Here is a 230686-nt window from a genome sequence, read left to right as displayed (position 1 = left end):
AAACGACCAAGTACATTATGAAGTGCACCGACGTTTGGTGCAATTGACATTTCATTGTCATTCAAAATAACAATCATGTCCGTTTTTTCATGCCCAATGTGGTTCAATGCCTCTAAAGCCATTCCGCCTGTTAATGCACCATCGCCAATGATTGGTATAACGTATTCTTCCGTTTTCTTTAAATCACGTGCTAGAGCCATTCCCATTGCAGCAGATAACGACGTTGAACTATGACCAGTTTCCCAAACATCATGCTCACTCTCGCAGCGTTTTGGAAAACCACATAGACCTTGGTATTGCCTTAATGTGCCGAATTCTTTCGCACGCCCTGTTAAAATTTTATGTACATAGGATTGATGTCCTACGTCCCATAAAAACTTATCTTTCGGACTATCAAATAATTTATGCAGAGCAATTGTGAGTTCTACTACACCTAAATTAGGTGCAATATGTCCACCTGTTTGAGAGAGCTCTTCAATTAAAAACTTACGAATATCCTCACTCAACCCCTCTAGTTCACTGATAGACATATCTTTCAAAAAACTAGGGTTTTGAATTTGCGTTAGATCCACATGGATCACTCACTTTCATTTCATAATCTGTCAACATGTCAAATATTATAAGAAACATTTACACAACACAAGAAATTATCTTTTCTATTCTTTTTATCTTGTCCTGCTTTCAGAAAACACTTCCATTTTTTCACTTATCATATTATACATCATATTTCTTTACGTGATGAAAAAAATAGCCGCTAACACGAAGTGATAACGGCAATGTAATCTACATATATTTTTGCCAATAACAAGAAAAGAAAAACCTTTCCTACATTTATATCATAAAATGATGAATGACTCAACAAATGGAAACGCTGTTATATTAGTTATTACGTTTTGCGATTAAATCACAAATAGATAGTAAATATTCATCTTGTAATTGTAAGGAGCTAATAGAATCTTTTGCTTTTGCAATTTTCTCCTCTAAAATAGATTTTGCTCTATCTACAGTAAATAACGTCGTATATGTGCTCTTCTCGTTGGAAGCATCACTACCAATCGGTTTTCCAATCTCTTCTTCTGTTCCTTCTACATCCAAAATATCATCTCTAATTTGGAAAGCTAGACCGATATATTTCGCAAATGCAAGTAACTTCTCTTCTTGCTCTTCTGTAGCATCAGAAAGTATCGCGCCTGCAAGTACAGCAAACTCAAGCAGTTTACCTGTCTTATGATTATGAATGTACTCTAATTCATTAATTGTAAGTCGTTTTCCTTCAGCTTCCATATCTGCCACTTGTCCAGCAACCATTCCTTCAGGTCCTGCTGCTTTCGCAAGCTCAAGTACAAGTCTTACTTTTTTTTCAGCAGAGATTTCTTTTTGCTCATATGCCATAATAACTTGAAAAGCATATGTCAACAAACCATCTCCCGCTAAAACTGCCATTGCTTCACCAAATACTTTATGATTTGTAGGCTTTCCTCGTCTTAGATCATCATCATCCATACAAGGTAAATCATCATGAATTAACGAATATGTATGAATCATTTCAAGGGCACAAGCTGCACCCACTCCAAGATTTCTTTCTTTCCCAAACGCTTGTAACGTTGCAAATAAAAGTAACGGGCGGAGACGTTTCCCACCCGCTTCCAAAGAATATGCCATCGCTTCACGAAGCACATTTGGACATTGTAATTCATTTGCATAGCTTACAAGCTTTTCTTCTACGAAAGTTTTACTCTCTTTCAAAAAAGCATCAAAAGCTATATGTGTCACTATGCTTCATCTCCTAAAGCAGTAAACGGTTTAAGCTCTCCATCTTCCCCAAGGATAACTGCCATTTGTTCTTGTACATCTTTCAATTTCTCATCACAAAGCTTAGATAATTCCATGCCTTCCTTAAAATAAGAAATTGCTTCCTCTAAAGGTACATCACCTTGTTCAAGCTTAGAAACGAGATGCTCAAGCTGCGAAATTGCTTCTTCAAAGCTTAACTTATTTTCCATTATTCAATTCACGCTCCTCTATGCTTGATACGCTACAATCTAGTATTCCATCTTGTAATTGAACCGAAACAGCATCTCCAAGGCTAACATCTTTCACGCTTTTTAATACTTGTTTCTCTTCATCGTATACAAGCCCATACCCTCTCATCATTACTTTAAGCGGGCTTAATACCTCAAGCTTTTGAGCCGCTCTCACAAATACGAACTCCTTCGTTTGAAGTAATGTTTGCATTTCACGTTGCAACTGCTTTTGCAACGTTTCAATTGCCGTTTTCGTTTGTATAATTTTTTGAGATGGGTGGTGCTTTTCTAAATAAAATGAAAGTTGCTTTAATTGATTTACTTTTTTATCTATATAACGCTCTTTCGCTAAAACAAGTTGTTCAAGAGCCCTGTCTAACTGCTCTTCTTTTTGCTCGTACACTTGCCTTGGATAACGGAACGCATAAGATTTTTGTAACACTTGCAGTTTTTCTTCTTTTTTATGTACTCTCTCTCTCATTGCTCTTTGCAATCTCAGAGTTCTTTGTAATACCTTTTCTTGTAACTCTATAGTATTAGGTACCGCCAGCTCAGCTGCTGCAGTCGGTGTTGGTGCACGTAAATCCGCGACAAAATCTGCGATTGTAAAATCTGTTTCATGGCCTACAGCCGAAATAATCGGAATCTCACTTGTGAAAATTTCTCTTGCAACTACTTCCTCATTAAAGGCCCATAATTCTTCAATAGAGCCTCCACCACGTCCAACAATTAAAACATCAATATCTCCCATTTCATTCGCTGTACGAATTGCTTGTACAATCGAGGGAGCTGCTGACTCCCCTTGTACAAGTACAGGAAACACAATAACATTTCCAATTGGATAACGACGTTTAATTGTTGTTATAATATCGCGAATTGCTGCTCCTGTTGGCGACGTGATTACACCTATTGTTTTAGCATACGGAGGAATTATTTTTTTATAAACTTGAGAAAACAAACCCTCTTCCTCTAAACGAACTTTTAATTGCTCATAAGCTAAATGCAAGTTTCCAATTCCGTCAGGCTGCATGTCTTGAATATAAATTTGATAAGAACCACTCGCCTCATAAACAGAAATCTTTCCTTTTACAAGTACTTTCATTCCATTTTCCGGCCTGAATTTAATGTTACGATTATGACCCGCAAACATAACCGCTGCAATTCTTGCATTTTCATCTTTCAATGTAAAATACATATGACCACGACTATGATATTTAAAGTTGGAAATTTCTCCTTTTAACCAAACAGACTGTAAATGCGGATCATACTCTATTTTTGTTTTAATATAGCGTGTTAATGCTGTAACGGTTAAATATTGTTTCTCCATTTCTCTCTCCTCATAGCCGATTCAAATTATTGACAAACAACACCTGCACGCTTTGCAGACTCCACAGTGTTGTGAAGAAGCATTGTAATAGTCATTGGGCCGACTCCTTTTGGCACAGGCGTAATGTAACCTGCAACGTCTAATACATTGTCAAAATCAACATCACCACAAAGTTTGCCTGTTTCTAAACGGTTAACACCAACATCAATTACAACCGCACCCTCTTTAATATAGTCAGCTGTTACCATTTTCGGTCGTCCAACGGCTACGATTAAAATATCAGCTAACTTCGATAATTCTTTTATATTTTGCGTCTTAGAATGACAATATGTGACAGTTGCATTTTCATTTAAAAACAGTTGCCCCACTGGTTTACCAACAATATTACTTCTTCCAATTACAACAACATGCTTTCCAGAAATATCAAGATTCGTTTCTTTTACTAATTCTAAAATGCCATGCGGTGTACATGGAAGGAATGTGTCTTGTCCCGTCATCATACGTCCTACGCTGATTGGGTGAAATCCATCTACATCCTTTTCCGGTGAAATTCTTTCAATGATAGCTTTTTCTTCAATATGTTTTGGTAAAGGTAATTGTACCAATATGCCATTAATGCGGTCGTCTCCATTTAAGCGATCGATTTCAGCAAGCAAACGCTCCTCAGTAATCGTTTCAGGAAGTTCAATTAGCTCTGAATAGATTCCTACTTGCTCACAGCCTTTTTCTTTTCCTTTTACATAAGAACGAGATGCTGGATCTTCTCCAACTAAAATAACTGCTAATCCTGGTACAATCCCTTGCTCTTTTAACTTCACAACTTTTTCTTTTAATTGTGCTCGTTTTTTCTCCGCAACTTCATTTCCTTTGATGATTACTGCTACCATTTTAAGTTTCCCCCTTAAAGAAATTACAGTGTATCTTTTATATTAGATAAAACGCCGTTAATAAAACGACGAGATTCCTCATCCCCAAATGTTTTTGCGATTTCAATTGCTTCGTTAATTGTTACATTGTGCGGAATTTCTTCCATGTATTTCATCTCACACACAGCTACACGTAAAATACTGCGATCAACAATACTAATACGCTCAAGCTTCCACTTTTTTAAATTTTGACGAATTGCTGCGTCAATTTCTTCTTTGTTGTCTACAAATCCTACAACAAGTGATTCTAGAAACTCATTTGTTTCTTCGCCTTCATCTAGCGTATTTTCCACCGCTACTTTCGGTTCTAATTCACCTGTAATATCCATTTGGTATAATGCTTGCATTGCTCTTTCTCTAGCCGTCCTACGTTTCATTGTAACTCTCCTTTATACTTCAAGTCTTTCCTTATGTTTTGTTATATTATTATAATTTATAAGCCGTCAATTCACTTACTCTTGCAGTTTTCATTGATTTTCCAACCTTATAATACAATGATAATAACACAATTTATCGTTTCACACACGGGGTACAAGGCTGAAAAATAATAAAAAGATTAACTTCAAGTTCCATATCTTATCACAATGTACGTTTTTTGGAAAAATGAAACATACCGTTTTATTTTTCTTTTTTTTTGAAATAGTATAATAATTAGAGGGTTTTAATTTGTGAAGAAATGAAACGATAAAAAAGATGCCTATTTTACTAGGCACCTTTTTCCACTCTTACACTGGTTCGATTTCTGTTTTTTGTGTTTCGAATGTTACGCCAACGATGTGAACGTTCACTTCTTTTGGCTCAAGTCCTGTCATTGTAAAGAGTGCTTGGCGAATATTGTCTTGAATTTTTTGTGCAACAACCGGAATCGCTACACCAAAATACATCACAACGTAAAGGTCAACAATAATATCTTCGTTTGCTAATTCAACCTTTACACCTTTACCATGATTTTTCTTACCTAACTTCTCAACAACATCTGTAGCAAAATTACCACGCATTGCCGCTACACCTTCTACTTCAGCAGCTGCAATACCTGCAATTACTTCGATTACTTCTGGTGCAATTTCTACTTTTCCAAGAGTTGTATCTTGACCCATATCTAACATATGTTCAGCCATGAAAAAAACCTCCTTTAATGTATCACTGCGTCACAAGTTCATGCTCTTCCAAAAATTTCGTGTTAAACTCACCTTTTACAAAATCAGGATGCTCTAGCAATTGCAAATGGAACGGGATTGTTGTATGTACGCCTTCAATGACAAACTCACTGAGCGCTCGCTTCATTTTTGCAATTGCCTCTTCACGTGTTTTTCCGTGAACAATTAATTTAGCAACCATCGAATCATAGAAAGGTGGTATTGAATATCCCGGATATACAGCTGAATCGACGCGAATACCAAATCCGCCTGGTGGTAAGTACATTTCTACTTTACCTGGAGATGGCATAAATTTTTTGGCAGGGTTTTCCGCATTAATTCGACATTCCATTGCCCAACCATTAAATTGTACTTCTTCTTGCTGTAACGATAACTTTTCTCCAGAAGCAACAAGAATTTGTTCTTTAATTAAATCCATCCCTGTTACCATTTCAGTAACTGGATGTTCAACTTGGATTCTCGTATTCATCTCCATGAAATAAAAGCTTTTCGTTTTATATTCATAAATAAACTCAACCGTACCAGCACCTGTATAATCAACCGCTACCGCCGCTTTAACTGCTGCCTCACCCATTTGCTTGCGAATATTCTCATCAAGTGCAGGTGATGGACTTTCTTCTAATAGTTTTTGCAGACGGCGCTGAATTGTACAATCACGCTCTCCTAAATGAATGGCATTTCCATGTGTATCTGCCATTATTTGAATCTCAACATGGCGGAAATCTTCAACGTACTTCTCCAAGTATACACCAGGGTTCCCAAAAGCGGTACTGGCTTCTTGCTGTGTAATTTGAATTCCTTTTACAAGCTCTTCTTCATGGCGCGCAACACGAATACCTTTTCCGCCGCCACCTGCAGTCGCTTTAATGATAACTGGATATCCAAGTTGATTAGCAAGCTCGATCGCTTCTTCGGTATTTTTAATAATCCCTTGTGAACCTGGTACAATCGGAACCCCTGCTTCTTTCATTGTATCACGTGCAACGTCTTTTGTGCCCATCTTTGAAATGGCTTCTGGGCTTGGACCGATAAAAATCAAGTTACACTCACGGCATAATTCTGCAAAATCTGCATTCTCTGCTAAAAATCCATATCCCGGATGAATTGCATCACAACCTGTTAATTTCGCAACACTAATAATGTTCGTCAAATTTAAATAGCTTTCTTTTGAAATCGTTGGTCCAACACAATACGCTTCATCTGCAATTTGCACATGAAGTGACTCTTTGTCTGCTTCTGAATAAATTGCAACTGTTTCAATATCCATTTCTTTACAAGCACGAATAATTCGTACAGCAATTTCCCCACGATTGGCTATTAATACTTTTTTTATCATCACAAAGACTCCCTTATTACGCTTTTACAAGAAATAGCGGTTGTCCATACTCAACAAGCTGTCCGTTATTAACAAGAATCTCAACAATTTCGCCCTCTACATCTGCGTCAATTTCGTTAAATAATTTCATAGCTTCAACAATACATACGATAGAATCTTTCGATACTCTGTCCCCAACACTTACATATTGAGGTGTATCAGGCGAAGAAGAGGAATAAAATGTCCCTACCATCGGTGATGTGATTTTATGTAGGTTTTCATCTTGAACAACTTTCTTCTCTTCTTGTTTTGGCGCTTCTACTTGCGCTGCCGCTACTGCTGTTTCTACTTCGACAGATGCTGCTGGCTGTACTACCTGTTTCGTTACCGGTGCTTGCACAGTAACTACTTCATTACCACGTTTTTTCATTTTGATTGTTGTACCGTCTTTTTTGTATTCAAATTCATCAATATTAGAGCTATCAATTAATTTAATTAATTCACGAACTTCTTGAATTTTAAACATGTAAAATCCACTCCCATACTCTTGTTTGTCCCGTTTTTACAGATTGGCATCAAACTGATTTACTGTAAAAATACGATGTATTCTATTAGAAAATTTATTCCTATGACATTTACTAATAGAAATATTTACTATTCCCATCTTACGCTAAATTTTTTAAACATTCCAATTTATATTTCTTTATTATAAATCGAAACTCCTGTAAAAATATTATTCCACCAAAAAATTATTACCTAGTAATAATACCAAGTTTCACACAAAATTGGCAAGACCACTTCCTAAAAAACATTCTTTACTTTTTCAAAACTGCAAAGTGTAAAAACGTAATTCCCTCAGCATTCTTCATTTTATCCACGGTAAAAAAACATATTTTTACCAAATATTATTTTTTTGTTTACGTGCCGTTCATTCTTCCTTCATAAAAGAATAGTATGTTCAAAGTGTAGCAAATTTATTGTAGTGAGGTGCGGACATATGATATGGCTCATCCTGTTCTTGCCTGCCGTAGTGATTTGGACATTGGTCCTCTTCATTCACGTCAAATCTGGAAAAACTAATCACCATCATCACGAACCATTAATCTTTTACTCACAGCGTATTTCCCCGTTTCCAATTGAAAATACTAAATACAACTGCAAAGATGAAATAGAAAAAAGCTATCGAAAACGATAGCTTTTTTCTATTATTCTTTTATCTAATTTGAAGCAGCAACACCTATTATAATTCCAATTTATTTTACTGATGGATCAAATTTCACACCTACATCTTTTGAACCACCTTCACTTCTTACGAGCTGAATAATTTTATTCGCTTCTTTTTGTGAATGCTTTGCCGATTTAACTGTTACTTTAATGTCTGTTCCATCAGCTCTTACAAGAGCATCCTTATATCCGCCTTGAGATTTAATCACTGTCTCAAGTAATTGTTGCTTCGTTTCCATCGTAGTGATTGCATCAAGATTATCTTTCGCTTTACTCTTTTCTTCTGCTGAAGATTTTGATGACTTCATTACATTTTGTAACTTTTCTTTCTCTACACTACGCTGATCTTCCATTTGCATACGTAGCGCTGTAAAATTCTCATCGCTTGATTGAACTGTTACGCTAGCCTCTTTTTTACTTGTTTCTTTTTTGTCATTCTCTTTCTTGTCTGTTTCTTTATTTGTAGTTTCCTTGCTTGTATTTTCTTTTGTTGTCTCTTTATTTGTAGTTTCTTTCGTTGTTTCTTTTGTAACTGCTTTATCAACACCTTGCTTTTCTTGTCCCATCTTTTCACCCGTTGCCGGTGCTGCTGTATTCATTTTATCAGGAGTTGTTACGTAATAAACAGATAGTACAACCACTAAACTTAACATCGTTAATAGCCAAACCGTTTGTTTTTTTAACACTTTATTTCCTCCCTATCAATTTTTCGGTGATACTGAAACGCGATGAGCTGGTACATCTAATAATCGCGTCACAGCTTCTTTTACCATTGCTTTTATTTGTATATTATCCACTCCCTTTGCTACGACCAGAACACCTCGTACTTTCGGTTTCTCTGTTCGCAAAACAATTGGAGTTTCTTTATCACCTTCACGTATAATGACTGTCTTTTCATCAAGAGACTCGTCTTCTACTTCCCTTTTCCCGCCTGCTTTATCAGTTTCACCTGTCGTTTGTGAACGTTTTACTGTATTTTTCTCGAGTATTTTTTCTTCAGATGAATCTAAGTTCACTTTAATAGTTACATCTTTTACTCCGGCTATCTCTTCTAAAGAAGCTTTCAATTCTTGTTCATACGCTTTTTCGTATTTTTCTACATTTGACATATTATCATTGTTTTTTTGACCGAAAGTTGGTACATCTTTATCTTGGCTTTGACTTGTCTTTTCTTTAAACACAGGCACTTCTTCTTTTTTAGGTGATAAGAAATTACTAGAAAACATAAGCGCAATCCCAAGTATGAGTAGGACAAGCAAAAACTTAGGTGTTACCTTTTTCCCCTTCTCATTACTTTCTTTTCCATCCCCATTTAATAGGTTTCGAAAAAATGAGAACCTCGAATTTTTATCTTTATTGTCCATTTACGCTACCTGTCCTCCCTTCCATCTGAACTTGGATTTGTTTATCCTCTAGTTGCCACCTGCTTGAAAAGAAATCTTTCATTTCTACATTCGTTTCTTCTATTTTTTTTGGAGGTTCTTTCATATTAATTTCAATTGGCTTTACTGTTTCGATTGCATCATTTTTACTACGTTCTTTTTCTTTCAACGTCACAACAACAGATTGAATATCTTTCGCTGACTTTACTTCTTCTGCATGTTCCACTGCGACTATTTGTATTTCAGAGACTGTCATACCATACTTTTTCTCAAACTCTTTTCCTACGTCTTTTTTCATTTTGGTAGCCATCTCTTCTAAACTATATGCACGTGTTAGAGCTTGTATTTCTTTTTTCTTCGAATCTATCGAATTTTTTACAGATCCATCTGCTACGTACTTTTCCTCATTGAAATTTGCGATAACTTCATTTACATCTGTTTGTAACAACTTAAATAGAGGCGTTAAAATTAATACGACTAACAATAGACTTACAACGAATTTAACGTACTTTTGCAAATTTGAATTTGGAAGAATAAGATGAAGCATTGTCGCTAAGAGTAAAAAAACGATAATATTTCTAATCCACTCTGTAACAAATTGCATACTCTTCACCTCCTACCGCATCATGAGAGTAATGTTCCCGGCAGCAATAATAATTGTGATACTTAAAAAGAACATAAATGATACGATAGCTAAGCAAGCAAATACATAAATGATACTTCGTCCAATGATATCTAAACATTGAATAATTGCTCCTCCGCCTACTGGTTGCAATACTGCTGCTGCGAATTTATAAATAAACGCGATACAAAAAATTTGAATCGCTGGGAAAGCGACAATTAAGCATAAAATAACGAGCCCGATAATTCCGACTGTGTTTTTTAATAATCCAGATGCACTAATAACAGTATCCGCCGCCTCAGTAAACATCCTTCCTACTACAGGAATGAAATTTCCTGTTACAAATTTAGCCGTTTTCACAGCTATACCATCAGCAACGGCTGACGCTGTTCCCTGTACAGATAATACGCCTAAAAAAACCGTCAAAAAGATACCAATAATCCCAACACTAACGTTTTGCAAAAGCTTGGACAATTTCGTAACTTTATATTGATCACTCATCGTGCTTACAATACTTAATATAGTTGCAAGTAATAAAAGTGGTAGAACGATATAGTTCATAAGAAGCCCACTCGTATTCATTAAGAAAATGATGATTGGATGAAAAAATGATACAGAAACAACACCGCCGCCTGTTGCTACGAGTGCAAGTAAAATTGGTAATAACGCTAGTATAAAATCTACCATTGTTTGTATCGTCTCTCTTGCATATGTCATAACGACATAAAAACTATTTAAAGCGAAAATAATAAGTACCATGTATACGACTGCATCAGCGATTTTACTCACGCTACTCTTTGAAAAAGCAGATTGCAACGATTGCAACAATGCACTGAAAATCGTGAGCATAATGAGCGTTCCGAGTAACTTTCCATTTGCAACAAGCTCATGAAATAAATATTTTAGTAGACCTATCATCCACTCTTTTATGGAGAACTCTTTTTCTCCCTTTACAAACTCCATAAAGCTTCCTTTTTGACTCTCTGGTAAATAGCCTCCATACTTTGTAACAAGCCCGTCCCAAAATTGCTTCACATCTTCAATTCCGAGCTTATCCAATTGTTGATCAACGACGTTTGTTTCTATAGGAGAAGCTTGTACAACAATCGGTAAAGAAAAGAAAAGGAAGCAAGCAAATAATAGCTTAGCTCCAAACTTCCTCAACATTCACTCCCCCTTATCCCGTAGGTAAAAAACCGAGAATTGTTTCAATTACAACCGTCAAAATAGGAATTGCCATGACGAGAATTAAGATTTTCCCAGCTAATTCAATTTTCGAAGCGATTGCACCTTGACCAGCATCCTTTGTAATTTGCGCACCAAACTCAGCGATATAAGCAATCCCTATAATTTTCAATAACGTTTCTACATATACGTTGCTAACCTTCGCTTCACTCGCCACTCTCTCAATCATTTGTAAAATAGAATGAATTTGATCGATTAAGAGAAGAAACATCATGCTACCAATGAACACAATAAATAACGATGTAATACTAGACTTATGCTGATTTAAAACAGCAGCTAAAAATGTAGCAACGAGGCCTAATCCGACAATTTGTATAATTTCGATTCGAACCGCCTCCTTTACTGGAAGAGAAAGACACTTTTAATCTTGTCGAATAGAGTATTAATTAAAAATGCAACATGAAACAAAATAACGACAAAACCGACAAGGATAACCCAATTTGCAATATCCTCTCGCTTTAATTCTTTTAGTACAGTATGAATGAAAGCTAAAACAATGCCGATTCCGGCGATTTGAAATATTAATCCAACATCAATGGACATCGCCTTTCTCCCCCCTATAGCAGTAAAATTACGATAAGTAGCCCTGCTAGTACCCCTAAACTCTTTATCATTTTTTCATATTGTAGTTGTAATGCTTTCGCTTCTCCTTCTTCTCTCTCCAAATGTGTAATACATAAGCGAATATGTTTTTGCTGTGATTCACGATCATGTTGTCCAAGTGTTTCACCAAATTGTTGTAAGATTTCATACTCGGTTTGTTTAAACGCCGTTAACGTCCAGTTCTCCTTCAAACTATCAATCCAAGCTTCTCTAACTGTTTGCTCCCCGTCCTCTAGCCGTTTCGAAAAGCTTTGAAATATCCAATTTAACGGCTTCGGCATTTGTTTGACTAAACGCTCTGCAGCCTCAGATAACGGCGTGTGTCCATACATAATTTCAGCTTCTAATGATTGCAATGCTGCCTTCAATAACCTAAGTTGCCGCGGTCTCTCACTGTACCTTTTAGCGTATGAAAATCCGAAAAAAGTGCTAACAGCAACTATTAATACCGCACCAAATATTTTCACCATACGCCTTGAACCTTTCTATGGGATAATACTGGTTTTCCATCTCTATCTTTCACTTGCATAACTGTTCCTGGCCCTCTCGCTTTTGATAATTCCACAAACCTATCAAATACACCAAGTTCCAGCACCGCCTGTAACGATGGACGTTTCACAACATCATCATAAGAAAATCCATGTGCACTTATAAAAAGCTGAACACCTGCATGTACCGCCTCCATAATCGCTTCACTATCTTCTTTACGTCCAATTTCATCTACGATTAATATGTCTGGGCTCATAGAACGAATCATCATCATCATTCCTTCAGCTTTTGGACAAGCGTCTAATACATCTACTCGCACGCCAAAGTCATATTGCGGGATTCCTTTCACACAGCCCGCAATTTCTGATCGTTCATCAACAATCCCCACTTTACATGAAGGAATTTTCGAAGCACTTACACCTTGACTCATACAGCGTGCTACATCTCTTAAAAGTGTTGTTTTCCCCGTTTGCGGTGGGCCAATTACCATCGTGTTTAACCATCGCGATTCATAAAGATATGGCAGAAGCGGCTCAGCAATCCCTATTTTTTGACGGGCAATACGAATATTAAAAGAAGAGACATCTCGAATCATTTTCACTGCGCTTTTTTCTGTAATGACTTTTCCAGCTAGGCCAATTCTATGTCCTCCTCGTAGTGTCACATATCCACGTTTCAATTCCTCTTCCATCGTATAAATTGAGAATTGACTTAATTTATTCAATAAATGGATTGCATCTTCCGCTGTAGCGATATAGTCATAGAAAAACACTTCTCCATGTGCAATACACTCTAGTGGCCTTCCAATTCGAACGCGAATTTCCTCTAGAGTATCGTATTGTTTACAGCCTTCAACTAACTGTCTCATCGCTTTCGGTAAAACTTCTAATACTTCTTTCATAAGCTTCTCCCCACTATACTCGACTTACTATTTCAACAACGCGATAAAAATGCAGCCAATTCCAAGCGCTAGAAAAAAGAGTTTCAAGAAAGAAATCTCACTTGCTACACTCGCTATGCCAATTGTCATTGTTAAAATTAATACGGTCGGTCCAACAAACGCCAACATACCATTTATAAACAATGCTTTCTTCGCATCATTCACGTAAAGCATAAGCAGAGCGGCGAATATTTCCGCGCTTCCTGAAAACAACCGAAGTAATCCCATAACAAGCACGGATGTTTCCATTGCCGCTAGCCACTGTTTCATTCTCCCACCTTCTCCCATAACAGTTACTACTTCCTTATTCTGAAAAAGAATATATTTGTACAACCATATGCAGAGGTTGTCTATTTCAGAAGTAAAAACATAATTTTTCTCTATCGACTTAACCTAAAACTGAATATTCTAATTAATTTATGGTATATTTAATAGAAAAGGAGCATAGATGATGAAGCAAGTTACTTTATTACCGCTCGATTTACGATATGCAAATGTGATTTTTGAGCTATCAAGCAATCCACATGTAAAAAATGCATTAGGGCTAAAAGTAGAATCAGTGGAAGATACAAAAACATTCATTCTTTTTGCAATTGAAGAGGAACGAAAAAAGCACTCCTTATCAAGAGTGATTGTAAATGAAGAAAATGAAATAATTGGCCTCACCACACTTAAACATATTAATTATGAGAAAAAGCAATCTCACATTGGCAGTTGGATCGGCTATCCATACTGGGGAAAAGGATATAACGAGGCCGCTAAAAAAGAAATCTTTAAAGTTGCTTTCTTAGACTTACAACTCACATACGTATTCGCCGGTGCTAAAACGAATAACATTCGCTCTTTAAAAGCACAAGAGAAACTATCTTACATTTCATTACATGTGGAAAAACAATTTCCAGACGTACACGCTGCACTTGAGAAAGAAGTAAAGTCACCTTGCTCACTACATGTCGTATCACGCAAGAATTTTTCAAATTGGCTGGACGTACAAAATGAGGGGGGAAAATATGAAAGCATTAAAAATTAGTTTAACAATTGTAGTAGAATTAGCTATTATTTATCTTTTTTCAAAAATGGTCGGCTGGTCATTTTTGGAGAGCTTTTTCCTTGGCAGTCTAGCAATATTTGCAATTACAGAATTTATGATACGGGAAAGCCCACGCAGGACTTTAGTCCGTCTTTAGACATGGGATGAAAGCATCGTTTTTGCATAGCAAAACATGGTATACTTTATTTATAGTCATGCAAAAGACTCTAAAACGACTGTTCTCTGAAAACAGAATACATATGAGGTTGGGGTAGCAAATTCTTCTACTCCGTAAAATGTATTAAGTCGTCATGCAAAAGACGTAAAAACATTTGAGAACCAACAATCTGTACGGTATGGTCACAGTACCGTAGCCCACGAACCTATATGGTCTGTTGTGGGAGTGGTGATGGCACACCGCAATCTTGCACGTCAGCGATACCAGAAATGGACTTCGCCTTTGGTAGCAAGAATCCCACTGACGTTAGTCAGCTGGTACACTTTAGGGGTGGGAGTGTCAAGTGGTTAATTATTATGAGTAACTTTAGAAATAACAATATGGATCATGTAACGAATAAAACTTTTACCGGTATTGAAACTGGTGAAATACGCCCGTTTCAAATTGTTTTGACTCCATATATTATGGGTACCCTTTCACTCGTCACAGTTAGTTTTGTTATAACTGCAATTTACTATCTTCCCTACTTCCTATAAAAAAAGCACTCGTGATAATCACGAGTGCTTTTCTACTATGCACGAGAAACGTATTTACCTTCACCAGTGTTGATGATAAGCATTTCGCCTTCGTTAATGAAGATTGGTACTTGTACAACAAGACCAGTTTCTAATTTAGCTGGTTTTGTTACGTTAGAAGCTGTGTCACCTTTAATACCAGGTTCTGTTTCTGACACTGTTAATTCAACTGTGTTCGGAAGCTCAACACCAAGTACTTCATCTTGGTATGTCATAATAGATACTCCCATGTTTTCTTTTAAGAATTTTAATTCGCGCTCGATTTGGTTTTCGCCAAGTTCGATTTGCTCATAAGTTTCGTTATCCATAAATACGTGAGACTCACCGCTCGCGTATAAGTATTGCATACGACGGTTTTCGATGTGTGCTTTTTCTACTTTTTCACCTGCACGGAATGTTTTCTCTTGAACAGATCCTGTGCGAAGGTTACGTAGTTTAGAGCGAACGAATGCAGCACCTTTACCTGGCTTTACGTGTTGGAAATCCATTACTTGCCAAAGGGCATTGTCCACTGAAATTGTTAAACCTGTACGAAAATCGTTTACTGAAATCATGTAAAAAAATCCTCCTGTGTATTACAAAATAATAAGTTCTTTTGGTGATTTCGTTATTACTTCATTGCCTTCACTTGTTACAATGATATCATCTTCAATACGTACCCCGCCAACACCTGGAATATAAATACCTGGTTCTACTGTTACAGCCATACCTGGTTCAAGTACTGTATCAGAACGGAACGCTAAACCTGGTGCTTCATGGATTTCAAGACCGATTCCATGACCAGTAGAGTGTCCGAAGTATTCACCATATCCTTTTTCCGTTATGTAATCACGCGTTAATGCATCAGCCTCACGACCCGTTAAACCAGCTTTAATACCGTTCACACCACGTAGTTGTGCTTCTAAAACGATATTATAAATTTCTTTTAATTTATCAGATGGTTCACCGACTGCAATCGTACGAGTAATATCAGAGCAATATCCTTTGTAATAAGCGCCGAAGTCTAATGTAACGAAATCTCCTTTTTCTATCACTTTTTCAGATGCCACGCCGTGCGGTAATGCCGAACGAAGACCTGAAGCAACGATAATATCAAACGAAGAAGATGTTGCTCCTTGTTTTCTCATGAAAAATTCAAGTTCATTTGACACTTCAATTTCAGATACTCCCGGGCGAATGAATGATAGAATATGCTCAAAGGCAGCATCTGCAATCTGTGCAGCTTCCTTTAATATCTTAATCTCTGAATCAGTCTTTATCAAGCGTAACTTTTCTACAAGCCCAGAAGTTGGGATGAATTCAGCTTCGATCGCTTCATTATGCGTTACGTAAGAGCTATATGTAAGAGTATCTTGCTCAAATCCTAGCTTTTGAATTCCAAGTTCTTTAACTTGTTTCGCAACTTCATCAAGAATTAATCCTGGATGCTGCACTATTTCGTATCCAACCGCTTGCTTACTAGCTTGCTCTACATAACGGAAATCTGTAATAAATAGAGCACGCTCTTTTGAAATTAGTACAACACCAGCTGTTCCTGTGAAATTCGCCATATATCTACGGCTATGTTCATTCGTTAATACGATACCGTCAATACCAGCCTCATCAAACGCACTTCTTAATCTCTCGATCTTTTCCATTACTTTATGCCTCCCTCAATTTCTCCATTAATGCAAATAACGCTAACTTATAGCCATAAAAACCAAATCCAACAATTTGTCCTGCACAAACAGCCGCCGTCACAGATTCGTGACGGAACGATTCACGCTGGTGAATGTTAGAAATATGTACTTCAATAACAGGAATCGAAATGCTCGCAATTGCATCTCGAATCGCATAGCTATAATGCGTAAATGCTCCAGGATTTAAAATGATCCCTTCATATATATCTTCAGCCTCATGAAGACGATCGATAATAGCACCTTCATGATTCGATTGGAAACATTCTAACTCCACTCCCATTTTCTCTGCTTCGTGTTTCATATCTGTTTCAAGCGTCGCTAACGTTCCTTTTCCGTATACATTTACTTCCCTAACGCCAAGGCGATTTAGGTTAGGACCATTTACGAGGAGTAACTTTTTCATTTTCTTAAAACTCCTTAATATTTAAAAATGTCTATACGACATTTTAACATAGGAATCACTTATTTGAATAGTTTGTCTTCTCGACCCCTTCTCCTCTATTTGTATTATTCGATTCGAATGCTACAGAATACGAAATAAAAACACCATATAATATAAAGATACATATTGTCGTTACAATTGTTTCTTTCGGTAAATGGAGTGCACTTTTAATAACAGGTGCCATTAGCCCCATCCCCAAAAATAATAATGCCCACCAAAACAAACCGTATAGTACGCCAGGGAATACTCCTTCAAACTTTTTAAAAAGGGCTTTATAGAGAAATGCCACTAAAATTGAAAGAAGTCCCATACAAACGATACCTAGTACATTTCCCCAAACCCCTTCTTTCCAATCTCCAAATGCAAACGGTAAAAGTAAATAGTTAGGTCCAGCTTCTGTAAATGAGAATATATGAAGGAAATACCATATACCTCCCCAAAATAAGCCACCAAATAAACCAATTTGTACAAAGTTTCTTATTGTTGATTGTTCTTGATTCACATTGACACCTCCGCTCACTAGTATGCCCGAAACTATTTTGAGGCATGTTTAAATCCTGCAAAATTTGTCTATAAAAAGAATAAGAAATGTCCGACTCTCGTAACATTTTCCCTTGTCATCTGCCTGTATTTGTCGATAAAATAAAGGAAACTCGGTGATTGTCTTATTTCAAGATGACAAAACCAAGTATGACAATTGCCTCTTTTTCTACATAAGAGAGAAACAAATACAGGTTGGTGTTAACATGGCAGAAGAGTCAAAACAAATATATGGCGGGCAGGCAGTCATAGAAGGAGTTATGTTTGGCGGTAGAGAATATACTGTTACAGCGGTTCGTCGTAAAGATAAATCGATTGAATTTTATCGTTTACCACGCGTTCGTAATAAAGCATTATCTCTACTAAAGAAAATTCCATTTTTACGAGGTATTGCCGCTATTGTGGATGCAAGTGCGAATGGAGCGAAACATTTAAACTTTGCTTCAGAACGATTTGATGTCCACCCAGAAGAAGATGAACAACTTGCAAATAAAAAAGAAGAACAATCAAAATTAACGATGGTATTAGGAGTTGCAGCAGTTGGCGTTTTATCGTTCATATTTGGTAAAGTAATTTTCACAGCAGTTCCTGCACTTTTAGCTGAATTAACGAGACCGATTTTCCCATCTCATACAGGGCAAATCATTGTCGAAAGTGTCATTAAGCTCATGCTATTATTGAGCTATATATACTTCATTTCTTTAACCCCACTTATTAAGCGGGTATTTCAGTACCACGGTGCGGAACATAAAGTAATCAATGCTTATGAGAATAATCTTCCACTGACTGTAGAAAATGTTCAAAAGCAAACTCGCCTCCATTATCGCTGTGGGAGTAGCTTTATTATATTTACAGTCATTATTGGAATGTTTGTCTATTTCCTCGTCCCTACAGATCCGCTTTGGGCAAGGGTAGTAAACCGAATTTTATTAATTCCAGTTGTTCTCGGTATTTCTTTTGAAGTATTACAATTTACCAATCGATTACGAGATGTCCCTGTTTTACGAGTACTTGGATATCCAGGATTATGGCTGCAACTATTAACAACGAAAGAACCAACAGATGATCAAGCGGAAGTTGCAATCGCATCGTTTGAAGAATTATTACGTTTAGAAAACAAACAATAATTATTTAAAAATGGTGTTCAACTCCTTTCCTCATCGTTAATATACTAATTTTAATATATGTTTTTAGGAGGTGTCCCTTATGAACGGTCGTTCGTTTACATTCGCTATATTTGTGCTTATTATCGGATTGGCAATATTCGGCCTTGTTTCATCTGTTATTACAAATCCAATGGAAGTATTGAAAAACATTGGTATCATGTTAGCTGTCGTCGGTATCTTTTACTTACTCTACAAAATGTTTACAAACTCTAGTGGTTCTGCAAATTCGCAAAGCTCATATAAGCGTGCAGCGAAACAATCGAACCGCAAACACGGGAAACAAAATGTAGCACCCCTAAGCAATTCTTTCTTGAAACGAAATGCTTCTGATGACAAGGGGAAAAAGGGTAATTCTCCATCGTTGAAAAGAAAAAGAAAACAATCTCATTTAACTGTCATTGAAGGTAAAAAAAACAAAAAGAAAGACCGTGCTTCCTTTTAGGAAATACGGTCTTTTTTTATCCCGGTTGGTGCGGGGCTAATAATCAGTGGAAGATGCGAAAAACCCTACTGATTAAAGTTTCACTTTATATGTTGAAGCACTTCTTTCAAACTTTTCTCTTTCATACTTTCGATACGAAGGTGATGGTTTTCAAATTGCAAATTTCTTGTCACATCATTAGGTACGACGACACACTTTAATCCTGCTGCCACCGCTGCTTTCAATCCATTCAATGAATCTTCAAATACAACAGCTTCTGATGGTTCAATTTCTAATTCTTCTATCGTAACTTTATAAAGAGCTGGATCTGGTTTTACCTTCTCTACATCTTCTCGCGTTTTAATCACTTCAAAATAATCTCTAATTTGTAGCTCTTCTAAAAAACGAACGACCCACTCCCTAGATGAACTAGAGGCTAATGCGATTTTCAATCCAAGTTCTTTCGCTTCTTCTAAATATTCTTTTACCCCGTCACGCGCTTTTGGTATTTTCATTTTCTCTTTATGTAAAGTTGTTACTTTTCCCTTTAATGCATGCTCGTTAAATTTTTCTTTTAATTGCTCTTTTAAATATGCATAAAGCACTTCATCTGTCGTTCCAATACATTTTGCAAATTCCCCTAAAGGTAACTCGCCGCCGTATTCACGAACAGCATCTCTGAAAGAGTGAAACCATATTGTTTCTGTGTCCACAATTAATCCATCAAAATCAAAAATAATTGCTTTCATTATTCTCCCGTCCTTTTCGATTGAAATAAAAAAGGAAACGCCACACGTTCCCCTTAATTACTTTTCTCTTCATTTGCTTTTTGAACACCACGAAGTGTTTTTACTCGAACTTCATCTTGTTCAAAGTATTGTACTAAATCACCGATACGGTCAATTGATTCCCAACTTAAATGATGTTCAATTCCTTCTACATCATTATAAATTTTGCTTTCATCCACACCGATAATGCGCATAAACTGTTCTAACAATTCATGACGATATACGAGACGTTCTCCGATTTTTTTACCTTTTGATGTTAATACAAGCCCTCTATATTTTTCATAAATTAGATATTCGTCTTTGTCTAATTTTTGTACCATTTTTGTTACAGAGGATGGATGTACACTAAGCGCTTCAGCAATATCAGATACACGGGCATAACCCTTTTCATCAATCAACAAATAAATTTGTTCAATATAATCTTCCATACTAGGGGTAGGCATCGGTTTCCTCCATCCAATTTCATTTTGCTTATTCCGTACGAAGCAATCAATAAAATGATACACCAGAAAGAATAACGTGACAAGGTGGAAACGAGCCTAAATATATAAAACAAAAAAAGAATCCAGATTCCCCTTATGTAAAATATTGAATTTCTGCATCGGGAAAATACTCATATATATAACCTCGTATTGTTTCTTCTAATACTTCCACATCATCCTTTTGATATACATATTTCCCAATACCGTATCGTCCCCATTTATATTTCCGCTTCTCTTCATCCATTTCAAGTTTCGTATTCGGATAACGTTCTTGAATGACTTTTTTGGCTGGTTTCGTAAAACGATGTTGAATTAATTCGAACGTTAAATTTGGTATCGTCATGTCTTTTAACGCATTGTACAATCGTTCAAACAATTCACGGTACCCTTCTTCCCACCCTTCATGCATATAAATTGGCGCAACAATAAAACCAAGAGGATAATTAGCCCCCGCTACTTTACGAGCAGCCTCAATTCGCTCTTCAAATGGCGATGTCCCTGGTTCAAAATTTTTAATAACATAACGTGAATTAATACTAAATCGAAAACGCGTTTTCCCATTATGCTTTGCATCTAATAAATGATCAACATGCGAATATTTGGTAACGAAGCGTAAACGTCCATGTTCACTTTCTCCGATAAACTCTATCGCCCGCTTTAATGCATGTGTCAAATGATCAATTCCAACGATGTCTGATGTACACGCCGCTTCAAATCTTGTTATTTCAGGGGCCCTTTCATCCATATATTGCTTTGCCTTCTCAAAGATTTCATCTAGATTCACATACACCCTTACGTAAGGTTTACTCCCAAGTGTCGTTTGCAAATAGCAATAATGACAATGTCCCATACACCCTGTTGCAAGCGGAATTGCATATTCAGCTGAAGGTTTTGATGTATCGAACTTTAACGTCTTCCTCACCCCAACGACAAGTGTTTCTTTTGCATTACGATACTTTTGCAATTCATTTTCCCCTGGAAAATTTCTAATTTGATTGTGTGATGTCGTTTCACGGATTTCTAATCCCATCTTCGTAAACTTCTCATAAAGCTCTTTTCCAAGCGGATATTCGAGTGCCCTCGGTTCAAAGTAAACGAGTTTTGGCATAAATGGTTTCATGTGCTTCCCTCCTCTCATTAGTATGGGAAGCACATGAAAATTAACACAGATTAAAGTTTTCCACTTCAGTAACTTGCGTTGCAAGTTACTGACTGTTATAATTTAGATAACAGCTACCTTGCAAGGCAAGTTACCTGGATAAAAGGTGGTGAAATCATGCACAGCCAAATGTTAAAAGGTGTACTAGAAGGTTGCATTCTATATATCATTTCACAAGAAGAAGTGTACGGATATGAACTAAGTACAAAATTAAATAAACACGGCTTTACATTCGTAAGTGAAGGAAGCATCTATCCTTTATTGTTACGCATGCAAAAAGAGAAACTTATTGAAGGTACATTAAAGACTTCCTCTCTTGGACCGAAGCGAAAATATTATCACGTAACTGATAAGGGATTAGAACAACTTGAAGAATTTAAAAAAAGTTGGGGAATGGTTTCAACGACGGTAAACAACTTATTACAAGGGGAGTGATGGGGATGAAAGCTCAAGATATGATAGAACTAAACAACAGAAAACGCAAACTTCTAACACCTGAAAACGAAGCTGCTTATGGCGATATGCTAGTATATCTCCGATTATCTAACGTACCCGAACAAAAATTAGAAGAACTTTTATTAGAAATATTAGATCATCTCATCGAAGCACAAGCAGAAAATAAAAATGCTTATGATATTTTCGGAAATGATTTACGATCTTACTGCGATGAACTTATATCAGCTTTACCAACCCAAACAAAGCTAGAACAAACTTCTTTAATCGGTTTTGTTATTAGCTTACTTCTTGCTATACAGTTTGGAATAGATGCACTTGTTTCGACTTTCATTTTAATCTTCGGGAAGAATATCGAACAATTAAGCCCAGCTTTTAGCATCCCTGGAACCACTTTGTTCGTTTCACTTATTATACTAGGTATACTTTTCATTTTATATTTATTAAAGCGCTATTCCTTTAATCAAAAGATGAATTGGAAAAGAAGGATTCTATTTGGATTCGCATTTGCTACTCCATTTTGTTCAGCTGTATTTTTAAATGTCTATTTTAAAAAACAACCTTATCTCATTTATCATCTAACCTTTTGGCAAAACGCCTTAATCGCTATCCTATTTTTTATTTTATATAAATTACTATACAAAAAATCAAATTTTTAACAGCCCTTCAAACGGCTGTTTTTCTTCTGTATAATTTTACAAATTGAAAAATTTCATAAAGAAAATAAGAAAAATGCAAAATAATTAAAGTTAATTGTTGACGTGATGCTTTTATTATCGGTATCATAAATCTTCGTGAGCAATTATTTTTCGTTATACGATTTTTTTATTATTACTGAATTTTTGAGAGGAGAAATTTGATGTCAGTTAAGAAGAAAACGCAAGTACGCACCGGCAAAATGGTACGTGAACTAATGTTAGCAGACGAAGATGTAAATGCTTCGCTAATTATGGTATACAGTGAAAACGGTGTAAACGCAGAAATTAAAATCGAGGGCTTAACGCCGAAATGTAACGAAGAATTATTTTTGAGCGGAAACGTGGATTGGAACAAGAGTGTTATTTATAAAATTGTTGATTTCACTGGGAACGCTGAGGTTGGTAAAGTTACATTAACAGCGATGAACAAAAATAATGTTTCTCTAGAAGTTGAACGCGTTATGTGGAGCAAAGAAAATAAAGAAGCTGCTGAGCAAGAAGAAACAGTTGTAGAAGCTACTCCGAAAAAAGAAGTAGTTGTAGAAGCTCCAAAAGCAGTTACACCTGCTCCAAAGCCTATTACACGAGTAGAAACACCTGCTGCATCTAAACCTACTCCGGTACCAACGCCGAAGTCAGTAAGTGTTGAAGCAGCTATAGAACTATCTACTCCAGTTACAAAGCAAGAGACAGCACCGGTTACTCCTATAAAACCGAAGCAACCTGCTTTGACTGAAACAAATACAAAACTACAAGAAAATTATGTTAAACTTGTGAAAAAGACAATTGAAGTTTGTCAAGATTACGAGCTTGGCATCGACATAGATGATTCTATTGAAGGATTAAAAAAAGAGCTACAAAGCCAAGGTATTAGCGTTACATTCGACAAAGAAATTATGGACGTTGTAAATCGCCTTCGTTCTTTACAAGATAAAGGAATCAAAGTAGAAAAAGTACTTAATTTACTATAAAAATAAGGAGATGGCGGTCGCCATCTCCTTATTTTTTATAATTCCATTCATTACTTTCATACTTCTCTTTTGCTAAAGTTTGAACTTCATGAAGCTGTTCTTCTGTTAGTTCATACGGCACAAGCTCTATATCTAAACCTTTTTCAAATCCAGTTTCAAACGCTTTAATTAACTGTTCAATCGTAAATGTGCGGTCTGTTAATTCATTAATCGCTACCGCTTTAGAAGAAAACATGTTTTTCATACGCTCTTTTACTCGCTCATTTGGGAATAAAAATAGGTCGTATAACTCATCTAAATCTATTTCTAACGGAATAGAACCGTGTTGTAAGATAACACCTTTTTGACGTGTTTGGGCACTACCCGCGATTTTTCTTCCTTCAACTACAATCTCATACCAAGATGGCGCATCAAAACATACTCCTGAACGCGGATTTTTTAAATTCTCACGATCCGCTTCTGTTTTCGGAACTGCATAATACGCTTCTAATCCTAATGCCTTAAAACCGTCCAATAAGCCTTGCGAAATAATTCGGTATGCTTCTGTAACTGTTTTTGGCATATTCGGATGATCTTCAGACACAATAACACTGTACGTTAATTCTTTGTCATGTAGTACACCCCTGCCGCCTGTTTGACGACGAACGAATCCATATTTTTTTTCGTTAACTACATCCATATTTATATCTTTTTCAACACGCTGGAAATACCCGACTGTTAATGTTGGTACTTCCCATTCGTAAAAACGAATTGTTGGTGGCATTTTCTTTTCACTTTGCCAATTTAATAAACATTCATCTAACGCCATATTAAATGCTGGTGAACATTGACCAGAGTTAATATAACACCATTTTTCTTTTCCCATCCTGCACCTCATATAACCAATTATTTTTCACATTCTCTAGTCTACCAAATTCGACAAAATTTGTGAAAGAATACGAAATTTCTTCTTATATACAAATGAATCTGTTGCATAAATACATATGGGCATTATAATATTGAAAGTAGGATAAGAAAAAAGGAGCGATAGAATCGTGTCAACAAACTTGATTATTATACTAGCCGCAATTGCAGCATTCATCGGCTACACTGTATGGATGTATTTCTATCAGAAAAAATTAATTAAAACACTTTCAGAAGAAGAATTTCGCGCTGGCTACCGTAAAGCACAGCTTATCGATATTCGCGAAGCAGATGAATTTAACGCGGGACATATTTTAGGTGCGCGTAACATTCCATTATCACAAATTCGCCTTCGCCACAAAGAACTTCGCCAAGATCAACCGGTTTATTTATATTGCCAAAGCGGATTCCGTACAGGTCGTGCAGCTCAATACTTAAAAAAACAAGGCTACACAGATTTCTACCAATTAAAAGGTGGATTTAAATCTTGGTCAGGTAAAATTAAAAAGAAATAACATACAAAAACTAGCTGCACGATACAGCTAGTTTTTTATTCCATATTGTTCGCAATGTACAGTAGATTTTGTTTAATCACATCTTCATCTTTCTCATCTACATTACGATATAATAGCTGATATTCAATCCCCTTCTCTTTCCATATAAGCGTAGCAAATTCGTCCCCTCGCTCGTAATCATCCTTATTTTTAAAATAAGCAGGTGCTCCATTATTCAATTTCATTTGTTCTTGAAATCGATTCTCTTCTACGAGGTATGGAAAACTGTAAGAAAAGTTGGCCACTATTAATTCTATATAATCGTGCCTTCCTTTCTCTTGTTGCTTATATTTAATCGTTAAGACAGCATTCTTCTTTCCCATCGTTCTTACCTCTCCCTGCACATCACTCGTAATGTCATAAGGTAAAAACGTTGGAACTTTAAACTTTGCCGGAAAATATTTTGGAAGTTCCTTTAGCGGAATCGGATCAGTAACACGGTCCTTAGCCCCTCCTGTTGTTCCTACAAATGTTTTTTCTTCTTGCATCGTTTGCTGAAATGAACATGAGCTAAGTATTACACTAGAAAACACGAAACAAATGATTCCTTTTTTCAATTTGTTTCCGCCCTTTCATACCGCTCTCTTAACGAGTGAAGCGTTTATACTCTCTACTATTCGCTTCGTTATCAAACGCCTCCTCCGAAAACTTTCCACGTTATTCTCACACATTCTGACAAAAATTCTTTGCAGACATACAAAAAAGACCCCACTATTCTTACGCCCAAATAAAAAGGTTACGCGAACAACAGAAGTCATGCTTATAACATAGATTGTGAAAAGCTTTTCAGGTCAAGATTTTTTTCATTCTTATTATTTTCCCCTTATAATTAAGGAAAGAGGTGATACATATGGCCAATATAAAACAAATTGCAAAAACTGCTGGTGTATCTATATCAACTGTTTCTCGTGTCCTTAATAATCATCCTTACGTAAAAGAAGAAAAGCGTAAGCGTGTTTTAGATGCAGTTGAAGAATTGAACTATGCAAAAAATATAAATGCTATCCATTTAATAAAGGGTAAAACATATACAATTGGCGTTATGCTACCTTTTATTAATCTTCCGTACTTTAGCACGATCATTGAAGGAATCGGAAACGAAGCGTTAGCAGCTGGATATCATATTAATTTATGCCAAACGAATTACGATAGTATTGAAGAAATTCGCGTTCTTGAAATGATGAAAATGAAGCAATTTGACGGGATGATTATTTGCTCTCGCACGAGTTCATGGGAACAAATTGAACCGTTCGCAAAATTTGCCCCTATTATTTCATGTGAAAAAATGAAACATCCCCTCATTTCATCTGTCTATGTAGATCATTACGAAGGATTCCGCCTTGGTACTTCCTATTTACTCAGTAAAGGTCATGAAAAAATCGGCATTTGTTTAGCAAGAAAAACAAGTGCTAATTCAATCGAGCGTGAAAAAGCTTTCGCCGATACTCTTCGTCAAGAAGGAAAAACAGTGCACCCTGATTGGGTTTTTCATCAATGTTATACGATGCAGGACGGGGCAAAAATACTTCATCGTATTTTAAACATGAAAAATCGTCCAACCGCTATTTTCACAGCGAACGATCAAGTAGCTGCTGGTTTATTAACAGAGGCAAAAAAACATGGCATTCGCATACCTGAAGACCTCGCTATACTGGGATTTGATAACCATGAAATTTCAAAAGCATTAGAAATTACAACTATTGAGCATCCCGGGCTCACAATGGGATCACGTGCTTTTTCTTTATTTCATAAACAGATACAAAACGAACACATTATTGGAAACTCAGAAGAACTTTCATTCCATTTAATTGAGCGAAAAACAGTCTAGAAAAGAGTGCCAACCATAGCACTCTTTTTTCAGTTCTTCACCTATTGACTTTATATTTTTTATCTCATATAATGAACCTAACGAACGGTAGGTAGGGGATGAAAATGACAGCAAACCGCATTAAAGCTGTAGCACTTTCTCATTTCGCGCGCTACGGCTACGAAGGAACTTCATTAGCAAATATTGCTCAAGAAGTTGGGATTAAAAAACCATCGATTTACGCACACTTTAAAGGAAAAGAAGAGCTATATTTTACATGCTTAGAATCCGCTCTTCAAAAAGATTTACAAAGCTTCACTGACGATATCGAAAATTTTTCAAAATCGTCTACTGAAGAATTGCTAGTAAATCTGTTAAAAGGTTATGCAAAGCGATTTGGTGAAAGTGAAGAATCAATGTTTTGGTTACGAACTTCTTATTTTCCGCCGGATGCATTTCGCGAACAAATTATTGATAAAGCGAATGTACACATTGAAAATGTCGGAAAACTTTTATTCCCTGTGTTTAAAAGAGCAAGCGAACAAGATGAACTGCATAACATTGAAGTAAAAGATGCTTTGGAGGCTTTTTTATGCTTACTTGACGGCCTTATGGTTGAACTACTATACGCAGGTTTAAATCGTTTTGAGACACGTTTAGAAGCTTCTTGGAAAGTATTTTGGCGCGGCCTTTCAAACTGACGGATTGCTCCTTTGCAATGCGTCGTTTTTAAGCCCTTTACCTAACGACTGGTAGGAAGGAGAAATGACATATGGCATGGATTTATGTAATCATAGCTGGTATTATTGAAATCTTTTGGGTTATTGGACTTAAAAAAGCGGAGGCACCACTTGAGTGGGCTGGTGTTGCTCTATTAATTACAATTAGTTTCGTCTTATTATTTAGAGCATATAAAGATTTACCTGTCGGCACTGTATACGCAGTCTTTACAGGAATTGGAGCTGGTGGAATCGTTCTTACAGAGATTTTCATCTTCGGAGAACCTTTCTCTATCGTAAAAGTATTATTAATCGGTTTAATCTTCTTCGGAGTAATTGGTTTAAAACGAGTAACAGAAGAAAAAGAAGCGAAGGAGGCCGCATAAAATGGCTTGGGTATTTTTAATTCTAGCTGGTATTTGTGAAATTGTTGGTGTACTCTTTATGAAAGTAGCCACTGAAAAGAAAGGCTGGGCACCAAAAGTTATTTTAATCGCTAACTTTGGCGTAAGCTTCTTCTTCTTATCTCTTGCAATGAACACATTACCGATGGGAACTGCTTACGCAATTTGGACTGGAATCGGAACTGCCGGAAGTGCACTTCTCGGTATTCTTATTTTCCGCGAGTCAGCGGATTGGCGTCGCCTTGCCTTCTTAAGCTGCATTCTGTGCGGCGCTGTTGGTTTAAAATTATTAGGCTAACGTGAGGTGAATGTCATGTGGAAAGAAAAAGGAAAACAAATCTTAGCATGGATTACACTCGGGATCGTCATTCTATTACAAATAAGTTTTCATATAATAGAATGGCTGTTTCATAAAGTATTATCCATTCTTACATTCCTTCCTAACATGGCACTTGAAATTGCATCTATCGCTTGGTCAATTATTGCCTCCATTACAATCGTGATTATATGGAGTATCGCCAAGCTATGGAACAAGTTATTTAAAAAGGACAGTTCTTCTGAAAAGAAGTAACTGTCCTTTTTTATCCCGCATTAACGGGCAGTAAGACCCCCACTGATTAAAGTTTCACTTTATATTCATTCTGATTTTCTATAGAAATTTGATGCGATCAGACAAAGCAGACCAGCTATGACAATACTTATACCAATCCCTTTATGCAAATTAGGAAATGGCGGTGGTATATCCGAGTAAAAATTTGCTATTATGAGACCAATTGAAAATAAAAGTACCCCAATTCTATATAACCACTTTCTTTTGTTCATCATTCTCCCTCCTAAAATTTTTCATATCCTTCTTTCTTTTGGACATACTACCTAAAAAAGGAGTGGGTTATATGCAAAATTCTATACATAAGCAGATCCTATTTTTATTTTTCCTCTTTCTCATTCTCGTTATCGTTTTCAGCTTTATATTACATACTCCAAAAGATGTTGTACCAAACAGCCTCTCTGTTTATAAACTCTTACTTTCATATTGTCGTTATTGAATAAGGTGCCTTATATAAGGCACCTTTTAAAATTCTCTCTTCTCATACAATTTCACTGAAACGTAGATAGATACTATGAACATGCAAATTGAACTAACGAATAACACGCTGTTATATAGTTGAATTTGTTCCATGCTGATTTCAAAGAACATAGTACCAATTGCTGTCGGTGCTATTAGTATAAAAATCGTAATAAAAATAGCTTTTTTATATGCTAACCAAAACGATATTGGTAAAACAAAACTTAAATACACTAAAATAAAGCTAATACTAGCAACCATTGTCGTTTCAATAAATTCAAATAGGTTAACCCCATTCTTCATTCCCATCGTGAAACAACCGACCGTTACGCTTATAAAAAGAATAATAATTGCTACTATATATTTCGCAAATACAATTTGTTTTCTCAATATTGGTAAACTATTTACTATAACTTCACTCTCATTTTTACTATCTACTTCAAATGTTTTTACTGTTGCCCCAATTGTAATAATTACTGACATAATTATGAATAGATTTTCCGTATCTGTTAAAGCCATATAAAAGAGAATAGGATAGAGTATGTACCAAATTAAAAATTTCCATTGAATGATGAAATCTTTTAAAATTAATTGCTTGATCATGTTTTACACCTCCTAGTATGAAAAGAGCCTCTTCTATAACTCTGCCTCCTGAAACATTTTCATTGAGAGAAACATTGATATGACTATACTTACTAACACTCCGATACCAAGAACACTCATTGCTAGTGTAGCCTCTTGAGAGTGGAGTACTTTTAACATAATTATTTCATCACCAAAAATATTGCACATAAGGCCAATCATACCCATTAAAGGAAAAATCATAATCACATTCAAGACAGTAATAGCTTTATATCCTCCAATGTAATTAGTAGGTATCGTTACTACACAATAAATCAAAGTTGCTACTATTGCTGAAAATATTGCATATCCAGGAATAACTATATCTCTGTCCAACAAAATATTTCCTAATATTACGACTATAGAAGTTATGCTCAAACCGACTATAATAAATAATGTGCTTGAAATATATTTAGCTATAACTATCTCTTTTCTCATTATCGGCAAACTCACTAATACTTTTTCTATTTTACTTTTCTCGTCATAATAAAAAGAAATATATATAATCGTACTACATGTTATAAATAATCCTATTGCAATCCCCATCGGTTCTACGGAATTTCTAAAAACAGATAAAATAGGTATTAAAAAATAGAAAGGAAACATCTTCTTCTGTAAGAAAAACTCCTTCAAAATCAACTGTTGCATATGAATTCCCCTCTCTATAAATCACGCGTTTCATAAATTTTAATTGTAAGAAACATAGAAGCGATATAGACACTAGCTAATATAATTCCTCCAACTATAAATACACCGATATGCACTGGATTCATAATCCACTCAATGAATGAAGGTGTTGTTTCATCCAATCCATCTCCTATGAATATCCAAGCAATTCCACCAACTACCATTGATGCTCCTGACACTATACTTCGTGCTATCTTTGACCTTGTAACATAATAACTAGGAAAGAATGTTACAACAAAAAATACGGCGTAAACAGCTCCATTTATTACTTCATACCATGGAATTTCAATGTATAGATTCGGATGATAGGTACCGATATCACCAATGACCACAATGCCTCTTACAAGAAAAACAACTAACATCGTAGAGAGTATGCCACCAACAATAAATATTGCACTGGAAACATATCTAGCAATTATGATATCCTTTCGGCTTACCGGTAAACTATTTATAATAATGTCACTGTTATTCCTTTCATCCATAAAAGTTAACGTCATAACGGAAGAAAGAGTTATAAATAGACAACTCATCGAAAATAACAATTCACCACTTGGATCTAACATAAATAATACAAGAGGCACAATTAGATTCACTAACCACGTTACCCTAAAAAAGAACAAATCTTTATATATGAGCTGACGCATAGGCACCTCTCCCTTTCGCAGTGTAAACGATGATATCATCTAATGTAGGTTTTTCTAGTACAACCTCATTTCCAAACCAATCTATAATTGCTTGTTTTTCCTTTGCGAGTCCTTCAAATCCGAATTTATTTTTGCGTAAGCCAACGAATAACTCTTTTCCTTCTCGATCCAATAAATCATTGCTCCCCTTTACGATTACGTAGTTCTCCATTAATTCATCTTTTTCACCAGTAAATATAATTTCTCCATCATTGATGAACGTAATGTAATCTGCGATGCGTTCTAAGTCTGTTGTAATGTGTGTTGAGAATAATACAGATACTTCATCTTCCATTACAATCTCTTGCAGCATATCAAGTAATTCACTTCGAACAACTGGGTCTAATCCTGCTGTTGGTTCATCCATAATAATGAATTCCGCATGGTGTGAAAGTGCGATTGCAATCGCAAATTTCATTTTCATCCCTTTGGATAACTCTTTAATCTTTTTATACGTTGGAACTTGTAATCTCTGCATATACGATTGATACTGCTTTTCGTCCCACTTTTTATATAACGGTGCAATAATCCGTTTCATTTGCTCACACGTTAAATCTTCGTAATAATGATTTTCATCATATACAAAACCAATATTTTGTTTTATTTCCTTTTCGGCTTTCTTATTGTCCTTACCAAAAATTTTTATATCACCGCTCTCTTTTCTGATTAAATTCATAATCATTTTGATCGTCGTACTTTTTCCAGCTCCATTCGGTCCGATAAATCCCATAATATATCCACGTGGCAATGTAAAACTTACATTTTTTACTGAGAAGTCTTGATAAGTTTTACAAACGTTTTTTAGCTCTAACATCTCTTATTCCCCCTCATATAAACACGCAATCATCTGCTGTAAATCTTCAAGTGAAAGCTGCAACGCTTTACTTTCATTCACAATCTCTTCCGCTTTACTTTCCAATAGACGTAGCCGCTGTTCTTTTAGTAGTTCATTATTTTTACGTGAAACATAAGTCCCCTTCCCAGCAACAGTTTCTATATATCCTTCTTTTTCAAGCTCTTCGTACGCACGCTTCGTTGTAATTACACTAATTTGTAATTCCTTCGCTAAGCTACGAATAGACGGTAATTGGTCTCCACCCTTTAAACCACCATTTAAAATAAGCTGGCTTAATTGTTTTCTTATTTGCACATAAATAGGGTCTTGGGAAGAATTCGAAATAATAATATTCATGTTTTCCTCCAGTGTGTGTATATACTGTGTATACCTTATATACACAGTATATACACACCATCCTATTTTTGGCAAGAAAAAAAAGACCAACATTTTCCTGTTGGTCTTTCGTATATGTATCACTTTTCAAAGCGATCTAACATTTCGTCTCTCATTCCGAAACTAACAACCGCAATTCCTACATACATAAAAAGAAGGAATGCTGGATGAACTGTATTGTACCAGCTGCTATCAACAATTAAATAAATCGTTAACGCCACAACAAGAACAAACGCTAAAATAAACATATAAAAGTGTCTTGTATTACCCATGATAAACTCCTCTCTTCTCTCTTCACCATTCAACAGTATATTGTATCGAATAATTCGATATGACTCAAGGTTAACTTTCTGTTATGTAATCAAGTTCTACCTTTACAATATCCTCACACGCTATTGAAATGATTGTTCCTTGTTTATCAATCGCTGTCACTTCTCTATTATCCATTACACGGTGCGCTACTCTTTCTAACACTTTCCCTTGGTCTCGGTAACAAAATTCTTTTACATCTTTAATTGTTTCTCCATTTTCTAAATGGTATACCATTCTATAACATCGATATCCCACGCTTCCACCCCCGTCTTGCTCGTTTTTTCACATATACATAAAAATGAGTAATTTCTACCTCATCACATCTTCTTAATTTCAATAAAATTCTAACAAAAATAAATACTTTTATCAAACCGACTTTTTCAACAAAATCACCTATAAAACCGCATCTTTACAGCAATATGAAACAAAAAATATAAATTTTTAACATTTCTTTCATTCTAGCTGCACCAATGTTGCAAAAAAAAGAACCCGCATATAGCGAGTTCTTTTTATTCCAATCACACTTGTACAGGTGCTAGCTTTTCATAACGTAAAACTGGTTTACGAGCAGCCAATGTTTCATCTAAACGTTTTATTACCGTTGTATGTGGTGCTTCTTGTACAACTTCTGGATTTTCTTCTACCTCTTTAGCAATTTGAATCATCTTATCAATGAAACCATCTAATGTTTCTTTTGATTCTGTTTCTGTTGGCTCAATCATAATACATTCTTCCACATTTAATGGGAAGTAAATTGTTGGTGGATGGTAACCAAAATCAAGCAGACGTTTTGCAATATCTAATGTACGTACACCAAGTTTCTTTTGACGACGACCTGACAATACGAATTCATGCTTGCAATGTCTATCGAACGGAAGATCATAGAATGGTGCTAATCTTCTCATCATATAGTTCGCATTTAATACAGCATACTCAGTTACTGCACGCAAGCCATCTGGGCCCATAGAACGAATATATGTGTATGCACGAACGTTAATTCCGAAGTTACCATAGAATGGTTTCACACGCCCAATTGCTTCTGGACGATCATAGTTAAAATGATAGCCATTTTCCGTTTTCTCTAAAATCGGTTTTGGTAAGTACGGAATTAAATCAGCTTTCACACCTACTGGACCAGAACCTGGGCCACCGCCGCCATGCGGACCTGTAAATGTTTTATGAAGGTTTAAATGCACAACGTCAAATCCCATATCTCCTGGGCGTGCTTGGCTTAATACCGCATTTAAGTTTGCACCATCATAGTATAATTTACCGCCTGCGTTATGGACGATTTCTGCCATTTCTAAAATATTTTCTTCGAATAGGCCTAATGTATTTGGATTTGTTAACATAAGTGCTGCTGTTTCTTCGTTTACAACACGTTTTAAATCATCTAAGTCAACAAGACCATGTTCATTTGATTTCACCGTAATTGTTTCAAAACCAGCTACTGTTGCAGACGCCGGGTTTGTTCCGTGAGCAGAGTCAGGAACAATTACTTTCGTACGGTTAAAGTCACCGTTCGCTTCATGATATGCACGAATCAACATTAATCCTGTCCATTCTCCGTGTGCACCAGCTGCTGGTTGTAACGTAACAGTATCCATACCTGTAATTTCAATTAAATGTTCTTGTAAGTCATACATTAATTCCATTGCACCTTGCACTGTTTTTTCATCTTGAAGTGGATGAATATTTGCAAAGCCTGCGAAACGAGCTACGTTTTCATTAATTTTCGGATTATATTTCATCGTACAAGACCCAAGTGGATAGAATCCAGAATCCACACCGTGGTTACGGTTTGAAAGCGCTGTGTAATGGCGCATAATATCAAGTTCAGATACTTCTGGAAGCTCTGCATCTTCTACTCGAATATAATCACTCTCAAACACATCTTCTAATTTTACTTCTTCTACATCTAATTTGGGTAAGCTATATCCTACGCGTCCTTCTTTAGTCACTTCAAAAATAAGTGCTTGGTCTTGGTTCTTCATTGGATAGCCCCCATTTCGTTTACAAGTGTGTCAATTTCCTCTTTTGTACGAAGCTCTGTTACCGCTACAAGCATATGGTCTTCATGCTCTTTATAATCACGGCCTAGGTCGTAACCACCGATAATATTCTTTTGTATTAATACATCATTTATTTCTTTAACTGGACGTTTACAATCTACAACAAATTCATTAAAGAATGGTCCAGCGAACGTTACTGTGAAACCTTTCGCTTCAAATTGACGTTTTGCATATTGTGCTTTAGAAATGTTTTGACGTGCCATTTCTTTTACACCTTGTTTGCCAAGTGCCGTCATTGCAACAGAAGCTGCTAATGCATTTAACGCTTGGTTTGAACAAATGTTAGACGTCGCTTTATCACGACGAATATGCTGTTCACGTGCTTGTAACGTTAATACAAATCCACGTTTACCATCTGAATCTACAGTTTGTCCGACAAGACGTCCTGGAATTTTACGCATAAATGCTTTCGTTGTTGCAAAGTAACCACAGTGCGGTCCACCAAACTGCGTTGGGATACCGAATGGTTGTGCATCACCGATTACAACATCAGCACCGAATTTTCCTGGCGGTGTTAATGCGCCTAATGATAATGGATTTGAAGAAACGATAAATAATGATTTTTGTTGATGAACGATTTTTTCGATATCAGCTAACTTTTCCACTTGTCCGAAGAAGTTTGGATATTGAACGATTACACAAGCAACTGTATCATCTACTTCACTTTGTAATACTTCTAAATCTGTTACACCGTTTTTATGATCAATTTCAACAACTTCAAGATTTTGACCTTTTGCATATGTTTCAAGTACTGCTCTTGATTCTGGATGAACTGCCTTAGATACAAGAATTTTCTTTTTACGAGTATGACCAGCTGCTAGCATTGCCGCTTCAGCTAAAGCTGTACCTCCGTCATACATAGAAGAGTTTGCTACATCCATTCCTGTTAATTCACAAATCATTGTTTGGAATTCAAAAATTGCTTGTAATTCCCCTTGTGAAATTTCTGGTTGGTATGGTGTGTAAGCTGTATAAAACTCTGAACGAGAAATAACATGATCAACAATTACTGGAGCGTAATGATCGTATACACCTGCTCCTAAGAAAGAAGCATATTCTTTTAAGTTCGCATTTTTGCTAGCCATTTGAGATAGCTCTTTTAAAAGCTCTGGTTCTGATTTTGCTTCTTTAATTTTTAAATCCCCTTTAAAACGAACACTCTCTGGAATATCAGAGAATAACTCATCAATCGTTTGAACGCCGATTGTTTGTAACATTTCTTTTTTGTCTTCTTCTGTCATTGGAAGATAACGATGCAACATGAAATCTACCCCTCTCCCCGTTACTTTGAACGTTTATAAAATGGTGTTGGAACAACTACTGCTTTGACGCGTTTATTACGAATTTCAATTTCTACTTCTGTATCAACTGCTGCGTATTTTACATCAATTAGTGCTAAACCAATGCTTTTCTTTAACGTTGGAGATTGTGTACCACTCGTTACTTCCCCGATTTTTTCTTCTCCTATAAATACAGGGTAATGCGTACGAGGAATACCGCGTTCGATTACTTCGATGCCGACTAATTTACGAGATGCACCGTTTTCTTTTTGCTCTTTTAACGTTTCTTTTCCAAAGAAATCTGCTTCTTTATTTGGTTTTACCGCAAAGCCAATTCCCGCTTCAATCGGTGTAATATCTTTTGATAACTCTTGTCCGTATAACGGAAGTGTTGCTTCAAAGCGAAGTGTATCACGAGCACCTAAACCACATGGTTTTAAGCCCTCTTCTGCTCCCACTTCAAGAAGTTTCTCCCAAAGTTTTGCTGCATCTTCACTCTTACAGTAAATTTCGAATCCATCTTCACCTGTGTAACCTGTACGAGATACAAGTGCAGGAATTCCATCTACAAGAATATTATTTTTAAATTTAAAGAACTTAATTTCTTTCAAATCTTCTGACACAACTTTTTGTAAAATGCCTTCTGCTTTTGGTCCTTGAATTGCAAGCTGCGCAACTTCACTAGAAACATTGACTACTTTCGCATCGCCAATTACATGGCTAGCTAACCATTCGTAATCTTTCTCGATATTTGATGCATTGATTACTAATAAATAGTCTTCTTCACCACGTTTGTAGATTAATAAATCATCTACTGTGCCACCATTTTCATAGCACATAGCTGTATATTGTGCGCCCCCTACCTTTAAGGTAGATACGTCATTTGTAACAACACGTTGTAAAAATGCTAAACTATCTACACCTTTTACCTCTACTTCTCCCATATGAGATACATCGAACAAACCTGCTCCTGTACGTACAGCTTCATGTTCCTCTTTAATGCTTGAAAATTGAACTGGTAATTCCCAACCACCGAAGTCGACTGTTTTCCCACCATACTTCGCGTATACATCAAATAACGGTGTACGTTGTAATGTAATCATGCTCTTTCCCCCTTATGCTCTGACAAATCAATAAAAGTTGCTTCCCATATCTAAACATTTTCATTCTGAAAAGATAAGGTTATACGGAATCTCAGTATATTTTTTTATGAAAGCGTAAATAAAAAGTTACTTTCTTGGATAAAATACGAAAGATTCCACACATTTCACACCATTATCCTAACATTATTCGCTATATTTCATCAATATTCTAGCATAAAAAATAATTTAGAATTTTTCATTCTTAATCTTATTAAATACAAATTTTGAAATTTAGCCCTTTATCATTGCCTATTCTTTAACTTTTAGTAATTGTGATAGCGCCTTATTACGAGGCTTATAATAAAGATTTTTTAAATAATCACTTTAGTTTATAAAAGGTGGGAGAGTCTTAATGAATGTCGATATTTCCGTAGATCGAACGTGGCAAAACAATTTTTTAAAAAGAATTGATGAAGATGGTCCTTGGACAAATTGGGATTTATATCATTTAGCTTATAAAACAGAGAAATCGTTACTCGTCCCTACTTTTGATGGATTGCAAGCACCGAAACATTTATCACATTTCACGCCGCTTCCACATCAATTAGAGGTCGCTCAAAATGTCATTGAACAAATGAATGGTAAAGCGATTCTAGCAGACGAAGTCGGACTTGGAAAAACGATTGAAGCTGGACTTATTTTAAAAGAATATATGGTTCGAGGACTTGTAAAAAAGGTACTCATTCTCGTTCCAGCTTCTCTCGTATCTCAGTGGGCGTATGAACTAAACACAAAATTTTTTATTCCTGCGGTCGCTCAAAAGAAAAGTTATTCTTGGGAACAAGCTGATGTCATCGTTTCATCAATCGATACTGCGAAACGTTCACCGCATCGCGATATCGTTTTAAACCTAGAGTATGACCTTATTATTATCGATGAAGCACATAAACTAAAAAATAATAAAACAAAAAACTATGAATTTGCACAGCGATTAAAAAAGAAGTTTTGTTTATTACTAACTGCAACTCCTGTTCAAAATAAAATCGATGAAATCTTCAACCTCGTTTCTTTATTAAAACCAGGTCATTTAGGCAATCAATCTAATTTTGAAGAATATTACGCTTCCAAAAATCGTTCCACTGAATCCGATGAAGATTTAAAAGCTCTTATCAATAAAGTAATGGTTCGAAATAGACGCAATAACACTGGCATTGATTGGCCGAAGAGGCATGTACGAACAATCTTCGTTGAATTCAATGAAGAAGAACAAGCTTTGTATAATGAAATTGAAAATTGGCGTGGACAAGATGCCGTCACATCTGCTTTCTCATCCTTAACTTTAAAACGGGAAGCATGTAGTAGTCGTGAAGCTGTTTACTATTCATTAAAAAAACATGTAGAAAAAAGACAGAAAGAAAATGAGCACTACATAAAGGACCCACATATTGATGTGCTGATGGACAAAATTAATCATATTCCGTTCAACTCCAAAGCAAATAAAGCACTAGAGCTTATAAAAGAAGTTGACGATAAAGTCATTATCTTCACTGAATATAGAGCTTCACAAATGTATTTACAATGGTTCTTACAACAACATGGCATTTCCTCTGTTCCATTTCGCGGTGGATTTAAGCGCGGGAAGAAAGATTGGATGAAGGAGCTTTTCCAAAATCATGCCCAAGTATTAATTGCGACCGAAGCTGGTGGTGAAGGAATTAACTTACAATTTTGTAGCCATATGATTAATTACGACTTACCGTGGAATCCAATGCGACTCGAGCAAAGGATTGGACGTATTCACCGTCTTGGACAAAAAAATGATGTTCACATTTATAACTTAGCAACAAAGCACACTGTTGAAGAGCACATTTTAAAACTACTATATGAAAAAATTAATTTATTTGAACGTGTAATCGGTGAACTCGATGAAATTTTAACGAGAATCAACATGAAAAATATTGATGCGCATATTCAAGAAATTTTCGCGCAGTCAAAAAGCGAAGGTGAAATTCGAATCAAGATGGAAAATTTAACATCTATTATCGATTTTGCGAAGCGCAATGAAGCAGAGGTGCAGGACTATGCAGCAAAATGAAATTCATAATTACTTATATAACTTTTTTGAGGCGAATAACTGCGAAATTTTAGAACGTTCCCCTCACCTATTAGACGTGCAGTTAACAATTGAAATGGATAAATTATTAATGAACCGCCCTTTCTATTGGCACTATCTTGAAAAAACAGGAGGCGTTCCGAACCCGATGCGCCTTACTCTTATTACAAATCCGGAAAACGAAGAAAACGACGGTGAACTTATTCATTACGGTTCACCCCGTTTGCATCAAATATTTGAAACAACAAAAGAACTAGGTTCATACATACGTTTATATGAGGAAGTGAAACATAGCGGGGCAACTCATACTCCCCTTCATCCTTGGCTTGGTGTAAATATAAAAGTATCTTATCAATGCGACCGAAAAAAAGACATACTTCATTCCATCGGTATTCATCTTATTTCCGGGACAATGATTGCAAACTTTCATGACACTTTAGCAGAGATCAAACTCACACCGAAAATACCTGACTTTTGTTTTACCCTCTCACCTATCATTAAGCCACAAAGTGGCTTACAGCGTATAGAGGATGCTTTAAAAAGTATAATCGCTGAAGATGACCACACGTGGGCAAAAGAAGCGAGAGTGCGTTGGAATCACGATTTAGACCTTTTAAATCGATTTTACGAAGATAGCGATGAACTTCCAGAAAGCTATGAAATTGAAAAGCAAGCATTACAAGAACAATACGAACCACGCATTACAATACAAATTATAAACGGTGGTCTCTTTTATGTTACCGCAAATCATTTTCTATCTTAAAGAAAGCTCCTTCAGATTGAAGGAGCTTCTTTTAAGATATGTTCCCAGCCTATTCTCTATCTTCATTACGCTCTTGCTGTTTTTTCTCTGTCATACGTTTCTGATATGCACGATCCTTTGCACTTACATGGTTTGCATCAGTTGGAAGATTCTCTTTTGAACGACCAATTCCATTACTCATCTTTTTCGCCTCCTTTTTGCATGTTTCAAAATGCATCTTTATTTTCAGCTAGAGGCACAATCCTTATACAAAAAAATAAGAGCAGCCAGTAGCTGCTCTTACTCATTCACGTATTTTTGAAACATATCATGGATGCCTTGATTTACGAGGTTCGAGATCTGTTCGTCAGATTTATTCGGATAACGATCACGTAATCTGATAGATGCCTTCACCATTAAATTTTCTAATACAGAACGGCCACCTTCTCCATAAATAATTTCAGCATACTTAACCAGTCTTCCATCCTCTAATGTTGCTGGATTATGATTGAAGAAAAATTTACTCATTGTCTCCACCTCTCTTTTGATAACGTTTACATTTATATAGATTATTTATGTTATTTATTTCACAATATTGTATGCATGTATATTTAATTAGTTTCATTATAAAGTAACATATCAATAGTAAATATGTGATTTTCCATCCATTTTGTGAACAAATCAAAAAATGAAAGCGTTTCCTTTATTATATACTAAAAAAACTTACTACGCTAGGGACAATTTTTTTAATCTACTAATCATCTACTTTTCTTTTTTTTATTAAACCTTATACAATTTTCAGAAATTATATTATAAAATATATGTATGACTTAAGGAGGATTTGTATGAATCAAAATAAAAAAGCTATATTAGATCTTGTCTTTTATCTCGTATTCCCATTCCTCATTTGGAAATTTGCAAAACCTTATATCGATCCTTATTACGCAATGTTAATTTCCTCTGTTCCGGGGATTATTTATACACTGTATACCTTTAAAAAAGAAAAACAGTTTAACGTTACAGGGTTCTTTATTTTAATTACACTCATTTCTAATACAACGGTAGACTTAATATCTGGATCAGCGGAACGAATGCTATGGAATGATGCATATTATCATATCGTACTTGGCTGCATCGTTATATGTACAATCTTTATAAAAAAACCACTTATGTTATATTTCGCAGCGGATATTTCAGCACTGCAAGGTCATGATCGTGATAAAAGTCGTGAGCTTTATCGTGATAGTCGTATATATCCAGCACTGCAATATTTAACACTATTTTTCGGCCTTCAATTTATATTAAAAAGCTTCTTGAAAATCTATTTCATCTCTGTTTTCGGTGTAGATGGATATGGTGAAATGAGAGCTATTATGACCGCTGTTGGCTGGGGTATTTCTATTTGCATCGGAATAGGGTTTGTATGGGTAAATAATAAGATACATGCGGTTACTGAAGAAAAAGAATCTGTGCAACAATAAATAAAGATCCCCTAGCAGCTTGTTGCACTAGGGGATCTTTATTTTGCCAGACATATTACGAAAAAGTTAGCTTGATTTTTTTCTTTTATTTTTTACATTTCGATAAAACAAAGCTGCGCTCAGTGGCATAACACCAAACCATTTATTTAAGAATGGCTCTTTCTCCGCACGACGTTGTTGTTTCTGTTGTTTTCGATCCTCTTTTGGAGCATCCATATATGACACAAATTGCTGTGTCACAAAGCGTACATAATCATTAGTAGACATATTATCATCACCTCTACTTGATTAGTATGTCCACTTTTTTATTCATTAATCTTTTGCTTTAATTCATTCATAATTTGCTTTACCGACTTATTTGTCGTATCGATATGAATATCAGCCTCTTCATAATAAGCTCGGCGCGATTCAAATTTCGTTATAAATGCATCTATATCTTTCTTCTGAAATAGTGGACGTGTCGTATCTTCACGAAGCCTTTCTGCAATTACATGTGGATCGCAATATAAATACACAACAGTTCCATTTTCCTTCATCCACTTTCGATTTTCCGCTCGTTCAATAATCCCTCCACCCGTTGTAATAATTACATTCTGAACCGGTAGTGAACGTACCATTTCACTTTCATATTCCCGAAAAGCCATTTCGCCTTCTTCGGCAAAAATATCACGAATTGCCTTCTCTTGCTTCTCTTCAATTTTTTGGTCTGTATCTACAACATCCATATGAAGTTCTTTACTTAACACTTTTCCAATTGTTGTTTTCCCAGCTCCCATATAGCCAGTTATGTATATAGATTTCATTTTCGTTCCTCTCAATCATCCGTTATTATTTGTTATTATAACGAAAGATGTTACTTTATTTAATAAAAAAACGTTTTGTTCTTCTTATGCTATGAAGAACAAAACGTAACATACTCACTATTTTCTCGTAATCAAACAAGCTGGCTCACTTTTACTTATAAGTACCTCTTCTCACCCACTGCGTTGCAATCCATTTCTCACCTTTCGTTACAGGTGCTCCTCCATGTAACGTAAGCTCATTTAGTAATTGATCTTGATAAAAATACTCAAAGTATACTGCCATTCCCTTTCTAGGGTGTACAGAAAGATTTAATTTTGGAAAGAATGTTTCCCCGCCTTCTTCTACATCATTTAAGTACATCACAAGAGTACTTATACGATTATTAGCAGCTGATCTGCTATGTTCTGCAAAATAATCATAGTGCGCTTTATATTCTTGATCCACTTCATAATTTAAAATGTGCAATCCTTCTCCATGCGCTACAGGAACATTCGTGATAGATGAAATTCGTTTTTCAATCTTCGAAGTAAGTTCATTCTCTTCCAAAAATGCACCACTACTCGTTCGAATATCATTTACATCACGTGATGAACCAACTTTAGAACGTTTCATATTATTTTTAGACAATTCAATCAATTCAGCGCACTCTTCATCACTTAATACATTTGCTAATACAACAATAAGAGGTTCTTCGAATTTTGAAATAATTTGTATTTCCCTATCCTCTGTCATAATCGTATTTCCTTTATGATCAAAAATAGTTTGTTCCTTACTTTCACCTATTTGATTGTTATTTGTCATTTTCTTATCTCCCTAGAAAAAATGATTGGATAGCATGAATATATCATATTCTTTCTACCTTTCTCTTTTTTGAGAAAATTTAAACTTTTGAACATCGTTCTTATCCCTTTCCTCAAAGAAATTGACTCCCTCCACAATAGAAACTCATGGTTCTTCTCCATATATTTTACATATTATCCTTCTACCCAATCAAATATTTTATTATCCTTTTCCCTATACCGAAAGCTCACTGTATAGAAAACTCTCTGTTTTGTAACACATTGCAACGAAATGATAATAACATCATTTTCAAAGACGTACTTTCCACTCACTTCTCCTCTTTCATACTGAAATAAAAAAACATCCTCTTTTTCTTTTTGCTGTAAGTCTCTTTTTATATCTGAAATAGCTCGATCAACAAGTTCCTCCATGAAAAAACTTTGTTCTATTTCAGAATAAAATTTTTTATCCGAAAGTAACATATTCGTTTCGTACATCAAAAATGAAATGAATAAAATAAGAAAAATAATTGTTCCTGGCATTACAAATCCATCTTGTTTTCTCATGTTTCTATCTCAATTTCACTATAGCGCACAGCCACGCCTTCATATATTTCACCACTTATATCTTTCACATATATATATAACAAATGAGGTGTTAATTTATACGAAATCGCTTCAATCCTTTGTAATATAAATTCCCTTCCGCGCATATTTACTTTTCTTATTAAATTACTATTCAACTTTTCATACGTCACCTGATCACCATTACGAAGTTGGAAGCGTAAAATATTCCCACCGTTTTCTAGCTCTATCTTCCTCCCACTTAATACTTCACGAAACTCTAATTGCATTTGTCCTAAAAACACATCCCACTCCCAGTCATTTAATCCTTTTGAATGTGTATTTTCTATCCCCATAATATGAAGACGCGGTAAAAGTAAAAAGAACATTGATAAAAGCAACAAACATGCAATCATTTCTATTAATGTAAATCCCGCTTCTTTTTTATTTTTCCTTTGCATAAAGGCATTGCTCCATCGCTTTTCCTCTCATATCTTTCCACATCGTACAAACTTCATCGCCTCTCCAATATGTGTAATATACAATTCCTTTTATGACTTGCTCTTTTACTCGCTTTTCCTCATTCTCATACTTAAATAAGGCCGCTTCTTTTTTTAATAATATTAATGCTTTATAGCTCATTTTTATATTTTTTCTTTCTTGCATAATTAATAATGTTTGCGGGAGCAATAACGATGCCGCCATCATTATTAAACTTAACGCTACAACCATTTCAACCATTACTGATCCTTTTTGACACTTCACGATACGTAAATCTCCCTCTTCCAAGCTGAAATACAATCTCATATTTATACCCTCGATAGGAAAGTAAAATCGTACCACCCCTATTAATATTCCCGCTCGGATTATATGTCATTGGATTTGGAAAGGTATGCAAATCCATTTGGACATCTTTATCATATTCTCTCTTAACAATTAATAGGTCTGTCTCCGATTCCGAAATATAATACATATGTTTCTCTTTAAACCAGCGTAACGTATAATGTTTTTGACGCTTAATCGCTAACTGCTGCATATACAAAATATCATTTGAAAACTGTTTCAAAAACTGCTCAACTTTTTGTTTTTCATGTAATGAAGTAACGTTAAAATGCGTAACAACACTCAGTACAGAAATAGCAAATAAGACAAGTAGCATTTCTAAAAGAGTAAAACCTTTTTGCTTCACGATTTCCCAGCTGATACCGTACCATCATCGGAAATATGGATTGGTTCACCTTTCGGACAAGTTTTTGAAGTAATATACTTTCCTGTTTCAAGTTCCTCTATTGATGGAATCTTATTATGTTGCAAGTGATATGCTTGTATTTGTGCTTCTATAGATTTCACATAGGCTGCACATCCTTTTCCTTGGACGGATGAGCGCTGTGTAACTACATTTGGAATAATTAATAGTAATAATACAGTTATGACAACCATAACTAATAACATTTCTAAAAGAGTAAAACCCTCCTCATTCTGCATGTAAATGCCCCCTATATAGAATTCATCATTTGAAACATCGGCATAATCATCGCTAAGTACATCAAAATGACTATAACCCCAAGACATGTAAATAAAATGGGTTGAATCACAAATAACATACGTTTAATTTTTTGTTCTACCTTTTCAATAATGAGCTCACTGTAATCACCAAGCTCATTTGCTAAATTACCGTTTGCTTGTCCATGCGTAATGATATAAGAAAGTTCTTTCTCGTAATAACCGCTTTTATCAATAATAGATTGTAACGGTTCTCCTGCAATTAATTGCCGCTCAATTCGGTCTGCTTCATACTGAAAGAACGGATGATACTTTTGCTTCATCATTATTGTTAATGCTTCGTGTACGGACAATCCACCGTGTAATAAACCACTTAATTGAGTGGAAAAATAATGCGAATGATTTAAAATAAGAAATGTTTTCATAAGGGGAATACGGATCATAATCTTTACCTTTTGAGTAGGCGGAAGTTTTCGGAAATAAAATATATATATACTAAATCCCGTTATAACGATAAGAACAATCATATAAATGAAGTAGGGTAATAATTTAATTGCAACTAAAATTTGCTCCGTAAGTGGTGGTGCTGTAGAACGTAAAGAACTATACATCATTTCAAACTGAGGCAATAAAATGAGGTTAAAAACAGAAAGCATAATCATTAAAAAAAATGATAAAAACATAGGATATCGCATTACTTTCATCATATCTTTCCTATATTTATCTTTCTTGTAAAGAAGTACGCTTCCTTGTTGCAAAGCAAAAGAAATGTCACCATGTCGCTCTGCATAAAACAAATAACTTAACATCTCAGAGTGAAACATTAATTGGTGAAAAGAAGCGTGCAAACTTTGTCCATTTTTCAATCCCTCGATCATACGCTGTAACTGTAATTTCTTTCCTAATGGTAGTTGCAACTGCAAAAATTCTAACGCCTGCAAAAGTGAGTAACCTTTCTCTAATAAATCACTTAATCTTTTACATAATAATGCTTGATCACTTAAACTCCATTTTCTCTTAAACATATACATCTTCTTCTAAAAAGCCTAAAGCATACCCTTTTCGAACCGACGATTCCAACGTTTTATAGTGATACGTAACATGTTCTCCACTTGCTTCTTTAATCGCTTGTTTTAATTCATATCCATATAACAGTTCATAAATGCTTGCCTGTCTCACTTTCCTCATTGATTTACATAAAGTTGCACACTTCCCTCTGCAAAATGGACATTTTAATTCGACGAGCCGCTGAGCAGCTACTGCTAATAATGATTGTTCAATTTCTTGCCTTGTAATACCATAATCCATAAATCGTAGTATCGCTCCTTTCGCATCATTTGTATGCAAGGTTGTCATTACTAAATGTCCCGTCAAACTGGCCCTTACAGCTACTTTTGCTGTTTCTTCATCACGAATTTCGCCAACTAAAATAATATCTGGATCATGACGCAAAATAGCCTTTAATCCCGTTTTATATGTGATACCAGCTTTTTCATTTATTTGAATTTGTAATAAACCGTCTTTTCTTTGCTCAACTGGATCTTCCAGTGTAATGATGCGACGTGTTTGCCATTTTCTAGCTACTTCTAATAACGCATACATTGTTGTTGTTTTTCCAGAACCAGTTGGCCCAGTAAATACGAGTAACCCATGAGAATGCTTTAAAAAAGAGAGTAATTTTTCCGCTGAACTTGGAAATAACGAAAGATGAGACAGTGGCTGTACAGATGCTTGTAAATGGAGGCGAATAACGAGACTTTCTTGATATACTGTTGGAAGTGTTGAAAGGCGTAAATACACTTCTTGTCCATCAATTTGTAAGTACAACGAACCATTTTGAGGTTTTCTCCTCTCTCCTATATCCATTGATGCTAAAAATTTAAAGTGTGAAACAAGCTTTTCTCCAAATTCTTTCTCAATACACCGTTTCGTAATTAAATCTTTTCCAATACGTAATTGAATCGCCACATCCTTCTGCCTGGGCACAATATGTAAGTCCGATGCTTGCACCCTACAAGCTTCTTTCATAATCATATTTGCAAAAAGCTCGACACTATTCATCAAGTTTCCCTCCTCACTATGTATATATCATAAAAAAATGCACAAGAAAAATTAGAGATTTTGTATTTTCACTAAGAGAAAAAGGAAAAATATGTTTGTGAAATTATGAACAATTTCTGAACTATTGTCTGAAATTACCTATATAGAAGTTTATCTGTATTATAATGTTAATATCTTGGATAAAGTGATAAAGGTGGAGATCCTCATGGAACAAGCTTTAAAAATTACAGGTGTGTTATCTGACCCTACTCGTTATTACATTTATAAATATATTTCGCAAAAACATAATTACGTAACTGTACAAGAAATTGCAGATGAGTTTAACATTCATCCAAACGTGGCGCGTTTACATTTATCAAAATTAGAAGATGTTAATATGCTCAAATCAGAAACAAAAAAAACTGGGAAAGGCGGCAGACCAAGCAGACTATACGTCTTGTCTCAAGATGTCATCCAGTTACAATTCCCATTTCGCGATTATCAATTATTAGCACAGATAGCATTTAATTCACTACTAAGCTTAGGTAGCGCCGGTGAAAAAGCGCTATATGAAACAGGAAAACAATTCGGCAAAGAATTAATGCAACAACATATGCATCGCTTAAATGTAAGTGCAGAAGCATTGACGATAGAACAAAAAATGCTAATCGCAAAAGAAGCATTCTCAACAGCTGGCTTATCCCCTGCTTTTGAATTAAGTACAGATGGCACAAAAATTTTCTATGATGTACACAATTGCCCATTTAAAGAAGTTGCTGCGCATCATCCGACTGAAATTTGTAACATGCACGGAGATATGATGAAGGGGATTTTTGAAATCCTATTCCCGAACGTGGAATTAACACGAAACGATAGTCTACTAGATGGATGCAAATCTTGTAACTATAAAGTGAAACTTTAATCAGTGGGGGTTTACGGGCAGTTGATCTCCCACCTAACTTCTTTGCTCAAGCCGAATTTTGAGGTGGGAGTTTTACTGCCCACAAATAGCGGGATAAAGTTCAAATTTAGTTTTTCAACTAAGAAGAAGTCAATATTATAATTGGCTTCTTTTTTATATGAATGAATATTTACAATAGTTAGAAAAATAAACTATAATGAAAAGAGGTTTTACTTTTTTTAGAAAAGGAGGGAGATGGCATGGAGCGCATGTTTCGCGTTCTCGGCTTTTGGACTGGAATTTTCTCGGTTATGTTTTACGTAGGGGATATGCATTCGACCGCACTACTATTTTTAGGACAAACAGGATTCTTCGTACTTTTAAGTTATTTAAAATTAACAGAGCGTATGTATATATACGTATTCGGGGCATATTTAACCGTTTTCTTCATCGGATTTACATGGTACACAACATTTTTACTTGTCCCTGGAGCTGGGCATTAAGAGATGGCAAATTGCCATCTTTTTTTTAATTCCGTAATTCCCTAGTTGACTTATAGGTTTTATTACCTTATATTCTATATAACACATTGGAATTAGGGGGAATCAACATGAATACACTGCTTGTCGGGATTAACATCACAGTCATGCTCATTTTAGTTGGCGTATTGTATTATATGCAACGTAAGCATGTATCTTTTAATAAACGTGTATTTACTGCTTTAGGAGTCGGAATTATCTTTGGTCTTATATTACAATTTATTTATGAACCTACTTCTAAAGTAATTATCGAATCAAATACCTGGTTTAGTTTAATTGGTAACGGTTATGTGAAATTACTTCAAATGATCGTTATGCCACTTATTTTAGTATCTATTATTTCAGCATTTACAAAATTACAATTAACGAAAAACCTTGGTAAAATCAGTGGTCTTATTATCGGAATTTTAATTCTTACTACAGGAATTGCCGCAGCTGTCGGTATAGCTGCAAGCGCAGGATTTGATGTATCAGCAACAGGTTTACAACAAGGTGATGCAGAATCTGCTCGTCTGAAATTAGTAGAAGAAAGATTTACTTCTATTGAAAAGACAACAATTCCAGACAAATTGTTAGAACTGTTGCCTACGAATCCTTTTCTTGATTTAACAGGTGCTCGTCCAACATCAACAATTTCTGTTGTAATATTTGCAGCCTTTATCGGGATTGCCTTTATAGGTGTAAAACGAAAATATCCAGAACAAGCAGAGCTATTTAAGAAAATGCTTGATGCTGTATATGCAATCGTGATGCGTATGGTAACATTAATTTTACGTCTTACTCCATACGGCGTATTAGCTCTTATGGCAAAGACAGTTGCTGGTAGCGATATTAACGCTATTTTAAAACTTGGTAACTTCGTGTTAGCATCTTACGTAGCTCTTATCGTAATGTTTATCATTCACTTATTATTAATCGCATTATCTGGTTTAAATCCAATTCAATATTTGAAAAAAGTGTTCCCTGTATTAACATTTGCATTCACATCTCGCTCTAGTGCTGGTGCAATGCCATTAAATATTGAAGCTCAAAAAGAAAAGCTTGGTATTTCTGAAGGAATCGCTAACTTCGCTGCATCCTTTGGGGTATCTATCGGTCAAAACGGTTGCGCAGGTATTTATCCAGCAATGCTTGCTATGATGGTCGCTCCAACTGTAGGAATTGATCCATTACAACCACAATTCATTTTAACTTTAATCGCTGTCGTTGCTATTAGCTCATTCGGTGTTGCCGGTGTTGGTGGCGGTGCAACATTCGCAGCGTTAATCGTACTATCTACAATGAACTTACCAATCGGCATTGTCGCTCTTGTTATCTCAGTTGAACCATTAATCGATATGGGTCGTACAGCTCTTAACGTAAGTGGTTCTATGACAGCAGGTCTTATTTCTAGTAAATGGCTTGGTGAATTAGATCAGGATACGTACAATCAAGATGATGTAAAAACTGGTGAAATTGCTTCATAATAAAAAAGGACGCTAACAATTTATACTGTTAGCGTCTTTTTTATTATGTTCCATCTCTATACATCTTCTCTTGAAAGTTATCACTCCAAGTATTCTTCTAGTTGCTCTTTTAACTCTTCCTCAATCTCATAACAAGATTCATCAACAAGTTCCCCTACTTTCTTACTCCCCCAAATGCTTAATTGAATTTGCATTCCTAAAAAGATTCTTTCGCATTTCCAAATTGGAATATTATAAAATCCAATCATCTCTTTTTCTTCATCTAATATAGCTATGGCAACTGATGAATAATAACCCACCTCAAAAGGATGCTCTTTATCTTTAACAAGTCCCATAGATAGTTCCATGTTTTTCTCTATGTATAAATATGAATACTCTTTAAAAAGTTCAAGTGATATTCGCTCTATTCCATTCTCCATACATTGAATCTTCTCTTTCAACTCCAATGTAAGCTCCTGTGCTTTATATTTCATTTCCGCCTCCTTAAACATAGAAAAAGAGAATACAATAACATATTCTCTTTTCTCAAATATATTTCATTATCTCACAGCCCGTCCCTTTCACAAATAACCATTTTGCTCGCACCATGTATGAAATTGTCCTACATCTACTCCAACTAACACGATATCCTTTAGCTCTACATCAATACTTTGTTCTCCAATTACAATAGCAAAATGGGATTCTAATTGTTTTTCATTTTTCTTTACAGTTCCAATTCGGTTCCGATGCGGCCCATCTTTTATATATGCTTTTTGTCCTACAATATCAAAGTTCAAGATTCTCACCTCTTTTACTGCGCTCAAATTGGAAATACAATCTCCACCTCGGAAAATTTCCTTTCATTGCACTATTTCTCTATATATATGACGAAACAATAAAAGAGTCCTTCCTTCTTTACAATTATTTTTTCTTTGTTTCATTTTTATGATTGAAACGTAAAGTTTATAATAAAATACACTTGGAAGCGCTTTCTACGTAATTTTTTATGTTATAATATAAAAGTAGAACTTCGTAAAGAGGGTTAAAAAATGAATATAAACATGATTAACAAAGTAATTGAAGCATTAAAAGTATATGGCTTTCAGGATGTATCATTCTGTGAAGAAACGAAGCAATTTTTATTTCATAACGAAACCGATATTATGAGCGGCTATGCAGAAATAACATATAGTAGTCAATTCGAAAAATTTAACGTACAAATTCATCCAATTGAAACGCATCACCAAGCAGAGTTACAAGAGGTTGAAAGACATATACAAGCTTGCATACGAAAAGTAGAGTATTTAAATGCACTTCTTACTGGACAAACAAAGCTAGATGATAAAATTATTATTATGTAAAAAAAAAAAGAACGTGAAGCTATCACGTTCTTTTTCATTATACGTTCATTTTCCCCTTCAGCTGTAATCCTGTAACAGATTCTAATACATCCATCGCTTCTTCAAACGTCATATCAAAAATTGTCTTCTCTTCTATATAGGGAAACTGTCTAAAGCGCTTTTCTAACATTTTCACTGCATCCGATGTGAAGTTTGCGCTATCAATGCCAAATTCTGTTTCAAGAAGCACAATCCAATCTAACACATGAAAGCCTAATCCATTTACGAATGAAATAAGTTTTTCTTCTGGCTGTGGAGATAAGAATACGTTTCGCTCCAGCTCACTGAAAAGTTCTTCTCCTAAAATTCCTGCTAACTCATCATCATGTTCGCGTTCAATAATCTCTTCATAACCGTAATCATCAACAAGCTCTTCTACTTCTTCACTATCCGCAAAAAGCAATTGACTAAGAATTGCATCTTTCTTAAATTCACTGTTTTGTACAACCTCTAAAAAACTTGTTTCCCATCCATTTTCTAATTTCATATTTATAACTCCTTTATATGCTTTACTTATAATAACTGTGCCCAAAATAGCCTAATGGTAACCTTCACTCTTTTTTTGCAAGAAATATTTCTCACTGCATTCCCACGTCTAACATTCCACTTTATTCAATATATATGAGACAAGCCCCTCAATTTCTCCTTCGAAAATATCAACTTCTCGTAAATGGTAGAATGTCGTTTGCAACTCATTGCCCTTGTGATATATATAAATTTTCTTTTCTAAAGCAATTGCCATCCCTAATTCTGTATGACTTCCATTCCCACCCTCTAGTATGAGTAAGAAAATATCAGCTTCTCGTATCGCTTCTTGTTCTTCTTCACCAATCTTTTGCAATTGTTCTCTATTGGTTGCTCTTTCATTTTTCGTCCAATCATATGTATGCTGCCATCCCACTTCTTTCAACTGGCTTGATACGAAACGAACAAGATGTTTATTTTGAAATCCTGAAGCAATATAAAATTTCATTTATATTCACTCCTTAAATATGTATGGGGAAACTCCTTTTTTAGCGTTAATGGGATTTTTTCAAAAAAATCCCCATCCTTAGAACTTATTTGCGTTTCAATGATGGGGTGCCTCATGATCTTCTTTTATTTTTTGTTTTTTATAACTTTCATCAGCTAACATTTCTAGTTCAGCTGTTATTTCTGATTTTTCAAGCTCTCGTTCTTGTGAAAATTTCCGTGAAATATAAACAATAACACTACCAACGTACAACACAAAGCATATAATAAGTGCAGTATTTTCATAGAGACTTAGCTCCAACACAGTCACTCCTAATCCATTCGTATTTTCACGCTTAATCAATTGGAATTTCCCTATTAACCATTTGTTACCCCGCATTAACGGGCAGTAAGACCCCCACCTCAAAATTCAGCGAAAACAAAGAAGTTAGGTGTGGGATTAACTGCCCGTAAAAGCCCGATTGGTTCAACTAATAATCAGTGGGGATGAACCCCCCACTGATTAAAGTTTCACTTTATTGTAACATAAAAATATCAATTCTTGGAATCTTTCATCCTACTAAAAAAGACATGATTGTTTAATCATGCCTCTGAAATATGTTGAATGATAGTTTTAATCGCTTCTTTTCCATTATATTTTTTTAATGCTGTTTTATACGTCTCATTATTATGAGATAGCTCTTCTATATGCTTTATAAGTGAGTTCACCGTTACATCCTCTTCATATAATACCGATGCATACCCTTGTCTTTTAAAGGATTCAGCATTTAAAATTTGATCTCCACGGCTTGCAAATTTCGATAACGGAATTAAAACCATCGGCTTTTGCATTGTTAAAAATTCAAAAATCGCGTTGGATCCCGCACGCGAAATAACAAAATCTGTTGCTGCTAATATATCCGGCAACTCTTCATGTACATATTCAAATTGTCTATATCCTTCTTTATTTTGTAAGGATTCATCAAGATTTCCTTTTCCGCAAAGATGCACAATTTGATAATTTTTCAGAAGATCTGGAAGTGCCGATCGAACCGTTTCATTAATTTTCTTTGCGCCTAAACTTCCTCCCATAACAGTAATAACTGATTTCTTCCGGGAAAACCCTAGAAACTTTAAACCTTTTTCAAGATTTCCTCTTAGTACGTCTTCACGTACAGGCGATCCTGTATATATTACTTTTTCTTTCGGTAAATGTTTCGCTGCTTCTTCAAATGTAACAAATATTTTCGAGGCAAAACGGAGCGCAATTTTATTTGCTAGTCCAGGTGTCATATCAGATTCATGTAATAAAACTGGCACTCTATTTAGCCACCCTCCTATTACGACTGGTACGGATACGAAACCACCTTTTGAAAAAATAACATCCGGTTTTAGTTTGCGAATTGTTACGTACGCATCCATAACACCCTTCATCACGAGAAAAGGATCTTTTATATTTTTCAAATCAAAATAACGACGTAGCTTCCCGCTTGCAATACTATGGTATGGGATTCCTTCTTTTTCTATAATCGTTTTCTCAATCCCTTGATGAGAACCAATATAAGAGATATCCCAGTTCTGCTTTTGTAAATGTGGAATAATTGCTAAATTAGGTGTTACATGTCCGGCCGAACCGCCACCTGTAAAGACTATTTTTTTCATACGTCTCCCCCTTCTACACTATAGTACACTAAAATACCTTGCCTCAGGGTGAGAAAATACCATAGCCGTTACAGACGCTTCTGGCTCCATCATAAATCCTTCTGTTAATGAAATACCTATTTCTTCTGGATGAATTAAGCGAAATAATTTTTCTTGATCAGCAAGTTCTGGGCATGCTGGATAACCAAATGATACGCGTATTCCTCTATATTTTGTACGGAATCTCTCTTCCATCGTCAGTTCAGGTGAATCTGGAATTCCCCAACGATCACGAATGAGCATATGTGTTTTTTCAGCAAGTCCTTCTGCTAATTCAAGTGCTAACGACTGAATCGCATGACTGCGTAAATAATCTCCCTTCGCCTTCCATTCCTCTGCAATATCTCGAACCCCTTCTCCAACGGTAACAGATAAGAAAGCGACATAATCCATCTCATCTCCAATCGGGCGTATATAATCTCCTAAAGTACGGTATGGTGCTTTCCCTTGTCTCGGAAATTCAAATCGCTCTATAATACGTGTGTGATCTTCCGGATCGTATATAATTATATTTTGTCCATCACTTTGCGCCGGGAAAAATTGATACACTGCTTTTGGGCGTAGCCAAGATTGTCCTTCTTGTAATAATTCATCAATTAAATCATTTAGCTCATGTGCTCTTTTATCCCCTTCTTGCAAGAGTTTTTTTACGTTTCCTTTTAACCCAAGATGGTGTCCAATTAACATTTGTCTATTTAAAAACGGTGCAAGATGAAGGGCAGGAATATCCCGTAATACAACTCGTTTCGTCGAATCTGGTATCATAACAGTTGCTTTTGGCAACGGCTCAATAACTGCGGGAATTTCTATTTTTTTCTCCTCTTGTTTCACAATATGAAGATGGCGTTCCTTTTTATCTCGCTTCATCTTTTCACGTTCTTCTTCTTTTTGTAATTTGTTAATAATATCAAGACCTGTCATTGCATCACTTGCATAACATACGAGCCCTTTATAAGATGGAGAAATACGATTATCTGTAAATTTCCTCGTTAGTGCTGCACCACCTACAACAATTGGAATATCAATATTCGCTGCTTTTAAATCTTCAGCAGTCGTTACCATTTGTTGCGCTGATTTTACTAACAAACCAGAAAGGCCAATAATATCAGGTTTCTTTTCTTGTACTTCTTGAACAATTCGATCCGAACGAACATTAATTCCTAAATTAATAATTTCATATCCGTTATTTGATAAAATAATTTCAACAAGGTTTTTCCCAATATCATGTACGTCTCCTTTAACAGTCGCTAATAATACTTTCCCTTTTTTTGCACTCTCACTAGATTCCATATGTGGCTCTAAATAACTTACGGCAGCTTTCATACTTTCAGCACTTTGCAATACTTCAGCAACGATAAGCTCATTACCATTAAATAATCGCCCCACCTCATCCATTCCTGTCATAAGCGGCCCGTTAATAATATCCAGAGGTTTTCGTCCTTCTGTAAGCGCGAGACTTAGATCTTCTTGTAGTCCTTGCTTCGTACCTTCTACAATATAATTTGCCAGTCGTTCATCAAGTGTTAGCGTTTCTTGTATAACGACATCTTTCTTTTTGGCAACACGATAAAAGTTTGTAAATTTTTCTAACGTCTCTTTCGTCGTTTCAAATAATAATGCATCCGCAAGACGTTTTTCTTCCTCTGGAATTAACGCATAGCGTTCTAATTTTTCCGTATTAACAATCGCATAATCTAATCCTGCTTTCGTTGCATGATATAGAAAGACAGAGTTTAATACTTCACGTCCAGCTGGTGGTAAACCAAAAGATATATTACTCACACCTAGAATCGTTAAACATTCTGGTAACGCTTCTTTAATAAGACGAATTCCTTCTATAGTCGCTGCCGCTGAACCTATATATTCTTCATCACCTGTTCCTACAGGAAACACAAGCGCATCAAAAATAATATCAGATGGGCGTATACCATACTTTTTCGTTAGTAATTCATAGCTTCTTTTAGCAATCTCTATCTTTCTTTCTGCACTAACTGCCATACCATCTTCATCAATTGTCCCTACAACTATCGCAGCACCGTATTTCCGAAGAAGGGGTGTCACTTTTTCAAAACGTTCTTCTCCATCCTCTAAATTAATAGAATTGATAACACCTTTTCCTTGAATATAAGTAAGAGCTTTCGCCATAACATTTTCATCTGTTGAATCAATCATAATCGGTACTTTTAACACTTTCGTAACTTCTGCCAAGAATCTTTCCATATCTTCTATTTCATCACGATCAGGGTCTGCCATACAAATATCAATAATATGAGCATTTTTCTTCACTTGCGCTCTTGCCACTTCAGCAGCCTCTTCAAATTTCCCTTCTGCTACTAATCTTTTAAACTTACGCGATCCAATTACATTCGTCCTTTCTCCAACAAATAAAGGCCTCATAGAATCATCGTATTGCAACGCTTCTAGTCCACTAATTCCATGTCCAACCCTTTCATGATGCTCACGAGGGTTAATCGAGGCAAGCACCGATTTCATTACACGTATATGTTCTGGTGTTGTGCCACAACAACCACCAATAATATTAATCCATCCTTCTTCAGCAAAACGTTTTACTTTTTCAGCAAGTGACGCTGGAGATTCGTGATAATGCCCATCTTCATCAGGAAGACCAGCGTTTGGATAACACGAAATATAACACTCCGATAAATCAGATAGGGAACGTATATGTTCCCTCATAAATTCTGGACCAGTAGCACAGTTTAATCCAACCGATAATGGCTTCATATGCTCTACCGATAAATAAAAGGCTTCGATCGTTTGACCCGCTAAAGTCGTTCCCATCGGTTCAATTGTTCCAGAAATCATAATAGGTACTATTTTGTTTAGTTCTTCAAACGCCGATTGAATTCCAATGTACGCAGCTTTCACATTACGCATATCTTGACTCGTTTCAACGAGTAATACATCAACTTCTCCTCTTAATAGTCCTCTCGCTTGCCTTGTATAGGCTTCAATTAACTCTTCAAAAGTCACACCACCTGTAACACTAATCGCTTTCGTCGTTGGTCCCATCGCTCCCGCAACATACACTTCTTTCCCACTTTCTTTAACCGCTTGCTTCGCCAAAAGCGCTGCCCTTTCGTTTAACTCTTCATCTAAATGAGACAATGCATAATCACTTAATACAATATTTGTTGCACCAAACGTATTCGTTTCAATAATATCTGCTCCAGCTTCAATGTAGACTTTATGAATATTTAAAATAACATCCGGTCTTGTTTTTACTAAATATTCATTACAACCTTCGTATTCTTCTCCTCCAAAATCTTCCGCTGTTAAGTCTTCTTGCTGGATCATCGTTCCCATTGCACCATCTAATATTAAAATTTCATGTTGTAATCTCTCTTCTATTCGTTTCATCAATTAATACCTTCTTTCAGTTCTTGCTTTTCTCTCACATATTTCACGAGTTGTTCTGTAATTTCATATTTTAAAAACGGTGTAATAAGATAAATACCGTTAAAGTATTTCATCGCCGCATCGATCAACTCTTGTGAAATACGAATCCCTTCCTCTATGGCTGCCTCTTTCGTTTCATGTCCACCCATTCTTTGTCTTATCTCTTCAGGGAGAGTAATACCCGGCACTTCAAAATGAAGAAAATCTGCGTTCCGCTTACTTACTAACGGCATAATTCCAATAAAGATAGGTTGTTCCAAATGCTTTGTCGCTTCATATACTTCTTCTATTAAAGCAACATCATATATCGGCTGCGTTAAGAAATATTCAGCACCAGCATCAATTTTTCGTTCCATTCGCTTGACCGCTGCTTTTAAATGCCTTACATGAGGATTGAATGCACCTCCAACAGAAAATCTTGTTGCCGGACCAATTGATTTCCCTAAAATAGAGCGTCCGTCGTTCATCTCTTTAATCATTTTAATGAGCTCTATCGATGACAAATCATATACAGAAGTTGCACCTGGGAAATCACCAACGCGCGCTGGATCACCAGTTAAAGCTAGCACTTCCTCCATACCTAATGCTGATAATCCAAGTAAGTGAGACTGTAGTCCAATGACGTTATGGTCTCTACACGTTAAATGCGTCAATACTGGAATATCATGCTTCGTTAATAATGCACCCATAGCCATATTCGAAACACGAGGAGATGCTAATGAATTATCTGCTAGAGTAATAGCATCCGCTCCAGCCCTTTTCAGTGCTCTTGCCCCTTCAAAAAAACGCTGCGTGTCTAACGTTTTCGGTGGATCTAATTCCACTACAACTGTCGTTTGTTTCTTTGCCTTTTCTGCTAGAGTAACATGAGCTCTCGAACGCTTCTCATGTGTATGGACCACTTTAGGCCTTTGAATCGTCTCCTTTGCTATTACAGGTGCAACATTTGCAATAGCACGTTTCATTCCTTCAATATGTTCCGGGGTAGTACCACAACAACCACCTAATAAACGAATACCTTGTTCAATAAATTTCGGTGTCATTTCTTCAAAATACGCTGGACTTCCCTCATATACGTAACGCCCTTCCACATAATTCGGGAGACCTGCATTCGGATATGCTGATAAATAGCCATTTTGAGGAATCGATATCATTTTGAAAGCTTCCGTCATGTGAAGCGGGCCTAGTTGACAGTTCAACCCAACAACATTGGCACCGTAATCTAAAAGCTGTTTTAATATTTCATTGACATCATTCCCATTTTGAGTCGTACCTGCCTCATGTAACGCTAACTGAGCAACAATCGGAATATTCGTTTGTTTACGCAATACTTTAACCGCATGCAATAATTCAAATTCATCATAAAAAGTTTCTAATAGTAATCCATCAACCTGTTCTTCTAGTAAAGCACCTGCCTGCTCAAGTAACATAAATTCTCGCTCTATATCAGTCGTTGTAACAGCACCAATATGTTTCATACCTCCAATTGTCCCTAAAATTGCATTCCGATCTGTTACTGATGCTTTCGCAATATTCACTGCCGCTTTATTAATTTGGACAACTTGATTTTCTAGACCATACATGCGGAGTTTCGCTTCATTCGCACCATACGTATTCGTTTGAATAACATCCGCTCCAGCAGCTACATATTGTTTATGGATCGATATAATTAAGTCCGGATCAGACAAATTCAATTCTTCAAAACTACTTTGTAAACCATGCGAATGTAATAACGTTCCAACCGCACCATCACCTATTACAATTCCTTTTGATAATAAATCTAGTAATTTCACGAATCTCCCTCATTTCTATCAATATAAAAACCCCCTCTTCACTTTGAAGAGGGGGACATAATTGTTCCTCCTCTTATTATGCAAAACACACGTTTTGCAGGTTTTAGCACCGTTTCAAACATTTAGTTTGAAGGTTGCCGGGTTTCACAGGGCCTTTCCCTCCACCGCTCTCAATAAGAGTTTGTCTTTATTATTTTATTTATGTAGCTAAAAGGAAATACGTTCCCCTTTTAACAATGTTTGTTAATTTTTTATAAATTTAGCACGCACTAAAATAAAAGTCAATGACACTTGAGGAAAAATAAAAATTATTTAAAATAAAGTTGCAATTCAATTATCTTTTGTTGTAAAGTTAAAACCATAATAAAATTTCATACGAACATTCTTATCTAGAGAGGTAGAGGGACTGGCCCTTTGACGCCTCAGCAACCATTAACATTCATTCGTTAATAAGGTGCTAATTCCAGCAAATTGTGAAAGATTTGACAGATGAGAAGAAGACTCTATTCAATCCGAAAGCCTTCTTCTTAGAAGGCTTTTTTTATTTTCACTTAGTCGTTCACTTTAAAAAGGGGGAATTTTCACATGTCAACAATCGAAACAAAACTAGCACAAATCGGGAACCGTAGCGAAGCTACAACAGGAACGGTTAATCCACCTGTTTATTTCTCAACTGCTTATCGTCACGAAGGAATTGGTAAATCTACTGGATTTGACTATTCAAGAACTGGAAATCCGACTCGTGGCCTTTTAGAACAGGCAATTGCAGACTTAGAAAGCGGTGAGCAAGGGTATGCCTGTAGTTCAGGAATGGCGGCTGTTCTCCTTGTCCTTTCACTATTCCGTTCCGGAGATGAACTTATCGTATCTGAAGACTTATACGGGGGAACATATCGTCTATTTTCCGAACATGAAGACAAGTGGAATATTCGATGTAGATACGTAGATACACAATCTATTAAACAAATTGAGCAAGCAATCACATCTCAAACGAAGGCTATTTTCATAGAAACACCGACTAATCCATTAATGCAAGTAACTGATATCGTAAGTGTAGCAAGTGTAGCGAAAAGGCACGGACTACTTCTTATTGTAGATAACACGTTCTATACACCTTATATACAGCAACCATTAACAGAAGGTGCAAACATCGTCCTTCATAGCGCAACTAAATATTTAGGCGGTCATAACGATGTACTAAGCGGACTTGTCGTTGCGAAAGGGAAATCTCTTTGCGAGGAGCTTGCTCATTATCATAATGCCTCTGGTGCTGTCTTAAGCCCGTTTGATTCATGGCTATTAATTCGAGGCATGAAGACTTTAGCACTTCGCATGAAACAGCATGAAGAAAACGCTCATGCAATTGTTGCTTATTTAAATGATGAAGATGGTGTGACAGATGTATTTTATCCAGGAAGAGGTGGTATGATTTCATTTCGCCTTCAAGATGAAACTTGGATTAATCCTTTCTTACAATCTTTATCCTTAATTACATTTGCTGAAAGTCTTGGCGGTGTCGAAAGTTTAATGACTTATCCAGCAACGCAAACTCATGCCGATATTCCAGAAGATGTTCGAACAGCACGTGGTGTGTGTAATCGTCTTCTCCGTTTTTCAGTCGGCATCGAAAATAGCAACGACTTAATTCAAGACTTAAAGCAAGCAATTAAACTTGTAAAAGAAGGTGTAAGAATATGAGTTATTCCATAGATACGCTTTTACTGCATAATCAATACAAGCATGACACACACACAGGAGCTGTTAACGTTCCCATCTATAACACATCAACATTCCATCAGTTTGATGTAGATGCTTTCGGAAAGTATGACTATAGTAGATCTGGAAATCCAACACGTGAAGCTCTTGAAGATATCATTGCTTTATTAGAAGGCGGGACAAAAGGATTTGCCTTTGCATCAGGCATTGCAGCCATTTCTACTGCATTTCTCCTTCTTTCACAAGGTGACCATGTTCTTATTTCAGAAGATGTATATGGAGGTACTTATCGAATTGTTACTGAAGTTCTCTCCCGTTATGGTGTTTCACATACATTTGTTGATATGACCAATGTGGAAGAAGTAAAAGAAAACATTAAACCAAATACGAAGCTCTTTTATGTAGAAACACCTTCTAACCCACTTTTAAAAGTGACAGATATTCGTGCTGTTTCTAATCTTGCAAAATCTATTGGTGCTCTTACTTTTGTTGATAATACATTTTTGACACCACTATTTCAAAAACCGCTTGATCTTGGCGCTGATGTCGTTCTTCATAGCGCTACAAAGTTTATTGCTGGTCATAGCGATGTCACCGCCGGATTAGCTGTCGTAAAAGATGAAGAACTCGCTCAAAAGCTCGGCTTTCTACAAAACGCTTTTGGTGCTATTTTAGGACCGCAAGATTGTTCTCTCGTGCTTCGCGGCATTAAAACATTGCATGTACGTCTCGAACATTCAGCTGCAGGTGCCAACAAAATCGCACATTTTTTACAAGAGCACACTAAAGTTCAAAATGTCTATTATCCTGGCTTACAAACACATCTTGGATTTGACATTCAACAATCTCAAGCTACATCAGCCGGAGCTGTCCTATCTTTCACTTTACAATCAGAAGACGCACTCCGCCAATTTTTATCAAAAGTAAAACTACCTGTCTTCGCAGTTAGTTTAGGAGCTGTCGAATCGATTCTTTCCTACCCAGCTAAAATGTCACATGCAGCATTGTCGCAAGAAGCTCGTGATGAAAGAGGTATTTCTAATTCATTACTTCGTTTATCGGTTGGTCTTGAAAATGTTGACGATTTAATATCCGATTTTGAAAATGCCCTTTCTTATGTAGAAGAACCTGTAAATGCATAAAGGGAAGAAACGAAGCTGTGTACGAATAATAAAACTCTTCAAGAAATAAAATAGTTGTTTAAAAAGATGAATTCTAGAATAAATGACTGATGACTTGATTATTCTAAGATGTATCAGTTACATCCAAACATTTCATTATCATCATAAAGAAGCTGATCATAATCAGCTTCTTTTAACCTGTTATATATTCTATATATAACATTATAATTCCTTTGTCATATTATTTTAAAAATTTTGTATATTCATTTGAAAGAATAAGAAAATCATGATAAAATTGTGTTACGAATATATCTATATCTTTCAATTTTTGAAACGCATCAAAATTTTCACTCAAAAATGCCATTTTACAAAACTGTGCAAATTTATCTATTTTATTTACATCAGGGTCTCTTTTCTTACAATTTCTTTACTTTAGGACTTTTTTTCTGCAACAACTGTTTTCTTTTCTTTGATTTTTTGGTATGTATAGTATGGTATAACAGCTCACACGGAGGTGGAAAAGAACATGTTAGAAACCTTTCAAAAAGAAATAGAACTATATGAAAGCAATGCAGAATTATTGAAAGTGCTTGCTCATCCTGTTCGCTTATGTATTGTAAAGGGATTAATTGAACGTGGCCCAAGCAACGTTTCTACAATGTACACAGGCTTAAACATGCCACAATCTACAATTTCACAGCATTTAGCAAAGTTAAAAAGTGCTAAAATCGTTTCTAGTGAAAGAAAAGGATTGGAAATTTACTACAAAGTAGAAAACGAAACAATTATTCAACTCGTTCGCGTATTATTAGGTTAGGGACCTATAGACAGAGAAAAAGAGTGTATTCTATATTTTTCATCTCATATCTTTAATATAAATATATATCATGAGAGAAAATATATAATGCTACATAATTAAAAGTCGTATTAAAAAACAAGACACAGAAAATACTGTGTCTTGTTTTTTTCATATCGTTAAATATTGATTCAAAAGTAAATTCTTCATATCTTTTGTGTGTATAACAACATCGAAAGCATTACCTAATCCTCCGTTCAAAATCATAGAGCGAATAGCTCTATTTAGTTTTTGAGTTTCAGAAAAAGGGTTGGTATCTTGATGGCTAGCAAGCTGATCTAATATTCCTGCTGCTAACAAAAACTCTGATTGCTTCCTATGCCATATCGTATTAATTCCTTGCAGCTCAAAATTCATCTTCAACTCATCCCAATGAACATGCGTAGTAAGGTCCATTTCTCCTGGATATGCAAGAGGATTACGAATTAGCTTGTGCTTATAATATCCTCTTAAACTTCCTTCACGATGTGCAGGATGCATCCATTCTTCTTTTGTATATCCATAATCAACTGTAATACATATACCTTTCTGAAACCATTTCGCAATCTCTTCTATATACTCTTCCATTGCAATAGGCACTTCAAAGCGCTGTCCCTCAGCAATATGAATGTTATATTTCAATAAGTAACGACCGACTCTTTTCTCTATCGGTCTAAATACTTCTGTAAGGTTTCCCTCATCTGTATACGTGATACGTACTTCATACAAAATTCCATTTCTTTTCTCAACTATCTCAACAGGAAACGCATCAAATAATTCATTCGAAAAAATAATTCCTTCGAAAGACTCTCCCATTTCAATATAAGATGTATAATACGACACATTATCAAATAAGCAAAGCCTCTCCTGTTGTAGCCTTCTATGAAAAGGGCTCACTTCAATAATTGAATAGTTTAAATTGATAAAGGTTTCCGGGGATAATTGTTTCCATTCTTGTAAAACATCATAGGCAAACTTTCCTGTTCCCCCACCAATCTCACAAATATTTGGAGAAACTTCTCCCTTTTCAACAAGCCGAATAAAAAACTTAGCAAAAGTCTTCGCAAATACAGAAGATACATTGCTACTCGTAAAAAAATCTCCCTGTCTTCCAATTTTTTCACGTTCTCTCATATAATACCCATGTTCCTCTGCATATAATACGAGGTTCATATACGTACTATATGAAATCGAATGATCCTTTTCTTTTCCCATCCATTCTCTTAAATTGAGCTCCATCCCCATAATGACTCCTTATTGTAAAAATGGATTATTTTCTTTTTCAAAACCAATGCTTGTTTCTGGACCGTGTCCACATAGCACCGCTGTTTCATCTGGTAATACAAATAATTTCTCTTCAATACTTCCAATTAATTCAGCAAAACTTCCACCAGGTAAATCCGTTCTTCCAATACTCATTTGGAACAATACATCTCCAGAAAATACAGCATTCGCTTCTTTACTATAATAAGAAATACTTCCTGGAGAATGTCCTGGTGTCTCAAAAATTTCAAAACTAAAAGAACCGATCGTTAATGTACCCTCTTCGTCAATAATATGATCTGCTGGTTTTGCTGTAATACTGCGGTTCATCATAAAAATTTGCGAGCCATTCACAGTTGCATCGCCTAACCAATTCGCTTCTTCTTTATGTACGTATACCGGAATATGAAAAGCGTCTCTCACGGCATCAACAGCACCAATATGATCAAAGTGAGCATGTGTTAATAAAACCGCAAGTGGCTTTAACTGCGCTTCCTGTAAATATGTAACAAGTTTCTCTCCTTCATGACCAGGATCAAAAATAATACACTCATTTTGATCATTCGTTAAAATATAAGCATTTGTTTGTAATGGGCCTAAAGGCATTTGTATCCATTTCATATGAAAATCTCCTCCAGTTATTTAATTTACTTTTAATGATACAACATTTCTTTCTCTTAGGAAAAGAAGGCGTGTCATCTCGACAATCATTTTTAAAACATGTACAATATAAAAGAGTAAATATTCTAAAAACTCATTCTAAGGAATGAGTAGACAGAGGAGGATATTGTATGGGCCTTGTTATTATTTTTACGCTAGTCACTCTGTTAGCTGTATTTGCTACGCTTAGAACACTTCGCGAAAAAAACTTATTCGCGGGCGGCTTCGCTATTGCAACCGTACTTGTTTTCGGATGGTTTACAATCATGACTGTTCTATATAATGGGTACCCACCAGCTTAATCCATTTACATTTTTATTCTCCAACAAGATCTTGCATAAAAAGAGGAAGGGGGCCCCTTCCTCTTTTCATTATTCACAACTTATATCATCTTCGCCTCGTATTTGTGCTTTTTTACAAGCCACGCTCCTCCAATTACACCTGCATCATTACCAAGTATTGCAATTGCTAACTTTGTGCTCTTTACAGCACGAGAGAAAGCATATTGCTCGAAATAACGTTGAATTGGCTCTAATAGTGCGTCTCCAGCTTTAGATACGCCACCACCAATTACGATTTTCTCTGGGTTCAACGTACTAGCAAGGTTCGCTACAGCTAATCCTAAATAAGAAGCTACTTTTTCCACTACTTCACCTGCTAGTTCGTCACCTTGTCCAAGCGCTTCAAACACATCTTTTGATGTAATAAGCCCTTCTTCTGCTAACATAGAACGTAAAACACTTTCTTTATCTGTCTCTTGTATTTGTTGCATAGCAACACGTACAATACCTGTTGCAGAGGCTACCGTTTCTAAACAACCCGACTTCCCGCAATTACATGGAAAAGCGTTCTCTGTAACAACTGTAATATGTCCAATCTCACCAGCAGCACCGCTTATACCATGTACAATCTCACCATTGGCGATAACACCACCACCAACACCAGTGCCAAGTGTCATACAAATTAAATCTTTTGCTCCTTCACCAGCACCTTTCCACATTTCACCAAGCGCCGCTAAGTTTGCATCATTATCAATAACAACAGGTAATCCCGTTTCTACTTCTAGTAAATCTTTTAACGGATAGTTTTTCCATCCTAAATTAACCGCTTCATAAATCATTCCAGATGCCACATGTACAGGACCAGGAGCTCCCATACCAATACCAATTAGCTTGCTTTTTAATTCACCTAATTCTTCTAACTTTTTATCAATAGCTTTCGCTACATCAAGTGTAATATGTTTTCCTTGTTCATTTGTATTCGTAGGGATTTCCCACTTATGTAAAATTTCACCATACACATTAATAAATGCTAATTTAATCGTTGTACCACCAAGGTCAACACCAACTAACCATTTCTCTTCCATGTTACTTACCTACCTTTATCTAATTCTTATTTAGCTCTTTTTGAATTTCTTGCTTCAATAAAAATAAAGCTGTTTGATAGTCTTGTGGGTCGATTAGCTGTGATTGATTTAATTCACGCAATTCATCTTGCATTAATTGTAAATCTGCAATTCGATCACCCGTATAAATAATCGTACCAAATTTCTTTAGCAATTGCTGAATATCATAAATAGATACCATTTCATCACCCTCTATGCTCACTTACTATAAAAAATTATAATAAGAAAACGTTCACATATTTTATTATAATCACGAAGAAAAAGTCTCGTCAATTTTTATTTGTCTATACAAGCCCATTTTTAACCATTGTTCCTTTTTCTGTAATAATTTTTTCTACATTTTTATCAAATGGCTCTACTGGAATATGTTCTACCATTTGAAAACTATAAGCTAATGATAGCGCTTTCCCTTTATAATGCACGAGATAACGATCATAATAGCCACCGCCATATCCAATCCGTTCTCCTCGCTCTGTATAAGCTACGCCTGGCACGATTTGAAGATCAATTTCATCTGCATTCACTTCTTCCGTAAGCGCTGGAATTGGTTCACGTAAATTCATATACACTGTTTCTAATTGATCAAAATTACTAATTTTCCGGAAAGACATCGTTCGTGTTCCTTTATTACACTTCGGAACAACAACTTTCTTTCCTTCTTCCCAAGCTTTTTCGATAATAGGATATGTATTCACTTCATTTTCCATTGAGAGGGTGATTCCAATTGTTTTAGCTTCAACCCACTCTTTTTGCGCATACAACGAAGCTGCAATTTGCTCTGATAAAGTTGTATACCGTTCTTCTGATAAAGAATTCATGTGTTCTATTATTTGTTTACGTAAACGTAGTTTCTCTTCTCTCACACATTTTCCCCCTCACAGTGACACTTTGCTCTACGATGATAGTGTATCACTTTTAACAGAGGAACCGAATAAAAAAAGAAACAGTAGGAAAATATTCCTACTGCTTACTTTGTTTCACGGTGTAACGTAGACTTCTTGTCACGCTTGCAATACTTTTTAAGCTCGATACGCTCAGCGTTGTTACGTTTGTTTTTCTTTGAGATATAGTTACGATCTCCGCATTCTGTACATGCTAGAGTAATATTCACACGCATTCTTATTTCCCTCCAGTACTAATAACTTAAATCAGACTATACTATAATACCACTTTTAAAATAAAAATTCTACACCTTTTGATATTGTCTAATTTTTTCTATAAGATTTTTCATGTTTTCCCTTGCTATTACTGGGTTTCTAGCATGCGAATACACTAAAAATTTCGGTTGTTTTGTGTCAGAAACGATATAAGACCACTCTTTTTCGGTATATTTGAACTGTACTCCTTCAAATATACCTTCTTCCTTTCTTTCCATATCAGCCAATAATTTCCTCATTACTTTCCCTTTTTCATTCCATGAACATACAACTTCATCACAAAGTAGATAGAGCGGAGGTGATTGCTCTACTATGCTGAGAAATGTTTTTCCCTGCAATGCTATTAGCTCGAATAATTTTCCAATTCGATATAAAATATCTCGCTTCCATCTCGCTTGAAACGACTTTTTTTCATCCTGCGTATAAAATAGAAGGTAACATTCTCCTAATTTCAAAGACATCGGGTAAATATTTCCTGCCGATTCAAGTAATAAATCTGGAATATCTACCTCTTCAAAATCTGTTCCCTGGTAAATATTACTATAATTATCATATAACTCGAAATAATTTCCTTGCTCTGAAAACATAAGTGCCATATTTGCTTTACTTGATTTCATCAAGGCTTTCACATGATGCTTTTGTTCGCCCGCATAAATCCATGTAACTGTGCACCCGAGCCTTTGCAAAAAAATCATAAGTAAATGTTGTAACATATCATTTCTCTTATTAATAAGAAGATGAAACTTCTGTTTTTGTATCGTTTCAATATCAATACGCTCTAACACAGCTTCTACATAATTATTTGCAGAAACGTGAACTAGCTTATTTCGCCCCAGTTCTTTCTCAGAAGCGTAATAAAACGACTCAGACATATATACTTGTTCTATCTCTTTTTGCTGCTTATACGTTAAAAACGAGCCCTCCTTGCCATACAGTTGTATAACAATCCCTCTTTCGCTTTCCACTTGAACGAAAACTCCACCTGCACATTGCAAATTATGAATGGCATACTGAAAAAGCGACTCATTCATTTCTTTACATTCCATCGTATGAATCCCGCTGCCATGAATGGCATGGAGGAATAAATTTTTAAAGGAAGTTGTTTCTATATTTTCCTGACTTCCAATCAATATACTCTCCCCTTTGGCAAAAAGAGATCCATAAGCCATTGCAACTTTCACAATAAATTGAGGAGTAATTTCAACATTACCCCTTCCTACAATTCGGCTTTTTTGTAACCATCCTGCACTCTTTTCACTCTCTTTAACACCGGCAGAACCTACTATCGAATGACTATCTATCTCCTTATATGGCCATATTTTTCCTTTTTGCTTAATTACTGTACTTTTCCCTATATGACAATGATCCGCTACAATACTTTTTTGAAAAAGTGTAACATCATCTTCGACCATTGTATGATCTCCTATTGTTGTTTCTAACAACTCACAATTTTTTCCTATATGAGAATTTGCAAAAATGATGCTTTTTTGAAGATGAGAATAACTTGAAACGATACTATTTTTCCCGATAATAGAGTACGGTTCAATTACAGCCCCTGCACCAATCATTGCTCCTTCTCCAATAAAAGAAGGGCCATGAATTTTCGTCCCTTTTCCTATCGTTACACCTTCTCCCATCCACACCATTGGTAATACTTCTGTATATGGAATAGGCACCTTCAATTTTTTCGTCAACAAATCGAATTGAGCTTGCCGATATTGATCAAATGTACCAATATCTAGCCAATAGTCTTCTGATAAATATGCAAATAAAGCATTTTTATTTGCCAATAACGGAAACACATCATGACTGAAATCCGAAAATTCCATGGATGGTATGTAAGAAAAGATTTCTGGCTCCATTATATAAATACCTGTATTCACAATATTAGAAACTACCTCATTCCAGCTCGGCTTTTCTATATATCGTATAATTTCTTGTTCTTTATTCATTACAACTAACCCAAATGAAAGTGGGTTTTCTACTTCTTTCACAAACATCGTTACCATTCTCTTCTTCTGTTCATGAAATGCAATTCCTTCTGATAATTGAAAGTCAGTTAGTGCATCCCCACTAATAACAACAAATGTTTCATCTAAAAAACTTTCGGCTTGCTTAATACTCCCTGCTGTTCCAAGCGGAGGAGAATCTTCAAAATAATACAAGTTAACTCCCCACTTACTACCATCACCAAAGTATTGCTTAATAGCGGTACTCATATATTGAACTGTAATTGCAATTTCACGAATACCATGCTGACGTAATAATTCAATATTATATTCAAGAACTGGTTTTTCTAACAATGGTAACATCGGTTTTGGAGTATTACATGTTAATGGTCTAAGGCGTCTCCCTTTTCCTCCAGCTAAAATAACCCCCTTCATATACTTCAGCCTCCACTTATATAATGTTCAAGAACTCCGTATATCATTTACCCCACATTAACTGCAGTAAAAGTCCGGTTTGGTATGATCTAACAATCAGCGAGAGACAGCCCCACTAATTAAAGCCTCACTTTATAAATAAATGTACCTTTTAACTCCCACCAAAAAGAAAGCGCTTACCATTAACTTGGTAAAATAATTAATAAGACGTAACTAACATATATGTACTTATTTTTCCATTAATTATGATACATCTTATCATCATAGACTAAAGGAAACAATGAGCTTTTTTTGTCATGTTTTGACTAAAAAAAGCAGGTGATTTCTCATCACCTACTTTTCCCCCTACTCATTCAATAAATAATGCTTTCCTTTTACTACATAAAATACATTCTCGGCAATATTTGTAACATGGTCTGCTACACGCTCAATATATCTTGCAACAAAGGATAGTTGTGTAATTTGTGTAATCGCTTCTGGTTGTCCAGGGATAGATGAAATAAATTCACGAATCGCCTTCCCATAAATTTCATCAACTGAATCATCCATTTCAGCAATTTGTTTAGCAAAAGTTAAATTTTCTTGCTCATATGCTTCTAATGCTAAATTTAACATCTTATGAGCAATCTCAAACATTTCCTCAAGATTATGTAAACTAACAACCACTTCTTTTTCACCAAGACGAATTGTTGATTTCGCAATATTAACAGCATGGTCTGCAATACGTTCTAAATCTGTCGCTGTTTTAATTGAAATGAAAATTCTTCTTAAATCACTTGCTACAGGCTGCTGCTTTGTAATAAGCATAAGCGCAAGGTCATTTATTTCCTCTTCTAAATTATCCATGCGATAATCCCCATCAATGACTTCTAACGCTTTCTCTACATCCCTGTTGTGAAGACCTTCCATAGCAATCAATAAAGCTCCACTTGCTAACTCACCAAGCTCGATCACCTTTTGCTGTAACGTTTTTAAATCACATTGAAACTGTTCTCTTACCATCATTTCTTCCCCCTCAATATTATGTGCCATTTTATATAAATCCCCTACCCAGCCTCTTGTATGTTTATTAAGCCTTGAGAAAAGAGAAATATTACTCCCCTATTTAAAATGAGGTAAAAATGAGAAATGCCCTCTGTTAAGAGGGCATTTACTCTTAGCCTTGCTAGCAATATCAACCAAATCGTCCTGTAATGTAGTCTTCTGTACGCTTATCTGCAGGTGTTGTAAATAATTTGTTCGTATCTGTATATTCCACAACTTCTCCACTTAAGAAGAAAGCAGTTTTATCTGAAATTCGTGCTGCTTGTTGCATGTTGTGCGTTACGATAACAATACTAAAATCTTTCTTTAACTCCTGAATTAATTCTTCTACTTTTGATGTTGAAATTGGATCTAGCGCCGATGTTGGCTCATCCATTAAAATTACGTCTGGCTCAATCGCTAAGCAGCGTGCAATGCATAGACGTTGTTGCTGACCACCAGATAAACCGTATGCATTATCATGCAAACGATCTTTTAACTCATCCCAAATAGCTGCGCCGCGCAAGCTATTTTCAACAATTTCATCAAGTGTTTTTTTGTCACGAACACCATGGATTTTCGGACCATATGCTACATTTTCATAAATAGATTTTGGGAATGGATTTGGCTTTTGGAACACCATACCCACATGCGTACGTAATTCTTCAACCGGATATGATTTATCAAATATGTTTCGTTCTCTATATTCGATAACGCCCGTAGTTCGAACGATAGGCACTAACTCTACCATACGATTTAGCGTTTTTAAGTATGTTGATTTCCCACAACCACTTGGACCGATAATCGCTGTTACTTCATTCTCATGAATACTTAAGTTGATATCTTTTAAAGCATGGTCTTCTCCGTACCATAAATTTAAATTTTTCGTATCAAATACTATTTTTTTTGGTGCTGTCTCAATCTTTTTCTCATTTTTCACCTGTACATTTACTACTGTTGCTACCATTTGAATTCCCCTTTCATCCACTTCCAACTTATTTTCGATTTCGTAACCATAAGACAAATATATTTATAAAGAGCAACAATCCTAGCAAAACAATCATCCCTGCTGCTGCTACATACTGAAATTCTTCTTGCGGTCTACTCATCCAATTAAAAATTTGAATTGGTAAAACCGTAAATCTATCAAACATACTGAACGGAACATAATTTGCAAAGGCAAGGGCTCCAATGACTAATAATGGTGCTGCCTCACCAATTGCTCTCGATACCGCTAACGTACATCCCGTTACAATCCCTGGTAAAGCTACTGGCAATACAATTTGATACATCGTTTGCCACTTCGTAGCACCTAATCCGTAAGAAGCCTCTAGTAATAAGCTCGGTACAGTTCGAATCGCTTCTTGACTAGCTACCACAACAGTTGGTAAGACGAGTAAACTCATCGTCAGTGCCGCTGCAATTATGCTCTCTCCTAAATGGAGAGCGTATACGAAAATAGTTAACCCGAGTAAACCAAACACAACGGAAGGTACCCCTGCTAATGTTTGATTATTTAATTCTATTAACTTTTTAAAAACGGACTCCTTCGCATAATGCTCTAAATAAAGAGCTGTTCCGACTCCAAATATAAAAGAGACCGGTATAACAATGCTCATAAATAGTATTGTTCCTGACAAAGCAGCTACAATCCCAGCTTCTCTCGGATTACGTGAGGCGAAGTTTGTAAAGAAATCTATTGAAAGATAACTTATACCTTTTTCAAAAATTTGAAAAAGCAATATAAAAAGTATTACTACTGAAAACAAAATTGCTATATAAAACAAACACTTGTAAATCCGATCCTTTAAAAAACGCGATGCCATATTTTCTTGTATTTTTTTATGGTTTAACATTCGCATATTATGTCGCCCTCCTAAAACGGCGCATAATATATTGCGAAATGATATTCATAATAAAAGTAAACATAAATAACGTTGCACCTACAGCATACATGCTGTAATAAGTAATCGTTCCGTGCGGAGCATCACCTAAACTCACTTGTACAATATAAGCTGTTAATGTTTGAATAGAATGAGTCGGATCTATTGATACATTAGGTGTTGATCCAGCAGCAATAACAACAATCATCGTTTCACCAATTGCCCTGGAAGCTGCTAATATAATCGCTGCCATTATACCCGTAAAAGCCGATGGAAACACCACTTGTTTTACCATCTCAAAACGAGTTGCTCCTAGCGCTAATGAGGCTTCTTTAATTCCTTTTTCTACAGCTCTCATCGCATCTTCAGAGAGAGACGCAATCGTCGGTATCATCATAAACCCTATAACAATACCTGGACTAATAGCATTAAAAAACTGTAAATCTGGTATAATCCGTTGTAAAAGTGGTGTGACAACTGTTAACGCGAAAAAACCATATACAATTGTCGGGATACCTGCTAGTAGCTCTAACAACGGTTTTAATATTTTCCGAGCGCCATTCGAAGCGTATTCGCTTAAAAATACGGCACAACCTAAACCAATAGGAATTGCTACGAACATGGCAATTGCTGTTACAAGGATTGTTCCACATATAAGTGGTAATATACCGAACTTTGGATCTTCAAAAAAAGGTAACCATTCCTTTTCTGTCAAAAAAGAATACAATGATATCTTTTGAAAAAACATGATTGTTTCATTTGCCAACGTAATAATAATTCCAAGTGTCGTTACAATGGACACGCTAGCAATGGCTTTTAGTATTAACGGAACAATTCGATTGATTCGCTGCGTTTTTTTTCTTCTATTTGTATTTCTCTCAATCAAATGTTGTACAGAAAATGTAATTTGACTTTTGTCATTATGAGCCAAAGATGAAAACCCCTTTCCACCCTGACATTACCTTTTTATTTCTGTTAACATTCGCAGCTGTTCATTATATTTTTCTTTTGGTAATTTTACATATCCGACCTCTTCAGCAAGGCTTCCAACATGCTTAATCATAAACTCAACATAATTTGCTACATTAATTTTATTTCTAATAGATGCATGATTCACATACGTAAATAGCGGCCTAGATAATGGCTTATACGTACCCGACTGAATGGTCTCTTTCGTTGGAAATACACCATCCACCTGTATTGCTTTTACCTTATCTCGATTGGCCATATAATAAGCATATCCTACAAAAGCAATGGCATTTTTATCATTCATTACCCCTTGCATAATAACTTGATCGTCTTCAGACAAAGAAACCGTTTTTACAAGTCGATTATTTTGTAAGACAACATTTTGGAAATAATCATAAGTACCAGAGTCTACGCCTGGCGCATAAAATTTAACTTGTTCACGTGACCATGATGAATGAATTTGTGACCATCGTTTCAATCTTCCATTTTCACTCCATAATAGACGTAACTCATCTATCGTCATATTGTTTACCCACGTATTTTGACGATTCACAACAATCGTTAGACCATCATAAGCAACCTCAAATGGTGTAAATTGAATAGAGTTTTTCTGCATTGCATTTTCCTCTACCGGTTTCATCAATCTCGAAGCATTGTTTATATCTACTTCTCCTTTACTGAAACGATTAAATCCTCCCCCTGTCCCAGAAATACTAATAGAAATTTTCACGTTCGGATGGGCCTTTGTATATTCCTCTGCTACTGCCTCTATAATAGGAAAAACCGTTGAGGATCCATCAACTCTCACTTCTCCCATTTCATTTGTAGCGAATGCAGTAGACATATTAAAACAAAGGAAACATGTCGATAATGTCAAAACTTTAATCGATGCGCTCATCCATTTCACGTGTTCTTCCTCCTAGAAGTAACCGGAAATAACAGGATTACAGATATAAGAATACTGCTAAACTATTAATTCGGTTTTAATTGTTTGTAAAAGTTTTGTAAAGTTCCACAAAAAACAACTTTATACACAAACTTTATTTCCACTTTTGTACTTTAGATGCAGGAAATTTTCTAATCATCCATAAATTGAAACTTTAATCAGTGGGGGTTTTGTTCATCCCCCACTGATTATTAGCCCTCACCAATCAGGCGTTTACGGGCAGCAGGGCTCCCACCTAACTTCTTTGCTCCAGCTGATTTTGAGGTAGCAGTTTTACTGCCCTCAAATAGCGGGATAAAACTGCTATCTCCTATCACACACAACAAACTTAGAGCGTATGCACTAACCTTGTTGTGTTCATCGTTTTTGAAACTACATGTTTTTTCAACATTTTACGCTTGTCCACATTTACTAAACCATATGCATAAACCATAAAAAAAAGCACACTATCTTTTCAGATAGTGTGCTTTTTTTACAACCTTTTTATTCTTCATCTTGATCTTCTTTTTGATTTTTATTATCTTTTGGAGCTTCACCATTTATTTCTTGGTTTTTCAAATCAAAGTAAGCATCCATAATTTCACGACTAATATATCCATTAATACCAGTCTTATCATCATGTACCCACGGAACAACAACAGAGAATGCTACTTCTGGATCTTCGAGCGGGGCATAACCTACTAATGTTAAGTTATAAGTCTCCACACGCTGACCATCTGCTTTTTTACCAATCTCTTTATCTCCGCCATATACAGTTTGCGCTGTACCAGTTTTCCCTGCAGCTTTATATTTTGCACCTGCAAAGTATTTTGTAGCGGTACCACCTGAATCGTTAAATACTTGTCTAAATCCTTCTTGAACACGTTTAATTTGTGATTCAGGCATATCAATACGATTTAATACTTTCGGTTCCATAGATTGAACAACTTTTCCAACTTCCTCTGGCTTCGCCGATGGCTGACGAATTTCCTTTACAACTTGCGGCTGCATACGGTAACCACCATTGGCAATTGTTGAAACATATTGTGCTAATTGAAGTGGTGTATACGTATCATACTGTCCAATTGATAAATCTAATAAGAAACCTGGGATATTGTCTGTTCTACCTCTTTGTCCAGCAGATTCATTCGGTAAATCAATACCTGTTTTTACACCAAGTCCAAACTGACCGTAATAGTATCGCATCGTATCAAATGCTTTTTGTGGTATATCTAACGTACCACCTCTAACATATGGAACACCAGCGATATTCATCGCTGTTTTAAACATATATACGTTAGAAGACATTTTTAACGCTGTCAAATCATTAATAGGTCCCATCGTCTTCCAAGAAGATTTTTTCTTCGTTCCTTTTAATACGATTGGTTCATCGACTTGAACTGAACCCGGTTGAATCGCACCTGTTTGATATCCCGTAAGTACTGTCGCCCCTTTTACAGTCGATCCCATCGGATAAGCACTTGTCATCGTTCCTAATGCGAAATCTTGCACTTTCGTTTCGCCATTTTCATTCACTAATTGTTTCCCAGCCATAGATAAAACTTCACCATTTTTCGGATTCATCATTACAACGAATGCCCGATCTAAAAGAGGTTCTCCCCCTTTAAATTTCATTAAATTTTTGGTGATAATATCTTCCACACGCTTCTGTAATTCCATATCAATTGTTAAGTTCAGGTCGTTACCTCGTTGTCCTTGCGATACATTAATCGTTTCTAAAATATTACCGTTTTTATCTGTAATATTTTTCACTTCTTCTTTCGTACCGTGCAGACTATCTTCATATTGCTGTTCAAGATAACTTTTTCCTACTCTATCATTTCGATTATAATCGCGAACAAGATAGTAATCTAATCTCTCTTTCGGTAACCCTTCATCAGAAGAAGTTACACCACCAAGTACACTTCGGAACATATCATCATACTTATATTTTCGCTCCCAGTCAACATTTGTATCTACACCTGGTAATTTCGCTAAATTTTCACTAATAATCGCGTATTCTTCTTCTGTTGCACCTTTTTTAACGATTTGCGGCGTCATTGCATATCCGCTTTCCATCTTACTTTTGATCGCCAATATTTCTAAATCTTTTGCTGACAGTTGATTAGTCTCTTCTTCTGTTACACGATTTCGTTGACGTTCATCTAGTTCTTTATCGTCAATTTTATTCATTTTAAGCTCTTCACGATCTTTTTTTGTGATTTTTGCTTTTGCTTCTTCTTTATGTAAAGCAAGCCAATAATCTTTTTTATCGCGATCTGTTAACTTATCTGTTGGGACCTCAATTAAATCTGCTAACTTTTTCGCCGTTTCTAAGCGATCCTCTGCAGTTGATCCCTTCATTTTTGTAAATGTAATTGTACGAATAGGCTCATTATCTACGACCGCTTCTCCATTACGATCAAATATTTTCCCGCGTGGTACAGGATTACTTATCGTTGAATTTTCTTTTTTCTCAACTTCATTTTTATATTCCTCACCACGAACAATTTGTACGTATCCAAGCCTTACAATAACCGCGGAGAACATTAAAAACACGCAAAAAAACAACACGTTTAACCGAAAGGGAACGTGGGTTTTTGTCTTTGTCTGGTTCTTTTTCTGCTTCTTGCTCATACAAACCCCCTCTACCAACAGCTATGTAATGTGAAAGGGACACCTTCATACAGGTGCCCTCACTGCTGTCTTACATCTTTTTCTATTCTAGCATAAAACAAACGATAAGTTAACCTTCTGGTTCAGTTTGATTCTGCGTGCTTCCTTGCGCTACAGCGCTGGTTTTGTTCACATTTCCCTCATCATATTTGACATTTTTAACTGCAAAATAAATAAGAAAATGTCCAGCTCCTAAAATACATAGTAAGAAAGGTAAACTTTTTTCAGGCGGAAAAAATATGACAGCACATAAAAAACTTAAAATGGAACAAATTCTTCCGGCATTTAACCATAATTCCCTGACCACTATATATTCTACACGCCATTCTCTCGCCTGTTTTGCTCTACCAATTACATCGTATGTCATTGAGCCGTACGGAACGAGTAAAATCGGATATGCAACCGCAATACATGCTGCATAAATAAGTAATTTCGTATATGTAACATTAAAAATAACTAAAAATACGACCGCATATAAAATAATGCCACCAAGTAAAATTGCTTTTTTTCGCCATTCTTTCTTTAACATACGAGCAACTAAATAATAGCATACAAATGATACTGCAGAATTCACTAAACTATATTTCCCTAGTGCTAACTCGCTACCAGATGCTAAATAGACATATACCGAAATAACGAAAATAAACGTTCCCTCTCTCAAACCTTGGAAGAAATGAGCGCGCGTAATTCTTCCCCAGTTTTCATCAACTTGCCGCTCTTTCAATACTTGCACAATTTCATAGCGTCCTTCACATTCCCTCTTCGATAAAAAAAAGCTTAGAACGACTGCAACCGCAAATAGCATTAACGAGAGGAAGAAAACGACAGTATAACCACTCCATTTTTCCATACGTGAAATTGTATATCCTGCTGCTATCGGTCCAATCATTCCAGAGAACGATGTAAGAAGTCCTAGAAAACCGTTAAAAAAATCTCTTGTTTCTGGTTCTGTAATCTCAAATGTCAACAAGTTAAAAGCGAGCCAATAAAAACCATAACCAACTCCTAAAAGGGCTCCCATTAATAAAATATAGTGAGATGCACTTTTTCCCGCTACTAAAACGACGATAAAAAAAACAGCTAACGTGCCTACACCGATTCTCAATAAAATCGAGCGATCAATACGTTTCGCTAATTTCCCGCCCACAAGAAATGTTAGAGGCTGCAATACAACGCTGGCCAAATTATACAAGCCCAGATTCACATAATTTTGTGTTTGCTTCCATAAATAAATGTTTACAAACGTATTCGATAAAGAAATTGCGAGCGTGTATAAACCTCCTATAACGAGCAATAATACTAAATCCCGATTCACTTCAACATCACCGATTACATGTTTCCACTTCATACACAACTCTCCTTTACTTCATGTTCTAGTCTTCCAAAGACAAGCTCAATTATGTAAAAGGAGAACATAGAAAAAAGCTAGGAGAAAACCCCCTAGCTTTTTTCTAGCTGTATTAACTTTAATTATTTTGCTTCTTGGTAAAGTTTTTCAGCAACGTTCCAATCTACAACGTTCCAGAATGCACCGATGTAGTCAGGACGACGGTTTTGGTAATTTAAGTAGTAAGCATGCTCCCAAACATCTAAACCGATAACTGGAGTTTTACCTTCAGTTAGAGGAGAATCTTGGTTTGGAGTGCTTGTTACTTCTAACTCACCATTGTTTACTACTAACCAAGCCCAACCAGAACCGAAGCGAGTTGCGCCAGCTTTTGCGAATTCTGCTTTGAATGCATCGAAGCTACCGAATTTCGCTTCAATCGCAGTTGCAAGTTCGCCTACTGGTTGTCCCCCGCCGTTTGGAGATAGGATTGTCCAGAAGAATGTATGGTTAGCATGTCCGCCACCATTGTTACGTACTGCTGTACGGATTGCTTCAGGTACTTCGTTTAAGTTTGCAACTAATTCTTCAACGCTTTTGTCAGCTAATTCTGCATGACCTTCTAAAGCAGCGTTTAAGTTTGTAATATACGTGTTGTGATGTTTTGTATGATGGATGTTCATTGTTTCTTTATCAAAGTGAGGTTCTAAAGCATCATACGCATAAGGTAAATTTGGTAATTCGTGTTTTGCCATTGTTATATTCCTCCCGGTTTATGTATTGCCACTTAAGTGACATACAACTTCATTCTACCCTAATTGCCATAGGGTGCAAACAAATAAATCGCTTTGTCTTGCTATCATTAAAGTAGCAAAATTCCCACTTCTTTTCAATTAAAATGCTCATATATTCCGAAAAAAAGCTTCCTTCTACAAGGAAGCTTCCTGCTGACATAATAAACATATGAAATGGATATGGACCCTGTAGGACTCGAACCTACGACCGGACGGTTATGAGCCGTCTGCTCTAACCAACTGAGCTAAGGGTCCACGATTATGTATGTACCATTAAAAACAACTAAATTCCAATCAGGTATATCGTTTGAAAAATGTAAGATAAATTTACCATATACGAAAGAAAAGTGTCAATTGTATTTTTCTCTACTAAAAGAAGTAAATTAATAAGAAGGAATTTAGTCCTCTCTACTATATGTAAATATAATATATCTTGAGCTTCTCTAGATTCGTACGTTACAATGATTTTATACATACATAAAGGAAGTGAATCTATGTCCATTTTTACACAGCTAGCAAAAAGCGTATATTCGCCTAAAGATATGGCGCTTTTCCGTTTTCAAAAAATCGGTAAAACCATTTTGTATATTATGCTTCTTTGCCTAATCACTACTATTCCAAGAACTTTCTTGTACGGTAGCGTTATTCAAGATGGTGTTAACATGGTAAATAAAGTAATCGAAAAAGATTTACCTGATTTTAAAATTGAAAATGGCGAGCTAACAGCTGATATTGATCAACCTATCGAAAAAGAAGATGGAAATGCCCTTTTCGTATTTGATCCAAATTCAACAGACTTAGAAAAATATCAAAATAAAACAGGTTTATTTGTTTTAAAAGATAAAGTAGTCTCCATGGGGAATGGTCAAACACAAACATACTCCTATAATGACTTATTAGGCGCATCTCTTGAGAAAAAAGATTTACAAGATTTCATTTCGTTATTTGACAGTATTTATCCAATCTTATTATTCGTTATTGGGTTCTTACTGTACTTGTTCCAATTATTTATTACCTTTGTAGGAGTTACATTGCTTGCCTTCATCGGTTCTGCGATGAGCGGTCAACGCAAATTATCTTATAAACAAGTTTGGACATTAACTGCTTACAGCTACACAATTCCAACAATCTTCTTTATGATTATGGATTTATTCAAAATAAACGTACCTGGCGCAACATTCATTTACATTGCAGTTGTTTTAATCGTTCTATACTTAACAATTAAAGAAGTTCCAAAGCCGAAAGAAAAACAAGAACTATAAAAAATGCCTAAATAGGCATTTTTTTTTTGGACAAGCATATATTCCTAGCAAAGGAGTGAAGGATATGAAGAGATTAGGTGTACTCTTATTCGTGCTTGTCCTCGGTTATATATTTTATTACGACATAAAAATCGGTACTTTACCGATGTTAAGTTCATACAAAAAAACATCTGCTGCCCAAACGATAAAAAAAGAAAATACAGATACAAAACAAAATAAAGAGAAAGAAACAGAAAAAGAAAAAGAAACGGATACAGCTTATAAAGCAATCGAAGTAAAAACTGGCGATACCGTTCTTTCTATTACAGAAGCGATTAATAAGAAAAAAATTCCTTCTATTGAAAAAGTAATTGATGATTTTAAGCAATTAAATAAAAATACATCTGCTACAAAAATCCAAGTTGGAAAGTCTTATAAATTCCCCTTATATCAATAAGCAATCACTTAATCCTTGTCAATTACATAAAGGCGCTGATACAATAGTAAAAGTGAAACCGAGTACTTTGGTTTCTATAGCCCTTTCTCACACATACTATCATTGATGTAAGGGACTAAAATAAGAAACTTCTTTTATAAGGAGAGCGATCAATTCGTGAATGAAATGACTCAACGCACAAAAACACGTCCAGTTAAAGTCGGTAATTTAACAATTGGCGGTAACAATGAATTAATTATACAAAGTATGACGACAACAAAAACGCATGATGTTGAGGCTACAGTTGCTGAAATTAAACGTTTAGAAGAAGCTGGCTGTCAAGTTGTTCGTGTTGCTGTTCCAGACGAACGCGCAGCAAATGCTATTGCTGATATTAAAAAACAAATCAACATTCCACTTGTTGCTGATATTCATTTTGATTACCGCCTTGCTTTAAAAGCAATCGAAGGCGGCATTGATAAAGTACGTATCAATCCAGGTAACATTGGACGTCGCCATAAAGTAGAAGCTGTTGTAAATGCAGCGAAAGAGCGTGGCATTCCAATCCGTATCGGTGTAAATGCCGGCTCATTAGAACGTCATATTTTAGAAAAGTATGGATATCCAACTGCTGATGGTATGGTCGAGAGCGCACTGCACCATATTAAAATTTTAGAGGACTTAGATTTCCACGATATTATCGTATCAATGAAAGCCTCTGATGTTAACTTAGCAATTGAAGCATACGAAAAAGCTGCTCGCGCTTTTGATTATCCATTACATTTAGGTATTACAGAATCAGGAACATTGTTTGCTGGGACTGTAAAAAGCGCCGCCGGTCTTGGAGCAATTTTAAGTAAAGGCATCGGAAATACACTTCGTATCTCTTTAAGCGCTGATCCAGTTGAAGAAGTAAAAGTTGCACGTGAACTATTAAAATCATTCGGTCTTGCATCTAATGCCGCAACACTTATTTCTTGTCCAACTTGTGGTCGTATTGAAATCGACCTAATTAGCATTGCTAATGAAGTCGAAGAATACATCTCCACACTTAAAGTTCCAATTAAGGTTGCAGTACTCGGCTGTGCCGTAAACGGTCCTGGTGAAGCTCGTGAAGCTGACATCGGTATTGCCGGTGCACGCGGAGAAGGTTTATTATTCCGTAAAGGGCAAGTCGTTCGTAAAGTACCAGAAGAAACAATGGTAGAAGAACTGAAAAAAGAAATTGATGTAATCGCTGCTGAAATGGCTGCCGAACGAGAAAAAGAAAAACAAGAACAATAAAAAGAAGGTTGCCACAATTTTTGTGAGCAACCTTTTTTTACATTCAAATTAAAAACTCGTCAGTTATATAACTGACGAGCCCTCTCATTTTGCACATTTTGGGCAACGACCATATATTTCAAACTTATGCCCCGTTACCTCATAACCTTTAAAATCTTTATTCATAAAATCCATCGGGCAGGAATTAATCTCTTTCGTACCACCACAATCTAAACAAATGAAATGATGATGATGTTCCATAATGGAGCATGTAAAACGGAAATGCTTTTCACCATTTAATTCCGTTTGCTCTAAAACACCGACTTCAGCAAAAACCGTTAAGTTACGATAAATCGTATCAAAACTAAGTCCTGGATAATCACCCTTCATATGCTCTAAAACATCTTTCGCAGTTAAATAACGATTATGAGCTGCGAATAATCTCAGCATCTCTTCCCTTTTCCCTGTATGTTTGTATCCCTTTTCCTTCATTAGGCGTAAAGCTTCTGTTAGATTCATACCTATCCCTACTTTATGCAGTTTTTTTCTTTTTCCATAAAATTGCACCAATTAAAATAAGAACCGCTATCATAACAATTGTACCACCTGGAGCTAAATCAAGTTGATACGAAGCAAACATTCCACCAATTACTGCAATTTCACCAAATAAAATGGAAAAGAAAATTGTTTGTTTAAATCCTTTTGCAATACGAATACTTGCTGCAACTGGTAACGTCATTAAAGATGATACGAGAAGAACACCTACAACACGCATTGATACCGCAATTACAAGAGCAACTAATATAATGAAGATAAAGTGAATCCACTTTGCACTTAAACCGGTTGATACAGCGTATTCCTCATCAAATGATAGTAAAAACAACTCTTTGTATAATAAAACAATCGTCGCAATAACAACAATTGCTACTATACCAATAATAATTAAATCCGCACTTGTTACAGCACTTACACTACCAAATAAATAACTAAATAAATCCGTATTGAATCCATTAGCAAGTGAGATGAAGATAACTCCAATCCCCATCCCTGCTGAAAGTATAATCGGGATTGCTAACTCTTGATAATGTTTATATACAGTACGTAATTTTTCAATTAGCAATGCTCCACCGATTGAAAAAAACATCCCCATATATAAAGGGTTTAAAAACCCACCGGTAAAGATTGTCTTTTCAAGTAATAAACTTGCTGCAATTCCTGATAACGTCACATGACTTAATGCATCCGCAATAAGCGACATGCGGCGAATTACAACGAACACGCCGATAAGTGGTGCGACAAGCCCTATTAAAATACCAGCGTATAAGGAATTACGTAAAAAATCATATTGTAAAAAATCCTGTATCATTATATCCTCCCGTGATGCCCATGTTCATGTTCTAAGCGATGAACATGATGTCCATATAAAATCGACATTTCTGCATCTTCTAACTCTCGGAATTTCTCTACATTCCCATGGAAATGTAAATGCTGATTCAAACATGCAACATGCGTCACCTTCTCTGTTACAGCACCCATATCGTGCGTAACAAGAATTAACGTAATTCCCAATCTTTTGTTTAAATCCTCTAGTATCTCATAAAAACTTGCCACATTTTTCACATCAATCCCAACAGTAGGCTCGTCCAAAATAAGCAATTCCGGATCACTTACAAGTGCACGAGCAATAAATACACGCTGTTGTTGTCCACCAGAAAGTTCTCCAATGTTGCGACCTCGAAACTCGCTCATACCTACATCAGCAATCGCTTTTTCTACTTTCGCATTATCGTCTTTCGTAAAAAAGCGAAAAAGCCCTTTTTTCGAAACGAGCCCCATTGAAACAACCTCGAAAACAGTTGCCGGGAAACCTGAGTTAAAGCTACTTGCCTTTTGGGATACATAACCAACTTTATTCCACTCTTTAAATTTCTTACTATCAATGCCAAACAATCTAATACTTCCTTGCTTTGGTTTTAAAACACCCAATAAGCATTTAAGTAAAGTCGATTTCCCTGAACCATTCGGTCCAACTAAACCTAAAAAAGCTCCCTTCGGAACTTGCAAATTAATATCTTCTAACACGTTGCGATCTTCATACCGAAACGTTAATCCTTCTATTTCCAATATATTATTCATAGCATCTCACCTATTTTAATTCAGAATGATTCCGATTTATCTCTATTTGAATTATAGTACAGCTTATTATAGTTGTAAACCAATCTGCCTAAAATATATTCTTTATTTCAAGAAACCTTATTATTATAACAAAAAGCAGAGAAGAATTCTCTGCTTTCAAAAGATATTACAATTAACTTTTTAGTGAATTGCTGATTTAAACTTACCACCATTTGTCTCTTGTGTATTCATAATCGTAACAAATGCGTTTTCATCAATTTCATGCACAATTGATTTTAACTTCGTCACTTCCAGACGTGTTACAACTGCATAAATAACTTCTTTTTCTTTATCTGTATAGCCACCTTTAGCAACAAGTTTTGTTGTTCCACGACCAAGGCGGTGTAAAATCGCATTTGATACTTCCTCATATTGATCCGATACTATTAAAACTGCTTTCGTTTCGTCTAATCCTTGAATTACCGTATCAATTGTTTTGAATGCGATATAGTACGTCATAACAGAATACATCGCTTGTTCAACACCAAAAACAAATGCTGCCCATGCAAAAATGAATAAGTTCACAAACATTACGAATTCACCAACAGAAAACGGTAATTTCTTCGTTAATAGAATCCCCATAATCTCGGTCCCGTCTAACGATCCACCATGACGAATAACAAGTCCTACACCAATTCCTAAAATAAGACCGCCGAAAACTGTTGCTAAAATCGGCTCTGTTGTAAATGGCGGAATAGCATGCAACGTTGATTCAATAAATGCTAAAGCTACAATTCCAAATGCTGAAGATAACATGAATGTTTTTCCAATTTGCTTATACCCGGAGTACATAAAAGGAATGTTGAGGATAACAACTAAAGTAGAAAAGCTTAACCACCAAATATTAGGAGTAAGATAATCTAATATAAGAGAAATACCAATAATTCCACCATCAATAATTTTATTTGGCATTAAAAACAGTTCAATCGCTACCGCCGCACACGCTGCCCCAAAGACAATCATAACTAAACGATATACAAGATGAATAACACTTTCTTTTCGATGTTGCTTTTTTTCCATAAGTCCTCCTTATACTCTTTATCTATAGTTTTGTTCTTATATTATAACATAAGCTTCTTTTCCCCATTGAAAAAATGCACCTTGATACGAATATGTACAAGCTATGCGTACATATATTTCGATAGAAGAACGTGTGAAGGAGGACAACACGATGAACCTCATTAAACAAATTGTGAACAAAAAATTAAATCATATTTCTACAAAAGAACTATTGAAATATAGTAAAGAATACGAAGTTCCAATCACAACTGCACAAGCTGATAAAATCGTTTTACTTATGAAAGGGAAAAACATTAACATTTACGATAATACCGAGCGACTAGATTTGTTAAAACAAATCGCTAAAGTAACTACTCCTGCCACTGCCCAACAAGTAAATATTTTATTTCAGCAGCTATTAAAATAAGGAGGGGAAAATCCCCTCCTTATTGTGCTTTAATTTTTTCAAGAATTCCTTCATCAAAAGTACCATTTTTCAGCATTTCGATTTCTAATTTATATGGTGGCTTCTTATCTTTTTTATCTTCACCTACATACGGCGTTTCAAGAATTTTTGGTACGTGCGTAAGTTGTGGGTGATGCACAATGTGATGCAATGCCTTATAGCCAATATGACCAAAACCAATATTTTCATGACGGTCTTTTCCAGCTCCGCGTACATTTTTGCTATCGTTAATATGAAGTACTTGTAAACGATTTATCCCAACAATTTTATCAAATTCGTTTAACACACCGTCAAAATCATTTACAAGGTCATAACCTGCATCATGCGTATGACACGTATCAAAACATACAGATAGTTTTTCATTATATTTCACACCATCAATAATTTTCGCAATTTCTTCAAAGCTACGACCGCATTCCGTTCCCTTTCCTGCCATCGTTTCTAACGCAATGTTAACCGTCTGCTCTGGCGTTAATACTTCATTAAGCCCTTTAATAATTTGTTGAATACCAGCATCCGCTCCTGCACCAACGTGCGCACCTGGGTGAAGAACGATTTGTTTCGCTACACCTAATGCCGATGTTCTTTCAATTTCCATGCGAAGGAAGTCTACACCTAATTGGAATGTTTCTGGCTTCGTCGTATTCCCAAGATTAATAATGTATGGCGCATGTACGATAATTTCTTCAATACCGTTTAGTTCCATATGTTTTCTTCCTGCTTCTATGTTCAATTCTTCAATTGGTTTTCTTCGTGTATTTTGCGGTGCACCTGTATAAATCATAAACGTCGTTGCACCGTATGAAACAGCCTCTTCACTTGCTGCTAATAACATTTTCTTACCACTCATAGAAACATGAGATCCAATCTTTAACATACAATCACCTCTTCAATATACAATAGATATAATGATAGCATAATTTGTAGAAATATGTAGCGAATTGTTTGTTCACACAAAAGGCACTACATAAATCAAACAGACTATTCAAACAATCTGAACTCTATACTTAAATTAACCCAATAAAGCGAAACTTTAGTCAACGTTTTTTCTACCTCGCACTAATTATTAGTCTACATTAATCGACTTTCTCTCAAGCAGTGAGATAAAAAAAAATAAGGGAAATCCCTTATCTTTTTTTATTGCTATATTTTTTCTTCACTTTGTCACGTTCTGTTGCAAGTTTTCGTTTATAGTTTGGTTTTACTTTTTTCGGCTTCTTAACAACTTTTGTTGCCATAACATCTAGTCCATCACTTGGTTTTTTACGGCTCTTACGACGACGACGGTCACCTAAATCCGCCCATTCATCTCCGCGTAAATCTACATGTTTAAACTCGATATGACGTTGTTTTTCCAAACTATCTAACGCTTCTTCATTTGCTGGATCATAAATCGTCACTGCAATACCTGAATGACCCGCACGTGCAGTTCTTCCAACACGGTGAACGAAGAAATCTAAATCTGGTGGAAGTTCATAGTTAATAACATGGCTAATTCCTTCAATATCAATACCACGTGCCGCCAAATCTGTTGCGACAATGTATTGGAACTCTAAATCACGAACTTGTTTCATCATTTTTCTACGATCACGTGGTGATAAATCACCGTGTATACGCCCTACTTTTAATCCACGTTCTGCTAATCCATCGGCTACTTCGTCAGCCTTCTTCTTTGTGTTTGTAAAGACAATTGCTAAATATGGTTTAAATTGAAGTAGCATATTTTTCACTAATTCAGTTTTATTACGGTGTCTTGAAGGCACAAGGTAATGATCAATATTTCCTGCTGCAACTTGCTTCGGATTAATATGAATATGTTCTGGATTCTCCATATATTTCTTCAAAAATGGTTTTAATTTTTGAGGAATTGTTGCAGAGAAAACTAACATTTGCAGATTTTTAGGCATACGTGCCGCAATTTTATCTACATCTTGAATGAATCCCATATCAAGCATTAAGTCCGCTTCATCGACAATAATAGTATCCGCTTTATAAACAAATAGCGCCTTTTCTTCTACTAAATCTTTAATACGTCCTGGCGTTCCAACTACAATATGAGGTTGTTTTTTCAACTTTTCAATTGATCGTTGTTTATCAGTTCCACCAATTAAACAGCGTGCTGTAATCATTTGATCTTCTGCACAGAACTTTGTTAGTTTCACAATTTCTTCGTAAATTTGTTGTGCTAACTCACGAGTAGGCGCTGTAATAACAAGTTGTACCTCTTCACGACTTGCATCAATTCTGTTTAATGTAGGAAGTAAGTATGCATGTGTTTTCCCAGAACCAGTTTGGGATTGTCCAATTATACTCACACCTTTTTTCACGACCGGGAAAATTTTCTTTTGAATTCCTGTTGGCTCTGTAAAGCGTAGTTCACGAACTGCATCTATTAAAAATGGTTTAAAATCATACTGTGTAAAAGTTTGTAGTGTCATAAGTTACACCTTCTTTCTAAAATTTCTACTGCGCACAAATCAGTCAAGTCTACATTATATCGAAATCTACAAGTAAAATCCATCTTTAGTTTAGGTTTTTATCTCAAAAACTAACCTTCTTTCCTTCCATTGCATATTGTATGTGTATATACCTAACTGAAGAAAGGAGGATTTCCCACATGTTTCCGAAATCCCCTATAAGACAAATGTATCCGAATCGAGGACAACAATCTTACACACCATATCCGATTCCACAACTACCACCGATGGCTCAAAAAAAGAAAGGTTTCCTTGCTAAACTCTTTAAAAAACACGATCCAACCGAACCTTTCATGCAAATGGTCCCTCCTTATCGACAAATGGAAGGGCCACCGATGATGCACCAACAACCGCCGCCCCAATATCAACAGCAACAGCCATACCAACAACAATATACACAACAATATCAACCATACATGCAGCAATATCCAGAGCAGATGATACCACCTCAAATGTATGAATCAAATGATACACGTGGTGCTGCGTCAGCTACAACTGCAGCGGCATCTAGCAGCGGCATCGGTAGTTTTTTTTCAAATTTAATTTCGAACCCAACTAATATGATAAATAATATCGAAAAAGTATCTCAAGTCGTGCAATCTGTCGGTCCTGTTGTCGAACAGTACGGTCCCATTATGCGTAGTCTACCAAGCATTGTTAAAATCCTCACCTCTGGAAAAAGTACGGAAGAAAATCAAACTGAAGATGCAACAGAACAGGTTGAGGTAGCAACTCCACCTCCTCCACCTCCAAAAAGGAAACGAAAAAAAATAGTGCTTGAACCGGTAATAGAAAAAGAGGTTCCGAAAGAACCCGTTCAACAATCAGCAACAAAACCAAAACTATATGTGTAACAATCCTTTGTTTTCTATCCACTCCTCCTTTATAATGTAATGGACTATGCACAAAAGTATCCCTTGTTTAGAAGGAGAGGATTACTCACATGAAGATTGTTAAAATTTCCCCTCGTGGTTATTGCTACGGTGTTGTTGACGCAATGGTTATTGCACGTAACGCCGCATTAGATAAATCATTACCGAGACCCATTTATATTTTAGGTATGATTGTTCACAATAAGCATGTCACAGATGCTTTCGAAGAGGATGGCATCATTACATTAGACGGTCCAAGTCGATTAGAAATTTTAGATAAAATCGATTCTGGTACTGTTATTTTCACTGCACACGGTGTTTCTCCAGAAGTTAAACAACGTGCAAAAGAAAAAGGTTTAACGACAATTGATGCAACTTGTCCAGATGTTACAAAAACACATGACCTTATCGAAGCAAAGAAAGCTGAAGGATACCATGTCATTTATATCGGCAAAAAAAATCATCCAGAACCAGAAGGCGCAGTTGGTATCGCACCTGATATCGTTCATCTTATCGAAAAAGCTGATGATTTAAAAACACTAGAAATTCCAACGGATAAAATTTTAGTTACGAATCAAACAACAATGAGTCAATGGGATGTTCAACATTTAATGGAGGACATTCAGAAAAAATTCCCAACAGCAGAATTCCACAAGGAAATTTGTTTAGCAACTCAAGTTCGCCAAGAAGCTGTCGCTAAACAAGCTGATGTTGCAGATTTAACAATTGTTGTCGGTGATCCGAAAAGTAACAACTCAAACCGTTTAGCACAAGTATCACAAGAAATCGCTGGTACGACAGCATACCGCGTTGCAGACGTAAGTGAAATCCAATTAGAATGGCTACAAGGTGTAGAAAACGTAGCTGTTACAGCAGGTGCTTCTACTCCAACGCCAATTACAAAAGAAGTTATTGCTTTCTTAGATCAATATGACCCAATGAATCCAGCTACATGGGACAGAATTCGAAAAGTACCACTTCAAAAGATACTACCTCGTGTAAAAGTGAAAAAAGAACAATAATAAAAACCGTTGCCTACATGAGCAACGGTTTTTATTTTTCTTATACAAATGTGAATGGATCTGTATGTAACTGCGAAGCGTGAATGTGTACATTGAATTTCTTCACATCTACTTTTTCTTGCAATTGTTTTTGTACACCTTGCTTCATTACTTTTTCAACGTTATGTCCTGGATCGACTATATTTAAACCAATCATCATCGCATCGTGAGCAACATGATAATACATATCACCTGTTACATATACATCTGCTCCTTTAAATTTCGCTTGGTTTATATATTTATTACCGTCACCACCAAGTACAGCTACTTTACGCACCTTATCATCTAACTTCCCAACAACTCTTGCACCCTTTACATGTAATGATTGTTTCACATGTAAAGCAAACTGCTCAAGCGTCATTTCTTCTTGTAAATACCCTATTTTACCAAGACCTAATGTTTCACCTTTATTATCAAGCGGATATACATCATATGCCACTTCTTCATATGGATGGGCTGCCAACATCGCTTTAATAACTTTTCTTTGTAATGAAGCTGGAATAATCGTTTCGACACGTATCTCTTCCACACGTTCTAACTGCCCAGTTTCTCCGATATAAGGATTTGTACCTTCTTGAGGGATAAACGTACCTACCCCTTCGCTACCGAACGTACAGTGGCTATAATTACCGATATGACCTGCATCCGCATCTCCAAGAGCTTTGCGCACTTCTTCTGCATGGGTTACTGGAACAAATACAACAATTTTTTTCATTTCTTCTGCATATGTAGGAGCTAATACTTCTGTATTTTGTAACCCTAACGCATCAGCAAGTAAATCATTTACCCCGCCCTTAGCAATATCTACATTTGTATGTGCGGCATAAACCGCAATATCATTTTTAATACACGTTTCAATAATTCTTCCGTACGCCTTATCTGTATGAATCGCTTTTAATGGATTAAAGATTAAAGGATGGTGCGCTATAATGATATTCGCTCCTAATTGGATCGCCTCGTCCACAACTTCCTCAGTTACATCTAACGCGATTAATACGTGCTGCACAGGTTTATTAAGCGCTCCAATCTGTAAGCCAATCTTATCCCCTTCCATCGCTAAATGCTTCGGATACATACCTTCAAACAAAGAAATAATTTCATGACCATTCGGAATTTTACTCATGATAAAACCTCTCCTATCATTTTCATTTTCGCTTCTACTTCTGCACGCTTCGCTTTTGTCTCTTCAGACTCTGCTGCACGTTCTAACTGTTTTAAAATATTTTGGAAGTTTTTCAATTCCCCTTCCCACTTTTCAATAAAAGCTTCACTTTTTTCTTTTATTAAAAATGGACCCATAAACAATTCAGCTTGTTTATTTTCAGAGTAAGGTACTGCTGTATCTCCTCGCTCTCCGACTAAAATCTCGTAAATCTTTCCGTCTTCTATTACAATTTTCTCACGGATAAGCTCCCATCCATTTTCAATAAACCATTCACGGATATAGTGTGCTGCAATATTCGGCTGTAAGATTAAACGTGTTACACCTTCTAATTTTTCTTTACCACTTTCTAAAATGTCACGAATTAACGCTCCACCCATACCAGCAATCGTAATAACATCTACTTCTCCTGGCACTATAACAGCTAATCCATTCCCTTTACGAACGTCTACTTTATCTTGTAAGCCACTTTCAGCTACAGTTGCTTGTGCAGAGCAAAACGGTCCATCTACAACCTCTCCTGCAACTGCTTTTGTAGCAATATTATTTATAATTGTATAACACGGTAAATACGCATGATCCGATCCAATATCAGCTACTGTAGAGCCTACCGGAATCTCCCTCACAACTTCTTCTAATCGTTTCGAAAGCTTTACTTCATTCATGTATTTCCATTACTCCTTCTCTTCTCAGTCTGTCTCCATGATAATGAATTTATAGTAGTTGTTGCAAGTCCATAACAATACTTCAATTCTCTATTACTAATCGTATTTTAGATAGTATAGAAAAACAAGCCTTTTGCAAAAAGCAAAAGGCTTGTTTTTCTATACTTTATTTTTTCTTCGATAACCAATCAGCTACTTTTGCCGCTTGATCAGCTGGAACTATATTTGGCGGCATATTTCCTTTTCCTTTTGAAATAACTTCTTTAATTTCATCTTTTGAAAGTTTCCCACCAATTTTTTGTAAATTAGGGCCTACCGCTCCTTGTAACTGATCACCATGACAGCTCGTACAGCTTTGCTTTACAATATCCTCTGGCTTTGATGCTGTTTGTGCTGGTTTCCCACCATTTTTTGCATCAGCTAACTCTTTAGATTTATTTAGCCCCTGAAATGAAAATACAAACATAACGATAATACCTAATGCTGCAATAAGAGCGAACGGAATCAACGGATTACGTTTCATATCTCTTCTCCCCCCTCTATACCGCTAAATAGTTAGATGATTCAGTCATTTATATTGTACTTGAAAACGCCCTATCAGAAAAGAGCAAACTACTACTTGTTAAAAATATTCCGTAAATTCATTTTATTGATTTTCACTATTATATCGCATATTATTTCGATAATTACTAACGTTTCTCATCATATTTTTTACTTTTCTACATATTATTTTGTATATAATAAACAAAATAAATCGAAAAATCGAAAAATGAGCATTTGCAAATCAAAAGACAATTCTGTAAAATAAATTACAAGAAATTGTAATCGTTGCCGATAGCTAAATTTTAACAAAAATTAACAAAACAAAAAAGTTTACTTCACAAAAGTGAAGTAAACTTAAAGGTAGCCTATTCTAAGAAATCCTTAAGACGCTTACTACGGCTTGGATGTCTTAATTTGCGAAGTGCTTTCGCTTCAATTTGACGAATACGTTCTCTCGTTACGCCGAATACTTTCCCAACTTCTTCAAGCGTACGAGTTCGTCCATCATCTAAACCAAAACGAAGACGCAGAACATTTTCTTCACGATCTGTTAGTGTATCTAACACATCTTCTAATTGTTCTTTTAGCAATTCATACGCTGCATGGTCCGCAGGCGATGTTGCTTCTTGGTCTTCGATAAAGTCACCTAAATGGGAGTCGTCTTCTTCACCAATTGGTGTTTCAAGAGAAACTGGCTCCTGTGCAATCTTTAAGATTTCGCGTACTTTTTCTGGAGCAAGATCCATTTCTTCACCAATCTCTTCAGGAGATGGTTCGCGTCCTAAATCTTGTAATAATTGACGTTGTACACGGATTAACTTATTAATTGTTTCAACCATATGAACTGGAATACGAATTGTTCGCGCTTGGTCTGCAATCGCACGTGTAATAGCTTGGCGAATCCACCAAGTTGCATACGTACTAAATTTAAAACCTTTACGGTAGTCGAACTTTTCAACTGCCTTAATTAGACCCATATTTCCTTCTTGGATTAAGTCTAAGAAAAGCATACCACGGCCCACGTAGCGCTTTGCAATACTTACTACAAGACGTAAGTTTGCTTCTGCAAGACGGCGTTTTGCTTCTTCATCGCCTTCTTCAATACGTGTCGCAAGTCGAATTTCTTCTTCAGCAGATAGTAAGTCTACACGACCAATTTCTTTTAAGTACATACGAACAGGGTCATTGATTTTCACACCTGGCGGCACACTTAAATCATTAAGGTCAAATTCTTCTTCCGTTTTTGTAATTTGACGATTATTAGGACCTTCGTCGTTGTCATTGTCACCAACTAAGTCAATCCCTTGTTCACCTAAATATTCATAGTATTCATCCATTTGATCGGATTCAATTTCAAATCCATTCATGCGTTCTGCAATCTCTTCATATGTAAGAACGCCACGTTTTTTTCCGAGCTCAGTGAGTTGTTCTTTCACTTGCTCAAGGGTCATTTCAGTTTCAATTTGTTTAGAACGAGCTGGTTTATCAGCCATCTGTTCCCCTCCTTACGCGAGATACAAACATTCATTATACTAAAACTTTATCGAAAAAGCTATTTTCTTGCTTTTTGACTTTGTAAATATGCCACATAATATTTAGCAGCCTCTACAGGATCTGTTTTTTCCATTTGTTTTACTTTAAAGATAATTTCCATCTTTTCAAGTTTTTCTTTATGGCGTCTTAGCGCCTCCAAATGACCTTGTAACGCTTCTTCTGTGTACTCTGGATTAATAAATTCATCCGTCGAAATATCAGTAATAATATTTTTCAACTTTTCATCAGAGAGCCAACTTAAAAATGTTCCGACTGAAGGTTCATTTCCCTTTTCATAATATGCGTATAGTTCATATAAAATCCCTTTATGTTCTTCTGTATAAAAATCTTCTATATGAGGTTCCATACGCACTGTCACTTCTGCACTTTGCAACATATGGTAAATAATTTCTCTTTCTGCCCTTTCAAAACCTGTTAATTTCGGTTTCGTTTGAACAATTTGAGATGGCTTAGAAACCTGCTTTATTTGTTTTTGCTGTACCTTTTGTTCTTTGCGATATTGGTGCAATTGATTCAAAAGTGTTTCCATTGAATACGAAAATTCTTGCGATAATGATTTTAAATATGATTCCGCCTGCATCGCATCCTGTAGCAATGATAACTCTTTTAAAACACTTTTTACATATTCTTCTTTGCCAGACTCATCTTGCAAATTTTTCCCTAAACGCAAATAATTTATTTTGAAACCAACAAAACTTATACTTGATTTCACAAGATTTTCAAAAGCGGTTGTCCCATATTGTTGCACATATTCATCAGGGTCAAGCTTATCTGGCAAGGATGTAACTTTCACTTGGCAACCAACTTGCAATAGTAATTGCCCTGCTTTCATCGTCGCTTCTCGCCCTGCTTTATCACCATCATAGCAAAGAACAACAGTTTCAACGTTACGTCGCAGAAGTTTCGCTTGTTCTTCGGTTAAAGCTGTTCCCATTGTCGCAACAGCTTCTTCCACACCACTTTTCACCGCGGCTAGTACATCGGCATAACCTTCAAAAAGGACAACCTGCCCACGTTTTCTAATAAACGGCCTTGCTTGGTGGAAATTATACAACAGCTTACTTTTGTAAAAAATCGGTGTTTCAGGACTATTCAAATATTTCGGAGTGTCATCTCCTAATGCCCTTCCACTAAACGCTATCACCTTACCTTGTAAAGTATAAATCGGAAACATAACTCTTCCGCGGAAGCGGTCATAATGACTGCCATCCTTCTCACTTCTTACAAGAAGGCCAGCCTGTTCCATACTAGATAGCGACAAACCTCTTTTTTGTAAAATTTTCGTTGCTGCATCCCAAGCTTGTGATGCATAACCAATTTCAAATTTCTCAATCATCTCTTTTGTAATACCACGTTTTAATAAATATGAAAGTGCTTCATTTCCTTCTTCTGTATTTACTAATAAATGATGATAATACTTTTTCAAAAGTTCATGAGCCTGTTGCATGATGACAGTGTCATCAGATATGTCTTCTTGTTGTTGTTGTCCTTGCCCTGATGTATATTCTGCAACTGCAATTCCATTTCTTTCGCCAAGCTTTTGAACAGCCTCTGTGAAAGCAAGTCCTTCCATTTTCATAAGAAAAGAAAATACATTTCCACCTTCTCCACATCCGAAACAATGAAAAATTTGCTTATCAGATGAAACAGAGAATGAAGGAGAATTCTCACCATGAAATGGACAAAGGCCGAAATAGTTACGCCCCTGCTTTCTAAGTTGAACATACTCACCAATCACTTCTACAATATCGGATGATGTCCGAATCTGTTCAACAACTTCTTCAGGAATTCTGTTCCCCATAACTCCATCTCCGTGTCGTATTTTGTATTCGATATAAATTAAAAGATTCCTTTATAATTCGACAATATTTTTCTAAATTTGTTAGAAAGTACTGTCGATCACATTGTGTAAACGATTTTGGACCTTTCGTATAAGTCCCCAGTCTGCGTAAATTCGCAGATACATACTACTATATAAAATTGTATACATTTGCTCATCTGTTACAAATGTATCTCCTGGAGACAATACATATACTCCTTTTTCACAAGAAGACTAGCAAGAAGCACTATAGCCTGTATGATCATGTGATCTGTAGCTTTTGCATGTTAATAAATATAACAATCAACTTCATCTTGCTCAGAATCTACATAGACCCAATTACCTTGCTGTTTTCTTGAACGATGAGCATAGGATACGACAAACAAAATTTCGACATAAAATTTTGTTCCAACTTGCACAATTGCATTCTTCACGGGATACGCATCTGCATCAAATAATATCTTATCTGATGTTTTGCATATTTCTGTATTCTACATCCCTTCTGTGAATCCTTCCATAATGTGCGTTTTCTTGTCTAGATTTTGTCGATTTAACGTAAATACATGTCTTTTTCGAAAATCCTATCCCTAGTTTATTCTGAAAAATTAAAGTCTAAACGTAAAATATAGGTTTTTATCACAATTTTTTATTATAATATATTTTCTTCAACTACGCTACATATCCCTTTAATTTTCATCTTACACTTAAAGATAACGAAATCGTTCCTTTAGCATAATTAAAAAACAGAAGAATATAAGTATAACCATTCCGCTATATTCTATTACTAAGCCGAAAGTTCATGCTCTACTTCGCATCTTCCTCTAACGCCTTCTCACGAGCGAAAAAAGCACATTCACCTTTGGTAAATGTGCTAAAACATTTTTTGGTTTTGCACTGCATTCACAATAATATTTGCTGTTTCTTCAATTGCCTTATTTGATACATCAATCACTTGACAATTTATTTTACTAATTACTTCCTCAAAATGATCAATTTCTTCTTGAATACGATTAATATTTGCATATGTTGCTCCATCACTTAATCCAAGTGATTTCAATCGTTCTTTTCGAATATGATTTAACTTATCTGGTATAATTTTCAAACCGAAACATTTCTCTTTTGCCACTTGATATAATTCCTCAGGCGGATCCACTTCCGGTACAAGTGGTACATTAGCAACTTTCAAACGTTTGTTATGCGCTAAATATTGTGAAAGTGGTGTTTTTGATGTACGTGAAATTCCAATCAACACGATATCAGCTTTTAAAATACCACGTGCATCTCTACCATCATCATACTTAACTGCAAATTCAATCGCTTCTATTTTTTTAAAGTACTCTTCATCTAATCTTCGAACGACACCTGGCTCATACCTTGGTACTTGCCCTGTAATTTCTTCAATTTGATCGATAAGAGGTCCGATAATATCGTATGCCTCTACTCCTTCTTTTGCCGCTTCTGTCAATAAATATTGACGCATATCAGGCTTTACTAACGTAAAACAAATAAGCGCTTGATTGCTCTTGGCAATCGAGATTACTTCTTTTAATGTCCCTGTATCTTCTACATACGGTACACGCCTAATATCAGGAGCGAATGGGAACTGTCCCATTGCCGCTCTAACAACCAAATCAGCCGTTTCTCCTACAGAGTCAGATACGACATATACGATTTTATTATCCATTACATTACCTCACTTTAAACAAATTACACTTATTCGTTATTTACTAAATTTACAAACGCACGTGTAATATTTGTTTTTGTAATTCGTCCAATCACTTCTAAACCTTGTTTCGTATCCTTCACAACCGGCATCGCATCAATCTGTCTTTCTATTAATTCCATCGCAATATCATATAAAGAATCCTCCCTGCGACACATCGCAATGTTTGGCATCCTTGTCATGATAATATTAACCGGAAGAGAGGTTAAATCCTGCTTTCCTAAGCTAGCTCGTAATAAATCTTTACGAGATACAACGCCAACTAATAAAGTAGCTTGATCTACAACAAATAATGTACCAACGTCCTCTAGAAACATAGTACAGATTGCATCGTATACTGATACATTTTTATCAATTACAGCCGGTCTAGATTGATAATCTTGCACTTTAATTTTCTTAACAGCTTCAGATAATAGCTGTCCCCCGGTTTTACCCGTATAAAAATAACCTACACGTGGACGCGCTTCTAAATAACCAGCCATCGTTAAAATTGCTAAGTCTGGTCTTAGCGTTGCACGTGTTAAACCCAATTGCCCAGCAATTGACTCCCCTGTAATAGGACCGTGATCTTTTACAATCTGAATGATATGCTCTTGCCGTTTATTCAGCTCTATGATAATCACCACCTTTAATGCACAACGAAAAAAGTTATACTATCTCTTAAATATTATATACTAAATATGCTATTCGAAAAAGAAAGTATGTAAAAAGGACCGTATACGGCCCTTTTTATATTTGAAACTTATCAAGTTGTTCCAAGAAACGCCTTGTTTTCAAATAAATCCCACAATATTCGTCATAATATGTATTCAATACTGTGCGCATTTGTTTTTTTGTACTATCCTTCACCGATACATTACCGAGCCGGTGTAAATCAAAGTGAAAAAAGAGACGTAATAATTTATGAACAGCCTCTCCCACCGGAATACGATACGGATCTTGCTCCGCATGACGCGAGCACAGAAAACCGCCTTCCCGGACAGAGAAGGCGACAAAATCTGTTTCTTGATGACAAATAGCACATGTATCAAAGTACGGGCGCATCCCTAATACCGGAAGCATTTTCGTTTGATAAATTAATGATAATACTTCTGGATCAACACCCTCACACATATAATGCAACGTTTGATATAACATTTCAAATAAATACGGATTATGCTTCTTATCTTCTGTTGCTTTATCGGTTAATTCAATAATAAATGATGCATAAGCAGTTAAAAATATATCCTCGCGAATTTCTTTCATAGATGAAATAATCTCGCCTTGTTGCAAAGTTCCAAGTCCAGATCCCATTTGAATAAGAAAATGACCATGTGTCATAAGTTGCGAAATAGCTGCTAACCGACTCTTCGGCTTTTTCGCCCCTCTTGCCATTGCACTTACCTTACCAAATTCCCGTGAGTATATTGTAACAATCTTATTTGTTTCTCCGTAATCTGTCGTACGGATAACAATGCCCTCAACTTTTTGAAACATGTTCGTCACCATCCAAGGTTTGAACAAAACGGGTCAAGAAATTGGAGAGTCTAGATGCGCTAACTCCTCTTCATGTTGATCCATCTCATCGTTTACGTCTTTTTCCATTTCTTTCAAAAGCAAATACGTTTCAATGCTTCCTGTTTTGGAGAAAAACTTCCAGGTAAAATCTAGCATAAGAATCCACCTTTCTCAATAAGCGTAGCCTATAAACCAATTTCTTTTGTTGTTATTAAGTTGACCCATTTTGTTCATTTTCATGTGAGAAAAATTTTTCCTAATTTATCAAGGTTCATAAAAACCAATAATCAGCGGATGAACAAAACATCCACTGATCACAACTTTACTTCATATTAATACTCGTCTTCACGGAAACCAAGGTCACGAAGCTGTGACATCTTATTACGCCAATCTTTTTGCACTTTCACCCATACTTCTAAAAATACTTTAGAACCAAGAAGTGCCTCAATGTCAAAACGAGCTCTCTTACCGACTTCTTTTAACATCTTCCCTTGCTTACCTATAATAATTCCTTTTTGTGATGCACGTTCAACAACAATCGTTGCGTTTATATAAACCGCTCCGCCCTCACGCTTTTGAATTGCATCAATAACAACCGCTACAGAATGCGGTACTTCTTCACGTGTTAAATGTAATACTTTTTCACGAATAAGCTCTGAAATAATAAATCGCTCTGGATGATCCGTTACTTGATTATCCGGGTAATATTGCGGTCCTTCTGGTAAATACTTTTTAATTGCTCCGATTAACGCTTCAACGTTATTACCGTCCAATGCAGAAATTGGCACAATCTCCGCGAACTCATATAATTTACGATATTGATCAATCAACTCCAGCAATTGCTCTGGATGAAGTTGGTCAATTTTATTAATTACCAAAAATACCGGTTGTTTCGTTTCTTGTAATTTCTCAATAATAAATTCCTCACCACGACCATATCCTTCAGTTGCATTGACCATAAACAAAACAATATCAACTTCTTTTAATGTCGTTTGAGCCATCTTCACCATGAAATCGCCTAGTTTATGTTTAGGTTTATGTATTCCTGGTGTATCAATGAAAACTACTTGTGAATCATTTTCTGTATATACACCTTGAATTTTATTACGAGTTGTTTGTGGCTTATCGCTCATAATGGCAATTTTTTGGCCAATAATACGATTTAAAAATGTAGATTTCCCAACATTCGGTCTGCCAATAATAGAGACAAAACCTGATTTATAACCTTTTCTATTCATGTAAATCCTCCGCTAAAAATGCTCCTGGTAACAATTCTCCGACTGTTGTCTCTTGAACATCACCATGTAAGTTTGATAGGTATACTTTCGTATCCTGTTTACATAATTCTATCATAACTTGTCGACATGCTCCACAAGGAGGTACTGGACGCTTTGTATCCGCTACGACTGCAATAGCTACAAACTCGTTATCCCCTTCAGAAATTGCCTTAAATAAAGCTGTTCGTTCTGCACAGTTACATAAACCATATGATGCATTTTCAACATTACATCCACGATATATTTTTCCATCCTGAGTCAGTAAAGCTGCACCTACTTGAAATTTAGAATATGGTACGTACGCTCGTTTACGCGCTTCGGTTGCTTCTTGAATTAATTGTTTGCTATTCATATTCCCGCATCCTTTCCGTTCATAGATGTGAATAGATACACTCTTTCATTAAAGGCCTTCACGGCGCTCCCAAAGCTTAATAAAAGCTTCGGAATGCAACTATACCATATACGGTAAAAAGATAATAGCACCAATTACAGCAGCTATAATTGCAAATAATAAAACTGCCCCTGCTGCAACATCCTTTGCAATTTTTGCAACCGGATGAATATCGACGGTTGCTAAGTCTACTGTTTTTTCAATAGCCGTATTCACCATCTCTAAACTCATTACAATCCCTATCACAATAAGTACGACAATCCATTCCATTGTTGTAATATGGAAATAAAAGCCGCAGCATATAACGATGACTGCGGCTAAATAATGAATTTTCATATTTCGTTCATGACGAAGACAAAAGTATATACCAGCTATAGCATATCCAAAACTATCTAAAAGTTTTCCTGTTTTCATCGTCCTAATCCAAAGGCCTCTAAAATTTCTTTTTGTCTTCCAAACATTTCTTTCTCATCTTCTTCTGTCATATGATCATAACCAAGCAAATGCAAAAAGCCATGTAGTGCTAAAAACCCAAGTTCTCGATCAAAAGAATGTCCATATTCTTCAGCTTGTTCTTTTGCTCTTGGAATAGAAATAATAAGATCTCCTAACATACGCGGCATCTCTGCACCGACAATTTCCATTTCGCCTTCTCCCATTTCTTCCATAGCAAAAGAAATAACGTCCGTAGGCTGATCCTTATCTCGGTAATCACGGTTTATTTCACGAATACGTTCATTATCTACAAATGTAACCGATAATTCTGCGCCTTCTTCTATGTTCTCCATTTGGGCTGCTTTCTCTACTAAACCTCGAATCAAACTTATATATTCGTCTTTCACTTCTTCTGTTTCATCAATAAAATCAATTAATAAACTCATTCTTTCTCCTTTTCTTCCGGCGGTTCCGGATATGTAATACGGGAATGGAAAATACCATTTAACGTTTCACATAACGTTTTTCCAACGATTTGTAGTTCCTTAAATGTCAAATCACATTCACTAAATTGACCATCTTGCAGGCGATCTTTAATAATACTTTGCACTAAATTATTAATCTGATCTGGTGTTGGATGGTTCATCGAACGTACCGCCGCTTCCACACTATCAGCAATACCAACGATCGCCGACTCTTTAGAAGTTGCTTTTGATCCTGGATAGCGGAACATTTCCTCCGTATATTTCTCTTTATCTTCTTTAATCGCATTATAATAAAAATATTTAAGTAACGTTGTACCATGATGCTGTCCAGCAATATCGATAATTTCTTGAGGTATATGGTGTTCTTCTAACATTCTCACCCCATCGGTTACATGAGCAATTATAATATCTTTGCTCGTTACAGGGTCTAATCTATCATGCGGGTTTTCAATACCCATTTGGTTTTCAATAAAAAACTGTGGTTGTACCGTTTTCCCTACATCATGATAATACGCCCCTACACGCGCTAATACTCCATTTGCTCCAACTGCTTCACAAGCAGCTTCTGAGAGATTAGCTACCATTACACTATGGTGATATGTACCTGGTGCTTCTAATAAAATTTTACGCAAAAGCGGGTGATTCGGACTTGAAAGTTCCATCAATTTCATACTCGATACAATCCCAAGACCACTTTCTAAATATGGTAAAATCCCCATAGCTAGAACAGAAGAGATAATACCCGAAACAGCAGCCATTAATAATTGCACCCCAATTTCAAGAGGCGAAAAATTCCCGTTACGTAATAATAGCAAAGCCGCTAATACGACTACATTTAATACAGAAACGAGTATACCAGCTTGTAAAATCATCGTACGACGATTTTTTTCTCTCAAGAAAATACTAACTGATAATGAACTTAATAAAACATAAATCCCCACACTATAATTCAGTGTACTCGTTACACCTTCATTAAACATAATACTTCCGCATACAGAAAAGATCATACTCGTTAAAAATACAAATCGATCACCAATCATTAATTTTACAAGTATTGTTCCCATTGCAACTGGAACAACATACGCGATTCCTGCATACTCAAGCTTTTGAAACAAACTAATGATTTTCATTAAAACAATCGTGATAGACAAAATTGTAATATACGCTAAGACATACGGCCTATCTTCTCTTTTCCGCTGTAAAAACACTTCAAACTGCTTATGCATAAAGTACAATAGCACACCAATGAGTACCGCTAACCCAACATAGGGTTGAAAACTGTTCCCTTTTTCTAACAGGCCAACTAATTTCAACTGATTGTACATATCACTTGAAATCGTTTCACCTTCTCTAACAAGGACTTGCCCTTGAAGAATATAAACAGGTGGAACTAAATCTTCTTCCGCTTTTCTCTTCTCTTTTGTTAAGGTCGGATCATAAAAATAGTTTGCAGAAATCGCATATTTCCCTAACGCCTTAATAGATTCCTTTAAACCATTATCAACATTAACACTATTCATCTCACTTACATATCGTTCCTTCGCATCCTTCAATTCATCCATTTTAACATGCTCAGTCATGATACTATTAATAGCTGTAACTGTTGCATCTTTCGCTAATACTAATTGGTTCGAATCTGCATTAATTAAGTTTAGTAAGTTTGAATCAGATAATTCTTTCGTTAAATCAGTAGGCAATTTTTTTTTCAACTTGTCCACTTTTTCAGCATCAGTAATCTTTTTTTGCTCATCCGGTCCAACCGCTTTAATCTCTTGTATCACTTCATCTACTTTAGCAAAGACGTCATTCACAATATCCACTTTATTTTGTTTATACTCACTTTTATATGTATATTGATCTTCAACTTTTGTAGCGGCTTCTTTTTTCTTTTTGTCCGTTGTAACTTTATCTTCAATTTTAATAGGAGAATGGATTGTTTTTTTCGCAATAGAATATGTTGTAACATCTAATTGCTCTGGTTTTACATTATTCATAAGTGCAAAAAACAGTACTGCTCCTAATAAAACGTAAGAAATCCAACTTAGTTTTTTCGAATGTTGTAAATTACGAAACCACTTAGAAATTTCTTGAGATCTTGACATGATTTCAATACCTTCTCCTCTCCAGAAATAAAGTAAAACTATTTATAGCTTTCATTTCTTCCAGCCAACGATGCTTTTTAGGACCATATTTTTATAGACCATCACCTATAGTTTATTTCCCTCGTCTTTAATGATAGTAAAAAATATGTCATTCGCCAACCTTATCATACAAAAAGAAATGATCCTGACAAATAGGATCATTCCATTTTATCATATGCCTCAATAATACGTTGCACTAACGGGTGTCTCACAACGTCCGTTTGTTCCAATGTAATGAACGAAAGACCTGATACACCAGATAAAATATTAGCAGCAATAGAAAGACCTGACTTTACCCCTTTCGGCAAGTCTACCTGTGAAGGATCCCCCGTAATAACCATTTTAGAACTAAAACCTAATCGTGTTAAAAACATTTTTATTTGAACACCAGTTGTATTTTGCGCCTCATCTAATATAACAAATGAATCATCAAGAGTACGCCCTCTCATATAAGCAAGAGGTGCAATTTCAATTACACCACGTTCCATCATACGTTGTGTATATTCTTGTCCAAGAATATCATGTAACGCATCATATAGTGGACGTAAATACGGATCTACTTTTTCTTTCAAATCACCTGGTAAAAACCCTAAGCTCTCTCCAGCTTCTACAGCAGGTCTTGTTAAAATAATTTTCTTTACATACCCTTGCTTTAAAGCTCTCACAGCCATTACTACGGCTAAGTATGTTTTTCCTGTCCCAGCAGGCCCTATCCCAAATACAATATCATTCTTTTTCATTGCATGAATATATCGTCTTTGCCCCATCGTTTTCACACGAATGGATTTACCTTTTGCCGTTTTAAAAATTTCCTCTTCATATAATTCTTCGAATTGAGCAATTTTCCCTTGTTGCCCAAGCTGAATCGCATACGCAACATCTCTTTCCGAAATTGATACACCTTTACGGATAACAACAAGTAACTGTTGTAAGATTTTTTCTACGAGCACCACAGTTTCATCTGCCCCAGATACACGAACAGATTCTCCTCTAGTCACAATCGATACACTAAGTTCTCGTTCAATTACTTTTAAATGAGCATCATTTACCCCAAAAAGAGCGATTGCTTCGTTGGGATTTTCCAATTGTTGGTTCATTTCTACTAATTGTTCTGCCATTACTCAGTCTCCTTGAATATCGGATTCAGATATTGGTTGTGGCTCTGCAATATTTTCAATCACTGTATAATGTAATGTGACCTTTAGGTGATCCGCCTCAACCTCTTTACTCAAAATGTTATCACTTACAATCATAGCATGTTCATCCAATTTTTTCTTCAGTTCTTTTTCTGCCATCTCTTTCGCTACTTTCATTGCTTGTTTTTCGGTATATTCTCGGTTCGCTTCTTCCTCTTCTCGTACAATATCTTTCTCGTATGCAATTGGTAATGTAAATCCAAATAATTTCACATCATGTTTTACACTTTCAGTACGAGAGCGCTTATACTTATCCTGTAGAAATCCCCATATTTTTATTTTAGTACTCCCAAATTTAAGGAAATGTTCATTGTATGAATTACCAGTATACACTTGAAATTGTGTCTTTAACGGAACATCCACCTCAGATTTATACCACGTTTCTCCATATACAATCCCTTTAGCCGAAACAACTGTCGGATTCTCCTCATTACCATACATCCCGGATACGAGAAGTTGCCCCTTTTCCACATGGTCATTTTTCATGACAACCGGCTTCCCAACTTCCACAAATGTTTTTGTAATAATCCCTTCTTTTTTTGCTACTAAGTTTTGTGGCTGTTGTTCACTTTCTTTTTTCGGCTCATTTTTTTCAACAATCTTAAAATGATATGTTGTCCCTCTTATTTCTAATCCCGCCCAAGTAATCGCATTAATATTGTCTGTCAAATGACGTTGAACATCTTCTACACTCGGCATTTGGAATTGTAATTTACCTTTTTTTATACCCATTTTGTCCAATTCTTTCATCAATATATATTCTGTTTCAGGTTTTGCTCCTGTAATTTCAATTTTCCACACCATATTTGACAATGCGATCATTCCGAAAAAAAATATTAAAAACCCAATTAAAAATCCACTATTTTTAATTACACGCTTATTCCAAAAAGGAAAACCGTAACGTCCAATAAAATATAATTTACATTCATTTTTTCTATAAATTGGTTTTATCTTTTTCACATCTCGTAATAACATACAAAAAACTAACGTTTCATCAGCTATCTTCTTTACATCCCAAACGAGTAATTTCTTCCGCACACACTCGTTAACAAAGCGTTCCGCTCCTCTACCTTCAATTCGCACCTTTACATACCCAAGCCATTTTATAAACCATTTATTTTTCATCGACTATCTCCACTACCTTTCTAAAAGTAGATACACTACTTTTCAATTCGATTATCAAACTAGCTCGCACTAAAATTTTAATTAGCAGATTCCTTGATCCTCACTAATTATTAACCTTCACGAGCCAGTTTTTTACGTGGAACTCAATTCCCACCTATCCTCTTTGTACGAACCGAATATTGAGGCCAGAACGTTACCGCCTGTTAATACAAGGTAACGAAGAAAAACTCCACAAACGGAAGTTTCTCCTCACTCCTCTTTCTTTTCATTTTCTAAAAACGTCACTTGTTCAATAATCCCTTCAAGCAACAGTTCTTCTGGAAGGATTGTTTTAATAACAAAGGATTGACCCTTAATTAATAATTGACCATGTTTCAATAGCAATCTTACCTCTTTATCTGAAAACACTAATAATCCCCGATGATTTTCTATATAGATATGTACTTGCCCAACAAGCGTGATCCGAGGTAGATCCATTAACACATCCACTGGCAGGTCTATTTGCTTCGTTAACCAATTCTTCATTTGTTCTATTTTTTTCATCTCAAAAGACCCCCTCTCATCCCATATGTATGAAAAAAGAGCTTGTAATATCACGTCCAAACTGAAAAAAGCATAAAAAAACGTCTCATACGAAATGAGACGCTTTTTTATGCTAATAGCTGGATAACCAGCTTATTCACAAGTGATCCGTCTGTTTTACCTTTTACTTTCGGCATAACAGCAGTCATCACTTTACCCATATCTGCTTTAGATGTAGCACCAACTTCAGAAATAACTTGCTTAATTATATCCGCTAGTTCTTCTTCTGTTAATTGCTCCGGCAAATATGCGCTTAAAATCTGAATTTCACTTTGCAGTTTATCAACAAGGTCTTCACGACCAGCTTTTTTAAATTCAAGGAGGGAGTCCTTATACTGTTTTACTTCACGAGCTAAAACTGTTAATTCCTCTTCTTCAGTAAGAGTATGTTGCAGTTTAATACCTTCATTTTGTAAAGCAGCCTTAACCATACGAATAACGGTTAATTTTTCTTTTTGTTTATTCTTCATCGCTTGTTTCATATCATCGTTTAAACGACCGAGAAGACTCATAACTTACACCCTCTCTTAGAACTTACGCTTTCTTGCCGCTTCAGATTTCTTCTTACGTTTTACACTTGGCTTTTCATAAAACTCGCGCTTTCTTGCTTCAGCAAGTGTACCAGTTTTAGAAACCGATCTTTTAAAACGGCGAAGTGCATCCTCCAAAGACTCGTTTTTACGAACGACTGTTTTTGACATTCTCTTTCCCTCCCTCCGAAACATCACACTTACATACTAATTTCAGCATGCAAAAAGAAACCCTTCTTCAGCATGTCTTTTACGATTATAATACATTTTATCACTTCAGGTCAACTATTTGGCAGAATAAAAGAAGAATAGATGCCCTTACCTGTTCAAAAACTATGTAGATAGCTATTATCCTTTTCCCCTGAAGACAACTATATTTTTTATCATTACACCTTTTTTAATACAAGAAAGCATTAAATAACTACTCATTCAACGTACCTGCCTTTTCAGTACTTAACTTCTCAAAAAAAAAAAAAAAAGAAAGCATGCAAATCGTTTCCGTTTGCATGCTTTTTTATCCCGCTATTTGCTAGGACAGTAAGACCCCCACCTCAAAATTCAGCGAAAGCAAAGAACTTAGGCGGAGGTCAGGCTGATAATCAGCGGGGATGAACAACCCCCCCCACTGATTAAAGTTTCATTTTATGCGCTTGCTGATTCTTTTTTTACATCATCTTCAAGAACACGAACAAACTGCGCTTCGTTATATGGATAACCAGCTTTTGTAATTTTCACTTTTACTAGCTTACCAATCAATTCTTCAGATCCTTCAAACACAATTTTTAAGTAGTTATCTGTATAACCTACATATAAACCTTCACGGTCACCATCTTTAAATGTCTCTTCCGGAATGATTTCAAGTACTTCACCTTCAAATCTAGAAGCATACTCTTTCGCTAATTGATTTGATAGCTCAATTAGACGGTGAACACGATCGTTCTTCACGTCTTCAGGAACTTGATCTTCCATACGTGCTGCTGGAGTACCTGTACGTTTCGAATAAGGGAAAACGTGTAATTCAGAGAAACGATTCTCTTTAATGAAATTGTACGTTTCCATGAATTCCTCTTCTGTTTCACCTGGGAATCCAACAATTACGTCTGATGTAATCGCAAGACCTGGTAACGCTTCTTTCAAACGATCTAAACGCTCTTGGAAAAATTCCATCGTATACTTACGGCGCATACGTTTCAATACAGTATTAGATCCTGACTGTAATGGAATATGCAAGTGACGTACAACTACTTCTGATTTATCTAACACTTCAATTACTTCATCAGAAATTTGACTCGCCTCAATAGAAGAAATACGAAGGCGTTTCAATCCGCCTACTTCCGCTTCCATATCGCGCAGTAATCCAGCTAAGTTATACTCTTTTATATCTTCGCCGTACCCACCTGTATGAATACCTGTTAATACGATTTCTTTATAGCCAGCATCTACTAATTGCTGCGCTTGTTTAATAACTTCTTTTCCATCACGAGAACGCATTAAACCACGCGCCCAAGGAATGATGCAAAATGTACAGAAGTTATTACAACCTTCTTGTATTTTTAAAGATGCACGTGTACGGTCCGTGAAATATGGTACATCGAGCTCTTCATATACACGTGTTTTCATAATATTACGGACAGCATTAATCGGTTGACGCTCTTTACGGAATTCTTCGATGTATCCTAACATCTTCTCACGATCTTGCGTACCAACAACAATATCTACACCTGGAATTGCCATAATTTCCGCTGGAGATGTTTGTGCATAACATCCAGTTACACAAATTACCGCATCTGGATTTTGGCGTACAGCACGTCTAATTACTTGACGGCTTTTTTTATCTCCAGTATTCGTTACTGTACATGTGTTAATAACGTATACATCAGATTTTTTTTCATATTCAGTTCTTTCATAACCACCTTGTTTAAACAATTGCCAAATCGCTTCTGTTTCATAGTGGTTTACTTTACAACCTAACGTGTGGAACGCAACAGTTGCCATTGATTATCACCCCATCAATTCAAAATGATAAGAAGCGGCACTTAACGCATAAAGCGGAGCCGTTTCTGTTCTTAAAATTCTTGGTCCTAAACTACATGGTACAAATTTATGTTCACGAAGTGCGGTTATCTCTTCCTCCGCTAAACCGCCTTCTGGTCCAAATACAATCAGCAGTTTTTGGCCTGGTTTAATCGTCGCTAAAGCTTTCGCAAAATTAGATTTCTCACCTTGTTTCGCTTCTTCTTCATACGCAACAAGGCAAACATCATACTCGCTACTCATCGACAGCAGTTGTTTAAATGATGAGGGAACGTGTACTTCTGGAATTTCACTTCTATGCGATTGTTCCGCAGCTTCTTTTACAATTTTTCTCAAACGCTCAACTTTTTTATCTGCTTTTTTCGCATCCCACTTTACAATAGATCGAGATGCTTGAAATGGTAAAAATGCAGCTGCCCCAAGCTCAGTTCCTTTTTGAAAAATTAACTCTAGCTTGTCTCCTTTCGGCAGTCCACTTGCAATCGTCACGAACACAGGAAGTTCACTTGACGCCTCTACCCATTCTACAATAGTGGTATCCACAAATTCACTGGTAATTTCAGCAATTGAACACTCTGCTGTTTTACCATTTACACAGCAATAAATGTGGTCACCAGCTGACATACGCATCACTCTTGCGATGTGATGGACATCATCACCCATTATGCGAATACTTGTCTCATTTACATATTTCTCTTCTACAAAATAACGTTGCATATAATCACCTTAGTAGAGTTTCGTTCCTTTCGTAAGTCAACACTTACGAAAAGAACGAAACGTTATCATTTTCATATAACAAACGGCAAGTCCCTCACCTTATACGGTGAGAGACTCCCCTGTTCTTTATAGACTAAAATCTATATTACGCATTTCGTGCAATAATTGCTACCCAATCTTCCATTCGAAGTACTTCTTCAATTGAAAATCCAGCTGTTTCTAACGCTTTAGAAATTATTTTTTCTTTCGCCCCAATAATACCAGATGTAATAAATAATCCACCTGGCTTCACAACTCTCGCTGCATCTTCAGGGAATAGAAGAATAATTTCCGCTAGTAAATTTGCTACGATTAAATCAACCGGACCTTCAATACCTTCTAATAGACTATTCTGTCCAACATTGACAATGTCATCTGTTTTATTTAAGCGCACATTCATTTCTGCACTTTCAACTGCAACTGGGTCTAAATCATACGCTTGAACAGAAGCCGCACCTAATTTTGCCGCAGCAATACTAAGTACCCCCGAACCTGTCCCCACATCAATCACAGTATCACCTGGCTGAACCGTTTTTTCTAACGCACGAATACACATCGTCGTTGTTGGATGTGTCCCTGTACCAAACGCCATACCTGGATCTAATTCAATAATTTTTTCATTTGGAGAAGACGGTGTATACTCTTCCCACGTCGGCACAATTGTGAATGTATCAGAAATTTGAACTGGATGATAATACTTCTTCCAAGCAGTAGCCCAATCTTCCTCATCGACTTCATTAATTGTAATAGTTCCTTTACCAATTTCGATGTCGAAAGATGGTAGTGCATCAATAGATGATTTTACACCTGCAACTGTTTCGTGTAAAGAATCCGTTTGTGGGAAATATGCTTTTACCAAAACACCCTCACTTGGATATTCATCTGGGTTAAGTGCATAAATCTCACCGTATTGTTGCTTGCGCTCTTTCGTCAACTCCGCTGGGTCCTCAATCGCAACCCCGCTAGCGCCTGCTTCATGCAAAATATGAGAGACAGCTTCTACTGCTTCTTCTGTTGTATGAATACTAATTTCTGACCATTTCACAATTTACCAACTCCATTTTTTATTTCCATTATTCCCCTTTGAAAGCACGTTTAAGCTTTCTGAATAAGCTATCATCCTGCTCTTCTTGCCCTGCAAATTCACGCAATAAATCTTTTTGATGTGAAGTTAATTTCGTCGGCACAACAACACGAACGACTACATATTGATCTCCTTGACCATATCCACGTACGTTCGGAGCACCTTTTCCTTTTAAGCGGAATTCTGTTCCTGTTTGTGTTCCTGCTGGAATTTTCAGCTTCACTTTGCCATGAACGGTAGGAACTTCTACTTCCGCACCAAGTGCCATTTGCGCAAATGTTATTGGCATTTCGCAAATAATGTGATCCCCTTCGCGTTCAAAGAATTCATGATTTCTCACATGAACAACAACATATAAGTCACCTGCTGGTCCGCCATTTACGCCTGCTTCACCTTTTCCAGACACACGAATTTGTTGACCATTATCGATACCCGCTGGAATTTTAACATTGATTTTTTTACGTTTACGAACTTTACCAGAACCATGGCATGTCGTACATTTCTCTTTAATCATTTGACCTGTTCCTGAACAATGTCCACAAGCTTGACGGTTTACAATACGCCCAAATGGTGTATTTTGTTCTACACTTACTTGCCCTGATCCTGAACAATGTTTACATGTTTCTTTTGAAGTCCCTGGTTTTGCTCCACTACCCTTACAAGTATCACATGGATCCTCCACTGGAATCTCAACGTTTAATTCTTTACCAAAAATAGCTTCTTCAAACTCTAAAGTAACTTGATATTGTAAATCAGCACCTTGACGTGGAGCATTTGGATCACGACGTCTTCCGCCGCCACCGCCAAAGAATGAACTAAAGATATCTTCGAAACCGAAGCCACCGCCGAAGTCTCCTCCGCCACCGAAACCTTGATTCGGACCAGCGTGACCAAATTGATCATACTGCGCGCGTTTTTGATCGTCACTTAATACTTCGTATGCTTCTTGTACTTCTTTAAACTTTTCAATTGCATTTTCTTCTTTACTTACGTCTGGATGGTACTTTTTAGCCAAACGACGATACGCTTTTTTAATTTCATCTTTTGAAGCGCCCTGGCTAAGTCCAAGGACCTCATAATAGTCTCGTTTATTCATAAATTTACAACCCCCGAATCTTTCACATAAACGTAATTTTAACACCGAAAGAAAGTGCTTTGCAACAAAGTTTCCTCACTTACAGTATGCAAAATAAAAAACTTAAGATCCTCACACATTTCTTCTTATTCGTGAAAAAAGCCAAAGCCAAGGCACGCTTGACTTTGACTTTTTGTCATCTTACTTATTTTATTTCACTGTATTACTTGTCTTCTTTTACTTCTTCAAACTCAGCGTCTACTACATTATCTTTTTTCGCGCCAGCGTCTTGTGCTCCTTGTGCACCTTCTGCTTGCCCTGCAGCCGCTTGAGCTTGCTCGTATAATTTAACAGTTAATTGTTGTACGATTTCTTGAAGAGCATCTTTTTTCACACGGATTTCTTCAAGTTCGTTTTTCTCGATTGCCGCTTGTAATGCTTCTTTCGCTTCCGTTGCTTTCGCTACTTCAGCTGCATCTACTTTACCTTCTAAATCTTTTACAACTTTGTCTGTTTGGAATACAAGTTGGTCAGCTTCGTTACGAAGTTCAACTTCTTCCTTACGTTTTTGGTCAGCATCAGCATTTGATTCAGCTTCTTGTACCATACGATCTACTTCTTCATCAGAAAGACCTGAAGAAGATTGGATTGTAATAGTTTGCTCTTTGCTTGTACCTAAGTCTTTTGCACGTACGTTAACGATACCGTTCGCATCAATATCGAATGTTACTTCGATTTGTGGAATTCCACGTGGTGCTGGCGGAAGGTCTGTTAATTGGAAACGACCTAACGTTTTGTTGTCAGCTGACATTGGACGCTCACCTTGTAGTACGTGAATGTCTACCGCTGGTTGGTTATCAGCAGCTGTTGAGAATACTTGTGACTTACTTGTCGGAATTGTAGTGTTACGCTCGATTAGTTTCGTGAACACACCGCCCATAGTTTCGATACCTAAAGAAAGTGGAGTTACGTCTAATAATAGAACGCCCTCTACATCACCAGTAAGTACGCCACCTTGAACTGCAGCACCTAATGCTACAACTTCATCTGGGTTTACACCTTTGTATGGCTCTTTACCAGTTTCACGTTTAATTGCTTCTTGTACAGCTGGGATACGAGTAGATCCACCAACAAGGATAACTTTATCTAATTCGCTTGGAGCAAAACCAGCGTCTTTTAATGCACGACGAGTTGGCTCTAATGTTCTTTCAACAAGACCAGCTGAAATTTCTTCGAATTTAGCTCTTGTTAACGTTAATTCTAAGTGTAATGGGCCAGCAGCTCCAGCACTAATGAATGGTAATGAAATTTGTGTTTGTGTTACACCAGAAAGATCTTTCTTCGCTTTTTCAGCTGCATCTTTCAGACGTTGAAGTGCCATTTTATCTTGGCTTAAATCAATGCTATTTTCTTTTTTGAATTCAGCTACTAAATGATCGATGATAACTTGGTCAAAGTCATCTCCACCAAGACGGTTGTCACCAGCAGTTGAAATAACTTCGAATGTGCCGTCTGCTAACTCAAGGATAGATACATCAAATGTACCGCCACCTAAGTCATATACTAAGATTTTTTGCTCTTCATCTTGCTTTTCTAAACCGTAAGCAAGTGCTGCCGCTGTTGGTTCGTTAATGATACGCTCAACTTCTAAACCAGCGATACGACCAGCATCTTTCGTTGCTTGACGCTCAGCATCGTTGAAGTATGCAGGTACTGTAATAACAGCTTTCGTTACTGTTTCACCTAAGTATGCTTCAGCAGAAGCTTTTAAGTTTTGTAAAATGATTGCAGAAATTTCTTGAGGTGTAAAATCTTTACCTTCAACTTCTACTTTGTAGTCTGTACCCATATGACGTTTAACAGACATGATTGTATTTGGGTTTGTAATTGCTTGACGCTTCGCAACTTCCCCAACTTGACGCTCTTCATTTTTGAAAGCTACAACAGAAGGTGTTGTACGATTTCCTTCTGGATTTGGGATAACCTTTGGTTCTCCACCTTCCATAACAGCTACACAAGAGTTTGTTGTACCTAAGTCAATACCGATAATTTTACTCATGGCGAATCCTCCTACTTTTATGTAAATTATTGATTTACTTTTACCATTGATGGGCGAATCACACGGTCTTTTAGTTTATAACCTTTTTGGAATTCTTCAACTACCGCGTTTGATTCAAATTCACTGTCTTCCACTTGCATAATAGCTTGGTGTTCATTCGGATCAAACTGTTTACCAACAGCTTCAATCGCTTCAACACCTTCCTTAGTCAACGCTTCTAGCAATTGACGATGCACCATTTCCATACCTTGTAACAAGGATTTCGTTTGCTCGTCAGTCGCTTCCACTTGCATCGCTCTTTCAAAATTATCAAGAGCTGGCAAAATATCTGAAACTAGACTTTGTGCTCTATATTTATCAGCAGCCTGTTTATCCATTTGGACACGGCGCTTATAATTTTCAAAATCAGCTTGTAGACGTAATGTGCGACCTTCCGTTTCCGTTAGTTTCGCTTGTAACTCATCTACTTTTTCTTGTAAAAGAGCAGCCTCACTTTTTTCTTCTACAGTTTTTTCACTGTTTTCTGGCGTGACAGCTTCTTCAACTTGCGCTTCTTTCACTTCTTCTACCACTTGTTCGTTACGCTCTTCCACAATTTTCACCTCCTTAAAAGGTATTAGGTATCATGCTTAGCATGATTACCTAAGCATTATATATTACACACAGCAATGAAAATTTCATCACTTGAGCGAATGTATTACTCTCATTTACTTTTTAAGTCCGTCTGTAAATTGTCTTGTAAATAACTGCAGTAAACTAATTACACGAGAGTATTGCATTCTCGTCGGACCTAAAATTGCAATTGTTCCAAGTTGCTCTTCTCCAATCGAATACGTTGCAGAAATCAAACTGCAATCCTCCATTGCCGTAGAAGAATTTTCTCTACCAATTTTCACTTGAATTCCGACTTGTTTATGACGCAAAATGTCATAAAACGCAGCCTCATTATCGATCATCGTCAGCAAAGATCTTACTTTGTGAATGTCATGGAACTCTGGTTGCGAAAGCATATTTGCTTTTCCTCCAAAGTATATCTTTTCCGATAAAGGGACTTGAAATGTACCATCTAACATTTTTATTGCACTATCGTAATTATGAACATACCCACGCAAGACTGTAACAATCTCTTTAAAGATTTTATTATGAAGTTCTGCCATAGGTATACCAGATAGCTTTTCATTTAAAATATTAACCATTTTTTCTAAATCTGATAAATCAACAGATTCCGGAACGGTAATCGTTTTACTTTGCACATGCCCTGTATCTGTTACAATAATAGCGACTGCTGTTTGACGATCAAGCGGTACAATTTGTACATTTTTAAGTTTATTTGTGCTCAATTTGGGACCAAGAACAATGGCCGTATAATTCGTAAGCTCTGATAAAATTTGAGCTGATTGTTGTGCAATTTTTTCTGCTTCAAAAATTCTTTCAGCAAATAAATCTTTAATTTGTACAATTTCATCGGTCGGTAAGTTTTGCGGCGCTAAAAGATGGTCTACATAAAATCGGTATCCTTTTTCAGAAGGAACACGCCCAGAAGAACTATGCGTTTTTTCAATAAATCCTAATTCTTCTAAATCAGCCATTTCATTTCGAATAGTAGCTGGACTAAACGTAATTTCATCTTTCTTAGCCAACGTCCTCGAACCAACTGGTTGCGCTGATCCAATAAAGTCATCAACAATTGTTTGTAAAATTAAGAGCTGACGTTCCGTAAGCATCTCATCATCACCTCTGTTAGCACTCTTTGTCTTCGAGTGCTAAATCTATTAATAACTTACCAAAATTGACATTCAATTGTCAACGGAAACGTCACGAAATAACAAAAAATTTTCGCGCTTATGGCACATTTAATTAATCAATTAAAAATGACTGGAATACTTCATTCCCTAATAGCTTCCCTTTCCTCGTTAAACAAACATGTCCATCTCTGTTTTCAAGTAATCCTTGTTCTTGATTACTTTGTAACTGCTTTGCAAAAACATGGTCCATCTCCACATTAAATTTCTTTTGGAATTCTAACTTAGAAACACCTTTTGTTTTTCGAAGTCCTAAGAACAACTCTTCTTCCATTTTTTCTTTCTCTGTCACTGGGTGAACATCTAAATATGGAAATCCTGTCTCATCAATTTTAGTGAAATATTGCTTGAGCGGACCTACATTTTGAATTCGTTCCCCGTTCACATAACTATGCGCTCCAGCTCCAAATCCATAATACTCTTCATTATTCCAGTATGTGAGATTATGTCTACTTTCATTATTACCTTTTGAGAAGTTACTAATCTCATACTGGTTATAACCATGTTTCTCCATTTCATCCATTACTATTTCGTACATTTTCGCTTCATGGTCTTCACCTGGAAGTCTTAATTTCCCTTTATTCATTAAGTTATAAAACACGGTTTTCGGTTCCACAATTAAGGAATATGCCGAGAAATGTTGTACACCAAGCGTAAAGGCAATGTCTAATGTTTCCTTTACATCTTCTATCGACTGTCCTGGCAGAGCATAAATTAAATCTACATTAATATTTGTAAAACCGACTTCCTGCGCTTCTCGAATCGCTACGAATGCATCTTCTCTCGTATGTCTGCGTCCAATCTTCTCAAGTAGCTCATCACGAAACGTTTGCACACCAAAACTAATTCGGTTTACTCCACCTTCTAGCAATACGTTCAACTTCTCTTTCGGTAAATCACCTGGATTCGCTTCAAATGTTAATTCACAATTCGGCGCAAATGGACGCAAACGACGGTTAATGATGTCGAGTAGTTTTTTTGTTTGCTCCATATTTAAAGCTGTCGGAGTTCCTCCGCCAACAAAAATCGTTTTCATACTTTCAAACGGTACTTTTTGAACCGTATTTATTATTTCTTTCTCTAAATATTGTAAGTATTGATCAACCGGTTGGCGTTCAATAAATACTTTATTAAAATCACAATAGTGACAAATATGCTGACAAAATGGAATATGAATATATGCAGCTTGTACCAAATATAACTCCTACCTTTCTAAAAAGAAAACCTCCGCACTCCGGAGGATTCTTTACTTCTCTACTGTATTACGGATTTGTTCCATTCGCATTTTTCCCCAATCATACATCATTTCAACGATCGGTAAAAGCGACATACCTAATTCCGTCATATAGTACTCAACACGCGGAGGAATTTCCGGGTATACCGTTCGATCAACAATCCCGTCCTCCATTAACTCTTTCAATTGATTTGACAAAACTTTATGAGAAATGCTCGGGAACAGACGTTGCAATTCACTAAAACGATGCGGACCTTCCACACCTAAGTGCCACAATATCACAACTTTCCACTTCCCACTAATTATAGAAAGCGTCAGTTCCTTTTCGCAATTAAAATTACCTTTTTGTATTTTCTCTCGAATATCTTTTCGAATATTTTCGGACATTAATAGTCTCCTAACTCTATATCAATCACTAAAAAGCTCTCTCACTATTGTAAATGAGAGATGATAAGATGTCTAAAAAGTAGCATATAAAAAAGAAGCCGAACGAACGGCTTCTACTTTTATCACGATTGGTGCGGGCTAATAATTAGCGAAGAATAGAAAAATCTCCACTAATTATAGTTCACTCCATTAGTTATCATCCATTTTCAGTACAGCCATGAATGCTTCTTGCGGCACTTCTACAGAACCAACAGACTTCATACGTTTTTTACCTTCTTTTTGCTTATCAAGAAGTTTACGCTTACGAGAAATGTCACCACCGTAACATTTTGCAAGTACGTTTTTACGCATCGCCTTAATTGTAGAACGAGATACAACTTTATTTCCGATAGTCGCCTGAATTGGCACTTCAAACTGTTGTCTTGGAATTAATTTCTTTAATTTCTCTACAATTACTTTACCACGGTCATACGCTGAATCACGATGTACAATAAATGATAAAGCATCCACTTGTTCATTATTTAAAAGAATATCCATTTTCACAAGTTTAGATGGTTTATAACCAATTAACTCGTAGTCAAATGATGCATATCCTTTCGTATTTGATTTCAATTGATCGAAGAAATCATATACGATTTCTGATAACGGGATTTCATATGTCAATGTAACACGTGTTTCATCTAAATATTGCATATCAATAAACGTTCCACGTTTCCCTTGGCAAATTTCCATTACAGCTCCAACATAGTCATTCGGAACCATAATTGCAGCCTTCACAAACGGCTCTTCTACACGATCGATAGTCTGTGGATCTGGCATATTAGATGGATTATCAACAATAAAATCTTCACCGTTTGTTAAATACACTTTATAAATAACACTTGGCGCTGTTGTAATTAAGTCAATCTTGAATTCACGTTCAATACGTTCTTGAATAATCTCCATGTGAAGAAGCCCTAAGAAACCACAACGGAAACCAAAACCTAAAGCTTGAGATGTTTCAGGCTCAAATTCAAGAGCAGAATCATTCAATTCTAGTTTTTCTAACGCATCACGTAAGTCGTTATAACGTGCAGAATCGATTGGATATAAACCACAGAATACCATTGGGTTTAATTTTCGATACCCTTTTAACGGCTCTGCAGCCGGACGTTTCGCATGTGTGATCGTATCACCTACGCGTGTATCACCTACGTTTTTAATAGATGCCGCTAAGAAACCTACATCACCTACTGTTAACTCGTCACGTTGCGTCGTTTTCGGTGTAAACACACCTACTTCTGTTACTTCAAATTCTTTTCCAGTTGCCATCATACGTACTTTATCGCCAACTTTTACCGTTCCATTTACAACACGGATATATGCAATTACACCACGGTACGGATCATATAAAGAATCGAAAATCATACATTGTAACGGCTCTTCTGAATCACCTGTTGGAGCTGGTACCTTTTCAACGATTTGTTCTAAAATATCTTCAATACCAATGCCAGCTTTCGCTGAAGCAAGTACAGCTTCCGATGCATCTAAACCAATTACATCTTCTACCTCTTGACGTACGCGTTCTGGGTCTGCACTTGGTAAGTCGATTTTATTAATAACTGGTAAGATTTCTAAATTATTATCAAGCGCTAAATATACGTTCGCTAATGTTTGCGCCTCAATTCCTTGCGCTGCATCCACTACAAGAATTGCACCTTCACAAGCCGCTAAACTACGAGATACTTCGTACGTAAAATCGACGTGTCCTGGAGTATCGATTAAGTGAAGAATATACTCTTCACCGTCTTTCGCTTTATACGTTAGTTGTACTGCATTTAATTTAATTGTAATACCACGCTCACGCTCCAACTCCATAGAGTCAAGCAATTGCGCCTTCATTTCGCGCTGTGCCAACGCGTTTGTTTTCTCCAAAATACGGTCTGCCAACGTTGATTTCCCGTGGTCAATGTGAGCAATGATGGAGAAGTTACGAATTTTGGACTGTCTTTTTGCTCTTTCTTCTTTATTCATCTATGTTCTCAACTCCTAATAGTCTCGCCAATATACACTAGCACTGATTATATCAATAGAGCAGCAAAGATTCAATGAAAACTCGTGCTGCTTACAATACAAATCACTCTATCTATATCTTATGCGAACAAACCATAAGAGACAAACCTTTTTCAAATTAAAAGACAGCTCTCTTACAAACATAAGACAACCATCCTTCCCGCTACCCTTAACTAAAAATTCCTTTTATTGCCCCAACAACTATATCCGTTCCAAACTTTGTCATATCACGAGCAACACTTGCTATCGCCATACCGATACCTTCTACAACATTAAAACTTCTTAAGCTTTCTAACTGTTTTTGTTTTTCAATAGTCGAAAACGTCTCTCCCGAAATTTCCGATTCAGCCCCATCGCCTTCTGTTCCTGTCATATGAGCAATTTGTTCATATGACAGCTGACGATATCCCTTCATACTTTTTAGACCATGATTAGCTAGTCCCACTCCAGCTATCATCATAAGCAAACATAAGACTGTACCGCATATACATAACAGCGTAAATTGACTCAAGCTATTTCTGCCTCTTTCCATCAATGTGTATATGCCCCTGTATTATCCTGATCAATCTGATGATGCAGCGCTGCATTTAAACCGCTGGCTATTACATTTGCCATATCCTCAATAAACGCATCTACTTCTTTTGGAGTTACCATTAAATTATGACCAAGAGGAGATAACACTTCATAAATTAACTTTCTCTTTTCTTCTTCTTCTAACGTACCAATAGCTCCTAAAAACATATTTCGACTCTTTTCATCTGGCATATCTTCTTCTGTTAATTTTTTCTTTTCTCCAAATGTAAAACCTGCTGGCAATAAAGAGCGTGACGGTTTGTTTCCTTCTTTCAGTTCCCGGCCAAAATGTTTCAAAATAAAATCAATTGTATCACTCGTAATCGAAACAGCATCTACCACAGTTGGCACACCAATTGCGATAACAGGAATACCTAATGTTTCTTTACTTAGTTCCTTACGCTTATTCCCAACACCAGATCCTGGATGAATTCCTGTATCAGAAATTTGTATCGTACTATTTACTCGTTCAATAGAACGCGCAGCTAATGCATCAATTGCGATGACAAAGTCTGGTTTTGTCTTCTCAATAATTCCGTAAATGACATCGCTCGTTTCAATCCCTGTAATTCCCATTACCCCTGGACGAATGGCACTAACAGGTCTAAACCCTTCTTCCACACTTTCAGGCTGCAATTTAAACAAATGTCTCGTCACCAATACGTTCTCTACAACTATCGGTCCGAGTGCATCCGGCGTTACATTCCAATTCCCAAGACCTACGATTAAACAACTCGCTTCTTTTGAAACTCCAACCTCTTCTAAGAAATAAGAAAATTCTTTTGCAAAAATACGCTCTACCTTTTGCTGAAGTTCCGTATCTTGTTGTCGTATACCTTGCACCTCAAGAGTTAAATAACTTCCAGGTTTTTTCCCCATCGACTCAGATGCAATTTCATCAATAGTTACTTTTGTAATTGTAACTCCCTCTTCTTCCCTCTCTTTTACAATAACTCCCTGTATCCCTTTTTGTTCTTCTTGGCGCTCTTGTAGCATTTGGTGCGCCTCTACAGCAAGGTCAGTTCTAACACTATATTTACTTAAATCTAATGGTTCTTTCATCGTATCTCCTCCGTAATTCATAGTAAATATCGTTAGATTTCCCCAAGTTATATTAGGTCATTCTTTCCTTTACGTGAAATTTCATTGATATACTATTGCAATTCTCTTCACCGTTTGATAAAATATCACTTGTTCTATGTAAGAATCGAGTCATTCGATTGCACCAGGGAGGTGAAAAGTATGGCAAACATCAAATCTGCTATCAAACGCGCTAAACTTAGCGAAGAGCGTCGTTCACATAACGCTTCTATCAAGTCTGACATGCGTACTGCTGTTAAAACTGTAGAAACTTTAGTTACTAATAACGATCTTGAAAATGCTAAAGAAGCTTTCAAAACTGCTTCTAAAAAACTTGACAAAGCAGCTCGTAAAGGTCTTATCCACCAAAACGCTGCAGCTCGTCAAAAATCTCGCTTAGCGAAACAAGTAAACGCGTAAGGCGTTTAAAAAACGATCCATTCGGATCGTTTTTTATATACACAAAAAAGTTCACGTACTAAGTACGTGAACTTTTTTGTGTCACTACATATGATTTAACCGCATTAAGAAAAACTCAAGCACAAGTTTCTTATCCATCTTTCCAGTCTTCATACTATAATCAGCTTCCGCCAATTCTATAATAACTTTTTTTAATTCTTCAAAAGAGAAAAACTTCGTTTGATTCATCGCCAACTTTACCCGATACGGATGTACACCAATATGGGACGCGATTTGATTTTGTCCGTAACCACGCTGTTGCAACTCTTTCACTTGATGTAGCAAGCGGAACTGACTTACTAATAAAGCGAGCAGTTTAATCGGTTCTTCCTGCTGTGTAAATAATCCGTCTAAAATTTGCATCGCACCAGCGATATCTTTTTTTACCACTTTTTCTGTTAAAGTAAACACGTTTTGTTCAACAGATTTCGGCACAAGTTCCGTGACAAGTTTTGGCGTAATTTCTCCGCCCATACCGACGTATAACGTTAACTTGTCCATTTCCTTCGCCAACATTGTTACATTACTTCCCACAAGCTCTAACAATAAACTAACAGCTGCATTATCAATATGCACATGCACCTCATCCGCACGAGAAACAATCCACTTCTGAACATCCTGCACTTGCATCGCATTTGCTTCTATTACATCCGCTGTTTTCTTTAATAGTTTTGTAATTTTTTTTCGTTCGTCTAATTTTTCATAAGGCGCAACAAAAACAAGAATAGAAAAAGGAGATGGCTCCCCAATATATTCTTCTAAAATTTTTATATTTTGTTCTAGCTTTTCTTTTTGTGCCGTTAAAAATAGTGGTGATTTTATTAATATAACTTTACGCTCTCCAAAAAAAGGAAGCGTATGCGCATCCTCAACTACATCTTCTAAATACGCTTCTTCCAAATCGTATGTCACAACATTAAACTCTCGATCTTCCTCTTCAAGCGCTTCCGTTGTAATAAGCTTTATCGTTTCATTTATAAAATAGGCTTCCGTTCCATACAGTACATACAACGGAGCGAACTGTTTCTTTTTAATCTTCTTATGTATATCACTCATATTTTTTCCTACTCCCTAACTTGGCAATATATATTTATACTAATGCCCTAGCTTTTGTTTTACAAGTACAAAGGGACGGTCTTTATAACCCGCCCCTTTATTTATATAAAACGCCACGCAATAAGCCCCGGATTTCTTATTGGTGTGCGGTAATCACCTTCCCTTTATTATTTACAATAATAATCTTAGTATAAGTGCCAACTGTTAACATGATTGGAAATGAAAAATTCACGCTACTTAACTAACTAGAAAAAGTATACAAATACTCTATTTCACTTCATATGGAAATTGTAGATTTTTTTCTGACAATATTTTATACTAAAATGGAATGTTGGGGAGGGATTCTAAATGAATGATTTTGAACAAAACGTTCAAAGTAAACGCAATGACGCTATTGATTCAGGGGTAGGATTTATCGTCTCATTTGGTTTTTTCGCAACACTTTTCATTATTGCAACTGTTATTAAATTCATCGGTTCTTAAAGGCTGCTGCTTAACGGCAGTCTTCTTTTTTTCATCTTCTATGTGTTTCATCATATGTGATTTTACTTTGAAAGGTTCCTTTTTCTCCATTAAAAACATAGGAAATAGCACCTTGCTTATCCGTACGCCATATATCAATACCCATCTTCTTAAAACGCTCTATAACTTCCTTATGCGGGTGCCCATACCTATTACGCTCCCCCACAGAAATAATCGCTACAGCAGGCTGTACAAGGCTTAAAAACGGATCTGTAGACGATGTTTTACTCCCATGGTGGGCAACTTTTAAAATATTAGCCCGCAAATCAGGATATGTTGATACTATAAACTTTTCTCCTTCTTCTTCTAGATCACCCGTAAATAGCCATGTTAGTCCCCCTAGTCTGGCCCATAGTACAATCGAAGAGTCATTTTCTCCCTTTTCTTTCCCCTTTGGAGCTAATACGAAAAATTCCGCTTCATTTACCCTCCAACCTTCCCCTTCTCCTACTACACTTATCTTCATGCTCTTTTCTAACGCCTTTTTCTTCACCACCTTTTCCAATACAGCATCTTGTTCCTTTCTCCCAAATACAACTTCTTTTACAATAATAGATGACAGCAAATCCAGCGCAGCACCTATATGATCCGCATCTCCGTGCGTTACAATTAATTTATCAATCGTTTTTATACCTTCTTTTTGTAAAAAAGGAACAAGAATATCATGCCCAACAGAAAATTCATGCTTTTTCTGTTGCCACGCTTCCTTCTTGACAGGAAGGGCTCCTCCTGTATCAATAAGATAAACCTCTTTATCGTACGGCAGACGAATTAATATCGCATCTCCCTGTCCAACATCAAGAAATGTAACACTCCCACTTTCACGAAAATATGGATATACATAATGACAAGTACTAATAAAAAGAAACACACCCACAACTATGCACAAAATTTTTTTCGTTATTACCCTTTCCCAAACCACAAATATACTAACGATACTAAAACAATATATAGCCACAAGAAATAAAGGAGTTTGACCAAAAGTAAGTCGGATGAAAGGGAAACTTTCACAGTAACTTAGAAAATCATTAGAAATGGTTAAACATAGTGAAAGTACATATGCAATTCCTTTTGCGAAAAATGGAATAACCGGCATACATATAAGAATAATGATGCTACATGGCAATACAATAATGGATAGAAAAGGAACATATATAAGATTGAGGAAAATGCTATAAGGAGAAAAATAACCAAAATGATATAACAAGATGGGGGTACTAGCGAGCTGTGAAATTATAGAAATGTAAATAGAATTTCGAACTATCCCATTACTACGCCCTAATAATATCGGCGCAGATAGTAGTAAAGAAAAACTACCTACAAATGAGAATTGAAATCCAATGTTGAAAATAAGATACGGATCGTATATAAGCATACATATAGCCGTTATACTTAAGGCGTCTAGACTAGATAAGCGAACAGAGCATATGAAAGCTACCAATAATAAAACTCCTGTTATAGAAGCCCTCACAACAGATGGCGACGCCCCAGCTATGATCATATACAGAGGAATGCAAACTATAAGGCATACTGTTGCTATCTCTTTCGTCACACCACTTCTTAGCAAAACAAAATACATTATAACCATTAATAATACGATATGCGATCCTGAAATTGCTAACAAATGTATAAGACCAAATTGTTGATATTGCTCTTCTACTTCAAACGTCATTTGTTGTCGATCTCCAAATAATAATGCGTTCATAAATGCACCTGATTGTTCCGGGAACATTTCTGTAACTTTCGAGATTGTTTGTTGCCTGAGAAGGAAAATCCATTGCACGAGTGACAACGATGTTTTTTGACATTCAGAAATGTATGTCACATCAAATATAAAATGTATTTTTTGCTGATATAAATAATTACGATAATCAAAAACATGAAAATTCCGGGCAGTTTGTGGTTCTTTCACCTCCCCTTTAAATGTACACGATATACCTGCATGTAATTGTTGCAACTGCTTCTTTTCCGAAGCAGATTGTATTTTATAATTTAACTGCACTAAGTTTTTATTCTGATCTTCAATTTGAAAAGAGAGACGATCCCCATTAATTAGAGGTGTATTTTGCACGACCCCTCGTGTAACTTCATAGGACTCCCCTAGCGGCTTATTTAGACTCTGAACATACGTGGTGTACATAACGCCACTAAAACACGCTATTATACAAAATATGAAGGTTTTACGCGAAGTACGATATAAACAAAATAAAACATAACAAACGAAACAACAAGCAGCCAACAAATGCGATGCGGAAAAGGTAATTGCAATCCCAATTATAAACGAGATTGCAACATAGCCCCATTGCCCATTCAACTCATACTCACTCCTTATAGCATCATTTTCGCTTTAGTGAATACACGCTGTAATTCTTCCATTGATAAATTATCTTTTTCTAAAGCTGCGAATAATTCCTTTAGCTGTAAATGACGCTCTTGTTCCTCTAGCGATGTAATATCGTATTCTAGCGGAACGTGCTTTACTGTTACACTCGCTTGTTCAAATAACTCTACGGCATACGGATGATTTTTATAGTCCTGTGCATAATAAACCGCTGTAACACCACTTTGAATAATCGCCTTACAGCACTGCAAACAAGGAAAATGTGTGACATAAATTTCCGCTTCCTCTGTTTTTGCACCAAATTTCGCACATTGCAATAAAGCATTCATTTCAGCATGAATTGTACGAACGCAATGATTATCAATGACATAGCAACCATCGTCTATACAATGGACACCACCTTTAATTGAACCGTTATATCCACCAGCAATAATTCGTTTATCACGAACGATTGTCGCTCCTACCGCAAGCCTTGTACATGTACTACGTAAAGATAGTAGATGGCTTTGCGTCATAAAATATTGATCCCATGAAATTCGTTCCATATTTTTCACCTTCTTTTTTGTCTACTTGTAGTGTAGCGAAAAAAGAAAAACTTCGTCAATCTTTTATGGAATAATAATTTGATCTTTTATTTTCTCTAAAGACTTCGCACCAATCCCATCAATTTCTAATAAATCTTCTATTTTCTGAAACGGACCATGTTCTTCTCGGTATTTCAAAATACTTTCCGCTTTCCGAGAACCAATGCCTGTTATTTTTTCAAGTTGCTCTTTAGAAGCTGTATTTATTTGCACTTTACCCTCGCTTTTTGAAAAAGTAGTCCCTTCTTGCACTGACTCATTCTTGTTAGGAACATACAGAAGCATTTGGTCTTGGACCATTTGCGCCAAATTCACTTTCTTCACATCTGCATCCGGCAACAAACCACCAGCTTTTTCAACCGCCTCCTTCACCCGGTCCCCTTCCTTCATTTCATACACACCCTCTTTAAAAACCGCCCCTTTCACATCAATTATAATTATTTTTTTCTGCTCCTTTGTATCCAATACTTTCGGTTTACTTTTTTTCTCCACATCTTTTACTTGAACTTCCGTTGTAATGAGCGATCGCTCTGTTTGCTGATTCGTTTTCCAGAAAAAAAGAAAAATCAAAGTGCCAATAATAACCACTAATCCCAACCATTTTTTCGGAAAATCCCACATCATTTTACACCTCTAATCATAAATTTATAACATCATTCATATTGTTTAGGAGAAAGCTGTTACGAAGGAGGGATGAAACATTGAACATAGGAATTATAGGGACAGGGAACATGGGGAATATACTAATCGATGCATTTTTAGAAACCCGTGCTGTCAAACCTTCGTGCCTTACTATTATTAATCGGACGCCTGCCAAAGCATATCATATAAAAGAAAAATACCCTTCTGTTCATATAGCCAAAACAATCCAAGAGGTAATCGAACAATCCCAGCTTATTTTCATTTGCGTAAAACCGATAGACATATACCCTATTCTACAAAAATACGCTGACCATTTTTCAGACGAAGATTGCTTAGTTTCTATCACAAGCCCCATATCTCCATCACAATTAGAAACACTTATACCTTGCCACGTCGCTCGTATCATTCCAAGCATCACAAACCGCGCCTTATCCGGCGCATCACTATTTACATTTGGAAATAACTGCTCTCTAGAATGGCAACAAAAACTACTTCGTCTATTCAAAAACATTTCTACTCCCCTTGTTATAGAAGAAGATATAACGCGCGTTTCATCTGATATAGCAAGCTGCGGCCCTGCTTTTTTTAGTTATTTATTACAATGTTTCATTAACGCTGCTGTAGATAAAACAAATATTACACATGAAGAAGCCACTACTTTAGTAAGTGAAATGGTCATTGGAATGGGGAAATTACTCGAAAAAGAAATTTTCACATTACCTACTTTACAAGAAAAGGTATGCGTTAAAGGCGGTGTTACAGGAGAAGGTATTCGTATTTTAGAAGAGCACGTTGGGGATATGTTTCATAAATTAATCGAACGGACACATGAGAAATTTGATGAAGACTTAAAATGCGTTGAGCAGCAATTCGATAAACACACATAATAAATACGCCATCGTAATCCCAAACCCTTTTTATTAATACTTATCTTTTTCATGCTACATTTTCACTAAAACTAGCATTTTTACACTTTACACATATCATCTTTTTATTTTTCTAGAACTAAAACTACATCTTTTCTATAAAAGAAAAGCAACCTTATCGGTTGCTTTTCTTTTATCCATTCTTCTTCGCCATAAAAAAGATGCGCTCTGTTTGTTCTGTCACTTCAATTCGTTCAAAGTCACCTGTGACGCGAAGCACTGTAAACCCAGCTTCTTCAAGCCATTTTGTTAACACTTCAACCGAATACGCACGTTGCACGTGACATTCGTCAAAACGATGATACACATCTTCTTCTGAATCTTGTACAAAGAATGTCAAATCATGTTCCACACTATCTGATTCTTCTCCAGGGAAGCAGTTCCAAATAAGTGATATTTCTTCGCCGTTCACTGTATATGTTTCATTTTGAAATACGTGATGTATTTTATATAAAGAGTGTACATCGAATAAAAACAAGCCATCCTGACGTAAATGGTGGAAAACTCTTCTAAATGTTTCTTGCACTCCATCTTCTTGCAATACGTAATTTAATGAGTCACAAAAGATTGTCACACAATCAAATTCACCAGGAACATCGAGCTCTCTCATGTCTTGTTGGTAAAAAGGAATAAAATATCCTTCTCCCCCCAATTTTTGCTGCGCGACAGTTAACATTTCTTCCGAAAGATCTACACCAATTAAATCATAACCTTTTCGCACAAGCGGAAGTGTTACGTTACCAGTTCCACATGCTACGTCAAGGATTCTTGCCTCTTTCATAGATGCCTGTTGTAAACTTTCCTCTGTGAATTCCACCCATTTATCATAAGGGACATCATTCATCAGTTCGTCATACAGCAAAGCAAATTGTTCGTATTTCATTGATCTAGCTCATCTGCAATATCTTCACGCGGCACATCGCCCCATAGACGCTCTAAATTATAGTGATTACGCTCATCTTTATGGAATACATGAGCAACCACATCACCAAGGTCTACTAAAACCCAACGTGCTTCATCAAAGCCTTCCATACGTTGTACGTTAATTTCGAACTCATGTGCCTTCGCTTTAATTTCACGTGCAATTGCTTGTACTTGCTTGTCTGAATTTCCGTGACAAATAATAAAATAGTCTGCAATCGGTGAAATACCTTGCATATTTAGTACAACCATATCTTCTGCTCTCTTATCATCAGCTGCTTTTGCCGCTAATACTAATAACTCTTTATCTTTCATTTATTAATTTCCTCCTTGATAACTTCATTGTATGTTTGGAATGTTAATGGATAAATCGTTTGATCTTTTTCCATTAAAAATTGAATTGTTCGCTTTAAAGCAAACAGTAAAGCTTGATTTATATCTTTATATGCGAGTTTCCTCGCTTCTTCCACACCAGGAAACTTACGTCCTGGTTCAATGTAATCTGCTACATAAATAACTTTATCTAACATTGTCATTTTTTCATGACCACTTGTATGATATGTAATAGCTTGTAGAATTTCAGGATCAGTAATGCCTACTTCTTTTTCTACTAAGTATGCCCCAACAGGTGCATGCCATAACTCTTTGTTATAGTGCAGTAGATCCTTTGGCAAAGCTTCTCTCTTAATAATCTCTTCCATTTCTGGAATCGCTCTACATTTTGCATAATCGTGAAATATAGCAGCCGTCTCTGCCTTTTTCTCATCTACACCATATAACCTAGCAAGTTCAATCGCTGTTTCCATTACACCAACCGTGTGTATATAACGTTTTTCATGCATTTGTTGTTTGACAATACTAAGTGCTTCCTCACGATTCATACAACCCATTCCTCTCGATATATACCTGTACTTTTTCGGGGAGTAAATATTTGCACGTTTTCTTCGTCATATATCTCTCACGTAACAGAGAAGAAGAAACTGCAAACTCCGGAATTTCCACTTTTACGATATCATAAGGCGTATGTAATGTATAACCTGGTCTTGCAACTCCAACGAAAGTCACAAGCTTAAGTAACTTTTCAATGTTATACCACTTCGGCAAATACTCAACCATGTCTCCGCCAATAATAAAGTGAAACTGCACATCCGGATACTTCTCCGTTAATTGTACCATAGTATCGTACGTATAAGATGGGCCTTCTCTGTCTAGCTCTTCTAAACAAATTGAAAAGTATGCTTCTTCCTCAATCGCTATTTGCAGCATGTTTAATCGACTTTTCACACTCGTAATGTTACGTCCTTGCTTGTGCGGTGGAACTTGATTCGGCAAAAACCATACCTCTTCCAACCCTAAAGCATGATACACTTCATTTGCAATTAACAAATGCCCATTATGAGGTGGATCAAACGTGCCACCAATAATGCCAATTTTTCTCAAAAGAAACGCTCCTTCCTTTTACATACAGCAACTCTCCCCATACAAATTCGAAGAGAGCCCACTGTTAATAAAAGTTCAATTGGTTTCGCTTTCTACATATCAAGCGTCCATTACGAAATAACTCACGTATATCTTTTATCGAGGAAGCTTAATCTGCTTATTTTCTCTTGATTCTTTGTATAAAACAATTGTGCTTCCGATTACTTGAACGATTTCAGCTCGTGCACCTTGTGCAAGCTCTTCTGCAACTTCACTACGATCAAATTCACAGTTTTGTAATACGCTCACTTTAAATAGTTCACGAACTTCTAATGCTTCTCCAATTTGTTTCACCATATTTTCATTCACGCCACCTTTTCCAACTTGAAAAATCGGTGTTAAATGATGTGCCTTTGCACGTAAAAATCTTTTTTGTTTTCCTGTTAACATATAATTAGCCTCCAAGCTCTCTCATTACTAATTGTTTCATTCTATCAATATTCGGCACACACCCTGTCCACATTTCAAACGCAAGTGCACCTTGATAAACGAACATATCGATTCCATTTTGAATTATTGCACCTTGTTCTTTCGCATCGCCTAAAATTTTCGTCTCAAATGGATTATAAATAATATCAGAAACAATCGTTCCTTGTTTCAATGAACGAATTTCCAACGGCGTATACTCAACATGTGGATGCATACCTATCGTTGTTGTTTGGATGATAATATCATATTCCCCTTGATTTTCTGCTGCACATTCTAACGATAGAGCATGCGAATTAACATTTGCCATGCACCCAGAGATAAGGTTTTTCGCCTTATCTCTCGTACGATTAGCAATATCAATTTCTTTCACACCTACATCGGCAAGCGAGAAGTAAATAGCTCGGCTAGCACCACCTGCACCGATTAATAAAATACGTTTCTCTTGAAGTGGATCTTCACTAATTGACTGCAGGGCACGAACAAAACCAATTCCATCTGTATTATACCCAATCAATTTTCCATCTCGATGAACTACTGTATTTACCGCACCGATTTGCCTTGCTAACGGGGCAATCTCATCCAAGTACTCCATAATTGCAACTTTGTGCGGAGTCGTTACATTAAATCCTGAAATACCTAATGCTTTCAAACCTTTTACTGCTTCCCCTAGCGCTTCTTCTTCCACAAGAAACGCATGATAATGGGCATCCATATTCAAGTGTTCAAATGCATCGTTATGCATAACGGGTGATAATGAATGTCCAATTGGATTTCCGATTACACCATATAATTGTTTCATAAATCCCTCTCCATATTAAATTAAAGATTTACGTAATGAAACACTTACTCCTTTTGGTACATGAGCAACAATTTTCGCTCCTGATTCATTTACAGTAACCCAGCCCAACCCAGAGAATACAACATCCGTTTTCGGCTCACGAATATTAAATTCATATTTCACAAACTTAGGCATATTTTCTAATTCTTCTGGTGTCGGTGGATTCAATAATTCTCCAGCGTGTTTTTCGTACAATTCATCAGCCTTTTCAAGCTTTGTACGATGGATTGTTAAACGGTTTGAGAAATGACAAGTGAATGCACGACGGCCCCCACTTACATAATCAAATCGTGCTAATCCACCAAAGAATAATGTTTGTTCTTCATTTAATTGGAATACCATTGGCTTAACTTCTGTAGTCGGTGTAATAAGCTTTAAGCTTTGTTTCCCAACATAATGCGCCATTTGATGATGATTAATAATACCTGGTGTATCGTATAAAGATGACGTTTCGTCTAATGGGATATCAATTAAATCAAGCGTTGTTCCTGGGAAATGTGATGTTGTAATTACATTCTCAGTCTCATCACTAAACTCTTTAATCATACGATTAATAAATGTTGATTTACCAACATTCGTACATCCAACAACATAAACATCTTTACCTTCGCGGTAATGCTCAATTGCATCAGCAAGTTCAGCGATTCCTTGTCCTTTAGCTGCACTAATTAAAAAGACATCTTCTGGTTTTAAACCAAGTTGCTTTGCACTATAGCGCATCCAATGTTTTACTTTATCATGCTTAACTGACTTTGGAATTAAGTCAGCCTTATTCCCTACAAGTAATACTTTATTGTTCCCTACAAAACGATGTAAGCCCGGTAACCAGCTACCATTGAAATCGAAAATATCTACGATTTTAACCACTAGTGCGTCTGATTGTCCAATTCCGTTCAAAATACGAAGGAAATCATCATCTGTTAAAGATACATCTTGAATTTCGTTATAATGTTTCAAACGAAAACAACGTTGGCAAATTACTTGTTCTTTTTCTAAAGATGATACAGGAGCGTATCCTACTTCATTTTTATTTTCTGTTTGAATTTCTACACCGCAACCAATACATTTAATTGTTTCAGTCAAACTTTATTCCTCCCAGTTAATTAAGCCTTTTTTCTTCATGTTTCTCATAATTCTTCGTTCAATTTTTCGATTAAATCGTGTCACCAATCCGTCCGTTTGCGCTACCGGTACAACTAAAATTGTATGAAGTCCCACACGATTCCCGCCGAGCACATCCGTTAGTAACTGATCTCCAATTACTACAACTTCATCTGGCTGCAGGTGCATCTCATGTATCGCACGCTTAAATGCGCGAACAAACGGTTTGCGCGCACTATGAATAAACGGAATACCTAATGGGTCAGCGAAATCTTTAACGCGTTGCTCGTTGTTATTTGAAACGACCGTTACTTGAATATCATTTTCTTTCATTTTCAAAAACCACTCTTCAAGCTGTGGCGTTGCGTTTGGACGATCCCATTCAATTAAAGTGTTATCTAAATCAGTAATAACTCCTTTAATTCCACGTTTTTTCAAATCTTCTGGTTGAATATGATATATATTTTTCACATATTCATTTGGTAAAAATAACTTCAATTTCTTTCACCTCTTTGAGGATTTTCCATAAAATTTTTCGACAACATTTTTCGATAGATAACCTGTGGATAAACTTGTACACACTTTCCACGTTAATTTTTCAGTCAATTTGGAATTTACTAACAATCTATTCACATTTTATCCACTGAGTTATGTGGATAACCTCTTGTTTGTGACTGTCATATTTTTTTGGTACATTAAATGCAACAACGAATCAATCCTTATATTATTAGGAGGTGACTCACCTTGAAAACAAAACATATGGAACAGTTATCTACTGATTTACTCACTGAGTCTTATTATAAAGCAAAAGAACTAAAATTAAATCCCGACTTCATTTTACTTATAAAACAAGAAATTATTAGACGCTCGTTAGAGGACAAGCTCGTCAAATCTTCTTGAGTACATATAGATTGCTGATTGACCTGTAAAAAGAGCCATCCTGCGATGGCTCTCGAATAAACAAGTACTCCCATCTAGGGGATTTCTTCATTAAGCATCTTTGTCCACATTTCTTAATTAGAGCTTCATAAGTATATTATAAAACCTTTTCTTTACTTATGAGATACTCGGGTTGCAATTTTTTCACCAAGACGCAGCTCTTGCCCACTTGTCAATTCCTGCACTGCTTTAATCATATCTTTTTCAAATAATAAAACAACTGTTGAGCCAAATGTAAAGTATGCCATCTCTTCACCTTTTTGAACAGTACTTCTTTCATGAAGGAGCTCGATACTATTAACAAACATAGCACCTACTTTTACAAGTGCCATATGTTCGCCGTCACTATTTACTTCTGTAACAGAGCGATAATTTTTTGACAATGGTTCTTTCCCATACTCCATACCCGCTGCATTTACCGGATATGATTTTCTACCGAGTACAAATCTTTCAGTCACAGAGCCAGAAAGCGGGCTATGAATACGATGATAATGACTTGGACTCAAATAAATCACCATATATGTACCGCCTGCATATCGCTTTGCACGCTCTTCATTACCTAGCATATCCACAATTGAATAACGCTTTCCTTTTATATCGAATGTTTTTGTATCCTCAATAGGACCTTGATCAGCAAAAACACCATCAACAGGACTAACGATACTCGACGCATCAGTATCAATACTACGCTTTCCTTCTTTTAGCCTACGTGTAAATAAATCATGCAATGTTCCATATTCCTTCAAACCCTTTTCCATCTCATCTTGATTAATTTGAAAAACTTTCACATACGATGGAATAATGATAGAGCTCAAACGAGATTGTGCAAATTTACGTAATATATAAGAAGTAAAACGACCATTTGTAAGTTCGATCATAAGTCGATATAATGTCCGTCGCAAATTACGAAACCTCCTAATCAGCCTATAACTTTAGTTTCCCCTTCTTTTCTCTCTATATCATATGTAAAATTGGTTCTTATTCCCACATATAGAATGGAGCCGTCTCGTTATACACGAAGAAAAACTAAGTATAATTTTTATTCTTAAATTGTTTAGCACCTTCTAATATTACAGATAGAACCCGCCATTTTCAACAGTGAACATGTATTTCTTCTTAGAACAGCTCGTTTTCTTTCCGTTTTCCCGAAAGAAAAGCAGCCACTTTTAAAGTGTAGCTGCTTACAATACACATTATTCTTTTGCTTTTTTCTCTTTCTCAGCCCGCACAAATTCATGGAACATTTTCATTAAAGCACGCTTTTCAATTCGCGATACGTAGCTTCTTGAAATACCGAGTGCCTTCGCAATCTCCCTCTGTGTTTTCTCTTTATCAAGCCCAAGTCCAAAACGCTTCACAATTACTTCTTTCTCTCGTTCGTCCAAAATATCGATATACTCTTTAATTTTTTCTAACTCCATACTAAGCTGAATCATATCAATTACATCTTCAGATTCTGATTTTAATATATCAATAAGTGATATTTCATTACCCTCTTTATCTTGCCCAATCGGATCATGAAGTGAAACGTCTTTTTTCGTTTTCTTTAGCACACGTAAATGCATCAAAATTTCATTTTCGATACAGCGTGCTGCATATGTTGCAAGCTTAGTTCCTTTCCCTGCTGAATAGCTTTCAATCGCTTTAATAAGCCCAATGGTACCAATTGAAATTAAATCTTCTGCATCTTCACCAGTGTTTTCGAATTTCTTAACAATATGAGCTACAAGCCGTAAATTATGTTCAATTAAAAGATTTCTCGCTTGAGCATCACCTTGCTCCATTAACTCTAAGTACTTTCTCTCATCATCTGATGATAACGGCTGCGGGAACGCATTGTTCTTCACATAAGAAACAAATACAAACACTTCTCGAACCATATATCCAATTGCGGCGAATAGACTCAAACCTTTCACCTCCGCCAAAATAGTGGTCTTTACTATGTGTATGTGGGCATGAGGTTGTTTGTGTCTGTACGATGTAAATATGGAACTCTTAACTTAATGGCATTCTTAAATCACTCAACGCTAATCATTAAATTTTTCTATAAACATAGTAAAAGCCAATCGAAACGTATCGATTGGCTTTTACTAATATTCACTCCAAATTTTCTCTCCAGTATGCGCATCTATGTAACGAATTTTCCGACTACAATCGACGGATTCTTTATGATTTTCACTCCTCGTTTGTTTATACAGCAGTTTATATTTCATTTCCTCTGCATCATGATCTATACACCATTCTAATTTTACTCGAATGACCTCTTTATATATTTCTAACGCTTTTTCTTTTGTTACTTTTGGTGCTGTTTCATGTGCAAGTAACTCTTCTATTATATTGCTAGTTTTTCCCGAGTAGTGCATCACAGCACCATTTTCTGTATTAATGTTGACCATGAATTCCCTATACTCTACCGGAATTTCATTCACATATACTGAAAAGACAAATCTTTCAATCCCTTCATCTTCGTCACGTTCATCCCAAAGGCGAAGATATTGTGTAACATCTGGAATAACATGTTCTAAAAATTGAAGTGCTTTTTGTAAACATTCCTCTCTAGACAGTATTTGTTTTACTTCTTTATCGTCTGCCAGTTTTATAAAACCAATTAATTCATTGGTTGATTTATCAATCGTAATGCCAACTAAATTATTATATTTTAACATCGGTAAATGCTTTTTAAAGAATTCATTCATTAAATATGGATTCTTTTCTTCTTTCTGTTTTTGTAATTCCTCTTTCGAAACAAATTTCATCCTTATTCCATCTTCATTTTCTGTCTCAGCCACTTTTGTAAAACTTTCTTTATCCCAGTCAAATAAATCGAATATATCATCTTGTTGACTACCTTTTTTCGGTTTTTCAACAGCTACAGTTGGAGGCAATTTATAATGATCTGGGTCAAACAAATCTTTACCTGTACTTGCATCAATAAACGCATGACTAGGTTCTGGTTCATATACAAGATGATAGCCTTTTACTTCCTCACCATTTTCATATTTACATGAAGAATGTGTTAAATCCACAAATACAAGTCTCATATCTTGTCTAGCTCTCAAAGTTTCTAAAACGACGTTCTCCTCAACAATTTCAATTGGCCATAACGGTTTTTTCCCTATAGCTTTTTGTCCATTGTAATGAAAATGCACAACATTACCTGAAGGATGAATTCGCACAACACATCCTGTATTCGGCAATGGATATCCATTCACTTCCTGCATATAATTTATTTCTTTCCAACCACGCCAGTCATCCTTAACTGACACATATGTATAAAATTCTAATTCTTCTTCCACATATTTTTTTATAAATACATTTGCAATCTCTCTTGCCTTATTCTCCTCTATCACTTCTTTATCACTCGAAAAATAATTTTCATCATCTATCCTGAATTCGAATAAATTACCAGTATGCCTATTTAATGTAATTTGTATCTTTTTCTCCTCATCCTCTTTATGCCCCCACCATAATAGATGATACGGATCATCCACTCCTTCTTGATCATCTACAACAAGCCTATATTCATCTGGAATTTCAATAATATGGGCCACTTTCTCTTTTCTTTTTTTATCTTTTGGATTCATCATACCCTCTCCTTTATTACAATTTAAGGTAATTATAACAAACAAAACCAAAAGCCGTTATCAAAAAGACAAAAAACTGAAACAATTAGTTCATACGAATTTCACATGAATCTATTACTATAAGAATTGTACATAGTGAAATTACTAACAATGACGTTTATTCATATATAATTTCATTTGAAAGGGGTTGAAAAGATGAAAACTAAATATCGCTTTATGATCTCATCATTTGCTGCTTGCGCCTACATGATTTGGTGTTTAGTATAATAACAACTTCACTTGTAAATAAGAAAAGGTGTGTATAGAAATGGAATATAACCAATCAACAGTTAACTACTGGAAAGCTTTTGTATTACCTTATACATTCGCTTTAGAAGAGTTAAAAACTAAATTTGAAATTATGAACCGGGAAGCTCAATTTTTAGAAGACTACAACCCGTTTGAACATATAAAAACAAGACTTAAACAACCCGAAAGTATCATTAGGAAGCTTGAGCGTAAAAACTTATCACCAACAGTTGAAAATGCTCAAACACAATTACAAGATATTATTGGCATCCGTATTACATGTTGCTTTGTAGAAGATATTTATCATTTAAAAGAAGTTATTGAAAATCGTGGAGACATGGAAATTGTAGAAGTAAAAGATTATATTGCTAATCCAAAAGGAAATGGCTATAAAAGTTTGCATATGATTATTAAATATCCATTGTCACTAAATTCTGGTACGAAAGATGTCTTTGCAGAAATTCAATTACGTACACTTGCCATGGACTTTTGGGCAAGTTTAGAACATAAACTTTACTACAAATATGAAGGAAATATACCTGACTATTTGAAAGATGAACTACATGACGCTGCTATGAAAGCTGAAGACCTCGATAATAAGATGGCAACAATCCGTCAAGATATTGATGACATTGAAGCATGTTCAAATCAAATTTTATTACCACTATAAAAAGGTTCTCTCCTATGAGAACCTTTTTATCCCGCTATTTGCGGGCAGTAAGACTCCCACCTCAAAATTCTGCGAATGCGAAGGAGTTAGGTGGGCGATCAACTGCCCATAAAAGCCCGATTGGTTCAACTAATAATCAGTGGGGGATGGACAAAACCCCCACTGATTAAAGTTTCACTTTATTTCTTCTCTATCGTACGAACCTCTTCAATCTTCCACCCTTCGTCTTCTTTTCCAAGTGCATACTGCATTTTCTTTTGGAGAGTAACCCCTCCATCTACTTCTTTTTCCTCCGTTTCAACAATAACAAGCCCACCTTTAAGAGCTTTCATATTCATATGTTCCAATTCTATTTTCTTATTTCCCTTTTGAAATGCCGCTTCCTTTTGTGTTTTTAAGTCTTCAGCACTAGGCATCTTCTTTGAAAATAACTCCATATGCTCAGCAAGATTTTTTTCATTCGTCGTCCGTACAAATGCCTCAATAACATCTTGAATGGATTTCTCTTCTTCTTTCGTTATATGTACCTTTTCCTCAGTTTTCCCAGCAGATTTTTGTTCTATATTATTCTCTTGAGATTGACATCCAACTAGCAATAATACGAATACTAGAAGGAATCTTAATTTCCCTAAAAAAAATCTCATCTTTCCATCTCCTAAAAAGAAAAGTGAGGCATTTCGCCTCACTTTCATTTATAATTAGCGTCTTCCTTTATTCGGATCGCCACCGCCAACGATGTCAAAGACACGTTTAGCTATATTTGTATTCTCTTGAACGCCAGAGAATAAGTATTTACCTGGTCCGAATGCATATACGTTCACATCTTCACCTGTATGTCCACCCGTTGTCCAACCTGTAACCGAACGCTTATTGAAGATATCTTCAATTGCATTATCAATCTTTGTTACATCTTTTGATGGAGCTATATCATTTACAGCTTTAATTTCTTCTGGTGTTAATTGTAGATCAATATACTTTTTCAATGTTTCTTCTACATTTGCACCTTTTACAATCCCACTTGCCATAAAGTCTGGCGTACGTTTCGCAGCTTTAATCGGATCTACTTTAAAATTATACTCACCATTCGCACCTAAAGATAATCCGCCAGTAGCATGATCTGCAGTTGCAACAACTAATGTGTTCTTATCTTTTTTCGCAAACTCAATTGCTGCTTTAAACGCTTTTTCGAAGTCTTCCATTTCACTCATTGCACCGACAATATCATTATCATGTCCAGCCCAATCAATTTGACTACCTTCGACCATTAAGAAGAAACCGTCTTTATTTTTGTTCAAGCGCTCAATCGCTGCATTTGTCATCTCTTCTAATGAAGGTGTTTTGTCAGTACGGTCAATCATTTTGTCTAAACCACCTGGTGCAAATAAGCCAAGAACTTGATCGCTTTTATCATTTAATAATTGATTACGATCTGTTACATAACTATAACCAGACTTCTTAAATTCTTCTGTAAGATTGCGGTCTTTTCTAACAAAGTTCTTTACGCCCCCGCCAAGCATAACATCTATTTTATGCTTACCTTTAATTTTCTCATCAAAGTAATCATTTGCAATTGCGTCCATATTTTTACGACTAATATCATGTGCACCGAATGCAGCTGGTGTTGCATGCGTAATTTCAGAAGTTGCAACGAGTCCCGTTGACTTCCCTTTTTCTTTCGCTTGCTCCAATACTGTTTTCACTTCAGCTTTATCATTATCTACTGCAATAGCTGCGTTATATGTTTTTATACCTGCTGACATCGCAGTAGCTGCCGATGCAGAGTCTGTAATATTTTCATGTTCATCTTCTGGATATGTTTTTTGTGTTCCTACAAGATGCTTATCAAATTCTGTAGATTCCATCTCAAATGTTTTTGGATTATCTTTCATATAACGATGAGCTGTCATATATGAAGGCCCCATACCGTCCCCAATTAATACAATGACATTTTTAATTTTTGCATTGTTTCCGTTCTCATCTGCATTAACCTCACTAGAACGCGTAAAATTCCATGTTGCTACTGAAGTAACTGCTAACGACGCCACAACTGCAAATGGCCATGCTTTTTTTACAAACTTTTTCACTGTCTTGTCCCCCTAATTAGGTTATTCATTTCCCACTATCAAATTTAATAGAAGACTGTTAAGAGAAAATGAGTTATATGTAAATTTTTTGTTAACTTATGTAAATTTAAGTTATAATTTGTATAAGTTTGTCTTTTCATATCAAGCATACTCCCCTTTACAAAGATAAATATAAACATGTTGGATTTCTTTTAATACGAACCTATTATTTTACATTTCTTAATATTATTCTTATTTTTTCTAATTTAAATAGAAATATGGTGAACTTTATGAAAACAGTAAAACTAGACGCATCTTCCATTCCAGATTTACTCTCTCTTTGCGAATCAGTTGGGTGGTTACAGCATGAGAGTTTTATGAAAGAGCAATTCCATATGTACCTTTCCATTGGCACAATTTTTGGCTATGTACATGAGAATAAACTTATTGCAGCGGGCGGGGTCTTTTCGTTTGCCCCTGGATTTTCTTCTATCGGTATGTTAATCGTGCATCCTGATTTTCAAAGAAAAGGAATTGGCCGTATTTTGTTAAACAATAGCTTAAAAGTAACTTATCCATCGCTCCCTATTACGCTCATTGCAACAAAAGCTGGTGAATCCTTATATGAATCTTATGGATTTCAATCAATAACAACAATTCATCGTTTCGAAAAACAAGCGGCTCATATAAGTATAAATTCTTTTCCCATAAAACAAATTCAGCAAGCCGATCTTCAATCTCTCATTTTTCTTGATCAAACTGCGACTGGTGCAGATCGTTCTAAGCTTTATTTATCACTACTATCGAGAGCAACTTACTCCTTTAAAATAGAGCGGGATAATCAAATAGATGCTTTTGCTTTATGCATACAAAAAGGAGATGTACTATGTATCACTCCACTTATTTCAAAAAAAGAAAAAGACGCTATTCAGTTATTAGAAATAATTTGCAACTCGTGGAATGGGACGATACGCATTGATGTTCCGCACTCACAATTCATTTTCCGTCAATTTCTTCAAACAGAAAATTTCCAGGAAACGCTCCTTTCACCTCTTATGATAAAGAACGGTAATCAACTTCCTGGAAATCGTAATATACTATTTGCTATGATAGATGCAGCGTTATGTTAGAAAGGGGACACCTAATTGAAGCGATTTAGCTATTTTATGGTAGGTTGTCTTACTCTTACACTATTAGTAGGATGTAGTGCAGCAGAAAAGCCAGTAGAACAAGTAAAACAAGTTAAAAATACAATTACAGCGAAACTAGCTACCGAGGAAAAAATGGTAGAGATAGATGGTCAAACGATTTACTTTAAAAAGATTGGTGATGAAAAACCACCTTTACTTATGATCCATGGATTTGGAGGATCATCCGATGGTTTTCAAAAGGTTTACTCAGATTTAGCAAAAGATCATACGATTATTTCTGTTGATGCTTTAGGATTCGGACGTTCCTCTAAACCGATGGATTTTTATTATTCTTTCCCAACTCATGCAAATTTGTATTATAAGTTAATGAAAAAATTAGGGTATGACTCATTCGCAATACTGGGACATTCTATGGGCGGAGAAATTTCTCTTAATTTAACATATTTATACCCCGAAGCGGTTACCCACCTTATTTTAACTGATGCTACAGGCGGCCCTCATACGTTCGTTAATAAACAAGGTTCACCAAAACCAAAGTTGTCGACTGATTTAAGTGCCGTTTCTTCTATTGCAGATTATGATGAGAGCAAAGTTAAATTCAAGCGTAATGATGAAGAGCATTATAATAAAATGAAATTATGGCCTAGGCGTCTTCAAATCAATGCAACTGAAATCAAGCAACCAACTTTAATTATATGGGGAAGAAATGATAGTAGCGTTTCTTGGAAAGAAGGAGAAACTTATCATCAATTCTTAAAAAATAGCACTTTCCATATTATTGAAAAAGGTTATCATGCTCCATTTCGTCAAGAGCCACAAGAATTTGTAGGGTATGTAAAAGATTTCTTCGAGAAAAATCCTATAAGTGCTGAAAAATAAACGGGTATCTCATTTTGAGATACCCGTTTTCATATATTAAGCAGCTTGCTTTTGGCGTTTTTGAATTTTTGATCCTAGTACTTTTGGAATAACTAAGCCATCAATTCCAAGTTTTCCAGCATTCATACCAGAAACAAGAACGAACATGGATAAGATAACCATTTCAGGGTTCACACCAATTGACCCACTAAACATATAGGAAAAGTTCATTACAAGACCGAAAAAGACCGCTGTTTTTGTTAAACAGCCTACAATTAAACCAATTCCGACTAAAATTTCTCCCCACGTCACAAGTGTATTAAATAAATCAACGTTTGGAATTGCAAAATCTTGTAAAAATGATGCCCACCAAGATTGAACAGCTGGTTGTGCTCCTTTAGATTTTTCAATTGCACCTTGTAAATAACCAGTTGCATCGAAGCCTTTCCCTTGTAATTTACCGATTCCAGCCATTACCCATGTGTAACCAAGATACACTCGAATTATCGCTAATACAAAAGAGACTGCTTTGTTTTCTCTTAAAAATTGAATAATCATATCTTCCTCCTAAAGTTGTAATTAAGTCAGTTACAGATAATATAATAACATTAGTTACTTACTTTTAAAACATTAATCGTGAATAATTTGTGACATACATAAAAAATATTAAATACTAACGTTTATATAGTAACTTTTATTACCTGTAAAAACTTGAACATATCATACCACAGGTGATAATCATTTTCATTGAAGAAAATGTAAAAAAACTGTGAGTTAAATGTGAAACGCATTCATTCGAATATAGAATAAATCCGTTTCATATTGTTTATATACTCGAAATGTACATGTCTCCTCATCGGTTAATCTCGCTTCTCGAACAACTTCTTCTAACGTTTTGTCATGGTTAATAAACCCGTAAAATAGGCGTATTGTAAACATAAGTGCTACATTTCCATCTACATAATCTATCAATCCAACATATGATTTTACACCACTATGTAAAAAGGATTCTACTAGTTAGTTTCAACTCCCCAAACTTATACCAACCATTTACAATATGTGTAATATGCAATTTTGCATATTACTTAATTTCCGCTACGCTAAAGTATACTCTCGGCTCATTTAAGTCGTACACATCTTCTCCTAACTCTTCCATTACAAATTTCCTCTCCTATAAGTCCATTTCATATATACCCGTTTCTTTCAAAAAATCAGCTCTAGTTAAAGCGACTTTATGTAAATATTGCCTATACGCTGTAATTGTTCCATCGTGTGCAACGATACAAATTTTTTCTGCTTTTAACTGATAGCACCAGTGCAGAAATTCATCTACTATTTGCTGAAATTCCATCTCCGAGATGATATTGACTCCCTCATTCCATAACAATTCATTTCTACTTTCTTCTAATGAAAAATGTGGAAATAAATTTTGTATTATCTTTCGATCTAATAATTGATCGCACGGTAATGTTTTGGCGGATTCCCGATAAGGAAAAATACGTGGGGATATATATGGGTGAACAATTTTTTGACAAGCAACTTCCGCACTCCATATTGTCGCAGTTTGTAAAGTTCGAAGTGTAGGACTAGCGATTAATATATCCTTTTCTTGTAATGGTACATCGCACTGAAGCAATTCAGCCTGCTTCTTTCCCACGCCCGTCAATGGCGGATTCACTGCTTGTAAACTTAATGGTAAATCTTTCGTATGTTCACCTTCACCATGCCGAACAAAAATAAGCTTCATTCTCCTCTTCCTCTCACTAGGAAATAGTCTCACATATTTCTTCCCTATTTTTTTCTTTACTCCTGCTATTTTAAAAAGTAGAATGTAAAAAGTGTTTGACACTAACGTTTGAAAAATATTACAATTATATATGTAAAACACTTTTTACAAGAAGAGGAGGATTACAAATATGAAATGGATTATCGTCTTTATGGGAATGGTCATATGGGGATACATAAATGGCTTTTTTAATAGTGATAAAACTGCTAATCCTTGGATTACAGATGATGAGCGTGAAACAAAAATTAAACAAAAAGCAATTATCGCCAGCTGGTCTGGTGTTTTCATATTTTGTATCATGAACCTCTTAAACAAATGGTTAGGTTTAGGAACGAGCAATACATCACCTTACTTACCATCTTCTGTCGCAACTATTTTAAAAGAAAATGTAGAGTTACAAGTTTTACTTATGTTATTCATTACATATGGCATATTTTACGTATACTACCGAAGAAAACTAAGCGCTTAACTTTTATCTCATGATTATCCTCCTAAATGGTTATAGTAATTAGGACAGAATGAAAAAAGGAGAGATATAAAAATGAGTAACTCAAATGACTTTTTAGATACATTACATGAAAAACAAGCAAAAGATGAACAAAATAGAAAGCGCCAAGGGAACGGAAACCCTGCGAAAAAAAAGCCAAATAAAACACATAAATAACATTGAAAAACCTACCTGAAAATTATATTTCAGGTAGGTTTTTTTACTCGTCTTTAACCGAAACGACATCTTCCCAATTCCATTTCTCATAATACCACTCTGGTACATCTATATTTTCAATCCACTTCTTCTCATGTTTTCCATCGTTATGAGCAAGCCATACATCAGCTTTCTTACGATTTGAACGGAGCCACATTAATTGGTTGCTTTTCTTACTAAAAATGGGGTTATAATCGCCTTGGCTATTGGATGGCTTTGTAATTTGATGTTGTTCATCTGTTGTACTATTTATTTCATATAAAGATGGTAGTGGTCTTTTTTCTAGAGGGACCGATAGCTCTGCTTCCTTTGCCCTTGAAACGATAATTACATTATCGTTCTTCCATGTGAAATCCCAATCAACATAGCCTTTTGGAGTAAATGTATTTTGCTGGAGAGCCGGCAATTCTTTTATTTTTAAATGCTTATTCTCTAAAGCCACTCTCCCGCTTCCTTCAATATAGGCTAATATATTCTTTGATGGTGCCCATTTGAACCATTGTGTGTTTAATAACATTTGATCTACTGTTTCAAAACGACTGCCATCTGCTCGAATTAAGCAAAGTGTATTACTATCAGCTGACAAAGAAGCTGTTGGTACTGCCAAAAACGAAATCCATTTTTGATCTGGCGACCACTTAAATCCACTTCCAACTAAAGCTAAAAAGTCATCATGCTCATTCGGTAGTGCATATAAATGTTTCATCTTATGAGGATTCATATTTGCATCCTTTTGTATTTCATATAACTGAGCACCTGTCCATCCTGTTGGAAGCAAGTACGCTTCTGATGATACAAGAAACTTCTTACCATCAGGATACCATGCATAGTCACCTACACCATTAGCTACGTTTTCAAAATCTACTTTCTTTTTTTCAGCATCAAATGTATTTAATGTGCGTGCAAATACAAATGCAATTATATTCTCTGTTGGTGACCATTGATAATTCGATGCTTCTGATTGAGATGGCGTAACTTTCTTTCCATCTTTCAGCCGATACAGTTCAAAGTGATTTCGCTTCTTTCCTTTTGCATATGCAAGCCATTCTCCATTGTGTGACCATTTCGGCCCTGTTATGTACTCTCCTTTTGTAATTTGTTTTTCTTTTTCACCAACTTTAATCCATAGATTATGATTACGAATAAAGGCAACTTTTACTCCATTGTTTTCTGCGCTAGTAATAGAACTTGAACAGAAAAAAAGGAACAAAATCACGATTCCACTTACTATAAACCTTTTCATATAGCACCCCCATTTCCCCCTTTAGCATTCCTCATATTCCGCTTACTATATGCAAATATTATCCATTCGACATAATTCCAAAAAATTTCCCAAGAAATTTTCAATTCAGAGAGGTTTGGTATGAATTATGTCGAATGTATAGTTTAGCCAACATCCGTTCCTATAATTAACGATAAAAATGTAATATTTATTTTCGGAAAATTGGCACTTTTTATTAGGGGGAGTTTCAATGAAGAAAACTACATCAACACTATTAAGTATGGCGCTCGTCTTTTCGAGCTTTGGAGCATTAAGCGCCCATGCTGAATCACTGCAAAAAGAGAAGCAATTTAGCCCACAGTTAAAAGCAAATATTGAACAATGGGGAGAAAACAAAATCGCGCAAAATGTTGAAACAAAAACATCAAAAGAAATTTCAGTTATTGTAGAATTGCAACATGCTCCACTCGCTTCACAAAGTAACATTCAACATGCTCCGGACCTACAAAATAGCAATGTGCAATCATACCATGCACAACTAAAAAAAGCACAAGAGGATACAACAAAGAAAATAAAAGAAAAAGCACCGAAAGCAACCATAAAAGAAACGTATAGTACGTTATTTTCTGGATTTTCTATTTCTATCCCAGGGGATCAAATTGCCGCTCTAGCTTCTTTACCTGAAGTAAAAGCAATTTATCCGAACTTAACATATAAATTACATGAAACGTCAAAAAGCCTAGCAGATCAAGAAACACCAAACGTTGGAGGCCCTACAGTTGGTGCACCTGAAGCTTGGAATTTAAAAGATCCGACTGGCAAATCCCTTGATGGAAAAGGGATGAAAGTCGCTATTATCGATTCAGGTGTCGACTATACCCATCCTGATTTACAAGCAAATTATATCGGTGGCTATGATACAGTCGATGAAGATAATGATCCGATGGATGGAAACGTCCACGGTACCCATGTTGCTGGAATTATTGCTGGTAACGGAAAAATAAAGGGGATTGCTCCGAACGCTTCTATACTCGCTTACCGTGTCATGAATGATGGTGGTACCGGTACGACCGATGATATTATTCAAGGTATTGAGCGAGCTATTCAAGATGGTGCCGATGTTTTAAATCTATCTCTTGGTCAAGATTTGAATGTACCTGATCAACCTGTAACAATGACGTTAGAACGCGCAGCAAAACTTGGTGTTACTGCAGTCGTCTCAAATGGAAATGATGGACCAAAACCTTGGTCTGTTGACGCTCCTGGTAACGCAAGTAGTGTCATCTCTGTTGGTGCATCTACAGTTTCTATTCCATTTCCAACATTCCAAGTAGCTGGTTCCAATAAATCTTACCAAGGATTACCGTTATCAAAAGCAGATTTCCAAGTAGGGAACGATGCTCAGCTTGTATATGTTGGCTACGGTAATCCAAGCGATTACGCTAAACAAGATGTGAAAGGGAAGTTCGCCCTTGTTTTACAAGGAACTTCGAGCACGTTAGTAAAAGCAGAACAAGCGAAACAAGCTGGCGCTCTCGGCGTGCTACTAATTTCTAACGAAAAAGAAATTAATCTTATGCCCGAATATTTTGCACGTGAAGATGTAGCTCTTCCAGTTATGCAACTATCAAATACAAATGGCGAAGAGTTAAAAACTTTAATTACAAAACGAAAGAAAAATATAAAAATTGGACAACCAAAGCAAACAGAACTTATTGGTAACTTTAGTTCAAGAGGACCCTCTCAAGGTAGTTGGCTTATAAAACCTGATATTGTTGCACCTGGAGTGAAAATTACTAGTACAGTGCCGGGAGGTGGCTATGAATCTCACAACGGGACAAGTATGGCTGCGCCGCAAGTAACAGGAGCTGTTGCCCTACTCCGTCAAATGCACCCTGATTGGACGACAGAACAATTGAAAGCAGCTCTTGCCAATACTGCAAAAACATTAAAGGATGTCAATGAAAATACATATCCTGTTATGGCACAAGGCTCTGGTTTAATTAACATTCCAAAAGCCGCTCAAACAGATGCATTAGTGAAACCTAACAATGTAAGTTTCGGTCTTATTAAACCTAATAGCGGTAAAGTGAAGTTAACACAAAATGTTACGTTACAAAATCTTTCTAACAAAAAGAAAAACTTTTCAACTCGTATTGAATTACTAGATACAAAAACAAAAGTCCAGACTTCTTTCTCTTCTTCTATTAGTATGAAACCTAATAGTAACATCGAAAAGCCTTTTACTATTACTGTAGATAGCTCCTTACCACAAGGTGTATATACAGGAAATCTATATGTAAAAGAGCAAGGGAAGACTGAAGAAATGCGTATTCCATTTACATTTAGCATCGATCCGAAAGAATACAAGCGTATTGATGGCCTTGAAATCGTTAATTCTACTTTCAGTCCAAATAATGACAAAATACTAGATGACAACCTGATCAATTACTATTTAGTTACACCAGTTGAGGATGTAACATTTCACGCTAATTTAATTACGAAAGACCGTGTAGCATATCAAGGCATGATACATCAAGGGAAAAATGAAACACCTGGTTATAAATCTTTCAAATGGAATGGTACGAAAACTGACGGATCTCCTCTACCTGATGGCTTATACCAAATCGAAGCTGTTGCTTCTAACTCTGGTGGAGAAACAAAGCAAACAGGAGCTGTATTTGTCGATCGTACTGCACCGAAGTTATCGTCTGAAGTAGATCAAGAAAACCTCGTAATTAGAGGGAAAGTAGATGATATACTTTTAGATTGGATGACAGAATCTGGATGGGTTGCTCCAGGACATCCAGTAACGATACAATATGAAATTAACGGAAATGGCGTGTGGGAAAGTGCGTTCCTGAACCCTTGGGAGAAAAGTTACGACATTTACTTCGATCGTAACCAATTACAACAAGGAAAAAATATAATTCATATTGTAGCAACCGATGCAGCTGGAAATAAGTCTAATTTAAACGTCGATTTAGAAGTGAGATAATAAAATTATTGTTGACAAGCTTTTAAATATAGTTTTATAATACAAAACATAGTTTAGTTGAACGAATTATATATCGGCTTTGAAGGAATACTAGTAGCGACTTATATCCCTGTCTCAGAGAACTGATGGTTGGTGCGAATCAGTACATATACAAGCGTGAATTACAATTCTGGAGCTTCTTTCCCGTAATGCTTTTTATGCATGAAGAGAAAGACGGATCTTTCCGTTATCTTAAAGTAAGTGGTAAACAATTAATTGTTTACAAATAGGGTGGTACCGCGATTTTTATCGTCCCTATCGGATTTTCCGATAGGGGCTTTTTTGCGTCCTTCCCTTTTAAATAACTTCATATATACGCGTTGAAAGAATCGCAGTAGTATCTTGTATCCCTGTTTCAGAGAGCTAATGATCGGTGGAAATTAGCACATATATAAGTACGAATTACAATTCTGGAGCTTCTTTTTCGTAGTGCTTTTATGCATGAAGGAAAAGACGGAATTTTTCCGTTATCATTAGTTGAGATGTAAGTATATTTTCACTTACAAATAGGGTGGTACCGCGATTTTTTCGCCCCTATCGGATTTTCCGATAGGGGATTTTTCTATTTCTCACGCAAACAGTTGTTAAAGAATTTCGAATGTTATGATAAAATTTTATAAGCGCTTACAATTCTGAAAGGAGGTGGTACAAGCTATACAAAACTGGTATTCATTTTTATAGAGAAAAAGGAGGACGTCTAAATGACAAAGAAAAAAGAAATTCCATCACATTTAAAACCATTCGTATCCACACAGCATTATGATCAATACACACCGGTGAATCACGCTGTTTGGCGTTACATTATGAGACAAAACCATAGCTTCTTAAAAGATGTTGCTCATCCATCCTATGTTAACGGACTACAATCATCTGGTATTAATATAGATGCAATTCCAAAAGTAGAAGAAATGAATGACTGTTTAGCACCAAGCGGCTGGGGTGCCGTAACGATTGACGGACTTATTCCCGGCGTCGCATTCTTCGATTTTCAAGGTCATGGATTACTACCAATCGCAACAGATATTCGTAAAGTAGAAAATATCGAGTATACACCCGCTCCTGATATCGTTCATGAAGCTGCAGGCCACGCACCGATTTTGCTTGATTCTACATATGCAAAATATGTGAAACGCTTTGGACAAATTGGAGCGAAAGCTTTCTCCACAAAAGAAGAACAGGATGCTTTTGAAGCCGTTCGTACATTAACGATCGTAAAAGAAAGCCCTACTTCTACACCTGAAGAAGTTGCAGTTGCTGAAAATGCTGTAATCGAAAAACAAAACTTAGTTTCTGGTTTATCAGAAGCAGAACAAATTTCACGTTTATTCTGGTGGACAGTGGAATACGGCTTAATCGGCAATATAAATGATCCGAAAATTTACGGTGCTGGTCTCCTTTCCTCTGTCGGTGAAAGTAAGCAGTGCTTAACAAACGCTGTAAAGAAAGTCCCATTCTCAATTGAAGCTTGCACCGGGACAACTTATGATGTAACAAAAATGCAACCACAGCTATTTGTTTGTGAATCATTTGAAGAATTGACTGAGGCCCTTGAGCAGTTCTCTACAACGATGGCATTTAAAACAGGTGGAACAGAAGGATTAGAAAAAGCAATCCGCTCCGAAAATCATGCTACAACTGAGCTAAGTAGTGGATTACAAATTACGGGTACATTTACAGAGACAATTAAAAATGATACTGGTGAAGTTATTTACACACGAACAAGCTCACCAACTGCATTAGCAATTCATAATAAACAACTAGCAAATCATTCTACATCTGTGCACAGCGATGGATTCGGGACACCAATCGGATTACTAGATGGAGATATTGCATTAGAAAATTGTACAGAAGAACAATTACAATCATTAGGCATTACAATTGGAAGCAGTGCAGAGTTTACTTTTGCAAGTGGCATTCATGTAAAAGGAACAGTAACAGACATTGTAAAGAATGATAAAAAAATTGCTCTTATCTCCTTTATAAATTGTGCAGTTACTCATAAAGATCGCTTATTATTTGATCCTTCATGGGGAGCATTTGATATGGCTGTCGGCTCACAAATCACTTCTGTATTCCCAGGAGCGGCAGATGCGGCTGCATTTTTCCCGATGAATGAAGAAGTACAAGAAACGCCTGATCCACTTGTACTGAATAAGCTTGAACGTATGTATCAAACAGTTCGAGATATACGTAACGATAGTATTTTACACGATACTCATACTGATCAATTAATAGCTATTCAAGAAGTATTAAATAAATTTTATCCGAAAGAATGGTTGCTTCGTCTTGAAATTTTAGAATTGCTTTTAGAACATAACAAAGGTCACGAAGCATCAGCAGCATTATTACAACAACTTTCTACTTTCACAACTGAAGAATCTGTAACACGTCTTATTAACAATGGTCTTGCGTTACTGCAGGTAAAGGATGTGAAAAATGATGCTACGATTAACTAATGAAGAAGTACAAGAGGAATTAACAAAGCTGGATAAATGGACAGTGAAAGATGAAAAATGGATTGAAAGAAAATATATGTTTTCCGACTACTTAAAAGGAGTCGAATTTGTCTCTGAAGCCGCCAAACTATCAGAAGAACATAATCACCACCCATTTATCCTTATCCAGTATAAAGCAGTCATTATTACTTTGTCATCATGGAATGCAAAAGGTTTAACGAAACTAGATTTTGACCTTGCAAAGCAATTTGATGACCTATTTTTACAAAATGAAAAAGCTATTATAAGAAAGTGAAAAAAGAGAAGCCTTTTTAGGCTTCTCTTTTCACTTTAAAATGTATACAATGTCCAAACGGATCCTTGGCCTGTAATATTCCATCTTTATACGTAGCAACTACGCCAATATATTTTAAACTTTCACACACTTGCTCTTTTTGTTTTTCATCTGCTAGTACAATTGTGAAATATTTCAAACCAACGGAATTTGGCATTTGTGGTGGTATACCTTCACCCTGCCATGTATTTAAACCGATATGGTGATGATAACCACCTGCTGATACGAACAACGCTCCATTACGAGCTGGAATCGTTACATCAAAACCAAGGCCATCAACATAGAAACGTTTCGCTTCTTCTAAGTCAGCTACATGTAAATGAATGTGCCCCATCACAGTACCAGGCGGGAACCCATTCCATGTATTTCCTTGTTGTAATAATCCTTCGCCGTCTAACGGGTTACTAACAAATGGTAACTCTCCATTTTCATCATGCCAAACTTCTTTTTGGCGATCATGATAAATTTCAATCCCGTTTCCATCTGGATCAGCTAAATAAAGAGCTTCACTAAAGTAATGGTCAGCCCCACCATGTAATGGGTGTACTCTCTCAACAAAATGACGAAGAATATTTGCTAAGTCTTGTCTGTTTGGTAATAAAATTGCATAGTGATATAAACCAGTTCGACCTCTTTGCTTCGGAAGAGCGTCTTCCTTTTCTTCTATTATGAGAAGTGGCTCATTGTCCTCATTACCAAACGTAACGATTGTACTTTTTTCTTCCAGTACCTTCATACGCAATACTTCTGTATAAAACTCTAGCGATTTCTTTAAATTTGATACATATAAATGAACAACCCCAAGTGTTGTTTCGGGATGAAGTGGAAAGCCCATTTTGTTATACCCCCATTTTAATTAATTCTTCTTTAACATTTTCTCTTTTAAGAAATTATCTACAAAACCATTAGCTTTCGCAACAAATAAGTAAGCACCCATCGCTAATAATGCAAGTTCTAACTCAAATCCAGGATTTTTCCCGTCTCCTAACAAACCAGCTGACCATTTTACTTTCACAATCGCTCCAACCATAACAAGTGCAAATAATAAGCCAATATACCTTACGCCTAAACCTAGAATTAACAATAGACCTCCAACTAATTCAACTGTTGCTACACCGTATGCAAGTCCTCCTGGTAAACCAATGCTTGTAAACCACCCTGCAATATTGTCAATTCCTGATTGGAATTTTGTTAAACCGTGCATAAAGAACGTTACCCCTAACACGATACGAATAATTAAGTTACCAATATGTTGATTCATTTCTTTCTCTCCTTTATAGTTTTGTTATACAAAACTTTTATTTACATTACAAAACATACACTAATTATTTTTATTCGTCAATTCATTTTTCATGAGAAAAAATATTTTTTTTTTGCTATGATACAAATAGTTGTTTACAAAAAGGAGCATGATTTTATGAATATCGGTTCTGCGATTCGTGAAATTCGTCAACGTAGAGGAATTACGATTGCCCAAATTTGTGAAGGAACAGGTCTTTCTAAAGGCTTTATGAGTCAGGTTGAAAACAATAAAACATCACCATCTATCTCAACTTTAGAAATGATCGCTAATTTTTTAAATGTTCCCCTTCCATATTTATTGTTAGAACAAAAAGATCGTTTAAAAATTGTAAAAAAAGAAGAGCGTAAATACAGTGTGTATGGAAAAGATGAACAAAGAATTGAGCATGTTGCGGAGCAAGGTGGTCTCCGCCTATCTCTAGTAGAAATTTCTGCCGGATTCCCGAAAGAAAACTCACCAAATGCTCATGAAGGTGAAGAGTGTCATCTTGTATTACGCGGAAAACTAGAAGTTCAACATGGAGAAGATATTGCGATTGTAGAAGAAGGTGATTCTTTCTCTTGGAATGCATGCGTTCCTCATATTGTTCGCAATATAGGTGAAGAATCTGCATTATTACTTATCTCTAGTCATGCGGAAAATCGAAAACGTGTTTACTAAACGATAAAAAAGAAGCCTGTTTCGTGCAGTGACCCCTGTCAAGTAGACAGTATTTAAAAAGCGCAACTAAGCAACCTGAGTTCTATATTTATATGGACTCAGGTTATTTAATTTCTTTTGAAATCTTTGATGATTATAAAAGTGCATATATTTACGCACGGCAAGTTTGACCTCATTCGCTTTACGGAAGGAGTATAAATGAAAACACTCTGCCTTAAAGTGACTGAAGAAGTTTTCCATACAAGCATTATCCCAACAGTTGCCTCTTCGAGACATACTTGCCTTCATCTGATATTTTTTAAGTAATTGATTATATTGACGAGATGTATACTGGGATCCTTGATCACTATGTAAGAGGATTCCCTTCACATTTCGTTTTTTCTTTGCCTTTTTAAGCGTATCTAACACAAGCTTTAAGTCGTTTCTACGACTGGTTTCATAGGCAACAATTTCATTATTGTATAAATCCTTAATAGCGGATAAGTACAAGCGCTGTCCATTGAAAATCAAATAGGTAATATCGGTTACCCATTTCTCATTCGGTTTTGAAGCCTGAAACTCCCTATTTAGATGGTTCTCTGAAATCACATAAGCTTCTTTTTTTCCGTAATAAGGTCGTTTTTTCCTAATTACGGCTTTGATACCTAGTTCACTCATCAATCTTTGGATGTGCTTATGGTTCAAATGAAGGTTATATGTGGCTTTCAGCCACACTTGTATTCTTCTATATCCATAAATTCCTCTTAATTTTTTATGACACTCCAATATCTTTTTCTTAATTTCGATATCCTCTGATTGTTTTTTAGAAGGCGTCGTATGCCGTTTTAGCCATTTGTAGTATCCACTTCTGGTTACACCAGCAATATCGCATAGAATGGTCACTGTATAACCTGTTTTTGTCATTTCATGGATGACTTCGAATTTTTTTATTTTGGATACGACTTTCATTCCTCCTTTTACATCCCTAAGAGCTTTTTTAACATTTCATTTTCCGCTTCTAATCGTCTGATCTTAGCTTCAGGATCTTCGGGTCTAACCCTTGGTCTACCTAAACCTGGTCCTTTCGCTTTACCGCGTTTTTCTTCTAGTCCTTTGATTCCTTCAGCTTCAAAGTGTTTCACCCAACGACTTACAACCGAGTGATGAATACCTAATTCTTTCGCAATGGTTTTATAGCTCATGCCTTCTTTTAAGTATAAATCTATAGCTTGTTTCTTAAATTCTACATCGTAAGTGACTCTAATTTTTCCCATGAAAAAATCCCCTCCATAGTAAACAGGTTAATGTGCTTTCTTTTTCCTGTCTACTATAAGGGGATCATATCATCGTAACAGGCTTCTTTTTTATTCCCTTATAATTCCATAACTCGTCCCAACTAGTACGGTCTTTTCATGTTGATTGCGATAAACTGACTCAATTGAAACTTTTTTATATCCTTCCATTTGCTCAATATTTGTTAAAGTTAATTCACAAGTAACCGTATCTCCTGTAAAAACTGGTCTAATAAACTCACTTACTAATTCCCTCGCTATGTAATGTAACTCTTCGCCTACTTTCGTCCCAATGCTAGCAGTCAATAAACCATGGACCATTAATCGTCCATTCTCATCATATTCCATATGATGTCTACCTTTATCGCCTGTAATATTTGCAAATTCAAAAACTTCTTCCTCGGTAAATCTTCTTTCGTATTTAAATATATCCCCAACTTTTACATTCATTTTTATCCCCCGTTTAATAAACTGAATTTTCTTTTATTTTATCACAAAATGAGTCTCAGTTCAGTTTATATTATTAAAATAGCAATCCTTTTTCTTTATTACCTTATAAGTTATCGATGCCCTTCCTTTTTTGCCACTTGATACCCATAGTACGCACATGTTCCATTTCTTGATAACTCTCTTACTTCAAAATCACAACTTCTATAAAAATCAAAATTGTTAGCGGACGTATGCGCAAACCAATCGCCATGCGGAAGCTTTTGTAAACAAAGAGCTACAAGTTTCTTACCTAACCCTTTCCCCCTATACTCACACTTCACAACTAAATTTACTATGTTAGCAACCATGATTTGATCAGAAATAACTCTAACCATCGCGACCATTTCTTCTTCATCCCAAATTGTGAAAGCCCATGTTGAATTTTCAAATGCAATCGTAAACTTTTCAATTTGCCAAGAAGGGATATTATCATTACTCCAGCCAGCATCTTCAAATAATGTCTTAATCGCATATGCTGGCACTCCATTCGTTCCTTCACGAATAATTAGTCCATTATGATAAATATACATGTAATCCCTCCCTTTATTTTTTATATACCATTCTCCAAAAAATGCAATTCACCTTTTTTCATCCAACCCGCTTAATGGAATAAACGAGAACATCCATCTCATGAAATGAAGTTGTTTTCTCATAACTAAGCCCTGTTTTTCTAGCAACAAATATTGAAGCTGGGTGGTTCGGATTAATAAGTGAAATTAATTTATTCATTTGTAATGCTTGAAAACCATAGTCTCGAAATGCCGCCGCAGCCTCTTTCGCATACCCTTTCCCCCAATACTTAGGAAGTAGCCAATAGCCAATCTCAATTTCCTCTTTTCCATCTACCTTCTGCTTGACAAGTCCTGCATGACCAATTCTTATCCCTGTTTCCTTTTCAATCATTACAAATAAACCGAGACCATTTTTATAATTTGGAAATACCCTCTCCTCCAAACTTTTTTTACATTGCATAAATGTTTTTAACGTTCCATTTCCAATATAGCGCATTACCTTCTCATCCCCCCATAAAGAAGCATAAAATGGTAAATCATCCATTGTATATTTGCGAAATTGTAAGCGATCTGTATGGAACACTCTTTTATTCACTCCCATCATTTTGAACCTCATTACATAACAACATATTTCAAACTACGTAAGTGTTGAATAATTCATATCAAGAAAGTTACCAAAAAGAAAGAAAATTCAATCTTATAAAAGTGTATTATATCAAAAAAAAGCAGTAGACAAAAGAGTGTCTACTGCATCCATATCATAACTAGTATAAAGAAAGCTACAATTGAGGGGGTGTAGGATTTTCAAATATACTAGATACTTATCCCGTTCTAACGGGCGGTAAACCTTCCAATCCTTTGAGTGGAAAGTTTACCGCACATAAGAACTTTGCGGTCATTAAGAAAGCACTGTTAAGTACTCAAATACACGCTGAGCTTTTTCTCCACCCATTCGTGCATGTTGAAGAAGAGAGATGCCATGTGGGCCAGATGCACGTAATGCCTCTGGTTGTGCTACTAAAATGGCTTGTACGACTTCAAGTTCACCCAGCATAGCTGCTGCAAAAATATCCATCCGAGCTCCCTTTTCCAGTAAATAAAGAGCAATATCTTTACGGCCTACATGGGCCGCTGCTCCTAAGGCACTTTCCCAATCTGAGCCACCCCAATTATAAGAAGCATGAAGTAAGCTTGGTGATTCGGCCAAAAGCTCCTGTACTCTTTCTAGATCTCCGTGAGCTGCCATAACAAATTCCCTTACTAACTCAGTGGTAATACGCTCGTCTGTTTGCATCTCTCTTCTCCCTTTTCACAAATTCGTTTCGGTGTAAAAAATGGCTTGTCACTCCCTTGGAATATATCAACTTCAATTCCAAATACACGCTGAAACATTTGATGACATAGTACTTCTTCTGGTACGCCATCATACTGAATCTTCCCTTGTTTTAATACGAGTAAACGATCGCTATATTGAGCCGCTTGATTAATATCATGTAAAACCATTACAATCGTCATACCAAACTCTTCGTTTAATCGTTTAACAAGTTCCATTACTTCTAACTGATGGACGATATCTAAAAAGGTTGTTGGTTCATCTAATAGTAAGACATTTGTGCGTTGTGCAAGCGTCATTGCAATCCAAGCACGTTGCCTTTCTCCTCCTGATAAGGATTGTAAAAGACGATATTCATACCCTTCAAGCTTTGTAACAGACAATGCCCAATCAACAATTTCTTCATCTTCTTTATTTAAGCGACTACTCCATGATTTATGAGGACCTCTTCCGAACTCTATTAGTTCTTTCACTGTTAAATCTAATTGATGATCGTGCATTTGTGGTAACATCGCTAATTGCTTCGCTACATCTGCACTCTTCATCGTATAAATATTTTCCCCATCTAAAATGATGTCTCCTTCGCTTTGTTTAAGTAGCCGTGCTATTAAACGAAGCAAAGTAGATTTCCCCGATCCATTCGGACCGATTAAACTAACGATTTCTCCAGCTTTAATATGTACATTCATATTTTGCATTTGAAATCTTTCAGAATGTGCGTAAAACACTTTGTTAACGGAAATCACGTTGTTTTCCTCCTCTATGGATTAAATATAAGAAGAACGGACCACCTAAGAAGGACAATAAAATACCAACAGGCAATTCGATTGGATCGAACCAACTTCGAGCTATCGCATCCGCAAAAACAAGTAATATCCCACCGCCAAGGCATGATAATGGCAGTAAATATTTATAGTCATTTCCAACTAATAAACGTAACATATGCGGTACAACAAGACCGACAAATCCAATAAGACCAGAAACACTAACTGCTATTCCAGCTAACATTGTACTTACTACTATTAAATAAAACCGACTTCTTTCCACGTTATATCCTAATAATTTTGCCATTTCATCCCCAAGCATTAATACTCGAATATGTTTAATACCGAAGAAAGCTAATATAATAGCGAATATCGCATAGTAAATAATCATATTTAAATGTGCCCAACTAACACCACCAATACCACCAGCTAACCACGGTAAAACTGATTGTACTTTGTCGCTATGTAATAACATTAGCGCTGAAGTCGCTGCACCAATTAAGGCGTTTATTGAAACACCTACTAATACAATTCGTGAAGGTGGCGCCCCCTTTTGCCATGATAGTGCGTAAATGACCATTGCTGTAATAAAAGCTCCTAAAAACGCTCCTAGTGGTAAGAATGCCATATGTTGAGGAAATAAAATCATGATTATAATTGCTACAAGACCTGCTCCTGATGAAACTCCGATAATTCCAGGATCTGCAAGAGGATTTCTCATAACCCCTTGCAATAATGCTCCTGATGCAGCTAAACACGTTCCTACTATAAAACCAACGAGCACTCTCGGTATACGAAGATCCCATACAATTCGATGAACTGTCGAACCTTCATCTTGTATACCTTCTATAATGTCTCGTAAAGAAAAAGATAAGCTCCCTGCAAAAAGGCCATAAAAAAGACCTAGAACAGTTAATACGACTAAAGTAACTGTTATTATCCACCTTTTTCTCGCAAAAGGATGTTCCTTTTCTCTTACTATTTCACTACTCTCCATACTTATCATTTCCTTACATCTTGTATACTTTTATACATAAAGTCCATCGCTTCTGTAACTTTCGTCCCAGGATTTGATCCAAATAAATCTGGTGGTAAAATAACTACACGATTTTGTTTTACTGCATCTAAATTTTTCCATGCTTCATTTTTCATCATTTCGCCTTCAAATGCTTTTTTCACACTATTGGGATCTCCATGTGTAATTAAATAAATCACATCTGGATTTGCTTCAATAATACGTTCTACACTTAGCTGTGCATATTGCGGATACTCTTTCATTTCTGGAAAACTAGCTGCGATATTTTTCCCGCCTGTTTTTTCTAAAATATCCCCTGATAGAGATGTTGGTAATGCTGCTAAATAAGTGCCTGGTGCTCCATAAACTAGCAACGCTTTAACATCACTCTTTTTCTCATATTTCTTCATTTGATCATTAATTTTTTGGTTAAGCTCTTTTGCTTTATCTTCTTTCTTCATTACTGTTCCATACATTTCAATACCCTTTTGAATATCTTTTACAGAGTTGGCTGAAGAAATGATTACTTTTGTTCCTTGTCCTTCGACCGTTGGAATGTTCTTTTGGAATCCATTGTTAGCAACAAGTACATCCGGTTTTAAACTAGCAATTTGCTCAAAATTCGGTTGATGTGCATTCCCGATTACTTGTGCTTTCTTTAATTCCTCTGGGAGAGTTAATTTTGTATCAGGACGACCTACTATTTTTCCACCTAAAGCATGAATAATATCCATGTCTCCCATACTCAACGTAGCAAAACTTTCAGGAACTTTATTGAATGTTATCTTTCTGTCTGAGAGATCGGTAATTTCGATTTTGTCTGTTCCTTTGTCTGTTTTTGTTGCGGATGCTTTTTCGTTTTCTTTTGCACTGCAACCTATTAATAAGAAAAAAATAGATAAGATCGCTGTGAACAGCGTAATAGATTTGTTCATTCTTTCACCTCTAATTGATAATAATAATCATTAACTACTATTCTACTTTAATTGATAAGGATTATCATTGTCAATATGAAACGCATACATTTTCTACAAAAATGAAAAAACGCTACAAAAAGATTTCTTCTTTTCGTAGCGCCCTATTTAACAATTTTCTTCATATTCGCTCTCCTCTAATTGATCACGCATCGTTCTAACACGCTTAAAGAAGAAAAAAGCAAGAACTAAAAATACAATAATACTCCCCATCATAACAAAAGACTGTACCATACTTTTTATTCCACTTGGAATTAATAAACCGATCATTAAAAATGTACTTATAGCTAAAAGTACTTGTGCAAACCGGGTATAATCTGCTATTTTTTCTTGTAATTCTTTCATCTGCTTATCACTCCCATCCTCACTTTATCACATTCTATCAAGCTTAAAGACAAGTAAATAGAACCAATCTGGGAGATGTTTTCCAAAGTAAAAAAGAGCCGCTTACTCGCGGCTCTTTTTTATCTATTATACGCCTTTATATGCTTCCATATAGATTTCTTTCAGCTCTGAAATGAGCGGTAATTTTGGATTAGCTGTTGTACATTGATCTTCAAAAGCTCTTTCTGCTAATAATCCAACAACCCCTTCAAATTGGTCTTTAGCAACTCCTTGTCCTGCAATACTCATATTTATATTTAAGCTTTTTCCAAGCTCAATAATTGCTTGGACGAGTGATTCCACACCTTCCGCTGTTGAGCTTGCTGGAAGCCCGAGCATTCTCGCAATATGTGCATAGCGTTCATCAGCCACAAAGTGCTCATATTTTGGGAACAATGCGTGTTTTCTTGGCTTAATAGCATTATAGCGAACTACGTGCGGCATAAGAATTGCATTCGCACGTCCATGCGGAATATGGAATTCCGGTCCAATTTTATGTGCTAAACTATGATTAATACCTAGGAAAGCATTTGCAAATGCCATCCCTGCGATTGCGGAAGCATTATGCATTTTTTCTCGTGCTTCTTCATCATTTCCATTTTTATATGCTCTCGGTAAATATTTAAATACGAGATCAATTGCTTTTAATGCTAAACCATCCGTATAGTCATTTGCCAGAACAGACACATACGCTTCAATTGCATGTGTTAATACGTCCATACCAGTATCTGCCGTCACATGAGGTGGTACTGTCATTACAAATTGCGGATCAACAATCGCTACATCTGGTGTTAATTCATAATCCGCAAGCGGGTATTTAATATTATTTTTCTTATCTGTAATAACCGCAAATGGCGTCACTTCTGATCCCGTCCCTGATGTTGTTGGAATGGCAACAAATTGTGCTTTATTTCCCAAGTTCGGATACTTACATGTACGTTTTCTTATATCCAAAAACTTCTGTTTTATTCCATAGAATGTCGTTTCTGGGTGCTCATAGAATAACCACATCCCTTTTGCTGCATCCATAGCTGAACCGCCACCAAGCGCGATAATTACATCTGGTTTAAAGCTTTTCATCATGTCCGCACCTTTAAATACAGTTTCATCTGATGGATCTGGCTCAACTTCAAAGAAAACTTCAACTTTCACATCATTTGCATGCTTACGTAAATAGTGCGTAACTGTATCTACATAACCGTGCTCAACCATCCCTGGATCCGTTACAATAAATGCGCGGGAAATGTTAGGCATGTTTGCTAAATATGCTGTCGCATGTTTTTCAAAATAAATTTTGGGTGGTAATTTGAACCACTGCATATTCTTTTTTCTATTTGCCAACCTTTTTATATTTAATAAATGAGTCGCCGTTACGTTTTGGGAAACTGAGTTTTTCCCGTAGGAGCCACAACCAAGCGTAAGTGATGGAATAAATCCATTATATATATCACCAATTCCACCTTGTGATGAAGGTGCATTTACAATGAGACGGCAGGCTTTCATACGTAACCCAAATTGTTTTTGTACTTCTTTATTTGTAGAATGGATAACCGCTGAATGCCCTAGGCCACCAAGCTCTAACATTTCTTCGCAATATGTAAATCCTTCTTCTAATGAATTTGCTTTTACACAAGCTAACACTGGGCTCAGTTTCTCACGAGATAGTGGATACGCTGCTCCGATGCCTTTAATTTCAGCTACAAGCATTTTTGTATGTTCAGGTACAGTAATTCCTACTAATTCAGCAATATACTGTGCTGATTTCCCAACAATATCACTATTTACTGCACATGTATTTTCATTAATAACAAGCTTTTCTAATTTCTTTCTCTCTTCCTCTGTTACAAAATAACAATTACTTGCAATCATTTCTGCTTTAACATCATTATAGATTTCCTTATCTACAATGATGGCTTGTTCTGACGCACAAATCATACCGTTATCAAATGTTTTCGATAAAATCAAATCATTAACAGCACGTTTTACATGTGCCGATTTCTCTATATAACATGGTACATTACCTGGCCCTACACCTAGCGCGGGTTTACCAGTAGAATAAGCCGATTTCACCATACCAGCCCCTCCAGTTGCTAGAACGAGTGCGACACCATCATGGTTCATTAATTGTTTCGTTGCTTCCACAGAAGGTCTTTCAATCCATTGAATACAATGCTTTGGTGCACCAGCTTTCACTGCTGCATCATATACTGTTTTTGCCGCTGCAACGGAACAGTTTTGTGCAGAAGGATGAAATGCGAAAATAATTGGATTTCTCGTTTTTATCGCGATTAATGCTTTAAACATTGTTGTCGATGTTGGGTTTGTTACTGGCGTTACCCCAGCTACTACACCGACAGGTTCTGCGATTTCTATTATTTCTTCATGAGGATCTTCATGAATAATTCCTACCGTTTTATCTTTCTTTATACTATGCCAAATATATTCAGTGGCAAAAATATTTTTAATGCATTTATCTTCATATACGCCACGGCCCGTTTCTTCAACAGCCAACTTCGCAAGCGGCATATGTTGATCGACACCCGCAAGCGCCATTTCATGAACAATGTTGTCAATTTGCTCTTGTGTAAAACTTTCTAATGCTTGTAAAGCTTTTTGACCGTTATCTACTAACGTATCAATCATCTCTTTTACCTCTTGCATTTCATTTACAACTTTCTCTTTGACTACCATGTAAATTTCCTCCTATTCTGCTATCTTGGACTTCATAAGTCCCTATAGGTCATAAAAAGTCCCGATTAGCGTAAAAAAATAGAGTTACCTTCCTACATGAATCCCATCGCTTGTGAAACATTTCACAAGTTTGTTCGTGAATAACATTTCATGAATTCAATATACATGAAATCATTTCATTTGTGTATGTCTAATTTGTGAAATATTTCACAAATTGATATAATAAAAATGCACTGCTCTATATTAGCAGTGCATTTTTACTATGCTAGTGCTTGTGCCAAATCTTCAATTAAATCTTCTCCATCTTCAATACCAACAGAGATTCGAATTAATGTATCTGTAATTCCTAATTCTTTACGGCGATCTGCTGGGATTGATGCATGTGTCATTTGTGATGGAATGGAAATTAAACTTTCTACTGCTCCTAAGCTTTCAGCAAGTGTAAAGTACTGTAACTTCTCAAGTACTCTATTTAATGTTTCTTCACTATCTACATCGAATGAGATGATTGCACCAAATCCGTTCGCCTGTTCTTTTGCTAATTCATGATTTTGATGTGATTCAAGACCTGGATAATATACTTTATTTACTTTCGGATGGTTATTTAAAAACTCAGCAATTGCGCGTGAATTTATTTCATGCTCCTCCATACGAATTCCTAATGTTTTTAAACCACGAAGTAGTAAGAAGCTGTCTTGTGGTCCAAGAATACCTCCTGTTGAGTTTTGTACGAAATGAAGGTCTTCTGCTAGTTGCGGGCTATTTACAGCTACTAGGCCTGCAACTACATCACTATGCCCACCTAAATATTTCGTTGCACTATGAAGTACAATGTCTGCTCCTAAAGAAATTGGCGACTGCCAATATGGCGTCATGAATGTGTTATCAATAATTGTTAATACATCGTTCTCTTTAGCAAGAGCGGATATTTTCTTAATATCAGTAATTTTCAGTAATGGATTCGTTGGTGTTTCCACATAAATCGCTTTCGTATTTGGGCGAATTGCTTCTACAACTTCCTCTAGGTTTGTTGTATCTACAAATGTATGCTCAATGCCGAAACGGTTTAGTACTTTTGTAATAACGCGATACGTACCGCCATAAACATCATCTGTTAAAATGACGTGATCTCCTTTTGAGAATAGCATAATAGTTGCTGTAATAGCTGCCATCCCTGAACCAAATGCAAATCCAGCATGACCATTTTCTAACACTGCAATCATTTCTTCTAAAGCTGAACGAGTTGGATTACCTGTTCGTGAATATTCATATCCTTGATGCTTACCAACTGCTTCTTGTTTGTACGTACTCGTTTGATATATCGGCACGTTTACAGATCCAGTTGAAGGTTCTCCTATGCGAATACCATGAATTAACTTTGTCTTTGCTCTCATTTTTTATTCCCATCCTTTGTATATGTCTTTACTTAAATAGCGCTCACTGCTATCCGGAAAAATCGTTACAATATTTGTACCTGGTGCTGCGTTTTCTGCCTCAAGTAAGCTTGCATGAAATGCCGCTCCTGAAGAGCTTCCAACGAGAAGGCCTTCCTTTTGCGCCAATTCTTTTACACGTAAAAATGCATTTCGATCAGAAATCGTATGAATTTCATCAAAATAAGATGTTTTTAAAAATGGTGGAATGAATTCAAGACCAATCCCTTCTGTTTCATGTGAACCAGCTTTACCGCCATTTAAAATAGATCCTTCTGGTTCTACAATAACCGTTTTAATATCAATATTTTTTTCTTTTAAATAAGACGCAGTTCCCATAAACGTACCGCCAGTTCCTGCCCCTGCAACAAATATATTAATCTCTCCATTCAGCGCATCCCAAAGTTCAGGACCTAATGTTTTGAAATAAGCACGAGGGTTTGCTTCATTCGCAAACTGACTTGGAGAGTATGAATTCGGTATTTCATTTACTAATTCTTTTGCCTTTGCAATTGCGCCGGTCATTCCTTGCTCAGTCGGTGTATGCACGACCGTTGCACCTAGTGCTTTCATTATTTCTTGTTTTTCAATACTAAATTTCTCTGGTACACAAACAATAACGCGTAAATCATGTTCTAACGCTGCAAGTGCCAGTCCAATGCCGGTATTTCCAGCCGTCGGTTCAATAATTGTTCCGCCCTCTGCAACAAGCCCTTTTTCTAGTGCATCTTCGATTAATTCTCTTCCTAAACGATCCTTAACGCTTCCGCCTGGGTTGTAAAATTCAAGCTTTGCAAATAAACGGACTCCTTTCGGAAGTGAAAAACGAGTAATTTCCACGATTGGTGTATGACCAATCAACTCATGAACTCCACGATATACATTCATCGTGTTCTCCCCCTTATTTGCCAATAAAGAAAAGGCAACTGTATGTATTTTCTTTATATGAGACAGTTGCCTTTTTGTTACATTACTTTAACTCTTCTAGTACTTTTACGATAAAGTTTGTAGAATGAAGAGCTGCTTGATCTAAAAATTGATCAAATGAAACATTTGATTCTTTACCCGCAATATCAGAAAGTGCACGAATAATAACAAACGGAACTTCATATTGGTGGCATACTTGCGCAACAGCTGCTGCTTCCATTTCTACTGCATAAAGGTCCTCAAATTTATCACGAATTGCTGCAACGCGGTTCGGATCACTCATAAATGAATCACCTGTTGCAATCATACCTTTTACAACTTGAATATTTTCTTCTGCCTGCATACATTTCTCAGCTAATGCAACTAATGCCTCATCAGCTTTAAATCCAGGTGGCATTCCTGGCACTTGACCATATTCGTAGTTAAATGCTGTTACATCTACGTCATGGTGACGAACTTCTGTTGAAATAACTACATCACCAACATTTAGAGAGTGATGGAATCCACCAGCTGAACCAGTATTAATTACTTTTTCAGGCTTATATTTTTCTAATAAAATTGTCGTTGACATCGCTGCATTTACTTTACCAATACCAGACTTTAGCAAGATTACTTCATGTCCTGCCAATAGCCCTTTCGTAAATTCACAACCTGCAACAGTTTCTGTTTCTGCTCGTTCTAGTTTGTCACGTAAAATACGTACTTCTTCTTCCATTGCTCCAATTACAGCAATTCTCAATCTAATCCCTCTTTCTATTGCTTAGTTGCCTCCATTACCCAAACGAAATGATTTAATCTCGTAAACGTTACGTGGAAGCCATTGTTTTCAAAAATAGATTGCATGATCGGAATACGTGTATAGTATTCTGTTTGCAAATCGTTTGCTAACTGATGAAAACCTCTTTGTTTTGCTACTTCGACAGTTTTATCATATGCATCTTGATCTGCAAATATCGTATCAGCAAACACTATTTTACCACCTTTGTTTAGCAATTGACTATACTTCGCAATTGCTACGTCTTTTTCTTCATCTATTAAATGATGAAATGCGTAAGTGCTCACAATAGTATCGATTGAATTTGGGACTTCAAATGAAAGAAAATCACCCTCTGTAATTGAAAACTCTTTTGGTAATTTCTCTTTTGCAATAGTACGCATTTCGCGTGACGGTTCTATACCGTAAACTGTGCGACCAGCAAGTAATAATTTATTTGTTAAATTGCCAGTACCAACACCGAATTCTAATACGTTGCCAAATGACTTGTTAACTACATCCTCTAAAATGTCCTCATAATGGGCGAAAACTTCTTTATATTGTATATCTTCGCCTTGTACAAATGAGTCGTACGTATGAGCCCATTCATCAAATAAACCATTAAATTCTGTTCCCATAAAAATTCCCCTTTTTCTTATCGGTTTTATCAGTATGATATTCTCTCTTTCTAAAAATGTCAATTGAAATGTACGTAGTATTTCCTTCTTTTCTTTGTTACACTATAGGTGATTATCATAGGAGAGGGGGCATCTTCGTGTCATTTACCTTTGAAATGTTAGAAGATAAAGTAGAATTTTTCGAGGCTGCAAACTTAGTTTCTCTAGAAAAAAAAATTAACGAACAAATTGATAATAATAAAGCACTTATGCTCGAAGTTCATCATATTTCTCACCAAATGATTATGGATCCTGAAAGCAAAAGACCTTATTATAGTGCGGTTGTTCATTTTAAATTAAAGAAATTACGCTAACTAAAAAAGAGAGGCTCTTAAGAGCCTCTCTTTTTTTAGTTTAGAGTTTGAACGAGTACTGGTTTCCAGCCCTCATTGTCTACCCAATCAATATTTACATAATATTTTTTACCTGATTGTTTATCTTGTACGTTACCGTAAGCTTTATTCTTACCGTTATTTCCAATTCTATGGATAACTAATTGATTTACTGGAACGTCAATTGCAGCTGAAATCGCTTGATTCATCTCATTCCAATCTGCTGTACCTTTTTTAAACGTCATCGCAGGTGTTGCACCTTGCTCTGTACCTACTGGCTTCCAAGAAGATTTCGTATAAGCATCTGTTGCCTGTGACTGTGTTTTTTCAGCTGGTGCTTTCTCGTTAGCTTTCGCTTCTTCTTCAGCTTTTTTCTTTTCTTCCTCAGCCTTTTGCTTCTCTTCTTCTTCCTTCTTCTTAGCCTCTGTCTTATCTTGCTCATTCTTCTTCGGCTCTTCTTTACCTTTAGCTTTCTCAGCTTTATTCTCTTTTGTTGTTTGCTGAGCTACCTTTTTATCATTAGAAGACGCTTGCTCTTTTGTGTCAGGAACAAACAATTGATATGCTACAATAGCTACTGCTACTAATACAATAGCGATTGCAATATTTAAAACACCGTTTTGACGACGTTTTTGTTGTTTCTGTTGGAATCTAGATCCTCCTGCCATTCTTCAAACCTCCATGCAGTTTTTCATACTTGCTATTGTAACATTAAATCTAGAAAGGTTGAACATTTACAATAATATTTTCACGAAATGAAAACATTTCATAAATAATTGCAAGATTACTTTTCAATTTCTAATTGATGGATTGCCTCTACCATTTCTGCAAAAACTGGTGTGACTACATTTTCATTACTATCTGTTTCTATATCAACTACAACTAAAGCATATCTTGGGTTTTCATATGGAAAATAACCTGCAAACCAGCGATTCACCCTCTCTCCTTTTCCTGTTTGTGCCGTCCCAGATTTTCCAGCGACAGTTAGTGGCAACGAACGGAATACGGTTCCCGTTCCTTTCTCCATCGTTACAACGGCTCTTAACAACTGTTGTAATTTTTTCATCGTTTCATAAGAAAGCTGTTTCCCATTTAATTTATGATTTTCAAATGTAAAAAAGTCGGTTCCATTTTTATACACTATTTTTTTCACAGCTTTCACTTCCATCTTCTCTCCACCTCTAGCAATTGTCGCCATCATATTCGCTATAGCTAGAGGTGACACACGTACATCTTTTTGTCCGACCATCGTTTGAGCAATCGCTTTTCTACTATCTTTATTTTCTTCGCTTTCCCAAATAATAGCACTCTTTTCTTCTGACAATTGCTCAAATTCTGGTGTATGAAATACTGAACCTTTCCAACCTACCTTCTCACTTGCTCCTAAGGCCTCTAAATACGTTTCTAATACTCCCCTATCCTTTTGCATTAGTTCATCACCTAATACGGCAAACGTTCGATTACAGCTTCTAGCAAAGCTTTCCTTAAAGTTTAATGACCCCATCATAACTTGCGGAAGATTTTCACCGTATAAATCCGTATTACAGTTAAATGTACGATTAAACCGCACCAAATTCTCATCAATTACTGCTGCTGCAACTACTGTTTTAAAAACAGACCCCGGAAAATGAGGAGTTAACATTTGATTTTCAAGTGTAGATTTATATATCCTCCTATCATTCATCTGTAAAGAAGGCCTACTTACCATTGCTACAACTTCACTATTCTTTATGTCTAGTAATACTAACCCACCTTTTTTTATTCCGTTTTCATCTATAATCTTCTCTGCTCGTCGTTGCAACGTTTTATGTATTGTTGTTTGAATAGTAACTGGATAAAATGGATTTCCTGGTGAAGTGTATTTCGCCTGCTTCCCAAAAATCGGTTCTCCTTGTCGATCCACTTGATATAGTATTTTCGCTTCTCCATCAGTCAGTAAAAATTCATCAAATGATTGTTGCAATCCAGAAATACCAATTGGCGTTTGTTTCGAAGTTTTTTTCATTTCTCCATAACGCTTTTGAAATTCCTGTTCATTCTCTCCCACATCACCAATTAAATGATTTGCCTCCCCCATTTGCTTCAGTCGAACTTCTGCTGCTACAATACCTAAAATATCTAATTGATTTACCTTCTTCATCTGCTCGAGCGTTAATTGAAATGGGGTATTCTCCTTTCGTAATATAAATGCTTGATTCTTATTTTTCATTTGCAGTCTTATCCCTTGTCTCGACACACCAATGATATGCGCAATTTTCTCTAACATGTCATTTTTTATTTGTAAAAACGGAAAAACAATTAAGACTGGATATTTCTCTTCACCAATTTCCTTACCATTTCGATCTGTAAAATGCCCTCTTCCATTATCTACTGTAAGTGATTGTGTTCGTTGCGTAACACTTTTTTCAATCAGGTTGATATTTCGGTCAGTAAATGATTCCGTATCTATAATCTGTATTTGGATTAAACGACAAAGTAATAAAAAAATCACACCCATAAAACAAATTAAAACAATTATAATTCTCCGTTTCATTTTCATAAAAAACACCTCGTCTATTGTAGTTTAGACGAGGTGTTTCACCTTTTATACAAATAAAAAATCACTCGTTTTTACACGAGTGATTTTTTACGTTATTTTACAGAGATAATCTCTACTTGCATTTCTCCACCTGGTGTTTGGATTGCTACCTTCTCACCAATTTGCTTACCTAATAAGCTTTTTGCGATTGGAGAATCGTTAGAAATTCTTCCTTCAAATGGATCGGCTTCTGCGCTACCTACGATTATGTACGCTTCTTCGTCTCCACCTGGTAACTCTTTAAATATTACTGTTTTACCTAATGTTACAACTGTAGACTCTTCACCATTGTCTTCAATGATAACCGCATTACGAATCATGTTTTCAAGTTGTGTAATACGTCCTTCTACGAATGCTTGCTCATCTTTCGCTGCATCATACTCAGAGTTCTCTGAAAGATCTCCGAAGCTACGTGCGATCTTAATACGCTCTACAACTTCTTTACGTCTTACTGTTTTTAATTGTTCAACTTCGTTCTCTAGTTTTTGCTTACCCTCTTGCGTCATAGGGTATGTTTTTTCTGTTGCCATGTTTTCCACTCCTTTTATATACCAATCCCCCGAAAAAAAGAGGAGTTCCATATGAAAACTCCTCCGCTTATATAGCGGAGGTTTCTAGCACACGTAGCACTAGTGGAGTTGTCACATACAACCCCTTATTCTCCAATTCTTCCTTATATAAAGAAGGTATGTATGGAAAGTTGATATAAATATGCCCTCACCTATTGGTAGGTGAGGTTTCATGTTTCATTGTATTCGATAAGAAGGGAAAAAATCCCTTCCTATCGTATATCTTTTACTATGCTATTACAAATTTACTTTTTGTTCAAGAATTGTTGCAATTTTTGTCACCATAATATCAATTGCAACATGATTTTGTCCACCTTCAGGGATAATAATATCCGCAAATTTCTTAGAAGGCTCAATAAATTGATTATGCATTGGACGTACAACGTTTACGTATTGGTCGATAACTGAATCCATTGTACGACCGCGCTCTTCAATATCGCGCTGCATGCGGCGTAAAATACGAAGGTCTGCATCTGTATCAACGAACACCTTAATATCCATTAACTCACAAAGACGTGGGTCTTCTAAAATAAGAATTCCTTCTAAAATAATTACATCTTTCGGCTCAACTGGAATAATTTTTTCTGAACGCGTATGCAATGTATAGTCATATATAGGCTTTTCCACTTGCTCATATGCAAGCAACTGCTGCAAATGGTCAATTAACAAATCATTATCAAACGCTAAAGGATGATCGTAATTTGTTTTTAAACGTTCTTCCATTGGTAAATGGCTTTGATCTTTGTAATAATAATCTTGCTCCAAGATTAAAATGGAATGACCTTTAAAATGGTCAAAAATCGCTTTCGTTACACTTGTTTTTCCTGATCCTGAACCACCAGCGATTCCAATTACAACAGGCTTATTCGTCCCCATTCGACTACCACTCTTTCTTATTGAAGTATGTTTTTGCGCATCATATTATTCACATACACTGGTTGATCCACTTTGAATTTCACGATTTGCAACGGATGTCTCGCTGCATCTAATTCGTTTCCATCCTCATCCCAAATTTTCTCCACCGTTTGCGTAAAGTTTTCTATTTCTGGCCCAAAGAACTCCACTTCATGTCCTGGTTTGAAGTGATTACGTTGCTCAAGCGTTACGATGCCCGTTTCTTCATTATAATCTAACACTAAACCAGCAAAATCATACGTTGTTTTCTTACTATGATTTCCAAACATTTGCTCTTGATGTCCTGGAACCCCTTCAAAGAATGCAGGAGCTGTATCACGATTTGCACATTTATCAAGTTCATCTAACCATTCTTGTTTAAACTCAAAGTTATCCGGATCCGCACAATACGCATCAATTACTTTACGATATACAGTTGCTACAGTCGCTACGTAATGGATAGATTTCATACGTCCTTCAACTTTTAAGCTATCAATTCCAATTTCAATCATTTTCGGAATTGATAAGATTAAATTTAAATCTTTTGGGCTCATCGCAAAGTGAGCATCTTCTTCTTGGAATAGAGGAAGCTCTTTTGCATCTTTATGTTGTGATACCGTTTGAACTAAATCATAATCCCAGCGGCAAGATTGACAACAACCACCACGGTTAGAGTCACGCGCTGTCATATGGTTACTTAATGTACATCTCCCTGAATACGCGATACACATTGCACCATGGACGAATGCTTCAATTTCAACATCAACTTTTTCTTTAATTTCTTTCATTTCTTCATAGCTTGCTTCACGAGCTAATACAAGACGATGTAAACCTTCTTCTTTCCAATACTGTGCTGCTTTCCAGTTGGATAGTGATTGTTGTGTACTTAAATGCACCTCAACAGAAGGCGCCACACGTTTACATGTCTCAATAATAAGCGGATCGGCAACGATAATTCCCGTTACGCCAGCTTTTTCAATCCCTTTTAAATATTCCTCTAGCCCATCCATATTTTCATTATGTGCAAAAATATTTGTTGTTACGTATATTTTTGCTCCATATTTCTTTGCAAATTCAACGCCTTCTGCCATGTCTTCCAGCGTAAAGTTACCTGCATTAGAACGAAGACCAAATTCTTGTCCACCTAAATATACAGCATCTGCCCCATAATGGATAGCTACTTTTAATTTTTCTAAGTTACCCGCAGGGATTAACAGTTCAGGTTTTTTCACAATAACGCGTTTGCCATCGATCACTCGTGAAATTTCTTGTACAGCCATTTCCTACACCCTCCTCGTTTAGTAAACCGTTTCTTTAAAGAAAAATCCTGTATCTAACGGACGATTTACCGGTTGTATTTCTTCTATCTCTTTAAATAAATCATCTTTCACGTCATAATACGCATCACGATCTTCTACACATAAATCAATCGCCTTACGATATTTCTTCGTTACCTCAATAATGTACTCAGAACTTTTTAGGACACCATCAATTTTTAAGCTATCGACTTCAGCATCGATTAGTTCCTCTAACTCATCGATGAAACAAATATCATTCGGACTCATAATGTGAGTACCATTTTCATCTTCATAAATTGGATATTTGTTATTACGTTCCGGGTCGTATAAGAACATATTCTCTTCATACTTTTTCTTTTCGATGTCGAGATTACGCCCTTGATACTCAAAGTAGTTTCCTACTAGTGAACGCTTCGATTGGAACATGCAAGTCATACCGTGAATTTGTACTTCAAGTTCCACTTCAGCATTTTCTTTTAATTCAGCAATTTCATCTAAGCTAAGCTCACGAGCTAATACAGCGCGTTTCGCTCCTCTTTGCCCCCAATAGTTACAAGTAAACCAGTTTGTTGCTGTCGTTTCTGTATTCCAGTGAAGTTGCATATTTGGTGCAACTTCACGAACAGCCATTAATACCGCTGGATCTCCGAAAACAATCGCATCTACATTTACCTCATTTAAAAAGGAAACATAGTCCGTTAATTCTTCTACTTTATCATTGTGGAACATCGCATTCATTGCAACGTATACTTTCACACCATTTTCATGCGCAATGTTTACAGCTTGTTTCACATCTTCACGTGAAAACTCTCCTGCCAAACGTAAACCAAACTTTTGTTCACCAACCATTACTGCATCTGCCCCTGCTTTCGCAAGAGGTTCAATATCCGCCACCGCTCTAGGCGTTACTAACAATTCAGGTTTCTTCATACTTTTGTCACCCTCTCTTTTTACTTACAGCCACTCCATCGCCAATTGGGAAAATCGTTGTATCATATCCTTCATGATTCATAAGCCATTCATTGTACGTCTTAATACGACGAATCAAACCACGGGTACGTCTATTTTCAATTTTCTCTTTTGTCGTCACAAGACCATGGTACATAACGTTATCTGAAATAATAACGCCACCAGGATTTAATAACGGTTCGTATAAGTCAAAAAAGCGACGATACTGCCCTTTCGCTGCATCAATAAAAATAACATCAAATGTTCCATGTTCTTTCACTTGTTCGCCCGTTTCTAAAGCATCACCGTAAATAACAGAAATACGGTCTGTTACCGAGGAACATTCTATATATTCAAGTGCCTTTTCATATCGTTCACGATTGCGTTCTACTGTCACAATGCGAGAGTTCGGAATAGCTTGCATCATACGAATACTAGAATAACCGATTGCTGTTCCAAGTTCTAAAATACTTTCCGGTCCAATTAAACGTAAAAATTGCAGCATAAATTCCATTCCAAGTCGATCCATAATCGGCACATGGTTTTCAGTTGCATACTCTTCCATTTCAAGAATTAATTTATCTTTTGGATCAATAAATGATAATAGGTACTCGTTAACTGCATCCTCCATAATTGGTCCTCCTTATTTACATGGAGAAGTGCCTCTATGACGCGTCAACCTTTGTCTTTTCACACATAGAATGCAATAAAAATACAAGCCAGTTTCACCCTTAGCTTGTACGTCCCGTTTTGATATTAAAAACGATTCTTCTGCCAGTTTTTAACCCGATATATTTTACCACAAAAAAGAGGGATATGCGACCCTTTTCGCTATCCCTCCCCATTTCACTGTTTTTTCGTAATGTATTTTTGCTTTAATGCATTATGTTCTTCTAATGTTTTCGCATAATACACTTCACCACTTGGTGCAGCTAAGAAATAATAATAATCTGTTTGCGCAGGATCTAACGCTGCTTCCACTGAATGTTTACCAGAGTTTGCAATCGGTCCAACCGGCAACCCTTTCACAACATACGTATTGTACGGTGAGTTTACTTTCAAGTCTTCGTATAATACACGTTGTTTATGCTTTCCAAGCGCGTATAATACCGTCGGATCCGTTTGAAGCGGCATGCCTTTCGCTAGACGATTATAGAAAACACTAGAGATTTTTTGGCGATCAGTAAAGCCAGTAGCCTCTTCTTCAATAAGTGAAGACAACGTGAGAAGTTGATGAACATCCCAGTTCTTCGCTTTCATTTTCGCCTCATTTTGAACAATAATTGCATTTGTTTTCTCAAGCATCGGGATTACAATTTCTTCTAATTTCGTATCCTTTTTATAGAAAGAATACGTTGCTGGATATAAGTATCCTTCTAGTGGATATTTAATGTTGCTATCAAAAATTTTATCTGTTAATAGCTTCGGATACTTTTGCTGCATTTTTTGAATAAATGCTTTATCGTTTAATTGACGCACAACATCATCTTTATTCCACTTTAATTCTGCCGCAATCACTTCAGCAATTTCAGTTACTTGCGCCCCTTCTTTAATCGTCACTTTATAAAGAGCCGGACGATGCACGTTGCCAGATGACATTTGTTCAATGACATCGTTAGCACTCATCGAAGGATTTAATAAATATGTACCTGCTTGTAAGCTTTTCGACTTAAATTTCGTATAAAAACTAAAAACTGTACTGCTTTTCACAGCACCTTTTTCTTCTAAAATCTCACCGATTTTACTTGTAGATGACCCCTTTGGAATCTCTACCTCAATCTCTTTTTTATTTCCACTATCAACTGGCCCTAATGCAGATGAAATATACGCATAGACTGATCCACAAACTAAAAGCAGTGCGATAATCGAAATTAAAAAAATGCGTCTACGCTTCTTCTTCACTTGATTCTCTACCAAAATTCTTCCTCCTTATTTAATTGTAGACCGTATACACTTCCTCTATACAATGCCCTACAAACATAAAGCAAAACCAATCATTTCTAAATAATCGGTGACAGCTACTTATTTAAAGCCTTTTTTCATACAACCCGTCTTATTATACTATAAACAATTAAGTAGTTTCGACAAAAAATCTGTCATTTTGCATATGAATACAAAAAAGGCGAACTGTGTACACAGTTCGCCTTTTTATCCATTACTATTCTTCTTCTTGCTCATCAGCAAGAGTGTTAAACATTTCTTGTACCATTTCCCACTCTTCTTCAGATTCAATTGAAAGTAATGTTCCGCCCTCTTCTTCACTTTGCTCATATGCCATTGCATCGAAGATTTGGTCTCCATCTTCGTCTACTTCACCGATTGGAGAGAAGACTACGTAAGATTTTTTGCCGAATTTTTCAGCATCAAAAGTGAAAATAATTTCACATAAATGTTCGTTTCCTTTTTCGTCTACAATTGTAATTTGATTTTCTTCCATTTTGGTCACCTCTTATTTACTATCTAAAAATCCTTGTAAGATCACGACTGCAGCCATCTTATCGATTACCTGTTTTCGCTTCTTACGGCTCACATCAGCTGAAATGAGCAGACGTTCCGCTGCCATCGTCGACAAACGCTCGTCCCACATTACAACTTCTAATTGTAACAGATTTCGCAGGTTTTCTGCAAATTGCTGGCACGCTTCACCACGAGGGCCGATTGTACCATTCATATTTTTAGGTAAACCTACTACTATTTTGTCCACATTGTACTGTTTTACCAACTCAGAAATACGGTCAAAACCAAAGTGGCCTCGTTCTTCGTTAATCCTGATTGTTTCCAGCCCTTGTGCTGTCCAGCCCATTTCATCGCTCATTGCAACACCGACTGTTTTAGTACCAACATCTAAACCTAATATCCGCATAAACTACTCCTCACGATGATGTTTCAAGTAAGACTTCACAAGCTCTTCAATTATCTCATCACGTTCAAGCTTGCGAACGATGCTTCGTGCATCTTTATGGCGAGGTATGTATGCTGGATCTCCACTTAATAAATAACCGACGATTTGGTTAATCGGATTATAACCTTTTTCTTGAAGTGCATCATACACAGTTAAAAGTACATCATTTACATGGACACTCTGTTTTTCATCTTGAATGCTAAACTTCATTGTCTTATCAAAACCGTCCATTTCAAGCACCTCACTTGTAAGTAGTAAGTATAGGGAGAAGAACTTCTCCTCTCCCTACCATTGTACACTACTATCTCTTTATTTTGAAACAGATTTAACGTACTCTTGTACAAACGCTAAAGCTTCCTCTACTTGCGCTGGGTTTTTACCGCCTGCTTGTGCCATATCAGGACGGCCACCACCGCCGCCTCCACAACGAGAAGCTACTTCTTTCACAAGTTTACCCGCATGGTAACCTTGACTAATTAAATCTTTCGTTACGCCAGCTAAAATGTTTACCTTATCGTCATTTACAGACGCTAATACAACAACTGCAGACTCTAATTTATTTTTAAGGTCATCCATCATTGTACGTAAGTTGTTCATATCTGCAACATTTACTTTCGCCGCTAATACGTTCACGCCATCAACTGTCATTACTGAATCAGTTAAGTTTCCAGCTTCGATATTGCTTAATTTCGCAGCAAGAGATTCGTTTTCTTTTTGAAGTTGTTTTACTTCAGTAAATAAACCATCAACTCTTGTTAAAATATCTTTTGGATTTGTTTTCATTTTTCCTGCTGCTTCTTTTAATAAACCTACTTGATCGTTCATTAATTCGTATGCAGACTTACCAGTTACCGCCTCAATACGACGAGTTCCTGCACCGATACCAGACTCAGCAACGATTTTGAAAATACCAATAGAAGCTGTGTTATCAACGTGACAACCACCGCAAAGCTCTAAGCTGTAATCGCCTACTTGCACAACGCGTACAACATCGCCGTATTTTTCACCGAATAATGCCATTGCGCCCATTTCTTTCGCTTCTTCGATTGCTTTTTGAGAAATCGCAACATCAATACTTTCCCAAATTTTTTCGTTTACGATACGCTCAATTTTTTCTAATTCATCAGCTTGTACTTGACCGAAGTGAGAGAAGTCAAAACGTAAACGTTCAGATGTTACAAGAGAACCAGCTTGGTTAACATGCGTTCCAAGTATATCTTTTAATGCTTGGTGTAGTAAGTGAGTTGCTGTATGGTTTTTCACAACGCTACTACGGTTCTTTGTATCAATAACAGCTTTTACAGCCGCATCTTTCGTTAATGTACCTTCTTCCACAACTACTTTGTGTAAGTTTTGACCATTTGGTGCTTTTTGTACATCTTTTACAACAACTTTCACGCCGTCAGCAAGAAGGTAACCACGGTCTGCAATTTGCCCACCGCTCTCAGCGTAGAATGGCGTTACATCAAGCATTAATTGTCCTTCTTCACCTGCTTGTAAGCTATCTGTATACTCACCATTTTTCACAAGTGCAACAACGTTACTTTCTGTTGCAACTGTACCGTAACCAACGAATTCGCTCGCTACTTTAACTTCACCAAGTACACCGCCTTGAACTTGCATAGAATCAACGTCTTGACGAGCAGCACGTGCACGCTCACGTTGTTTCTCCATTTCATTTTCAAAGCCCGCTTGATCAACTGTCATACCAGCTTCTTCTGCATATTCTTCTGTTAATTCAATTGGGAAACCGTACGTGTCGTATAGGCGGAACGCATCTACGCCAGAAATAACAGTTGTTTTTTCTTCTTTCGCTTTTGCAATTACTTCAGCTAAAATTGATTCACCATCATGAAGTGTTTCATGGAAACGCTCTTCTTCATTCTTCACAACTTTTGCGATGAAATCTTTCTTTTCAAGTACTTCTGGATAGAAGTCTTTCATTACTTCTCCAACAACCGGTACCAATTCAAACATGAACGGACGGTTGATGTTTAATTTCTTAGAATAACGAACAGCACGGCGTAATAAACGACGTAATACATAACCACGGCCTTCGTTAGATGGAAGAGCACCGTCACCAACAGCGAATGTTACTGTACGGATATGGTCAGCAATTACTTTAAACGCCATATCTTTTTCTAAATCGCCATTACGATATTTCTCACCAGAAATTGATTCTGTTGCACCAATCATCGGCATGAATAGGTCTGTATCAAAGTTTGTAGGTACATCTTGAACGATAGATGTCATACGCTCTAGACCCATTCCTGTATCGATGTTTTTCTTAGGAAGTGGCGTATATGAACCGTCTGGATTATGGTTAAATTGAGAGAATACAAGGTTCCATACTTCTAAGTAACGCTCGTTTTCTCCGCCCGGATATAATTCTGGGTCACTAAAGTCATTACCGTAAGATTCACCGCGGTCATAGAAAATTTCTGTATTCGGTCCACTTGGTCCTTCACCGATATCCCAGAAGTTTTCTTCTAAACGGATGATGCGTTCTTTTGGAACACCCATTTTCTCATTCCAAATTGTGAATGCTTCTTCATCTTCCGGATGAATTGTAACAGATAGTAATTCTTTATCGAATCCGATCCATTTGTCGCTCGTTAGAAATTCCCAAGCCCAAGTAATTGCTTCTTCTTTGAAGTAATCACCGATTGAGAAGTTCCCTAACATTTCAAAGAATGTATGGTGACGAGCCGTTTTCCCAACGTTTTCAATATCGTTTGTACGAATTGATTTTTGTGCATTTGTAATACGTGGATTTTGTGGGATTACACGACCATCAAAATATTTCTTTAATGTCGCTACACCACTATTAATCCATAACAGAGATGGATCTTCATGAGGAACTAGTGATGCACTTGGTTCTACTGCATGTCCTTTTTCTTGGAAAAAGTCTAAAAACATTTGACGAATTTGTGCGCCTGTTAGTTGTTTCATTGTATTTTCCTCCTTAAATATAAAAAACTCCCGCCCCTAATAAAAGGGACGAGAGTTAACTCGCGATACCACCCTAATTATGAATTGATTATTATAACAATCAATTCATCACCTCATGGTGCCGTAACGTGGCAAGACGGCAGTGGTTAGCTGCTCTCAGGATTAGCTTTCTGTTACCCTTCATTTAAAGCTTCTTTCAGCCATTGGAAGCTTCTCTCTATAAATGGACTGTAACGTACTTGTTCCGTCATTGATTTAATGTATTATATGACTAAATATAATAGAATTCTCTTAAGTTTGTCAATGTAGATAATCATTTATATTGTATCAATTGCTTATTAATCATAGTTATTCTACTATTCATTCTTAACAGCCTTTAAATATATTATGCATTTATTACTAAATAGGAATCTTCTCTCAAAAAACACTTTATGAAAATTTCTAAATATTACATTATTTGTTATAATTAAATTATTAACAATAAAGGAGCGATTACAATGACAACCTTATTGAATCAAGCTAAAGAAATGTTAACAACTGATGAAAAAATCCTTTTTTATGCAGCATGCTCATTAAATATATTTATATATCGTTCCGTCGCAAGACCAGGACTGTTAATTTTAACGAACAAACGGCTCTTCTTTTATGGACCAGATGTAAGTAAGAACCCAATATTTGAAGAGTACTCTTTTGCAAACATTTCTAATCTACAAGAGCAAAAGCGTCTTTTCAGCAATCAAATTATATTTATGTACGATAATGAATGGAAAAAAATAAAACATATTCAAACAAATGATGTAAGCTCTCTCGTTCAACAAATACACGAGCAACTCTCTAAATAATGATAGCCCTCTACTTTTATAAGTAGAGGGCTATCATATTACACATCTTCTTTTTTCCAAAGAGGTCTCACATGAACGACCACTGTCCGAATGACCGCTAAAATAGGAACCGATATTAGTAATCCTACAATCCCCGCAACTTCTCCCCCTACTAGTAATGCAAACATAATGATCACAGGATGCATACGAAGCGACTTACCAACGATGTAAGGCGATAAAATGTTACTTTCCAAAAATTGCAAAATAGCAATTGTAATCCCCGCCTTAATGAGTAAACTCGTTGATACCGTTGCCGCAATCATCAACGTCGGAATCGCCCCTAAAATAGGACCAAAGTACGGGATTATATCCGTTACCCCAATAATAATGCCGAGCAGCAATGGATATTTCATACCGATAAACCAAAAAGAAAGAACAGATACTCCCCCTAATACTAAGCAAACAAATAACTGCCCTCGAATATAACTTCCGAGTGATTTATCAATTTCTTTCGCAAGCATTTGCCCCGTACTACGCCACTTACTCGGGACTAATTTCCAAAATATATGATAAAACTCACCGTAATCTTTTAATATGTAAAATACAATGAACGGAATTAAGAAAATAATGAGTAACGAATCCAGTACACCACGAGCTGTGCTCATGACTTTATTTAAAAGCGCTTGAATCTTCGTTTCTACACCACCAAAAATTTGTTTCACCTTTTCATGAATAAATGATGGGAAATTCGCTGTTTGTTCTGTAACTCCATCCATCCAAGAATCGTACATTTTTGTAAACTGCGGAAATTGTTCATTAATTTCTTGTAACTGTTTAATAACAACTGGCGTTCCTTTATAAATTCCATAGCCAATTCCGCCAAAGAAAAGAATATAAATGAGCAAAATAGCAAGTGTGCGTGGCATTCCTTCCTTATGGATTTTTTCAATTAAAGGGTGTAATAAATAAGCAATAAAACAAGCAATAAAGAACGGTGTGATCGCCACTTTAAATACAAAAATAATCGGTGCCCATAGTGGCTTAATTTTTAAAAAGACGAGCAAACAAAGAAAAACGAGTAACAATAATCCTAAACGATATATCCAAATGATTTTAAGATTCTTCACACGAAAAACCTCCTCCACCTTTATTTTGAAAATAAATAGGTTAGGTTATGTGCAAAAGTTTTAAAATCTTTTTATACAGACCATACTGTTTTTTAAAGACATACATATATTTAACATAATAAGGACAACCACCCCTGAAAATACAAAATGTCAAAATATAATCAGGAGGGCTCATAATGATCTTATTTATGCTTGCATTATCCGCACTTTTTATGCTTCTTGAATGGATTTGTATCGGGTTTGGTATTTGGAAAGGCTTCTTTATTCGTTCCTCACGAAAGGAAAGAGCTAAGCACTTATGGCATTATGGAACGCTTGGCGTTGGATGCTACGGTTTATCTTATCTCTTCTCTGAAATCGGACTTTTATATTTGCATACAAGCGCATAAAAAAACTCCCTTATCATAAAGGGAGTTTTTTACGCCTTATAAATAGGACTTAATCATCTTACGTGCTTTTTTCACATTGCGTTTTGAGAATACATCTTGTTTGCGAGCATATTGATACGCTGCAGCTCCAACACCTAATGCGATTAATGAATTGCGTAGATTCAAAGTAAATCCCCCTTTTCGTTATCCGATCGTTCTTTCATTATCATCAAATAAATCATCAAGAGAGCTTAATGAACCATCTTCCTCTACTTGATGTGTATGGATTTTCCCCTTTGAAACCGATAATTCGATATAACAATTCCAGCAATAAAATTGGTTGACACCTATTTTTCCGATGTCTTTCCCTTTGCAATTTGGACAACTGAACATATGGCTTTCATCTCCTTACAGTCTCCCAGATTCTATTCGCCATTATGTCCAAACTGCATTCATTTATACATTGCTAGAACCTTTCAACGTTATACGTTTGAAAGGTTCACTATATAATTTCACCTTGTTACATGAAATCATACGGTGAAATGTTTTCCACGTCCATTTCTTCACCATTAACCGTCACCATCTGCACTTCTCCTTGTGATTCTTGCAATCGGCCAGCTAAAGTCGTTTGACGCATTGCATCATCAAGGCGATTTACACCGGATTGAAACGCTGCTTCCTCCCCGCAAATAATAAGGAATTTCTTACTCCTTGTAATACCCGTGTAAATTAAATTACGACGTAACATACGGTAGTAGCTCTTTACAATTGGCATAATAACTATTGGGAATTCACTACCTTGTGATTTATGAATCGAGCAGCAATAGGCATGCGTAATTTGATTTAAATCCGGCTTTGTATATGTTACTTCAATTCCATCAAATGAAACGATAATCATATCTTGTTGCTCGACATTTTCTTTCGCATAAAATACTGAAACAATTTCTCCAATATCACCATTAAACACTTGGCTTTCCGGCTGATTGACTAATTGAAGTACTTTATCACCTCTGCGGTATACAACGTCACCGTAGGCAATTTCTTTACTCTTTTCTTTTTTCGGATTAAACACTTCTTGAAGAGCTTCATTTAACACATTAATACCTGCTGGTCCGCGGTACATTGGTGCCAACACTTGTACATCTCTTGCACTAAAGCCTTTTGTCTTAGCATTTTCACAAACCTTTTTAACAACCTCAACAATTTGAGCACCTGCACAGCTGATAAATGAACGATCTTTTTTATTTTGTGCTAAATCTGGCGGAAGTGTTCCGTCCTTTATCGCATGGGCAAGTTGAATAACAGATGACCCTTCCGCTTGACGATAAATTTCTGTAAGCTTGACCGTTGGAACCGCACCTGCATTCAATAAATCTTTTAACACTTGTCCAGGTCCTACAGATGGCAACTGATCTTCATCACCTACAACGATAACTTGAATATTTGTCGGAAGTGACTTGAATAGCTGATTTGCAAGCCAAATATCTACCATCGAAAACTCATCAATAATAAGGAGCTTCCCTTGTACAGGGTCTGTTTCATTGCGCTGAAAAGATCCTTCTGGCGTCCATCCAAGCAGACGATGAATTGTGCAAGCTGGAAGTCCTGTCGATTCACTCATGCGCTTCGCCGCTCTTCCAGTTGGGGCCGTTAATAATATTGGAAATGGATTATCATCACTATATTCATTCGGATTTAATGATACTCCGTGAAGTGACGCATACATTTCAACAATTCCTTTAATAACTGTTGTTTTCCCCGTCCCTGGTCCACCTGTTAATAACATCATCGGCTTATGAAGTGCAGTTTGAACTGCTTCTTGCTGAAGCGGCGCATACTGTACCTTTAGCTGTTCTTCAATTTCTCCTAACGTTTTTAACACTTCTGCTTCAGGGAATGCAGGGGTTTCTTCTTGATTCATAAGACGACGAATTGACTTTACAACGCCTTTCTCAGAATAGAATAAAGAAGCTAAATACACTCGCTCTTCTTCTATAATGACTTTCCCTTCGCTTTGCATCATTTCAACGCAGCCTACAATATCTTCCTCAGTCACTCTACCTTCTTGATTATTTAAAAGTGACATCGTTTCTCTTACAAGCTGACCTTTTTCCATATACACGTGACCGAGTTGTAATGAAATATTCTCTAACGTATAAAAACACCCTGCACGTACACGGTCGTCGTGATTGCCCGTTATTCCGATTGCACGCCCTATATCATCTGCTCTTCCAAATCCAATTCCGTCCACTTCTTCAATAAGTTTATACGGATTATTACGAATCACTTCTAATGTCATCTCTTTATATTGCTGATAAATTTTAATAGAAAGTTTTGTTCCAAAACCGTAACCATTTAAAAAACTCATCACTTTCTCGAGCCCTTGATGCTCAATAATCGTCTCATATATTTCCTGCGCTTTTTGCTTGTTTACAACACCACTTAACGCATCCGGATCATCCATAATTTTAGAAATCGCATGCTCACCAAGATGGTCCACGATTTTTTCGGCTGTACGCTTTCCAATCCCTTTAAATAAATCGCTCGCTAAATATTGCACCATACCTGCTTTTGTTTGTGGCAGTTCTTTTTTAAACGTTTCAACTAAATATTGTTTTCCATACTTTGGGTGGTCTTTAAAATGACCTGTTAATGTAAACACTTCATCTTCATGCATACGGGGAAAATGACCGTTTATCATTACTTTTTTTTCGTCGTATGTTTCATTCGTTTCAATGACTTTCATACTGACAACGGAATAGAGGTTTTCTTCGTTGTGGAAAATGGTATGAAGAACTTGCGCTTTTATAAATTTTTTTTCTTCCTCAAACAAATCCATTGCATGTTGATTTCCCATATTTCCTCTCCTTTCCGAGTTCTTTTCACTTTAATGAGCAGTACATCCCCCACCTCTTTCACAATCTTTAGATGAGGGGTAACTGCGCATTAAACTATAATTTCACTTTATTCAGCTTCTTGCTCTAATAAACGAATACCATTACCAGCTAAAAAGTGGTCTGCTTGAATTTCAGTCGCTTTCTTAAATAAAGTAAGAGCTTTCTCGTTATTCTCCTCGAATACGTACGCAACACCTAAATTATAATACGCATCTGCATGCTCTTCATCCATTTCTAACACCTTTTCAAAATAAGGTTTTGCCTCTTGAATATGTTCTAGTCGTGCGAAGCAAAGTCCGCATTGGAAAACAGCTTCTACATCGCCTTCATCTAATTCCGTCGCTCTTTGTAAAAATGGAAGTGCAAGACGATCATTTCCAAGTTGCACATGTGTGATACCTAACATAAATGTTACGTCAGCTGATTGTAATCCCACTTGCATCGCTTGTTCAAATACAGCCTTCGCCTCTGCAAATTGCTCTTGACCGTAATATACATTTCCTAAGCCATAATAAGCAGCAGCAGATTTACCATCTAATTCTAATGCACGTTTATAAAATACAATTGCTCGCTCACTATCACCTAATACATCTAATAAATTCGCAAAGTTAATGTATCCAAGCGCATCTTTCGGATTTTCTTCGATTGCTTCTGTGAAATTTTTAGCTGCTTCTTCCCAGTTTCCTTCTTGCATATATTTAATACCTGTTTCAAGTTTGTTTGACATATCCTTCACCTCTACAACAAATTATAACAAAGAATGTATTTTCCAAGCGAACGAAAATTCGCTTTATGTAAAAGAAACCTCTAACCGCTAATCGGCAGAGGCTTCTCGTGTTATCCTAAATAATCTAATTTCTTACCACTATGATATACTTCATCAATTGTAGCGCCGCCTAAGCACTCATCTCCATCATAGAAAACAACTGCTTGGCCTGGCGTAATCGCACGAATTGGCTCATCACAAAGAATACGAACTGTATTTTCATCAACGATTTGAACCGTTACTTTATTGTCTGCTTGACGATAACGGAATTTCGCTGTACACGTAAATTCTTTTTCCTTCGCTTTATTACTTACCCAACCTACATTCGTAGCAATAACTTCATCACCATATAGAAGTTCGTTATGGAATCCTTGATCAACATATAAAATGTTTTCTTTCAAGTTTTTTCCAACAGCAAACCACGGATCACCATTACCACCAATACCAAGGCCATGACGTTGTCCAATTGTATAATACATTAAACCATCATGTTTCCCTTTCACTTCACCAGATAATGTTTGCATCACACCTGGTTGCGCCGGTAAATAGTTACTTAAGAAATCTTTAAAGTTACGCTCACCGATGAAGCAAATACCAGTACTATCTTTCTTCGCCGCTGTCGCTAAACCAGCTTCTGTCGCCATTTCGCGAATTTGTGGTTTCTTTAATTCACCTAATGGGAACATTGTTTTTGATAGTTGCTCTTGGCTTAATTGATTTAAGAAATATGTTTGATCTTTATTGTCATCAACGCCGCGAAGCATTTTATATTCGCCGTCCATATAAGCAACGCGTGCATAATGACCTGTTGCTACATAATCAGCACCAAGTGCAATTGCATGCTCTAAAAATGCTTTAAATTTAATTTCTTTGTTACACATTACATCTGGGTTTGGTGTACGACCAGCTCGGTACTCATCTAAAAAGTACGTAAATACTTTATCCCAGTATTGTTTTTCAAAGTTTACTGCATAATACGGAATGCCGATTTGGTTACACACTTCAATTACATCATTGTAATCTTCTGTTGCTGTGCAGACACCATTTGCATCTGTATCATCCCAGTTTTTCATAAAAATTCCGATTACATCATAACCCTGCTCTTTTAATAAAAGAGCTGCTACAGATGAATCGACGCCACCGGACATCCCGATGACAACGCGTGTTTCTTGAGGTAGTTTGTTCATCATGTCACCTCCCATGCTAATTTTGTGTTAATCGCTTCACGATTTTCACTGTTTCGTACGCCGCTTTTTCAATTTGCTCTTTCGTATTTCCAAGTCCGAAACTAAAGCGTACGGATGAACGTATTTGATCGGAGTCTTTTCCGAACATCGCCACTAATACATGTGATGGATCAATCGAACCAGCTGTACAAGCAGAACCACTTGATACTGCAATACCAGCTAAGTCTAGGTTTACAAGAAACGGTTCAATATTCATTCCTGTAAAACTTATATTAAACACATGTGGTAAGCGATATTCCAAGTCTCCGTTTACCTCGAAATGAATGTCCTCATTTTTGAAGACAGATACCATTATATCTTTAAACTCTTCATATTGGGCATTTTTTTGCTCACGAGTTTTTTCAGCTAGCGAAACTGCATGTTGAAGTCCAACAATACTAGGTATATTTTCAGTACCAGCACGACGTTTTCTTTCTTGCTCTCCGCCTATTAATAACGGTTCAAATTTCACATTTGCACCAGCATATAGGAACCCTACACCTTTTGGGCCGTTAATTTTGTGAGCGGAAATCGATAATAAATCAATACCAAACTCTTTCACATCTATTTCTATTAAACCGTAAGCTTGTACAGCATCTGTGTGGAAATAAGCTTGATGCTCTTTTAACAACTTACCTATTTCCACAATTGGTTGTATTGTCCCTACTTCATTATTCCCGAACATAATAGATACAAGAATCGTCTCTTCCGTTAGTGCCTTTTGTATGTCAGAAACTTGAACACGCCCTGTTTCATCAACAGGTAAATACGTCACTTCAAATCCTTCACGCTCTAACAATTCACACGTATGCAAAATCGCATGATGTTCAATTTGCGTTGTAATAATATGGTTACCTTTATGACGATTCGCGCGCGCTACACCTATAAGTGCTAAATTATCAGCTTCTGTACCACCGCTCGTGAATATAATTTCATTTGGACTCGCGTGAATGCTACGTGCACACACACGTCTCGCCTCATCTACCGCATGGCGCGTTTGACGCCCATAAAAGTGAATACTAGACGGGTTTCCAAATGTTTCTGTCATATATGGAATCATCTTTTCGACCACTTCTGGGTGAGTCGGAGATGTCGCAGCATGATCTAAGTAAATGCGTTCCATTAAATCTCCTTCTTTCCAAATCGTTTCACAAGGAATTAAATGTAAAACATATAGCCCCCGTGATTTTCTTCCTCATAACGTACTAAATCTTCTAAAGTTGTACTATCTAATACTTCTTGCACCGCATCACGAACACGCATCCATAATTGGCGTTGTGCTGGTTCTTCTTCTTCTATCATTTCTACAACACTAATTGGACCCTCTAGTACACGGATTACATCTCCAGCTGTAATGTTGACTGGCTGATCAGATAATACATATCCACCATATGCACCACGCGTACTCTTTACAAGACGAGCGTTACGAAGTGGTGAAATTAATTGCTCTAAGTAATGCTCAGATAGGTCATGCGCCTGCGCAATTGATTTTAATGAAATTGGGCCTTCACCAAACTTTTTTGCAAGGTCGATCATAATTGTTAAGCCGTAGCGGCCTTTCGTTGAAATCTTCATCTATTTGCACCTCATTTCAAATTTTCACTTCTATTGGTTATATCTTATTTATAAAAGAACACAATTTAAAATCCTATGAAATTATAGCATAATATAGTATTATAAGAAATTTCAACTTGTGTATCAAAATGATAACATAAAATCACATTGAAAAACTCGGAAATTATTACAATTGAAAGAAAAATGAAAATATTATCCTTCGTTTTTCCCATAAAACAGCATCCTATTTCAAATTTCATCAAAAAAAATGATACGATAGAATGAGATTATACATTAAGGGAGAGGGTCAAATGAAACAACCACTCGCACATCGAATGCGCCCTACAAATATTCAAGAAATTATCGGACAACAGCATTTAGTTGGTGAAGGCAAGATTTTATGGCGAATGGTCCAAGCAAATCATTTTCAATCAATGATTTTATACGGTCCTCCAGGCACAGGAAAAACATCAATCGCCAGCGCAATTGCAGGAAGTACTGGAACCCTGTTTCGCCTCTTAAACGCTGTTACTCATAATAAAAAAGATATGGAAGTTGTCGTACAAGAAGCGAAGATGCATCGGCACCTCGTTTTAATTTTGGATGAAGTTCATAGGCTAGATAAAGCGAAGCAAGACTTTCTATTACCCCATTTAGAAAGCGGACTTCTTACTTTAATTGGTGCAACGACAAGCAATCCGTTCCATGCTATTAATTCTGCTATTCGAAGTCGTTGTCAAATCTTCGAATTACACGCATTAACAGAAGATGATATTTTAATTGGCTTAAAACGAGCGCTTGAAGATCAAGAAAAAGGGCTTGGGGAATATGATGTAACTGTTACGGATGAAGCATTACATCACTTTGCAAATGCATCAGGCGGAGATATGCGCTCAGCTTATAATGCACTTGAACTAGCTGTTTTATCTAGCTTTACAACTGACGACAAAGCCGCGGAAATTACACTTGAAATCGCAGAAGAATGCTTACAGAAAAAGAGTTTCGTTCACGACAAAGGTGGCGATGCTCACTATGACGTTTTATCTGCTTTTCAAAAATCAGTACGCGGAAGTGATGTGAACGCCGCACTTCATTATTTAGCACGTCTTATTGAAGCTGGTGACTTACAAAGCATCGGTAGACGTCTGCTTATTATGGCATATGAAGATATCGGACTTGCTAGCCCACAAGCTGGACAACGTACACTTGCAGCGATTGAATCAGCTGAACGGGTCGGCTTCCCAGAGGCACGCATACCACTTGCAAATGCTGTTATTGAACTTTGTCTATCACCGAAATCAAACTCGGCCTATAAAGCACTCGATGCCGCACTACACGATTTACGTAATGGCCAAACAGGCGATATTCCAAGTCATTTAAAAGATAGTCATTATAAAGGAGCCGAATCGTTAGGAAGAGGCATCGGATACTTATATCCACACGATCACCCAAATGGCTGGGTACAACAACAATACTTACCTGATAAAATTAAAAACAAGCAATATTATAAACCGAAAACGACAGGAAAATTTGAACAAGCACTTTCTACTGTTTATGAAAGATTACAAAGTTCGCATAAAACGAAGAATAAAGGGTAATATAAGCGAAAACGTCACCATTACGGAGGGTTCGCTTATGAAAACACGTCAAGATGCATGGACAAAAGAAGACGATCTCCTTTTAGCAGAAACTGTTTTACGACATATTCGCAGCGGAAGTACACAAATAAAAGCATTCGATGAAGTTGGTGATACATTAAACCGAACTTCAGCAGCTTGTGGCTTTAGATGGAATGCTGAAGTAAGACCATATTATGAAGATGCGGTGCAAATCGCAAAAAAACAACGTAAAGAATTAAAGCGTTCGGAAGCTAAAATAGAAAAAGAGCAGTTCACACAAACTCGGCAGCTCGTAATCGATGCCGAGTTTTCAGAAGATATTGTCCCAAATAAACAAGATCTTACAATGCAAAATGTCATCTCATTTTTGCAAAACTTGGAGCACAATAACCCTTCACTCGCAAAGTTACAAACTGAAAATGACGTATTACAAGATCAGCTCACTTCCCTGCAAAAAATGAATAATGAACTTGAAGCAAAATTAGCTGTTCTCACAAAAAAACAACAAGCAATCGAAGAAGATTATGCAATGCTTGTTAGAATTATGGATCGTGCTCGAAAACTTGTTTCGGTCGAAGAACAAGAAGAGCAAATTGCTCCGATTTTCAAAACCGATCAAAATGGAAATTTAGATATTATATATTCTGCAGAAAACTAAAAACAGGGATGCCACTTTTTCAACTAAGTGACATCCCTGTTTATTTTCCCTTAGTGAAAAAGCACCACAGTAAATGAAATTATATTAACGATTCGACATCGATATTTCTTTAAAACATACAAAAAGCATATATCCTAAACGATATATGCTTCCTTTTTATTCTTGCCCTACACGCTTCACTTCAACGTTTTTAATACGCTCACGTACAACGTGACTTGCCATAATTAGGCCTGCCACAGATGGTACAAATGCATTTGATGAAGGTGGTAATTTCGCTTTACGAATTTTTGCATTTTCGTCTGGTACGATTTCTTTACGTACTTCTTCACGAATTACGATTGGGTTCTCGTCAGAGAAGACAACTTTTACACCTTTTTTAATACCATCTTTACGAAGCTTCGTACGAATTACTTTCGCAATTGGATCTGTATGTGTTTTAGAGATGTCCGCAATACGGAAACGAGTTGGGTCCATTTTATTTGCCGCACCCATACATGAGATAATTTTGATTTTACGACGTAAACATTGTTTAATTAAATGAATTTTGAACGTAATCGTATCAGATGCATCTACTACGAAATCTAAACCGTGTTTAAAGAACTCTTCATATGTTTCATCTGTATAAAACATCTCTAGTCCAATTACTTCACACTCTGGATTAATATCTGCGATACGCTCTTTCATTAATTCTACTTTTGAACGTCCTACAGTAGATACTAACGCGTGAATTTGACGGTTTACGTTTGTAATATCTACAACGTCTTTATCGACTAATACGAGACGTCCTACGCCAGAACGTGCTAACGCTTCTGCCGAAAATGATCCTACGCCGCCAATACCTAAAATACCGACTGTACTATTTTTTAATATTTCAAGGCCTTCTTTTCCAAAGGCTAATTCATTACGTGAAAATTGATGTAACATTCAGCTCTACACTCCTATTACAAAAATGGTCTACCATGTATTCTAGCGTTTTTCCGACTATTTGTATAGAAAAAGTTATAGAATCCTTAAAAATACATATTTTAAAAATAAAAACATAGTGTAAACCGGGCTTTTACTTCTTCCTAAATGCAAGTTTAAAAAGGAGGATTCAGATGGCCGAGCAGATCGAGGCACTCATGCTAGGAGGAGCACAGTGTAGCTTTACTACTCGAGCACCGGACTAGCATAAGCAACGATGAGATGCGACAGTTATCTGAACCGGACTTTTTAAACTTCCCCTCAAAAAAAGCCTAGACGGCTATAGTATAACCATCTAGACTCTATTCTTACTTCTCTTCTTTCAAGCTCAATTTTAAGCTTAGCTCTTCAAGCTGAGCTTCTGCAACTGGGCTTGGCGCTTCTGTTAATAAGCAGCTTGCGCTTGCTGTTTTCGGGAATGCAATTGTATCACGAAGGTTCGTACGACCTGCAAGTAACATAACAAGACGGTCTAAACCTAATGCGATTCCGCCGTGTGGTGGTGTACCGTATTCGAATGCTTCTAATAAGAATCCGAATTGTTCTTGTGCTTCTTCTTGTGAGAATCCAAGTGCTTTGAACATTTTTTCTTGTACGTCACGCTCGTAAATACGAAGTGATCCACCACCAAGCTCATAACCGTTTAATACAAGGTCATATGCTTGTGCACGTGCTTTTTCTGGTGCTGTTTCTAATAACTCAACGTCTTCACGGAATGGCATTGTGAATGGGTGGTGAGCTGCGAAGTAACGATCTGCATCTTCATCGTACTCAAGAAGTGGCCAATCAGTTACCCATAGGAAGTTAAATTTACTTTCGTCAATTAACTCAAGTTCTTTACCTAGACGTAAACGAAGTGCACCTAAGCTATCTGCAACAACACTTTTCTTATCTGCTACGAATAGTAATAAGTCACCAGCATCCGCTTCTAATGTACTCATTAACACGTTTGCCTCTTCTTCACCGAAGAATTTCGCAATCGGTCCTTTTAAGCCGTCTTCTTCAACTTTAAGCCAAGCTAGACCTTTTGCACCGTATACTTTGGCGAATTCAGTTAATGCATCGATGTCTTTACGAGAGTATTTGCTCGCTGCACCTTTTGCGTTAATCGCTTTTACTTGTCCGCCGTTTTCTACAGCACTTGTAAATACTTTAAATCCACAACCTACTGCAAATTCAGATAGGTCTTTTAGTTCCATTTCAAAGCGTGTATCCGGCTTATCAGAACCAAAGCGAGCCATTGCATCAGCATATTTCATACGAGGGAATGGTGCACTAACTTCTACACCTTTTGCATCCTTCATGACTTTCGTCATCATACGCTCCATCATTTCTAAAATTTCATCTTGTGTTAAGAATGATGCCTCGATATCAATTTGCGTGAATTCCGGTTGACGATCCGCACGTAAATCTTCGTCACGGAAACAACGTGCTACTTGATAGTAACGCTCAAATCCACCGACCATAAGAAGCTGTTTAAATAGCTGCGGAGATTGAGGTAATGCATAAAATTCACCATCATGCACACGGCTTGGTACTAAATAGTCGCGAGCTCCTTCTGGCGTGCTCTTCGTTAAAATTGGTGTTTCAACTTCTAAGAACTCTTCTGTATCTAAGAAGTTACGAATTGTTTTCGTTACGTCATGACGCATTTTGAATGTGTTGAACATTGCAGGACGACGTAAGTCTAAGTAACGATATTTTAAACGCACATCTTCTGATGCATCTGTATCATCAGCAATAATGATTGGCGTTGTTTTCGCTGCGTTTAATACATTTACTTTCGATGCTTGTACTTCAATACGACCAGTTGCCATATTATCATTAATTGCGCCTTCACCACGTTCAACAACTGTACCTTCTACGTGCAATACGTATTCGCTACGAATCGTTTCTGCTACTTCTAACGCTTCTTTTGATGTTTCTGGATTAAATACAACTTGTACGATACCTGTACGGTCACGTAAGTCGATAAAGATTAATCCGCCTAAATCACGGCGTTTTTGTACCCAACCTTTTAATTGAACTGTTTGTCCAACCGCTTCTACTGTTACTTTTCCGCATGCATGTGTTCTTTCAGCCACTTTAAGTTCCCCCTATATTAATTTTTCTGCTACATATGAAGCAAATACATCTAACGCTACTTCTTCTTGTCCGCCTGTTGCCATATCTTTTAAGTTAATGATGCCTTTATCTAGCTCATCTTCCCCTAATACAGCTACGTATTTCGCATTTAAACGATCTGCAGATTTAAATTGTGCTTTCATTTTGCGATCTAAATAATCTTTTTCAACTGATAATCCAGCTTTACGAAGATCGAACGCAACTTTTGCAGCACGGTCTTTCGCTTTTTCACCAAGTGCTACAACGTAACAATCAATACTATGTTCAATTGGTAACTCAATATTTTCAGCCTTCAGTGCCATAATTAAACGCTCAATACTCATCGCAAAACCGATACCTGGCATTTCCGGTCCACCGATTTCTTGTACAAGTCCGTTATAACGGCCACCGCCACTTAATGTTGTGATAGCACCGAAACCTTCTGCCTCACTCATAATTTCAAAAACAGTGTGTTGGTAGTAGTCTAAACCACGTACTAAATTCGGATCTTTCTCAAATGGAACATCCATCATCGTTAGTAGTTCTTGTACTTTGTCGTAGTATACTGCTGAATCTTCGTTTAAGTATTCTGTAATAGATGGTGCCGTGCTCATTAATTCATGATTACGGTCCTTCTTACAGTCTAAAATACGAAGAGGGTTTTTTTCTAAGCGAGATTGGCAATCAGAACAGAATTCTCCGATGCGCGGCTCAAAGTGAGCAATTAACGCATCACGGTGCGCTTGACGACTCGCTGCATCACCTAAGCTATTTAATACAACTTTAATATTTTTCAAGCCCATACCGCGGTAAAACTCTACAGCAAGTGCAATTACTTCTGCATCAATTGCTGGATCGTTACTACCAATTGCTTCAATACCGAATTGTACGAATTGACGATAGCGACCTGCTTGTGGTCTTTCATAACGGAACATTTGGCCGATATAGTATAATTTTGTTGGTTGTGTTGCATCACCGAACATTTTGTTTTCAACGTAAGAACGTACAACAGGTGCAGTACCTTCTGGACGTAATGTTAAACTACGCTCTCCACGGTCTTGGAATGAATACATTTCTTTTTGTACGATATCTGTCGTATCACCAACACCACGTAAAAATAGCTCTGTGTGCTCAAAAATTGGTGTACGAATTTCTTTATAATTGTAACGACGGCAAATGTCGCGCGCTTGCCCTTCGATATACTGCCATAACTCAACACTACCTGGAAGAATATCTTGCGTTCCGCGTGGGATTTGAATAGACATATTCAGTTCCTCCTCAAATTGTTTTAATCTTAATAAAAATAAAAAAACTCCCGCCTCTACTGTTTGAACAGTAGGGACGAGAGTATTATACCCGTGGTGCCACCCTAATTGAAGCACGTATGCTTCCACTTTTTTAATAACGCTTAAATTTGCGTTCATCTCTACTAAGCCTATAAGCCTTTCAAGTTGAAACCTACAGAGTGTCATTCAATCAGTCATCATGTAGAAATGTTTTCAGCCTAGGACATTTCTTCTCTTTCCATGTGTATCTCATTTACTCTCCTCTATCAACGGCTATATTCATATGTAAATATAAAATTACTATACGTTTGTTGAGTAGGATTGTCAAGTGCTCTAAGAGCGCTCAATTTGCTTCTTTAGGCGCTTTACATCTTGTAGTGAAATTCCAAACTCAGAAGCAAGCTCCATTGAAGTATTGTTTTGTTCTTTTGAAATAAAATCATGTAAATTTACGTTAAACAGTTGATTTGCACCATTTGTAACAGAATGCCCTTTTTCATTCATACGCATACGTATATCCCTCACATTCAATATGGTTGTTTTACTTTTTATTGTTCCATATTGATGAGATAGTTATACATAGCCGAAACAGTTATTGATTCCAAATAAACATAAGAATGCGATTAACAATAATAACGGTAGCCAATCCACTCGCAAGTAAAGGGTGCTTCAAATGATACAACGCTGCAACACCTACTCCAAACACGATAATTTCTAACAATACATGCAATATACCACGCACTTCCCACTCTGCGTATGGAGCTCCAAATAACCCCCATATGACAGCAACAACAATCGGAAGACTAATAGCCAGTGTAATTTTTACAACAGGTACTTCTCCTATTCGAAACCCCCAGTATCCAACAATCCCAAGAATGCATAACTCCAGCATAAAACGTAAAGCTATATTGAATTCTTGAAGCATGCTACACCTTCTTTTCCTTTTATTCCTCTTCAAATTAAATCCTATTGTAACTAAACAAAACATACCACAATGTATGAAAAAAGAGAGGACCTATAATCCTCTCTTCTTGGGCAACACTATTTACTTTCTACAATTAAGGTCACCGGACCATCATTGATTAAAGAAACGTCCATCATTGCTCCGAACTGTCCTGTCTCCACATGCAGTCCTTGTTTACGAACTTCTTCATTAAAGAAATCATATAAATGTTCTGCATAATCAGGTTTCGCAGCATCCATAAAGTTTGGACGTCTTCCTTTACGGCAATCTCCGTATAATGTAAATTGCGAAATAGATAGAACTTGTCCCTTCATATCAAGTACAGAGTGGTTCATCTTTCCGCTCTCATCTTCAAAAATACGTAGGTTTGCAATTTTTTCTGCGATATAAGTTGCATCTTTTTCTGTATCTTCATGCGTAATGCCAACTAGTAATGTTAAACCGAATGGAATTTGTCCTACAATCTCGCCATCTACTGTGACAGACGCTTCCTTTGATCGTTGTAAAACAACTCTCATCTTTTCTACACTCCCTATTAATGCATCATGCGTCGTACGGCATAAATTTCTGGAACACGTTTAATGCGCTCTACTACTTTTTTCAAGTGTTGTAAGTTTCGAATAGAAATCGACATGTTAATCGTTGCCATCTTATTACGATCACTTCTACCAGAAACAGCTGAGATATACGTCTTCGTTTCTGTAACAGCTTGTAATACTTCATTCAATAGACCACGACGATCATAGCCTGAAATTTCAATATCAACATTGTACTCAATTTCTTTTTCAGGACTACCTTCCCAATCTACTTCTAGTAAACGCTCCACCGCTTCTTCTGTATGCACATTGACGCAATCGCAACGGTGAATTGATACGCCTCGACCTTTCGTAATATACCCAACGATATCATCACCTGGAACTGGGTTACAGCATTTTGATAAACGAATTAACAAATTATCTGCACCACTTACCTTTACACCAGAATCCCATTTTCGAATTTTCATCGGTTTACGAACTTCTTTAACTTCAACGATGTCTTCTTCTTCACGTTGTTTACGGAACTTGTCCGTTAGTCTCGTAACAATTTGCGCTGCTGTAATTCCGTTATATCCAACTGCTGCAAACATATCTTCTTCATTTGCAAAGTTAAACTTCTCAGCGACACGTTTTAAATTATCAAGCGCTAATACTTCTTTCATCTCATACTCTAAGCCACGCACTTCTTTTTCAACAAGTTCACGGCCTTTTTCAATATTTTCATCTCTACGTTGTTTCTTAAAGAATTGACGTATTTTATTTTTCGCATGAGATGTTTGAGCAAGCTTTACCCAATCTTGACTTGGACCATACGAATGTTTCGATGTTAAAATTTCAATGATGTCACCAGTTTTCAACTTATAATCAAGCGTCACCATTTTCCCATTTACTTTTGCACCAATTGTCTTGTTTCCAATTTCCGAATGGACACGATACGAAAAATCAATTGGAACAGAGCCAAGTGGTAATTCCATTACATCGCCTTTTGGTGTAAAGACGAATACCATGTCAGAGAATAAATCAATTTTTAATGACTCCATAAATTCTTCTGCATTAGAAGCTTCATTTTGCCATTCTAATATTTGACGGAACCAAGTTAGTTTCTTCTCTAATGTACCCGTTGTTTCTGCTGCTTTACCTTCTTTATACGCCCAATGTGCCGCGATTCCGAATTCTGCAATCTCATGCATTTCTTTCGTACGAATTTGCACTTCTAGCGGATCACCTTTTGGTCCAATTACAGTCGTATGAAGAGATTGATATAAATTTGCTTTCGGCATTGCAATATAATCTTTAAAACGACCTGGCATTGGTTTCCAGCACGTATGAATAATTCCAAGCACCGCATAGCAATCTTTAATACTATTCACAACGACACGTACAGCTAGTAAATCGTAAATTTCATTGAATTGTTTATTTTGCAATGCCATTTTACGATAAATACTGTAAATATGTTTTGGTCTTCCAGAAATCTCAGGTTGAATTGAAACCTCTTTTAATTTCTCACGAATGCCAGTCATTACTTCATCTAAATATTCTTCACGCTCTGCACGTTTACGCTTCATTAAATTCACAATACGATAATATTGCTGCGGGTTTAAATAGCGAAGTGACGTATCCTCTAACTCCCATTTAATAGTACTAATTCCGAGTCTATGTGCTAAAGGTGCAAAGATTTCTAACGTTTCATTCGCAATGCGACGCTGCTTCTCTTGAGGCAAATGTTTCAATGTACGCATGTTATGAAGACGATCAGCTAGTTTAATTAAAATAACTCGAATATCTTGAGCCATTGCAATAAACATTTTGCGATGGTTTTCTGCTTGTTGCTGCTCATGGGATTTATATTTAATCTTTCCAAGCTTTGTAACACCATCGACAAGCATAGCGATTTCTTTATTAAATTCCCGTTCAATGTCTTCTAATGTAATTTCTGTATCTTCCACTACATCATGTAAGAAACCTGCCGATACTGTAGCCGGATCCATGTGTAAATCAACTAAAATACCTGCAACTTGAATTGGGTGAATAATATATGGTTCACCCGATTTTCTATATTGTTCGCTATGTGCATCACGCGCATATTCATAGGCACGTGCCACTAGCTCAATATCTCCATCCGCTAAATATTGACTTGCTTTCTCGAGTACCTGTTCAGCTGTTAGTACTTGCTCATTTGCCATCGAATCACCTTTTATTGAAAATTGACTTTATCTTTATTGAATAGAATAAATTATATTCTATCATTATAACCCAATGATTGTGAATTGTGAAAAGGAAAAGATTTTACTGACATTTCACCATGTTTTTTTGTGCAATTATACAAAAGTACCCGCTCCTCTCCAAGAGATTCACGGGTACTTTTTTATCACCGTAGTTTCACCTATATAATGATTAGTATTTTTCTAATACTAATACATCGTAACCATCTAACATTTTACGACCATCTAAGTAAGTAAGCTCTACTAAAAATGCAATTCCTGCTACAACTCCACCAAGTTCTTCAACTAGTTTAATTGTCGCTTCAATTGTTCCACCTGTAGCTAATAAGTCATCTGTAATTAATACACGTTGGCCTGGCTTAATTGCATCTTTATGGATTGTTAAAACATCCGTTCCATATTCTTTACCGTAGTCAACTGTAATTACTTCACGTGGTAATTTCCCTAATTTACGAACTGGTGCGAAACCTACTTCTAATGCATAAGAAACTGGGCAACCAATAATAAAACCACGCGCTTCTGGTCCTACTACAACATCAATGTCTCTTTTATTTGCATACTCAACGATTGCATCTGTTGCTGCTTTATATGCTTTTCCGTCGTTCATTAAAGGTGTAATGTCTTTAAACACAATACCTTCTTTCGGATAATCTGGTACAATTGCGATATGTTGCTTGAAATCCATATTTCTGAATCCTCCTCAGATATAAAAGGTTTGTAAATACAAATCCTTTACCCTAACTGTTCTACTTATTTATGATCACGAATCGTTTCAAACCATGTATATAGTTGCTGATATGTGCTATAAACCAATTCTTTCTCTAATTGTAAGTGGTTCATTTTCTCACGATATGTGTTCGATTCAATTAAATCACGCTTTTGTTTTTTGTCTGCCATAAAAATGACACCGTCTTTTATTGTAACAAATTCTAACTCAAAAAACACCTGTGTCATGAAATTTACTGTATCTTTTGACCAACCTTTATGACGACACAGTTGTTCCCCATATTGCCTTAAAGAAAATGGTGTTTTTTGGCTTAAGAAAGAATAGTACCATTTAAAATGTTCCCTCGTTGGGACCGTACTAAATAAATGATTATTCTCTTGATAAAATAGCGTGTAAATTCGAGCTGGGAATCCAGCCTTAAATACATCACCTAATTCATCTGTTCCTTTCGGCAAATCAAGTAGCACAATGTATTGATCATCAAAATGAGCTACCTCTGATGCATGCACGAGCTGTTCTTTATAGCCTTCTAAAGAAAATTTATTCAATACCTCTTCAGAAAAATACACCATTGTTATTTTTTCTTTCGGAAGTTCTGCTAAATTTGCTTCTACATTACGCATACTACGCCAGTCAAATAATTGCCATGCCTCTACAGCAATATCTTGCACCATTAATTGCGGCTTTTTAAAGTTATTCCATTCATTAATGGACACTTCTCCTACTACAGAAACCTTCGCAACTGGAGAGATTTCTTTCGCATAAGTACCAAATCCAAATCCAATCGTGTCCAGTGTTGCTTGTCCATCACGAAGAGCCATTTTTAAATGCGAACCATCAGATCCAATTGCACGGATACTTTCTAATTCGGCATCTTTCACCGCAATACGCGGTTTCGGATTTCCTACGCCAAATGGCGCTAACTTTTGCATATCCTCAATCGCGGCAAGCGTTACATCCTCTACTTTACAAAATGCATCCACTGCTGTAATCGGAATAAAATCTTCTGCTGTTAAAATTACATCTGCTTGCTCATTTAACCTGCGTCTTAATTCATCCACATCATTCATATTAAGCGTCATTCCCGCTGCCATCGGATGACCTCCGAAATGCGGTAACAATTCACGGCAATCTGAAAGGTTTGCAAACAAATCAAATCCTGCAATACTACGAGCCGATCCCTTTGCTGTTTCTTTATGAGGATCAATGCTTAATACAATCGTTGGACGATAAAAACGTTCAACTAACTTAGAAGCGACAATTCCAATTACCCCTGGATTCCAACCTTCTTTTGCAAGGACTAATACTTTATTTTCTTCTGGCGGGAAATTATTTTCGACTTCAGCGATAGCTTCTTCAGTAATTTGCTTTACAATATCTTTTCGAAGTTTGTTCAGCTCATCAATTTCTTCAGCTAGCTCTTTCGCTTCCTCTGGATCTTCTGATAATAAAAGGTGTACAGCAGGTGTTGCATCTTCCAAACGACCAACTGCATTAATACGAGGTGCGAGTGCGAACCCGATGCTTTCTTCTGTAATTTCGCTTTGCGAAACGTTAGCAACTTTAAATAACGCCTTTAAACCGATATTCCGAGTCATTCGCATATGCTTCAGTCCACGCTGTACTAACAATCTATTTTCACCGTGAAGCGATACTAAATCGGCTACCGTACCGATTACTGCAATTTCCAACAAATGCTCTGGTACACGACCCAAAAGTGCATGTGCAACTTTAAATGCAACACCAACACCCGCTAAATAATGAAACGGATAAACACCGCCTTCTAATTTCGGATGAATAATCGCAAGTGCCTCTGGTAATTCTGGTGGTGGCTCATGATGATCTGTAATAATAAGATCTATTCCAAGTTCCTTCGCTACCTTCGCTTCATGTACCGCTGCGATACCAGTATCGACAGTAATAATTAGTGAGAACCCTGCACTGTGCGCCCAACGAAACGCTTCTTCATTTGGCCCATAGCCTTCAGTAAAACGATTTGGAATATAAAACTCTACTTCTGCACCTAATTCTTTGAGAGCAAGATATAACACAGTCGTACTACTTACTCCGTCCGCATCGTAATCGCCAAATATTAATATTTGTTCTCCATTTTCAATAGCTTTTTTCACACGTTCTACAGTCCGATCCATTCCTTCAAGTAAAAATGGATCATGAAATTCTTGATCTGCTGTATTTAAAAAGTCTACAATCTTATCTTCTGTATTTAAGCCTCTGCCAAGAAATAATGAAGTCACAAGAGGTGATAGTTGCAATTTATTTGCTAATTCACTCACTAGTTCCTCATTATATTCTTTTTCTTTCCAACGCGTCTTCGGTTGTAACACGAAATCACCCCTTAACCTATCCATTATACAAGACAGATTAAGGGGTGACAATATAATGCAAACTACGATTCGATATCTATATAATTAAATATCTGTTATGTTTAATTTGGAGAATACGGATTAATATGTACAAAAACGTTTTGTACGTTATCTTGTTTCATAAGTTTTTCTTTTACATGTTTTCCGATGCGGTGACCTTCTTCTACAGTGATATATGGATCTACAGATACTTTAATATCAACAATAACATAGTGGCCATGTTCTCTTGCATATAAAGAGCCTATTTTTTTCACACCTTCCACTTGAAAAACCGCCTCCCTAAGCGGAACAACATCTTCTTCATGCAGAACATGATCGAGCGTTGCATGAATAGCTTCTGCTCCAATACTCCACGCCATCTTAGCAACGAGAATTGAGACAAATAATCCTGCAATTGGATCGGCATATACAAGCCAATCTATACCTAACTTACCACCGATAATAGCTGCACAAATGCCGATTAAAGCTGCAATTGAAGAAAACACATCCGAACGGTGCTCATATGCATTTGCAATAATTGCATCACTATTTATCCTCTTCCCTAATCGATATTTATACTGAAACATCCCTTCTTTCACTACAATCGAAAGAATAACTGCAAAAATCGTAATTCCTTTTGGTGGTTCTAAATCTTGTGAAAAAGCTTTTATAGACGAAATCGCTATCTCTATTCCAACAATAAATAATAATACCGCAACAATAATCGCTGAAATCGATTCCGCTTTACCATGACCATACGGATGATCTTCATCAGGCGGTTGCTTTGCCGCTCGTAATCCAAAAAGTACAGCTAACGAGCCAATTACATCTGATCCAGAATGCACCGCATCCGCTAAAAGTGCCTTACTGTTTCCAATATAACCAATTACCGCTTTTACAATCGCTAATATAATATTACCAACGATTCCGACAATAGCACCAAACTCGGCCTGTTTAAAACGTTCATCTTTTTCCATAATTGAAATCCCTTCTTTTCTTAACCTATCTTTTTATCCCGCTATTTGTGGGCAGTAAGCCCCCCACCTCAAAATCCGGCAAATACAAGGAAGTTAGGTGGGAGATCAACTGCCCGTAAAAGCCCGATTGGTGAGGGCTAATAATAAGTGGGGATGAACAAAACCCCCACTTATTAAAGTTTCACTTTATTTTAACAAAATCAGCGATAACATCACCACTTTATTCCATTTCATTCTTTCAAAAGTTGCTATCTTATTGTATCCACAAACGAAAAAAGAGATGCCTCATAATGAGACATCATCTTTTTTATACTTGCGGTTCAGGTTCTTCTTTCTCAACCTTCTTCTTGGTTTTTCCCCTTTTCAAACGACGGTTTTCAAGCATTAACCAAATTTGAGAAGCCACGAAAATAGAAGAGTACGTACCTACAACTAATCCAATTAATAATGCAAGTGAGAAGTTACGCAGTGATTCACTACCAAAAATAAGTAGTGCGATTACTGGGAATAACACTGTTAACACTGTATTAATTGAACGACCAATTGTTTGACGAATACTTGAGTTTACGATTTCTTCTAGGTCTTTTATGTCGCGAACTCGTTTTTTCTGTTTGTATAACTCACGGTTTCTATCAAACGTAACGATTGAGTCATTGATAGAGTAACCAATAATCGTTAATATCGCAGCGATAAACGTTAAGTCTACCTCTATCTGGAAAAGACTAAACATAACAATCATAACGAATGCATCATGTAATAATGCGATTACCGCAGATAATGCATATGTGAAGCGGAAACGAATACTTACGTATAAGATGATAACCAATGAAGCTATCAGAACCGCGATGAATGCATTTCGTGCAATCTCTTTACCGATTGTCGGCGAAACTGTACTTACGTTTGGCTCTGTACCGTATTTATCGTTAAAGAATGTTTTTGTTTTCGCAATTTCATCTTTCGATAAAACGCCTAACGTACGAACAGCGAAACCTTTATTGTCATCTCCGGTCGGTACAATATCTTCTTCCTTCACATCGATGTTCAATTCTTTCAAATCTTTATGAATATTAGAAACAGTAGTTGCTTGTTTTGATTGCAAGTCAATACGTGTACCACTTGCAAAGTCAATACCAAGATTCATTTTGAAAATCGGTAATATAATTGCCCCAGCAATTACAACTACAATTGAGAATAAGAAAAATTTATGACCGATATTTACGAAATTAATACGATCAAATCTCGTCGGTGGATGTACTGCACCTTTTGTTAATGGAATAATATCCTTTTCCTTAACACCAAAGTAAGATAGTTTCTTATCAAAGTAACGGCTCTTTACAAGTAAACCTAGTAAGAAACGAGTACCGAATACATTCGTAATGAAACCAACTAAAATACTTACGATTAAACTTGTTGCGAATCCTTTTACAGAGCTATTACCGTAAGCGAATAATACACCAGCTGCTGCAATTGTTGTAATGTTCGCATCTAAAATTGTCGATAATGAACGATGGTTACCAGCACGGAATGCTGACATCATCGACTTACCAATTTTAAGCTCTTCCTTCAATCTCTCGTACGTAATGATATTCGCATCAACTGCGATACCAACCCCGAGCACTAATGCCGCAATACCCGGTAACGTAAGAACTGCATGCATCCAGTTAAAGACAAGTAATGTAACGAAAATGTATAAACCTAACATAATAACCGCTACAAGTCCTGGTAAACGGTAGAATACAAGCATGAATAAGAAGATAATAGCAATACCAATCGCACTAGCGAAAATCGTTTGCTCTAATGCTTGTTGACCAAATTTCGCTCCAACAGATGTTGAATACATTTCTTTTAAATCAACAGGAAGTGCACCTGCATTTAATAAAGATGAAAGTTCTTTCGCACTTTCAACTGTAAAGTTTCCACCTACGATAGATACTTCAGCTTGGTTAAATACTTGGCTTACTGTTGCTGCTGATAAAAACTTCTGATTATTCGTTTTTGCAGATTCTGCTTTATATGAATCTTTTCCTTCTTCAAAATCAAGCCAAATTACCATTAAATTCGTTGGTGGTGGCATTTTTGAAATCTTTTCAGTTACTTCACGGAATTTTTCAGCGCTTTTTAGTGTAAGACCTACGCTCGCACGGCCTTGCTCATCAAATGTTTGCTTCGCTCCGCCGCCTTTTAAATCCGTTCCGTCCATAAGCAGGTTATCATCCACATCACGGAATGTTAGTTTCGCTTGTGTTGATAACATTTCACGTGCTTTTTGCTGATCTTGTACACCAGCAAGCTGTACACGAATTCGATCTTCCCCTTCGATTTGAATGTTCGGCTCACTTACACCAAGAACATTGACACGATTTTCAAGAGCACCTACTGTACTTACAAGTGCATCACGATCGATTTTATCACCTTTTTTGGCTGGTTTTACTTCATACAGAATTTCAAAACCACCGCGAAGGTCTAGTCCTAGACTAATTCCTTTTGCTATGTCTTTTCCTGCCGCACCAATTACTCCACCAATTAATAAAACGATGAGGAAAAAGGCGGCAATTCTTGTACCACGCTTTGCCATATGTACCCTCTTTCTGCTACTAACACTTTCAATAAATCTCTTACGATTCATTTTCGCACGTGTGCATACGCCTAGTTAGTAGACTTACTTTCTATAAAATACATGTATTTCCGCTAGTTCATCACTAGCTGTGTCGGTAAGCTTTTCACAATACCTACACTATTCATTATTTATTTTTCCTCTTCACTACCTCCTTTATATATAATCTTAGACATAATTAATTCCTCTTTATCAATACCTATCATTATACTGCAAAAGGAAGAACAAACCAATTACAGTCGGTTATTTATTTTCATATTCATCAAACGACCAAAGTGGCGCTTGATATGCTTCAACAGTTAAATAATTCATATATTCATTAGTACTTACTCTTAATACATCATTTACTAATGCATACAACCTAACATCACTGTCTATCTTTTTCCACTTTTTCACCTTGAGAAACTTCCAAATATCATTATCTGTCACTCGGTCATAACCAAACATGTGAAACTCTTCTACTTTACTTTCTAAAACGACTTGTAACTGTCCGCGGTATGATTCTACCAAAGCCTCATTATCCAACATATATAACATCTCCTTCTTATTTCAGCACGAAAAGTCGCTTTTAATCCCGCTCTAATGGACAGTAATAACTTCTTTCAAGAGTACCATTCATACTTCACTCTCTTAAATGCTTGTCATTCTTGTCTCATACGTGCATATAAATTATTGTAAATCATTCCATTGATTTTGAGAAGGTAGGAGAAGAGTATGACGAGACAAAGCTTTTTAAAAGGTGCATTTATTTTAATGATAGCTGGCTTTATTACAAAAATCCTTGGATTTATTAACCGCATTGTAATGGCACGCATTTTAGGCGAAGAAGGCGTTGGCCTTTATATGATGGCTGTCCCCACCTTCATTTTAGCAATTACATTAACACAAATTGGCCTTCCTGTTGCAATCGCAAAATTTGTAGCAGAAGCGGAAGCAGTGAACGATAAGCAAAGGGTTAAAAAAATATTAACTGTCTCGCTAGCCGTTACATCCATTATTAGTATCATTTTAACAATTGGGATTATGCTACTCACACCTATTTTAGCAAAAACATTATTAACAGATGAAAGAACTTACTATCCATTAATGGCTATTTTACCTGTCGTCCCTGTTATTGCAGTTTCTTCCGTTTTACGTGGTTATTTCCAAGGGAAACAAAACATGAAGCCGAGCGCTTACGCTCAAGTCATAGAACAAGTTGTCCGCATTACAATTATTGCTGTATGCATTCGGTTATTTTTACCTTACGGCGTAGAATATGCTGCAGCCGGTGCTATGCTATCAGCTGTTCTAGGTGAAGTTGCATCTTTATTATTTTTACTTACTTTATTCCAACGCGAAAAACATTTATCTATACGCTCTGGATTTTTCACTACTGTAAAGGAGAGCAAAAATACGTTTTATTCCCTTATGGACATTGCTTTACCAACTACAGGAAGCCGTTTAATTGGTTCCGTTTCTTATTTCTTTGAACCTATCGTCGTTATGCAAAGCTTAGCGATCGCCGGCGTTGCTGCTTCTGTCGCAACTCAGCAATACGGTATATTAAACGGATATGCGTTCCCACTTCTATCACTGCCAGCCTTTATTACATATGCTCTTTCTACAGCACTCGTCCCATCAATTAGCGAGGCAATGGCAAAGAGACAACACAAATTAGTAGAACACCGATTACAACAAGCACTTCGAATTTCCTTAATAACCGGCGGATGGTCAGTCGTTATATTATATGTATTTGCTTCTCCAGTTTTAACTCTCATGTACGGATCAGACAACGCGGCCGCTTTCATCCAGCTTCTTGCACCTTGCTTTTTATTTCATTATTTTCAAAGCCCCCTTACATCTGTGTTGCAAGCTTTAAACTTAGCACGCGCTGCTATGATGAACACATTTATTGGCGCTATCGTAAAATTAATCGTTATCTTTGTACTCGCTTCACGCCCAGAGTTCCAAATGATGGGGGTTGCCCTCGCCATCGCAGCAAATATAGTAACCGTAACATTCCTTCACTACGCCACTGTTTTAAAGAAAATTGCATTTACCATTTATGCAAAAGACTATATTTTCGGCGGAATTGCTATCGGGCTTGCTGGTACCTTCGGTTTTTATCTTCATAAGTATATCGTTTTTTCTCATTCACTTGGCATACAAACATTATGGGAAATCACTTTAACAACAATCGTTTATATCGTTCTCCTCTTCGTTTTCAAACTCATTCGAAAAGAAGAATTAAGTCGTCTCCCTATCATTCGGAAACTTTCATTTTTGAAGTAAGCAGGCTTGCCATTCAAAATGGTAAGCCTCTAATTTTCTTTCAAATCAACGAAAAACTGTCCATTTTGAAAACTACAATATAAAATCCGTTTCACATCTTTATAACCTAAGTTATTCAGTTTCTCAACGAGCCACCCATCTGTATGTTCGATCATTTGCAAATGATTGTATTGAATTTCTCCATCAATAATTAGTGGGAGTGTAAAAATTGGTGTATCATTTTTGCTCTTTTTACTTTTTTGTTTTTGAAAGACAGATAACTTTCCAGATGGTTCTAAAATAGCGTATTCTACATCACGCACATCTCCGATTCCTTGCTCACGTAGCTGCATCAATAAATCATCTATGTTATATCGCTGCTTCCGCATCTTTTTTTCATCAATTTTACCTGCATTCACAAGAATCGCAGGCTCCCCTTCTATTAAATGCCGAAAACGCTGAAACTTTAAAGAAATGACCGACAAAATGATTTGTATACACATAAGAAAAGTCATTGGAACTAATTGATGCCAAAGTGATTTATCTGTATTTTCGATTGCCACTACAGCCATTTCACCGAGCATAATGAATACAACTAAATCTAATACACTTAATTCTCCAATTTCACGTTTACCCATAAGACGAAAAATAATTAAAATGATTATATACAAAAGCATTGTTCGTCCGATTATTGATACCCATTCCATTTCTACATCCCCTTTTTTTACTTATAGGCTCCCCTACAAAAAAGAAACTAGTCTAACTTAAACAAAATGAAAATATGCTTGTATTAAAAAGGGGGAATGCATAATGGATGGAACGAAAAAATTATCGAGCGCAATCGGCTTCGGTATTATTACCTTATTAATCCTCGCATCTATTACAAGTATGATCATGGCTCTTTTATTAAAATTTACGAATATTAATGAAGGGACATTAGTAATTATTATTTTTATAATAGCCCTTCTATCTATGCTTATGTCTGGATTTATTGCTGGTAAAAAGGCACAAGGAAAAGGATGGCTAGTAGGTTTCACAACAGGCCTTACATTCGCTATTCTCGTCTTTCTCGTTAACTATTTAGGCTTCTCTCAAACTTTATCGAACTCACAGTTACTCTACCAATTAGCATTAATGGGTGCGAGTACACTCGGAGGTATTTTCGGTGTAAATATGTCAAAACAAAATAGTTAAAAAAAGGCCCTGCACATTTCATGCAGGGCCTTCATCATTAGTTTTTCACAACTTCACGAATCGCATTGCGATCGAAAGTTAAGTGTGCACCACCAGATTTAACAACAATTTTTGTTTCATCCACTGATTCGATTGTAGCGTGTAAACCACCGATTGTTACGATAGCATCACCTTTTTTGATTTCATTTTGCATTTGAGCAACTGCTTTTTGACGCTTTTGTTGCGGGCGAATTAATAAGAAATAGAAAATCGCAAACATCGCAACAATCATAACGATATTCATCATACCTGCATTCATCTTGTGTTCCTCCTTTTAAATTATGTATTAGAAGTTTTTAGCATTCGGTTTATTAAAGCCATACTGTTCAAAGAACTCTTCGCGGAAATCGCCAAGACGGTCTTCACGAATAGCTTGTCTCACCTGCTCCATTAAGTTTAACAGAAAATGAAGGTTGTGATAAGACGTTAAACGAATTCCGAACGTTTCATCACATTTCATTAAGTGACGAATGTATGCACGAGAATAGTTTTTACATGTGTAGCAATCACAGTTCGGATCAAGCGGCCCGAAGTCTCTAGCGAATTTCGCGTTTTTCACAACTAAGCGGCCTTCACTTGTCATACATGTACCATTTCGAGCGATACGAGTCGGAAGTACACAGTCAAACATATCAACACCGCGAATCGCACCATCAATTAACGAGTCAGGAGAACCTACACCCATTAAGTAACGTGGTTTATCATCAGGAAGAAGTGGTGTTGTAAACTCAAGAACACGATTCATAATATCCTTCGGTTCACCAACAGATAGACCGCCTATAGCATAGCCAGGGAAGTCCATTGAAACAAGATCTTTCGCACTTTGACGACGAAGTTCTTCAAACTCCCCGCCCTGCACAATACCGAATAAACCTTGATCTTGTGGACGTTCATGCGCCTTTAGGCAACGCTCTGCCCAGCGGCTTGTACGCTCTACAGACTTTTTCATGTATTCAAAAGTAGCAGGGAACGGTGGACACTCATCAAATGCCATCATGATATCTGAACCTAATGCATTTTGGATTTCCATCGCTTTTTCTGGAGATAAGAATAATTTATCGCCATTTAAGTGATTGCGGAAATGAACACCTTCCTCTTCAATGCGTCGGAAATCACTTAAGCTAAATACTTGGAATCCACCTGAATCCGTTAAGATTGCACGATCCCAGTTCATAAACTTATGCAAGCCACCTGCTTCACGAACAATTTCGTGGCCTGGACGTAGCCATAAATGATACGTATTGCTTAAAATAATGCCAGAATCCATTGCTTTTAATTCTTCTGGTGACATTGTTTTAACTGTTGCAAGTGTACCAACTGGCATAAATGTCGGTGTATCAAATGAGCCGTGTGGCGTGTGCACTCGACCTAAACGTGCACCCGTTTGTTTACAAGTTTTAATAAATTCATAACGAATTGCTGTCATAATTTACTCCTTTTATTTGTTTCTCATTTTAGCGTGAGATGCAACGAACATCGCATCACCGAAACTAAAGAAACGATATTTTTCTTTTACTGCTTCATTATAAGCATGAAGTACATTATCTCTATTTGAAAATGCACTTACAAGCATAATTAATGTTGATTTCGGCAAATGGAAGTTTGTAATTAAACCATCAATTGCTTTAAATTCATATCCTGGGTACATAAAAATATCTGTCCAGCCAGAAGCTGCGCAAAGCTTACCACTATGATCTGTTGCAATCGTTTCTAACGTACGAGTTGATGTCGTACCTACTGTAATAATACGGCCGCCATTCTCTTTCACGCGGTTTAATAACGCCGCAGTCTCTTCAGACATATGGTAATACTCTGCGTGCATATGATGCTCTTCAATAGTATCTGCAGAAACTGGTCTAAATGTTCCAAGTCCTACATGGAGTGTAATGAATGCTAACCCGACGCCTTTTTGCTTCAATTTCTCGAGTAACTCTTCTGTAAAGTGAAGGCCAGCCGTCGGTGCTGCTGCTGAACCGATTTCCTTCGCATATACCGTTTGATAACGATCGCGATCTTCTAGCGTCTCTTTAATATATGGAGGAAGTGGCATTTCTCCAAGCTCGTCTAAAATTTCATAAAAGATGCCGTCATATGAAAACTCAAGTTGACGCCCACCTTGATCTGCTGTTCCAATGCAAGTTGCTTTTAACTTTCCTTCACCAAAAGAGATGACAGTTCCTTCTTTTACACGCTTCGCTGGCTTTATAAGCGTTTCCCACTTATCGCCTTCCTCTTGTTTCAAAAGAAGCACTTCAATGTGTGCACCTGTATCTTCTTTCACACCGTGCAAGCGAGCTGGCATCACTTTCGTTTCATTTAAAACTAAGCAATCCCCCTCTTGTAAGTAAGAAAGAATGTCTGTAAAATGTTTATGCTCAATATCTCCTGTTTCACGGTCTAACACCATCAATCTTGATGTTTCACGCTCTTCAAGCGGAATTTGTGCAATGAGTTCTTCTGGTAAATGAAAATCAAACAGATTAATATCCATAACTGTATCCACCTATTTCTTATTTGAATCGATTTATTATATACATAATGAAAGATAATGCAATACTTAACACAATACATGTAATGATAGGAAAATAAAAGGTAACGTTACCTTTTTTCACAAAAATATCGCCTGGAAGCCTTCCTATGAACTTCCAAGCTAATCCAACAACAATGAGCAAAATACCAGCTGTAATAAGCAGCTTTGGCATCTCCGTCATACTTTTGGCATCTCCATTCCGAAATGCTCATATGCGAGCGGTGTTACGATCCGGCCTCTTGGCGTTCTTTGTAAAAAGCCAATTTGTAATAAATACGGTTCATACACATCTTCAATCGTATGCGATTCTTCCCCAATCGTTGCTGAAACAGTTTCTAATCCAACTGGACCACCGCGGAACTTTTCAATAATACCAAGCAGTAATTTATGGTCGATATGATCAAGTCCTAATTTATCTACTTGTAATAGTTCTAACGCCATTTGTGTAATTTCCATCGCAATCGTTCCGTCACTGCGAACTTGTGCGAAGTCACGTACACGTCGTAATAGACGATTCGCAATACGAGGTGTACCACGGGCACGTCTTGCAATTTCTAATGCTGCTAACGAATCTATTTCAACTTCAAACACTTCTGCTGTACGTTCTACAATCGCAGAAAGCTGATCTACTGTATAATACTCTAATCGTGAAAGTACACCAAAACGGTCACGAAGTGGTGCTGATAATGCACCTGCACGCGTCGTTGCCCCAACTAGCGTAAATGGAGGTAAATCTAGACGTACAGAGCGAGCTGACGGTCCTTTCCCAATAACGATATCAAGGCAAAAGTCTTCCATCGCTGGGTATAGCACTTCTTCAATAGATCTATGCAAACGATGAATTTCATCAATAAATAATACATCCCCAGGCTGAAGTGCTGTTAATACAGCCGCTAAATCTCCTGGTCTTTCAATTGCAGGACCTGACGTCGTTCGAATGTTAACACCCATTTCATTGGCAATAATATTCGCAAGCGTCGTTTTACCAAGTCCAGGTGGGCCATATAAAAGTACGTGATCTAACGTTTCTTCACGCATTTTCGCCGCTTCAATAAACACTTCTAAATTATGTTTCGCTTTATCTTGGCCAATATACTGACGGAGCGTCTGTGGCCTTAATGAATACTCTAAATCCGCATCTTCGTATCCAGATTCCCCTGAAAGGAGACGTTCGTCCATTATACTCACCTCTTACCATTTAGTAAAAGACTAAGTGCCTTTTTAATATATTGATCCGTCGTTAGTGATTCTTTTAATAACTCTGGTACAACGCGAGAGACTTCTCGTTCTGCATAGCCAAGTGCACGCAGTGCTTCCAGTGCTTCATCAAGTTCAACTGATGAACCTTTCTTCGTATCAAAACTTTCAGTATCTGAGAACAAATCAACAAACGCATCTGGTACAACATCTGCTAGTTTTCCTTTTAAATCTAAAATCATTTGGCGCGCTGTTTTCTTTCCGACGCCTGGGAACTTCACTAAGAACTTCTCATCTTCATGTTCAATCGCTTGAACGACCTGTCCGGTTTGACCAGAAGCTAAAATTGCAAGAGCACCTTTTGGTCCAATCCCCGATACACCTAACAATTTTGTAAATAATAAACGCTCTTCACGTGTTTTAAACCCGTAAAGTGCCATAATATCTTCTCTCACATAATGATATGTATAGACACGGATTTCTTGCTTACTTCTTTGAAATACATACGGATTTGGTGTGAAAATTTGATAACCAATTCCATTATGGTCAATTACGACATATTCCGGTCCTACATACTCCACGTAACCTGTAACATATTCAAACAAAATACGATCTCTCCCTCTCAAATCATGTATTCCATTTTAACATATTTAACAATAGAAAAGCGAGACTGCCCCAACAAATGTTCCCCGTTTACAATTTCCGTTTTTTTCTATTGACATAAATACAAAAAGAACATTAATATACAGAAGTCGATAATGATTATCAATATTAATTAAAGGGGTTACATCAGGATGAAACAAAAGCTATTTATTTTATTTACTATTATGCTAGTTGTTCTTTCTATCGTTGGCTGTTCTTCTCAAAAAGAAGAAGCAAAAGCAAAAGAACAACCGAAAACAAAAGTTGTAAAACATGCTAAAGGGGAAGCAACAATTCCAGCTAATCCAAAGAGAATTGTTGATTTATCTGGATCAACAGAGGAATTATTAATCCTTGGACATAAACCTGTTGGCACAGCAAACACATATAAAGATAAAATCCAAAATCACTTAACGGACAAGCTAGACGGTGTAAAGGCAGTCGGCTGGTACTGGGCACCTAAAGTTGACCTAGAGGCTGTTACAGCTTTAAAACCAGACTTAATTATTTTAAACAATCGTCAATTGAAAATTTATGATCAACTAGAAAAAGTGGCACCGACAGTTGTTCTAGAAACAAATCTAGAAGACTGGCGCGGTAAGTTTAAAGAAGTAGGTAAACTATTTGGCGAAGAAAAGAAAGCCGACAAATGGATTGCAGACTACGATAAAAAAGCAGACTCTTTATCTAAAAAAATTAAAGAGAAAACAAAAGATGAGAACTTTATGTTCGTTGCAGTAACACCACAAAACTTCCGTGTATACGGTAGCTTCGGATATGGTGACATCATCTTTAACGACTTAAAACTTCCAGCAACAAAAGGCACAGATTTAAAACAAACGATGGCACAAGTATCACTTGAAGGCCTTGTTGCATTCCAGCCTGATCAAATGTTTATTGTAAACTTCGGCGGAGAAGCTGATAAAGTGTACGAAGACTATAAAAACAGTGCGGTTTGGAAAGATAATAAAGCAGTAAAAAACAATCACGTATACGAAGTATCGAATGAAGTCTTCAATACGAAAGCATTCAATCCAATCGGAAAAGATATGCTAATTGATGAAATCGCAAAAGAGATTTCAGCTAAGAATAAATAAGAAAAAGCAGCTCACCCTGAGCTGCTTTTTTTCTTATTTTGCACTGCGTATTGCTTCATTTTTTCGATTGTCTTCACGAATCCTTCTTTTGACTTAATACGAATACCACGCTTTAGTTTTGCTCGCTCATAGCTCTCAAGCTTTTTCATATCAATTTGAAAGAAGGAATGGATCGCGTTATCACTTTTCGGTACCCCTTTAAAAATTTGCAATATCCCTTCCTCTGAAACACCAAAATAACCGCTCGTTTTCAGTAAAGGAGAAATATCATCAACTTTCCTTTGTAATACGATTTGCACATCATCACGATCAACAAGTTGCCATTCTTTATATTGCTGCAAAAACTTTTCTAAATCTGCTACTTTTTCTGTCAGTATTTCCTCGCTTACTTCTCCATCAACATACATACGCTCTAATAAAATTGTAACTTCAGGTACTTTTTCTGTTATTTCTGCCCTCACATCGGATCCATAAGCTAAGCAAAACATCACAACGAAAGCTTGCACTGCAATTAGCATCCATTTCATTTCCGTTCACCTCTTCTAGGCAAAATCATACTTTCATTTGTAGCTTTTCCGGAAATGGGGGTTTTATCCATATAAACAATATCATTAAATTTCTAAGGAAAATAAAAAATGCAGATAAGGGTTAATCCTCATCTGCATGTATCATTTACTTTTATATAAAATGAAAGACGCCTGCAAAGCAGGCGTCTGATGCGTTTACGGCGAAAGACCAGGCGACCACATTCGCGTGTTTAGCACTTAAGCATATCTCTCGACTTACGTAAATTAGCTCATCGCTTTGCTAATATAACATTAACAAGGTAGAAGCGCAATATATTTCTAAATATATTTTTCTTCCTCTTTCAACCAATTGAAATTTATGTAAATTATAAATTGATTAATGCAATATATATATTACAATTAATACTATAAATATAAACAGGGGATGAATGCCTTGAAAAAAATTAAAGATGAACGCCTCATACTTCAAACGTTAAAAAACATACGTATTGCCTTTCTTTTTCAATCAATTGGTATAATCGGAATTTTAGGCTATATCGGATTCACAGAAGGAATGGATCAAATTACGAAATCTCCATTGTGGTTATTATTTATTCTTACAAGTATTGTACTTAGTTATTTACAGTTAAGCGTTTCTATCGATGTAGAAGAAAGCGAAAAGGAAATAAAGTTAACTCCTTATTACAAAATTATTTTACGCTCTCTTATTGTAGGAATTATCATGGCTATTATTTATATCATTTTCAGTCCAGAAAGACCTCTATTTGAAGCTATTTTAACAGGTGGTATTCTCTTCATATGCTTTTTAGCGTCTTACTCCGTTAGTTATTTTATAAAAAAACGTCGTTTACAAGACGACGATGAATAAAGAGGAAGGGCTAGCCCTTCCTCTTTAATTTGTTATCGCATAGTACCAGTCAGGCCGTAACGAATGTCTCGGAACATATTTGTTATGTCACGATTAAAATCGTTTGTAGCTGTGCCGTTACGTAAACGCGTACTCATTGCATCGACACGAGTAAACATGTCATTTCTTACAGAAACATATACGTTTCTATTTCCAACTTCATTCACAACAGCTTGACGAATTTCGTTCGCCATCGCTGTTTCATTCGTCGCTGTATTACGTGGTTTTACCGCAATCGCTACATCGTTTCCATATACAACTGTAGAAACTCGGTCTACGTTATTCATACGTTTCACACGATTCGTAATTTTCTCCGCAGTTTTACCATCATTGTTAATGTATGAATTGTTCATTGTAATATTACGAGTTGGATGTGGATTAGCAATTTGCCCATTGTAATTTACATCACGGTAATAATTATTATATCCTGTATCGTTACGACCGTTTCTATATGTTACATAATCTGTAGAACGATCGTTACGCGCTACATTATCACGATACTGGTGTGTATCATTATAAGATGTACGCTCGTAATTATAGTTACGTCCATCCATCGCATTATTATCTTTTGGTGTACCACATGCAGCTAATGCACTGGTAACTAACAAAGAAGCAGCAATAACTTTTACTTTCGTATTCAATACAAAAACCCCCTCTGTTAGAATGAACTTCTCTTTCGAAAAGCTCCCCCTTATGATGAGTAACAGAGAGGTTTTTTACACTGTTAATATTTCACTAGGAATTTTCTAACACTTAATGTAAATTCACCATATTCCTAACTATCACGAATACAAAAAAGGTGGGAATAACCCCACCTTTTTTTAAACTTCCTCTTCGTCCTCTTCTTCTGAAACTGGTTCTCCAAATACGTTTGGTGGGTCCGGCTGATAATACATCGTTCCTGGCTGTGGTGCATATGCTGGCTGAGTTGGTTGATAATATAAAGGATTAGCATATTGTGGTCCACCCGGTTGTGGACTATATAACCTACTTTCTCCTCCGCATCCACAATCTTCTTCACCTTGCACGAGTGGCGGCATATTATTATCCATTGGCATCATATTTGGATTTGGCATAGAAGTATATTGCGGCGCCATTTGTTGATACGGCATTTGATTGTATGGATTTTGTTGCTGATACTGCGGATATGGCGGCATCATTGGCTGTTGATATGGCATCATGTTTGGCATTTGATTGTTATCCATTATCGGCATCATGTTTGGCATTTGATTGTTATCCATTATCGGCATCATGTTCGGCATTTGATTGTTATCCATCATCGGCATCATGTTCGGCATTTGATTGTTATCCATTACTGGCATCATGTTTGGCATTTGATTGTTATCCATTATTGGCATCATATTTGGCATTTGGTTGTTATCCATTATCGGCATCATGTTTGGCATTTGATTGTTATCCATTATCGGCATCATATTTGGCATTTGGTTGTTATCCATTATCGGCATCATATTTGGCATTTGGTTGTTATCCATTATCGGCATCATGTTTGGCATTTGATTGTTATCCATTATCGGCATCATGTTCGGCATTTGATTGTTATCCATTACTGGCATCATGTTTGGCATTTGATTGTTATCCATTATCGGCATCATGTTTGGCATTTGGTTGTTATCCATTATCGGCATCATGTTTGGCATTTGATTGTTATCCATTATCGGCATCATGTTTGGCATTTGATTGTTATCCATTATCGGCATCATGTTCGACATTTGATTGTTATCCATTATTGGCATTATATTTGGCATTTGATTGTTATCCATTATTGGCATTATATTCGGCACTTGAATATTAGGCGGTATTACTTGCGGGATAATAACACTTTCTTTTGATACGTTTGGTGAGACTATGCTTCCTATATTTTCTTTCTTCACTTGTGGCGAGACTATGCTTCCTACATTCTCTTTCTTCACTTGCGGCGACACTATATTCCCTACATTCTCTTTCTTCACTTGCGGCGACACTATATTCCCTACATTTTCTTTTTTCACTTGCGGCGACACTATATTCCCTACATTCTCTTTCTTCACTTGCGGCGACACTATATTCCCTATATTTTCTTTTTTCACTTGCGGCGACACTATATTCCCTACATTCTCTTTCTTCACTTGCGGTGACACTATGTTTCCTATATTGTCTTTTTTCGTTTGCGGAGAAATGACATTGTTAGGTTTCATTTTATTAATTTGAGGAGCAATTAACTCGCTTCCCTTTTTTATTACATCTGAAATTTTATATTCTTTTTTCGCTTTAATTGGTGGTTGCGGTGGCTGTGGTAACACATTGATAGAAAATTTAGTGTTTTCTTTCGTAGTAGGTTTTAGTTTTTCTACTTTCTCTACAACAGGTGGTTTTTGAATGACAGGCGGCTTTTCAACTGGCTTCTCTTTTTGAATCGGAATTTCTTTTTGCACTTCTTTTTGTGGCTTCACTTGCACTTCCTTTTGTGGCTTCACTTGCACTTCCTTTTGCGGCTTCACTTGCACTTCCTTTTGCGGCTTCACCTGTATTTCTTTTTGCGGTTTTATCTGCATTTCTTTTTGCGTTTGTTGCATAGCTGGTTGTTGTGTAATAGGTGTTGATTGATACGTGATCTCATCTTCATCTTCTATTCCAAGTGGCGTTGGTGTTGATGCAAACTCTTTTTGCTGCACCTCTTTTACATATTGTTTCGGGGGCGCTGAACCCGATCCAGTTTGTTGTTTCACATGAACGCTATGCGATGGCACTTTAATTTTCATCCCTGGCATAATTAGGTCTGGATTGCTAAGCTGTGTATTTGTTTTTTTTAGCGTTTCAAAATCCACTCCGTACTTTTTTGCAATTTTCCAAAGGGTCTCCCCTTTTTGCACGATATGAATTTTCAAATTTTCCCCCTCCTGTATAACTTATCTATAAGTAAAAACACTTTGAAGTAACACTTTCTAAACAACATTAACTTCTTTTACTTTTATCACTTCTTCTATTTTCAATATGATTCGAAGTGGAATAAGCATAGAAAAACCGCAATGATTTCCTCAACACAATGTATGCCTATTTCATCCTTGTTATGATTATATGTACGAAAAAAAGCAACGGAAATCCCGCTGCTTTAAACGCGCTCTAACATACGATTTAATGCAAGAACTGCCTCTTCTGTTACTTGTTTCTCTACGCGAATAACGTTAATTTGTTCTCCTCTTTCTATGTTCTCAAGTGCCCATAACAGGTGAGGTAAGTCAATTCGGTTCATCGTTAAGCAAGGACACATAAACGGATTTAGCGAAATAATTTCTTTATCTGGATGTTGCTGAATAATTCGGTTCACTAAATTCATCTCTGTACCAATCGCCCACTTACTTCCCGCCGGAGCTGCTTCAATCATATCAATAATATATTTCGTTGATCCTGCATAATCAGAAGCAGCAACTACTTCATAACAACATTCAGGGTGAACAATAATATTCATATCCGGATGATTTTTTCGCACATTTTCAATATTTTTCACAGTGAAGTTTTGATGAACAGAACAATGGCCTTTCCATAAAATCACTTGAATTTCTTCTATATCTCCATCGTACTCTAATGAATCTGTATGCGGGTTCCACACTGCCATTTTTTCTAACGGAATACCTAAATCATACGCTGTATTTCTTCCTAAATGTTGGTCTGGTAAAAAGACGAGACGCTCTTTTTGTGTAAACGCCCAAGACACCATTTGTTTTGCATTAGAAGAGGTTACTGTTGCCCCTCCATTACGACCACAAAACGCTTTGATCGCAGCTGTTGAATTTACATACGTTAATGGAATCATCGTATCCCCAAATAATTTCGCGAGCTCTTTCCACGCTCTTTCTGTTTGTTCAATATCTGCCATATCTGCCATAGAACAGCCGGCACGCATATCTGGTAAGATGACAATTTGATCATCTGTCGTTAACATATCTGCCGTTTCTGCCATAAAGTGCACACCACAAAACACAATATATTTTGCCTCTTTATTATTCGCTGCAACTTGCGCGAGTTGAAGTGAGTCCCCTGCTGCATCTGAAAATTGCACCACTTCATCTTTTTGATAATGATGTCCTGGAATAAATAGTAATGCCCCCATTTTTTCTTTAATTTCACGGACACGCTCTTCCATCTCTAATGTAGACATCGTTTGATAACGCTCTGGTAACATTACTTCGATTGGCTGAACTTTCTCTAAAATACCCATTTATGATTCTCCCCCTCTAAACCACTCTCATTAGGCCTCAATATTAAAACTAATATCAAGTGCTTTCACTGAATGTGTTAACGCTCCAAGTGAAATATAATCTACCCCTGTTTTTCCGTATTTTGATAAATCTTCAATTGTAATACCACCTGAAGCCTCCGTAACGATGACACTTGGTACAATTTTTGAAAACTCACGAATCTCTTCTGGCGTACGATTATCGAACATAATAACATCTGCGCCGGCCTCTATCGCTTCTCTCACTTGCGCCTCTGTCTCTGTTTCGACTTCTACTTTCACCATATGTCCCAATCTTTCTTTCACCGATGTAACAGCTTTTGTAATCGAGCCAGCAAAAGCAATATGATTGTCTTTAATCATGACACCATCATATAAACCGAATCTGTGGTTAAATCCGCTCCCGCATACTACAGCATATTTATCAAACATACGTAGTCCTGGCATCGTTTTTCTCGTATCACAAATGCGTGTATGACTGCTATCTAAAGCAAAAACCGCCTTACGCGTCATCGTCGCTATCCCGCTCATACGCTGAATAACGTTTAATATAACGCGCTCTGCCGTTAATAATGATGCGATTGGGCCTTGCACGGTTGCAATTATTTCGCCTTTTTCTACAAGATCCCCATCTTTTTTATGAAGTTCAACTTCAATTCTCTGATCAATTAATTTAAATCCTTCTTCAATTACTAAGCACCCTGCAAATACCCCTGTATCCTTTACAAGAAACGTTCCTTTCGCAAGTGCATTATCGGGAAAGATAAGCTGAGATGTTACATCTCTTTCTCCTATATCTTCTAGAAAAAATCGATTTAATGCTTCCTTAACTTTTAACGTATTCATAAAACCCCTCTTCCCCTTATTAAACAAGTTGTAGTTTTCTTCTCACTCGGATAATCTCTTTTTTCACACTATTTCTTTCTGGATAATCAATGCGATAATGACCACCAATACTGTCTTCTCTTTGCAAAGCTGATACTGTTATAAGCTCACAAACTGTTAACATATTAATAAGCGTTATCTCTTCATTTGTAAGTGCATCATATTGTAAGATCATATTTCGCACACCGTACCTACTAAACCATCTCTGAGCATATGATAAATTTTTCTCAGTTCGCACAATCCCAACATATTTCATCATGCATTCTTGTATTTCTTCTTTCAACGGTAAATCATTAAGAGCTATAAAACTTTTCCCTCTCTCTTCCGGCACATTTTTTCTTTCCTCTGCTGGCTTAGCTAAAATGTGTTTTCCTATTCGTCTTCCAAACACAAGACCTTCTAATAATGAATTACTCGCCAATCTATTCGCACCATGAACTCCATTACAAGCCACTTCACCGACCGCATATAAGTTTGAAATGGACGTCTCTCCGTCACAATTCGTCTTCACGCCGCCCATATGAAAATGAGCGCCCGGTACGACCGGAATAGAATTTTCTTTTAAATCAATACCATTCTTTTTACATAATGATGAGACGGTCGGAAAACGTTGTTCAAAGTTTTGAATGGTTTCGATGTTTAAGTACACTTTTTCACCTGCAAGAAGTTGTTCATGAATTGCCCTTGCCACTACATCACGCGGTGCGAGATCTTTCCCGGGATGTATATCCATCATAAAATGCTGTCCTTTTCCATTTATAAGGACAGCTCCTTCACCACGGACTGCTTCAGAAACGAGACCACAACATCGCCCGTCCACGTATAACATCGTCGGATGAAATTGTACAAATTCTAAATCAACAAGTTCCCCCCCAGCTCGATATATCATCGCAAGTCCATCGCCTGTAATTGTCTCATCATTCGATGTAAAGGCGTACAAACCACCTATTCCTCCTGATGCTAACACCGTATTATCAGCATAGTAACGTTTCAGCTTCCCTTCACTATTTCGCGTTAAAGCTCCTATGCATTTATTATTTTCTATAATAAAATCGAGCACCATTTCATGCTCAACGACAGTAACGTTCGGAACTACTTCTTGTATTAAATGCTCTAACAGATTTTTACCAGTTGCATCTCCTCCGGCATGTAAAATGCGCCGTTTTCGATGCGCCCCTTCTTTACCAAGGTGGATCCCTTTTTCATCCCCATCAAATTTCATTCCATTCGTAATAAGCTTACTTATTTCTTTCGGTCCCTCTTCAACTAAATAACGAACTGCTTCTTCGTTGTTATAATGGCAACCTGCCACTAATGTATCTTCAAAATGCCCACTCGGATCGTCATATGTAGCAACTGCTGCTGCAATTCCTCCTTGAGCTAAATGTGTATTATTATTACGTCCTGTTTTTTTTGTGATAATTATCACATTCTTTTCGTGACAAAGCTCTTTCGCAACACGAAGCGCCGCAACGCCACTTCCAATAATCAAGACATCTGCACTTGGCATAATTGTTGCCTCCCACTTTACACTTTCCAACTGTCTTGACACCTATATTTACATAGTTTTAAAATAATGACAAGAGTTTTTTTACAATTCTTATTTTCACTACCATTCTAAAAACGAAAATAAAGTGAAACTTTAATCAGTGGGGGTTTTGTCCCTCCCCCACTGATTATTAGTTGAACCAATCGGGCTTTTACGGGCAGCCCGACTCCCACCTAACTTCCTCGCATTCGCCAAATTTTGAGGCGGGAGTCTTACTGCCCGTTAACGCGGGACAAATGTCACTCTTACTGAAGAGAGGAAATTACATGATGATATATCTAGATTATGCAGCGACAACACCTATGAGCGAAGAAGCTTTAGAAACATATGTAGAAGCAGCAAAGAAATATTTCGGAAATGAACAAAGTTTACACGATATCGGCGGAAGCGCATCATCTTTATTGCAAGTTTGTAGAGAAACATTTGCAGAAATGATTTGGGGTAAGGAACAAGGTGTATTCTTTACAAGCGGCGGTTCAGAATCTAACTACCTTGCGATTCAATCCCTTCTAAATGCTAGAAATGGAAAGCACATTATTACGACACCTATGGAACATGCATCGATTCGAAGTTATTTTCAATCCTTACAATCGCAAGGTTATACTATTACTGAGATTCCTGTTGATAAAAGTGGGATAATTCATTTAGTAGATTTAGAAGCAGCTATTACAGAAGATACTGCTCTAGCAAGTATACAGCACGGAAACTCTGTAATCGGGACCGTTCAAAACATTGCAGAGATCGGAGCACTTTTAAAAAAATATAATGTTTTATTTCATTCGGATTGTGTTCAAACGTTTGGTAAACTTCCAATAGACGTTAAAGCGATGGAGATTGATAGCCTCTCTGTTTCAGCCCATAAAATATACGGACCAAAAGGAGTTGGAGCTTGCTATATAAATCCCCAAGTTCGCTGGGAACAAGTATTTCCAGGAACTTCTCATGAAAAAGGCTTTCGCCCTGGTACAGTGAACGTTCCTGGAATCGCTGCTTTTTTAACAGCCGCAGAGCATATATTAAAGAATCAAAAGGACGAGAGCTTTCGTTTTAAACAATTACGATCTTATTTTTTAGAGCAATTACAAACACTTCCTCTAGAAATTGAAGTGAAAGGACATTCTACTTCTTGTTTACCACATATTATTGGGGTTACAATAAAAGGAATAGAAGGTCAGTATACAATGTTAGAATGTAACCGTCATGGTATAGCCATTTCAACTGGAAGTGCTTGCCAAGTCGGTAAACAAGACCCTTCAAAAACAATGCTTGCAATTGGAAAAACGTATGAAGAGGCAAAACAATATGTCCGCTTTTCTTTCGGACATCACACAACGAAAGAACAAATTGATACAACTATTCATGCACTACACACAATTGGAAATCAATTTTATAGAGGTGTTAAATCATAATGAAACAAAATGATCAAAAAAAGATTTTAGGCGAAGAAAGACGACAACTCATCCTCGAGTGGCTTCTTGCTGCAAATGAACCGTTATCGGGGAATGAGCTATCTAAAAAGACAAACGTAAGTAGGCAAGTTATCGTTCAAGACATTTCCTTACTAAAAGCACGAAATGAACCAATTATTGCGACTGCACAAGGGTATTTATATTTAAAGCCACAAACAAGACAACAAGCTTTTGAACGCGTAATCGTATGCCAACATAAACCGGCAGAAGTACGTCAAGAACTTACTATGTTAGTTGACCACGGCGTTACAATTAAAGACGTAAAAGTTGAGCATCCTGTATACGGCGACTTAACAGCATCGATTATGGTAAGTAATCGCTTCGATGTAGAGCAATATTTACAAAAAATCGAAAACACAAACGCTTCCTATCTTTCGCAACTAACAGATGGTATTCACTTACATACAATTGAAGCAGATTCTAAAGAGAAATTAGATGCCGCTTGTGAGGCACTAGACCGCGCTGGATTTCTCGTTTATTAATGTAAAGCACAGAGTTTTTTATCATTCTCTGTGCTTTTTTAGTGATATAATATTGAAATCAATTGTAAAGGAGATCAACTATGGGGATTGAACTCGTTCACTTTAGCACTGGTAAACCGAAACAAATGAAATATGGCGAAGATAAAGAAATGATAACAGGTATATGTAAAGATCCTACAGAAGAGGCCTTCCTCTCAAAAGACGGATTCCGTGGTGATGATGTAGCGGATTTAAAACACCACGGGGGACCTGATCGCGCAGTTTGTGTGTACCCACACGAGCATTACGCACTATGGGAAGAGGAATTTCAAACTACACTTCCAGCTTCCACATTTGGCGAAAACATTACCGTAACAAATATGTTAGAGCGTGATGTTTGCATCGGAGATACATATCAACTAGGCGAAGCAATCATTCAAGTAACACAAGCTCGCGTACCTTGTAGCACAATTTCAAAACGTGTCGGTATTCCTGGCATTTTACCACGCATTGTAGCAACCGGATATACTGGCTACTTATGCCGCGTTCTTCAAGAAGGTACTGTGCGTAAAGATTCTAAAATTACATTACTAGAGCGTCCATCAAACAATGTATCTGTTTTGTTCTCTAACGAAATTTATTTTCATAATAGGAAAGATAAAGATGGCATTGAGAAGGTTCTTGCTGTACAAGAACTAGCCGAGATTTGGCGTGGTCAGTTAGAGGATCGTCTTTCGAAGTTAAAATAATAAATCCCACCTTTTATAGGTGGGATTTATCTATCATACGGTATACTAGCGACCGAAATTATATCGACTTAACTACAAAATACGACAAACACTCCCCTTACAACCAATAAGAAGAATAACTCCCCAGCACAGTAACAGAAAACCCGAGTGCTTCAAGTTCCATTGTTACGCCTGGCAATAATACATCATCGTATGCTTTGTCGACGTCGATTAAGAAAAAGTAATTTCCAAGGCCTGTTTTCATCGGGCGCGATTCAATTTTGGATAAGTTTAATTTTCTCCATGCGAAAGCTGATAACACTTGATATAGTGCCCCTGCGTAATCAGCAGGTAACGTTATCATAAGCGTCGTTTTCTCTCCTCGGTTTTCTCCGTTATTTGGGAGTACTGCTTTCTTTTTCTTATGGAGAACAAGGAAACGTGTATGATTGTTTTTATGCGTATGAATCTCACGCCTTACAATTGTTAATCCGTATTTTTCTGCCGCTGCTTCATTTGCAATAGCTGCAATTTTTTCTTCAGGATGTTCTTTCACATATTGTGCAGCAGCGCTTGTTGATGTCATATCGCGAACGGTTACCCCTTTTAATTCCTCATTTAAAAATTTATGGCACTGTGCAATGGCATGTGGATGAGAATGTACAGCGTATACTTCTTTCCACACTCCTTCGTACTGCGGGTGTACGAGTAAATGTTGCTGAATTGGCACTGTAATTTCTCCTACAATGGAAAGTGGCTGCTCATGTACGAGATAATCAACCGTTATATTAACTGAACCTTCTATGGCGTTCTCTAACGGTACAACTGCGAAATCTACGTTTTCATTTGCGGCTGCATCAATACAATCTGGAATCGTTCGATACGGTACATGCTCTGCTTCCGGAAAAAAACGACTCACCGCCATATTTGTAAATGTTGCCTCTGGTCCTAAATATCCTACTCGAATCATCGTCTTTTCCCTCTCTTTTTCGTTTTCTTACTGTTATACCATACTTTTTTATATTCTTCTATGTAAATTTCGAATATTAAAAAAAGACTAACATTCGCTAGTCTAAATGTTTCTTGTATTCTCTTTGAGCAAAGAAGAAATAAATGATACATGCAGCAATGTAAAACAGAATAAACAAGCCCACTTTCCTTAATGAACCGTCCATAAAGAGAGTATTATGAAACGTATATAACGCAACTGCACTATGCATACTTCCTACTATAATAGGTGCAAAAAATAGCATACATAATTGCCAACGAGAAATCTTCCACACCTCTTCCTTTGTCATCCCAAGTTTAGAGAGTGCCCCGTACTGCTTACGATCCGATGCAATATTATGAAACCATTTAAAATATACGATACTACATGAAGTAAGGAAGAATAATATACTAATGAATGAGCCTACAAATAGAGTAAGATTACCGAACTCTTTCATATTCACATATAACTCCATATTACTTCGAAATGCATCATTATTATCTTGTTTCATATGTTTCCGTAAATCTTCGTTTAATTCTTTCGTATTTTCGATATTTGGTAATGTGTAACCTCTATATATCATTTTTTCAGAATCCGGAATTGTATTTGCTATACTGTTAAAATCTTCATCATTCATGACAAAAAACAGACCATTAATGTATGAAGGGTGATAGTTAAATTGTATCCCTTCTTTCTGACCGTTAAATGCGAATGGATACGCTTGATTCATTACTTGCAATTGAATCTCTTTTTGATTATATACATTTGGATAATTGCGTTTATTATAATAGACAAGTGTAACTGTTCCTTTTTTAGGATAATACATTTTCTGTTTTTGTTTTCTTGCCTCTTGATTGTATTCACTTCCCTTTATAAGCGGTGCTACCTCTGTTTCTCCCTTATTGGACTGAAAGGATGCATACACTCCAACAAAACTCATATATTGAAAATTATCATATCCATATTGATGTAATAAGTTTTCAACCTTGTCTTTCTCGAAAACTTCATGAGCAGAAGTACCTTTTTCTATGTATGAAAATGAGTGTACTCCTCCGCCACGCCACATATCTTGCATGCTAGAAAAATATAAGAACACCGTACCTGTCGCCGTAACGACAAACGTTGTTGCCATAGACAACAGAAAGAAAAAGCGACTATTTTCCTTCATTCGATGTGACAATTGATTCACTATAAATAAATACGGATATGTATACATAATCTTTTTATTTCGTTTTATCACTTCTAACAATTGGCTAACACCATGTGTAAAAGAAAAATACGTTCCAAAAAAAATAAGTATAGACACAGGTAAAAAGTATAATGCTATCGTTGGCATCGTCACTTGTAGCGCTAGCGCATATCCCGTTCCTAAACAAGCAAAGCCGAATAAACAAAGCCACTTTGATGTTTTCCTCTCTCGTTTATCTGTTCGAAATTCTTTTAATAACCGTATGATTTTTATATTCCATATACGTAAAGCACTTATAAAAGATAACAGAACAAAGACGAGCATATATATAACAAACGTTACACCAATCGCTCTCATGTCAAATATGACAGGGAGTTCTTTCGGAAGATGAAGTAACATGCTAAACACCATAAAAAAGAGTTTCAAAAAAATCATGCCAAGCCCGATACCGAAAATATTAGCGAAAATTCCGATCAATATTTGCTCGGTCATAATCACTCCTATTACGTTAGACTTCGTCGCTCCCATTAACATATATAAACCTAATTCTTTCTTACGTGCTTCTATGAAAATAGAAGTAGAGTATAAAATAAATATGACGAAAAAAGAAATAATTATAACGTTACATATGATAAGTCCCCAGCGTACATTTTGATACCACATCGTCTCTTGCATATACGGATGTACAATGACAGACATGTATGCATAAGAAGCAAATATGGCAAAACAACTACTTAAGAAAAACACTTTATAATTACGCCAATTTCCCTTTATATTTTGTAGCGCCAGTTGCCGAATGTTCATCTATCGTCCTCCTGTACCTTACTACATAGGCAAAAAGCTAGAGGTTTCCCTAGCTTTTCACGTGTTTTAAATATCCTCTTTGCGCGATCATAAAGTAAATGGCAGAAGCTAAAATATAAGCCCCTATTACAATCGCACCTGATTTCCATAAATCGATATAAAGCATTTTCCCTAACGTCTGAAGAGCAAACCCACTATGAATTGTACCGATTAAAATTGGGATAAAGAAGATAACACCCATCTGACGAATTGCAATTTTACGAATTTCTTTATCTGTCATACCAATTCTTTTTAATGACTTAAATTGAATACGATCTTGTTCTTTATCATTAAACCATTTAAAGTATGTCATGCTACAAGCAAAGAAGAAGAACAGTACTGCTACGAAGAAGCCGATGAACATTGTAATCGCTCCACCTTCTCTTATATCTTTATAAGCGAACACTGCGTTTCTCAATTCCCCTTGCTTTTCTGGTGCAATTTCCTTTTTCAAATCTAGCACAAGGTCTTCCGTACTTTTCCAGTCTTCAATATAATAACCATAATATTTCGTCTTTTCTTCATCTGGTACGAGCTTTTCGTATTTCTCAAAATCTTGATCATTCACAATGAGATATTCGCTATCATTAAAAACAGAATATGACGTTGGCTCATTTAATTGAGCAGACTGCATTTGTCCGTTGATTGTAAATTCATACGGTTTCGTACGATCTATCTCCATAAGTTCATTTGCTGCATCAACCATAACCATCGTCGCACTACCTGGTGCATTATGAACCTCTGTAATGTGCTCTTTCTTTTGTTTACGCACTTCCGCGTTATATTCTTTTTCTGAAATAATCGTCATTGGTACTTCACGTTCACTGTTAAACAACATTATTTTCTGTGTTGCAGGTAGTTTTACGTAAGTTACTTTTCGTGCATCTTCAAACCCATGTTTTTTTACAATCTCTTGTTCTTTTTCTTCATTAATCAGGCTATGCGTATTTAGTCCCTTTTCCTCATATGAAATAGCATGCGGTGTAAGCTCTATCGTTTTCGCACTCATATTTTCAAAATATACATAAAGCGTACCAACCGCTGAAGAAACAACCGCCGTAATAATAGAAATAACAAATAGAAAACGAGCATTATCTTTCATTTTATAAATAAGATTGCTAAGTACAAACATATTGGGATACGTATAAAAAGATTGTTTTCGTTTTTGCAATGCCTTTAATACGACTGTACTTCCTTGCGTAAATAGTAAATACGTTCCGCCAATCGTCAGTCCGACAATTGGTAAGAAATACATAATGAAATTCATAATTGTTACTTGGAAACAAAGTATATACGCAGCAATAATACAGCCTATACCAACTACCCCTAACCATGTAAATGCAAAAGGTTCTACTTTTTGTTTTCTTGCCTCTCTTAATAAATCAATAATTTGCAAGCGGCCTACTGTCCAAACACTAAACAATGATAGTATTAAAAAGAGGACAAAGTATATGCCAACTGTAATAAGAACTGCTTTTCCATTCCACACAAGCGGCAGTGTTTTATCAATTTTTAGTAAGACACTGAGTGCTTGGAAGAAAAGTTTTGAACAAAGCATTCCAATCCCAATACCTACTACAATGGCAATACTCCCTAACATCAGTTGCTCTAATATAATCATTCGGCCGAGCTGAGACTTTGTTCCACCTATTAACGTTAATAAGCCAAATTCTTTTTTTCTTGCTCGTAAAAACGTTGAATTCGCATATAAAATAAAGAGTGCTGAGAAGATGACTACAATATAATTCATCGATTCTAACCCTTTTGTAATCATCGTCTTCATACTAATATTACCGCTTACGACATCTGGATGATAAATGAAGGAAGCATACATGAAAAATACGACAATCGATAAACAACTACTAATAAGAAACGCTTTATAATTACGCCAATTTCCTTTTACGTTATTAAGCGCGAGCTGGCGAAAGTTCATGATATTCTCCTCCTAGCATCGCAAGTACGTCTAAAATTTCTTGGAAAAAGGCTTGCTTCGTTCTTCCTTTATGTATTTCTGAAAAAATCTCTCCATCACGTATGAAAAGGATACGTTCGCAATAACTAGCGGCTACTGGATCATGTGTTACCATTGCAATCGTTACTTTCTTTTGCTCATGCAAATCTTGAAGTGCTCCCATTAATGATTTCGCTGACTTAGAATCTAGGTTTCCTGTTGGCTCATCCGCTAAAATTAATGTTGGTTCATGAATAATCGCCCTTGCAGCTGCTGCACGTTGTTGTTGTCCACCTGATACTTCGTATACTTTTTTATTTAAAATTTCTTCAATGTTTAAAAAC

General features: G+C 36.4%; 252 protein-coding genes, 1 tRNA gene, 4 pseudogenes, 2 riboswitches and 4 other annotated features (2 of these 263 only partly in view). Of the genes and pseudogenes, 58 read left to right on the top strand and 199 right to left on the bottom strand.

Annotated features, from left to right (window positions below):
- The 9 genes from dxs to accB form a co-directional block, all read right to left on the bottom strand.
- Nucleotides 1-572 carry the 5' end (the start) of a 1-deoxy-D-xylulose-5-phosphate synthase gene (gene dxs, locus NSS74_RS03480; RefSeq protein WP_002143098.1) on the bottom strand. The gene continues 1321 nt to the left of window position 1, outside the view, so only the first 572 of its 1893 coding nucleotides appear in the window; it begins with the start codon at nt 570-572; its stop codon lies beyond the left edge, outside the window.
- Between the two features lie 307 nt (nt 573-879).
- The gene (ispA, locus tag NSS74_RS03475; RefSeq protein WP_002015072.1) at nt 880-1773 is read right to left on the bottom strand and encodes a (2E,6E)-farnesyl diphosphate synthase; all 894 of its coding nucleotides are present in this window, start codon (nt 1771-1773) and stop codon (nt 880-882) included.
- Nucleotides 1773-2003 carry an exodeoxyribonuclease VII small subunit gene (gene xseB / locus NSS74_RS03470; protein ID WP_000428422.1) on the bottom strand — a complete coding sequence of 77 codons (231 nt, stop codon included), beginning with the start codon at nt 2001-2003 and terminating at the stop codon, nt 1773-1775. Before xseB ends, ispA begins: the two co-directional genes overlap by 1 nt.
- On the bottom strand, nt 1993-3351 hold the full coding sequence (gene xseA / locus NSS74_RS03465) for an exodeoxyribonuclease VII large subunit (protein ID WP_002015068.1): 1359 nt from the start codon (nt 3349-3351) through the stop codon (nt 1993-1995). Before xseA ends, xseB begins: the two co-directional genes overlap by 11 nt.
- A 26-nt stretch (nt 3352-3377) precedes the next feature.
- Complete coding sequence (folD, locus tag NSS74_RS03460) at nt 3378-4238, bottom strand: bifunctional methylenetetrahydrofolate dehydrogenase/methenyltetrahydrofolate cyclohydrolase FolD (RefSeq protein WP_002067081.1); 861 nt, start codon at nt 4236-4238, stop codon at nt 3378-3380.
- Between the two features lie 23 nt (nt 4239-4261).
- The gene (nusB, locus tag NSS74_RS03455; protein ID WP_002067080.1) at nt 4262-4654 is read right to left on the bottom strand and encodes a N utilization substance protein NusB; all 393 of its coding nucleotides are present in this window, start codon (nt 4652-4654) and stop codon (nt 4262-4264) included.
- Nucleotides 4655-5002: 348 nt separating this feature from the next.
- Nucleotides 5003-5395: an Asp23/Gls24 family envelope stress response protein gene (locus tag NSS74_RS03450; RefSeq protein ID WP_000807630.1), complete on the bottom strand. Its 393-nt coding sequence runs from the start codon at nt 5393-5395 to the stop codon at nt 5003-5005.
- 22 nt (nt 5396-5417) lie between these two features.
- Nucleotides 5418-6770, bottom strand: coding sequence for an acetyl-CoA carboxylase biotin carboxylase subunit (gene accC, locus NSS74_RS03445; protein ID WP_002015065.1), 1353 nt, complete (start codon nt 6768-6770; stop codon nt 5418-5420).
- Between the two features lie 16 nt (nt 6771-6786).
- Nucleotides 6787-7275, bottom strand: a complete 489-nt coding sequence (gene accB, locus NSS74_RS03440; RefSeq protein ID WP_002033941.1) for an acetyl-CoA carboxylase biotin carboxyl carrier protein — start codon at nt 7273-7275, stop codon at nt 6787-6789.
- Between the two features lie 471 nt (nt 7276-7746).
- Here accB and NSS74_RS03435 point away from each other — a divergent pair, with 471 nt between their 5' ends.
- A complete protein-coding gene (locus NSS74_RS03435; RefSeq protein ID WP_012261697.1) occupies nt 7747-7944 on the top strand; it encodes a hypothetical protein in 198 nt (65 codons plus the stop codon).
- Between the two features lie 58 nt (nt 7945-8002).
- Here NSS74_RS03435 and NSS74_RS03430 read toward each other — a convergent pair whose 3' ends face one another.
- From NSS74_RS03430 to NSS74_RS03390, 9 genes are read right to left on the bottom strand one after another with little or no spacing between them, the layout of a single operon-like run.
- Nucleotides 8003-8659 carry a SpoIIIAH-like family protein gene (locus tag NSS74_RS03430; protein ID WP_002015062.1) on the bottom strand — a complete coding sequence of 219 codons (657 nt, stop codon included), beginning with the start codon at nt 8657-8659 and terminating at the stop codon, nt 8003-8005.
- Between the two features lie 15 nt (nt 8660-8674).
- On the bottom strand, nt 8675-9337 hold the full coding sequence (gene spoIIIAG / locus NSS74_RS03425; protein WP_002088572.1) for a stage III sporulation protein AG: 663 nt from the start codon (nt 9335-9337) through the stop codon (nt 8675-8677).
- Nucleotides 9327-9959, bottom strand: a complete 633-nt coding sequence (spoIIIAF, locus tag NSS74_RS03420; RefSeq protein WP_002015059.1) for a stage III sporulation protein AF — start codon at nt 9957-9959, stop codon at nt 9327-9329. The genes spoIIIAG and spoIIIAF overlap by 11 nt, the downstream gene beginning before the upstream one ends.
- 12 nt (nt 9960-9971) lie before the next feature.
- Nucleotides 9972-11144: a stage III sporulation protein AE gene (spoIIIAE, locus tag NSS74_RS03415; protein WP_002067101.1), complete on the bottom strand. Its 1173-nt coding sequence runs from the start codon at nt 11142-11144 to the stop codon at nt 9972-9974.
- 10 nt (nt 11145-11154) lie between these two features.
- On the bottom strand, nt 11155-11538 hold the full coding sequence (spoIIIAD, locus tag NSS74_RS03410) for a stage III sporulation protein AD (protein ID WP_078172833.1): 384 nt from the start codon (nt 11536-11538) through the stop codon (nt 11155-11157).
- Between the two features lie 23 nt (nt 11539-11561).
- The gene (spoIIIAC, locus tag NSS74_RS03405) at nt 11562-11765 is read right to left on the bottom strand and encodes a stage III sporulation protein AC (protein WP_000020914.1); all 204 of its coding nucleotides are present in this window, start codon (nt 11763-11765) and stop codon (nt 11562-11564) included.
- A gap of 14 nt (nt 11766-11779) precedes the next feature.
- On the bottom strand, nt 11780-12295 hold the full coding sequence (gene spoIIIAB / locus NSS74_RS03400) for a stage III sporulation protein SpoIIIAB (protein WP_002088574.1): 516 nt from the start codon (nt 12293-12295) through the stop codon (nt 11780-11782).
- Nucleotides 12289-13215 (bottom strand): stage III sporulation protein AA, encoded by a 927-nt coding sequence (gene spoIIIAA / locus NSS74_RS03395; RefSeq protein ID WP_002143102.1) that lies wholly within the window; start codon nt 13213-13215, stop codon nt 12289-12291. The genes spoIIIAB and spoIIIAA overlap by 7 nt, the downstream gene beginning before the upstream one ends.
- A 27-nt stretch (nt 13216-13242) precedes the next feature.
- A complete protein-coding gene (locus NSS74_RS03390) occupies nt 13243-13524 on the bottom strand; it encodes a YqhV family protein (RefSeq protein WP_000816054.1) in 282 nt (93 codons plus the stop codon).
- A 178-nt stretch (nt 13525-13702) separates the two neighbouring features.
- Here NSS74_RS03390 and NSS74_RS03385 point away from each other — a divergent pair, with 178 nt between their 5' ends.
- From NSS74_RS03385 to NSS74_RS03375, 3 genes and pseudogenes are all read left to right on the top strand, one after another.
- On the top strand, nt 13703-14284 hold the full coding sequence (locus tag NSS74_RS03385; protein WP_002143103.1) for a GNAT family N-acetyltransferase: 582 nt from the start codon (nt 13703-13705) through the stop codon (nt 14282-14284).
- Complete coding sequence (locus NSS74_RS03380) at nt 14265-14441, top strand: hypothetical protein (protein ID WP_002143105.1); 177 nt, start codon at nt 14265-14267, stop codon at nt 14439-14441. The genes NSS74_RS03385 and NSS74_RS03380 overlap by 20 nt, the downstream gene beginning before the upstream one ends.
- A gap of 356 nt (nt 14442-14797) precedes the next feature.
- Nucleotides 14798-14998, top strand: a pseudogene (locus NSS74_RS03375) (hypothetical protein); the annotation flags it as partial.
- A gap of 35 nt (nt 14999-15033) precedes the next feature.
- Here the strand turns inward: NSS74_RS03375 and efp are convergent.
- Genes efp through NSS74_RS03355 form a run of 4 tightly spaced genes read right to left on the bottom strand, consistent with a single transcriptional unit; the run spans nt 15034 to nt 17660 of the window.
- A complete protein-coding gene (efp, locus tag NSS74_RS03370; RefSeq protein ID WP_002033989.1) occupies nt 15034-15591 on the bottom strand; it encodes an elongation factor P in 558 nt (185 codons plus the stop codon).
- Nucleotides 15592-15612: 21 nt separating this feature from the next.
- Nucleotides 15613-16674, bottom strand: a complete 1062-nt coding sequence (gene pepQ, locus NSS74_RS03365) for a Xaa-Pro dipeptidase (RefSeq protein WP_002033991.1) — start codon at nt 16672-16674, stop codon at nt 15613-15615.
- Between the two features lie 4 nt (nt 16675-16678).
- Nucleotides 16679-17119 carry a type II 3-dehydroquinate dehydratase gene (gene aroQ / locus NSS74_RS03360; protein ID WP_002015049.1) on the bottom strand — a complete coding sequence of 147 codons (441 nt, stop codon included), beginning with the start codon at nt 17117-17119 and terminating at the stop codon, nt 16679-16681.
- 55 nt (nt 17120-17174) lie between these two features.
- Nucleotides 17175-17660 (bottom strand): YqhR family membrane protein, encoded by a 486-nt coding sequence (locus tag NSS74_RS03355; RefSeq protein WP_002015048.1) that lies wholly within the window; start codon nt 17658-17660, stop codon nt 17175-17177.
- 244 nt (nt 17661-17904) lie between these two features.
- On the opposite strand from NSS74_RS03355, the gene NSS74_RS03350 reads away from it, so the two are divergent.
- On the top strand, nt 17905-18825 hold the full coding sequence (locus NSS74_RS03350; RefSeq protein ID WP_002015047.1) for a DUF1385 domain-containing protein: 921 nt from the start codon (nt 17905-17907) through the stop codon (nt 18823-18825).
- A gap of 79 nt (nt 18826-18904) precedes the next feature.
- Nucleotides 18905-19306: an SA1362 family protein gene (locus NSS74_RS03345; protein ID WP_002015046.1), complete on the top strand. Its 402-nt coding sequence runs from the start codon at nt 18905-18907 to the stop codon at nt 19304-19306.
- A gap of 80 nt (nt 19307-19386) precedes the next feature.
- On the opposite strand, the gene NSS74_RS03340 is transcribed toward NSS74_RS03345, so the two are convergent.
- From NSS74_RS03340 to splB, 3 genes are all read right to left on the bottom strand, one after another.
- A complete protein-coding gene (locus tag NSS74_RS03340; RefSeq protein ID WP_002033993.1) occupies nt 19387-20034 on the bottom strand; it encodes an HAD family hydrolase in 648 nt (215 codons plus the stop codon).
- 53 nt (nt 20035-20087) lie between these two features.
- The gene (gene mntR / locus NSS74_RS03335; RefSeq protein WP_002143106.1) at nt 20088-20516 is read right to left on the bottom strand and encodes a transcriptional regulator MntR; all 429 of its coding nucleotides are present in this window, start codon (nt 20514-20516) and stop codon (nt 20088-20090) included.
- A 133-nt stretch (nt 20517-20649) separates the two neighbouring features.
- On the bottom strand, nt 20650-21675 hold the full coding sequence (gene splB / locus NSS74_RS03330; protein WP_340813196.1) for a spore photoproduct lyase: 1026 nt from the start codon (nt 21673-21675) through the stop codon (nt 20650-20652).
- Nucleotides 21676-21831: 156 nt separating this feature from the next.
- On the opposite strand from splB, the gene NSS74_RS03325 reads away from it, so the two are divergent.
- The 3 genes from NSS74_RS03325 to NSS74_RS03315 all read left to right on the top strand — a co-directional run bounded on the left by NSS74_RS03325 (nt 21832) and on the right by NSS74_RS03315 (nt 23836).
- On the top strand, nt 21832-22149 hold the full coding sequence (locus NSS74_RS03325) for a PadR family transcriptional regulator (protein ID WP_002143107.1): 318 nt from the start codon (nt 21832-21834) through the stop codon (nt 22147-22149).
- A 5-nt stretch (nt 22150-22154) separates the two neighbouring features.
- Nucleotides 22155-22826, top strand: a complete 672-nt coding sequence (locus NSS74_RS03320; RefSeq protein ID WP_340813194.1) for a DUF1129 family protein — start codon at nt 22155-22157, stop codon at nt 22824-22826.
- Nucleotides 22827-23026: 200 nt separating this feature from the next.
- Complete coding sequence (locus tag NSS74_RS03315) at nt 23027-23836, top strand: hypothetical protein (RefSeq protein WP_002143114.1); 810 nt, start codon at nt 23027-23029, stop codon at nt 23834-23836.
- 28 nt (nt 23837-23864) lie between these two features.
- Here NSS74_RS03315 and NSS74_RS03310 read toward each other — a convergent pair whose 3' ends face one another.
- Nucleotides 23865-24701 (bottom strand): lipoate--protein ligase family protein, encoded by an 837-nt coding sequence (locus tag NSS74_RS03310; protein ID WP_002033999.1) that lies wholly within the window; start codon nt 24699-24701, stop codon nt 23865-23867.
- 169 nt (nt 24702-24870) lie between these two features.
- On the opposite strand from NSS74_RS03310, the gene NSS74_RS03305 reads away from it, so the two are divergent.
- Nucleotides 24871-25254 carry a rhodanese-like domain-containing protein gene (locus tag NSS74_RS03305; protein ID WP_002034000.1) on the top strand — a complete coding sequence of 128 codons (384 nt, stop codon included), beginning with the start codon at nt 24871-24873 and terminating at the stop codon, nt 25252-25254.
- A gap of 35 nt (nt 25255-25289) precedes the next feature.
- Here the strand turns inward: NSS74_RS03305 and NSS74_RS03300 are convergent, their stop codons facing one another.
- Entirely contained in the window at nt 25290-25826 is a 537-nt protein-coding gene (locus NSS74_RS03300) for a hypothetical protein (protein ID WP_002143115.1), read from the bottom strand.
- Between the two features lie 317 nt (nt 25827-26143).
- Here NSS74_RS03300 and NSS74_RS03295 point away from each other — a divergent pair, with 317 nt between their 5' ends.
- The 5 genes from NSS74_RS03295 to NSS74_RS03275 all read left to right on the top strand — a co-directional run bounded on the left by NSS74_RS03295 (nt 26144) and on the right by NSS74_RS03275 (nt 28794).
- Nucleotides 26144-27121 (top strand): LacI family DNA-binding transcriptional regulator, encoded by a 978-nt coding sequence (locus NSS74_RS03295; protein WP_002143116.1) that lies wholly within the window; start codon nt 26144-26146, stop codon nt 27119-27121.
- Nucleotides 27122-27219: 98 nt separating this feature from the next.
- Nucleotides 27220-27801, top strand: coding sequence for a TetR/AcrR family transcriptional regulator (locus NSS74_RS03290; RefSeq protein WP_002034003.1), 582 nt, complete (start codon nt 27220-27222; stop codon nt 27799-27801).
- 71 nt (nt 27802-27872) lie between these two features.
- Nucleotides 27873-28205: a DMT family transporter gene (locus NSS74_RS03285; protein WP_000312339.1), complete on the top strand. Its 333-nt coding sequence runs from the start codon at nt 27873-27875 to the stop codon at nt 28203-28205.
- 1 nt (nt 28206) lies between these two features.
- Complete coding sequence (locus NSS74_RS03280; protein WP_002015033.1) at nt 28207-28521, top strand: DMT family transporter; 315 nt, start codon at nt 28207-28209, stop codon at nt 28519-28521.
- 15 nt (nt 28522-28536) lie between these two features.
- Nucleotides 28537-28794 carry a DUF3975 family protein gene (locus NSS74_RS03275; RefSeq protein WP_002143117.1) on the top strand — a complete coding sequence of 86 codons (258 nt, stop codon included), beginning with the start codon at nt 28537-28539 and terminating at the stop codon, nt 28792-28794.
- A 65-nt stretch (nt 28795-28859) separates the two neighbouring features.
- Here NSS74_RS03275 and NSS74_RS03270 read toward each other — a convergent pair whose 3' ends face one another.
- The 11 genes from NSS74_RS03270 to gcvT form a co-directional block, all read right to left on the bottom strand.
- On the bottom strand, nt 28860-29045 hold the full coding sequence (locus NSS74_RS03270; RefSeq protein ID WP_002143118.1) for a hypothetical protein: 186 nt from the start codon (nt 29043-29045) through the stop codon (nt 28860-28862).
- A 250-nt stretch (nt 29046-29295) separates the two neighbouring features.
- Nucleotides 29296-29892 (bottom strand): ABC-2 transporter permease, encoded by a 597-nt coding sequence (locus NSS74_RS03265; protein WP_002143119.1) that lies wholly within the window; start codon nt 29890-29892, stop codon nt 29296-29298.
- A 33-nt stretch (nt 29893-29925) separates the two neighbouring features.
- Nucleotides 29926-30558 (bottom strand): ABC-2 transporter permease, encoded by a 633-nt coding sequence (locus NSS74_RS03260; RefSeq protein WP_012261704.1) that lies wholly within the window; start codon nt 30556-30558, stop codon nt 29926-29928.
- Nucleotides 30559-30572: 14 nt separating this feature from the next.
- Complete coding sequence (locus NSS74_RS03255) at nt 30573-31241, bottom strand: ABC-2 transporter permease (RefSeq protein ID WP_002143120.1); 669 nt, start codon at nt 31239-31241, stop codon at nt 30573-30575.
- Nucleotides 31222-32094 carry an ABC transporter ATP-binding protein gene (locus tag NSS74_RS03250; protein WP_137075997.1) on the bottom strand — a complete coding sequence of 291 codons (873 nt, stop codon included), beginning with the start codon at nt 32092-32094 and terminating at the stop codon, nt 31222-31224. Before NSS74_RS03250 ends, NSS74_RS03255 begins: the two co-directional genes overlap by 20 nt.
- A gap of 3 nt (nt 32095-32097) precedes the next feature.
- Nucleotides 32098-32472, bottom strand: coding sequence for a GntR family transcriptional regulator (locus NSS74_RS03245; protein WP_001021351.1), 375 nt, complete (start codon nt 32470-32472; stop codon nt 32098-32100).
- 119 nt (nt 32473-32591) lie between these two features.
- Nucleotides 32592-32783 carry a hypothetical protein gene (locus NSS74_RS03240; RefSeq protein ID WP_002088608.1) on the bottom strand — a complete coding sequence of 64 codons (192 nt, stop codon included), beginning with the start codon at nt 32781-32783 and terminating at the stop codon, nt 32592-32594.
- Between the two features lie 70 nt (nt 32784-32853).
- The gene (locus NSS74_RS03235; protein ID WP_000262495.1) at nt 32854-33057 is read right to left on the bottom strand and encodes a DUF3929 family protein; all 204 of its coding nucleotides are present in this window, start codon (nt 33055-33057) and stop codon (nt 32854-32856) included.
- A 284-nt stretch (nt 33058-33341) separates the two neighbouring features.
- On the bottom strand, nt 33342-34817 hold the full coding sequence (gcvPB, locus tag NSS74_RS03230; RefSeq protein WP_002122485.1) for an aminomethyl-transferring glycine dehydrogenase subunit 2: 1476 nt from the start codon (nt 34815-34817) through the stop codon (nt 33342-33344).
- Nucleotides 34814-36157: an aminomethyl-transferring glycine dehydrogenase subunit 1 gene (gcvPA, locus tag NSS74_RS03225; protein WP_002034012.1), complete on the bottom strand. Its 1344-nt coding sequence runs from the start codon at nt 36155-36157 to the stop codon at nt 34814-34816. Before gcvPA ends, gcvPB begins: the two co-directional genes overlap by 4 nt.
- A gap of 20 nt (nt 36158-36177) precedes the next feature.
- Nucleotides 36178-37278 carry a glycine cleavage system aminomethyltransferase GcvT gene (gcvT, locus tag NSS74_RS03220; RefSeq protein ID WP_002034013.1) on the bottom strand — a complete coding sequence of 367 codons (1101 nt, stop codon included), beginning with the start codon at nt 37276-37278 and terminating at the stop codon, nt 36178-36180.
- Between the two features lie 391 nt (nt 37279-37669).
- Here gcvT and NSS74_RS03215 point away from each other — a divergent pair, with 391 nt between their 5' ends.
- Nucleotides 37670-39352 carry a DEAD/DEAH box helicase gene (locus NSS74_RS03215; protein ID WP_002015016.1) on the top strand — a complete coding sequence of 561 codons (1683 nt, stop codon included), beginning with the start codon at nt 37670-37672 and terminating at the stop codon, nt 39350-39352.
- On the top strand, nt 39339-40133 hold the full coding sequence (locus tag NSS74_RS03210) for a YqhG family protein (RefSeq protein WP_002088611.1): 795 nt from the start codon (nt 39339-39341) through the stop codon (nt 40131-40133). Before NSS74_RS03215 ends, NSS74_RS03210 begins: the two co-directional genes overlap by 14 nt.
- A gap of 49 nt (nt 40134-40182) precedes the next feature.
- Here NSS74_RS03210 and NSS74_RS03205 read toward each other — a convergent pair whose 3' ends face one another.
- On the bottom strand, nt 40183-40314 hold the full coding sequence (locus tag NSS74_RS03205; RefSeq protein ID WP_002088613.1) for a hypothetical protein: 132 nt from the start codon (nt 40312-40314) through the stop codon (nt 40183-40185).
- Between the two features lie 98 nt (nt 40315-40412).
- On the bottom strand, nt 40413-40640 hold the full coding sequence (locus NSS74_RS03200; RefSeq protein WP_000032698.1) for a hypothetical protein: 228 nt from the start codon (nt 40638-40640) through the stop codon (nt 40413-40415).
- Between the two features lie 71 nt (nt 40641-40711).
- Here NSS74_RS03200 and NSS74_RS03195 point away from each other — a divergent pair.
- Nucleotides 40712-40829, top strand: a pseudogene (locus tag NSS74_RS03195) (GTP pyrophosphokinase).
- A 128-nt stretch (nt 40830-40957) separates the two neighbouring features.
- Nucleotides 40958-41593 (top strand): VC0807 family protein, encoded by a 636-nt coding sequence (locus NSS74_RS03190; protein WP_002015010.1) that lies wholly within the window; start codon nt 40958-40960, stop codon nt 41591-41593.
- A 66-nt stretch (nt 41594-41659) separates the two neighbouring features.
- On the opposite strand, the gene NSS74_RS03185 is transcribed toward NSS74_RS03190, so the two are convergent.
- The 10 genes from NSS74_RS03185 to comGA all read right to left on the bottom strand — a co-directional run bounded on the left by NSS74_RS03185 (nt 41660) and on the right by comGA (nt 47304).
- Nucleotides 41660-41860 carry a YqzE family protein gene (locus tag NSS74_RS03185; RefSeq protein WP_002015009.1) on the bottom strand — a complete coding sequence of 67 codons (201 nt, stop codon included), beginning with the start codon at nt 41858-41860 and terminating at the stop codon, nt 41660-41662.
- A gap of 38 nt (nt 41861-41898) precedes the next feature.
- A complete protein-coding gene (locus NSS74_RS03180) occupies nt 41899-42396 on the bottom strand; it encodes a shikimate kinase (protein ID WP_012261707.1) in 498 nt (165 codons plus the stop codon).
- 151 nt (nt 42397-42547) lie between these two features.
- Nucleotides 42548-43198, bottom strand: coding sequence for a 2OG-Fe(II) oxygenase (locus NSS74_RS03175; RefSeq protein ID WP_002088615.1), 651 nt, complete (start codon nt 43196-43198; stop codon nt 42548-42550).
- A gap of 173 nt (nt 43199-43371) precedes the next feature.
- Nucleotides 43372-43743 carry a competence type IV pilus minor pilin ComGG gene (comGG, locus tag NSS74_RS03170; RefSeq protein WP_113734228.1) on the bottom strand — a complete coding sequence of 124 codons (372 nt, stop codon included), beginning with the start codon at nt 43741-43743 and terminating at the stop codon, nt 43372-43374.
- Nucleotides 43740-44201, bottom strand: a complete 462-nt coding sequence (gene comGF / locus NSS74_RS03165) for a competence type IV pilus minor pilin ComGF (protein WP_002088620.1) — start codon at nt 44199-44201, stop codon at nt 43740-43742. Before comGF ends, comGG begins: the two co-directional genes overlap by 4 nt.
- Entirely contained in the window at nt 44185-44481 is a 297-nt protein-coding gene (locus tag NSS74_RS03160) for a hypothetical protein (RefSeq protein ID WP_002088621.1), read from the bottom strand. The genes comGF and NSS74_RS03160 overlap by 17 nt, the downstream gene beginning before the upstream one ends.
- A complete protein-coding gene (gene comGD, locus NSS74_RS03155) occupies nt 44474-44929 on the bottom strand; it encodes a competence type IV pilus minor pilin ComGD (protein WP_002088622.1) in 456 nt (151 codons plus the stop codon). The genes NSS74_RS03160 and comGD overlap by 8 nt, the downstream gene beginning before the upstream one ends.
- Nucleotides 44926-45225: a competence type IV pilus major pilin ComGC gene (gene comGC / locus NSS74_RS03150; protein WP_002088623.1), complete on the bottom strand. Its 300-nt coding sequence runs from the start codon at nt 45223-45225 to the stop codon at nt 44926-44928. The genes comGD and comGC overlap by 4 nt, the downstream gene beginning before the upstream one ends.
- Nucleotides 45226-45236: 11 nt before the next feature.
- The gene (gene comGB, locus NSS74_RS03145; RefSeq protein WP_002138336.1) at nt 45237-46274 is read right to left on the bottom strand and encodes a competence type IV pilus assembly protein ComGB; all 1038 of its coding nucleotides are present in this window, start codon (nt 46272-46274) and stop codon (nt 45237-45239) included.
- Complete coding sequence (gene comGA, locus NSS74_RS03140) at nt 46261-47304, bottom strand: competence type IV pilus ATPase ComGA (protein WP_002014996.1); 1044 nt, start codon at nt 47302-47304, stop codon at nt 46261-46263. Before comGA ends, comGB begins: the two co-directional genes overlap by 14 nt.
- Nucleotides 47305-47509: 205 nt before the next feature.
- Between comGA and NSS74_RS03135 the strand changes: the two genes are divergently transcribed.
- The 3 genes from NSS74_RS03135 to NSS74_RS03125 all read left to right on the top strand — a co-directional run bounded on the left by NSS74_RS03135 (nt 47510) and on the right by NSS74_RS03125 (nt 50189).
- Nucleotides 47510-48205, top strand: coding sequence for a helix-turn-helix transcriptional regulator (locus NSS74_RS03135; protein WP_002014995.1), 696 nt, complete (start codon nt 47510-47512; stop codon nt 48203-48205).
- Between the two features lie 239 nt (nt 48206-48444).
- Entirely contained in the window at nt 48445-48687 is a 243-nt protein-coding gene (locus NSS74_RS03130; protein WP_002015110.1) for a DUF2626 domain-containing protein, read from the top strand.
- A gap of 107 nt (nt 48688-48794) precedes the next feature.
- Nucleotides 48795-50189 (top strand): L-cystine transporter, encoded by a 1395-nt coding sequence (locus tag NSS74_RS03125; protein WP_002138338.1) that lies wholly within the window; start codon nt 48795-48797, stop codon nt 50187-50189.
- Nucleotides 50190-50269: 80 nt separating this feature from the next.
- Here NSS74_RS03125 and NSS74_RS03120 read toward each other — a convergent pair whose 3' ends face one another.
- Nucleotides 50270-50662, bottom strand: a complete 393-nt coding sequence (locus tag NSS74_RS03120; RefSeq protein WP_016100613.1) for a hypothetical protein — start codon at nt 50660-50662, stop codon at nt 50270-50272.
- Nucleotides 50663-50749: 87 nt separating this feature from the next.
- Complete coding sequence (locus NSS74_RS03115; RefSeq protein WP_002015115.1) at nt 50750-50965, bottom strand: DUF3912 family protein; 216 nt, start codon at nt 50963-50965, stop codon at nt 50750-50752.
- 252 nt (nt 50966-51217) lie between these two features.
- Here NSS74_RS03115 and NSS74_RS03110 point away from each other — a divergent pair, with 252 nt between their 5' ends.
- Complete coding sequence (locus tag NSS74_RS03110; protein WP_002165070.1) at nt 51218-51529, top strand: hypothetical protein; 312 nt, start codon at nt 51218-51220, stop codon at nt 51527-51529.
- Between the two features lie 37 nt (nt 51530-51566).
- Here NSS74_RS03110 and NSS74_RS03105 read toward each other — a convergent pair whose 3' ends face one another.
- The 6 genes from NSS74_RS03105 to NSS74_RS03080 all read right to left on the bottom strand — a co-directional run bounded on the left by NSS74_RS03105 (nt 51567) and on the right by NSS74_RS03080 (nt 59430).
- Nucleotides 51567-52055, bottom strand: coding sequence for a hypothetical protein (locus tag NSS74_RS03105; protein WP_002015119.1), 489 nt, complete (start codon nt 52053-52055; stop codon nt 51567-51569).
- A 108-nt stretch (nt 52056-52163) separates the two neighbouring features.
- A complete protein-coding gene (locus tag NSS74_RS03100) occupies nt 52164-52541 on the bottom strand; it encodes a nucleoside 2-deoxyribosyltransferase (RefSeq protein WP_240380311.1) in 378 nt (125 codons plus the stop codon).
- Between the two features lie 96 nt (nt 52542-52637).
- Nucleotides 52638-52880 (bottom strand): DUF3966 domain-containing protein, encoded by a 243-nt coding sequence (locus tag NSS74_RS03095; protein WP_085960924.1) that lies wholly within the window; start codon nt 52878-52880, stop codon nt 52638-52640.
- A gap of 242 nt (nt 52881-53122) precedes the next feature.
- Entirely contained in the window at nt 53123-54181 is a 1059-nt protein-coding gene (locus tag NSS74_RS03090; RefSeq protein ID WP_002067149.1) for an undecaprenyldiphospho-muramoylpentapeptide beta-N-acetylglucosaminyltransferase, read from the bottom strand.
- Nucleotides 54182-54199: 18 nt separating this feature from the next.
- The gene (metH, locus tag NSS74_RS03085; protein WP_002143138.1) at nt 54200-57598 is read right to left on the bottom strand and encodes a methionine synthase; all 3399 of its coding nucleotides are present in this window, start codon (nt 57596-57598) and stop codon (nt 54200-54202) included.
- Nucleotides 57598-59430 carry a bifunctional homocysteine S-methyltransferase/methylenetetrahydrofolate reductase gene (locus tag NSS74_RS03080; RefSeq protein ID WP_002143140.1) on the bottom strand — a complete coding sequence of 611 codons (1833 nt, stop codon included), beginning with the start codon at nt 59428-59430 and terminating at the stop codon, nt 57598-57600. Before NSS74_RS03080 ends, metH begins: the two co-directional genes overlap by 1 nt.
- A gap of 70 nt (nt 59431-59500) precedes the next feature.
- Nucleotides 59501-59610, bottom strand: a riboswitch (SAM riboswitch).
- A 202-nt stretch (nt 59611-59812) separates the two neighbouring features.
- A riboswitch (SAM riboswitch) is annotated at nt 59813-59926 on the top strand.
- An 89-nt stretch (nt 59927-60015) separates the two neighbouring features.
- Between NSS74_RS03080 and metI the strand changes: the two genes are divergently transcribed.
- The 3 genes from metI (at nt 60016) to NSS74_RS03065 (ending at nt 63084) form a co-directional block, all read left to right on the top strand.
- Nucleotides 60016-61128 (top strand): cystathionine gamma-synthase/O-acetylhomoserine thiolyase, encoded by a 1113-nt coding sequence (gene metI / locus NSS74_RS03075; protein WP_002143142.1) that lies wholly within the window; start codon nt 60016-60018, stop codon nt 61126-61128.
- Complete coding sequence (metC, locus tag NSS74_RS03070; RefSeq protein ID WP_002143144.1) at nt 61125-62288, top strand: cystathionine beta-lyase; 1164 nt, start codon at nt 61125-61127, stop codon at nt 62286-62288. Before metI ends, metC begins: the two co-directional genes overlap by 4 nt.
- A gap of 505 nt (nt 62289-62793) precedes the next feature.
- Nucleotides 62794-63084, top strand: a complete 291-nt coding sequence (locus tag NSS74_RS03065; protein ID WP_000894375.1) for an ArsR/SmtB family transcription factor — start codon at nt 62794-62796, stop codon at nt 63082-63084.
- Nucleotides 63085-63234: 150 nt separating this feature from the next.
- Here NSS74_RS03065 and NSS74_RS03060 read toward each other — a convergent pair whose 3' ends face one another.
- Complete coding sequence (locus tag NSS74_RS03060; RefSeq protein WP_002088639.1) at nt 63235-64347, bottom strand: class I SAM-dependent methyltransferase; 1113 nt, start codon at nt 64345-64347, stop codon at nt 63235-63237.
- 9 nt (nt 64348-64356) lie between these two features.
- The gene (locus tag NSS74_RS03055; protein WP_002143145.1) at nt 64357-64986 is read right to left on the bottom strand and encodes an MBL fold metallo-hydrolase; all 630 of its coding nucleotides are present in this window, start codon (nt 64984-64986) and stop codon (nt 64357-64359) included.
- Nucleotides 64987-65156: 170 nt separating this feature from the next.
- Here NSS74_RS03055 and NSS74_RS03050 point away from each other — a divergent pair, with 170 nt between their 5' ends.
- Entirely contained in the window at nt 65157-65327 is a 171-nt protein-coding gene (locus NSS74_RS03050; protein ID WP_002034036.1) for a DUF2759 domain-containing protein, read from the top strand.
- An 80-nt stretch (nt 65328-65407) separates the two neighbouring features.
- On the opposite strand, the gene glcK is transcribed toward NSS74_RS03050, so the two are convergent.
- The 14 genes from glcK to NSS74_RS02980 form a co-directional block, all read right to left on the bottom strand.
- On the bottom strand, nt 65408-66391 hold the full coding sequence (gene glcK / locus NSS74_RS03045; RefSeq protein ID WP_002034037.1) for a glucokinase: 984 nt from the start codon (nt 66389-66391) through the stop codon (nt 65408-65410).
- Nucleotides 66392-66410: 19 nt separating this feature from the next.
- Nucleotides 66411-66611, bottom strand: a complete 201-nt coding sequence (locus tag NSS74_RS03040) for a YqgQ family protein (RefSeq protein ID WP_000253699.1) — start codon at nt 66609-66611, stop codon at nt 66411-66413.
- 103 nt (nt 66612-66714) lie between these two features.
- On the bottom strand, nt 66715-67293 hold the full coding sequence (locus NSS74_RS03035; protein WP_002034038.1) for a 5-formyltetrahydrofolate cyclo-ligase: 579 nt from the start codon (nt 67291-67293) through the stop codon (nt 66715-66717).
- Between the two features lie 104 nt (nt 67294-67397).
- The gene (rpmG, locus tag NSS74_RS03030) at nt 67398-67547 is read right to left on the bottom strand and encodes a 50S ribosomal protein L33 (protein ID WP_001265616.1); all 150 of its coding nucleotides are present in this window, start codon (nt 67545-67547) and stop codon (nt 67398-67400) included.
- A 69-nt stretch (nt 67548-67616) separates the two neighbouring features.
- Nucleotides 67617-69971, bottom strand: a complete 2355-nt coding sequence (locus NSS74_RS03025) for a sugar phosphate nucleotidyltransferase (RefSeq protein WP_002143147.1) — start codon at nt 69969-69971, stop codon at nt 67617-67619.
- Between the two features lie 345 nt (nt 69972-70316).
- Entirely contained in the window at nt 70317-70973 is a 657-nt protein-coding gene (gene phoU / locus NSS74_RS03020; RefSeq protein WP_002015145.1) for a phosphate signaling complex protein PhoU, read from the bottom strand.
- Nucleotides 70974-71145: 172 nt separating this feature from the next.
- Nucleotides 71146-71961 (bottom strand): phosphate ABC transporter ATP-binding protein, encoded by an 816-nt coding sequence (pstB, locus tag NSS74_RS03015; protein WP_002088644.1) that lies wholly within the window; start codon nt 71959-71961, stop codon nt 71146-71148.
- Nucleotides 71962-71989: 28 nt separating this feature from the next.
- A complete protein-coding gene (gene pstA, locus NSS74_RS03010; protein WP_002143148.1) occupies nt 71990-72856 on the bottom strand; it encodes a phosphate ABC transporter permease PstA in 867 nt (288 codons plus the stop codon).
- 1 nt (nt 72857) lies between these two features.
- Nucleotides 72858-73808, bottom strand: coding sequence for a phosphate ABC transporter permease subunit PstC (gene pstC, locus NSS74_RS03005; RefSeq protein ID WP_002143149.1), 951 nt, complete (start codon nt 73806-73808; stop codon nt 72858-72860).
- A 27-nt stretch (nt 73809-73835) separates the two neighbouring features.
- Entirely contained in the window at nt 73836-74753 is a 918-nt protein-coding gene (locus NSS74_RS03000; protein ID WP_002143150.1) for a PstS family phosphate ABC transporter substrate-binding protein, read from the bottom strand.
- Between the two features lie 522 nt (nt 74754-75275).
- A complete protein-coding gene (locus tag NSS74_RS02995; RefSeq protein WP_002143152.1) occupies nt 75276-77408 on the bottom strand; it encodes a peptidoglycan D,D-transpeptidase FtsI family protein in 2133 nt (710 codons plus the stop codon).
- A 109-nt stretch (nt 77409-77517) separates the two neighbouring features.
- Entirely contained in the window at nt 77518-78795 is a 1278-nt protein-coding gene (locus NSS74_RS02990; RefSeq protein ID WP_002143153.1) for an MFS transporter, read from the bottom strand.
- 122 nt (nt 78796-78917) lie between these two features.
- Entirely contained in the window at nt 78918-79529 is a 612-nt protein-coding gene (gene sodA / locus NSS74_RS02985) for a superoxide dismutase [Mn] (protein ID WP_001052029.1), read from the bottom strand.
- Nucleotides 79530-79749: 220 nt separating this feature from the next.
- Nucleotides 79750-79823, bottom strand: a tRNA-Ile gene (locus tag NSS74_RS02980).
- Nucleotides 79824-80062: 239 nt separating this feature from the next.
- Between NSS74_RS02980 and yqgB the strand changes: the two genes are divergently transcribed.
- From yqgB to ispG, 3 genes are all read left to right on the top strand, one after another.
- On the top strand, nt 80063-80830 hold the full coding sequence (gene yqgB, locus NSS74_RS02975; protein WP_002034056.1) for a protein YqgB: 768 nt from the start codon (nt 80063-80065) through the stop codon (nt 80828-80830).
- Nucleotides 80831-80894: 64 nt separating this feature from the next.
- Nucleotides 80895-81266 (top strand): hypothetical protein, encoded by a 372-nt coding sequence (locus NSS74_RS02970; RefSeq protein ID WP_002088653.1) that lies wholly within the window; start codon nt 80895-80897, stop codon nt 81264-81266.
- A gap of 165 nt (nt 81267-81431) precedes the next feature.
- Complete coding sequence (gene ispG / locus NSS74_RS02965; RefSeq protein ID WP_012261716.1) at nt 81432-82529, top strand: flavodoxin-dependent (E)-4-hydroxy-3-methylbut-2-enyl-diphosphate synthase; 1098 nt, start codon at nt 81432-81434, stop codon at nt 82527-82529.
- Between the two features lie 84 nt (nt 82530-82613).
- Here ispG and NSS74_RS02960 read toward each other — a convergent pair whose 3' ends face one another.
- From NSS74_RS02960 to NSS74_RS02945, 4 genes are all read right to left on the bottom strand, one after another.
- Nucleotides 82614-83027, bottom strand: coding sequence for a Fur family transcriptional regulator (locus NSS74_RS02960; protein ID WP_002015164.1), 414 nt, complete (start codon nt 83025-83027; stop codon nt 82614-82616).
- A gap of 13 nt (nt 83028-83040) precedes the next feature.
- Nucleotides 83041-83874 carry a metal ABC transporter permease gene (locus NSS74_RS02955; RefSeq protein WP_002015165.1) on the bottom strand — a complete coding sequence of 278 codons (834 nt, stop codon included), beginning with the start codon at nt 83872-83874 and terminating at the stop codon, nt 83041-83043.
- Nucleotides 83874-84644 (bottom strand): metal ABC transporter ATP-binding protein, encoded by a 771-nt coding sequence (locus NSS74_RS02950; RefSeq protein ID WP_002015167.1) that lies wholly within the window; start codon nt 84642-84644, stop codon nt 83874-83876. The genes NSS74_RS02955 and NSS74_RS02950 overlap by 1 nt, the downstream gene beginning before the upstream one ends.
- Nucleotides 84645-84824: 180 nt before the next feature.
- Nucleotides 84825-85703, bottom strand: coding sequence for a YitT family protein (locus tag NSS74_RS02945; protein ID WP_002015168.1), 879 nt, complete (start codon nt 85701-85703; stop codon nt 84825-84827).
- A 151-nt stretch (nt 85704-85854) separates the two neighbouring features.
- Here NSS74_RS02945 and NSS74_RS02940 point away from each other — a divergent pair, with 151 nt between their 5' ends.
- A complete protein-coding gene (locus tag NSS74_RS02940; RefSeq protein ID WP_002088657.1) occupies nt 85855-86109 on the top strand; it encodes a DUF2624 domain-containing protein in 255 nt (84 codons plus the stop codon).
- A 19-nt stretch (nt 86110-86128) separates the two neighbouring features.
- Here NSS74_RS02940 and NSS74_RS02935 read toward each other — a convergent pair whose 3' ends face one another.
- Both NSS74_RS02935 and NSS74_RS02930 read right to left on the bottom strand, forming a co-directional pair.
- Nucleotides 86129-87025, bottom strand: a complete 897-nt coding sequence (locus NSS74_RS02935; protein ID WP_002088660.1) for a deoxyribonuclease IV — start codon at nt 87023-87025, stop codon at nt 86129-86131.
- Between the two features lie 250 nt (nt 87026-87275).
- Entirely contained in the window at nt 87276-88586 is a 1311-nt protein-coding gene (locus NSS74_RS02930; RefSeq protein ID WP_002015172.1) for a DEAD/DEAH box helicase, read from the bottom strand.
- A 179-nt stretch (nt 88587-88765) separates the two neighbouring features.
- On the opposite strand from NSS74_RS02930, the gene vrrA reads away from it, so the two are divergent.
- Both vrrA and NSS74_RS02920 read left to right on the top strand, forming a co-directional pair.
- On the top strand, nt 88766-89479 hold the full coding sequence (vrrA, locus tag NSS74_RS02925; protein WP_002138368.1) for a VrrA/YqfQ family protein: 714 nt from the start codon (nt 88766-88768) through the stop codon (nt 89477-89479).
- A gap of 89 nt (nt 89480-89568) precedes the next feature.
- The gene (locus NSS74_RS02920) at nt 89569-90519 is read left to right on the top strand and encodes a 4-hydroxy-3-methylbut-2-enyl diphosphate reductase (protein ID WP_002015175.1); all 951 of its coding nucleotides are present in this window, start codon (nt 89569-89571) and stop codon (nt 90517-90519) included.
- A gap of 40 nt (nt 90520-90559) precedes the next feature.
- Here the strand turns inward: NSS74_RS02920 and NSS74_RS02915 are convergent, their stop codons facing one another.
- From NSS74_RS02915 to gpr, 32 genes are all read right to left on the bottom strand, one after another.
- Nucleotides 90560-91681, bottom strand: coding sequence for a Nif3-like dinuclear metal center hexameric protein (locus tag NSS74_RS02915; RefSeq protein ID WP_002129128.1), 1122 nt, complete (start codon nt 91679-91681; stop codon nt 90560-90562).
- On the bottom strand, nt 91678-92385 hold the full coding sequence (locus tag NSS74_RS02910) for a tRNA (adenine(22)-N(1))-methyltransferase (RefSeq protein ID WP_012261718.1): 708 nt from the start codon (nt 92383-92385) through the stop codon (nt 91678-91680). The genes NSS74_RS02915 and NSS74_RS02910 overlap by 4 nt, the downstream gene beginning before the upstream one ends.
- A 166-nt stretch (nt 92386-92551) precedes the next feature.
- Complete coding sequence (gene cccA, locus NSS74_RS02905; protein ID WP_002129130.1) at nt 92552-92908, bottom strand: cytochrome c550; 357 nt, start codon at nt 92906-92908, stop codon at nt 92552-92554.
- Nucleotides 92909-93293: 385 nt separating this feature from the next.
- Nucleotides 93294-94421, bottom strand: a complete 1128-nt coding sequence (gene rpoD / locus NSS74_RS02900; protein ID WP_000764062.1) for an RNA polymerase sigma factor RpoD — start codon at nt 94419-94421, stop codon at nt 93294-93296.
- Between the two features lie 59 nt (nt 94422-94480).
- Entirely contained in the window at nt 94481-96283 is a 1803-nt protein-coding gene (dnaG, locus tag NSS74_RS02895; RefSeq protein ID WP_002015179.1) for a DNA primase, read from the bottom strand.
- An 81-nt stretch (nt 96284-96364) separates the two neighbouring features.
- The gene (locus NSS74_RS02890) at nt 96365-96508 is read right to left on the bottom strand and encodes a hypothetical protein (protein ID WP_162836445.1); all 144 of its coding nucleotides are present in this window, start codon (nt 96506-96508) and stop codon (nt 96365-96367) included.
- A gap of 664 nt (nt 96509-97172) precedes the next feature.
- On the bottom strand, nt 97173-97985 hold the full coding sequence (locus tag NSS74_RS02885) for a pyruvate, water dikinase regulatory protein (protein WP_002015180.1): 813 nt from the start codon (nt 97983-97985) through the stop codon (nt 97173-97175).
- Between the two features lie 29 nt (nt 97986-98014).
- Nucleotides 98015-98647, bottom strand: coding sequence for a helix-turn-helix transcriptional regulator (locus NSS74_RS02880; RefSeq protein ID WP_002015181.1), 633 nt, complete (start codon nt 98645-98647; stop codon nt 98015-98017).
- A gap of 106 nt (nt 98648-98753) precedes the next feature.
- Nucleotides 98754-99500: a DNA repair protein RecO gene (recO, locus tag NSS74_RS02875; RefSeq protein WP_002129136.1), complete on the bottom strand. Its 747-nt coding sequence runs from the start codon at nt 99498-99500 to the stop codon at nt 98754-98756.
- 33 nt (nt 99501-99533) lie between these two features.
- Nucleotides 99534-99677, bottom strand: a complete 144-nt coding sequence (locus NSS74_RS02870) for a YqzL family protein (protein ID WP_000883924.1) — start codon at nt 99675-99677, stop codon at nt 99534-99536.
- A gap of 176 nt (nt 99678-99853) precedes the next feature.
- Nucleotides 99854-100759, bottom strand: coding sequence for a GTPase Era (era, locus tag NSS74_RS02865; RefSeq protein WP_002088672.1), 906 nt, complete (start codon nt 100757-100759; stop codon nt 99854-99856).
- Nucleotides 100752-101150, bottom strand: a complete 399-nt coding sequence (locus NSS74_RS02860) for a cytidine deaminase (RefSeq protein ID WP_002015184.1) — start codon at nt 101148-101150, stop codon at nt 100752-100754. Before NSS74_RS02860 ends, era begins: the two co-directional genes overlap by 8 nt.
- A 99-nt stretch (nt 101151-101249) precedes the next feature.
- Entirely contained in the window at nt 101250-101603 is a 354-nt protein-coding gene (locus NSS74_RS02855; RefSeq protein ID WP_002143170.1) for a diacylglycerol kinase family protein, read from the bottom strand.
- Nucleotides 101600-102070 (bottom strand): rRNA maturation RNase YbeY, encoded by a 471-nt coding sequence (ybeY, locus tag NSS74_RS02850; protein WP_002088675.1) that lies wholly within the window; start codon nt 102068-102070, stop codon nt 101600-101602. Before ybeY ends, NSS74_RS02855 begins: the two co-directional genes overlap by 4 nt.
- A complete protein-coding gene (locus NSS74_RS02845; protein ID WP_002015188.1) occupies nt 102067-104211 on the bottom strand; it encodes an HD family phosphohydrolase in 2145 nt (714 codons plus the stop codon). The genes ybeY and NSS74_RS02845 overlap by 4 nt, the downstream gene beginning before the upstream one ends.
- Before the next feature lie 197 nt (nt 104212-104408).
- The gene (locus NSS74_RS02840) at nt 104409-105368 is read right to left on the bottom strand and encodes a PhoH family protein (RefSeq protein ID WP_002015189.1); all 960 of its coding nucleotides are present in this window, start codon (nt 105366-105368) and stop codon (nt 104409-104411) included.
- A gap of 3 nt (nt 105369-105371) precedes the next feature.
- Entirely contained in the window at nt 105372-106571 is a 1200-nt protein-coding gene (yqfD, locus tag NSS74_RS02835) for a sporulation protein YqfD (protein ID WP_002143171.1), read from the bottom strand.
- A gap of 249 nt (nt 106572-106820) precedes the next feature.
- Nucleotides 106821-107114, bottom strand: a complete 294-nt coding sequence (yqfC, locus tag NSS74_RS02830; protein ID WP_002067170.1) for a sporulation protein YqfC — start codon at nt 107112-107114, stop codon at nt 106821-106823.
- A gap of 107 nt (nt 107115-107221) precedes the next feature.
- Nucleotides 107222-107665 (bottom strand): GatB/YqeY domain-containing protein, encoded by a 444-nt coding sequence (locus tag NSS74_RS02825; protein WP_000054578.1) that lies wholly within the window; start codon nt 107663-107665, stop codon nt 107222-107224.
- 15 nt (nt 107666-107680) lie between these two features.
- Entirely contained in the window at nt 107681-107854 is a 174-nt protein-coding gene (rpsU, locus tag NSS74_RS02820; protein ID WP_000048061.1) for a 30S ribosomal protein S21, read from the bottom strand.
- Nucleotides 107855-108325: 471 nt separating this feature from the next.
- The gene (gene mtaB / locus NSS74_RS02815) at nt 108326-109678 is read right to left on the bottom strand and encodes a tRNA (N(6)-L-threonylcarbamoyladenosine(37)-C(2))-methylthiotransferase MtaB (RefSeq protein WP_002015193.1); all 1353 of its coding nucleotides are present in this window, start codon (nt 109676-109678) and stop codon (nt 108326-108328) included.
- Between the two features lie 6 nt (nt 109679-109684).
- The gene (locus NSS74_RS02810; RefSeq protein WP_002034062.1) at nt 109685-110434 is read right to left on the bottom strand and encodes a 16S rRNA (uracil(1498)-N(3))-methyltransferase; all 750 of its coding nucleotides are present in this window, start codon (nt 110432-110434) and stop codon (nt 109685-109687) included.
- A gap of 145 nt (nt 110435-110579) precedes the next feature.
- Nucleotides 110580-111518: a 50S ribosomal protein L11 methyltransferase gene (prmA, locus tag NSS74_RS02805; protein ID WP_002034064.1), complete on the bottom strand. Its 939-nt coding sequence runs from the start codon at nt 111516-111518 to the stop codon at nt 110580-110582.
- Between the two features lie 28 nt (nt 111519-111546).
- A complete protein-coding gene (dnaJ, locus tag NSS74_RS02800; protein WP_002015197.1) occupies nt 111547-112653 on the bottom strand; it encodes a chaperone protein DnaJ in 1107 nt (368 codons plus the stop codon).
- Nucleotides 112654-112855: 202 nt separating this feature from the next.
- Entirely contained in the window at nt 112856-114691 is a 1836-nt protein-coding gene (dnaK, locus tag NSS74_RS02795; RefSeq protein ID WP_002015198.1) for a chaperone protein DnaK, read from the bottom strand.
- Nucleotides 114692-114717: 26 nt separating this feature from the next.
- On the bottom strand, nt 114718-115284 hold the full coding sequence (grpE, locus tag NSS74_RS02790; RefSeq protein WP_000392715.1) for a nucleotide exchange factor GrpE: 567 nt from the start codon (nt 115282-115284) through the stop codon (nt 114718-114720).
- A gap of 114 nt (nt 115285-115398) precedes the next feature.
- A complete protein-coding gene (hrcA, locus tag NSS74_RS02785; RefSeq protein WP_002034070.1) occupies nt 115399-116415 on the bottom strand; it encodes a heat-inducible transcriptional repressor HrcA in 1017 nt (338 codons plus the stop codon).
- 133 nt (nt 116416-116548) lie between these two features.
- Nucleotides 116549-117688: a radical SAM family heme chaperone HemW gene (gene hemW / locus NSS74_RS02780; protein ID WP_002034071.1), complete on the bottom strand. Its 1140-nt coding sequence runs from the start codon at nt 117686-117688 to the stop codon at nt 116549-116551.
- A 51-nt stretch (nt 117689-117739) separates the two neighbouring features.
- Nucleotides 117740-118114, bottom strand: coding sequence for a winged helix-turn-helix transcriptional regulator (locus NSS74_RS02775; protein WP_002015203.1), 375 nt, complete (start codon nt 118112-118114; stop codon nt 117740-117742).
- A 189-nt stretch (nt 118115-118303) separates the two neighbouring features.
- Nucleotides 118304-120127: an elongation factor 4 gene (gene lepA / locus NSS74_RS02770; RefSeq protein ID WP_002034072.1), complete on the bottom strand. Its 1824-nt coding sequence runs from the start codon at nt 120125-120127 to the stop codon at nt 118304-118306.
- 208 nt (nt 120128-120335) lie between these two features.
- On the bottom strand, nt 120336-120677 hold the full coding sequence (locus NSS74_RS02765; RefSeq protein WP_002143172.1) for a DUF3679 domain-containing protein: 342 nt from the start codon (nt 120675-120677) through the stop codon (nt 120336-120338).
- 20 nt (nt 120678-120697) lie between these two features.
- A complete protein-coding gene (gene gpr / locus NSS74_RS02760) occupies nt 120698-121801 on the bottom strand; it encodes a GPR endopeptidase (RefSeq protein ID WP_002088693.1) in 1104 nt (367 codons plus the stop codon).
- Nucleotides 121802-121981: 180 nt separating this feature from the next.
- Here gpr and rpsT point away from each other — a divergent pair, with 180 nt between their 5' ends.
- Nucleotides 121982-122239, top strand: coding sequence for a 30S ribosomal protein S20 (rpsT, locus tag NSS74_RS02755; protein WP_002088694.1), 258 nt, complete (start codon nt 121982-121984; stop codon nt 122237-122239).
- Between the two features lie 84 nt (nt 122240-122323).
- Here rpsT and holA read toward each other — a convergent pair whose 3' ends face one another.
- Entirely contained in the window at nt 122324-123334 is a 1011-nt protein-coding gene (holA, locus tag NSS74_RS02750) for a DNA polymerase III subunit delta (RefSeq protein WP_002143173.1), read from the bottom strand.
- Between the two features lie 348 nt (nt 123335-123682).
- Between holA and NSS74_RS02745 the strand changes: the two genes are divergently transcribed.
- Nucleotides 123683-123817, top strand: a complete 135-nt coding sequence (locus NSS74_RS02745; RefSeq protein WP_000997609.1) for a YqzM family protein — start codon at nt 123683-123685, stop codon at nt 123815-123817.
- Nucleotides 123818-123848: 31 nt separating this feature from the next.
- On the opposite strand, the gene NSS74_RS02740 is transcribed toward NSS74_RS02745, so the two are convergent.
- The 3 genes from NSS74_RS02740 to NSS74_RS02730 all read right to left on the bottom strand — a co-directional run bounded on the left by NSS74_RS02740 (nt 123849) and on the right by NSS74_RS02730 (nt 127405).
- Nucleotides 123849-126170 carry a DNA internalization-related competence protein ComEC/Rec2 gene (locus NSS74_RS02740; protein WP_159147091.1) on the bottom strand — a complete coding sequence of 774 codons (2322 nt, stop codon included), beginning with the start codon at nt 126168-126170 and terminating at the stop codon, nt 123849-123851.
- A 14-nt stretch (nt 126171-126184) separates the two neighbouring features.
- Nucleotides 126185-126742 carry a ComE operon protein 2 gene (locus NSS74_RS02735; RefSeq protein WP_002088698.1) on the bottom strand — a complete coding sequence of 186 codons (558 nt, stop codon included), beginning with the start codon at nt 126740-126742 and terminating at the stop codon, nt 126185-126187.
- Between the two features lie 63 nt (nt 126743-126805).
- Nucleotides 126806-127405 carry a helix-hairpin-helix domain-containing protein gene (locus NSS74_RS02730; protein WP_002143177.1) on the bottom strand — a complete coding sequence of 200 codons (600 nt, stop codon included), beginning with the start codon at nt 127403-127405 and terminating at the stop codon, nt 126806-126808.
- Between the two features lie 77 nt (nt 127406-127482).
- Here NSS74_RS02730 and comER point away from each other — a divergent pair, with 77 nt between their 5' ends.
- Complete coding sequence (comER, locus tag NSS74_RS02725; protein WP_016100601.1) at nt 127483-128310, top strand: late competence protein ComER; 828 nt, start codon at nt 127483-127485, stop codon at nt 128308-128310.
- 172 nt (nt 128311-128482) lie between these two features.
- On the opposite strand, the gene NSS74_RS02720 is transcribed toward comER, so the two are convergent.
- From NSS74_RS02720 to NSS74_RS02685, 8 genes are all read right to left on the bottom strand, one after another.
- The gene (locus tag NSS74_RS02720; RefSeq protein WP_002088700.1) at nt 128483-129232 is read right to left on the bottom strand and encodes a class I SAM-dependent DNA methyltransferase; all 750 of its coding nucleotides are present in this window, start codon (nt 129230-129232) and stop codon (nt 128483-128485) included.
- Entirely contained in the window at nt 129229-129585 is a 357-nt protein-coding gene (rsfS, locus tag NSS74_RS02715) for a ribosome silencing factor (protein WP_000653209.1), read from the bottom strand. The genes NSS74_RS02720 and rsfS overlap by 4 nt, the downstream gene beginning before the upstream one ends.
- Nucleotides 129582-130151, bottom strand: a complete 570-nt coding sequence (yqeK, locus tag NSS74_RS02710; RefSeq protein ID WP_002143180.1) for a bis(5'-nucleosyl)-tetraphosphatase (symmetrical) YqeK — start codon at nt 130149-130151, stop codon at nt 129582-129584. Before yqeK ends, rsfS begins: the two co-directional genes overlap by 4 nt.
- Nucleotides 130141-130710 carry a nicotinate-nucleotide adenylyltransferase gene (locus NSS74_RS02705; RefSeq protein WP_002015218.1) on the bottom strand — a complete coding sequence of 190 codons (570 nt, stop codon included), beginning with the start codon at nt 130708-130710 and terminating at the stop codon, nt 130141-130143. Before NSS74_RS02705 ends, yqeK begins: the two co-directional genes overlap by 11 nt.
- Nucleotides 130711-130845: 135 nt before the next feature.
- The gene (gene yhbY / locus NSS74_RS02700; protein WP_002015220.1) at nt 130846-131139 is read right to left on the bottom strand and encodes a ribosome assembly RNA-binding protein YhbY; all 294 of its coding nucleotides are present in this window, start codon (nt 131137-131139) and stop codon (nt 130846-130848) included.
- A gap of 4 nt (nt 131140-131143) precedes the next feature.
- Nucleotides 131144-131977 (bottom strand): shikimate dehydrogenase, encoded by an 834-nt coding sequence (gene aroE / locus NSS74_RS02695; RefSeq protein ID WP_002015222.1) that lies wholly within the window; start codon nt 131975-131977, stop codon nt 131144-131146.
- Nucleotides 131978-131992: 15 nt separating this feature from the next.
- The gene (yqeH, locus tag NSS74_RS02690) at nt 131993-133099 is read right to left on the bottom strand and encodes a ribosome biogenesis GTPase YqeH (RefSeq protein ID WP_002015224.1); all 1107 of its coding nucleotides are present in this window, start codon (nt 133097-133099) and stop codon (nt 131993-131995) included.
- 3 nt (nt 133100-133102) lie between these two features.
- Complete coding sequence (locus tag NSS74_RS02685; RefSeq protein ID WP_002015225.1) at nt 133103-133615, bottom strand: YqeG family HAD IIIA-type phosphatase; 513 nt, start codon at nt 133613-133615, stop codon at nt 133103-133105.
- 246 nt (nt 133616-133861) lie between these two features.
- Here NSS74_RS02685 and NSS74_RS02680 point away from each other — a divergent pair, with 246 nt between their 5' ends.
- Entirely contained in the window at nt 133862-134017 is a 156-nt protein-coding gene (locus NSS74_RS02680) for a sporulation histidine kinase inhibitor Sda (RefSeq protein ID WP_002015226.1), read from the top strand.
- A 152-nt stretch (nt 134018-134169) separates the two neighbouring features.
- Here NSS74_RS02680 and NSS74_RS02675 read toward each other — a convergent pair whose 3' ends face one another.
- The 3 genes from NSS74_RS02675 to NSS74_RS02665 form a co-directional block, all read right to left on the bottom strand.
- The gene (locus NSS74_RS02675; protein WP_002129166.1) at nt 134170-134958 is read right to left on the bottom strand and encodes a phosphatidylserine decarboxylase; all 789 of its coding nucleotides are present in this window, start codon (nt 134956-134958) and stop codon (nt 134170-134172) included.
- Nucleotides 134959-135249: 291 nt separating this feature from the next.
- A complete protein-coding gene (gene sigK, locus NSS74_RS02670) occupies nt 135250-135963 on the bottom strand; it encodes an RNA polymerase sporulation sigma factor SigK (protein WP_000051382.1) in 714 nt (237 codons plus the stop codon).
- A 183-nt stretch (nt 135964-136146) separates the two neighbouring features.
- Nucleotides 136147-137643 carry a YcdB/YcdC domain-containing protein gene (locus NSS74_RS02665; protein WP_340813192.1) on the bottom strand — a complete coding sequence of 499 codons (1497 nt, stop codon included), beginning with the start codon at nt 137641-137643 and terminating at the stop codon, nt 136147-136149.
- A gap of 304 nt (nt 137644-137947) precedes the next feature.
- On the opposite strand from NSS74_RS02665, the gene NSS74_RS02660 reads away from it, so the two are divergent.
- Nucleotides 137948-138598 (top strand): GTP pyrophosphokinase, encoded by a 651-nt coding sequence (locus NSS74_RS02660; RefSeq protein ID WP_002015229.1) that lies wholly within the window; start codon nt 137948-137950, stop codon nt 138596-138598.
- Nucleotides 138599-138777: 179 nt separating this feature from the next.
- On the opposite strand, the gene NSS74_RS02655 is transcribed toward NSS74_RS02660, so the two are convergent.
- Together NSS74_RS02655 and NSS74_RS02650 are read right to left on the bottom strand one after the other, a co-directional pair.
- Nucleotides 138778-139242, bottom strand: coding sequence for a hypothetical protein (locus NSS74_RS02655; RefSeq protein ID WP_002143183.1), 465 nt, complete (start codon nt 139240-139242; stop codon nt 138778-138780).
- Nucleotides 139243-139296: 54 nt separating this feature from the next.
- Nucleotides 139297-140682, bottom strand: a complete 1386-nt coding sequence (locus NSS74_RS02650) for an alkaline phosphatase (RefSeq protein WP_340813191.1) — start codon at nt 140680-140682, stop codon at nt 139297-139299.
- A gap of 269 nt (nt 140683-140951) precedes the next feature.
- Here NSS74_RS02650 and NSS74_RS02645 point away from each other — a divergent pair, with 269 nt between their 5' ends.
- Nucleotides 140952-141791, top strand: a complete 840-nt coding sequence (locus tag NSS74_RS02645; RefSeq protein ID WP_002143185.1) for a GNAT family N-acetyltransferase — start codon at nt 140952-140954, stop codon at nt 141789-141791.
- Between the two features lie 15 nt (nt 141792-141806).
- Entirely contained in the window at nt 141807-142691 is an 885-nt protein-coding gene (locus NSS74_RS02640) for an alpha/beta fold hydrolase (protein WP_002143186.1), read from the top strand.
- Between the two features lie 36 nt (nt 142692-142727).
- Here the strand turns inward: NSS74_RS02640 and NSS74_RS02635 are convergent, their stop codons facing one another.
- From NSS74_RS02635 to NSS74_RS02625, 3 genes and pseudogenes are all read right to left on the bottom strand, one after another.
- A complete protein-coding gene (locus NSS74_RS02635) occupies nt 142728-143228 on the bottom strand; it encodes a DoxX family protein (protein ID WP_002015237.1) in 501 nt (166 codons plus the stop codon).
- Nucleotides 143229-143444: 216 nt separating this feature from the next.
- Nucleotides 143445-143841 (bottom strand): annotated as a pseudogene (locus tag NSS74_RS02630) (hypothetical protein); the annotation flags it as partial.
- The gene (locus NSS74_RS02625) at nt 143842-144417 is read right to left on the bottom strand and encodes a histidine phosphatase family protein (protein WP_002143189.1); all 576 of its coding nucleotides are present in this window, start codon (nt 144415-144417) and stop codon (nt 143842-143844) included.
- Nucleotides 144418-144586: 169 nt separating this feature from the next.
- On the opposite strand from NSS74_RS02625, the gene NSS74_RS02620 reads away from it, so the two are divergent.
- Together NSS74_RS02620 and NSS74_RS02615 are read left to right on the top strand one after the other, a co-directional pair.
- On the top strand, nt 144587-144925 hold the full coding sequence (locus tag NSS74_RS02620) for a hypothetical protein (protein ID WP_002143190.1): 339 nt from the start codon (nt 144587-144589) through the stop codon (nt 144923-144925).
- Nucleotides 144926-144997: 72 nt separating this feature from the next.
- The gene (locus tag NSS74_RS02615; RefSeq protein WP_000071861.1) at nt 144998-145120 is read left to right on the top strand and encodes a DUF4023 domain-containing protein; all 123 of its coding nucleotides are present in this window, start codon (nt 144998-145000) and stop codon (nt 145118-145120) included.
- Between the two features lie 43 nt (nt 145121-145163).
- Here NSS74_RS02615 and NSS74_RS02610 read toward each other — a convergent pair whose 3' ends face one another.
- Nucleotides 145164-146402, bottom strand: a complete 1239-nt coding sequence (locus NSS74_RS02610) for a TolB family protein (RefSeq protein ID WP_002143192.1) — start codon at nt 146400-146402, stop codon at nt 145164-145166.
- A 229-nt stretch (nt 146403-146631) separates the two neighbouring features.
- Between NSS74_RS02610 and NSS74_RS02605 the strand changes: the two genes are divergently transcribed.
- The 3 genes from NSS74_RS02605 to NSS74_RS02595 all read left to right on the top strand — a co-directional run bounded on the left by NSS74_RS02605 (nt 146632) and on the right by NSS74_RS02595 (nt 152169).
- Nucleotides 146632-149379, top strand: a complete 2748-nt coding sequence (locus NSS74_RS02605) for a S8 family peptidase (protein ID WP_002143195.1) — start codon at nt 146632-146634, stop codon at nt 149377-149379.
- 70 nt (nt 149380-149449) lie between these two features.
- Nucleotides 149450-149678 (top strand) — a binding site (T-box leader).
- A 51-nt stretch (nt 149679-149729) separates the two neighbouring features.
- Nucleotides 149730-149957, top strand: a binding site (T-box leader).
- Nucleotides 149958-150119: 162 nt separating this feature from the next.
- Complete coding sequence (locus NSS74_RS02600) at nt 150120-151874, top strand: aromatic amino acid hydroxylase (RefSeq protein WP_340813189.1); 1755 nt, start codon at nt 150120-150122, stop codon at nt 151872-151874.
- A complete protein-coding gene (locus tag NSS74_RS02595) occupies nt 151855-152169 on the top strand; it encodes a 4a-hydroxytetrahydrobiopterin dehydratase (RefSeq protein WP_002143198.1) in 315 nt (104 codons plus the stop codon). The genes NSS74_RS02600 and NSS74_RS02595 overlap by 20 nt, the downstream gene beginning before the upstream one ends.
- A 16-nt stretch (nt 152170-152185) precedes the next feature.
- Here the strand turns inward: NSS74_RS02595 and NSS74_RS02590 are convergent, their stop codons facing one another.
- Both NSS74_RS02590 and NSS74_RS02585 read right to left on the bottom strand, forming a co-directional pair.
- Nucleotides 152186-153043: a VOC family protein gene (locus tag NSS74_RS02590; RefSeq protein WP_340813188.1), complete on the bottom strand. Its 858-nt coding sequence runs from the start codon at nt 153041-153043 to the stop codon at nt 152186-152188.
- Nucleotides 153044-153064: 21 nt separating this feature from the next.
- Nucleotides 153065-153469: a DoxX family protein gene (locus NSS74_RS02585; protein ID WP_002015248.1), complete on the bottom strand. Its 405-nt coding sequence runs from the start codon at nt 153467-153469 to the stop codon at nt 153065-153067.
- Nucleotides 153470-153625: 156 nt separating this feature from the next.
- On the opposite strand from NSS74_RS02585, the gene NSS74_RS02580 reads away from it, so the two are divergent.
- On the top strand, nt 153626-154171 hold the full coding sequence (locus tag NSS74_RS02580; RefSeq protein WP_002015249.1) for a helix-turn-helix domain-containing protein: 546 nt from the start codon (nt 153626-153628) through the stop codon (nt 154169-154171).
- A 66-nt stretch (nt 154172-154237) separates the two neighbouring features.
- Here NSS74_RS02580 and NSS74_RS02575 read toward each other — a convergent pair whose 3' ends face one another.
- From NSS74_RS02575 to NSS74_RS02505, 15 genes are all read right to left on the bottom strand, one after another.
- Nucleotides 154238-155119, bottom strand: coding sequence for an IS3 family transposase (locus tag NSS74_RS02575; protein ID WP_002140633.1), 882 nt, complete (start codon nt 155117-155119; stop codon nt 154238-154240).
- Nucleotides 155120-155127: 8 nt separating this feature from the next.
- Complete coding sequence (locus tag NSS74_RS02570) at nt 155128-155424, bottom strand: transposase (protein WP_002135468.1); 297 nt, start codon at nt 155422-155424, stop codon at nt 155128-155130.
- Nucleotides 155425-155514: 90 nt separating this feature from the next.
- Nucleotides 155515-155892 carry a MaoC/PaaZ C-terminal domain-containing protein gene (locus NSS74_RS02565; RefSeq protein WP_002015250.1) on the bottom strand — a complete coding sequence of 126 codons (378 nt, stop codon included), beginning with the start codon at nt 155890-155892 and terminating at the stop codon, nt 155515-155517.
- 110 nt (nt 155893-156002) lie between these two features.
- Nucleotides 156003-156461 (bottom strand): GNAT family N-acetyltransferase, encoded by a 459-nt coding sequence (locus NSS74_RS02560; RefSeq protein WP_002015252.1) that lies wholly within the window; start codon nt 156459-156461, stop codon nt 156003-156005.
- A gap of 58 nt (nt 156462-156519) precedes the next feature.
- Nucleotides 156520-157047 (bottom strand): GNAT family N-acetyltransferase, encoded by a 528-nt coding sequence (locus NSS74_RS02555; RefSeq protein ID WP_002143201.1) that lies wholly within the window; start codon nt 157045-157047, stop codon nt 156520-156522.
- A 294-nt stretch (nt 157048-157341) separates the two neighbouring features.
- Nucleotides 157342-157737, bottom strand: a complete 396-nt coding sequence (locus NSS74_RS02550; protein WP_002129192.1) for an ankyrin repeat domain-containing protein — start codon at nt 157735-157737, stop codon at nt 157342-157344.
- A complete protein-coding gene (locus NSS74_RS02545; protein WP_002129193.1) occupies nt 157704-158522 on the bottom strand; it encodes an ABC transporter ATP-binding protein in 819 nt (272 codons plus the stop codon). The genes NSS74_RS02550 and NSS74_RS02545 overlap by 34 nt, the downstream gene beginning before the upstream one ends.
- Nucleotides 158509-159537 (bottom strand): FecCD family ABC transporter permease, encoded by a 1029-nt coding sequence (locus tag NSS74_RS02540; protein WP_002015259.1) that lies wholly within the window; start codon nt 159535-159537, stop codon nt 158509-158511. The genes NSS74_RS02545 and NSS74_RS02540 overlap by 14 nt, the downstream gene beginning before the upstream one ends.
- A 5-nt stretch (nt 159538-159542) precedes the next feature.
- Complete coding sequence (locus tag NSS74_RS02535) at nt 159543-160490, bottom strand: ABC transporter substrate-binding protein (protein WP_002015260.1); 948 nt, start codon at nt 160488-160490, stop codon at nt 159543-159545.
- 147 nt (nt 160491-160637) lie between these two features.
- Nucleotides 160638-160874, bottom strand: coding sequence for a YrhC family protein (locus tag NSS74_RS02530; RefSeq protein WP_002034123.1), 237 nt, complete (start codon nt 160872-160874; stop codon nt 160638-160640).
- Between the two features lie 126 nt (nt 160875-161000).
- A complete protein-coding gene (gene adhE / locus NSS74_RS02525; RefSeq protein ID WP_215588506.1) occupies nt 161001-163604 on the bottom strand; it encodes a bifunctional acetaldehyde-CoA/alcohol dehydrogenase in 2604 nt (867 codons plus the stop codon).
- 260 nt (nt 163605-163864) lie between these two features.
- A complete protein-coding gene (locus tag NSS74_RS02520) occupies nt 163865-164998 on the bottom strand; it encodes a bifunctional cystathionine gamma-lyase/homocysteine desulfhydrase (RefSeq protein WP_098635921.1) in 1134 nt (377 codons plus the stop codon).
- Between the two features lie 3 nt (nt 164999-165001).
- On the bottom strand, nt 165002-165925 hold the full coding sequence (locus tag NSS74_RS02515; protein WP_016100595.1) for an O-acetylserine dependent cystathionine beta-synthase: 924 nt from the start codon (nt 165923-165925) through the stop codon (nt 165002-165004).
- A gap of 82 nt (nt 165926-166007) precedes the next feature.
- On the bottom strand, nt 166008-166703 hold the full coding sequence (gene mtnN / locus NSS74_RS02510; RefSeq protein ID WP_002143209.1) for a 5'-methylthioadenosine/S-adenosylhomocysteine nucleosidase: 696 nt from the start codon (nt 166701-166703) through the stop codon (nt 166008-166010).
- Nucleotides 166704-166717: 14 nt separating this feature from the next.
- A complete protein-coding gene (locus NSS74_RS02505) occupies nt 166718-167356 on the bottom strand; it encodes a class I SAM-dependent DNA methyltransferase (RefSeq protein WP_002015267.1) in 639 nt (212 codons plus the stop codon).
- 137 nt (nt 167357-167493) lie between these two features.
- Between NSS74_RS02505 and NSS74_RS02500 the strand changes: the two genes are divergently transcribed.
- Nucleotides 167494-167709, top strand: a complete 216-nt coding sequence (locus NSS74_RS02500) for a YrzA family protein (RefSeq protein WP_002015268.1) — start codon at nt 167494-167496, stop codon at nt 167707-167709.
- 35 nt (nt 167710-167744) lie between these two features.
- On the opposite strand, the gene NSS74_RS02495 is transcribed toward NSS74_RS02500, so the two are convergent.
- The 12 genes from NSS74_RS02495 to alaS all read right to left on the bottom strand — a co-directional run bounded on the left by NSS74_RS02495 (nt 167745) and on the right by alaS (nt 179868).
- On the bottom strand, nt 167745-168395 hold the full coding sequence (locus tag NSS74_RS02495; RefSeq protein ID WP_002138429.1) for a YrrS family protein: 651 nt from the start codon (nt 168393-168395) through the stop codon (nt 167745-167747).
- 116 nt (nt 168396-168511) lie between these two features.
- Nucleotides 168512-170266 carry a peptidoglycan D,D-transpeptidase FtsI family protein gene (locus NSS74_RS02490; protein WP_002143213.1) on the bottom strand — a complete coding sequence of 585 codons (1755 nt, stop codon included), beginning with the start codon at nt 170264-170266 and terminating at the stop codon, nt 168512-168514.
- A 92-nt stretch (nt 170267-170358) separates the two neighbouring features.
- Complete coding sequence (greA, locus tag NSS74_RS02485; RefSeq protein ID WP_078213491.1) at nt 170359-170835, bottom strand: transcription elongation factor GreA; 477 nt, start codon at nt 170833-170835, stop codon at nt 170359-170361.
- A 276-nt stretch (nt 170836-171111) separates the two neighbouring features.
- Nucleotides 171112-171750, bottom strand: a complete 639-nt coding sequence (udk, locus tag NSS74_RS02480; RefSeq protein WP_002015274.1) for a uridine kinase — start codon at nt 171748-171750, stop codon at nt 171112-171114.
- A 17-nt stretch (nt 171751-171767) separates the two neighbouring features.
- Complete coding sequence (locus tag NSS74_RS02475; protein WP_002143215.1) at nt 171768-173048, bottom strand: peptidase U32 family protein; 1281 nt, start codon at nt 173046-173048, stop codon at nt 171768-171770.
- An 18-nt stretch (nt 173049-173066) separates the two neighbouring features.
- Nucleotides 173067-173996, bottom strand: coding sequence for a peptidase U32 family protein (locus NSS74_RS02470; RefSeq protein WP_002143217.1), 930 nt, complete (start codon nt 173994-173996; stop codon nt 173067-173069).
- Nucleotides 173997-174003: 7 nt separating this feature from the next.
- Nucleotides 174004-174645 carry an O-methyltransferase gene (locus tag NSS74_RS02465; RefSeq protein ID WP_002034114.1) on the bottom strand — a complete coding sequence of 214 codons (642 nt, stop codon included), beginning with the start codon at nt 174643-174645 and terminating at the stop codon, nt 174004-174006.
- A gap of 215 nt (nt 174646-174860) precedes the next feature.
- Entirely contained in the window at nt 174861-175931 is a 1071-nt protein-coding gene (gene mltG / locus NSS74_RS02460; protein WP_002015278.1) for an endolytic transglycosylase MltG, read from the bottom strand.
- Between the two features lie 241 nt (nt 175932-176172).
- The gene (locus NSS74_RS02455) at nt 176173-176451 is read right to left on the bottom strand and encodes a DUF1292 domain-containing protein (RefSeq protein WP_002034112.1); all 279 of its coding nucleotides are present in this window, start codon (nt 176449-176451) and stop codon (nt 176173-176175) included.
- A gap of 12 nt (nt 176452-176463) precedes the next feature.
- Nucleotides 176464-176877 carry a Holliday junction resolvase RuvX gene (gene ruvX / locus NSS74_RS02450; RefSeq protein WP_001221204.1) on the bottom strand — a complete coding sequence of 138 codons (414 nt, stop codon included), beginning with the start codon at nt 176875-176877 and terminating at the stop codon, nt 176464-176466.
- Between the two features lie 3 nt (nt 176878-176880).
- Nucleotides 176881-177147 carry an IreB family regulatory phosphoprotein gene (locus tag NSS74_RS02445; RefSeq protein ID WP_000348591.1) on the bottom strand — a complete coding sequence of 89 codons (267 nt, stop codon included), beginning with the start codon at nt 177145-177147 and terminating at the stop codon, nt 176881-176883.
- Nucleotides 177148-177225: 78 nt separating this feature from the next.
- Nucleotides 177226-179868, bottom strand: a complete 2643-nt coding sequence (gene alaS / locus NSS74_RS02440; RefSeq protein ID WP_002034110.1) for an alanine--tRNA ligase — start codon at nt 179866-179868, stop codon at nt 177226-177228.
- A gap of 41 nt (nt 179869-179909) precedes the next feature.
- Nucleotides 179910-180128: a binding site (T-box leader), on the bottom strand.
- Nucleotides 180129-180365: 237 nt separating this feature from the next.
- Between alaS and NSS74_RS02435 the strand changes: the two genes are divergently transcribed.
- Entirely contained in the window at nt 180366-180710 is a 345-nt protein-coding gene (locus NSS74_RS02435; RefSeq protein ID WP_002034108.1) for a PH domain-containing protein, read from the top strand.
- A gap of 38 nt (nt 180711-180748) precedes the next feature.
- Here the strand turns inward: NSS74_RS02435 and NSS74_RS02430 are convergent, their stop codons facing one another.
- Nucleotides 180749-181816, bottom strand: coding sequence for an AI-2E family transporter (locus NSS74_RS02430; protein WP_002129216.1), 1068 nt, complete (start codon nt 181814-181816; stop codon nt 180749-180751).
- 176 nt (nt 181817-181992) lie between these two features.
- Between NSS74_RS02430 and NSS74_RS02425 the strand changes: the two genes are divergently transcribed.
- Entirely contained in the window at nt 181993-182205 is a 213-nt protein-coding gene (locus NSS74_RS02425) for a hypothetical protein (protein ID WP_002143218.1), read from the top strand.
- A gap of 36 nt (nt 182206-182241) precedes the next feature.
- Here the strand turns inward: NSS74_RS02425 and NSS74_RS02420 are convergent, their stop codons facing one another.
- The 7 genes from NSS74_RS02420 to cymR form a co-directional block, all read right to left on the bottom strand.
- A complete protein-coding gene (locus NSS74_RS02420; RefSeq protein ID WP_002015286.1) occupies nt 182242-182370 on the bottom strand; it encodes a YrzQ family protein in 129 nt (42 codons plus the stop codon).
- Nucleotides 182371-182388: 18 nt separating this feature from the next.
- Nucleotides 182389-182577, bottom strand: a complete 189-nt coding sequence (locus NSS74_RS02415; RefSeq protein WP_002015288.1) for a hypothetical protein — start codon at nt 182575-182577, stop codon at nt 182389-182391.
- 127 nt (nt 182578-182704) lie between these two features.
- Nucleotides 182705-185041 (bottom strand): SF1B family DNA helicase RecD2, encoded by a 2337-nt coding sequence (gene recD2, locus NSS74_RS02410; protein WP_002034106.1) that lies wholly within the window; start codon nt 185039-185041, stop codon nt 182705-182707.
- A 107-nt stretch (nt 185042-185148) separates the two neighbouring features.
- Nucleotides 185149-185808, bottom strand: coding sequence for a tetratricopeptide repeat protein (locus tag NSS74_RS02405; protein ID WP_002143220.1), 660 nt, complete (start codon nt 185806-185808; stop codon nt 185149-185151).
- A 110-nt stretch (nt 185809-185918) separates the two neighbouring features.
- Nucleotides 185919-187034: a tRNA 2-thiouridine(34) synthase MnmA gene (mnmA, locus tag NSS74_RS02400; protein WP_002088752.1), complete on the bottom strand. Its 1116-nt coding sequence runs from the start codon at nt 187032-187034 to the stop codon at nt 185919-185921.
- Between the two features lie 16 nt (nt 187035-187050).
- Complete coding sequence (locus tag NSS74_RS02395; RefSeq protein ID WP_002143221.1) at nt 187051-188196, bottom strand: cysteine desulfurase family protein; 1146 nt, start codon at nt 188194-188196, stop codon at nt 187051-187053.
- A 35-nt stretch (nt 188197-188231) separates the two neighbouring features.
- A complete protein-coding gene (gene cymR, locus NSS74_RS02390) occupies nt 188232-188648 on the bottom strand; it encodes a cysteine metabolism transcriptional regulator CymR (RefSeq protein ID WP_000704117.1) in 417 nt (138 codons plus the stop codon).
- Nucleotides 188649-188938: 290 nt separating this feature from the next.
- Between cymR and NSS74_RS02385 the strand changes: the two genes are divergently transcribed.
- Together NSS74_RS02385 and NSS74_RS02380 are read left to right on the top strand one after the other, a co-directional pair.
- On the top strand, nt 188939-190225 hold the full coding sequence (locus NSS74_RS02385) for a replication-associated recombination protein A (RefSeq protein ID WP_002143223.1): 1287 nt from the start codon (nt 188939-188941) through the stop codon (nt 190223-190225).
- A 37-nt stretch (nt 190226-190262) separates the two neighbouring features.
- Complete coding sequence (locus tag NSS74_RS02380) at nt 190263-190904, top strand: RsfA family transcriptional regulator (RefSeq protein ID WP_002034101.1); 642 nt, start codon at nt 190263-190265, stop codon at nt 190902-190904.
- Between the two features lie 156 nt (nt 190905-191060).
- On the opposite strand, the gene NSS74_RS02375 is transcribed toward NSS74_RS02380, so the two are convergent.
- The 12 genes from NSS74_RS02375 to NSS74_RS02320 all read right to left on the bottom strand — a co-directional run bounded on the left by NSS74_RS02375 (nt 191061) and on the right by NSS74_RS02320 (nt 206187).
- Entirely contained in the window at nt 191061-191828 is a 768-nt protein-coding gene (locus NSS74_RS02375; protein WP_000903181.1) for a tRNA threonylcarbamoyladenosine dehydratase, read from the bottom strand.
- Between the two features lie 347 nt (nt 191829-192175).
- Entirely contained in the window at nt 192176-193951 is a 1776-nt protein-coding gene (gene aspS / locus NSS74_RS02370) for an aspartate--tRNA ligase (RefSeq protein ID WP_002015297.1), read from the bottom strand.
- A 12-nt stretch (nt 193952-193963) separates the two neighbouring features.
- Entirely contained in the window at nt 193964-195235 is a 1272-nt protein-coding gene (gene hisS, locus NSS74_RS02365) for a histidine--tRNA ligase (RefSeq protein ID WP_012261743.1), read from the bottom strand.
- A gap of 69 nt (nt 195236-195304) precedes the next feature.
- Nucleotides 195305-195535 (bottom strand) — a binding site (T-box leader).
- A 54-nt stretch (nt 195536-195589) separates the two neighbouring features.
- Entirely contained in the window at nt 195590-195766 is a 177-nt protein-coding gene (locus NSS74_RS02360) for a hypothetical protein (protein ID WP_002015300.1), read from the bottom strand.
- Between the two features lie 82 nt (nt 195767-195848).
- Nucleotides 195849-196181, bottom strand: coding sequence for a YrdB family protein (locus NSS74_RS02355; protein WP_002143224.1), 333 nt, complete (start codon nt 196179-196181; stop codon nt 195849-195851).
- A 116-nt stretch (nt 196182-196297) separates the two neighbouring features.
- Nucleotides 196298-196738, bottom strand: a complete 441-nt coding sequence (locus tag NSS74_RS02350) for a D-tyrosyl-tRNA(Tyr) deacylase (RefSeq protein ID WP_002015302.1) — start codon at nt 196736-196738, stop codon at nt 196298-196300.
- Between the two features lie 17 nt (nt 196739-196755).
- Complete coding sequence (relA, locus tag NSS74_RS02345) at nt 196756-198939, bottom strand: GTP diphosphokinase (RefSeq protein WP_002015304.1); 2184 nt, start codon at nt 198937-198939, stop codon at nt 196756-196758.
- Between the two features lie 211 nt (nt 198940-199150).
- Nucleotides 199151-199663, bottom strand: a complete 513-nt coding sequence (locus NSS74_RS02340) for an adenine phosphoribosyltransferase (RefSeq protein WP_002015305.1) — start codon at nt 199661-199663, stop codon at nt 199151-199153.
- Between the two features lie 65 nt (nt 199664-199728).
- Complete coding sequence (recJ, locus tag NSS74_RS02335) at nt 199729-202050, bottom strand: single-stranded-DNA-specific exonuclease RecJ (RefSeq protein WP_002143225.1); 2322 nt, start codon at nt 202048-202050, stop codon at nt 199729-199731.
- A gap of 101 nt (nt 202051-202151) precedes the next feature.
- Nucleotides 202152-203045 (bottom strand): cation diffusion facilitator family transporter, encoded by an 894-nt coding sequence (locus tag NSS74_RS02330; protein WP_002015308.1) that lies wholly within the window; start codon nt 203043-203045, stop codon nt 202152-202154.
- A 307-nt stretch (nt 203046-203352) separates the two neighbouring features.
- A complete protein-coding gene (secDF, locus tag NSS74_RS02325) occupies nt 203353-205620 on the bottom strand; it encodes a protein translocase subunit SecDF (protein ID WP_002143226.1) in 2268 nt (755 codons plus the stop codon).
- Nucleotides 205621-205902: 282 nt separating this feature from the next.
- A complete protein-coding gene (locus tag NSS74_RS02320; RefSeq protein ID WP_002143227.1) occupies nt 205903-206187 on the bottom strand; it encodes a post-transcriptional regulator in 285 nt (94 codons plus the stop codon).
- 186 nt (nt 206188-206373) lie between these two features.
- Between NSS74_RS02320 and spoVB the strand changes: the two genes are divergently transcribed.
- The gene (spoVB, locus tag NSS74_RS02315) at nt 206374-207933 is read left to right on the top strand and encodes a stage V sporulation protein B (protein ID WP_340813179.1); all 1560 of its coding nucleotides are present in this window, start codon (nt 206374-206376) and stop codon (nt 207931-207933) included.
- A 29-nt stretch (nt 207934-207962) separates the two neighbouring features.
- Here spoVB and NSS74_RS02310 read toward each other — a convergent pair whose 3' ends face one another.
- Nucleotides 207963-208619, bottom strand: a complete 657-nt coding sequence (locus NSS74_RS02310) for a DUF421 domain-containing protein (protein WP_002143230.1) — start codon at nt 208617-208619, stop codon at nt 207963-207965.
- Nucleotides 208620-208722: 103 nt separating this feature from the next.
- Here NSS74_RS02310 and NSS74_RS02305 point away from each other — a divergent pair, with 103 nt between their 5' ends.
- The gene (locus tag NSS74_RS02305) at nt 208723-209106 is read left to right on the top strand and encodes a TIGR04086 family membrane protein (protein ID WP_002015315.1); all 384 of its coding nucleotides are present in this window, start codon (nt 208723-208725) and stop codon (nt 209104-209106) included.
- 37 nt (nt 209107-209143) lie between these two features.
- On the opposite strand, the gene yajC is transcribed toward NSS74_RS02305, so the two are convergent.
- Genes yajC through ruvA form a run of 6 tightly spaced genes read right to left on the bottom strand, consistent with a single transcriptional unit; the run spans nt 209144 to nt 213477 of the window.
- Nucleotides 209144-209404, bottom strand: coding sequence for a preprotein translocase subunit YajC (gene yajC / locus NSS74_RS02300; RefSeq protein WP_002015317.1), 261 nt, complete (start codon nt 209402-209404; stop codon nt 209144-209146).
- A 27-nt stretch (nt 209405-209431) separates the two neighbouring features.
- Nucleotides 209432-210571: a tRNA guanosine(34) transglycosylase Tgt gene (gene tgt, locus NSS74_RS02295; RefSeq protein WP_000125368.1), complete on the bottom strand. Its 1140-nt coding sequence runs from the start codon at nt 210569-210571 to the stop codon at nt 209432-209434.
- 12 nt (nt 210572-210583) lie between these two features.
- Complete coding sequence (gene queA, locus NSS74_RS02290; RefSeq protein WP_002088783.1) at nt 210584-211636, bottom strand: tRNA preQ1(34) S-adenosylmethionine ribosyltransferase-isomerase QueA; 1053 nt, start codon at nt 211634-211636, stop codon at nt 210584-210586.
- A gap of 19 nt (nt 211637-211655) precedes the next feature.
- Nucleotides 211656-211856: a DUF2905 domain-containing protein gene (locus NSS74_RS02285; protein ID WP_000138161.1), complete on the bottom strand. Its 201-nt coding sequence runs from the start codon at nt 211854-211856 to the stop codon at nt 211656-211658.
- Nucleotides 211853-212854 carry a Holliday junction branch migration DNA helicase RuvB gene (gene ruvB / locus NSS74_RS02280; RefSeq protein WP_000344470.1) on the bottom strand — a complete coding sequence of 334 codons (1002 nt, stop codon included), beginning with the start codon at nt 212852-212854 and terminating at the stop codon, nt 211853-211855. Before ruvB ends, NSS74_RS02285 begins: the two co-directional genes overlap by 4 nt.
- Nucleotides 212855-212859: 5 nt before the next feature.
- A complete protein-coding gene (gene ruvA, locus NSS74_RS02275) occupies nt 212860-213477 on the bottom strand; it encodes a Holliday junction DNA helicase RuvA (protein WP_002088786.1) in 618 nt (205 codons plus the stop codon).
- A 189-nt stretch (nt 213478-213666) separates the two neighbouring features.
- Here ruvA and NSS74_RS02270 point away from each other — a divergent pair, with 189 nt between their 5' ends.
- Nucleotides 213667-214611, top strand: coding sequence for an iron-hydroxamate ABC transporter substrate-binding protein (locus tag NSS74_RS02270; protein ID WP_159147108.1), 945 nt, complete (start codon nt 213667-213669; stop codon nt 214609-214611).
- Between the two features lie 11 nt (nt 214612-214622).
- On the opposite strand, the gene NSS74_RS02265 is transcribed toward NSS74_RS02270, so the two are convergent.
- Nucleotides 214623-215138 carry a BofC C-terminal domain-containing protein gene (locus tag NSS74_RS02265; RefSeq protein ID WP_002067204.1) on the bottom strand — a complete coding sequence of 172 codons (516 nt, stop codon included), beginning with the start codon at nt 215136-215138 and terminating at the stop codon, nt 214623-214625.
- A 433-nt stretch (nt 215139-215571) separates the two neighbouring features.
- Between NSS74_RS02265 and NSS74_RS02260 the strand changes: the two genes are divergently transcribed.
- Nucleotides 215572-216006 carry a hypothetical protein gene (locus NSS74_RS02260; RefSeq protein WP_002138455.1) on the top strand — a complete coding sequence of 145 codons (435 nt, stop codon included), beginning with the start codon at nt 215572-215574 and terminating at the stop codon, nt 216004-216006.
- 32 nt (nt 216007-216038) lie between these two features.
- Here the strand turns inward: NSS74_RS02260 and NSS74_RS02255 are convergent, their stop codons facing one another.
- From NSS74_RS02255 to nadB, 5 genes and pseudogenes are all read right to left on the bottom strand, one after another.
- Nucleotides 216039-216686 (bottom strand): YhcN/YlaJ family sporulation lipoprotein, encoded by a 648-nt coding sequence (locus tag NSS74_RS02255; RefSeq protein ID WP_002034140.1) that lies wholly within the window; start codon nt 216684-216686, stop codon nt 216039-216041.
- A 2087-nt stretch (nt 216687-218773) separates the two neighbouring features.
- Nucleotides 218774-218930: pseudogene (safA, locus tag NSS74_RS27915) on the bottom strand (SafA/ExsA family spore coat assembly protein); the annotation flags it as partial.
- 224 nt (nt 218931-219154) lie between these two features.
- Nucleotides 219155-220261, bottom strand: a complete 1107-nt coding sequence (gene nadA, locus NSS74_RS02245; RefSeq protein ID WP_002088797.1) for a quinolinate synthase NadA — start codon at nt 220259-220261, stop codon at nt 219155-219157.
- A 30-nt stretch (nt 220262-220291) separates the two neighbouring features.
- The gene (gene nadC / locus NSS74_RS02240; RefSeq protein WP_002143242.1) at nt 220292-221125 is read right to left on the bottom strand and encodes a carboxylating nicotinate-nucleotide diphosphorylase; all 834 of its coding nucleotides are present in this window, start codon (nt 221123-221125) and stop codon (nt 220292-220294) included.
- A gap of 19 nt (nt 221126-221144) precedes the next feature.
- Nucleotides 221145-222674 carry an L-aspartate oxidase gene (nadB, locus tag NSS74_RS02235; protein WP_340813173.1) on the bottom strand — a complete coding sequence of 510 codons (1530 nt, stop codon included), beginning with the start codon at nt 222672-222674 and terminating at the stop codon, nt 221145-221147.
- A 305-nt stretch (nt 222675-222979) separates the two neighbouring features.
- Here nadB and NSS74_RS02230 point away from each other — a divergent pair, with 305 nt between their 5' ends.
- The 3 genes from NSS74_RS02230 (at nt 222980) to NSS74_RS02220 (ending at nt 225392) form a co-directional block, all read left to right on the top strand.
- A complete protein-coding gene (locus NSS74_RS02230; RefSeq protein ID WP_340813172.1) occupies nt 222980-224122 on the top strand; it encodes an IscS subfamily cysteine desulfurase in 1143 nt (380 codons plus the stop codon).
- Entirely contained in the window at nt 224122-224664 is a 543-nt protein-coding gene (locus NSS74_RS02225) for a transcription repressor NadR (RefSeq protein WP_002034157.1), read from the top strand. The genes NSS74_RS02230 and NSS74_RS02225 overlap by 1 nt, the downstream gene beginning before the upstream one ends.
- Before the next feature lie 80 nt (nt 224665-224744).
- A complete protein-coding gene (locus NSS74_RS02220; protein ID WP_002129246.1) occupies nt 224745-225392 on the top strand; it encodes an MOSC domain-containing protein in 648 nt (215 codons plus the stop codon).
- A gap of 97 nt (nt 225393-225489) precedes the next feature.
- On the opposite strand, the gene pheA is transcribed toward NSS74_RS02220, so the two are convergent.
- The 4 genes from pheA to NSS74_RS02200 form a co-directional block, all read right to left on the bottom strand.
- Entirely contained in the window at nt 225490-226341 is an 852-nt protein-coding gene (pheA, locus tag NSS74_RS02215; protein ID WP_340813170.1) for a prephenate dehydratase, read from the bottom strand.
- A 97-nt stretch (nt 226342-226438) separates the two neighbouring features.
- Entirely contained in the window at nt 226439-228352 is a 1914-nt protein-coding gene (locus NSS74_RS02210; protein WP_340813167.1) for an ABC transporter permease, read from the bottom strand.
- A 49-nt stretch (nt 228353-228401) separates the two neighbouring features.
- Entirely contained in the window at nt 228402-230324 is a 1923-nt protein-coding gene (locus NSS74_RS02205) for an ABC transporter permease (RefSeq protein WP_340813165.1), read from the bottom strand.
- Nucleotides 230299-230686: the 3' portion of an ABC transporter ATP-binding protein gene (locus NSS74_RS02200; protein WP_340813164.1), read on the bottom strand. It continues 389 nt past the right edge of the window; only the last 388 of its 777 coding nucleotides appear in the window; the start codon falls outside the window, past its right edge; its stop codon occupies nt 230299-230301. Before NSS74_RS02200 ends, NSS74_RS02205 begins: the two co-directional genes overlap by 26 nt.

The sequence above is a fragment of the Bacillus sp. FSL E2-8868 genome (assembly GCF_038005505.1).
Taxonomy (GTDB): domain Bacteria; phylum Bacillota; class Bacilli; order Bacillales; family Bacillaceae_G; genus Bacillus_A; species Bacillus_A mycoides.
This window is presented reverse-complemented; position numbering and strand designations above follow the sequence as displayed.

Coding starts and splice junctions, on each gene's coding strand:
- NSS74_RS03275 (WP_002143117.1), top strand. CDS start 28,537: ATGTGGAAAGAAAAAGGAAAACAAATCTTAGCATGGATTACACTCGGG.
- dnaK (WP_002015198.1), bottom strand. CDS start 114,691: ATGAGTAAAATTATCGGTATTGACTTAGGTACAACAAACTCTTGTGTA.
- pstA (WP_002143148.1), bottom strand. CDS start 72,856: ATGCGAATGTTAAACCATAAAAAAATACAAGAAAATATGGCATCGCGT.
- NSS74_RS02210 (WP_340813167.1), bottom strand. CDS start 228,352: ATGAACATTCGGCAACTGGCGCTACAAAATATAAAGGGAAATTGGCGT.
- NSS74_RS02590 (WP_340813188.1), bottom strand. CDS start 153,043: ATGGGCTTTCCACTTCATCCCGAAACAACACTTGGGGTTGTTCATTTA.
- metI (WP_002143142.1), top strand. CDS start 60,016: ATGTCAACAATCGAAACAAAACTAGCACAAATCGGGAACCGTAGCGAA.
- yqeK (WP_002143180.1), bottom strand. CDS start 130,151: ATGAATCGTGAGGAAGCACTTAGTATTGTCAAACAACAAATGCATGAA.
- dnaJ (WP_002015197.1), bottom strand. CDS start 112,653: ATGAATAAACGAGACTATTATGAGGTCCTTGGACTTAGCCAGGGCGCT.
- NSS74_RS02355 (WP_002143224.1), bottom strand. CDS start 196,181: ATGCTTCAAGAATTCAATATAGCTTTACGTTTTATGCTGGAGTTATGC.
- NSS74_RS02310 (WP_002143230.1), bottom strand. CDS start 208,619: ATGGAATGGGTATCAATAATCGGACGAACAATGCTTTTGTATATAATC.
- NSS74_RS02350 (WP_002015302.1), bottom strand. CDS start 196,738: ATGAGAGTTGTTTTACAACGATCAAAGGAAGCGTCTGTCACAGTAGAT.
- rpmG (WP_001265616.1), bottom strand. CDS start 67,547: ATGCGTGTGAATATTACTCTAGCATGTACAGAATGCGGAGATCGTAAC.
- holA (WP_002143173.1), bottom strand. CDS start 123,334: ATGAGTGATATACATAAGAAGATTAAAAAGAAACAGTTCGCTCCGTTG.
- NSS74_RS03110 (WP_002165070.1), top strand. CDS start 51,218: ATGAATATAAACATGATTAACAAAGTAATTGAAGCATTAAAAGTATAT.
- NSS74_RS02920 (WP_002015175.1), top strand. CDS start 89,569: ATGAAGATTGTTAAAATTTCCCCTCGTGGTTATTGCTACGGTGTTGTT.
- NSS74_RS02230 (WP_340813172.1), top strand. CDS start 222,980: ATGATGATATATCTAGATTATGCAGCGACAACACCTATGAGCGAAGAA.
- NSS74_RS03135 (WP_002014995.1), top strand. CDS start 47,510: ATGGAACAAGCTTTAAAAATTACAGGTGTGTTATCTGACCCTACTCGT.
- NSS74_RS02320 (WP_002143227.1), bottom strand. CDS start 206,187: ATGTTGGATAATGAGGCTTTGGTAGAATCATACCGCGGACAGTTACAA.
- udk (WP_002015274.1), bottom strand. CDS start 171,750: ATGGGGACGAATAAGCCTGTTGTAATTGGAATCGCTGGTGGTTCAGGA.
- yqgB (WP_002034056.1), top strand. CDS start 80,063: ATGTCCATTTTTACACAGCTAGCAAAAAGCGTATATTCGCCTAAAGAT.
- tgt (WP_000125368.1), bottom strand. CDS start 210,571: ATGACAGCAATTCGTTATGAATTTATTAAAACTTGTAAACAAACGGGT.
- NSS74_RS02505 (WP_002015267.1), bottom strand. CDS start 167,356: ATGGGAACAGAATTTAATGGTTTATTTGATGAATGGGCTCATACGTAC.
- NSS74_RS02955 (WP_002015165.1), bottom strand. CDS start 83,874: ATGATACAGGATTTTTTACAATATGATTTTTTACGTAATTCCTTATAC.
- spoIIIAC (WP_000020914.1), bottom strand. CDS start 11,765: ATGTCCATTGATGTTGGATTAATATTTCAAATCGCCGGAATCGGCATT.
- NSS74_RS03200 (WP_000032698.1), bottom strand. CDS start 40,640: ATGAGTAAATTTTTCTTCAATCATAATCCAGCAACATTAGAGGATGGA.
- NSS74_RS02265 (WP_002067204.1), bottom strand. CDS start 215,138: ATGAAATGGATGCTAATTGCAGTGCAAGCTTTCGTTGTGATGTTTTGC.
- NSS74_RS02270 (WP_159147108.1), top strand. CDS start 213,667: ATGAAACAAAAGCTATTTATTTTATTTACTATTATGCTAGTTGTTCTT.
- NSS74_RS02945 (WP_002015168.1), bottom strand. CDS start 85,703: ATGGAAAAAAAGCAACATCGAAAAGAAAGTGTTATTCATCTTGTATAT.
- NSS74_RS02465 (WP_002034114.1), bottom strand. CDS start 174,645: ATGGAGGATGCAGTTAACGAGTACCTATTATCATTTATTGATCCAAAA.
- NSS74_RS02495 (WP_002138429.1), bottom strand. CDS start 168,395: ATGGCAGGAGGATCTAGATTCCAACAGAAACAACAAAAACGTCGTCAA.
- dnaG (WP_002015179.1), bottom strand. CDS start 96,283: ATGGGGAACAGAATTCCTGAAGAAGTTGTTGAACAGATTCGGACATCA.
- NSS74_RS02395 (WP_002143221.1), bottom strand. CDS start 188,196: ATGGAACGCATTTACTTAGATCATGCTGCGACATCTCCGACTCACCCA.
- relA (WP_002015304.1), bottom strand. CDS start 198,939: ATGGCAAATGAGCAAGTACTAACAGCTGAACAGGTACTCGAGAAAGCA.
- NSS74_RS02615 (WP_000071861.1), top strand. CDS start 144,998: ATGAGTAACTCAAATGACTTTTTAGATACATTACATGAAAAACAAGCA.
- NSS74_RS02995 (WP_002143152.1), bottom strand. CDS start 77,408: ATGAGCAAGAAGCAGAAAAAGAACCAGACAAAGACAAAAACCCACGTT.
- NSS74_RS03235 (WP_000262495.1), bottom strand. CDS start 33,057: ATGGTATACCATTTAGAAAATGGAGAAACAATTAAAGATGTAAAAGAA.
- spoIIIAB (WP_002088574.1), bottom strand. CDS start 12,295: ATGGTGAAAATATTTGGTGCGGTATTAATAGTTGCTGTTAGCACTTTT.
- NSS74_RS02515 (WP_016100595.1), bottom strand. CDS start 165,925: ATGAATGTATATCGTGGAGTTCATGAGTTGATTGGTCATACACCAATC.
- ruvB (WP_000344470.1), bottom strand. CDS start 212,854: ATGGACGAACGTCTCCTTTCAGGGGAATCTGGATACGAAGATGCGGAT.
- NSS74_RS02860 (WP_002015184.1), bottom strand. CDS start 101,150: ATGAATAGCAAACAATTAATTCAAGAAGCAACCGAAGCGCGTAAACGA.
- ybeY (WP_002088675.1), bottom strand. CDS start 102,070: ATGAGTTTATTAATTGATTTTATTGATGAAACAGAAGAAGTGAAAGAC.
- NSS74_RS02550 (WP_002129192.1), bottom strand. CDS start 157,737: ATGCAAACAGACGAGCGTATTACCACTGAGTTAGTAAGGGAATTTGTT.
- NSS74_RS02285 (WP_000138161.1), bottom strand. CDS start 211,856: ATGACGGAGATGCCAAAGCTGCTTATTACAGCTGGTATTTTGCTCATT.
- nadB (WP_340813173.1), bottom strand. CDS start 222,674: ATGCCAAGTGCAGATGTCTTGATTATTGGAAGTGGCGTTGCGGCGCTT.
- comGB (WP_002138336.1), bottom strand. CDS start 46,274: ATGTATATGTTTAAGAGAAAATGGAGTTTAAGTGATCAAGCATTATTA.
- queA (WP_002088783.1), bottom strand. CDS start 211,636: ATGGATATTAATCTGTTTGATTTTCATTTACCAGAAGAACTCATTGCA.
- NSS74_RS02930 (WP_002015172.1), bottom strand. CDS start 88,586: ATGACACTACAAACTTTTACACAGTATGATTTTAAACCATTTTTAATA.
- accC (WP_002015065.1), bottom strand. CDS start 6,770: ATGATAAAAAAAGTATTAATAGCCAATCGTGGGGAAATTGCTGTACGA.
- yhbY (WP_002015220.1), bottom strand. CDS start 131,139: ATGTTAACAGGAAAACAAAAAAGATTTTTACGTGCAAAGGCACATCAT.
- adhE (WP_215588506.1), bottom strand. CDS start 163,604: ATGGTAGTCAAAGAGAAAGTTGTAAATGAAATGCAAGAGGTAAAAGAG.
- phoU (WP_002015145.1), bottom strand. CDS start 70,973: ATGGTAAGAGAACAGTTTCAATGTGATTTAAAAACGTTACAGCAAAAG.
- NSS74_RS02720 (WP_002088700.1), bottom strand. CDS start 129,232: ATGAAATACGAACAATTTGCTTTGCTGTATGACGAACTGATGAATGAT.
- NSS74_RS02220 (WP_002129246.1), top strand. CDS start 224,745: ATGGGGATTGAACTCGTTCACTTTAGCACTGGTAAACCGAAACAAATG.
- comGG (WP_113734228.1), bottom strand. CDS start 43,743: ATGAGAAAACAAGATGGATTTGTAATGCCAGGAACAATTATTTTTCTT.
- NSS74_RS03340 (WP_002033993.1), bottom strand. CDS start 20,034: ATGAAAGCAATTATTTTTGATTTTGATGGATTAATTGTGGACACAGAA.
- NSS74_RS03100 (WP_240380311.1), bottom strand. CDS start 52,541: ATGAAATTTTATATTGCTTCAGGATTTCAAAATAAACATCTTGTTCGT.
- NSS74_RS02775 (WP_002015203.1), bottom strand. CDS start 118,114: ATGTCCGAAAATATTCGAAAAGATATTCGAGAGAAAATACAAAAAGGT.
- mtaB (WP_002015193.1), bottom strand. CDS start 109,678: ATGGCAACTGTTGCGTTCCACACGTTAGGTTGTAAAGTAAACCACTAT.
- NSS74_RS03215 (WP_002015016.1), top strand. CDS start 37,670: ATGAATGTCGATATTTCCGTAGATCGAACGTGGCAAAACAATTTTTTA.
- NSS74_RS03050 (WP_002034036.1), top strand. CDS start 65,157: ATGGGCCTTGTTATTATTTTTACGCTAGTCACTCTGTTAGCTGTATTT.
- NSS74_RS03390 (WP_000816054.1), bottom strand. CDS start 13,524: ATGAAACAGTGGCTAGCGGCAATGGAAACATCCGTGCTTGTTATGGGA.
- NSS74_RS02555 (WP_002143201.1), bottom strand. CDS start 157,047: ATGATGGGAGTGAATAAAAGAGTGTTCCATACAGATCGCTTACAATTT.
- nadC (WP_002143242.1), bottom strand. CDS start 221,125: ATGAATACGTTAAAAGTTAAGGAAGCATTAAATCGATTTTTTCTAGAA.
- NSS74_RS02540 (WP_002015259.1), bottom strand. CDS start 159,537: ATGGAGAGTAGTGAAATAGTAAGAGAAAAGGAACATCCTTTTGCGAGA.
- NSS74_RS02305 (WP_002015315.1), top strand. CDS start 208,723: ATGGATGGAACGAAAAAATTATCGAGCGCAATCGGCTTCGGTATTATT.
- NSS74_RS02585 (WP_002015248.1), bottom strand. CDS start 153,469: ATGAATCAACATATTGGTAACTTAATTATTCGTATCGTGTTAGGGGTA.
- NSS74_RS02205 (WP_340813165.1), bottom strand. CDS start 230,324: ATGAACTTTCGCCAGCTCGCGCTTAATAACGTAAAAGGAAATTGGCGT.
- greA (WP_078213491.1), bottom strand. CDS start 170,835: ATGGCAACAGAAAAAACATACCCTATGACGCAAGAGGGTAAGCAAAAA.
- recD2 (WP_002034106.1), bottom strand. CDS start 185,041: ATGGGAAATCAACATGCAATGGATTTGTTTGAGGAAGAAAAAAAATTT.
- spoIIIAA (WP_002143102.1), bottom strand. CDS start 13,215: ATGAAAGAAGTATTAGAAGTTTTACCGAAAGCGATGAGACAGTTAGTT.
- NSS74_RS02845 (WP_002015188.1), bottom strand. CDS start 104,211: ATGTCAAGATCTCAAGAAATTTCTAAGTGGTTTCGTAATTTACAACAT.
- NSS74_RS02915 (WP_002129128.1), bottom strand. CDS start 91,681: ATGAGTAAAATTCCGAATGGTCATGAAATTATTTCTTTGTTTGAAGGT.
- NSS74_RS03350 (WP_002015047.1), top strand. CDS start 17,905: ATGGCAGAAGAGTCAAAACAAATATATGGCGGGCAGGCAGTCATAGAA.
- xseA (WP_002015068.1), bottom strand. CDS start 3,351: ATGGAGAAACAATATTTAACCGTTACAGCATTAACACGCTATATTAAA.
- NSS74_RS02825 (WP_000054578.1), bottom strand. CDS start 107,665: ATGAGTCTTCTCGGTCGTTTAAACGATGATATGAAACAAGCGATGAAG.
- NSS74_RS02470 (WP_002143217.1), bottom strand. CDS start 173,996: ATGAAGAAACCTGAATTGTTAGTAACGCCTAGAGCGGTGGCGGATATT.
- NSS74_RS02405 (WP_002143220.1), bottom strand. CDS start 185,808: ATGTCAAACAAACTTGAAACAGGTATTAAATATATGCAAGAAGGAAAC.
- NSS74_RS03295 (WP_002143116.1), top strand. CDS start 26,144: ATGGCCAATATAAAACAAATTGCAAAAACTGCTGGTGTATCTATATCA.
- vrrA (WP_002138368.1), top strand. CDS start 88,766: ATGTTTCCGAAATCCCCTATAAGACAAATGTATCCGAATCGAGGACAA.
- NSS74_RS02910 (WP_012261718.1), bottom strand. CDS start 92,385: ATGAATGAAGTAAAGCTTTCGAAACGATTAGAAGAAGTTGTGAGGGAG.
- NSS74_RS02635 (WP_002015237.1), bottom strand. CDS start 143,228: ATGATTATTCAATTTTTAAGAGAAAACAAAGCAGTCTCTTTTGTATTA.
- NSS74_RS03255 (WP_002143120.1), bottom strand. CDS start 31,241: ATGCGTCAGCTCATATATAAAGATTTGTTCTTTTTTAGGGTAACGTGG.
- NSS74_RS02455 (WP_002034112.1), bottom strand. CDS start 176,451: ATGGAAGAAAATCAAATTACAATTGTAGACGAAAAAGGAAACGAACAT.
- yajC (WP_002015317.1), bottom strand. CDS start 209,404: ATGAATGCAGGTATGATGAATATCGTTATGATTGTTGCGATGTTTGCG.
- NSS74_RS02605 (WP_002143195.1), top strand. CDS start 146,632: ATGAAGAAAACTACATCAACACTATTAAGTATGGCGCTCGTCTTTTCG.
- NSS74_RS02810 (WP_002034062.1), bottom strand. CDS start 110,434: ATGCAACGTTATTTTGTAGAAGAGAAATATGTAAATGAGACAAGTATT.
- NSS74_RS03125 (WP_002138338.1), top strand. CDS start 48,795: ATGAATACACTGCTTGTCGGGATTAACATCACAGTCATGCTCATTTTA.
- NSS74_RS02530 (WP_002034123.1), bottom strand. CDS start 160,874: ATGAAAGAATTACAAGAAAAAATAGCAGATTATACCCGGTTTGCACAA.
- NSS74_RS03175 (WP_002088615.1), bottom strand. CDS start 43,198: ATGACAAATAACAATCAAATAGGTGAAAGTAAGGAACAAACTATTTTT.
- NSS74_RS02425 (WP_002143218.1), top strand. CDS start 181,993: ATGATCTTATTTATGCTTGCATTATCCGCACTTTTTATGCTTCTTGAA.
- metH (WP_002143138.1), bottom strand. CDS start 57,598: ATGAAACGAATAGAAGAGAGATTACAACATGAAATTTTAATATTAGAT.
- NSS74_RS02855 (WP_002143170.1), bottom strand. CDS start 101,603: ATGAAAACAGGAAAACTTTTAGATAGTTTTGGATATGCTATAGCTGGT.
- NSS74_RS03310 (WP_002033999.1), bottom strand. CDS start 24,701: ATGGGAAAAGAAAAATGGTGTTATATTAACTCTGGTCAATGTTCACCA.
- pstB (WP_002088644.1), bottom strand. CDS start 71,961: ATGGTAGCAACAGTAGTAAATGTACAGGTGAAAAATGAGAAAAAGATT.
- NSS74_RS03260 (WP_012261704.1), bottom strand. CDS start 30,558: ATGCAACAGTTGATTTTGAAGGAGTTTTTCTTACAGAAGAAGATGTTT.
- NSS74_RS02970 (WP_002088653.1), top strand. CDS start 80,895: ATGAAGAGATTAGGTGTACTCTTATTCGTGCTTGTCCTCGGTTATATA.
- NSS74_RS02570 (WP_002135468.1), bottom strand. CDS start 155,424: ATGGGAAAAATTAGAGTCACTTACGATGTAGAATTTAAGAAACAAGCT.
- NSS74_RS03190 (WP_002015010.1), top strand. CDS start 40,958: ATGAATCAAAATAAAAAAGCTATATTAGATCTTGTCTTTTATCTCGTA.
- ruvX (WP_001221204.1), bottom strand. CDS start 176,877: ATGCGGATATTAGGTTTAGATGTTGGTACTAAAACAGTCGGTGTTGCA.
- NSS74_RS03120 (WP_016100613.1), bottom strand. CDS start 50,662: ATGAAATATAAAGCACAGGAGCTTACATTGGAGTTGAAAGAGAAGATT.
- NSS74_RS03325 (WP_002143107.1), top strand. CDS start 21,832: ATGCACAGCCAAATGTTAAAAGGTGTACTAGAAGGTTGCATTCTATAT.
- NSS74_RS02375 (WP_000903181.1), bottom strand. CDS start 191,828: ATGTTACATCAATTTTCACGTAATGAATTAGCCTTTGGAAAAGAAGGC.
- mnmA (WP_002088752.1), bottom strand. CDS start 187,034: ATGAACAAACTACCTCAAGAAACACGCGTTGTCATCGGGATGTCCGGT.
- NSS74_RS03055 (WP_002143145.1), bottom strand. CDS start 64,986: ATGAAATGGATACAAATGCCTTTAGGCCCATTACAAACAAATGCTTAT.
- NSS74_RS02565 (WP_002015250.1), bottom strand. CDS start 155,892: ATGAATGTAAAAGTTGGGGATATATTTAAATACGAAAGAAGATTTACC.
- nadA (WP_002088797.1), bottom strand. CDS start 220,261: ATGGGTATTTTAGAGAAAGTTCAGCCAATCGAAGTAATGTTACCAGAG.
- NSS74_RS02610 (WP_002143192.1), bottom strand. CDS start 146,402: ATGAAAAGGTTTATAGTAAGTGGAATCGTGATTTTGTTCCTTTTTTTC.
- NSS74_RS02435 (WP_002034108.1), top strand. CDS start 180,366: ATGACAACCTTATTGAATCAAGCTAAAGAAATGTTAACAACTGATGAA.
- NSS74_RS02735 (WP_002088698.1), bottom strand. CDS start 126,742: ATGGAACGAATTTCATGGGATCAATATTTTATGACGCAAAGCCATCTA.
- NSS74_RS02360 (WP_002015300.1), bottom strand. CDS start 195,766: ATGCGTATGAATGAAAAAGGGCATTCTGTTACAAATGGTGCAAATCAA.
- NSS74_RS02935 (WP_002088660.1), bottom strand. CDS start 87,025: ATGTTAAAGATTGGATCTCATGTTTCTATGAGTGGTAAGAAAATGTTA.
- NSS74_RS02625 (WP_002143189.1), bottom strand. CDS start 144,417: ATGAAGCTTATTTTTGTTCGGCATGGTGAAGGTGAACATACGAAAGAT.
- NSS74_RS03265 (WP_002143119.1), bottom strand. CDS start 29,892: ATGATCAAGCAATTAATTTTAAAAGATTTCATCATTCAATGGAAATTT.
- pepQ (WP_002033991.1), bottom strand. CDS start 16,674: ATGGAAAAGATCGAGAGATTAAGAAGTGCGTTTGATGAGGCTGGTATT.
- NSS74_RS02645 (WP_002143185.1), top strand. CDS start 140,952: ATGAAAACAGTAAAACTAGACGCATCTTCCATTCCAGATTTACTCTCT.
- NSS74_RS02225 (WP_002034157.1), top strand. CDS start 224,122: ATGAAACAAAATGATCAAAAAAAGATTTTAGGCGAAGAAAGACGACAA.
- NSS74_RS03105 (WP_002015119.1), bottom strand. CDS start 52,055: ATGAAATTAGAAAATGGATGGGAAACAAGTTTTTTAGAGGTTGTACAA.
- pheA (WP_340813170.1), bottom strand. CDS start 226,341: ATGATTCGAGTAGGATATTTAGGACCAGAGGCAACATTTACAAATATG.
- NSS74_RS02620 (WP_002143190.1), top strand. CDS start 144,587: ATGAAATGGATTATCGTCTTTATGGGAATGGTCATATGGGGATACATA.
- NSS74_RS02385 (WP_002143223.1), top strand. CDS start 188,939: ATGAAACAACCACTCGCACATCGAATGCGCCCTACAAATATTCAAGAA.
- NSS74_RS02745 (WP_000997609.1), top strand. CDS start 123,683: ATGAATGATTTTGAACAAAACGTTCAAAGTAAACGCAATGACGCTATT.
- NSS74_RS03240 (WP_002088608.1), bottom strand. CDS start 32,783: ATGGGTAATACAAGACACTTTTATATGTTTATTTTAGCGTTTGTTCTT.
- metC (WP_002143144.1), top strand. CDS start 61,125: ATGAGTTATTCCATAGATACGCTTTTACTGCATAATCAATACAAGCAT.
- xseB (WP_000428422.1), bottom strand. CDS start 2,003: ATGGAAAATAAGTTAAGCTTTGAAGAAGCAATTTCGCAGCTTGAGCAT.
- NSS74_RS02380 (WP_002034101.1), top strand. CDS start 190,263: ATGAAAACACGTCAAGATGCATGGACAAAAGAAGACGATCTCCTTTTA.
- rpsU (WP_000048061.1), bottom strand. CDS start 107,854: ATGTCAAAAACAGTCGTTCGTAAAAACGAGTCTTTGGAGGATGCACTT.
- NSS74_RS02870 (WP_000883924.1), bottom strand. CDS start 99,677: ATGCTAGATTTTACCTGGAAGTTTTTCTCCAAAACAGGAAGCATTGAA.
- NSS74_RS02445 (WP_000348591.1), bottom strand. CDS start 177,147: ATGGACGGTTTTGATAAGACAATGAAGTTTAGCATTCAAGATGAAAAA.
- ispG (WP_012261716.1), top strand. CDS start 81,432: ATGACTCAACGCACAAAAACACGTCCAGTTAAAGTCGGTAATTTAACA.
- NSS74_RS02340 (WP_002015305.1), bottom strand. CDS start 199,663: ATGGATTTCAAGCAACATATCGCAATTGTACCAGATTATCCGAAAGAA.
- NSS74_RS02520 (WP_098635921.1), bottom strand. CDS start 164,998: ATGAGAGCAAAGACAAAGTTAATTCATGGTATTCGCATAGGAGAACCT.
- NSS74_RS03285 (WP_000312339.1), top strand. CDS start 27,873: ATGGCATGGATTTATGTAATCATAGCTGGTATTATTGAAATCTTTTGG.
- NSS74_RS03130 (WP_002015110.1), top strand. CDS start 48,445: ATGGAGCGCATGTTTCGCGTTCTCGGCTTTTGGACTGGAATTTTCTCG.
- NSS74_RS03380 (WP_002143105.1), top strand. CDS start 14,265: ATGAAAGCATTAAAAATTAGTTTAACAATTGTAGTAGAATTAGCTATT.
- sodA (WP_001052029.1), bottom strand. CDS start 79,529: ATGGCAAAACACGAATTACCAAATTTACCTTATGCGTATGATGCTTTA.
- comGA (WP_002014996.1), bottom strand. CDS start 47,304: ATGAATAGTGTCGAGCTTTTTGCAAATATGATTATGAAAGAAGCTTGT.
- NSS74_RS02960 (WP_002015164.1), bottom strand. CDS start 83,027: ATGAATCTAACAGAAGCTTTACGCCTAATGAAGGAAAAGGGATACAAA.
- efp (WP_002033989.1), bottom strand. CDS start 15,591: ATGATTTCAGTAAACGATTTTCGTACAGGTTTAACAATTTCAGTGGAC.
- NSS74_RS02535 (WP_002015260.1), bottom strand. CDS start 160,490: ATGAACAAATCTATTACGCTGTTCACAGCGATCTTATCTATTTTTTTC.
- NSS74_RS03245 (WP_001021351.1), bottom strand. CDS start 32,472: ATGAATATTATTATTTCGAATTCTTCCCAAGACCCTATTTATGTGCAA.
- NSS74_RS03205 (WP_002088613.1), bottom strand. CDS start 40,314: ATGAGTAATGGAATTGGTCGTTCAAAAGAGAATCTTCCAACTGATGCA.
- NSS74_RS03315 (WP_002143114.1), top strand. CDS start 23,027: ATGTCAGTTAAGAAGAAAACGCAAGTACGCACCGGCAAAATGGTACGT.
- splB (WP_340813196.1), bottom strand. CDS start 21,675: ATGAAACCATTTATGCCAAAACTCGTTTACTTTGAACCGAGGGCACTC.
- NSS74_RS03250 (WP_137075997.1), bottom strand. CDS start 32,094: ATGTTAGAGCTAAAAAACGTTTGTAAAACTTATCAAGACTTCTCAGTA.
- NSS74_RS02560 (WP_002015252.1), bottom strand. CDS start 156,461: ATGTATATTTATCATAATGGACTAATTATTCGTGAAGGAACGAATGGA.
- NSS74_RS03320 (WP_340813194.1), top strand. CDS start 22,155: ATGAAAGCTCAAGATATGATAGAACTAAACAACAGAAAACGCAAACTT.
- hisS (WP_012261743.1), bottom strand. CDS start 195,235: ATGTCTATTCAAATCCCACGCGGAACGCAAGATATTCTTCCAGGTAGT.
- NSS74_RS02330 (WP_002015308.1), bottom strand. CDS start 203,045: ATGGAAAAAGATGAACGTTTTAAACAGGCCGAGTTTGGTGCTATTGTC.
- gcvPB (WP_002122485.1), bottom strand. CDS start 34,817: ATGAAGAACCAAGACCAAGCACTTATTTTTGAAGTGACTAAAGAAGGA.
- spoIIIAE (WP_002067101.1), bottom strand. CDS start 11,144: ATGTTGAGGAAGTTTGGAGCTAAGCTATTATTTGCTTGCTTCCTTTTC.
- NSS74_RS03040 (WP_000253699.1), bottom strand. CDS start 66,611: ATGGTATCTATTTATGATATTCAGCAATTGCTAAAGAAATTTGGTACG.
- NSS74_RS02595 (WP_002143198.1), top strand. CDS start 151,855: ATGATGCTACGATTAACTAATGAAGAAGTACAAGAGGAATTAACAAAG.
- yqfC (WP_002067170.1), bottom strand. CDS start 107,114: ATGAAAAAAATAGAACAAATGAAGAATTGGTTAACGAAGCAAATAGAC.
- NSS74_RS03435 (WP_012261697.1), top strand. CDS start 7,747: ATGATATGGCTCATCCTGTTCTTGCCTGCCGTAGTGATTTGGACATTG.
- comGC (WP_002088623.1), bottom strand. CDS start 45,225: ATGCAGAATGAGGAGGGTTTTACTCTTTTAGAAATGTTATTAGTTATG.
- NSS74_RS02940 (WP_002088657.1), top strand. CDS start 85,855: ATGAACCTCATTAAACAAATTGTGAACAAAAAATTAAATCATATTTCT.
- NSS74_RS02950 (WP_002015167.1), bottom strand. CDS start 84,644: ATGAATAATATATTGGAAATAGAAGGATTAACGTTTCGGTATGAAGAT.
- aroQ (WP_002015049.1), bottom strand. CDS start 17,119: ATGAAAAAGTTACTCCTCGTAAATGGTCCTAACCTAAATCGCCTTGGC.
- NSS74_RS02490 (WP_002143213.1), bottom strand. CDS start 170,266: ATGAAAATGAAACGGAGAATTATAATTGTTTTAATTTGTTTTATGGGT.
- NSS74_RS02990 (WP_002143153.1), bottom strand. CDS start 78,795: ATGAAGTGGAAACATGTAATCGGTGATGTTGAAGTGAATCGGGATTTA.
- NSS74_RS03345 (WP_002015046.1), top strand. CDS start 18,905: ATGAACGGTCGTTCGTTTACATTCGCTATATTTGTGCTTATTATCGGA.
- NSS74_RS02655 (WP_002143183.1), bottom strand. CDS start 139,242: ATGAGATTTTTTTTAGGGAAATTAAGATTCCTTCTAGTATTCGTATTA.
- cymR (WP_000704117.1), bottom strand. CDS start 188,648: ATGAAGATTTCAACGAAAGGCCGCTACGGCTTAACAATTATGATCGAC.
- NSS74_RS03450 (WP_000807630.1), bottom strand. CDS start 5,395: ATGGCTGAACATATGTTAGATATGGGTCAAGATACAACTCTTGGAAAA.
- rpoD (WP_000764062.1), bottom strand. CDS start 94,421: ATGGCTGATAAACCAGCTCGTTCTAAACAAATTGAAACTGAAATGACC.
- recO (WP_002129136.1), bottom strand. CDS start 99,500: ATGTTTCAAAAAGTTGAGGGCATTGTTATCCGTACGACAGATTACGGA.
- NSS74_RS03385 (WP_002143103.1), top strand. CDS start 13,703: ATGATGAAGCAAGTTACTTTATTACCGCTCGATTTACGATATGCAAAT.
- hrcA (WP_002034070.1), bottom strand. CDS start 116,415: ATGCTTACGGAACGTCAGCTCTTAATTTTACAAACAATTGTTGATGAC.
- NSS74_RS02885 (WP_002015180.1), bottom strand. CDS start 97,985: ATGGATAATAAAATCGTATATGTCGTATCTGACTCTGTAGGAGAAACG.
- era (WP_002088672.1), bottom strand. CDS start 100,759: ATGAATAGAAAAGGTTATAAATCAGGTTTTGTCTCTATTATTGGCAGA.
- NSS74_RS03025 (WP_002143147.1), bottom strand. CDS start 69,971: ATGAAGGGGGTTATTTTAGCTGGAGGAAAAGGGAGACGCCTTAGACCA.
- rpsT (WP_002088694.1), top strand. CDS start 121,982: ATGGCAAACATCAAATCTGCTATCAAACGCGCTAAACTTAGCGAAGAG.
- nusB (WP_002067080.1), bottom strand. CDS start 4,654: ATGAAACGTAGGACGGCTAGAGAAAGAGCAATGCAAGCATTATACCAA.
- spoIIIAF (WP_002015059.1), bottom strand. CDS start 9,959: ATGCAATTTGTTACAGAGTGGATTAGAAATATTATCGTTTTTTTACTC.
- NSS74_RS03180 (WP_012261707.1), bottom strand. CDS start 42,396: ATGAAATCTATATACATAACTGGCTATATGGGAGCTGGGAAAACAACA.
- gpr (WP_002088693.1), bottom strand. CDS start 121,801: ATGAAAGAACCATTAGATTTAAGTAAATATAGTGTTAGAACTGACCTT.
- yqfD (WP_002143171.1), bottom strand. CDS start 106,571: ATGAAAAATAAATGGTTTATAAAATGGCTTGGGTATGTAAAGGTGCGA.
- mntR (WP_002143106.1), bottom strand. CDS start 20,516: ATGCCTACCCCTAGTATGGAAGATTATATTGAACAAATTTATTTGTTG.
- NSS74_RS03290 (WP_002034003.1), top strand. CDS start 27,220: ATGAAAATGACAGCAAACCGCATTAAAGCTGTAGCACTTTCTCATTTC.
- NSS74_RS02840 (WP_002015189.1), bottom strand. CDS start 105,368: ATGGCAGAACAATTAGTAGAAATGAACCAACAATTGGAAAATCCCAAC.
- spoVB (WP_340813179.1), top strand. CDS start 206,374: ATGACGAGACAAAGCTTTTTAAAAGGTGCATTTATTTTAATGATAGCT.
- NSS74_RS02580 (WP_002015249.1), top strand. CDS start 153,626: ATGAATATCGGTTCTGCGATTCGTGAAATTCGTCAACGTAGAGGAATT.
- folD (WP_002067081.1), bottom strand. CDS start 4,238: ATGGTAGCAGTAATCATCAAAGGAAATGAAGTTGCGGAGAAAAAACGA.
- NSS74_RS03065 (WP_000894375.1), top strand. CDS start 62,794: ATGTTAGAAACCTTTCAAAAAGAAATAGAACTATATGAAAGCAATGCA.
- gcvPA (WP_002034012.1), bottom strand. CDS start 36,157: ATGTTGCATCGTTATCTTCCAATGACAGAAGAAGACAAAAAAGAAATG.
- alaS (WP_002034110.1), bottom strand. CDS start 179,868: ATGAAACAACTAACAGGCGCACAAATTCGTCAAATGTTTTTAGACTTT.
- NSS74_RS03280 (WP_002015033.1), top strand. CDS start 28,207: ATGGCTTGGGTATTTTTAATTCTAGCTGGTATTTGTGAAATTGTTGGT.
- NSS74_RS02665 (WP_340813192.1), bottom strand. CDS start 137,643: ATGATGAATCCAAAAGATAAAAAAAGAAAAGAGAAAGTGGCCCATATT.
- rsfS (WP_000653209.1), bottom strand. CDS start 129,585: ATGAAAGATAAAGAGTTATTAGTATTAGCGGCAAAAGCAGCTGATGAT.
- NSS74_RS02415 (WP_002015288.1), bottom strand. CDS start 182,577: ATGTTCAGTTGTCCAAATTGCAAAGGGAAAGACATCGGAAAAATAGGT.
- NSS74_RS03090 (WP_002067149.1), bottom strand. CDS start 54,181: ATGAAAAAAATAGTCTTTACAGGTGGCGGTTCGGCCGGACATGTAACA.
- glcK (WP_002034037.1), bottom strand. CDS start 66,391: ATGGAAGAGAAATGGTTAGTTGGTGTTGACCTTGGTGGTACAACGATT.
- lepA (WP_002034072.1), bottom strand. CDS start 120,127: ATGAATAAAGAAGAAAGAGCAAAAAGACAGTCCAAAATTCGTAACTTC.
- accB (WP_002033941.1), bottom strand. CDS start 7,275: ATGTTTAAAATTCAAGAAGTTCGTGAATTAATTAAATTAATTGATAGC.
- NSS74_RS03185 (WP_002015009.1), bottom strand. CDS start 41,860: ATGTCTACTAATGATTATGTACGCTTTGTGACACAGCAATTTGTGTCA.
- NSS74_RS02575 (WP_002140633.1), bottom strand. CDS start 155,119: ATGAAAGTCGTATCCAAAATAAAAAAATTCGAAGTCATCCATGAAATG.
- NSS74_RS02660 (WP_002015229.1), top strand. CDS start 137,948: ATGGAATATAACCAATCAACAGTTAACTACTGGAAAGCTTTTGTATTA.
- NSS74_RS03060 (WP_002088639.1), bottom strand. CDS start 64,347: ATGGGGATGGAGCTCAATTTAAGAGAATGGATGGGAAAAGAAAAGGAT.
- spoIIIAG (WP_002088572.1), bottom strand. CDS start 9,337: ATGGACAATAAAGATAAAAATTCGAGGTTCTCATTTTTTCGAAACCTA.
- comGF (WP_002088620.1), bottom strand. CDS start 44,201: ATGCAAAGGAAAAATAAAAAAGAAGCGGGATTTACATTAATAGAAATG.
- NSS74_RS02730 (WP_002143177.1), bottom strand. CDS start 127,405: ATGATGTGGGATTTTCCGAAAAAATGGTTGGGATTAGTGGTTATTATT.
- NSS74_RS03270 (WP_002143118.1), bottom strand. CDS start 29,045: ATGAACAAAAGAAAGTGGTTATATAGAATTGGGGTACTTTTATTTTCA.
- gcvT (WP_002034013.1), bottom strand. CDS start 37,278: ATGATTACATTACAACGTACACCGTTATTTGATGTATACGCGAAGTAT.
- NSS74_RS03210 (WP_002088611.1), top strand. CDS start 39,339: ATGCAGCAAAATGAAATTCATAATTACTTATATAACTTTTTTGAGGCG.
- cccA (WP_002129130.1), bottom strand. CDS start 92,908: ATGAAACGTAATCCGTTGATTCCGTTCGCTCTTATTGCAGCATTAGGT.
- aroE (WP_002015222.1), bottom strand. CDS start 131,977: ATGAAACAATTATATGGTGTAATCGGAAATCCAATTGGACATTCATTA.
- secDF (WP_002143226.1), bottom strand. CDS start 205,620: ATGGCAAAGCGTGGTACAAGAATTGCCGCCTTTTTCCTCATCGTTTTA.
- NSS74_RS02600 (WP_340813189.1), top strand. CDS start 150,120: ATGACAAAGAAAAAAGAAATTCCATCACATTTAAAACCATTCGTATCC.
- NSS74_RS03160 (WP_002088621.1), bottom strand. CDS start 44,481: ATGGTTGAAATGGTTGTAGCGTTAAGTTTAATAATGATGGCGGCATCG.
- NSS74_RS02475 (WP_002143215.1), bottom strand. CDS start 173,048: ATGGCTGTACAAGAAATTTCACGAGTGATCGATGGCAAACGCGTTATT.